This is a genomic window from Aster yellows witches'-broom phytoplasma AYWB, assembly GCF_000012225.1.
Lineage (GTDB): Bacteria > Bacillota_I > Bacilli_A > Acholeplasmatales > Acholeplasmataceae > Phytoplasma.
The window spans coordinates 57,672-288,357 of record NC_007716.1; the positions used below are offsets into that span (position 1 = coordinate 57,672).

The following is a 230,686-nucleotide window of genomic DNA, read 5'->3' on the forward strand; positions in this document are numbered from 1 at the left end:
AAAACGACTATTCCAGCAATAATTGCAACAACAACTAATAAAAATACCCAAACTTTATTACTTTTTAGGGGCATTGATAATTTATATTATTTGTCTCCTTTGGGTTTAATAGGAAATAAAAAATTTTCTCTTACTTTCGTTTTACTTTTTTTGAGTAAAAAACGTTAAAAATAATTTAATTATTTATTTTTTTTAATTTATTAAAGCTTTAAAATGATTAAATATTTAAATAAATATTAAAAAAGTAAAAAAAATATTAATTATTTTATTAAATAAGGTATAAAATATAGACGGATGATTATGTTTTGTCATAATTTCAAGATCAAATCAACCTTCAAAAATATATAAAATACATAAAGAAATATAAAAGGAGATTTTCAGTTAAATGAACATCAAAGAAAAAGCATTAGAAATGCATGAAAAAAATAAAGGTAAAGTAGGTGTCGTAAGTAAAGTAAAAGTACAAAACTTAGATGATTTATCATTAGTTTATACTCCAGGAGTAGCAGAGCCTTGTTTAAAAATTAAGGAAAATCCTAGTGATGTTTATCGTTATACTATGAAAGGTAATATGGTAGGTGTTATTACAAATGGGACTGCAGTTTTAGGATTGGGTAATATTGGTCCGAAAGCTTCTTTGCCAGTGATGGAAGGAAAAGCTATTTTGTTTAAGGAATTAGCAGGGATTGATTCTTTTCCTATTTGTATTGATTCTACTGATTCTCAAGAAATAGTAAATATTGTTTCTAAAATTTCCACTGTTTTTGGAGCAATTAATTTAGAAGATATTAAGTCTCCCCAATGTATTGAAATTGAAGATGCACTTAAAGCTAAACTTGATATTCCTGTTTTTCATGATGATCAACATGGCACTGCTATTGTAGTTGCTGCAGGAATTCTAAATGCTTTAAAAGTAGTTAAAAAATCTATTGAAGATGTTCAAGTAGTCATTAATGGAGCAGGTTCTGCAGGGATGGCAATTGCTAAAATGTTGTTGTTATTAAAAGTTAACAATGTTGTTTTAGTCGATAAAACAGGAACTTTATATAAAGGAGTAGCTAATCTTAATGAGCCTCAAAAAAAATTAGTTGAAGTAACTAATAAATATCAAGAAAAAGGAACTTTGAAAGAAGTACTTAAAGGGAAAGATATTTTTATTGGTGTATCTGCTCCTGGTATTGTTACAGCTGAAATGGTAGCTACTATGGCAAAAGATGCAATTGTTTTTGCTCTAGCTAATCCAGTACCAGAAATTATGCCAGATGAAGCTAAAAAAGGTGGGGCTAGAATTGTTGCTACTGGTAGATCTGATTTTCCTAATCAAGTAAATAATTGTCTTGCTTTTCCAGGTGTTTTCCGCGGGACTTTAGATGCTAAAGCAACTCAAATTACCGAAGAGATGAAAAAAGCTGCTACATATGCTCTAAAAAATATCATTAAAGAACAAGATTTAAATGAAAATAATATTTTACCAACTTCCTTTAATAAAGAAGTAGTTAAACAAATTGCTTTGGCAGTTTGTAAAGTAGCTAAAGAAACTGGAGTAGTAAGAAAATGAGCATAGAAAATGAACAAAGTTCCCCAGATAATAAAGAAAATAATAACAATAATAAAGATTCTAAAAATGTTAATAGTGTGTTTGTTCCTAAAAAAACTATTTTAGGATTTAGTGTGCCTCTTTTTTTTTTGATGATTTTAGTAGTTTTTGTGCAAGTTTTTGTTTTGGGATTTGTGAGTTTTAAAACTACTAACAAATTTGAACCTGTATTTCATCCATTAATTACCCCTTTATTAATAGCTATGCTTTTGGCTGCTGTTTTACAAAAAATAGGTGCTAAAACACCCCTCTTAAAAGATATTGGAGGGGGTTCTATTTTATGTATTTTAGTGCCTTCTATTTTGTTTACTTATCCTTTTTTTAAAGATGGTTCTATTTTTTTGCAAATGCAAAATTTTATGAGAATTATTATGAAACATTTAAATGCCGAATCTATAACAGTAAAAATTCAAGAAACTAAATATACTTATAAAGCAGTAGGTTTTTCTAATTTTTTTGTTTCTGCTTTAATTATTGGTAGTTTTTTAAGTATGGATAAAAAGTTATTAAAAAGTTCTTTTAAAAAATTTATTCCTTTAATATTAGTATCTTTAATTACTGGTGCTTTATTTGTGGGAACTTTAGGAGCTTTATTACATCCTATTGGAGGGTTAGAAAATGCTTCTCAAACTTCTAAAGGGGCCTTTTTAGATGCTGTCTTTTATATTTTTGCTCCTTTAGCAAGTGGTGGTATGTCATCTGGAGTTACTCCTTTAAAAAATGCTTATGCTGGGCAGAATTTAGATTTGCAAGAACCTTTTATGTCTCATATGACTCCTGCTTTATTAGTAGGAGGAATCTTTAGTATTTTTGCTTCTGGGCTTATTAAGAAATTTGTGAAAACTACTAAATATAGTGGTTATGGTAAACTTGAAGTTAAAGACGTTCCAAAAAATCCAAATAAAAACACTTATAAACTAGTTCCTGAAAAATTAAGTTATCATCAAATAACTACAGGTTTAATTGCTATTTTTACCTTATATTTATTTAGTGTTTTAATAAAAGAATCCTTAATTTTATTATTACCAAACATTAAAAAATACCTACCAGAATATATTGTCTTTTTAGTTTTTGTAGTTGTTTTAATGAAATTATTTAATGTAGTATCTGATTATTATAATAGTTGTATTAATCAGGCTTCTAAATTTGTTACTACTAATTTTACATCTGCTTTTTTAGTAATTCTAGGTTCTAGCATTCCAATGGAAGCGATGTTAAAACAATTAAATTTTAAATTTGTCTTCACATGTATAATGTGTGTTTTATTAGTTGCTTTAGTAGCAGGATATTTAGGTAAAAAGTTAGGTTATTATCCAGTAGAATCATCAATTACTGCAGGGCTTTGTACTAATAGTATTGGTGGAGCTGGTAATGTTGCTATTTTATCAGCTTCTGATTTAATGGGGTTAATGCCTTTTGCTCAAATAGCTACTCGTATTGGTGGAGCTTTAGTAGTGGTAGTTGCTAGTATCTCTTATCCTTTGTTATATTAACTATATTTTATATACATAAATATGAAAAATATTTATCATAAGTATTTATGATTATTTAAAAATATTATTTTAGTATTTTATTATTAGGTGATTTGATTGAAATTATTTTTACCAACGTAAAAATAACTAACATATTTATATCAAAATTCTAAAACGTTTTTAACTATTACGGTTCCCTTCGATTTGTTTATGATAATATTGGGGGGTGCCGTGATATTTTTAAAGCAAAACAAACTATAAAATATATCTTTGTTAATTTATTCGTATTATAAACATTTAAAAATTAAGTTAAATATGTCTTCTTTATACAAACCATTTATTTATAAATTTAGAGTTTTTATAATGTATATTTTAATTGTAATAATTACTCAAAATAATAACAATTATATTATGTATATAAAAACACTTACTAAAAACATTTATCAATAATGTTATAATAAAAGTATATAAGAGCGTTTTTTGAAAATCTTATTTTTTCCTTAACCATTTATTTTTTCATTTTTTTTTTTTTTGATATTCAAAGAAATGATTTGCCTTTTTTCAACCATATTTAATCAAACAAAAATATGATTTTTTTACAAAATTACTACAGGAGTAACTTATGTTTCCTTTGTTGGCTAATTTAATTACTGTTTTTAGGATTGTTTTAGTATTTGTGCTTTTGCCTTTGATGTGTGTAAGTGAGCCTGAATTTGCTAATGTTTTGGCTTTTCAAATTATTTTTATAGTGGCTGCTATTACTGATTATTTGGATGGTTATATAGCTAAAAAATATCAACAACAAACTGTTTTTGGTAAGTTTTTTGATCCTATTGCTGATAAATTATTAGTTATTATAACACTTTTTTATATTTGTCAATGTCGTTTATCTGCTACGCAAGGAACCTTTTTATTTTCAGATACTCAAATGCCTAAAAATTTTTTTACTGCTGTTATTATGATTATAGTGATTAGAGAATTTTTAGTAACAGGAATAAGATTGGTAGCTTCCAATAAAGAAGGAGTTGTTATTAGTGCATCTTTTTGGGGTAAAGCCAAAACTGTTTTTACTTTTGTTGCCATAATTTGCCTTTTTTTTGGGTTATATACTTCTTCTACTTTTGCTTGTGATGCAGAAAAATTGTTTGAATATCTAAGTAATATAGGTGATATTTGCTTGCTTGTTTCAGTTGTTTTAACTATTGTTTCTGGATTTGATTATTTTTTTAAAAATTATAAAATTATTCGTAAAAACTTCGCTCCTGAGTAATTAATTTTGTTATCTTTTTTTGTTACTTCTGTTTTTATTATTTTTTTAAATTTTTTCTTTTAATTTTTCTTTTTTTGTTTTCTCTCTCTCAATATTAAAAAAATTGTAATAATTATTTTATCTTACTTTTTTATCTTTATTATTTTGTTTACAATATTTAAAAAAACATATTTCATCAAAACTAAAATACAAAATCAAAGGAAAATTATTTATGCAAAATACACAAAACCAAAAAGATTTATAAGACACTATTAAGGATATTGAAAAAAGTTTGGTAAAGGTAGCATTATGGAATTCACTCCCAAACTGATCTGTTACATTTTTTATAAAATTTTAATTTTTAAAATTGTTCTTTAAGACTAAAAAAAATAAGTTGATAATTTTCTATCTTTTCAAACTAAAGAAATATTTTTTTTGAATTAAAAAGTGTCTAAATTTTTTTTGATAATTCTTTAGTTTCAAAAGATATTTTTTATATTTTTTTCTCTTTGCGCTATCTAGTTAGGTAAAAAAACTGGAATCACCCCATATAAGATTAAATTATAATTATTTTTTTACATAATTATGTTATTTTGGTCAAAAAAGCATACAAAAAGATAACCTTTTTTCAAGACTAAACATTAAAATTAAATTAAAAAAATAATTTATATAAAACTTTGGAAATATTGATTTGGCGATGAATAATTTAATTTAGCTAAAATCCATTGATTGTTACAAAATTTAAGGGAAAAATTGGTAAAGGAACAAGAAATTATTAAAAAATATTTAACTAATAATCTTAAAATCTATAATCATTTAGTTCCTTAAATTAAAAAAAGATATAATATAAGAAATAAGCTAGCTTAAATAAGCTAGCTTATTTTATATTATTAAGTTGTTATTTTTTTAATCTTTTTTGTTAAGAATTAAATTTTTGTTTTGGAAACGAATATTAGATTTGCTTTTCATTTGATTCCAAAAACGACTTTCTACTTCAAAAATAGTTTCGTGAGTTAAGTGTTTTATATTGCCAATATTTTTGCCATAAATTTTGAAATGATCTTTTAATAATTTTAATAATACTGGAGGATTGATATTGTCTTTTTTACCTAAATTAATAACAACTTCTATAAAGTTACTATTTTTTCTTTTGTAAGAGTCGTTAGAACCATAAGAACCAAATCTAGATTCAAAACCAAAACGTGATCTGGTAAAAGAATTGTTAGTATTAATTCTTGGAGGAATGATTTCGGTATAATTTCTTTCTTTTGGTAAAAAGTTTTTCAATAATCCTTGGATAATTTGTTCAGAAGAAAAATTTTCTAATAACTTTTGTGCTAATGGATTTGGAGTAGTTTCTTCCTTGTTTTTTTCAATAATATTTAATATTTTTTTTTCTAAATCCTTGGCATTTTGTAATTTGATGCTTTGAACAGAAGGAATATCTAGTAAAGTGATTTTTTCTTTTAAGTAGTATTCCAATTTTTTAAGTTGGCTTACTTTTCTGGGACTAATTAAACTGTAAGCTAAACCTTTTTTACCAGCTCTTCCAGTTCTTCCTATGCGGTGAACATAAACTTCGTCTTCATGTGGTAAGTCATAGTTAATTACCATTTTGATGTCAGAAATGTCAAGACCTCTTGCAGCTACATCAGTTGCAATTAAGATTTTGATTTTGCCTTTACGAAAATTATTCATTACATATTGCCTTTGGTTTTGTTTTAAATCTCCGTGAACTGCATCAGCTAAAAAGCCTTTGTCTTGAAGGTAGGCTGTAATTTCGTCAACATCTTTTTTAGTGTTTGCAAATAAGATAGTTGAATAATCCTTTTTTAAGTCTAACAAACGTACTAATAATTTAGCTTTGTCAACTTCTTTTACTAAAAAGTAATTTTGTTCGATTGCATTAACTGCAATGTTTTTAACGGGAACTTGTAGGATTTTAGTGTCTTTTTGGTATTTGCTTGCTATTTTTTTAATAAATGGAGGTAGAGTTGCTGAGAATAAGACAGTTTGTCTTTCTTCTGGAATCTTTTTTAAGATTGTTTCTAAGGCTTCTTGAAATCCCATTTTTAACATTTCGTCTGCTTCGTCAAGAGTTAGAATTTTTAATGCTGAGAGATCGATTTTGCCTCTTTCTAGATGGTCAATTGCACGTCCAGGAGTAGCAATAATTAAATGAGGTTTAGCTTCTAAAGATCTAAATTGTTTGGTGTAAGATTCACCACCATAAACAACAGCGATTCTTATTTCTTGATAAAATCTTAGTAATTTTTTTAATTCTTCATATACTTGAAGAGTTAATTCTCTAGTAGGGCATAAAATTAAACTTTGGGTTTTTTGGATTTTTGGGTTAATTTTTTCAATAATGGGAATACCAAAAGCAAAAGTTTTTCCTGTTCCTGTTTGAGCTTGTCCAATTACGTCATGTCCTTTTATAATTTCTGGAATTACTAATGCCTGAATTGGAGTAGTATCGATAAAATTGAGTTCTTTTAAAGCTTTTTTAGTTTGCTCTAAAATAGGTAATTGTTCGAATAAAGTATTCATAAATTCCTCATCTTTCTTTTTTAATTTAAAATTAAATTATACAGATATAAATATAAAATGTTTACTAATTGAATTAAAACATTAAACCCTTTATTGTTTGAAGTTATTATTTGTAGTTGTTGAATAATCAATAATCTTGAAAAAAGGAATCATTTCAAAAACTATCAACTGTGTATTTGATGTCATTTTTACTTTAAGTAAAAAAGTTGTAAGACTTAATATTTTTAGTTAAGACCCTAATAAAAAGTATTTTGGTATTTTGCTTTTATAACAATTATGGTTTTAATAATAATTTTGTATTTTGTGAAATAAAGTTAAATAATCGTTAAAAAGTAAAAAGTTACACTAATTTATAATAGTTTTTTGATTTATAACATTTAATAATTTTTTACTGCATCTTTAATATTATACTTTATTATGGTTGTAAATTAATAAAAAAAACAACTATTTTTGAATTAAAAGTGTCTTTTATTGCTTTTATTATGTGTTTGTTTAAATATGAGAGGTAATTAAATAATATAAAAAAAAGACTCTCATTGGATGAGAGCCTTTATAGATTTGGATTAATTTTTAATATCGTATATTTCTTTTAAAGCATTTTCGTAAGGTTTTATGTCTATTTGACTAAATTTATTTTGAGTTTGTAAATTTTTAAATAAATCGATGTGTTGTTTAATTGCTAAAGTTTGATCAGCTTCTAATTGTTCTTTTTGTTCACTTAATTGTTTTGTTTTTTCATAAATCAGATTTGTTTCATCTCTTATTTTTATTTTTTCTTGTTCATTTGCTTCTTCGTATTTTTCTTCTAAAGTTTTTATATCTTTATTTATGTTTTTATTGTTAAATGATATATCATCCAATTGGCTATTTATTTTTAAAATATTTTTGTATGATTCTTTTTCGTTTTTAGACATGAAAGACATTTGTTGTTGTTGGTATTGTTTGCGTAGTTCTTTTTCCTTTCTTTTTATACGAAAAGTTATTTGCGGTTCTTCGAGTTCATTATGGATAATATATTTTAGTCTTTTGTTAAAATTTTCTTGTGAGATTTCTATTTTATTATTTATTTCAGCTTTATTGTCATTTTGTGTTGAGTTTTGTAATAAAATCTCATCAGAAAAGAAATGAAAAATTGTAATTCCAATTAAAATTAAAAAGATAGTTGTAATAAGGATATATTTTTTGTTGCGGGTCATTTAGTTTGCTTTCTATTGTAAAAAGTTATTGTGTTTATCTTTTGTCCTTAATTTTATTTTATCATTTTTTTATCATTTTAATAATTTATTTTTTTTAAAAGTGACTTTGTTTTATGGTTTATTTAAAAAAGTTTGTATTTGGAACAATAAAAAAGCGTATATTATAAAGTTTTTTGGGATGTAAAAAGATGAGTTAAAATATGAGATTGTCAATAATGAAATAAATGTTTGATAGTTGTTAATTGAGTTCTTTGTTGTATATTTATAACATTTTTTCTTTAAATTGTTGATTATAATGGATTTTGTCTATTATGTGTTTTTGGTTTTTTTGGATATTTAAATAACTATTATAAATAAAACTCAACCCTTTTTGTTAAAAAAGCGAAATTGTAGTAAGATTACTATATTTGCTTTTGCAATCTTTTCAAGTTTTGGTCAATAAATCATTGAGTATTTCATTAGAATGGGTAAAATAATTAAAGAAATTATAAATTATTAATTATCCATAAAGCGAACTAGGCGGCCAGCCGAAGTATACTAAGATTAACCTATTGCCCCCCCAAAAAAATTCCCCTCTGAGGATTTAGGGTTCTTTTAAAAATAATATATATTATACAAAACGCCTTTGCTGTGAACTATCGTCAAAGTAGTAGTTTTGTGTTTAGGGAGAACAAACAATGCTAAATTTAAATGATTTAAATATGAATAAAGAATATATTAGTTTATCCTTTCATGTTCTTATAAAACATTTAATTCAATTAAAAGGGGCACTTTTAATAAAGAATAAATTAAAGAATTTGAGAATAATTTATTTTTTTGTTAAGACTACTGATTTCGGGCAAGGTTGTTTTTCTAAGTTTTTTTTTACACTTATATCGTCTTATAAATTCTATTCAAAAATCTCGTTTAAAAAAAAATTATCAATTAAAAAACAGCTTTTATTCAACAATAATTACAAGATTTAAATGAATCTAATAATTGGAATTATTTTTTTGATAATAAATATATTTTAAATAATTTTGATTATTTCTATGAATTAGCTAATATTAGTTATGAAGAAAAAAACCAAGAAAAAATAGAATTTATTAAATTACATATGAGACCTATTCCTTATAAATATTATTTATTTTTAAGAAATAATCTAAGGAAATTTATAAACTTATAAATTTATTTTTTAATGATTGCTGAAAATAAAGCTAAATATAATTCTAATAATGGTTGGTTTAAAAAAGAAAGTAAAAAAAATATCCCCAATGTTTTTAAATTATGGTCTGATATTTTACGTGATAATTTACCTAATTTAAAACTATTAAATTCTCGTTCTCAAAATTTACAGATATTTTGTTAAAGGTAAATTAGATAATACTAAAAAAATTTAAATTAAGGAATGTAAACAATTAGCAACTATTATTAATAAAAATGTTGCTGAAATTATTTCTGAATATGTTATTAAATATGATGCTGGTTTAAATGAATGTAAAATTATAAAAAAACCATTGCATTAAAAAAAATTATTTAATTGGAAAAAATGTTTCAATTTTCTTATAGTTATCAAAAATTACCTATTACTAAAAAATATCAAATATCTTCCATTTGGCCTTCATTATGGTGATTATAAAATGACTGGGTTTTATTTATCAAATATTTTAAAATTTGGTAAAAAGCATATTTTGTATGTTTTATTAAGAAATAACATTTTAAGAACACTTAATAAAAAAGCAGTAAAAGTTCCAGGCAAAGATTTTCCTGAGGATAAAAATATCACTCCTTAACCATTATATTTTGATAAAAACCAAAATAAATATATGTTTGAATATATTGTAAATAAAGGTAAATTATCATGTTTTTTTTGTTGTACTTTTTTTATGCAAAAAATTTATTAAAAATTTTTAACTAGCAATACATATACTAATTTATGGAATAAATTAAATAATTTTTTTTAATTTATCTAAATTATCAGTTTTAAAACCTTTAAATAATTATTTAGAAAAGCAAAAAACTTAATCAATATATTAATCCTTATTCAGCTTATTCTTAACAATAAAATATAACATTTTTTCTACTTAATCCAATTTATTTTATTAAAAAATGAAAGATAAAGGTATATTTTAATTTTAATTGTGTTTCGGAAATTCAAAAAAAACTCATTTAAATTTTATTTTTCAATTAAATCTTTTTTTAACTTTTACCCTTTTTTGATAAGGATTTTTCTTGTAGATTTTTATTTTTTTATGTTGTATTAAACTGAAAAAATGTTATAATATTAAAATAAATAATAAAAATTAGATATCTCTAAGAAAAAATTACTATTAAATTAAAATAATTTTTTAATCCTTTATTTTATTGGTTATTATCAGAAGTTATCACTCATTCCCCTTTTGACTTGGCTCAATTCCTTTTCTCTTTTACATTTTATTTTTGAGATATAAAGGTGCATTTGCCATACATTTTTCTAATCTACTTGGTTTTTTTACATTTTCAAAATCTTTGTTTAAATTATACATTGATTGTAATATATTAGCCATTTGATTTATAAAATTATCTTCAAAGGAATAAGACAAAGCTTTTTCCACAGCAATTTTTTTCATTTTTTTTTATATTATTATTAATTATTTAAAATCACATTAAAATCAATATAAAATAAATAAAAAATAAATAAAAATATAAAAAAATGAAAATATAAGGTTGACATTCAACAAAAAAAGTAATACAATATTATTGGCAATCGTTAATGTGAGTGCCAAGAGGTGATGAATATGCTTTCAGATAGAAAAAAATTAATCCTAAAGGCTGTAGTTGAAAACTATTCACAAAAAAGACAACCAGTAGGTTCTAAAATGCTTACCTATTTACCTTATCTTAAATTTGCAAGTGCTACTATTCGTTATGATATGGTGCAATTAGAAAAAGAGGGGTTTTTACAAAAAAATCATACTTCTAGTGGTAGAGTTCCTTCTTTTAAGGGTTATGTTTACTATCTAAACCATTTATTAACGCGTGATCATGATGTTGCTTGTATGTTTGAAAGCATTGACAAAGTGATTCAAAAAAAGCGTTTTTGTAAAGGGCAAGTAATTAAAGAAGCTCTTAATTTGTTAAATAATTTAACTAATTATACTACTATGGCAATTGGTTCTGATATTTTTAATAATAGTAAAATTACTAAAATTGATTTTATTCCTTTAAATAGTGCTCAAGCTGTTATTTTGATTATTACTGATAAAGGAAATGTACAACATCAAAATATTTCTTTGGAACAAACAAAAGAAATTAGCATTTATGACCTTAAAGATGTAGTGCAAGTAGTAAATGATTTGTTGAAAGATAAGTTTTTATCAGAAGCAGCCCATATTATTCAAAGTGATTTTTTTAAAAAAACTATTGCTAAATATATTTGTTTTCAAGAACAATTAATTGCTTTGTTTATGGAAGCTTTTAGTAGTTTTGCCTCAGAGAATCTTTATTTTTCGGGGGTTTCTAAAATGCTTGAAAAACCTGAATTAAACAATCCTGAAATTATTAAAAAATTTATGGGTCTTTTAGAGCGTAAAGAATTATTAAAAATTATGTTAAATCAAGATAGTTTGTCTTTTAAATTTTCTGATGGCTTGCAACTTACTCCTTTAAAAGATTGTATGATTCTTTCTATTCCTTTCGATGTAAATCCTAATGAGAAAGGAAGAATTGCAGTTGTAGGACCTTCGTGGATGAAATATCCTAAAGTTATTCCTATTTTGGAATATTTGGCAGTTCATTTATCTAAATTAAACGATCAAGAATAACAAATAAAAGAATAAATAATTGTAAAATAAATAATTATAACAAATAATAAATAATAAGTAAATAATTTATAATTTAATTAAATAAATAAAATAACCAAACAGTCTGCCAAAATAATTGTAATCAACAAAATAAAAACATAATTATATGAAGAAAGAAAAGAGGTTTTAAGATGTTTTTAGAAAAAGAACAAGATAACTTAGATAATTTAAAAACACAAACAAAAGAATTACATAAAGATTATACAGAATGTCAAAATTGCCAAAAAGAAGAAACCCAAACAACAAATAAAGACAACCAAAAGGAAGATGAAACTTTTAAAAATCAACCAAACAAAACCAAACAAACAAATACTAAACAACAAAAACATCTATCAAAAGAAAGCAGTCATCAACAAATTACCAAATTACAAACTCAAATTAAAGAATTACAACAAAAACTTTCCCAACAAAAAAAAACCTTTGATGAAGGGTTGTTAAAAAATCAAGCAGAATTCATTAACTTTAAGAAAAGAGCTCAAACTCAAAAAGAAAATGAATTAAAATATGCATCAAGTAATTTTATTAATAATTTATTAATGCCATTGGAGCAATTAGAAAAAGTAATTGATATGCCTACACAAAATGAATTGTTGCAAAAATATTTATTAGGTTTTAAGTTGTTACAAAAACAAATAAAAAAAGTGTTGCAAGATGAAGGAGTAGAAGAAATTGAGGCTCTTAATAAACCTTTTGATCCTACTTTTCACCACGCTTTAGAAACAGTGTGTGACTTTGAAAAGCCTGATAAAACCAATTTAGCAGTTTTACAAAAAGGTTATTTATATAAAAAAAGAATTTTAAGACCAACATTGGTTAAAGTAAATGAATGGAGTGATAAAAATGAAAAAAACGAATAAAATTATAGGTATTGATTTAGGAACAACTAACTCTTGTGTTGCTGTAATGGAAGGCGGCGAGGCAAAAGTTATTCCTAATGCTGAAGGTGGAAGAACAACTCCGTCTGTAGTTTCTTTTAAAGGTGATGAAATTATGTTAGGAGAAATTGCCAAACGCCAAGCAATTACCAATCCTAATACTATTAGTTCTATCAAAAGACACATGGGAGAAGCTAATTATACTGTTAATGTGAGTGGTAAAAAATACACTCCACAAGAAATTAGTGCAATGATTTTGGCAAATTTAAAAAAAACTGCTGAAGATTATTTAGGAGCTCAAGTAAGTGAGGCAGTAATTACTGTTCCTGCTTATTTTAATGATGCTCAAAGACAAGCTACCAAAGATGCAGGTAAAATTGCAGGCTTAAATGTTAAACGCATTATTAACGAACCAACTGCAGCTGCTCTTTCTTATGGCGTTGACAAAGGTGACAAAGAACAGACCATTTTAGTGTTTGACTTAGGAGGAGGAACTTTTGATGTTTCTATTCTAACTTTGATGGACGGTACTTTTGAAGTGCTTTCTACTTCTGGAGACAATGCTTTGGGAGGTGATGATTTTGACTTGCGTATAGTAGATTTCTTAGTGCAAGAATTCAAAAAAGAAAATAGTGTTGATCTTTCCAAAGATAAAATGGCAATGCAAAGATTAAAAGATGCTGCTGAAAAAGCTAAAAAAGAATTAAGTGGTGTTGCTTCTTCACAAATTTCTTTGCCTTTCTTAACAATGAGCGAAGCAGGTCCCCTTCATTTAGAATACAATATGACTCGTGCTAAATTCAATGAACTTACTAAAGATTTAATTGATCGTTGTTTGGCTCCTGTAAAACGTGCTTTAAGTGATGCCAAATTAGATATTAAAAAAATCGATCAAGTGCTTTTAGTGGGTGGTTCTACTCGTATTCCTGCAGTTCAGGATTTAGTTAAAAATGAATTGAATAAAACTCCTAATAAGAGCATTAATCCTGATGAAGTAGTTGCTATTGGAGCTGCTATTCAAGGAGGAATTCTATCAGGAGAAGTTAAAGATATTTTATTGTTAGACGTAACTCCACTTTCCTTAGGAATTGAAACTTTGGGCAATGTCTTTACTAAATTAATTGAAAGAAATACTACTATTCCAACATCTAAAAAACAAGTCTTTTCAACTGCCGCAGATAATCAACCAGCAGTAGATATTCATGTTTTACAAGGAGAACGCCCTTTAGCAGCTGATAATAAAACTTTGGGAAGATTCCAATTAACAGATATTCCACCAGCACCTCGTGGAATTCCTCAAATTGAAGTTACTTTTGACCTGGATGCAAATGGAATTGTATCAGTTAAAGCCAAGGACTTAGGAACTAACAAAGAACAAAAAATTACTATTTCAGGAAGTGGTGCCCTTAAAGAAGAAGAAATTCAAAGAATGATTAGAGAAGCTGAAGAAAATGCTGAGGCAGATCGTTTGAAAAAAGAAAGTATTGATGCGCGTAATGAAGCAGAAAATATGATTTTCCACACTAAAAAATCTTTAGAAGATTTAAAAGCAGACGTTACACCAGAAGAAAAAGACAAAGTGGAGAATCAAATTAAAGAATTAGAAGAAGCTCTAAAAGGAGATGACACTGCTTTAATTAAAGAAAAAACTGGAAGTCTTACTAAAGAATCTCAAGGAATCGCAATGAAAGCTTATCAAAAAGCTCAAGAAAAAGGTGCGCAAGAAAACACCACTGCTAAAAATGAAAAACCTCAAGACGAAGTAGTAGACGCTGATTTTGAAGAACAAAAATAATCAATAATAAAAATAATAACAACAAAATACTAAAAATATAACTAAACAAAAACAACCATAAAAAACAAACTATAAAGAATAATGAAATCAAAGGGGCAAAACCCCTTAGTTTTATTATTAGGAGAAGTTAGCTACAATGACAAAAAAAGATTATTATCATATTTTGGGTCTAGATAAAGACGCAAGTCCTGAGGACATCAAAAAAGCTTATCGTATTCTTGCTAAAAAATATCATCCTGATATTTCCAAAGAAGCTAACGCCGAGAGCAAATTTAAAGAAGTTCAAGAAGCTTATAGTGTTTTAGGAGATGCTTCTAAAAAAAGTAATTATGATCGTTTTGGTGATTCTTCAGATAACGGTTTTTCTGACTTCGGTAGTGGTGGTTTTGATGGCTTTGATTCTTTTGGGGATTCTTTTTTCAGTTCTTTTGGAGATATTTTTGGTAATCAACAAACTAAAAAACCTTCTTATGATAAAAAAGTAGAGATGACTATTGGTTTTATTGATTCTGTTTTAGGGGCTAACAAAACTATTGAAATTACTGTAGAAGCTGATTGTAGAGTTTGTCATGGTAAAGGAGCAGTTTCCCATCAAGATGTTATTGCTTGTAGACGTTGTGGTGGAACTGGACAAATTATTACTGAGCAAAGAACTTTTTTAGGTAATATTCGTTCTCGTCAAGTTTGTCCTAATTGTAGTGGTAAAGGACAAGAAATTAAAAATAAATGTTATGCTTGTCACGGACAAAAACGTCAAAAAGTTAAGCAATCAGCTACCTTTAATATTCCTGCAGGGATTCAAGAAGGAATGTCTTTGCAAGTTCCTGGAAAAGGAAATTTTGTTCCTTTAAGTAATAATCAAAAAGCAGGAGATTTATATATTACTTTTAAAGTGCGCCCTCATGAATCTTTTGTGAGACGTGAATATGATATTATTTTAGAAATCTTTATTACTTTGCCAGAAGCTGTTTTAGGAACTAATATTTTGATTCCTACTATTTATGGTGAAGTAGCTTTAAAAATCCCTTCAGGGATTCAATCAGGAAATAAATTAAGAATGAAAAATAAAGGAGTTGCACATCTTAATTCTTCTTATCGTAAAGGTGATCAGTATGTTGTTGTTCATCTCAAAACTCCTAACCCATTAAGCTTAGAAGAAAAAAGATTATATCAAAAATTATTAGATTTGCAACATCGTAGTTAATATAATTAATGATATAAATAATAAAATAATAAGGAGACCAACTTAAAAGTTGGTTTTTTTATTAAGTGGTAATATTAATGTTTAAATTTTTAGAGTTTTACATAGTTAATTTTAATTGTATTATGATTAACAATAAATTAATATTTTTTAATATAAATGTTGAATGGGAATATAGTTTTTATATTATGTTATAATTAATAGTAGATAAATAGTTTTACTATTTTCTATTTTATTAATATTTACAATATTAAATTAACTACTAATTAAATATTTTGAGTTATAACAAAGGCATAAATTCTTTTATTATATTCAAGTTAGAGACTTTAAAACTTTAACAAATCTAATTTGATAATTTAATTTAATAAAGAGTTGAAATAACATGTTTTTATTAGATAATTTTAAAGAAAAAATTCAAGATAATAAAAAATTAAGTTCGGTTACAGTTTATTGTAGAGCAACTTATAAAAGAGTTATTCAAAAAACTTTATTATTTATTTGTCACTTTCTTTTGTGTTTGTATGGCATGAATTAGGTTTTTGCCAAAGTTTAGGTGAAATAAAGAAACAATTATTTTTTAAATATTTGTATATGCCTACGTATTTTTTGTTCTTCTAGTGTATCACGAATAACAGCTCCTATTTGCCTTATTTTACTTTGGGGGCATTTTTAGGAATGCTTATGAGTTATTTAGATGTTCGTTTAAAATATATCACATACATCCGATTTGACTTGTAAATTAATAATATATAAACATTTATGATTAACTATTTTGTTTTCGTTTTTTTTTTTTTTGATGGGTAATTTTACAATTACTATTTTACTTTATTATAAATTTTTTAAAAAAACAATCAACAATTAATTAATAAATTTGTTTTTTTGTATCTTTTAATTTTTTTGTTATTATTATTTTTTTATGTTGTTTTTGTTCTTTGAATATATTATTGAAAAGCAAGTAGATAAAAAATATCAAAATCTAAGCCTTTTGCTTTATATTTGTTAGTTTTTATCCTCTTATTAAAACTTTATAGAACTTTTTAAAAAGGATTAATAATTAATATTATTTATAAATTTGAAACAGAAATTAATTTTTAATTTCTGTTTTTTTTTTTTTTGAAAAAATTATTATTTATAATATTGTAATTAGTTAATTTTAAATAAATTTCGCTAATTTGAGTTATAATAATTTTTTTTTATTATTTGCTTTTGTTTTTTTAATTTATCCTTAAATATTTTATGATAATAAAAATCCAAAAAACTAAAAAAACTCATTTTAGATTGGTTAGCGAAGTTTTGCCAGTCAAAAAGAAAGTATTTTAGTTATAATAATTGGGTATAAGTTTTTTATTTTGATACCTCAATTACTTTCAAAAAGGAGAGTTTATAAATGTTTAAATGGTTGAAAAGTAAATTTTTTAAAAGTAAAAATAATGATAAATATCAACTAGGTCTTAAAAAAACCAAAGCTAGTTTTCTAGATTTTCAAACTCTTTTGAAACAATCTAACAATATTGAACAATCGCTATTACAAGCATTAGAAAGTTTGTTAATTCAAGCTGATTTTGGCACTAAAACCATTTTTTTTTTGATGCAAGCTATCAAAGATGAAATTAATCAATTTCAAATTAAAAATCCTCAAAAGCTTCCTTCCGTTGTTTTTTCTAAAATGTTTGATTTGTATCAAAATATGAAAGATATGAAAAATATAAAAGACACATTAGAAAGTTCGCAAGAACAAGAACAAGAAAAAAAACAAGCAAAACAAAACCAAGGCCCCAACCCAACAAATCCCAAAGATACTTTTACATCTCAAAATAACTTTCCTCAAATGTATTTGTTTACGGGAGTTAATGGAGTAGGAAAAACAACTACTATTGGAAAAATGGCCGAAGCATTGAAACAAGAAGGCAAAAAAGTACTTTTAATTGCTGCTGATACTTTTCGTGCAGGTGCAGTAGCACAACTCCAAATTTGGGCAAAAAGAGTAGGTGTTGAAGTTTTTTGCAAGCCCTTACCAGCTCATCCTGCAAGCGTTATTTTTGAAGGAATCGAACTTGCTAAAAGTCAAAATTATGATATTATTTTGTGTGATACTGCTGGAAGATTACAAAACAAAACTAATTTAATGCAAGAATTAGCTAAAATCAATCGTGTTATTTACAAACATTTGCCCGCCTCAAATTTACAAACTTTTTTAGTTTTGGATGCTACCACAGGACAAAATGCTCTTAATCAAGTTGATTTGTTCAATCAAGCAACCCCACTTTCAGGAGCCATTTTAACAAAACTTGATGGCACTTCCAAAGGAGGGATTGTTTTTGCAATTAAGTATTTATACAATTTGCCCACTAAATATATTGGTGTAGGCGAAAAAGCCCAAGATTTAATTACTTTTGATGTTAAAAAATATCTTTTTAATTTATTTGAAGGTTTTTTTACTTCTGAAGATATTTTATAATTGATAATTATAAAGAAAAAACAAAAAAATTTTATTATAAAAAAAAATAAACCCCACAAAAACAAATTTCACAACATCACAAAGGAGATAAAAATATGAGTATATTAGGCGAAGGCTTACAAAAAGTTATTAATAAAATTAGAGGAAAAAAAATCCTAGAACAACAAGACATTCAAAATATTATGCAAGATATTAAAGTTTCTTTGGTAGAATCTGATGTTCATTTACAAGTTATTGATAAGTTTAATGAAATTATTGAAAAAAAGACTTTGAAACAAGAAGTTTTAAAAGGTTTAAATAATAAAGAACATATTATTAAAATTGTAAACAAAACCTTAATTCAAATTTTGGGTTCTACTCGTGTTGATCTTACTTTTAAGCCTAATTGCAATTTGAATACTTTAATGTTAATTGGGTTGCAAGGAAGTGGGAAAACGACTACTGCAGGAAAATTAGCTCTTTGGTTGCGCAAAAAAAATAGTAAAAAAGTTTTGCTTGTAGCTTGTGATATTTATCGTCCAGGAGCAATAGAACAATTAAAAGTTATTGGTAAACAAATTAATATTGATGTTTTTTCTAAACTTGATGCTGATGTTTTAGATATTGTAGATGCAGGATTAAAACATGCTTCGCAAGAAGGATATGATGCAGTAATTATTGATACTGCGGGGCGCCTTGATACTGATGAGACAATGATGCAAGAATTGCAACAAATTAAAGCCAAAGCTGATCCTTCAGAAATTTTGTTAGTTGTTGATTGTCTTTCAGGACAACAATCTGCTAATACTGCTCAGTCGTTTCACAATCAATTAGGAGCAACTGGAGTTATTTTGACCAAAATGGATGCAGATACTAAAGGAGGAGCTGCTTTATCAGTAAGAGCAATGACAGATCTGCCTTTAAAATTTGTTTCTTCTTCAGAGAAAATTGATAGTTTAGAGCCATTTAATCCTGATAGAATGGCATCTCGTCTTTTAGGAATGGGAGATATTTTAACTTTAATTGAAACATTTACTGATAAAATTGATCCTCATCAAAGTAAACAAATGATGGAAAAATTATTTGATGATAGTTATAATTATTATGATTTTCAAAAGCAATTAAAAACCTTAAAAAAAATGGGTTCTTTCAGTAAATTGTTAAGTTTTATTCCTGGATTAGGTTGCAAGATAAAACAACTTTCTGCTAATTTAGGTGATGATGGATTTAATAAATTTGAAGTTTTAATTCAAAGTATGACTAAACAAGAAAAGAAAAATCCTCAATTAATTGTTTTGAGCAGTAGACGTAGACAAAGAATTGCTAAAGGTTCTGGTAATCAATTAAGTGATGTCAATAAGCTAATTACCCTTTTAGAACAACAAAAAAAATTAGCTAAGCAAATGCAACATTTTGATGATCAAGATCTTGATAAATTACAAAATGATCCGATGTCTTTTTTTCATGATATGAATAATAATAAATAATTAAAATTATAAAATCTTTTTATAAACACAATAAAATAAAAAACCAAACAAAATCTTGTATTCTAAGAAAGTTTTTCCAAACTTTCTTTTTTTAATATTACATTAATTATTTTCTTTTTTTACCTTAAAAATAGCAAAATCATTATTAACTTATAATCAAATTTCGGCTATTAGCTAAACGATAAAATAAATAGGAGAAAAAATGAAACATTTAGTTTTAGTTGATGGCAATTCGCTTTTATTTCGAGCATATCACGCAACCGCAAGCAAATATAAGCCCCTTTTGCAAAATAAAAAAGGGATCTATACTAATGCTCTTTTGTCTTTTATTAGAATGTTTGAAAAAATTTTAGAAGAAACTAAAGGCTATATTTTAGTAGCTTTTGATACTCCTAAAACTACCAAAAGACACCAATTATACGATGCTTACAAACAAGGAAGACCAGAAACACCTTCTGCATTGATTAGTCAAATTCCTTTGATTAAACAATATTTAGAACTAATTGGTGTTAAATATCATGCCCAAGATGAATACGAAGCCGATGATATTATAGGCACCTTAGCCAAAGAAGCAAGTAATCAAAACAATACAGTATCTATTTATTCCAGTGATTGTGATTTGTTGCAATTAGTAGATAAAAAAATTACTGTTTGTTTGCTTAAAAAAGGATTGCGTGAAATTAAATACTACACACCTACCACTTTGCTTGAAGAATACGGTCTTAAAGAATATCAAATGATTGATTATAAAAGTTTAATTGGCGATCCTTCTGATAACATTAAAGGAGTGTTGGGAATAGGACCCAAAACTGCTCAAAAGTTATTACAAGAATATGATACCCTAGATAATTTGATGCAAAATTTAGACAACATTAAACCTATTTTAAAAACCAAAATCCAAAATTCTCAAACTGATTTAGAACTTAGCAAAATACTTACCGCAATTAACCTTAAAGTGCCTTTGCCCTTTGATTGTATGCAAACAGAAATTCAAATACGTTTAGAACAAAACCTTAAAAATTTTTATGAAGAAATGGATTTTAGACGCTTAGCTATTACCAAATATGCAAGAATTGAAAAAGAAATAAATACCACAAATAAATACAATAAGGAAGCATCACTTAAAGCCAAAGAAGTGCAAGAAGCAGTCAAAGATAGCAATTTAGAAAACGATAATAATTTAAACCAAACAAATCAAATCAGACCTATCGCCACCACTAACAACAATGATAATAACACTCCAAAAGTTCAAGAACAAGGCGCCAAAACACCCCAAATCAACTTTCATTATCAAATTATCAAAGACCAAAACGCTCTAAATACTTTTTTGGATCAAATCCAACCACACGAAATTTGGGCTTGTTTTTTTGAGTTGGAAAAAGAAAATGACTCAAATACTTTTTTGCAAGGAATTGGTTTTTCCAATGGCAATGCACATTTTTTTATAGATGCCAATTTGGCTTTTGCCAATAATAACTTTTGCAATTATCTAAAAGATGCTAATTTTTATAAAATTGTTTTTCACAATCAAGCAATACAATTTTTTTTAAAAACACAACACCAACAATTAAACGGAGTTATTTTTGATTTAATTTGTGCTTCTTATCTTTTATTTCCTTTGAAAAATCTTGAATTTAGTCATATTATATCAAAAATAGATATTTTAAATAACACAAATTATGTAAGCCAATTATCTCAAAAAATTTTAATTTTAGAGCAAAAAGTAGCTTTTAAATCTTTTTTATTGCACGCCATTAAAAATAGTATTTTTCATTATTTAAAAGCCCAAAACCAATTATTTTTGTTTCAAGAAATAGAGCTTCCTTTATCGAATGTTTTAGCTCAATTAGAATATGAAACCAATTTATTACAGCAAAAACAAATAATAGAAGCAAATCCAATAGAAAAAAATATATATGAAAAAATAGAAATGCAACAAGAAAAAATACCAAAAACAAATCAAATGCAAGAACAAGCTCAAGAAAAAGATTCAGATCAAAATCAATACACAAATCTCAAAAATAATCAAGAACAAGAAAACCAAATCAATCAATTAAAATCATTAAAAGATGTTTTTGGGTATCAAAACAGTTTTTTTTTAAATATGACAAAAAATAAAAAAACTTATAATTATTTAATTAATGATAATTTTTTTTGCTTTTCGTTAAAAATTTTAGCTACTTTAGGAAATATTCAAAAAATTAAAAATTATTTCAAAATAAAAAAAAATCATCTTTTAAATGATGAACAAACATTACATTTTTTTGTAAATGAACCCACATCAGAAATCAAAAAGGACTCTCAAAATCTTTCTGAAACAACGAATTTTTGTTTGGATTCGTGGATAAAAGAAATACTTCTCGAACTAAATATTTCTTCGAATTGTGCCCAAGATTTTATAAATCAATATTTAAGTTTGGATGATGAAATTATAAATTATTATCAAAATTTATTACAACAAATTAAAGAAAAAAAATATGCATTAACCTTATTGAAAAGAAAAGTTTTTTTTGGGAATCAAAAATTAACTCCGAATTTGGACTTAGAAACATTATATGTTTTTTTACAAGAAAATATTTTAGACATGAAAAAAATTGCCATATTGCAATTATTGCGCCATTTAGAACGACACAATGAAAATGCCAAAATTACTTATTTTGCCTTAAATAATTATTTGCAACAACACATAGATTTAATTTCTAAACATTTGAATTATTTTTTTATTTTAGATAATGGTAATATTTAATTAGGTAAAACTTATTATTTATAAATTTATTTATAAAATAGAAATGTCAAACATCCAAAAACAAATCAACCAAAAAAAGATAAAAAAAGGATTATAAAACATGCCAGAATTACCTGAAGTCCAAATTATTGTAGATTTTTTAAAAACACAACTAATAGGGAAAAAAATTGTTGCAACTAAGGTATTTTATGAGCCTACTGTTAAAAATACCAAAGAATTTCAAAAAATTGAACAAACTACCATTTTGGATATTCAAAGAAAAGGTAAATTTTTATTATTTTTTTTAACTCAAGAATTAGTTTTGATAGGACATTTGAGAATGGAAGGAAAATTATTTATCAAACCTTGCGATGAGCCTAAACATAAGTACGAACATTTTTCAATTATTTTAGGAGATAAAAGTTCTTTAAGATATTATGATTTTAGGAAATTTGGTAGATTTGAAGTCAAGAATCAGAACATTTTTTTAACCCAAACTACCTTGCATCAACTAGCCTTAGATCCTTTTGAAATCAATCCAGTTTTTTTGTATCAAAAAATATTAAAGACCAAAAGTGCTTTGAAAAAAGTTTTATTAAATCAAAAAATAATTTCTGGATTGGGTAATATTTATGTTAATGAAGTTTTGTTTTTAGTAAAATTGCACCCCGAGACTAAAGCTTGCGAACTGTCTTTGAAACAAGTGCAAGAAATTGTTACAATTTCCCAAAAAGTGCTTGCCAAAGCCATTAAACTGGGTGGAACTACTGTAAGTACTTTTGAATCTCAACCAGGAATTATAGGCTATTTTCAAAATAAATTGCAAGTACATGGAAAAGTTAACAAACCTTGCATAAACTGTCAAACTAAAATTATTAAAATTAAAGTTGGTGGTAGAGGCACTTATCTTTGTCCTATTTGTCAAAATCATAATTCCAATAAAGAATTATGATTGATTTATTTTCAACTATAAAATACATCAATATTTTTTAAAAAAGAGGTTTTTTATGTTTAGTCATCTAAATTTATTTCAAATCAAAAATTCAGTTTTTTTGTCGTTTGAAGACCATCAAAGCCTAAGTTTGCTTTATCAACCACTAATAGGAACTCATGCGCTTGGCATTTATCATATTTTAGCAACTCTAAAACCTAATATTTTTTACCAACATCAATTTTTATTTGATTTGAGTGCGGTTGCAAAAAATGATTTTTTAGAAGCACAAGAAAAATTAGAAGCTCTTAATTTACTCCAAACTTTTCGCAATCCCAAAACTCAAGAAAGAATTTATTGGATTAATTTGCCATATAGATCTCAAGATTTTTTTAAAGATCCTCTTTTTAGTAATTTTTTATTAAGCGAAGTGGGTGAAGTTACTTTTTTGAGTTTGCATAATCATTTTAGTAAAGAAATCCCCACTCAAAAAAATAATTGGGATGCTTTTCAAGATATTAGTAAAAAATTTGATGATTTATTTCAAGTTCAAAAAATGGATTTACCAATTTCTTTTACTTGTCCCAACAACCAAACAAATCATTCTCCAAGACAGTTTTTAAATAAAGCTTTTGATTATGAATTATTTTTGCAAAAACTGCCTCAACGTTTCAAAAAACCATCTTTAATTTGCAATCAAACAAGTGATTTTATTCAAAAATTAAGTCTAGTTTATAATTTGGATGAAGCTACACTTTCGGAAATATATCAAAAAACTTTTTCTAATCCTAGTGAAATCGAATTATCTAAATTAAGCCTAGGTGTTAAAAGATATTATCAGATGCATACCCAAACTCAAAATTTGGTTTTTTCGAAAAGAACACAAGATAATGAACAAGACATGATTACTTTGCTCAAACGTAAGGATTCTACTCAAAGAATTATTATAAATCATTGTCCTAAAAATATGCAAGCTACTGCGGCTGATACCGTTTTTAATTTTATGGAAAGAAATAATTTAGAACTTGGATTAGTCAATGTGCTTTTAACTTATATTTTGGAACGAAAAGGCTTTGTGCCCTCAGTGGTTTATTTGGAAAAAATCTTAAAATCTTGGAAGCAAAAAGGGATTTTTGATACTGAAACAGCATATGATTTTTATATGGAACAAGAAAAAAAACCGCCCCAAACTAAGTTTAGGTCTAATTTTAAAAAACCACAAATTTCTCCTAAATGGTTAGAAGATTTTAAAAAGAAACAACAGTCATAATTTTTTTTGTTTTATTTATTATTACAAGGAATAAATCCAATTTGATAACATTTTACAAAAGCAAAAGAGGTGAAAAATTAATTTATGGAATTTTCAGATATCAAAATAAAAATCAGTAAAATGATTTCACAGTGCGAAGAAACCAAAAATTTAGATATTTCTGATGATGATCTGCCAGTTATTTATAATTATTTGCTAACCAAAGATCAAGAAGATGAATATGGGAATCGTCAAGAAATCAAAACCAATCCTTTAAGAGTTGTTTGGGTCCCTACTGTTAAATCTCAAGCTCTTTATTTTAAGGAATATTGGCAATCAAAAAATGAATTGTTTGATAGTAGCATTAATTTTGATGCTCATTTAGTGAAACAATTTGTAGTGGATAATGATTCTAAGCAACAAGCCTTAAAAGAGATGAAACAAATTATTAAACATTTTGAAAAATCTACAAAAGGTTTTTATTTGTCAGGTTCTTTTAATGCTGGAAAAACTATTTTTTTGAAAAAATTAGCTTATGAATTAATTCAAAAACAAATCTCTGTTATTTTTCTTTTTATGCCTGATATAATTAGAAAATTTAGAAATTTTTTGTATAATAACACTTTAGAAACAAGGTTGCAACAATTAAAAAATGTTAAGTGTTTGATTTTGGATGATCTAGGTTCAGAAAATATGACACCTTGGTTTCGTGATGAAATTTTGCTTCCTTTGTTGTATGATAGAGCTGAAAAAAAGTTGCCCCTTTTTATTAGTAGTAATTTGCCCCCCAATGAATTGCAAAATTATTTATTTCATTTGCATGGAGCTGAAAATGCTAATAGTGAAATTAAGGTATACAAAATTATTGAAAAAATTCGTACCCTTACCCGTTTTTATGATTTTTCCGAAAAACAAGATTCCTAATAAGACAGCTTTAACTTGGTCAAGGATTAAAAATGTTCTTTTTGAGAAAAACGTAATAACACAAGTAAATAATTTATTTTGGTGGAGATGATGGGAGTCGAACCCATGTGCAAAATCACTTTAATTTATATATTCTACATATTTAGTTTATTTTGTGGTTTTGCAATTTATGAAAAAACAAACAAAATCCATAAATTACTAGTCTTTTTGATATTTGCTTAAAAGAGCAAAGACAAACTCAAATAGCAAAACTTACCTTATTTCCTTCCTTAAATCGTAAGTTAATTTAAGTGCGGGTTCTGCTTATTTATTTAAGCAAAAGCTAATTGTGAAGAAAAACTGTTTACAAAATTCATTTGATAAACTGGAGTTTGTCCAGTAAAATCTTTTGTATTTGTTGCAGTTTGTTTTTTATTTCCGGTTATTATAACCTCGATGTTTTTACTTGCATAACCAAGATATGCTATATAAATTTCGTTGACCTTGGCAAATCCAAAACATCCCCATATTTTTATTTTAGTTTAAAAAACTTTTTAATTAAAAAGTTTTTTTAGATTTGTTATTTATGTTTTTTTTTGAAGTGGATAATATTTTTAATTAATTTATTTCTTATACCCACTCAAAAATTATAACCAATTAAAATTTAAAATTTTGTAAAATTGCCAAAGATAAAATGATATAAAACTAAACTCAAATCAAAATTACAAAAACAAACAAAATCGTCCATATATAACAAAAAAAGGGATTTGCATCTCTTCCTTTGTTCGATTATTAATGAAATTATTCGTTAACTACAACAACATCTACAGCTTGAGCTCCGCGGTCGCCTTCTTTAACGGTGAATTCCACCTTGTCGTTTTCATTAAGTGTTTTTCTTCCAAAGACTTCAGTTTGAATAGAACTGTAATGTACGAAAATATCTTTCCCATCAGCTGAAATGATAAATCCGTAGCCTTTGTCTTTAGAAAACCATCTGCATGTTCCCTGTTCTTTTTTGTCTTGCATTATTAATAATACTCCTTCTTTTAAATTATTTCGGTTTCATAACCTATTATTTATTATAACTCATTTATTTTTTAGAGTCAAACATTTTTTCACACTTTTTTTATTTTTTCTACTTTTTTGACGTTTTTTGATAAAATTTTCATTTTTTTCGTCAAAAATTTGTATTTTTATATTTTTTTTGATATAATAAAATATGTTAAGCCCTTATAGTTTAACGGCAGAACGTAGCAATGGTAATGCTGAAATACAAGTTCAATTCTTGTTAAGGGCACCAAAAACAAATTTGAGATTATGTGGGTGTCGTATAGTGGTTATTATACGTGCTTGCCAAGCATGAGACGGGGGTTCGATTCCCCTCACCCGCTCCATACATTATATAATTTAGATGTATTATATTGGTTTATTAAAAAACTTTTCAATTTCGTTTTTTGCCCAATAACACAGTTTGATTGTTAAATTAATATAATCTATTATAGATATTATAAAAGCAAACTTTAATTAAAGTTTGCTTTTATTTATTTTAAGTATAAAAAAAATAATTAAAAAAACAATATACAAAGATATTTTATTATATTTATGTATATATAGGTAAGTTATGTAATTTTAAATAACAGTAATAAAATGATATGAAATATTTATAACCATACTATTTTAAATGGTTTTAATGTTGCTCAGTTTGACATGAAAGACGGTAGTTATTTATGGAATAATATTATGTGTTTGAAAAACAACAACACAAAAGCCAAGGTGATAACAAATTAATACTTAAATACAAAGGTCCTAAACATTTCTTACAAGAAGACAAAGACTACTACCTTGGACGTGCTCGTTTGGTTAATACAGACTTTAAAGATTCAACTAACTTCCACCTCCACTTCAACCCTGTCCGCAAAACTTTATCTCTTTACCAAGAAAAACACAATAACGATAAAACCAAAGAAGCTGAAATGAAAAGAACAATCCTAGTTGGGAATAAAAAAAGGAGTTTTAATGAATAATGTTAAAATTAAAAAAACAATTTAACATAATTTTTCTTTGTTTAATAATTTTTTATAGTATTATTATTTATTTTTAATAATAATATAATTATGGCGATGGGAAATAAAAATAGTAATAATAATGAAGTTTCCAATGATGAAGAATATGCCTTATATGTACAAGCAGAATTTGCAATACAAAACGAATTAACAAACTTCAAATTCAATAATGAAAAAAAATCAGAACTTTTGTATAAACAAAATTGTATTACAAAAGCAATTAAAAAATATAATGAAAGAAAAAATAATCATCAATTATCAATACCTCATGATAATCAATCAGAAATTTCTCAAAATAATTTGCATTCTTTAACAGAAAATGATGATAATTTATCTGGCGTTCTTCAATATATTGATTTAAAAAAAACAATTCTAATATATATTCGATTGATAAACCAGAAAGTTCTAAAAAGAACGATTTTAAAAATAAAGGAGTGGTAATTAATGATTAAATTAAAAAATCAATTTCAAATAATAAGTATTTTTTTATTTACTTTTATAGGATTATTATTTATTATTAATAATAATAGAGTTATGGCGATGAATAATAATTCATCATCGAATATAAACAATGAAATCATCAATAATATAGAAGAATTTCAAAACTTAATGTTATTACAAAGAAATTCAGCACAACAAATTATTAATGCTCTTTCTAATCGTGTTTCAGAACCAGAAATATTAAATCTTTTAAATAGACATAATCAAATACATCAACAAATAGTAAATTATCAACACAGATTGTTAAATATTCAACAACAAATGATAAGCAATTTAGATTTAAATGTGTCCAGAATTCAACTCGAAAGAGAAGGTTTATCATTAGAAAATTCAATGATGATAGCTATTAACAACACTCCGTTGTATGCTTCTGAATCACAAATAAATGTATTAAGAAACATTCAAATAAATATTGATCGAAAAAAAGCGCAAATTCAAAACATAATTCAACAAATAATACAACAGCAAAGAAATAATAATCCGAACAATAGAAGAAGACGTTAAATAATCAAACATAAATTATTAAAATTTCAAACCCCCTCCCCCAGGGTCTTTTTCTTTTACCCAACAGAAATAGGTAGTATCACTGGAAATGATAAATTCAGAAATTTAGAACAATTAGTTCATGATAAAATATTCGGCACAACTTTCACAAGCAATAAATACACTGAACATGGCAATAAAACTGAACCACTAGCACGCAGTTTCTTTGAAAAAACAACTAAATTAAACTTCCCTGATACAATCTTTACGGATGATGAAGTCCAAATGTTTTCTGCATCACTTGATGGATATAATTCTAAAACCAACACCCTATTTGGAATGGTTTCTTTTCCCATCAAGAAGTTCCTATTAACTATTGGGCCCAAGTCCAATGCAACTCTATTGTAGTTAAGCTAATTTTGCTTACTTTTTAGTTTATTTCAATAACACAAATTATCATGTAGTTCGCATTTACCAATACAATAGTTTCATTAATAAAATGATTGCGGATTGTAAAAAATATTTATAATTGCTACACAAAGCAAAACAAGAATTATCACAAACAACTTATTTAAAAAAATTAAGCAAATTAAAATACAACTAAGACCTTTAAATTTGAGGTCTTTTTTTATATCCAATTTTCTCGAAAGGAAAAAAATATGAAATTATTAATAAAAATATTATCTTGGTTTTTTAAATCTTTGTCATTTTGTATTCTTTTTTGTATTTTGTCATCGCATATTTCTTCTTTATTTTTACACTTATTTTGTACATTTTATTTTTCTCATTATATATATAAAATAATTTATTTATTTTTTACAGTTGTTTGATTAATGTTGATTTTTAGTATATTAACAATTTAAAAAAATTAAAAAAAATAAATCTTAATTAAGGCTCTCATCACGAGAGTCTTTTTTTATACCCAAATTTTTAAAAAGGAGCATAAAATGAAATTAATTATCTTCGAAGGACTTGACGGTAGCGGAAAAACAAGTCTAATAAAAAGCGTTCAACAAGAATTACAAAAACAAGGTAATGAAGTGGTGGCTATTCGCGGATTAGGAAGTTCTACAATCGGAAATTCTATACGTGAAACGTTTTTAACCCACAATACTTTACATAATTTAACTAGATATTTTTTAAGTTTTGCCAACATGATTCAAAACCAAGAAGAAAGTATCAAACCCCACTTACAAACTAATAAAATAATTTTAGTTAAACGTTGGTTAGGTTCTAATTTTGCCTATCGTGTATATCCTTCAAAAATTGACAAAAATTATCACATTTTTAACAATTTGAGTAAAAAATTCATCAAACCTAATATCACTATTTATCTAAAAATTCATCCTCAATTAGGTTTGGAACGCAAAATAAATCAAAAGAATCATCAATTAGATGTGATTGAAACTAGTTCCTTAACTTATTTTCAACAAGTAGAAAAGGGATATTTTGAATTTTTGAAAAACCAAAACTTAGGAACTAAAATTATCTTAAACAATATGAATGATAAAGATGCTAAATTTAATCAACAATACATTATCAAAAAAATAGGAGAAATAAAGAGTGGCAATAATAATTAAGAAAAAATGTCAAAACGGCAATTTATATATCCATTATAACAACGGAAAAATCCAAACTATTAAAAAAGATGGAACTATTCAACGGCGTACCAAAAAAATTAAATTTAAAACCCTAAAAAGACTCTAATTAAGAGTCTTTTTTTTATTTAGAAAGGATTTTGCTTACATGAACCAATTAACTAATTTACATTTTAAAAATATCAATATTTTGAATCAACAATCTTTGTGTGTTGACATCACGAAACAAATAATCCAACCATCTTTATTCAACAAACCATTTAACGAATATATGATAAAAACCCACAAACTCCTAAACGAATATCTTAATAATAAACAACATAACTCTCAAAGCCAAAAAGTAATCCGTGGTAAAATCAATGAATACCTCATTTTATTATATTTTCAAAACAAAGGAATCATCAATTTATACCCACAGGCTTATTTATTCTTCATCCCAGACATTAAATTTGATTTAGTTTTATTCACAGAAACTAAAGGAATAATGGCGTTTAATTTCAAAACCTTTCTCCGAGACCGCTATAAACAAGCCATGGTAGAAGGATAACAATTAAAAAAATTAACCACACGTTTTTAGTTTTATTTATTAACTAATAACGAAACAGAAACTCAAAGACTAAACAATAAAATCAATCAAGGAAAAGTACAAGGCATTAAACAAGTAATTAACTTATTTTCCAATTCAGCCAATAATTTCTTACAAAACTTAATTACCGCCAAATTCATCCCTTTTTCTAATATCAATATAATTAAAAAATAAAAAAAGGAGTTAATATTAAAATGTTAACCAACGAACAAAAAGCGTTAAAACAATTAATAAATTATATCGAACAAGGCCAATGGGAAAAGTTAAACCTTTACTGCCAAATAATCAACCCCAAAAATCTACTTAACCCCAAAAATACAAAAATATTTACAGCTTTAAAATATTTATTTTTAGAAAAACAAACATCTCATCCATAGGGCAAACTCACTACAAAACCCATCATTATCAAAGAGTTATTAACATATTTACAAACTCATTTCCCTCAAGATAACTTTACTTTAGATTCTTTAAATTATTTAAATGATGATTTTAATAACCAAAATAACACTCATTTTTTTAGACAATCTAAAACATACCTATACCCAAGAAAAACTATTTCAATAATTAATAAAAATCATTAGTCCCGCATACGAAAACCAAGACCCTTACCACAAAAATTTATATTACCAAGAAATATTTGATAAATTAAGAAATTTTATCTCTTCAATTCCTCACAAAAATGATAAAATACACTTTACTTTAAACCAAATGGCCTCTTTACAACCTGAATTTTTTGATACCAATCAACAATCAAAACAAAAAATCCAAGACGAATATTATCGCTTATCAGAAACTTTTAAAGTACTCAACCAATCCACAAAAGGATTTAAAAAAGGCCAAATCATCACTATTGAGGGGTATACTGGATTAGGTAAAACAACTTTTGTCTACAATTTTCTTTTAGATATAGCAAAAACCAAACACAAAGAAATATCTTATTATCCTCATATTTTAGTATTTTCTTATTAAATGACCTTAGAAGAAAATTTAAATCGTTTATTAGCCCCACCAAACTCAAATTCCTCTAGATGTTATTTTAGATAAAAATTTGGAAGACTTAAGCATCACACCTCTCAAATACACAGAAAGGATGAAAATAGCAAAACAATTTTTTGCCAACATAAATTTATCATTTAGTTATGATAAAAGCAAAAATATTGATTATGTAATTGATTTAGTTTATTGTTTTTATTAATTGACCATCTTCAAATAACCAAAACCACAAACCACTTAGAAAATGACCGTCTAGCAATTGACGAAATCATGACTAAATTAAAAAAATTAGCCATTGAATTAAACATTGTTATTATCATTTTATATCAATTTTCAAAAGATACATACAGCAATTATCAAGGTAAATCACCAGAAATAACAGCTTTAAAAGGAAGTGGCGTAATTGAAACTAACTCAGATATCGTCTTAATGATGTCTGAATTCAAACCCAAACTATCCAAAGACAAAGAAAAACCCATAAATATATAATTCAACTTTAGAAGAACTATATTCATACTATAATGACAATGAAAATCAAAAAATAATCCGAAGTATGTATCAAAAAAAATAGAAGTGGTAACAAAAAAACTTTAATTTATCACTTTGAAATGACCACTCAAACCTTCCAAGAAATCGGTTATGTTTTATCTTATAAAATAGAAACTTATTATTAATCAAAAAAACTAGGAGTTAAAATAAATGAATTTTCAAGAAAAAATAAAAAATATTCAAATCAACTTCCCTATGTCAGTTTTATTAAAAAAATTAAATATAATACCACCAAAATTCAATCCCAAATATCGTTTTCCTTGGTCCCATTCATGGACAAAACCCAAACTTGTTGTCATTTAAATTCAGATAATAAAATTCATTGTTGGAAATGTTGTAAAGATTACGATATTATTTTATGTTTATATAGAAATAAGAAGAATTAAAACCTTCAATAACGCTCTTGAATATTGTAGGCGATTAAAGAACCATTAAAAAAAAATACCAACTTTTAAGTTGGTTTCCTTATTGTTTCTAAATACTAAAAAATATTTTTCTTATTAAATAATAAAAAAAGGAGAATTAAAATGGCGAGAAATTACAGGCGTTCTTATTTCAGTAAAAAATCTTTTAGAAGAAATAAATTAACTTTAGGCAGTTTTTTTACATATTGGATTTTACCTACATTAGGCATTGTTATTCCTTTGATTGTTTATTTTGCTTCAAAAGGTTATTTATCAATAGCTAAATAATAAAAAGGAGGATAAAAAAATGACTTTAAGACAAATATTAATTTTAATTGCTCTTGGTTGTATTTTTATATTTGCAGCTTATAAACTTGGTTTTATTGTTCCTGATGCAACTAAAATTACATGGATTAAATAATGAGTGTTTTTTTAAAAAACACTCATTAAGGGATAATATATTAATAAATTAAGTTAAAATTAAGGATTTTTTTAAAATGGATAAACAACAAAAAAAAGAATTTTACGAACATTGTCAATGTTGCGGAAGTGATTTGGGAATGAATATAAATGATATTGATTTGAATTTATTTGGTGTAATAATGGCTTTAATGATTTTAATTAGTTTTGGATTTTTTTTATTATTTGGTTTTTTTAGTTTATTTTCTTTTTTTCAAATTAATCATGAAATTTTTACAACTCTCATTTATATTTTTGTTATTGGTATTCTTTCATTTTGTTTAATAGCTCATTTTATGCCTAAATTGCTTTTTGAAAAATTAGATTATGAAAAGTTTGAAAAAGAATAAAGGAAAATTAGATGAAAAAATATAATCTATTTGATAATTTTATTTGTTTATTGATTGGTTCAATTATGGGTATATTTTTATATATTAATTTTTTTACCAAAAAATAATAAAGAATTAGAAACAATTCAAAAAGATAATAAAATAGTTGAAATAATAAAGAAATTAAAAAAGTAATAATTTTATAGAAAGGAATAATTGATGGATATACAACAAACAATTATTAATATTGTTGAATCTAAAGTATTTATTTCTTTTACTTCTTTTATTTTTGGTATTTTTATTTATTGGTTTTATTTATATATCAAAGAATTAAAAAGTAAATATGATTTTAGTGATGAATTACGAGATATAGTAAACCATTATCTTAAAAAAGGTAAAATTAGTATTAGTGAATATGGCGCCTTAATTAGATTAATGGCACATATGGGGAATTACTTAGGTATATATAGAAAACATGTTGAAACAATGATTAAAGAATTTGGAGAACATGGAGGCCTTAATTTTTCTGAGGGTATTTTTGATGAAAAAGATAATAATCAAGAAAATAAAGAAAATAATAATATAGATGAAATTTTAAAAGAGAATTTAAAATTAAAAAAACAATTAAATAATATAAAAAATCCTTTAATTGCGGAATCTATTGATGATACTGGAAATGATTTTTAGTTTTAATTTTTTAAAATATTTAATTTCTTTTGATTTTAAAGATTTTTTTTATTTATTATATTTTTTATTTTATAATATTTTCCTTACTAAATCATCTTTTTTATTTGGTTTTAATGTTGGTTGGAATATTAATTTTATTAATATTTATAATATTATAAAAACTATATTTATTTTTATATGGGAACATTTAACAACTTTAATTTATCCTTTAAAATTATTTAGTTCATTGTTTGATTTTTTAATGAAAATATTAAAAATTTTTATTGATGTTTTTGGTAGTATTATAGGTTATATTAAAAGTTCTATAACAAGTCTTACCGGTCAAAAATTAATGGACCCCAGTGAAAGTACGTGGGAAAAATTAAAAGAAATAGCAAAGATGATTTTTACCGTTACTGTTGGTGGCTCTGTTATTTATTTTTTTAAAGAAGTTAATAGTTTTCTTTTAAACTCTTTCATTAAAATAGGTGATTTGTTGTTTAAAATTGTTTTAAGAATATTAGACATTATTTCAATTGTTTTAAAATTCTTTTTATTTTTGTTTAAAAAGGTTATAATAATATTGAGTTTCGTTTTATCATTTTTTATTAATTTCCTATATTTATGGGTATTTGAAAATGCTAAAAAAATGCTTTAATTATTTTTTGATAATAGAAAAGAGGTTTAAAAATGTCAATTTTTAGAATAGGTAATAAACATTATAAAATAATTCCTTTTTTAATTACTACTGGAACATTAATTTTTTTTGTGTTTTGGATAGGTGGGATTTCTTATAAATATCATTTAGAAACCGAAGAAAGACGTAAATTACAAGAAGTAGATATTAAAGCAAAAGCAAGAGAGTTAAATAACGATATATATAATGAAAATAAAAAACTTAAAAAAGAAAACGAATATATGAAAGATACTCCTTATGAGTTTGTAAGAGATAACGGAGAAAAAGAATATTATAATTTATTTACTAATAAATTAGTTAAAAAAATTGATAAAGATGATACAATTTGGGAATATGATAAAAATAATGGTCTTTTGTTGAAAAAAACTGATAAATATAACAATATTGAAGAGTATGGTTCACATGGTAAATTAATCAAAAAAACTTTATCAGATGGCGTTTGGATGGAATATAATCCAATTAATTCAAAATTAATGAAACGTAAAAATATTGATGGTTCTATTGAAGAATTTGATCATAATTCAGAAAGATTTAAAGAAATAGATAAAAATGGTAAAGTTAAATATTTCAAAACTAAAATTTATCAAACAGTTTTAGATTTTAAAAAATTAAATTCTAATGCCAGACAATTAAAAGATATAGGATTTACTCTTCAACAATTAAAAGATGCAGGATATACTGCGAAAGAATTAACAGATGCTGGATTTAGTTTGCAAGAATTAAAAGCTACAGGATTTAGTTTGCAAGAATTAAAATCTTTTGATATTTTTGATTTAAAAGATACAGGATATACTGCGAAAGAATTAAAAGCTACAGGATTTAGTTTGCAAGAATTAAAAGTTGTTGGATATACAATAGAAGAATTAAAAAATGCAGGATTTTTTTCAAAAATTTATTACAAATCTGATGGTAAAACAATTAATTTTATTATTGAAAACGACCCTCAAACAGGTAATAAAATTAAACAAATTTATTACAACTTTGATGGTAAAAAAATTAATTTTATTAAAGAATACGATCCAACAGGTAAATTAATTAAAGAAATTTTTTATAGTAGACCTGATTTCAAAACAATTAAATTTATTGATGATTACGACCCCCACACAGGTATAAAAATTAAACAAACTGAATACAATTCTGATGGAACCGTTAAAGAAACAAAAACTTATTAATGATGAATAAAAAAAGAAATTAAGTAAAAGCCCCCGCATTTAAAGACGAGCAGAGCGAACTAGGCGTCCAGCCGAAGTATACTTAGATTAACTATTACCCCCCTCCTATAAAGTCCCCTCTGGGGATTTAGGGGTTTTTATATTATAAAGGAGAACAAGATGTTATTGAATTTATCAAAAGAACAAAAAGATATTATTAATTCAGATGCTTCTTGCATGTATATACATGGTGGAGCTGGTTCTGGCAAAACTACCATTTTAATTGAAAAATTAAGACAAAAAGAAAAAGAAAAACCTTTAATTTTGGTAGCTACTAATGCTACTAAAAATATTATTTATGATAAATTATTTTCATCATTAAAAGAAGATTATCCTTCTTATAATGATGATGAATTAGAAAAATATTTAAAAGATAATTATGAAATTAGAACATTTCATAGTTTTGCTTATTCTTGTTATTTAAAATATAATATTTTTAATGAAACAGCAAAACAACGAAAATTTATTGATGATGAAACTAAATTAAATATTTTAAAACTGATTTTAAAAGAAAATCAAGATTTAAAATTGTATTTTAAAGAACAAAGAAAATATTCATTTAGAAAGCTTTTACAGGAATTAAATAATTTAATACGTTTAACTTTTCAAAAAGAAAACTGTTATTCATCTATTAAAATTGATGATAAAGTTTTAAAAAAATCTTTTGAATTGTTGTTAAATTTGTATTATGAAAAATTAAATTATTATAATTTAATAACTTTTGATGGTTTATTAATTGAAACTAGTGATTTTATTGAATTTGTTGAAAGAAATAATGGTTTAATTTATAATCGTCCTGTTTTTATTGATGAATTTCAAGATTTAAATTATTTTTATTATTTTATTATAAAAGAACTTTTATTTAATAAACCAAATTCTTTATATTGTTTTGGTGATTATACTCAAAATATTTATAGTTCTTTTGGTTCTAGTGAACGTATTTTGGAACTTTTTGTAAAAGATTTTATGCCTCAAAAACATTTTTTAAATGTTAATTATCGTTCTAAAGGCATTAATATTGTTAAAGCAGCTAATGAATTAATTGATAATAAGGAATATTTACAATTATCTTTTAGTGAAAAAAAATATAGAGATTTTATAAATTTTTCTTTTTTTGATAATTTTTATCAACAAGTTAATTATTTGTGCGAAAAAATTAAAAATTCTTTAATTTATTCTATAACTGTTCTTTGTCGTAGTAATGGTGAATTACAAAAACTTAAAGATGAGTTTGAAAAAAACCAAATTCCTTTTACTATATCTGATAATAATAGTAAAGAAAATGAAATTGTTTTGTCAACGATACATGGATATAAAGGATATGAAAATGAATGTGTTTATTTAATTGGTTGGCAAAATCGAAATGAATCACAAGATAAAGTTTTAGAAAAAAAATTAATTTATACTGCAATAACTCGCGCTAAACATGATATTGAAATTTTAACTTTAAATGATTCTTCTATTTTTATAGATTATTTTTATTCTTTAATAAAAAAAGAATTAATTTCTGATAATTTTACAAAAGGATTAAATGATAAAATTTTTGATTTAGATTATTTAAAAATTTGTTTACCTAATTCAAAAGATATAGAAATTTATGATGAATTATCTACTACTATTAAAATTTATAATGAAAAAGTTAACCAATTAGAAAAACAACATAAATTTAATCAAATTACTGAATCTTATTATAAGAAATGTTATTTAAAATTATGTGTTTTATTTAAGGAAATTTCTAAAAATATTTATAAAGTACAAAAAAAAGATAATGGCTATGAGACTCGTTTAAAAGGGTTTAATTATTCTATGTTTGAACCTTTGGAACGAATTAAATGTTATAAAAAACATTTAAAAGAAAAAAAAGAAGAAAGGTATTTGTCATTAAGTGATGATGATTTGAAATTGGATTATTCTTTAAAAAAACAATTAAAAGAAATTAAATTGCAAGAAATTAAACCAAAATCAAAAATTTTAAGGCATTATCGAGATTCTTCACAAAATGCTAAGGATAAACTTTTATATAATTTTAAAGATTCTAAAAAAATATCTTTTATTACTTTGACAGCTCCTTATGATGATTTACAAGGCAAAAATATAAAATATACTCATGAACCTGATATTATGGGTCAGGTAAGGAAACGTTTTATTCGTTTAGTGAGAAAAAAATATTTATCAAATTTATTTCAACAATGCTCTCAAAAAGATTTGGTTTATTCCAAAATGCAAGATTTTCGTTATTTTTGGTCTTTGGAAACTACTAAATTAGGAGTTATTCATTATCATATTATTTTTAATATTGATGTTTTAAATTCTTTTGGTGTATATTCTCGTTATTTGTGTACTGATAAAGATTATGCTTTGGGTTTGAAACCCCGACCTATTAAAGGAAATAAGAGTATTTTTTATGATGATTATTTAATGCATAAAATAGATGAAAAAGGTAATATTAAAATACCTCAAAATTATTATGAGAAAAAGAATGTTAAAGTGTCAAAAATTACTTTGCTTTGGGCTAATGCTTATGCATCTGTTATGAATAAAAATAATATAAAACATTATAAACATTTAAATCCAATTAGTCAAAACGTTCAAATTTTTAGACCATCAAAAACAAATCTTTTATTTGAAAAAATTGAAATTAGTAAATGTAAAGTTTTTTATAAAGGCACTTTTGATAAAAAAGATTATGTTAATAAAGTTGTTTCATATGTTAGTAAATATGTCTCTAAAAATGATAAACAAATTGAATCAAATTCTAATAAAGGAATTGATTTTTATAGTCGTCATTTGTTTGGATTTTCTCGTACATGTTTTTCTTGTCCTCAAGAATCTTTTTTAGCATTATTCCCTTATGATATAATTAAAGAAATAGAATTAAGTTCATTTCCAATTGTTAATTTTAATTTTTCTAATATATTTGAATGGAATATTAAAAAAATAATTAATGGAAGAAATATTAAAATTCCACATAATTTAACTTTATTGTTTAAATCTTATATGACTCCAAACCAAGTTCAAAATTCTAATTATTTTAGTTTAAATTTATCTAGTATTCAACCAAAAAATTATTTTCTTAATAAGAATTTTAAAAAATATTTTAAATTACAAAAACTTAAATTAAAACTTAAAAAAGATTATGAAAAAAAAGATATTAAAATATTAAATAAAGTTGAATGTCAATATTGGTATAGATATCTTGAAAATAATTATATTCAAAGTTTTCAACTTTCTCCTTAATTTAATTTAATTAGTTTAAATTAAATTTTTTTAATTAATTTTGCTGTCTAATTATTGGACGGCTTTTGTTGTTGGAAAAAAATAAATAAAATTATTTATAAATTACAAAAACTTAAAAAAACTTTAAATTATTGAAATTATTAATGCTATAATGTAAGTAATAAGAAAAAGATTTTTTTTAAAAGAAACAATATTTTGAAAAAACTCAGTAATCGCCTACAAAAATCCCTTGAAAAAATCAATAACTTTATGAAAACTCAAGAATTTAAAAACTTAATCCAACAACAAACTTCAACCCCTAATATTTTTTGCGAACCTTTTAAATATCAATTCCACCACAATAAAATCAACAACCCAATTGATGAAAAAGAAATTAACGCTACAAAAACACAATTATTTAAAGAAATATCGCCTTTATTCAACCAAATTAGAGATTATTATCATTATTTATTAACCACTAACCGAAATAATGAATCTCACCTAGGATTAGAATATTTAACCCAAAAAAGAAAATTAACTATAGAAACTATTAAAGAATTTAAACTAGGTTATGCCCCATTATCTGATAAATCTTTATCCTTTCGTCTATTAAATTATTGTAAAAAGAAAAATATCGATACAACAAAATTAATTGAATATGGTTTTATTAAAGATAAAACCAATCAACAAAATAAAAAATATTATCACGATACTTTTCATGGTTCCATCATTATCCCCCATTGAAAATGGATATAATAAAACATTTCATTTTTATCAAAATAACTTTCGCGAAGTTTCTTATTTCCAACCTAAATATAAATCCCTCAATAATTTTATTCAAACACCTACTTTTCATTTCAGTTATCGTTTTTTTGAAGCGTTACCTTATATTAAACAAATGAAAACCATTATTATTCATGAAGGTTTTTTCGATGTCATTAGTTGTTGGCAAAACAATATTAAAAACGTTGTCGGTCTCATTTGTGTCACTCAACTACTTTCTAAATCACAAATAGAAATTCTAAAAAAAGAAAATATCAAAGTAATTATTGCCTTAGATAATGATGAAACAGGTTAAAAACGAAGTGAAGCCTTAGGAGAACAACTTAAAGAAGCAAATATTATTTACGAAATTAGACGCATTTTACCACCTTATGATAAAACTTGTAAAGATGTTGATGATTTGCGCCAATTCGGAAAAGAATCATATCAAAAATGTTTTTTAGACCCATATATTACTTATGAAGAGACCAAAAATAAAATCATAGTCGATTTTGCCATTTATTTTTTTGGAAAAGATAAAGTTGAAGTAATTAAATAAATATTTATTATAAAATATCAATTAAAAACTATAAACTCAAAATTTTGCCCCTACAAAACCTTTAAAAACAAAATTAGTAATATGAATCACGAACATTTAATTACTAAGCAAAAAATTTTTAAATATTTTAAATTAATTTAATAAAAGTTTTAAACAATAAAACAAAAAAAATAATAAATAAGACTCTCGTAATGAGAGTCTTTTTTTTATTATTCAAAATGAAAATAAAAGGAGAAAAATATGAAAAAAGAAACAAATCAAGGAATCATTAAGGGTGGTTGGGAAACAAAATCAACCCCTAATGATTTAGAACAAATCAAAAATTTTTTACAAACATCAAAAGTAAGAATTATTAAATATTACAATTGTTTCTCATTCTAAAAAGAAAAATTACTACCAACAAGTAAACTGCCGCCCAAAAAAACCAAACTCTATTTGTAGACCCTCAAATCTTAGATGAAATAAAAAAAATATAGAATAGAAATAATCAAAAATCATCATTCCGAAGAGAAACATAATAATATAACTCTAAACAACCACATAAAACCCAAAATAATACCCTTAAAACACATTTCCCTATCTTCCAAATTAATTTATCTTAACGAACAAAAACACTACATTAAAGAATTAATAAGTAAGATAATCATAGACAAACTAGACACTTTAAAATTATATAAATTAGATGCTAAAAAAGTAGATAAATATAACAATCCTATCAAAACAAACTATAAAAAAGGTTTAAATGTTATTTATTATCAATTGGAAGATTTAAAACACATCAAATTATTTTTAACCAAAAATAAACAAGGCTATCGGGTTAAAAAAATGCGTCCTGATTATAAAAGATATTTAACAAAAGAAAAATCATAAAACAAATAAATTATTTAAATCATCATTTTATCATCATACACTCATCATTTTATCATCATTTGACCCCTTTAATTTCTTTGACAAAACCAAACATTTTTAAGGAGTGATATTTTATATATTATATCGATAATGATAATGATACTCGATATTTGATATTATCGTTGTATCTTTTATCTATCATTATTATTTTTTTGATATATAAATAACTCCCTAATTTTCCTTTCCATTATTAAAAAAGAATTGTTTAAAATTATCCAAACACAATCCCTAACGCGTTGAAGCGCTAATAACAATCATAAGTACACATAAATAAAAAGAAGAAGAAAACTAAAAATCCCCCAGTTGAGCTCGACCCCCTTTTTTAAATAAATATAATCATTCAGAGTTATACATGGTTATGTATGTGATATAAAAAAAAAGGAAACAATATTTAAATTATGAAAAAATAGCTAAAATAATAGAAAAAGAGAAACAAAAAAATAAATTATTACAAACTCTAATGAAAAAAACCAAAAAACTGATAAAAAAACTGTTTTTGAATTAGTTAAACAATTTAATCAAAAACTAAATTTAACAACCATTTTAAAAACTATCAAAACCAAAAGAAGCACTTATTATTGGTTGAAAGTCGAAAATAAAATAAAAGCCAAAAAAGAAAAATACTTATTACAACAAAATCGCATTAAAGCTTTATGTTTACAAGAAAAATATTTTTGCGGTCATCGTAAAATCACTGATTTATACCAAAAAACTTTTAACGAAAACATTACCAAGAAAAAAGTTTATACTATTATGAAAGAAAACGGTATTTTTTGTCGTTTAAGAATTAAAAAAATAAATATTATTATAAAAATAATTTAAAAACTAAATTAAAAGTAGTAGATAATTTAATTAATCAAGATTTTATATTAACTAAACCCATGAAAAAACTATTTACCGACATCACTTATTTTAAACCCCCCAAGGATTTTTATATTTTTCTTGTATTATTGATTCTTTCAATAACCAAATTATCGCTTCCCACACTTCCAAACATCAAAATAAAGAATTAGTTTTAAACACCATCCAAAAATTATCTCTATTAAAAGAACCTTGTATCATTCATTCCGACCAAGGAACAGTTTATCAACCACAAAAAGTCCAACAAACACTAACTAAAAAAGTTTTTTTAATTAGCATGTCGAGAAAAGCTAATTCACGTGATAACGACGTAATTGAAAAATTTTTAGGCAAAATAAAAAATATCTTACAACATCAACATCATTTTTTATTTCAAAAATCTCCTGACAAAATAAAAAAATTAATCAATTATTTCCCCAAAGAAAAAAAGGTTCTCTTTTTGCACATTTTTTGACCAAAATAACATAATTACGTAAAAAAATAATTATGTTTTCATTTTCTTAACGGAATTTTAACTTTTTTTACCTAACTATATAGTGTAAAGGTCAAAATATTTAAAAAAAATATCTTTTCAAACTAATGAATTATTAAAAGGTTTAGAAACTTTTTGAAATTTTAAAAAAATATTTCCTTAGTTTGAAAAGATATTAAATTATCTACTTAATTTTTAGTTTTAAAGAACAATTTTAAAGACAAAAATTGTCTAAAAAACGAAACAGCGCACTCTAATATTGGTGAATTTAAAAAATTATTGTTTCCCCTAGCATAAACGATACACAAAAATATATTCATGAATATCCTTAAGGCAACAAAAAACATGAAATGTTTATCTCCAAACAAAACAAACCCCCCCTTTTTATAAAAGGGGGTTTTTAATATAATATTATAATATAATAATTTTAATTAAAATAAAAAAATTAATGGTGCGGATAGTGAGATTTGAACTCACACAAGATATCTCTTACATGCCCCTCAAGCATGCACGTCTACCATTCCGTCATATCCGCTTAAAAACGATCTAAAAGATCATTTTTGTTATTCTAATGAAACAATGTAAGGAATGTTGTTATTTTGGCTTTCTAAGGTTTCTAATTCAATGTGATCGTAATTATTTTCTAAGAAATTTTCTAGCTTTTCTAATTCTTTTTCATCAGTGCATGAAGGATTATAAAAAACAGTTAAAAAGGTTTGATGAGGTTTAATCATTTTTTGGAGTAATGTTTTTAATGCTTGATATTTATCTTTATTAATAGCTATTATTTTTTCTTCCCAAACGGATAAATATTCTTTTTCTAAAAGAGTTTGATTGCATACATTTTTGGTATCTTTTTTATCAGCATAGATAATTTTGCCTGTTTGGATGTTTTTGATAGTTTCTTCCATGATAGTTTTGTTTTGTACTAAATCCAACGATTTATCAAAAGCTAAAAGAGCACTGTATCCTTGAGCGATGTTTTTAGTTTGTAAAATGACAATTTCTTGATTGTTTTTTTTAAATTGCTTTAGCTGAGTTGTAAGTTTTTCTAAAAGAGATGTGTCATTAGGTAGAATAATAATGTTTTGGGCAGTGTTTTTTTGGAGAAGTTTTGCAAAATTGGTAGGTTTAAAAGTTGATTGTTTTATAATGTGATTCACTTTAAGGTCAGCAAAGACTTTTTGGCTTTTGGTATCATTTACAAATGCAATAAAAAAATATTTTTGATCTTTATTTGTTTTAGGTAAGTTTGAAGGTTGTTTATGGTCTGGGTTAGGTTCTTTTTCTGGAGTAAATTTGTCGTGTTTTTTATCTAAAATTGATTGGCATTGTTCTTTCATGTTTTCAATTTTTCTTACCTTTAATGTGCCGTAAGTTAAGAGTTTTTCTAAAACTTTTTCTGGTTTGTTTGTATGGATATGTATTTTTAGAATTTCTTGATCTTTAACCAAAACCAAAGAATCTCCTATTTGCAATAAAACTTTTTTAATTTGTTTCATATCAAGGTTTTTTTCTTGGGATTCTTTGATTTGAAAAATATATTCAGTGCAATAAGTATATTTGATATTAACTTGTCCCAATGTTTGTATTTTATCAGGTGCGGTATGTGTTTGTTTATTTTGGTTTACTTGAAGTAGTTTTTTTTCTCGTAAAAATAATAACATTCCTTTAAGAATTTCAACAAAGCCAGCTCCTCCACTATCAACTACTCCTGCTTGTTTTAAGACTTCTAATAATTCAGTTGTTTGTGAAAGTGCTTTTTGGGCGTTTTGTAAGAAATTAGATAAAACATCTTCAATAGTGTTAAATTGGGATTTAGCTTTGAGAGTTTGTTTAACGGCTTCACGAAAAACAGTTAAAATAGTGCCTTCTTGAGGTTCTATAATGGCTTGGTAAGCTTTTTTGTAACCTCCTTCAAGTGAATGGATAAAATCATTAATATTGATAGTTTCTTTATTAATTGTTTGGTAAGTTTGTGCCATCCCTGCAAAAAATTGGGATAAAATAACTCCTGAATTGCCTTTGGCACCCATTAATAATGCTTTTGATAAAATTTGGGAAACTTCTACTATGGAACGAACTTCTAAATTGCTAATTTCTTTAACGCCTGACATCATAGTAATTTTCATATTAGTTCCTGTATCTCTATCTGGTACGGGAAAAACATTTAAATTATCAATGGTTTGGTAGTTATTTTGTAAATTGATAGCTCCATTAGTAATCATGTTTTTAAATAATTGTCCGTCAATAAATTTAATAACTTGATCTTTGTTCATCTTGGTTGCCTTTCTTCGATTTTTTTTAATATAATCAGATAATAAGAAATAGAATATTTTTTTCGTAATTTGGTATGATTAGGAAAGATTTTTTATTTAAGGTAAAAAAAAACCTATTCTAATTATAACATATTTTAATTTTACTCTTATAAAACAAAGAAGTTAAGGGAGCAATAAAAGAGCTTTTTTTATGGATCATAAGTAAAATTATGAGATTATTGGATAGCAATAATTTATTTTATTGTTGTTATTCATTATCATATTATTTTTAATATTGCGCTGTTCCGTTTTTTTTAGACAAATTTTAAGTCTTAAAGAACAATTTTAAAGACAAAATTTGTCTAAAAAAACGGAACATCGCACTAATTATTGGACGGCTTTTGTTGTTGGAAAAAAATAAATAAAATTATTTATAAATTACAAAAACTTAAAAAACTTTAAATTATTGAAATTATTAATGCTATAATATAAGTAATAAGAAAAAGATTTTTTTAAAAAAAACAATATTTTGAAAAAACTCAGTAATCGCCTACAAAAATCCTTTGACACCACGCAAGAATGAGGTGGATCCATCATTTTCATCGATGAATGTGAAGAAATCTTTTGTGATTTAACAGGATTATCATAAGATGATAAAGGCAAAAGAGAGAAGTTATGACGACTTTTAAAAAAGAATTAACAAGCGAAAAAATGACCTAATTAAACCTATTTTCATCATTGTTACAACATCTAAACTATATAGACCTTATTGACCCTGCTATTTTATCTTGTTTCGCTTTCAAAATTGAAGTTTAAGAATTAAAAGAAGATTGTTTATTAGTTTTAGGTTTTATGCTACAATACAATAAAATAATAAATATATATAATTTATTATAACAAAAGAAATATTAATAAAAATTAATTATATTTTGACTTATTTTGCGGTATAATGATTTTACATAGTGTTTATACTATTACAATTATAAAAAAAAATAAGAGATAATTGTATAATTAAAATTAAATAATAGCATTTTTTTAAAGTTGGAATCATTTAAGAATCTCCATATTAGAAAAGAGTTTTTTTGCAAAGTGAATAATTTAAAACAATCCAAACATTTTTTATTGGCTAAGGTGTGCTTGTGGTTATTTTCATTATTGATTTTTATTGCATTATTAGAAAATATAATCCCAGTTTGGGCAAATAATCCATTAAAAGAAATTTTAGTTACTAAAAAAGTTATAGAAAAAAGAAAATATTTAGAAGAAAGTAACCCAGATAATAAATTAGTTGATTGTCAAAATGCTGACATTTATGATTCAATTTATGATGCCAACAATCTCAATATCACAAAGACATTATAAATTAGAAAGCACAGAAAATAATAAATTAGTTGATTGGCAACAACGTTATACTTGGGTTAAAAGTAGCAATTATAGAACCAATATTGCCTCTTACAAATGTTTTAGCGGATAAAAATTACTCCGAAAATTAAAGTTTATTTGCCTCAAACAAACAATAAAGTAGCTGATTTGAATGATTTAAAATCTCAAACTCATATAAAAACATTTACCTATATATTATTTATTTTATTGCTTGCTATTTTTATTATTACAATTTATTTTTATATAACAAAAATAATTAATTGAAATACTAAATTAGTTCTTAATTGTTTCATATATAAAGAAAAACCAATTTAAAAGTTGGTTTTTTTAATATTAATTGTGATTAATATTTGGTTTTAGAACAAATCATATTAAAGTTTTTATTTTTTTGGTAGTTGTTCTAATCGTAATTTATTTTTCAATTTGTGATGTAAATATATGATAAAAATAGCTAAAAAAATTAAAAAACTTAAGATAAATAGCCAATAATCTTTTTGACTGGGAAAAGCAATAATGTCATTCCAATAAGCATTGATGGTTTTTTGGGTGGTTTGGTCGTATTTATAAACTTCATCGTTATTTTGGATTTGTATTTTGGGACTTCCCTGAAAATTTTCTAATTCTTCATAAGGAGAATTATATTTAGTAAAAGCTAAATTGTTTTTGTAATTTTCTTTTTGTCTTAAAAAATTGATGAACTTATAAGCTAGTTCTTTTTTACTTACTTTAGGCATTACCAAAGCATCAACCCAAACATTTGTTCCTTCTGTAGTAGAAAAATAATCCAGATTATTATTTTGTTCTTTTAAAAAATTAGCATCCCCTGAATAAGCAATAACTATATCATAATATTCGTTATTTTTATTTTTCATGCGGTCCATTAATTGATCGTTGATAAAAGCTAAGTTAGGTTTTTGTTCTTTGAGTTCCAAGAGCCATTTTTTGGCTTTATCTAATTCATTTTTGGAAGGGTTTGCAATTTTTCCTTCAGTAGCTTTTAGACCTACCATTAAACCGTCGCGAGCGTTATTGCATAAAGCTACTTTTAAATTGGTTTCTTTTAAATATTTAAACCCTTTATCTTTGAGTTCATTAATTTCTGATTCATTCATTTTGTTTTTATTATAAAGAATAACCACTTTACCCCAAAAATAAGGAACGGCATAATCCTTAAAATTAAATTCAGAAGGGAGTTTTTTTGCAAGCTTTTCGTTTAATTTATAATAATGTTTGTTATCTTTCATTAATTTGTCATTCTCTATTGTTTCTAACATTTCACTTTGTTTTAATTGATCAATTGCATATTCACTTAAAATAGCTAGATCATATTGATTTTTACTTTTAATTTTGGTAACTGCAAGTTCGTTAGAAGAAAAAAGAACTTGTTTAACTTTGATGTGAGTTTCTTTTTCAAACTTTTCAATAATGCTAGGTTCTAAGTATTCTCCCCAATTAAATAATGTTAATGTTTGTTCTTCTTGGTGTTGGGGAAGTAATTTATTTTTGGTTCTAAGATTAAGAATAATAAGAATAACAAAAGTTGTTGTGAAAATTAAAAGTAATATTTTTGCTACAGTTTTAATTGTCTTTTTCATTTTGTATCAAATTCGTTTTCATTGTTGTTTGCCTCTACTTCTATTTTTGGGTTTTTCCTTTGGTTTTTTTTGGTTGTTGTATTTAATGGAATTCAGGATAATTTTAGAACTAGCAATAATAATTAAAATAGTAGATAAAGCATTTACAGTTGGGTTAATAGTTCCTTTGAGGCTGTAGATATAAGCAGAAATATTTTGACATTCAGAACCACCTACAAAATAAGAAATCATAAAGTCATCAAAAGAAAGGCTAAAGGAAAGCATAGCTCCTAAAAGCATAGCTCCTTTAAGTTGTGGCAGTATTACTTTGGTTAAAGCTTTGAGTGGGGTTGCTCCTAAATCATAGGCTGCTTCTAAAGAATGAGGGTCAAGATTTATTACTTTAGGATATACAGTAATAACTACAAAAGGAGTGCAAAAAGATATGTGAGCTAAAAGCATTTTCCAAAAACCAGATTCCAAACCCATAAAACCAAAGATAACAAATAATGCTAAAGCAGTAATAATTTCAGGAATAACAATAGAAAAATTACTTACATCAAGAACGATGTTGCGCCATTTTTTGTTAAGATTTTGAGCAAGGCTAATAGCCGAAAAAGTACCTAAAAAAGTAGAAATTAAAGTGGTTAGGCAAGCAATGTATAAAGTTATTTTGATAGCAGTTTTAACTGTTTGGTCAGTCCACAGTTTAGAATACCATTTAAAGCTAAAACCTTGCCAATTAACTAAAGATGCAATTCTGCCTTCGCTTTTGTTAAAAGAAAAAATAATTAAAGATAAAATAGGAATATAAATAAAGCTTAAAACTAAAATGATATATAAAATGTTAGTAATGTTTTTTTTGGGATTTGTTTGGATTTTGGTAGAATCAGTTTTTGGGGATTTAGTCCCGGATAATTTAATTGACATCTTTTCTTTCTCTTAAACTTAATTTTTTAAAAATTTGAAAAATCAAAAACATTGTTAAAGAAAGATGAATAGCGATTGCACAAGCCTGTTTTATTTCACCACTTAATAAAGCTTTGTTTTCGATTAATTCAGCAATAGTAATTTGGGTAGTTGCTCCTAGATAACGTGGAGCTACAATATTAGTTGCTGTTTGTAAAAAGACAAGACAAATGCCTGCAAGCACTCCTGAAAGTGATAAGGGCCAAATAATTTTTTGCAATACTTGCCATTCATTTGCTCCTAGATCTTTGGAGGCTTGAATAAGTTGGGGATTTATTTTGATAATTGCAGTGTAGATGGGTAAAAACATGAACGGTAAAAATAAATAAATAAGTCCTACAATCATAGCAAAATCAGTTTCTAAAAGGTTCATATTAAAAGTTTTTTGTAATAAGTTAAATATTTGGACTAATGCTTGGGTTTTTATAATCATATTAATCCACATAGTGCCATTGATGAGAACTACAAGAAAGCTTTGCCATTTCATTTTGAGGCGAGAAATCATATAGGCTAGAGGATAGACAATGATAAAGACACAAAAAGTAACAATAATAGAAATTGCAATTGATCTAGCAAGGACGTATAAAAATGATTGATTGAATAAAAAATCTTGATGGTGTTGCAAAGTAAAACGGGTTGCAAAAAATGCTGTTTGTTGGTTAGTATCCTGAAAAGAATCAAATAAAATAAAGCCCATAGGTAAAATAATTAATACCAACAAAATAATATAATAAGGTGAAATTAATAGTTTGTATAGCTTTTGATTGTCCTTGCAAGTATAGGTTTTTTTCATTACCAAATCTCCATTACATGAATGTCTTCAGGATTAAAAGTGATATCTATTTTTTTGTTTAATTCAACATGGTCAGTAGTATGAATAATGTAGGTTCTTTGAGCGGTTTTAACATCAATTTCCCAATGAACTCCTTTAAAAATAATAGATTGCACTATACCTGTAATTAAGCCTTTTCCTTGGTAAACAATATCGATGTCTTCGGGACGAATAACGATATCTACATTTTCTTCTTTTCGAAAACCCTTATCTACACAATTAAAAGTTTGATTGTCAAAATGAACTAAAAAATCATCTTTCATCACTCCTTTAATTAAGTTTGATTCTCCCACAAATTGAGCTACAAAACGGTTAGCAGGCTCGTTGTAAATATCTTCAGGACTTCCTATTTGTTGAATTTCGCCGTTATTCATGACAACTACTTTATCACTCATAGTAAATGCTTCTTCTTGGTCGTGAGTGACAAATAAAAAAGTAATTCCTGAGTTTTTTTGTATTTCTTTAAGTTCGTATTGCATTTCTTGTTTTAATTTTAAATCTAAATTAGATAAAGGCTCATCAAGTAATAAAACTTGAGGTTTGTTAATTAAAGCTCTTGCAATTGCAACTCGTTGTTGTTGTCCACCTGATAATTGTTCAATAGTTCTTTTTTCAAGTCCTTGTAAACCCATAATTTTAATGTATTTTAATACTTCTTTTTGGATTTGTTCTTCTTGTTCTTTCTTGTTTATTTTTTTGCATTTAAGAGCAGTTTGTTTTGCTTCAAAATCTTTGGTTAGAGCTTCAATTTGATTGTTAAAGTTATTTGTAATTTGGGTAGTTTTTTCTTGAGCCAAATCTTTAGTTAATTCTTGGTGAAAAGTTTTTGATAAATTGGCTTTGCTAGTTTTATAATGAGTTTCATTAATATCTAAATTATCTTTAATCTTGGAGTTAAAATCTTTTAAACGTAAGCCAAAAGCTACATTTTCAAAGACATTTAAATGAGGAAATAAAGCGTATTTTTGAAAAACAGTATTAATTGGTCTTTTGTGAGCAGCTACATTTAAAATGCTTTTTCCTTGAAATAAAACCTCTCCGCTACTAGGGTTTTCAAAACCGCCTAAAATACGTAAAATAGTAGTTTTTCCACAACCTGAAGGACCTAATAAAGTGACAAATTCATTTTGTTTAATTTCTAAATTGATGCCTCTTAAAATTAATTGATTGTCAAATACTTTGGTTAAATCTTTTAAAATAATTAATGTTTTCATGGTTTGATGCCTATCTTTTTGGAAAAATAAAGTTTTAAACTTTATAAGTTTAAGTTGTAAATTGTTGTTTAATTATCAAATATAAAAAAATATTAATTAAACAAAAATATAATAAATTAGTCAATAAAATAATTATAAAGCAAAATAATCATTTTATAACAAAATAAAAAAGTAGTAATTAAAATTGCAACAATAAACAATCAAAAAGAACCAAAATCTCTTAATATTTTAAATTTATTTATTGCTAATTTTAGCTTATCATAAAATTAATAAATTGCAATCATAAAAAGTTCTTTTTTTCTGATATTGTTATAATATCTCTAAATTTTGTTAAAATAAATGTGTTAAGAAAATTATAGTAAAATGATTTTTTGCAAATATTAATTAAAATAATTAAAAATTGTTCGATAAATGATTATAAATATGCTTATTTTTTTTGGTATTTGCCAATTTGTTTATTTTCATTAAAAATTTTATAGTTGGAAAATATTTTTTTATCATTTCAAATTAATTTAATAAAAAAATGAATCCAACCAAACTAACTAATTAATATATAAAAAATATAAAGGAAGGTATATTATGAAATGGGAACCGCAAAGATTTGAATATCCTGAACCAGATAATCAACCGAAAAATCCGCCAAATTATCCAACCCCACCTAAAAAACCTAAAAATTATTTGACAATTGCTACTAATATAAGCACTATTATTTTAAATATTATTGTGATTTTCTTTCTGCTTGCTTTAATTAAGGGAGCTGAAAATTTTGCTAATTCTATGGGAAAATACAACAAAGAAGATATTATATGGGCACGAGAAAAAGAATACATAACCAAAGGCAATTTTGATATTGATAGCTTTTCTGGATATGATGAAGTCAAAGACGAGTTAAAAGAATATATTAAAGCAGTAAATGATGATGCAAATGAAATGAACCTTTTGCCTCGTAAAGATTTACCAAGAGGAGTTTTATTGTACGGCTCTCCAGGAACAGGAAAAACTTATTTAGCTAAATGTTTAGCAGGTTCTGTTAAAGGCAAAGCTCCTTTTTTTGTTACTACTGGTTCTGATTTTGTCGAAAAATATGTAGGAGTCGGAGCAGCTCGTGTAAGAGGTTTATTTAAAGTAGCTCAAGAAACCGCCAAACAACGTGGACAGAGTTATTATTTTATCTTTATTGATGAAATTGATGCTATTGGAGCTGAAAGAAGCAAAGAAAAAAGCGCTCAAGAACATTCAGGCACTCTTAATGCTTTATTAACTCAACTTGATGGAGTAGATTCAGATGAAAAAGCTCCACAAGCTATTGTTATTGGAGCAACTAATCGTAAAGATTTTTTAGATGATGCCTTAATTAGAGAAGGTCGTTTAGGGAAGCACATTTATTTAGGCACTCCGGATTTAAAAACAACCCAAGCCTTACTTACAGCTTTTATGAAACGCGAAAACATTCAAGAAAAAAATTATCCTTCAAAAGATGAATTAAAACAAGTGGCAAAAATTCTGCACGGATCTCATTTTACTCCTTCAGATATTAATTCTTTAGTGAAAGAATCTAAAAAGATAGCCTTCAAAGATACTAATTCCCTAAACAAAAAAATTACGCCTTCACATATTTATGATGCTATGGATTTAATTTTAATGGGTCCTGAATTAAAACAAAGTACCTCTCAAGCAGATAAAAAAAGAGTTATTAATCATGAATTAGGACATGCCATAGTAGCTCATGCTCTAGGGTTTGATGTGCATCGCGTAACTGCCAAACCAAGAGGACAAGCAGGGGGATATACTATCTTTTTGTCTGCTAGTAATGAAGACGAACAAGCCAATCAATTATTAACTAAACAAGATTTATTAAAACAAATGATTACTGCTTTGGCAGGGATTTCAGCTGAAGAAGTGTTTGAAACTAGTGTTAGTGTTGGTTGTTGTGATGATTTGAAAAAGGTGCGTTCTATTGCCACTAAAATGGTAAAAGATTTTGGAATGTCATTAGGTTCGGAAAGTATGGATTTTAGTTTGGATGATAATGCTCAAACTAAAGAAATTAATGCAATTATTCAAGCTAGTTATAATGCAGCTAAAGAAATTATTGAAAAATATAAAGCCAATCCAAATGATAAAGATAACAAAACTCCTAATAAACAATGGGAATATTTAAGTGAAAAACTTGATACACAAAATTTAGGAAAAGATGATTTTTTGTCTGTAGAAGGTCAATATTTTTATACAACAACAATTTCAACTGTTGAAGTTCAAAAAGAAACAACATCAACTAATAAAAAAGAATACAAAATAAAATTAGAAGATAATGAATTTAGACAAAGACCTTAATAAACCCTTCTTAATTGATGGGTTTTTTATTTTATTTACTTTAATTTTATTTTTTTAATATCCCTTAAAGCTTCAAAATTAATTAATATTATTTGCAAAAAAAATTATTGTATAATATATATTAATAAATACTAATAATTTGATGATTTGTAGAAAAAGCAATAATCATTTATTTTAAAAACAATTTAAAAAATATTTATCTTTTTTTGATACATTTATCATAATTATGACAACAAAACCCAACAATCGCTTTGTGATATTAAAAATCTTTAGAAAGCAATAAATTGTTTAAAAACATTAAATTCAAAATCTTTTTATCAATGATTAATTATCAATTATACAGTCTTATAAATTAATTATTAGATAATTATATAAATTAATTTGTTTAGTAAGTAATCATTTATAATTATTGATACTCTATTTTAACAAAACTAAAAAGCCATTTATTAATTGGCTATTTTTATAACATTGATTTATAATATCAATTTATTTTATTTACATTTTTGTATTTTGGGAAAGTTAAATATTTATTCATTTAAAATTATTGCATTTAACAATCTTTTTTTATATTTTACCCTAACTTACTTTTTCATTTATTTGTCCAATTTTTCACTTTACTTATTTTAGTTTTATTTTAAAAACCATTTATTTTTTTTTTGTTGTTGTTGTTTTGATATTTTTTATCTATAAAGAAATACCAACCAAGAAACACAAAAAACAAAGAAAACTAATATAGCAAAAATAAAATTATTAAAATATAAAAAAACATATATTCAAACAGTATAAAAGGAAATAATTAACTCGGCTTATGATTATCGATATTAGTGGTATTTGTATTAATTTTTTTAATAAGGTAAAATCTTTTTTTCGAAATTAATTCAATATTTAATTAAAAATAAGGTATTTCGGTATTTTAATTATTATTTTTGGTAACCTTTTGTATTTTTTTTATTTTGGTTTCATATTAAAGTTTTTGCTAAGAAAAATTTCAATCCTAATGCTCTTAAAGGAGGTATTTTCTTAGGGGTGGGTCTGCGCTGTTACGTTTTTTAGACAATTTTTCTCTAAAATTTTTCTAAAAACGTAACAGCGCAATGATTTAATATCAAGTTACAATACTGAAGGAGACAAAGATTTAAAGTATTTTATTATTGAATTGAGTCAATTGATCCTCAATTGAAATCAGGTCCTAATGGTTTAGGAAATTTTGTTTAAAAAGGAGATACCAAAAGACAAAAAGAAATTAATTATTCTTTGATGAAGATATTTATTTATAATATATGAAAGACAAAGATGGAAAAGATATGGATGTTATTTATGATTTTAAATATGTTTTTACAAGATTACATGAATTAAATAAAAAGAAAAGAAGCCCAGAATAAGAAAAAGAATTTAGTACTTTATTTAATTTTTTTTATAAATTTATTCTTGGCAATCTAAAAAAATTGATGAATTCCAACAAAGATTTGATTCATTAAAAGATATTAAAAGATATTAAATTAGAATCTAAGATTTTTTAAAAATGTTTAGATGATTCAGGAAGATAAGAAATAAAATAAGAAGAACAAAAATTTAGAGTTTTAAATAAATGTGCCTTTGCTTTTGAAAATGATAAAAAACAAACAAAAACTAAATCAACAAACGATTCATTAAAAAATCAATTTTGAAGAAATAAAATTAGAATTTAAGAATTTGAAAAAATGTTTATACAAAGAAAAAACTAAATGAGAAAAAGTTAAAAAAAGATACAAGAAACCAAGAAGAAGAAAAAGAATTTAATGATTTAGAAAAAATAACAAGAAGCAGCAAAGAACAAGGCAATACAAAAGAAACAAACGAAATAATTTGTTTAGAAAATAAACTTAATAGCATTAGAAACAAATTAAAAGAATTTAAAGATAGAGTTTACAAAAATACTTATTAAAAAAAGGTTATATAATACCTTATTAATTAGTATTGATGGATTATTAATAGGCTTTTTATTAGCTTTATTTTTATTAGGTAAAAAGACTAAAGTAACAAAAAAACAAGAACTAATAACACTTTTGTAAAAGCATGTTATAAAATGATTTCTAAATTTGTTGATAAAGGACAAATTGAGTCTGCTTTTTCTTTAGGAATGAACCAAAAACAAACTTTTTACAATATTATTTTCTCACAAGCATTAAAAAAATCAGTTCCTTTTGTAATAACTAAATTTATTATCAATATTAAAGATTTTACCTCTTTTTGATTTTATGGTCTGGATTGCTAACTGAAATATGGGAATTGCTGCTTATATTTCATAACTCCTTTTGTCGTTCTTTCCATAATTTATTGGGTTTTAATTCAGTGTAATAAAACTTTGGTTAAATATTTATAAAAAAATTAAACCCTTATTTTAGCAAAAAAATGTAACAAATAATAAAATAGTGATTACGCACTTTATTGAGTATTTTACTACATAAATAATTTCTTTTGTCAACTTTGAGGCAAAAATGCGTTTTTAAAAATTATTTTTTTAGTATAATATAAGTATATTAGATAATATTTAGTATTTTGTTTAATTACTTAAATTTTTAAATCAAAAGCAATAATTCAGCTTATTTTAAAAAATCAAAATTAATACTAAAAATAATATTAAAATTAACTTGTAAAAAAGTTATAATCTAGATTTAAAACCAAATATTTACAAGAAATTTGTTTTTTAAAATAAGCTGAATTATTGCTTTTGTAAAAAAATTATAAGCCAATTTTAAAAATTATAAATAATTCAAAAAAACTTTTTTACCCCCAAACCCAATTTTTTTCAATTATTTATGATTTTGAAAATTATTAAAAATATTTATCAATAAAAAATGCAATATTTGACAAAACCAAAGAAAACTGAAAAAATATTTTTTTTAAATGATTTAAAATTATTATCAAATTGACCCAAACCATTAATAATCCACCTATTTTTTTCTTTTTTCCTTCTGGCTAATATTTTTTAATATTCAAAATTTGATTTTGACTCTTATAAAATATTTTTTAACCTAATAAATAACATTTTTGCTACAATAAAATACGAACAAGTTTTCAAAAAAATTTTTCGCGCATTTGTTTCAAGTTTTTTATTGAATTTAATTGCAATGCAATTGCTATTTTATTTTTATTTTGGGCATTTTGCAAATTTATTTATTGATAAATTAAATAAATGCGAAATTATCGCATCCAAATTTGGCTTTTTAAAAAAAATCTAAATTGACCAAACGAAAAAATATTTACTAAATAATTCAACAATTCCAATAATTACCAAACCTCAAACCTGAATATATTTTTCAATGCTCGATTCTGGATTTGCGATCCCAATTCAATCCCAATTTTTATTTTTTTAATTTTCAAAACATTTCAAGAAATTATTTTCATCTTTAATTATGAATAATTTTCAAATTACAAACTGGAGGTTCCAAGTGAATGACATTAAATTTTTTGCTTTAGGAGGGCTGGGCGAAAGTGGAAAAAATTTTTACGTATTGCAAATTAACGACTCTTATTTTTTACTTGATGCTGGACTAAAATATCCTAATACTAATCTTTATGGAATCGATTCTATGATTGCTGATTATTACAAATTACAGGATATCAAAGATAAGATTAAAGGTGTTTTTTTATCATCGGCTTTTGAAACCAATTTGGGTGCCTTACCTTATTTGATGAAAGATTTTGATATCCCTGTTTATGCTTCTTATTTTACGATGCAAGTCCTAAAAGCGCATTTTCAAAGTCATAAAATTAATTATCGCAATTTCAATCTACAAATCGTGAAAAGTGACGAAAGACTTATTTTTGATGATGTGGCAGTGGCCTTTTTTGCTACATCGCAGTTGATTCCTGAAACATTGGGGATGGTTTTTCAAACTAAAAGAGGTAGCATCATTTATTCTGGCGACCTGAAATTATTGCATTCTAAAAATAAATTTTTTCAAACTAATTTTACAAGATTAGCTCAATTAGCACAACCCAAAGTGCTTACCTTTTTGCCTTCTTGTCGTGGGGCTTTTATCACATCTTCTCATAATAACGATGCATCGAGTTTTGAGCACAAATTGAATAACTATTTTAGCAATCACTTGCTGAAATCTGAAGGCATTATTGTTATTCCTTCTTTGATGCCTGATTTGTTAAAAATTCAATCTGTAGTGAATTTGGCATGTAGACTTAATTTTAAAATAACTTTTTTAGGTAGAAAAAGTGAAAAAATTATTGATGTTGCTTTGAAAAAAGGTTTTTTAAAAGTGCCTTCTTTCAATTTAGTGGAATTAAAAACACTAGAAGACTCCAAAAAACATCCAAAATTAGTTGTCTTTGTGCTAGGTAAGCATTTTGAGCCTTTGTTTCATTTGCAAAAAATGTGTCAAAAAACAGATAATTTAATTCATTTAACGACCCAAGATTTAGTGTTGTTGATGTCCAAAGAAATGTCAGGAATTGCCAAAATGCAATCTCAAACCCTAGATCTTTTGTCGCGTCACAACATTCCAGCCCGTGTTTTGGTCAAAGATTTAGACGCTTGTTCCGATGATTATGAAAAAACCCTTAAATTGATGCTTAATTTTTTAAAACCTCAATACATTATTCCTGTTATGGGTGAATATCGTCATCAATATCAAGTGCAAAAAATTGCTCAAAGTTTAGGATTCAAACTCAACCAAATTTTCTTGTTAGAAAATGGCAGCATTTGGCATTGCGACTCACAAAAAGATGCCTTTGCTGAATCTAATACTGGAGTTCTTACAGAAATTTTAATTGATGGCACTCCCGTTATTGATGGGCAAGATTTTATTATGAAAGACCGTGAACTTTTAGCAGCGGATGGAGTTGTAATTGTTGTTGCCAATGTTAATGCTAAACACAAAAAAATAGTAGGAGCACCACAATTAGTAAGTAAAGGTTTTTTGGCAGATTCTGAAACTAGTCATATTTTTCCTAAGTTAAAAGCTATTTTTGATGAAAAAAGTGAAATTTTTTTGAAAAAAAAGTATCTTAAATGGAATGATTTCAAAAAAAATATTAGAGAATCATTAGTTAAATTTTTATTCAAAGAAACTAAAAAAAGACCTATTGTTATTCCTATTTTTATCAGTGTTAAAAGTGAATAAAAAGAATAATAAATAAAAATAAATACGATAAGAAATAATAAGAAATTTGTCAAAAATAAAATAATAATTCAATATAAAAAAAGTTAATTTTATTTTTGTTCCGTTTTCCTTTAACCCCAATTCAACCCTAATTACAAACAACTAACACCTACTTTTAATTCTAATTTATTTTGATATTTTAATTATATTTTTCCCCCCCAAACACTTTTCATTACCAAAAACCTTTATATGGCAAATAATTGGCATCCCTAAAGCAAATTAAAGGAGAATGATGTGAAAATAAAAGTTGCAACCACTTCTACTAGCTGTCTTGATTATTGCTCGCATTCTTGTGATATTGATATTCTTAGAATCAAAATTTTGATCGATTATCAAGAATATATTGATGGTAAAACCATGAAATACGATCAATTTTATCAAATGTTTAAAAAAACCCCTGATTTTATGCCTAAAACTTCACAAGTATCAGTGGGTGAAATGGTAGTTTATTTTGAAAAATTATCTTTACAAGGTTATCAAAAAGTTTTTGTAACTACGCTGTCTTCTGCTTTAAGTGGCACTTATAATGCTATTATTCAAGCAGGGAAAATGGTATCAGATAAAATTGATGTACACTGTTATGATACTAAAACTGTCTGTTTTTGTGAAGGTTTTTTTGCCCTAGAAGCTTATCGTTTATTTGCAGAAGGCAAATCCATAGAACAAGTTGTCAAGCATTTAGATTTTATTAAAGAAAATAATACCATTTTTTTTATGACCAAAAAACTCACACAATTAATCAAAAATGGACGTTTAGTAGGAGTAAAAAGTTTTTTTGGTCGTCTTTTGAGAATAAATCCCATTTTACAAGTTCAAAAAGATGGTAAAATTGCTTTAATTAAAAAGACTTTAAGTTCCCATAAAGCAATTTTAGCCATAATTTCTAAAATCAAAGAATACACCCAAAATCATGATTACCAAATCCATTTAATTTTTACAGGGAACCCTGAATTAAAAAATGAGTTTCAACAAGTTTTAGAAACCCAATTAGGCTTAAAAAATTTATTACAAATCCCTTTAACTCCTGTTATTGGATGTCATGTAGGAGATAGCGCTATTGGAGTAGGAATTATTAGAAAACCTAAATTTCAAAAATAATACGCTTGCCATTATTATAGTTTTTACAAAATTAAAAAATAGTATAAATATTAATTCTTGCTCCTTAATTCTTGCAAAATTTATTTTTTGAGTTCCTGCGCGACTGCATTTCCAAACCAAAATATCGTAATAATACATATTTTCCAAATATTTTTCATAAAAAATTTTATTATTTGACTTTTTGGCTAAATGTTGGTATAATAATTATTGGTTAAAATTAAAAAAACTTTTGAATAACTTATTTTATTTTGATGCACTTTAAGAGATTATTTTTATTTATACTTTATGATTTATTCCAAGGTATAAATAAAAAATATTAGGCCCGTTGGAGAAACGGTTAACTCACATGCCTTTCACGCATGCATTCACGGGTTCAAATCCCGTACGGGTCACCAATTTGATAAAAAAGCACCCATAGCTCAATTGGATAGAGCATCTGACTACGGATCAGAAGGCTAGGGGTTCAAATCCTCTTGGGTGTGCCAATAAAAAATCATAAATTTCAATTAACGGGAAGTGGCTTAGCTTGGTATAGCGCCTGGTTTGGGACCAGGAGGTCGCGGGTTCAAATCCTGCCTTCCCGACCATTCCTTAATTAACTATTTAAATATCTAGGCGGGCGTCGTATAATGGCCATTACCTTAGCCTTCCAAGCTAAAGACGTGGGTTCGATTCCCATCGCCCGCTCCATTTATTATTCCCCATAATAATAAATATAAAACAAAACTATAAACTAAAAAGTTAAACCGCTTATCTCATCAATAAACGGTTTAACTTTTATTATATATTAACACAACAAAAAAACTGCAACAATTTATTGCAGATTTTTTAAACTATTAAATTATTTTTTTAGTTTTAAAAAAATCATACATGCGGTCTTCATCTATATGAGGGCTTACAAAATTAGCAATTTTTTTTAAATCTTTTATTTTGGTATTTCCCATAGTGATTGCCACATCAGCTAATTTAAGCATTTCAAAGTCATTGGGACCGTCTCCCATACAAATCAATTGATGATTAGGATAAAGAGCCTTAATTTGTTTAATGCCGTATGATTTGTCTATTTTTTGGTACATTATATCAACAAAGCCACTGTCCCAAAAGTAAGCTTTTAATTGGGGCATATCTTTTAAAAAATGTTTTATCTTTTCTTTATCATTTTCTTTATCGTTTTCTTTATAATTTAATAATACCATTTGATAAACTTTTTGTTGCTTAAAAAAAGCATCATTTAGAACTAGTTTTTGTTCCCCTTTAAAATTGCTAATATTTTTGAGTTTTTGGTCTTTTTGTAAATCTATGGCAAAAATTTCGTCTAAGGTAAAAAGAGTTAAAGCGACTCCATTTGTAGCGGCTGCTTTTTCTACTTGCATAATATCTTTTTGGTCAAAGTAAACCCCATTAAGTACTTTTTCTTCTTGTTTTTTTTGTGCTTGCATTGTAAGAGCGCCGTTACACAAAACTAAATATTTAAATAAAGGTCTTAATTCTTTTAAAACTCCTAATCTAGCATAACTTCTGCCTGTAGCGATTCCTAAAACTACATTAGGATCTTTCGAAAGTTCTTTGATTAACGCTTTTGTCTGAGGCAAAATAGCTTTATTTTTATTACTTCTTAAAGTGCCGTCAATATCAAAAAAAATTAGTTTTTTCATAAACTTTATTACCTATTTTCTTTATGAATATAATTTATAATGTCTTTTTTGCTAAAAATATCAATTTTATGCAATAATTAATTACAATTATTGCTTATATTATACTATAATATAGGTAGTAATAATCGTTAAAATAGGAAACCTTAGCAGTTTTTTTATTGATTTTAATAAGATTTAAAGGAGAATAATTTTTATGAATAATTTAGACCCAAAGATTAATAGCTATAATTCCGATGTTTCTTTCTTTGCTTTGGGAGGGCTTGGCGAAGTTGGCAAAAACATGTATGTTTTTGAAATTCACAAGCAAATTTTTATTGTAGATTCAGGGATTTTGTTTTCAGATGATTTTTTGTTAGGAGTCAATTACGTCATTCCTGATTATGATTATTTATTGAAAAACGAATCTCGCATTGTAGGGCTTTTTGTTACTCACGGACATGAAGATCATATTGGAGGCATTCCTTATTTGCTTAAAAAAGTGCGTATTCCTAAAATTTTTGTCTCAGGGATTGCATATTATTTGTTGGAACACAAATTAGCAGAGCATAAAGAAATTGGTACCCTACCCAAAATAGAAAAATACAGCCATGATACCAAATACGAATTTAGACATCAAGTAAACGTTTCTTTCATCAGGCTTAACCACTCTATTCCTGACACTTTTGGTATCGTTTTTAACACCAAATACGGTAATATTTTTTATACTGGGGATTTTAAAATTGATTATACTCCTGTAGGTCCAGAAGCGGAATACGACAAATTAATCAAGATTAAACAAGAAGGTGTTTTATGCCTCCTTTCTGATTCTACTAATGCCGAGCAATCTGGGTTGGTCCAATCTGAAAGTACTATTGGGGATTCCATTAATGAACTCTTTGTAAATATTGCAGACCGCATCATTATTGTTACTTTTGCATCTAATTTTTACCGCATAAAACAAATTGTAGAAGCTGCTATTCAGACTAAAAGAAAAGTTGCAGTGTTTGGTCGCAGTATGGAAAAAGCTTTGGAAATTGGTAAAAAACATGGCTATCTTAACATTCCTGAAGGCGCCCTTGTCACAAACAATAACATTCACAAATATCGTGATATTATCTTACTTTGCACCGGGTCACAAGGAGAGCCCTTAGCAGCTTTAAGCAGAATGGCCAATAACACTCACAGACAAATTAAGTTAAGCCCCAAAGATACTATCATTTTTTCTTCTTCTCCCATTCCTGGAAACCAAGAAAACATTAATAAAATTTTTGATTTGCTTTTCAAAAAAAATGTCAACATCATAACTCACGGACCTTTAATTAAAACTCACGTATCAGGACACGGCAACCAAAATGACCTGAAATTAATGCTTTCGCTTACCAAACCTAAATATTTTATTCCAGTTCACGGCGAACATCGCATGCTAATTGCACACAAAAATTTAGCCCTAGAATGTGGCATTCCAGAAAGTAATATTTTCATCTTAGAAAATGGACAAATGGTAAACTTAGCTCCCGAAAAAGCCGCCATTACCCAAAAAATGAACGTGGGTAACATCTTTATCGATGCTTCTGGGATAGACGATGTGGGCAATTCTATCCTAAAAGAACGCCGTAGTCTGAGTGAAAAAGGCTTATTTTCTGTTGTTATGAGCATTGATTTAAAAAGAAAAAAAGTCCTTAATTTACCAACAATTGTTTCTCGTGGCTTTATTTATATGAAAGATAATCAAGAAATGATTAAACAAATTTCTTATGATATTAAAAATAGCATTGAAACAGCTATTAAACAAGATGAAGTGCAAAAAGAGACTTTAAACAAAATTATCGTTGATTATCTTGCCTCTAAAATATACGGAATTACTTTGAGGAATCCAATTATTATTCCTATTATTTTAACAGTTTAAGTAGTTTTAGCAAATTTTGAATTATTTAGCTTATTTCCATTATTTTAAAAACTATTTGAGATTTTTTACAATGATATCTTTCTTTTTGATATTAAAATTTTTTATTGAATCACAATAAATAACTTTTTACCCTTTTTCCTTTTCTCTTCTTTTTCTTGCCTTGATTTGTCTTAGGATTATAAATATTCTTTAAAATTAAATCATTTTTTAACTAAAAATATAATATTTTAATATATTAATATCTCATTTTTGCATACCAAAATTCTGTGCTATTCCCTTTTTTAGATAAATTTTGTCTCTAAAATTTTTATTTAAGGATAAAAAATTAAGTAGATAATTTCATATCTTTTCAAACTACAAAAATAATTATAATTTCATTTTCTTAACGTAATTTTAACTTTTTTGTTTGATTTTTGAAATAAAAAAGGATGTTGACTTTGTAAGATGGTTTTCGTTTGGCCGAATAAACTGTTCCTTGATTGGAATGAATGATACAAGGTTCTTTTTAATAGAGGTAATTTTTGGATGGTGTTTAAAACTAATTCTTTTTTTTTTTTTTTGATGTTTGGAAGTGTGGAAAGCGATAATTTGGTTGTTGAAAGAATCAATGATGCAAAAAAAATATAAAAATACTTGGGGATTTTTGAAATAAGTGATGTCGGTAAATATTTTTTGGAGGGGTTTATTTGATTAATCCTGAAATCCCTTCTTGATACAAAACCTCTTTAGTTAAAAAATTTAGGGCAATATTTAAATTGATAAACTATTTTTTTACTAAAGATAAATGAAGTTCGATTAATTTATTACGAATTTCTAAATTCTTTTTATTTTTTTAAAAAATCTTTAAATAATTTTTTATCTTAACATTTAATTCCTCTCTAAAAACATTTTTAGAAAAGATATGAAATTTTTTTTTAATCTTTGAAACAAAAAAAGACTCACACTTTTGGAACACCTCAAATTCTCTTATCATTTGCAAATTTTTTTTATTTATAAACTCAAGTTTCAAAACAATTTTTGCTCCTTTTAATTTATAAATTTTCTATTTATAAAAAATTTAATTAAAAAAATAAACCAAGAATAATTTTCAATTAAAAATTAGAATGTTTTTCAAATATTCTAATTTTTTTTATATAAATTGCAATTATTAGCTTGTTATTTTATTTTTTTTAGTTTATTGTGATATATAATAAAAGAAGTGATTATAAATTTTGTCTTTTTTGGAAAACCTAAGACAACAAAAAATGCCCAAATGCAAGAAATATTAAGGATGTGTTGAGTGATGTCAAATTATAGTTTAAAATTGAACAACAATCAATTATTAACAATTAAAAAATTCTACCGCAAACAATTAAAATTATCAGCTAATAAAACGGTTGCTTTTGTTGTAGACAAATCTTTCGCTAAAATAACAGTTTATAATAATGGAACTTTGTTGGTGCAAGGGAAAAATGCCCTTTTTATGGTTTCTTTTATTAAAAAAATGTTGAAAATGAAAACAGTGAGCGATAATAGCGAAATAAAAGAAGTTAGTTATTCGTTAGTCAAAAAAGCCCCAACGTTAAAAACTAAAAGCAATTTGGGGACAAATTTATTTTTGCAACTTAACAATAAAAAAACTTATTATCTGCCATCCATCGGTTCTGATGAAGTAGGTACAGGAGACGTTTTTGGTCCTGTTGTTGTTTGTTGTGTTTATTTGACTGCTAAAAATATTGCTTTTTTACAAAACCTAGGAATTATTGCCGAATCCAAAAAAATCTCAGATGAAAAAATAATAAATATAGCTCCTTTAATTATGAAAGAAGTTATTTATTCTTCTAAAATAATGATGCCTTTGGAATACAATCAAATAATCAAACAATGTAATCTGAATAAAATCAAGGCTTTAATGCATAACGAAGCAATTAAGCAAACTGTTTTTAAAGCCCCTCCAAATGTTCCTGTTATTTTAGATCAATTTTGTTTTCCTAAAAATTATTTTAATTATTTGCAAGACCAAAAAGACCAAAATGAGGTTTATACAAACATTATTTTTGAAACCAAGGCTGATAGTTCTTATTTTAGTGTTGCTGTGGCTTCTGTTATTGCTAGATATCTTTTTTTAACGCAAATAGCAAAACTTTCTAAGCAAATTAATTTTAAATTGCAATTAGGAGCAGGCAAATTGTTAGATTTGCAAATTGATTTGATAGTAAAACAACACGGATTAGAGATTTTGCCTCAAATTGCTAAGTGTAATTTTAAAAATATTTTACGCAAAATGGAATAAATTTATAATATTGGCGCTTGCTTCCAATTTTATTTATCAAAAAAAACAAATTTAAAGGAGTTTTTATGTCAACTATTTTTACTAAAATTATCAAAAAACAAATACCTGGTTATCTACTTTATGAAGATAATTTAGTGGTTGCTTTTTTAGATATTACCCAAGCGACCAAAGGACACACTTTGGTGGTGCCTAAACAAGAATATCGCGATATTTTAATGGTGCCTGAAGTTGTTTTTGCCCATTTGTTTAAAGTAGTACATCAAATAAGCAAAGTATTAATTGATGTTTTTCAAGCTCAGGGAATCAATTTATTAAATAATAACGGCAAAGTAGCAGGTCAAACTGTTTTTCATTATCACGTGCATTTAATTCCTCGTTTTGATGAAAAAGAAATTAATGTAGTTTTTAAAAATAATGCTTCTTTGATGCTTCCTCAAGATTATGAAAAAGTTCAAAAAGCTATTTTAGTGCATTTGAATAAATAAAAAAATATATTGTTAAGGAAGCATAAAATAAATATATTACTGTCTTTCTTTTTTTAATAATAAAACCTTTACAAAATATTTTTTATAGAACTTTTTTAATTTATATCAAAAATGAAAAAAAACTTAAAAGAGGTGTTTTATGCAAATAAAACAATCAGAAAAAATATTTATATGGGTTTTTATGGGTCTTTTTACTTTGGCTTTATTTTTAGTTTATTTCATTAATGCAAACAAATATAAGAATAGAAAAAAATATTTTTATACTTCGGATGGTTTTTTTGTTAATGGTATAAAAAGGCTTTTGGAAAGTTGAAAAATATGGGCATTTTGGGTTTAAAGTGATATTTTATGATGGTACTTATGAAGATTTAATTTCAAACAACAAAGAAATTATTTATATTTCAGATAATAAAAATTCTCTTTATACTGGTGGGCTTTATTTGCAATTTGAAAAAGATTTTAATTACCCTCATTTTTATATTTTATAATTGGAAAAAAATAATTTTATGATAAAAAAATATAGATTAAAATTGCGGTTTGTACATATTTTTTTTCATTTTGCTAATAATTGTTTTTTTGGAATATTCAAAAAATCATTTTTCAAGATAAAAAAATTATTAATTTGTTATTATTTTTTACTAAACAAAGCAATATTTTAATCCTTTTTGTTTTAACATTTTATTTTTTTAAGCCTTTGTGAAATCAAAAATGGTTTTGTAATTCAGCCTTTATAGTGGTTATAGATATTTTGTTGACCGCTTTAATACATATTATATAATGATAGAAAAATTTCAAGCTTTTCAAAATCATCCTTTTTTATTTTTAAATCAATTTTAAAATACCTATATTACTATTTTATATTTTTTCTTTTTTTGTATAACTCCTTTTGGGTTGAAAAATAATAAATTTATATAGCCTACATTCATCCATTAATTTATGTTATTTTTTTATATATTGTTGTATTTTTATTTAAAATAGATTATATTTATGTTATTTTAAATCTAACAGCAACAAATAATAAGTCTTTTAAAGTTTATTAGTCATTTATTTTTTCTTTTTTTTGTATTTGTATCCTTTTTATCTAGAGTTATTCTGTAATTTTAAAATATATTATTTTTAAAGCTCAAAACAAGCCAATTTCTAATTAAAAACTTTTTGTAAAATATTAGCAAATCAAAATATTTTAATATAGCATTAAAACCAATTTAATTATTGGTCTTTTTTTTTATAAAATTGCACAATTATTAATTTATAATAAAAAAACCAAACTATTTTAATAGCTTGGTTTAATCATAGATGTGGAATTGGAAGCAAAAATTAGCTTTTGCGAGTTACTTTTAAAAAATGATAGAAAAATTTGTCAAATAAATGATATTCTTCTAAAATTTGAAAATCGTTTTTCCATAGCCATCCTTGAAGATAATCTTGATTACTTTGTGATCCTAATATAAAATGTTTACTTTTATCAGGAGTTTTTTCAAGTATTTTAGTGATAGCATAAGTTCCCATACCACAAATTAGGGCAAGATCAAAATCTTGGCAAATGTTTTGGAATCCGTCACTTAAACAAAAAGTAACTGGATAGCAAGTAAGGTTTTTTTGGGCTTGAAATAAAGGTTTTAATCTTATATCTGCTGCAATTGCTTGTTTTATATAGCCTTGTTGAAAAGCTTTTTTGAGGACTAAACCATGATCTGTGCCGATGTCTACAACAGTGTCATAATTTTTAGTAAGAGACGCAATAAAAGAGATTCGTTTCATTTTATTTGTGGTTGTGGTACAAACTTTTTAATTTGCTTTGTTTAGCTGGAGTTCTGAGTCGTCTTAGAGCTTTTGATTCAATTTGGCGGATTCTTTCTCTAGTAACTCCAAATAAAGTACCTACTTCTTCTAAAGTGTGGGTTTTTCCATCTAAAAGACCATAGCGCATTTTTAATACTTTTTCCTCGCGTTCAGTTAAGGTGTTTTCTAGGACTTCATCTAAAAGTTTTTGAGTTACCTCTTTCATCATGTATTCGTGGGGAGATAAAATATTGGGATCTGAGATAAAATCGCCCAAAGAAGTTTCGTCTTCTTCGTTTTCTCGTGCAGGGGCTTCCAAAGAGATGGGTTTTTTTTCGATATATTGGATGCTGCGAATTTTTTCAGCAGAAATATTCATTTTGTCGGCTAACTCTTCGACTGTAGGTTTTTTCTTAAGTTTTTGAGTTAATTTTCGAGTACAAAGTGCCATTTTATTAATAGTTTCTACGATGTGTACAGGAATTCGGATAGTTCTTGCTTGATCGGCAATCGCTCTTGTTATAGCTTGTCTGATCCACCAAGTGGCATAAGTAGAAAATTTAAATCCTTTTTGATAATCGAATTTATCTACTGCACGCATTAAGCCCATATTACCTTCTTGAATTAAATCAAGAAACAAAATTCCTCTTCCAATATAACGTTTGGCAATTGAAACTACTAATCTATAATTGGATTCTACCAAAATATCTTTTGCGCGTCTTGCTTGTTTGATTTGGTCATGTGCTTCTTGGAGTTGATCTTCGGATAATTCAATTTCTTTGGTTTTATGTTTGGCTAGCTTTTGTTTGGCTTGTTTTCCTAAAAAAACTAAAATGGATTTTTTTTGTTCTTCTGCCAGTGAAAGCAAAGGAATTTGACCAATTTCTTTTAAATACATGCGAACTGAGTCATCCATTTTAATATCAGAATGGATTTTAGAAATTTCTTCTTTAGAAATTTTTTCATCTTCATCTTCTTCTAATTCTGTGATTTTTTCATCTGATATTAAGTCTTCTTCAGAAATGTCAAAATCCTGGATGTCTTCTTCTGAGTCTTGCGTGTTATCTTCATCTTTGTTTTCATCTGTTTTTTCTAAATTTGCATTTGTTGATCCGGAATCAAAGTCAGTAAAAACATCATTGGGGGTATTTGTTTGGTTGTTTGTATCATTTTTATTGTGGTTTTTATTTAGAGATGTAGCTGCTTGTGTTTCGCAAGAAATAATTTGAATCCCTTGTTCGTTTAAGTTTTGTGCTATTTGTTGATATGGTATTTTTATGTTTTGATTTTGCAAAAAAGAAATAATTAATTGAGATGTTAGTTTTTTTTTTCTTCCAGCTTGCTCATTTAAAGTTTTGATTATGTTATCTAATTCCATTTATTAACTCCATTTTTTTTAATTAAAATTTGTCTATGAACTTGTTTTGATTTTGGCTTTTTGGATGATTTTTTGTTTTTTTAACAAAATATATCATTTACTAATTCGCTTAATTGTTGTTGTAATTGTTGTTTTTCTTTTTTGAGTTTGTCTTTGTTTTTTTGTAATTTGTTTTTTTCGGTATTATCTATTTGAAGTAATTTATCATTTAACTCATTTATTTTTTGTTGTTTTTGTTCTATTTTGTCTCTGATTTCTAATTCTTTTATATAATTGCTAAATATTTTGCCTTCTTTATCTTTTAAAAGAGGACGCTTTTGCATTTGGAAAAAATGATGTTTTTCTATAGATGTCAATAAATCATCAATATTTTCTTTAAATGTGGTGTTTTTTATTTCTTCCCAAGGAATATAGTTTTGTTGAGGATTTTTTTTGTAATAATTTTTAATATAGTTTAGTAGACAATTACATTGCAAGTCGTTAAAACCGGGGGTTTTTTTGATGATGGCAAATGTTTTGGGGTTTTGGGTTTTGAAAAAAGCAGCATTTAAAAGTAATTCTATGATTATTTCTATTTTAATGTCAAATTTGATTGCATTTAATTGTTGTTTGGTTTGAGCAATGTAAAGAGGTTTTGGGGTTTTGTCAATGGAGACTTGAGAATTAAGATTAACTGTTAGTTGATATTTTTTTTGTAAGTATTCTTGATAAATTATTTTGATTTCAAAGCTTGATGATTTGAACAGTTTTTGTAATTCTTTTTTGGTTTGAGTTTGGTTGTAATAATCCATTTTTTGACAAATCAAATCTACTTTTAAAGCTAAAAAATCTTTTAAATCATCGGTTAGGAGGCGTTGGTATTTTTCGGGCCCTTCAGTTTTGATGTATTCATCGGGGTCTAGATTATTGGGAAAAACCAATATTTGAACTTGGAAGTTGTTTTTTTGTAGAAAGGTTCCAATTTCTAAAGTAGCTGTTTTTCCTGCTTTGTCGCCGTCATAGGCAATAATTATTTTGTCGGTGAGTTTTTTTAATAGTCTAGTATGAACCGAAGTAAGATTGGTTCCCATGGTAGCAACTACGTTTTTGACTTGGGCTTTGAAAGATGCCATAACATCAAAAAAACCTTCATGCAAAATGACTGTTTGTTTTTTTCTGATTTCAGCTTGGTTTTCGTAGTATTGATATAAATTCTCGCCTTTTTTGAAAATTACTGTTTCGGGGCTGTTGAGATATTTAGGTATTTTATTATCTAAACTACGGCTGGAAAAAGCAACAATTTGGCCTGATTTGTTAGTGATGGGAAAAATGATGCGGTTTTTGAAAAAATCATAAAATTTTCCGGTTTTGTCGTTTTGATTGATGAGGTTTAATTTTTTGAGGTCATCAGGATCAAATTTAGCAAATTCAATTAAATAGCGTGATAAATGGGACGCTTTGGGAGCATAACCTAATTTAAATTTTTTTATGATTTCATTGCCAAAGCCTCTTTGTTCTAAATAATTGAGGACTTGTTTGTTATTTTTTAATTGATGGGCATAAAAATCTGTTGCTTCTTGCATGATGTTGTAGAATTTTTGGTATTGACTGGTGTTTTTTTGGCGCAGGGAAGTATTGATTCCTAATCGGGTTGCCAGTTCAAAAATGGCTTGATTTAAATGGATGTTTTTGATGCTTTTGTAAAAAAAAACAGGATTGCCGCCTTTTTTACAAGACATGCAAACTCCTATATTTCTTTCAGGAGAAACAGAAAAAGAGGGCGTTTTTTCATCGTGAAAAGGGCATAATCCCATGTAATTTTTACCTGATTTTTTTAATTGTACAAATTCTTGAACTAAATCAAGGATAGTCATTTTTTCGTTGATTTGATTAATTAATTGTTTGTTATCTTTCATTTTTATCCGTTATTTTAAAATGATTTTTTCTTGGATGTATTGTTTGACTTCTGTTAGCAAAAAGGTTTGTTGTTGGGCAGTGTCGCGATTTCTTAAAGTAATTATGTTGTGGGTAAGGGTTTGATCGTCTACAGTGATACAAAAAGGAGTGCCGATCATATCTTGTCTGCGGTATCTTTTGCCAATACTTTTGGTCTCATCGTAACAAACATCAAAATATTTGGCTAAATATTGATTGATTTCTTGGGCTTTGGCGCTGTGTTTTTTTTTGATTAATGGCAAAACAGCTACTTTGTAAGGCGCTAAAAAAGGGTGAAAAGAAAGGATTTGCCTTGTTTCGTTGGAAGTGCTGTTTTCGTGGTAATTGTTAATTAGAAAAGCAAAAAATAGTCTTTCTATTCCTAAAGAAGGTTCGATAACATAGGGTAAAATTTTTTGTTTGGTAGTTTCGTCAAAATAAGTAAGATCTTTTTTGGAGTTTTTTTGGTGGGTTTTCAGGTCGAAATTTGTTCTTGAGGCGATCCCCCAAAGTTCGTCAAAACCCCAAGGAAATTTGAATAAAATATCGCAGGTTTGTTTTGAATAATGGCTGAGGTCTTCTTTTTTGTGATCTTTAAATTTTAAATTTTGTGGGTTCATACCTAAAATAATTAAAAAATCATACATTAGTTTTTTCCAATGGTTAAACCAATGGGTTTCGGTACCGGGTTGGCAAAAAAATTCTAGTTCCATTTGTTCAAATTCACAAGTACGGAAAATAAAATTGCCTGGTGTTACTTCGTTGCGGAATACTTTTCCAATTTGGCAGACTCCAAAGGGAAGTTTTTTTCTGGTGGTTTTTAAAATATTTTTAAATTGGATAAAAATTCCTTGTGCTGTTTCAGGTCTTAAATATAGAGGTTTTGAGTTTTTCAAAATGACCCCTTGACGGGTTTGAAAAAGCATGTTAAAAGGTCTGATTGGTGTCCAGTTGGAAGTTCCTAAGACTTGGTTTTTGACTAAATAGTCATGCATTTGTTCGTAGGACCAACCGCTAATATCTAACTGCGGATCGTGTGTTTCGATGAGTTTATCGGCGCGAAATCTCTTGTTGTTATCTTGATTTTCAGTAAGGGGATCCGAAAAAGAATCCAGATGACCTGAGGCTTTCCATACGGCAGAATTAAGCAAAATGGAGCCGTCCAACAAAACATTATTGGGTTGTTCTTGGACAAATTTTTGCAACCAAGCTTTTTTAATGTTGTTTTTTAATAAACTACCTAAAGGTCCATAATCCCAACTATTGGCAAGTCCTCCATAAATTTCGCTGCCTGCAAACACAAATCCTGTTTGTTTGGCTAATGAAATAACTTTCTCTAAATTTTGCATCCCAAAGCTCCTTTTTGTTGTTGGTGTTAAAGTTTTGATCTTTGCGTTTTCGATTTTTACGTTTTTTTATGATTTTGTTTTTTGAGTTTTTTTTGTTAATTATAATTATTTAATATCCAAAGCGACTTAATAAATCTTTTTGATTACGCCAATTAGGATACACTTTTACCCATAAATTAATGTGAGTTTTGATTTGCAAATGGCAATTGAGGTCTTGGCGGACATGCGTTCCTATTTGTTTGAGCTTGGAGCCTGCCTTACCAATTAAGATTTGTTTTTGGGAGCTTCTTTCTACCAAAATCAAGCCCCAAATTTCTAATAAATGTTCTTTTTGTTCCATTTTTTCAATTATTACAGCTGAGGCGTGAGGAATTTCTTCGTGGACATAATAAAGGACCTTTTCGCGGATCATTTCTGCTATCCAAATTTCTTTTTTTTGATCAGTAATCATGTCTTTCGGATAGTAAGCGACTCCTGGTTTGATATTTTGATAGATATTTTCTTTTAAAAAAGTGGTGTTTTTGGCTTTGATAGCGGAAAGTGGGATTACTGTTTGAAAAGAAAAATGATTTAAATAGCTCAAAATAATAGCATCAATTTGGCTTTTGCTTTTTAAACTGTCAATTTTGTTGATGACTAAAAAAACTGTTTTTTTGGTTTGAAAAATTATCTTTAATAAATCTTCTTCTTTGGGATGATAAAAGGAATCTGTTAAAAAGAGAATTAAATCAACGTCTTTGATGCTTTGAAAAACGATGTTGTTCATTTTTTGGTTCAATAAATGTTTGTATTGGTTAATTCCTGGGGTGTCTACAAAAATATATTGGGCGTTAGAATCGTGGCAAATGCCAATAATTTTGTTTCGTGTTGTTTGGGGTTTGGCGCTTGTTATGGCCACTTTTTGCTGGGTTAATGCGTTTAGAAGAGTGGATTTGCCGACGTTTGGTCGTCCCAAAATAGCAATAAAACCAGATTTAAAATCCATGTAAGTCCTCAATTTCTTGGTTATTTTTTTGTTTTTTATTTTTACTTGTTGTTGTTTTTGTGTGTGTTTTATTATTTGTTTTTTCTTGGATTTGGGGGTTTTGCTGTTTTATTTGGTTTTGTCTAAATTGAGACCTACTTTTTGTAAAATTTTTTCTTGTAAAGCAAGCATTATTTGAAACTCTTCTTCGGTTCGATGTTGATAACCTTTAAGATGCAAAAAACCATGCACTGCTAAAAAAGCAATTTCGCGTTCTAAACTGTGCTTGAATGTTTTTGCTTGTTCTTGGGCTTTGGGAAAAGAAATAAAAACATCTCCTAAAGAATTGTCTTCTAAACCTGCAAAAAAAGTTAAATCATTATGAAAAGACAAAACGTCTGTTGGATAATTTTTTTGGCGATAAAAGGAATTAAGTTCTTGAATTTTTTCGTTGGTAACAAAAATGAGATGCATTATTTTTTTTTCTTTGATGGGCAAAAACATTTTAATTAATAAAGATTTAAAAGGTTTGATGCAAAAAGAAGTTTGATTATGTATTTTAATGATCATTTAGTATTTCCTATTTGTGGTTGTGGTTGCAGTTGTTTTTTCGTAATTTTTCAAAATGAGATTATTTTTTTGATGATTTTAACTAACGTTTGAATGAATAAAATAAAAAGACATTTTCAAAAAAACTTAATAAAATATAATAAAACATAAAATAAAAAAAAGCAACTTGTTTCAAGTAGCTTTTAATTGATTAAAACATTAACGCTTTTTACTACGCATATTTTTTTGGCGATTTTTCTTTTGTACACTTGGTTTAATATAATGTTCTTTGCGACGCGCTTCTGCTAGGACACCAGATTTAGAAACTTCTCTTTTAAAGCGACGTAGCGTTTCTTCGATAGTTTCTCCTTTACGAAAAACAGTTTTTGGCATTAATATCTCCTTTCCACAATCTCAAAATTAAAAATTACCAATACTAATTATATTGTATCTCTTTTTTTGTTTTTTGTCAATAATAAAAAGAGATACAATATAATTAAATATTTACTTAAGTGGTTTTTTCTTTTTTTAGGGTCGTTTTCTTATGGTAAAATTTGTCATTAAATGTGGTTAAATTAAATGAAATATTTAATATGTTATTTTTATTATAAATGAGTAAATTTTATAGTTTTTTTTATGGTTGTTTTTGTAATTGTTTAGTTTTTAAGTATAATTGAAAAAAACGATTGCACTGTTCCAACATGTTTGTGATAAAATTCTGGTCTCCCTTGACTTCGATAGTTTTGTTGGTTTGGTCGTTTTGATAGACTAAAAAGTAAGCTTTAATTGGTTGGGAACAATAAATTTGGGCTTGGAGTTGGGCATAATAGATATTAGGGATTTTGTCTTCATTCAAAAAGTTTTGCCAAGTATAAGAGGCAAAAGAAATAGGGCATTTGATTTCTAAGAGGCTTTGAGATTGGACGTCCCATCCATCCAAAGAAGCAGACATGAAATCTTTGACAAAGACTTTTGGTTCGAATTGCATTTTTTGTGTTTGGTTGAAAAAATTTCTTGCTTTGGGTTCTAAAGTTCGTCCGCGTTTCATTGCTTCGTTGTCTTCGATTGAAGTTCCAAAAACTTTTCTTTTTAATAATTGTTCTTTGGTTTCAAATGGATTTAAGCCCATGATAGCTGCTACTTCGGAAGCATTAATGTATTTTTTGCGATGATTGTGCCAAGCTAAGGTATTTTGTTCTAATTGCATATGGCATCAACTATTGTTGGCACCAAAGGGAAAGTCCAAAAAAAGCCATGGTTAAAACAGTAAGAAAGCAGTTTAAGAAGAATTGTTCGCCTTTAACTTTGCGTCTTTGTTTTTGTTCGGAAAAAGAATTTCCCAAAGAAAAGCTGTCGTTGCTATCTGCTAAAAATAAAGTACTTAAAACGATAAAAGTACAAATAGTTACAAAAAAAACTGTATAATTCATAAAAAATCTCCTTTGAATTTTAATTTTGATTTGTTGTTTTTTTAATTTTTTGGTTTAATAAAATAATGATGGGATGATTCGTTTTTTTCATCAATGTTTAAAAATTTACTTACTCTTTTATTTTAGCAAGAAAATCATTTGTATTTTCAAATATTTTTACATTTTGGTAATTTATAAAACGCACTTGGATTAAATCTTGCATGATAGCTTCAACTACACCTAAGCCGAGAGTTTTGTGTTTGACTTTGTCTCCTTTTTGAAAAAAGCCATTTCCATTAGTGAAAGATGCTTGGTTTGATTGGTTAGGTTGAAATAAATGTGGGGAAAAATAATTTGATCTTGGCGTTTCTTTTTGAAAAATTCCCATTTCTTGTAAAAAGCGCGAAGGTTGGCTGTCTATTTGTTTGCCGTATGAAAATCTTTGATAAGCCCCAGTTAAAAATAACTTTTCTTCAGCTCTTGTAACTGCTACATAAGCTAGACGTCTTGATTCTTCTAAATCGCTTTTTTCTTTTTGGTTACAATCAAAAAAAATATCTTCAAAAGCAGTTATAAAAACCACTCTAAATTCTAAACCTTTGACTTTGTGAATAGTAGAAAGTTTAACGCGATCGTTTTTGCTTGGGTTTTTGGAGTCTTGTTCGGTTTGTTCGTTAGTTTCATTATACAAAGATATTTGATCTAAAAGTTGGGTTAATTTTTCAAAAATGCTTCCTTCCAAATTTTTTTCTGCTTGCATAAAAACTGATTTTAATTCTTCTATGTAATATAAATCAGAATCAGAATCTTTTATTGATTGCATTTTGCAAGTTTCATCGTTTTTACGACAATACTCAATTTTTTCATCAATATAAGTAATTATATCACTAAGACAGTCAAAAGAATCATTAATTAGTTTTTGGCGCAAATTTGTAATTAATTTTTTTAATTCGTTTAGTTTAGTTTTTGCATTTGGTTGAATTGGAGTTTGGTCTAGGTATTTAAGGGTGTCAAAAAGAGTTATTTTTTTTTCTTGAGCAAGTTTTTCTAGATGTAAAAGAGAAGTTGTTCCAATGCCTCTTTTAGGGGTGTTAATGATACGTTTAAAATTAAAATCTTGTGAGGGATTTGCAATAAAATTGAGATAAGCTAAAAAATCTTTGACTAATTTGCTTTGGTAAAAGGAAGCACCTCCAAAAACTTGATAAGGAATGTTGTTTGCTAAGAATTTTTCTTCCAAAGGGCGTCCCAAAATATTAGTGCGATATAAAATAGTAAAATCTTGATAGCTATAAACACCTTGTAAAACGAGGTTTTGTATCGTTTTTGCGATGTATCTTGTCTCTTCTTTGTAATCTGCAAAAAACTTGCAAATAACAGGCTCTCCTCCGCTTTTAGTGCTTTTGAGATTTTTTTTAAAAAGGTGGGCTTTGTTGTATTTGATTAAAAGATTGGCTTTGTCTAGAATATTTTTAGAAGAACGGTAATTTTCTTCCAAAAAGGCTATTTTAGGTTTAAATTTGTTTAAGAATAATTGGCTGTTTTCAAATCTGGCTCCTCGAAAAGAATAAATGTTTTGGTCAGGATCCCCTACTACAAAAATATTTTGGTGCTCTTTGGCTAAAAGAGTTAAAATTTGGTATTGAAAAAAATCAGTATCTTGGAATTCATCAACTAATAAATATTGGAATTTTTGTTGATAAAAAACCCTTACATTGGCATTTTCTTGGAGCAGTTGGTGCGTGTATAAAATTAGGTCATCAAAATCAACTAAATTGTTGTTTTGCAAAAAAATTTGATATTTGACTTTTATTGGCATTTCGAATTCGTATTTTTTTTCACGTTGATAATTCTTTTCTTTTTGGGTTGAGTGTTGCAAAGTATCTTCATTTTGTGGTTCGTGTTTTCTTTTAATATCAGAAATGCTTTTTTTTAATTCACTAATTTTTACTCTTTTTGGATCTATGTTCATTTCTTTTAAAATGTCTTTGAGGATTTTTTTGCAATCATTGTCATCTAAAATTTTGAAATTGTTGCGATATGAAAATGGCAAAAAGGGAATAAATTTTCTCAAAATTTGGGTTCCTAAAGAGTGAAAAGTGCAAATAGTAATGCCTTTGGTTTTTTCTTTACCAATCATTTGGTCAAGTTTTTCTTTCATTTGTTTAACAGCTTTGTTGGTAAAAGTAAGGGCTAAAATTTGGTTGCTTGGCAATTTTTTTTGTTCGATTAAATAAGCAATTTTAGCAGTTAAAGTGGTGGTTTTACCAGTTCCTGCGCCTGCTGCTAGATAAAAAGATTTAGCATTGCTTGTGACTGCTGCAAGTTGGGTTTGATTCAAGGGTTTATTTAATTTTTCTAAAAAATTGTTTTTATTGGAAAACATTTTTATACCTTTTATTTCGTTGTTTATCATTTTTGTTTTGTTTGGTTTTGTAGTGTTTTTTTTGTTGGTGTGATTTGGTGGTATTTATTTTTTTGGGAGAACAAATTTATTTTTGAGGATTTGATTTTAAGCTTACTACTTCATTGAAATTAAGTTCTTGCGTTTGATCATTTGTGTCTTTGATGATTTTGTCTGCTGCAAAATAACCTTGTCTGAGAAATTGAAAATGATTTTGAAAACAACAGCATTTTTTTAAACTTGATTCTACAAAACCTTTTTTGATATGCCAGGATTTTTCATTGAAATTGCCATTTTTGCAAAGTAGTGGAGTAAAAAAATTAAAAGTGGCTTTGCAAGCAGTCTTTACTTCTGTAAAATGAATAGTTCCGTTTGGTTTTCTGTCTTTAAAACCGCTGCCGCTTTTGGTTTGGGGGTCATATGTGGCAAGAATTTCTGTTATTTCTCCTTTTTTGTTTTTGACAACGTCATAAGCTTTAACAAAATAAGCATGAAATAATCTCACTTCTTCGCCCAAAGTCAATCTTTTATAATTTTTATCTAGTTTTTGGAGTGCAAAATCGTCTTTTTCAATGTAGAGATGACGGGAAAAATAAATTTCTCTTTCTTGTTTTTTTCCTTGGGTTTGTGTTGCATTTCCACAATTACAAGTATTAAAATTATTAGTCCAAGGAGCTTTGAGAGTTTCTATTTGGTTTTCAGGAAAGTTAGTAATAGTAAGTTTGAGAGGGTTTATGACTGCCATTCGAGGCAATGATTTTCCTTTGAGGTCATCTCTTACAAAAGATTCTAACATTTCTTGTTTAACTTGCGAATTTACTTTGGATAAGCCTGTTTCAAGGATAAAATTTTTGATAGCTTCAGGAGTATAACCTTTTTTTCGGATGCCTGATAAAGTTGGCATTCTAGGGTCATCCCAACCTTTTACTAATTTTTTTTCTACTAAATTATTAAGGTGCCTTTTACTCATCAAAGTTTGTGTGAGATTAAGTCTTCCAAATTCAATTTGTCGTGGAGTGTGTTTGGCTTGGGTTTCTTTGATTATCCAATCATATAAAGGTCTGTGGTCTTCAAATTCCAAAGAACACAAAGAATGTGTGATGTTTTCAAAGGAATCTTCCAATGGATGAGCGTAATCATAGGTAGGGAAAATATGCCAATGTTTTTGTTTCAAAGTAAAAGCAGAAAGAATACGGTACAAAATGGGGTCTCTTAAATTAAGGTTAGGACTTTGCATATCAATTTTGGCGCGCAAAACTTTGCTGCCTTCTGCAAATTCGCCTTTTTTCATTTTTTCAAATAGCAAGATATTTTCTTCAATACTGCGATTGCGATAAGGAGAATTGGTGCCTTTTTGGTTTAAATTACCACGACTTTGGGCAATTTGTTCAGCGGTTTGGTCATCAACATACGCTTTTCCTTGTTTGATTAAAAAAAGTGCCATTTGATACATTTTAGGGAAATAATCTGAGGCAAAAGTGATTTTGTAAGGAGTGTAGCCCAGCCATTTGATGTCGTTGAGGATGGCATTAACATAAATTTGTTTTTCTTTGGAAGGGTTTGTGTCATCATATCGTAAAAGGGTTTTTCCTTGAAAAAAATATGCCAATTCAAAATTAATAATGATAGCTCTGGCGTGCCCTAAATGTAAAAAACCATTGGGTTCAGGCGGGAAGCGTGTAATTATTTGGCTGCATTTCTTGTTTTGGAGGTCTTTTTGAATGATTGTTTTGATGAAATTTGATTTTTTTTGCATTTTATAAGTCCTTTTTCTTTTTTATTTGTGTTCTTGTGTGATGTTGGGTTAATTTTTGCATATCTTTTGGTTAATTTTTAATAATATTTTTTAGTTAAAGATTTTGTATTTTGAAAGTTTTTATTTGGGAATTATTTCGTTTCGGTAATTTTAGTTTTTGTCTCCAATTTTTTATTAGGTAATTTAGTTATTTTATTCATGGTTAGAAATATAATTAAGGATTTTAAAATAGACTTCCAAATATCGTTGTTAATGTCATATTCTTTATATATTTTAATCAAAACACTCTATTATATTATACTAGTATTTTAAAAATATTTTTCATTTATAAACTAACTGTTTCGTTTATTTAGATAAATAAATAATCTTTTAAAATAGCAAAGAAAAAATAGATTTTATACAATTTCAAGATCACATTATTAAACCTTTAGATAACAAATAAGATAATAAAATCGATATTATAGTTTATCAATATAAAAAAATATAAATTAATTTAATCTCATTGTTCCCTAAAAACTAGACAATTAAATATTTTGAAATAATATAAAGACCAATTTTTAATTTGTTTTTTTTGTTATATATGATAAAATCTAATTTTGTACTTTTTTTCTTATGATATGTTATAATAAAATTATAAATACTAATTTTGTTAATTTGTTAAATTATCTTAATTAGTAATAATTTTTTAAAGTATAAATTAAACTTTAAAAAAGAGTTAAAAAATATTCAAAAAAAATTGGAGTAAAGCTATGATTAATTAAATAAACACATAAAATTTAGTACGCGATATATTATAATAAAAAGGATATCGAAATAACAAGATATTATGGCAGAAGAACAAAAATCTAATAATTCCAAAATTAATAATTTACTTAAAAATGCTTCAAAAAGCGGCAATCGTGAAGGGTAACCAGATTTTATTATAAGTTTTTTAAATAAACTCGACACTTTAATTTGGATAAATGTTAGAATGGAAAAAAGTAAAATTAAATTACCCAATATATATTAATCAAAATCCAGACTGGAAATTCATGGAAGATTATATTAAAATTTTGAATTATAGTTTTAATTTGAAATCAATAAATCACTAAAAAGATAATAGTTAATTTTTGTTGTATTTTCCAAGAACCATTTTTTAACACTCATAAATATATCCCAAATATTAGTTAATTAAAAAAATAATGAAAATAATTAACAAGATCAACTTATAAAGTTGATCTTGTTTTGTTTTTTTAAAAAAATATAAAAAAACTTATTTATAAATGCTTAAAAATTAGTTTTTAAATTACCTATTTTTTTAAAAAAATTCCACCATTAAGATAAAAAAATCAAAAAATTTTAGTAAAATAATAATTAATAATCGAATTTATTTGTTTTTTCATTTTCTAATATCTCTTAATAATAAATATTTTTTCTAAAAAGTTAAACATTGTATTTATATATTTAAATAATTAAACTAAATTAAACCTTTATTTTCATCTAATAATGTGTTATAATATTTAGGAGTTTTTTATATAAAATTTTTTTTATGTTCTAATTTATCTTTATTTATTGTTGTGGTTTGGGCATAGTTTAATCAAAGGAGTTTTTTTTAGTGTCTTATTTAGTTTTATACAGAAAATACAGACCACAAACTTTTGCAGATGTTGTTGGTCAAGAAATTATTATCCAAACTTTAAAAAATGCCATCAGATACCAAAAAATCAATCATTGTTATCTTTTTAGTGGCAATAAAGGCACTGGAAAAACTACTTTAGCCAAAATTTTTGCCAAAGCCATTAATTGTTTGTCGCCCATTCAAGGAGAAGCGTTTTGTTCTTGTCATTTTTGCCAAAACTTCGCCAAAGCAAACACAGATATCACAGAAATTGATGGAGCTTCTTATAATGGGGTTGACGAAATCAGAGAATTACAGGACAAAGCCCAATACAAAGCTCACGCAGGCAAATACAAAGTCTACATTATTGACGAAGTTCACGTACTTACGCCCAACGCTTTTAATGCTTTGTTAAAAATTTTAGAAGAACCGCCTGAACATGTAGTTTTCATCTTGATTACTACCGAAATTTATAAAATTCCTGACACGATTTTTTCGCGTTCCCAAAGTTTTGCCTTTGAGAATTTGAATCTCAAAAACATCACTGCACAATTAACCAAAATTGCTGCTTTGGAAAATATGTTTATCACTGAAGACGCCATCAAAAGCATTGCTTATCATTCGGAAGGCGGAATGAGAAATGCCCTTAGTTTGTTAGATCAGGTAAGTGCTTATCAAAACAATTTGATCACTTCAGAAGATGTTGCAAATATCAAAGGTACAGTATCTGCTAGCGTTATCAAAAAATTGTTTCAAAATCTACTAAAAAAAGAAGCGACCAAAACATTGCAGCTCCTTCATAAATCAATTGATTCAGGCAAAAATATTGATATTTTAATTTTAGATTTAATTGATGCTATCAAAGATTATTTAATTTGCAATGCCAAAAATAAAAAATATTCCAAAACTTCGCAACTTTCCCAAGCTCAAAAAATATTATTGTTAGAAGAAACAAACCACATTGATCATTTTTTAAGAACCTTAATTAAATTACAACAAGACCTCAAAAAAAGCGATCAAAAAAAATCTTTGGTAGAAATTGCCTTTTTGCAAATATGCTCTTTACATTCTTTTCAATTTCAAGCTGATTTACAAGAATTCCAACAATTTGTAACAAATAAAACAAAAATTTCCAATAATAATCAAGCATTGCTTGAATTAGATGAAACAAATGCCGAAGAGCATTATGAACCAACAAAACCCATCCAAAAAAAACTAGAAAACCCCCCTTTTTACAAAACAGAAGAAATTAAATCAATTCAATTTACTCCAATAGCAAACAAAAAAACACCAAAAATAGAAAAAATAGAATATCTTCATTCAACCCTAAAAGATTTACAACCTCAAAATAATTCTACTATCTCTGAATTGACTCAACAAAATAACTTGCCTTCCCAAAACTCATTAGGAACCAAATCACCAACAAAAACACACCCTTATTTTTGCAATTCATCTCTTTTTGATTTAATATCATTTGCAATTAATATTTTATCTAATCAAGACAAACCAACCAAAAACACAATAACAAATTTTTGGAAAAATTTAAAAAATCATTATTCTGCTCACAGTTATTATAAAAGTGTAGCCGAAATTTTGGATAGAGGAACAATAGTTGCTTTGAGCCAAACCCAACAAATTATTTTAGTTTTCGAAGATGAAGATGTCTTTGAACTTGTTTTACAAAAAAACATCAAACAAAAAGCTTTAGAAATTTTGAATAATGAAACTTTTGCAATTACAGAATACATTGCTTTTTTAAAACAAGATTGGCAAGCCTTAGAAATTTTTTACAACAAAAACTATCCTCATACAAACCCATCATTAATTGCACAATTCACAGCTACTTGCAATTTTGATCTTGACTTGTATCGAATCAAAACGACTAAATCAAGCAAACCTGCTATTATTCAACTAGCTTATGATTTTTTTGGCAAAGATATAGTAGAAATAATTAACTAGGAGCAAAAAATTATGAAAAGACAATCTAATATGTTTGAAAAATTAAAAAAAATGCAAGAAGCAATTGAAAACGCTCAACAACAATTGGAATTACAAGAATTTATTGGCAAAGCAGGGGATGTAGAAATTGTTTTACAAGGCACCAAACAAGTCGTAGATGTTATTATTTCTCAAATTCACAATAAGGCAATTCTCCAAGAAAGCGTTTTGTTAGCTTTTAATGCTGCTTTGAAAAAATTAGAAAGAAAATCTAAAGAACTCATGCAAAAAGCATCTGGAGATTTGATAGAATTCTAAGTTTTTTTTTGTCCCCTATATTTTTCTTTTTTATTTTATCGCTTATCATATTATTACATTAAAAGGAGGCATTTTATGAAAAAAACCAAAACTCCAAAATCACTTTTGGAAACGGCTTATGACATTATGAAAAAACATCAAAATCCTGTTTCGGTCTATGATTTATTAAAACAAACATTGCAAAAACATCAAATCTCAAACAACAATCCCAATTTAGCTAATCAACTTTATTTAGACATCACTTTGAGTGGGAAATTTGTTTTTTGCGAAAACAATCAATTAATTATTAAAGAAAATAATAATTTTTTTTGGGATAAAGATTTTTTTGAAAAAACTAAAACTTCAAACGACGAGCCTCTAGACGAAGATACCAATTTACAAGAATTAGATTTTGAGGATTTCCTTTCTGACAAAGACACTAACCAAACTGACCCTCTAAAAGATGTTTTGCTTGATTTAGAAGGCGAACCTTCAGAAGAACAAAACAAAGATGATGACAAAATTGAAGATGATATTATTTTAGAAGATAAAGATGATTACGAAGATCCATTAGAAGAAGAATACGAACATCTTTATGAAAAATAATTATTACTTTATAATTCGCATTTACAAACAACCAATCAATAATTATCAAGTTTTTTCTTTTCAATGATATCCTTTATTCTTGATGGATAAGGGATTCTTACTTTTTTATTCACCCAAACTCTAAATAACTAAAAATGGTTTAATAAAAAACATTAGTAAAACGAGGTTAAATAATATGTTTTTAGGTTTTTACAATTATACAACTTATTTAACTCATCTAAATTTAATGAGTGGTTTTTTTGGCATTGGCTTTGGTGCTTGCGGTAAATACACCTCTGCTTTAATTTGCCTATTAATATCAGGCGTTTGTGATATGTTCGATGGTGTTGTAAGTCGAACCAAAAAAAATCGCAGTCTCACAGAAAAAAGCTATGGCATTCAAATTGACTCTTTAGCTGATATAATAAGCTTTGGTGTCCTTCCTATTTTTATTAACTATTCTTTGAGTTTCAAAGATAAAACTTCAACATTAAATAAAGAAGGTTGGTTATTTGCGCTTGTTTGGATAGTTTGGGGTTTTTATCTTTTGGCAGCCTTAATTAGACTTGCTTATTATAACGTTTTAGCTGAAATCCAAAAATACAACTCCCAAAGCCCTTCTTATTTTACAGGTTTGCCTGTAACTGCAGCTGCTATTTTATTTCCTTTTTTATTTTTAGCTAAGTTTATTTGCAAAACTTGGTATTTCAAAAGTTTAGGTTTTATCGAACAAAGACTTACTTTTTTTTGGATTCATTTTGCCTGCATGTTGCTTTTAACTTTTTTATTTCTTTGTAAAAAAATCCATTTCCCCAAGCCAAAAGCCAAAACTACAATAACAATTATTTTATTATTAGCGCTAAATTTTATCCTATTTATGTTGTTTAAAATCTTATTAAAATATTTGTTGCCAATATCAACCACAAAGTGAGTAATTTAAAATATGAAAATAGTTAATTTAGAAGGCAAAATTATTTGTCAAGACCCAGCAAGTCGCCTACAAAAAACTTTATATACAAACTTAGAAAAAAACTTTTGGAAAAGACTCCTTCTCAAAATTTTGATCACTAAACCTATTTCTTGGTTAGTTAATTTGTATTTTTATTCTCCTTGGTCACGCCAATATGCTTTGAAAATCATTGAAAAACACCAAATTGATTTAAACTTATTTGAAAAACAAAAAATTAGTTCTTATAATGATTTTTTTACAAGAAAATACAAAGAACTTGCCATTCCTCAAGACAACTTTGCTTTTATCAGTCCTTGTGAATCCAAATTAAGCATTTATCCTATCGCCAAAAAAGCACTCTACTGCATTAAAGAAACCAATTACAGCTTAGTTGATTTATTGCAAAACCCCACATTAGCTCAAGAATACGAAGAAGGTTATTTGCTTATTTTCCGCCTAGAACCTCATGATTATCACCGTTATCTTTTTGTAGATGAAGGTTTTTTTCAAATGCCTCCTTGTAAAATCAAAGGAAAATTACATACAGTAAACCCAATTGCCTTTGAAAGTTTTGATGTATTTAAAACCAACACCCGCGAATATAGCATTTTACAAACTAAAAATTTTGGTAAAATAGTTCAAATAGAAGTAGGAGCCACATTGGTAGGAAAAATCGAAAATTATCCTTTGCAAACGTTTTCAAAAGGTCAAGAAAAAGGCTATTTTGATACAGGCGGATCTACCATTATTATCTTAGTTAAAAAAAATATAGTTGCATTTGATCATCGCATTTTAGAACACACTCAAAAAAGATGCGAAACTCAAATCCCTATTTTAACTGTTATTGGTAAAAAAATAACTCCTACAAAAACCCATCAAATAACTTATAAATCTTCCGCCTCTGAAAATATTGCTACCCAACCAAAATCATATCAAAATTCCAATTGTACCACACAAGCCAATCATAAAGAAAGCGAAGTACAAACACTTGAATAATAAAGATTTAAAAACTAAATTTATTTTTATTACTGGAGGAGTTGTTTCAAGCCTAGGAAAAGGCATAACTGCTGCTTCTATTGGTCAAATTTTAAAAAATAGAGGTCTTAAAGTAAGTATTCAAAAACTAGATCCTTATATTAATGTTGATCCTGGAACAATGAGCCCTTATCAACACGGTGAGGTCTTTGTCACTGATGATGGTGCTGAAACTGATCTTGATTTGGGTCATTACGAAAGATTTTTAGATGAAAACATGAGCAAAAAGTCAAACGTCACTGCAGGGCAAATTTATCAAAGCGTCATCAATAAAGAACGTGAAGGCAAATACTTAGGTAAAACAGTTCAAGTAATTCCACATATCACTGAAGAAATCAAACAAAAACTAACTGATGCTGCTCTTTTTCACAAATCTGATGTTGTTATTGTAGAAATTGGAGGCACTGTAGGAGACATTGAATCATCGCCTTTTTTAGAAGCTATCAGACAAGTGCGCTTTGATTTTGGTTATCGCAATGTTTTATACCTTCACACCACTTTAGTTCCTTATTTAAAAAAAACCAAAGAAATTAAAACTAAACCTACTCAACACAGTTTTAAAGAATTGCGCGCTTTAGGAATACAACCCCAAATTTTGGTCTTACGTAGCGAAGTTCCTATCAACCAAGAAACCAAAAATAAAATTTCTGCTTTATGCGACATCAATTCACAAGCTATTTTTGAAGCCTTAGATGTTGATATTTTATATCAAATGATTCTGAACTTGAACCATCAAGGAATAGATGATTTTATTTTACAACATTTTAAACTTACTAATTTTCCAACCGCCGATTTGCAAGCCTGGCAACAACTAATTACACGCATCCAAAATTTAGAAAAAAAAGTAGTCATCGCTCTAGTAGGTAAATACATTGTTTTGCATGATGCTTATTTATCAATTGTAGAAGCTCTTAAACATGCTTCTTATCAATATAATTGTAAACTTGAAATTAAATGGATAGATGCTGAAAAAGTAACGTCAGATAATATTTCTTCCTTTTTTGAAGATTGTGATGGTATCTTAGTTCCTTATGGTTTTGGGAACCGCGCTATTGAAGGCAAAATTTTAGCCATTAATTATGCAAGAACTAACAATATTCCTTTCTTTGGAATTTGTCTAGGTATGCAGTTAGCAGTTATTGAATATGCCCGTAATGTTTTGCATTTACAAGATGCCAATTCTTTGGAAGTTGATGAAAAGACACCTCATCCTGTAATTACTAAAAAAATAGTTGATATCAATTTAGGAGGCACCTTACGATTAGGTTCTTATTCGTGCCATCTTAAAGCCAATACCAAAAGTAAAGCTATTTATAATCAAGAAATAATTTATGAAAGACATCGTCATCGTTTTGAGATGAATCCTCATTATGTTTCTTTATTTGAAAAAAATAATGATTTTGTTGTTTCTGGAATAAATCCAGAACAAAATCTTTGTGAAATTGTTGAGTTAAAAAGCCATCCTTGGTTTATTGCAGTACAATTTCATCCTGAGTTTTTGTCGAGACCATTAAAACCACATCCTTTATTTAAAGGTTTTGTTGAAGCGTCTTTATTAAATTAAAAGAAATAAATAATTTATAAATGAAAAAACTACCTTTTTAAGGTAGTTTTTTTGTTATATTGAGGTGTTCCAAAAGTTTAGATAATTTTTGTTTTTTAAAAGAAATAAAAAAGATCAACTTAAAAATTTGATCTTAATTGTTATTTTTTTATTTAAATAATAAATTAGTTTTTGTTTTTTTTACAAACACCCAAAATGATTTTAATTATTTTGATAGAATTATTAAATTGGATAATAATCATATTATAGAAGATATTTCTAATAAAAAAACTTTTCGAAATCCCCATTTTATTTGCCAACTTTTTACACACATCTACCAATAATTATAAAAATTTATAATAAATCAATAAATAATTTATCTTGGGAAATATTAATTTTTATGATGAACCTTTATTAGAAGGCACGATATATAATTATTATAAGAGGATATGGAATGCATTTTATTTCTGTATTTTTTTTATTAAATTGTTTTTATTTGGATTACTTATGTTAAGAGAAGAATTACTTTTTAAATGTTTGTTTGTAATTGTCTATTTAGTAATAGGTTTATTGGTTTTTAGGATATATGTAGCTGTAGAAATGTTTTAACATAAACGTTATTATCCTTTAAAAAAGAAGAAATACAAAAATTAAAAATAATAATTTTTTTACCAAAAGATATTAATCAAATTTTAAAAAAACTTTATTATTCAATTTTGATAAATTGGAAATAATTGGAGAGTCTATAATTAATTCTATATTTTTTATCATTTTGCTTTGGCTTTTTGTATTTATACCTCAAAATATAAAACGATTTCCAAGCATATCTGATTTTTTTTTGCTATTTATCTTTAATAATAATATCTTGTTGTTTGGGCTGTTATAATTAGATATTTATTTTAATATCTTATATTATATAATTTAAACTTGTCTTATTTTTTCCATTTTTTTCAAAAAGAAAACAACAGTTCCTACAATAATAAAATAAATAATAGAAGAAATATAATAAGGTTTAGGGCTTGCAACACTACTATACAAAGCATTAGAAGCACAAGCAATATCAATAATTCCACCTAACATACTAAAAACAACACAATCTTTTAAATTAATAATAAACTCATTTAAAATAGGAGTTTGTGATCTTTTAATAGCTTGGGGTAAAACAATATAACGCATTGTTTGAGTATGTGTCATTCCTAAAGACAAGGAAGCCTCAATTTGCCCTTTATCCAAAAAGTAAATATTTTTAGTAATAATTTCTGAAATATAGCCCATAGTATTTAAAATAATTACCATATAAGCAGCAAACATTGGAGTATACCAAGTAGCATTTTTGAAAAAAATAAACTCTTTTAAGAAAAAATAACTCACAAAAGCTTGCACTAACATAGGAGTGCTTTTAATAATCCATATATAAAAATTAATAATTATACATCCTATTTGATGCAAATAATAAATTAAAAAATGACTTTTCTTTTTGGTAATATCTAACACTTGGAAAAGAACTAACAATAAAGATAAGACAAAACCTCCAAAAGTTCCATAAAACCCAAATTTAAGAGTTGTTAAAATGCCTCTTTTATAAAGAGAAAAATTATTTTTAAAAATAGACCATATATTTAATGTATCTTTTTCTGAGTTTTGTTTATCCATGAATTCTTTTCTTTTTTTGATGGTAAGTGTGTATTTATTTTCTGTGGTAGGTTCTTTTGTTAAAAAATCATCAATGTCTTTTTTGGTAATGCCTTTTTTTTTAATAATTTCTTCTTGTTTTTTAAATCCAATAGCAAGTCCTCCAGCGGCTTGTTTTATTTCGTTATCTAAAATTGTTTTTTTTTGGATTTCTATTCGCTCTAAATTATTATGATTTTGTAAATGTTTTTGGGCAACATTTGCATCAGCTAAATAAAAATAATTGGAGTCTGTTTGAACTTTTTGAGCTTGGAAATCAAAATTATCAATTCCTTCTGCTTCATTTCCTTTTAATGTTTTGGCTATTTGTTCGTAAAAAGTTCCTCGTTGATATAAAATTTTTCCAGGTAATTGAATTTGGTCGATATTTTGATTATTAATTTGTTTTTTAAAATAATCCTTATCAAAATAAGGATTATTTTTATTTATAATAATAAAATAAGATTGATCTTCATCATAATAAGAATGGTCAGTAAAATCAATTTGGGCTTGTCTTTCTTCTGTTTTGCTCATCCCTGCAATAATTAAATCAATATCTCCTTTTTGACAAGCAGGAATTAAACTATTAAAATCTATTTTTTTAATTAATAATTTAATATTTTTATCATACTTTTCATTTAAATAATTAACTAATTCTTTAGCTACTAAAACATCATATCCAACAACACCAATATCACTTTCTTTACCATTTATTGTTAAAGGATGTGGTTCTTTATCTTTATTATTAGAAAGATAATTATAAGGTTTGTAATTGCATTCCATTCCTACAACTAAAACATTTTCATCTTTATTTTTAGTATTTTGAGGATAGAAATCATCATATAACAAAAAAGATACAATAATAATTAAAATTGTTAAAAAAAGATATTTAGCTTTAAAATAATTCTTAATTCTTGAAAAATATAACGTTAGCAAATGACTTTCCTTCCTATAAAACAAAAAACCTTCTTAAAAGAAGGTTTGAGAGAAACTTGATTAAAGCGCCTTTGCTGTTAAAACAGCAAGAATATTATAGATATTTTCTATAATCTCATAATAAATTATTGCCATAATTATTATTCGGCGATGGTTACCTTTCTTATGCTTCATAGAATGCCTTCTTCACATAATACTCTTTTACACCGCTACCTCTTTTGATTTTATATAAAAATTTATTTAAATAATTAAATTATATAATAAAAATTTATTATATAGTAAATTATAACATAATTTTTTTAAATGGTAATTGTTTTTATCAAAAATATAAAGAAATTATTTTCTTTCATAATGAAATAAACTTTTTTCTTAGTGATGGTTTCATTAAAGATTTTTTTGGTATAAATTAGTAATTTTACGATGACCATAAAAATATTCATGAATTTGACATAAAACTTTAATAGGGTTTTATTGTAATAAGTATTTTTCTTCTTTGGTTTTGATTTTATTTTCGACTTTCAACCAACAATAAGTGTTTCTTTTGATTTTGATATTTTTTAAAATAGTTGTTAAATTTAGTTTTTTTAAATCGTTAAAACAATTAAAAAACTGTTTTTTTATCAATTTTATAATTTTTTTCATTAGAGTTTGTAATAATTTATTTTTTTGTTTAATATTTCTCTTAATTTTTTATTTTTCATAATTGAAATATTTTTTCTTTTTTTATATCATATACATAATCATTATAACTATGAATGATTATTATTTATTTAAAAAAAGGTGTTGCTCGCAACTGGGAGATTTTTATTTTTCTTCTTTTATTTGTGTGTACTTATAATTTTTGTTAGCGCTTCAGCGCGTTAGGGGATTTTGTTTGGTTTGAATTCAAAACACCTCTTTTTTAATAATGAAAAAAGAAAATAGGGAGTTATATATTATATCACTCCTTAAATAAGTTAATCTTTATATATTTTAAAAAACGTTAGTTAAAGTGTTATAAAACTATTAATTATCTTCTTTTAGTGAATATTTATACATAGGATATAACTTTTTCAACCTATAACCTTGTTTGGTTTTAATTAAGAAAGATTTAATATATTTTAAATCTTCTTTTCAGTAATAAATAATGTTTAATCCTTTCTTATAATTAGTTTTAATGGGTTTATTGTATTTTTCTCGTTTTTTAGGATCTAATTGTTGTAATTGTAAAGTTTCTAATTTATGGAAATATTTTTTTTCCAATTAATTCTTTGATATGATTTTTAGTTTAATTTTGATAATTGATTTGAAAAAGATGATATAGATGTTTAAATGTATTATTTCAACTTTTAAAAAAGGGTTAAATCTGAAAGTAATAGTTTAAAAACCATTTACTAGAATATTGTAGGTGATTAAAGAACCATTAAAAAAAATACCAACTTTTAAGTTGGTTTCCTTATTGTTTCTAAATACTAAAAAATATTTTTCTTATTATTAAATCAATAATTAAAATAAATTATAAAAATTTAATCAGATAGAATATATTTTATCAACATATCTGATAACATACCTGTTATTTGAGAAGACATAAAAATTAAAATAGACTCGGATTCATCATCTGAATATGTTTCGCTACATTCGATGAGAGATGATAATAATATAACACAACAATTTTCAAAATACTGATTCCAATTTGTAAAAGTATCATTGATTTCTATACTATTGCGAATTGAATTATTCACAATAACTTTTTTCAAATTATTCACAATTTTTACTAAATTTGTATTCGAAGATTCTTGAATAGATTTTTGACTTTTAAACTTATTTGAAGATTCGCTATTGATTATATCACAACATTTTTGAGTAATATCATTTAATTTTTCAACATTATTAGGATTTATTGTTATCCCTAAATTAAATAAATTAATTCTGTTTAAAGCCAAGAGAGAAAATTTTTTACAATCTATATCAATAAAATTAAATTTCTTATTTTTGACTTCTAAAATTTCACTAGATGTTTTTTTTTGTATATTTGTTGCATTGTGCGCAAAAATTTTTTTACTAAATATTGATGAGGAAAAAATCATAATTAATGTTATTAACATCAAAAAAACTAAATAATTATTTTTAACTAATTTTTTTAACAATTATAGATCTCCTTTTTTTATTTAATTTTTATCAACACTTGAATTAAAATATCTTCAAATTAAAATATCTTCAAATTAAAATATCCTCATGTAATTATATTTTAACATATATAATAATATTGCAAATTAAAATATTTTTAAAAACTAGAAAAGCGTAAGTTGTCAAAGAGTTTAAGGTTGATAAAAATAATAAACTTTTAGATAAACATACCAATAAACAAGTTTTGGAATCACTTAGATATAAATTTAAGCTTTTCAACCTTTTATATAAAAAAGTAACTCAAAGCTTAAATTTATATCTGTTGGTTTTATCAGCTGATAAAAAAACTAGTTATTTTTCATTTTTTGGATTATTAAAATTATAATATTTTTCTTTAAAAAATAAAAAGAATTTAGGGATTCGTAATCAATTAATCGAACTTCATTTACCTCTTTGGTAAAAAAACTAGTTTATCAATTTAAACATTACCTTAAATCTTTAACTAAATAGGAATTATATCAAGAAGGGATTTTAGGATTAATAAAAGCTCTAAATAATTACCAAGATTTAGCTAATACTTTTGCTTGTAATGTTTATAATATTGATACAGAACAAAAACAAGAAATATCAGTAAAAGAAGAATACAGAAAAGAAGATTTTGATATTTTTAAAGTAAAAGTATTAAATCCTGCCGATAAAATAAGAAATGATTTTCTTCAAATAGCTATTATTAATTGGATTTTAGACGATTCAACTACTTTAGAAGAAATAAAAAAAGATATATTTAATCGTTTAATAGGGGAAGAAAGTATTTTTTTACCTCTTGATATGTACAGAAACTCTTTAGCCCAAAATTTCTTTACTTATCCCACCAAACACTAAATTAAATAAATAAAAATAACTTTTTGAACTATTACTTTAGTAGCAGTTTTATTTTCACCTTCGTTATGGGTATATTTTTCAATTGACAACGTTCCTTCTAAATATACTTTTGAACCTTTATGTAAATACATACTCATGTTTTCGGCTTGGTTTCTAAAAACAACACATGGAATGAATTGAGTTTTATCTTTGGTATTAATAGCTTTAGGCGTTCTAAAAGTATCTAAAAAACTGAACAGCCCAGAATATTAGAACACAGTCCTAAATCTACTTCTTTAATTTCAGTTTTTAAATTGGAAGTTTCATCACCTAAAATAGTTTCCCAAAAAAATATTTTAACTTTGAGAATCATTTTTTTACTCTTCTGTTAGAAACTTAACCCTCCTATAATAAAAAAAACAACAAAAATAAATGCAATTTTACTCCTTTATATTTTTTTGATTTTTTAAAAAATTATTAATTCTTATTTGTAATTAGAAAATCCAAAATTAGAAAATTTATTATTTTATTTATTATTTGCAATAAAAAAGCACTTATTTAAAAATGATAGTTATTTAAAATAGCAATTATGAATAAAATAAGTTTTTTATTTAAAAATGAAGTAATTATTTATTTGTGTGACTTGTTAATTTATGTTTTATTATTTATATGTTTTTGTTTTTATTTTGCATTCCATTGAGGTGTTCCAAAAGTTTAGACACTTTTTACTTTTTAAAAACATCCTTTTAAAAATTATCTTTTTTTGCAAATCATTTCTTTTAAAAATATTTTGATTTCACATTTTAATTCATCAACTAAAAACAAACAATTTTAATTTTGTAAAATTCAATTACCAATCTCAAAAGCATTATTTATGATTGTCTTTTTTGATTTTATTCAAATTAACTTTTTTTGCTTTTTCCAATCACCAAATAAAATTTTTTCATTTCACCACAAAAAACCCCCCTACTACTCCAAAAACATCATCAAAAACCAAGTTTTTTTGGTATAATAAAGATTAAATGTTTAAAAAAATTATGCAAGGAACATATAAATGAAAAAAAAAATAAGCGAACAAGAAATTATTAGACATCAAAAAATGAATGAATTAAAAAAAATAAATATCGATCCTTTTGGAAAAAAAATTGTCCCTTCTCATTCCATCAAACAAATTATTTTGCAATACCAAAAAGAAGATAGTTTAGCCTTCGAACAATCACAAATCAATGTTTGTGTAGCTGGTAGAATTGTTTTAAAAAGAGGACAAGGCAAAGCGGGTTTTTTGCATTTACAAGATTTTGATTTTCGAATACAAGCATATGTAAAGTTGGATTTGGTGGGAAAAGATGCTTTTCAAATTTATCAAAATTGTGATTTAGGAGACATCATAGGCATCAAAGGGTTTTTATTCAAAACCAAAACGCAAGAATTAACCATTAAAGCCTTGGAATTTATTCACCTTACCAAAGCTCTAAAACCTTTACCTGACAAATTTCATGGCTTGCAAAATCGCGAAGATATGAGAAAAAAACGCTATGTTGATCTAATCGTAAACGAAAAAACAAGACAAGTATTTTTAACTCGCAGTTTGATTATGAAATACATTAGAAATTTTTTTGATAATCAAGGCTTTTTAGAAGTAGAAACCCCCATTTTACAACCAACTTTGGGAGGCGCTTCTGCCAAACCTTTTATCACTCATCACAACGCTCTTAATTGTGATTTTTACTTGAGAATTGCCACCGAATTGCCCCTTAAAAAATTAATTGTTGGTGGGATGAATAAAGTCTATGAAATTGGACGTCTTTTCAGAAATGAAGGAATTGACGCCACACATAATCCCGAATTTAGCACTATTGAGGCTTACTTGGCTTATGCTGATATGCAAGATATTATGGACTTAACAAAACAATGCTTACAAGAATTAGTCCAAAAAATTTTTGGCAAGTTGCAATTTACTTACCAAAACCAAGAAATTGATTTTTCCCATTTTGCAAAAGTAAGTATGGTTGCATCAATCAAGGAAAAGACAGGAATTGATTTTACAGACCATTTTACCTTGGAACAATGCCTTTCTTTGGCAAAAAAACACAAAATTGAAGTTATGCCCCACTTTAGTCAAGGACATATCATTGAGGCTTTTTTTGGAAAATACGTAGAAAATGCCCTCATTCAGCCTACTTTTGTCTACGGACATCCACTGGAAATAAGCCCTTTGGCAAAACAAAATGAATTTGATCCTCGTTTTACTGACCGTTTTGAACTTTTTATCGTAGGTAAGGAATTTGCTAATGCTTTTAGAGAACTTAACGACCCTATCGAACAAGAAAAACGCTTTTTAAACCAATTAAAACAAAAACAATTAGGCAACGAAGAAGCCAATGACATGGACTATGATTTCTTAAACGCCCTTAATTATGGCATGCCTCCAACTGGTGGTCTTGGAATGGGAATTGATCGTTTGGTTATGCTTTTAACCGATACTGCAAATATTCGTGATGTTATTTTATTTCCGCATTGTAAAAATCAAAATAAATTCATATAATACATAACCATTAAAATAATCATTTTTTTGATGTGTTAATTTATCATCAGAATTAAAATAAATCAACCAAAACAAGAATATTTTTATTTTTCAGCCAGCAAGGAAGTGTAATTATGAGAGGCGTTTTTTATTTGCAAAGTTTTTATAGCTTATTGCAAAGTCTTAATTCTTTAGAAACTTTGGTGCAAAAAGCCAAAGAAAATAATTATGATTTTGTTGCTTTGAGTGATGATAATTTATATGGCATGCCAACTTTTTTAAAATTATGTCATAAATACCAAATCAAGCCTATTTTAGGACTTAAAATAAATTTTTTTCACAACAATCAACTAGCAACACTTTTAATTTATGCTAAAAACGACCAAGGAATCAAAAATTTAATTCAAATTTCAACTATTATTAAAAATAAAGAAACACCCCAAATTAACTTAAATAAAATTGCTAATTTAGGAAAAGGTTTGTTTACTTTGATTCCTGGAGAAAATCCTTTTTTTGATGAAATCTTTTTCCGCGACCAAAAAGATAAATTTTTTCAAATATCTACTCAATTATTAAAAATATTTGACGAACTTGTATTGGGTATTTCTTATCAAAATTCCTTTTTGGAATTACTTTCTGAAAACATCATTGATTTTGCAAACCACTTCCAAATTCCTTATGTACCAGTTAATAAAACTTGCTATGATACTTTTCAAGCCCAACCAACCTATCAAATACTTACACAAATGGAAAATAAAAAAAACGACAACCAAACTGATTTATCTTTTTTAACCAAAGATAATTTTGATAGCACATACAACGCCCAAACACACAAAAAAATGTTTATTTATTTAAAAAAATTAATCTTTTCTATTAAATATCAAAATTATTTACCACAAAAATTTTTTTTGCCTTCCTTTGTTGATTTTTTACAACCCCAAAAAATAACTGCCAAAGATTACTTAAAACAAATATCTTATGAAGGTTTACGCCAATATATTAATTTTAAAAGCCCTAAATATACGAAATACCAACAAAGACTAGATCAAGAATTAAAAATTATAGCTGATATGGAATATGATAATTATTTTTTAATTGTAGGTGATGTTGTAAGATACGCCAAAAAACAAGGTATTTTAGTAGGCCCTGGTAGAGGCTCTTCTTCGGGTTCTTTGGTGTGTTTTTGTTTACAAATTACAGAAATTGATCCTTTACAATATGAACTTATTTTTGAGCGTTTTTTAAATCCTCAAAGAAAAAATATGCCAGATATTGACCTTGATTTTCCAGACAATACAAGGGATTTAATTATTCAATATGTTTGTCAAAAGTACGGCACCAAACACGTAGCAAGTATTATTACTTTTGGTAGATTTGTAAGTCAAAAAGCCATCATTAATGAATTAGTGAAATTTATGCCCACAGTAAAGGAATTCCAAACCAAACGTGTTTTGGCATATTTGGATAAAAAAAGCACTTATCAAAAAGAAACTTTGGATTTGCAAATGAAAAACTTACTTACAATGGCATCTTATATCGAAGGAATGCCACGCTTTACAGGGACCCATCCAGCAGGAATTATTTTAAGCCAAATCCCTCTTTATCAAATTATTCCTTTACAAAAAGGCACTCACAATAACTTACAACAAACCCAATGGGAAGCCTCTGACCTTGAATCAATCGGACTTCTCAAAATAGATTTTTTGGGATTAAGAAGTCTTACTTTGATAAATCAAATGGTTTTAGCCATTCAAAAAAATAACTTCAAATTTAGTCTTTTTAAAATACCTTTAAACGACAAAAAAACTTTTGAGTTGTTGCAACAAGGAAAAACAATAGGTATTTTTCAATTAGAATCTTACAACGCCAAAATCTTTTTACAAAAAATGATGCCCCAAAAGTTCGAAGACCTAATTGCCTTACTTGCCTTAAACAGACCAGGACCCATCGATTCTTTTAATATGTTTTTAAAAAACCGCCATCAAAAAACTACCACTTTTTTTAGTCCTTTGATTGATTTTATCCTCCAACCCACTTATGGCATTATTCTTTATCAAGAACAAATTATGCAAATTTTAGCTGTCTTTGCCAAATACAGTCTTGCCCAAGCAGACCTTTTTAGAAGAGCTATTAGCAAAAAAGAAAAAGATTTATTATTGCAAGAAAAAAACAACTTTATTGCCCAAAGCAAAGAACAAGGACGTGACCTTACAATAGCCTATAAAATTTATGATTATATTTTAAAATTTGCCAATTACGGTTTTAACAAAAGTCACAGCGTCGCTTATTCTTTAATTAGTTATCGTATGGCTTATTTAAAAGCCAATCATTTTATTGCTTTTGTAATTACTTTATTAAATGATGCTATTGGGGATACATCCCAAACAGAAATTTTGCTAAAAGAAGTTATCCAAAAAGGAATCATTATAGAACCACCCCATATATTTAGTAGCCAAGATAAATATTATTTTCAGGACAATAAATTATTTTTGCCTCTTACCATTATTAAAGGAATAAATGTTTCTTTTTGCCAAGAATTAATGAAAAAACAAAAAAATTTAATTAAAGAGTACCAAAAATTAACAAAAACTTCACAATCTCCACTTTATTATTCTTTTAAAACGTTTAAACAACAATTATTTCCTTTCCTCACTGAACCTTTATTAACTAATTTAATTTTTGCAGGTGCCTTTGATAAAATGGGATTAAACCGCAATACTTTGGAACAAAACAAAGATTTAAAAGAAGTTAAATATTATCCATATTCAGACTACGAACCTGAAATACACCCAGAATTGCCTTTACAAGAACTCGTCATTAAACAAAAAAAAGCATTAGGGTTTGGACTTCATAATTTATTAATCAATCAAAAAAATAAATCTTAAATATTATTTTATTATAAATACAAACACATTATTAAATTAATTTTACTATTCAAGAAAAGGCATGGATGTTTTAAAAGATGTTATTTATCACATTGAAACGCATTATATTATAACTATTCGCGCATCAATTCCTTTATATGCATTTAATGGCGCTCGCAAAATTAAAGCTATGGGTGTTAAAATGGTTCTTTCTGGCGAAGGTGCTGATGAAATTTTTGGAGGTTTTCTATATTTCCATAAAGCTCCTAATACTCCATAATTATACAAAGAAACAGTCCGCAAATTAGCTTAATTACATTTATATGATTGTGCATGATCCAACAACAAAACAATGAGTGTTTGGGGAGCAGAGGTGTGAGCATCTTTTTTAAACAAAAACTTTTTAGATGTTGCCATGAGACTCAATCCCAAAGATAAAATGTGCTGCATAAATAGCAAAGGCGTCAAAAAGAATAATTTTCTGATGGAGTAGACTACAGTTGGATTGATGCTTTAAAACAACTTGCCCAAACCAAAATCACAGATATGTAATTAAAAAAAATACTTATGTTCCTTTTCTTTATAATACTCCTACAAATAAAGAAGGCTATATTTATCGCGAAATTTTTGAAACCTTATTTCCTTTGTGAAAAAAAAGCTTTTTAAAAAATAAAAGATCCTTCAGGACGCGTTGCATTAGGAGCTCATAATAAAGCTTATAAGGACAAATAAATTTTATTAAAAAAATCGCCAACTTAACTTTATTTTTCTCTTTTAATTGTTTTGTGCGAACCAAATATAAAATAAAAAAATAATCCAAAATCAAAAATCACAAATTATATATTTTGAAAACATTTCTAACATACATTTTTACAACTTTCATCCCAGAAAGGATATTTATATGAACCAAAAAACAAGAAAAGCCTTAATTAAAAAAAACAATTTTCCCCAAACTAACCCACCCAAAAAAACTTTTTTAAGTAGCAAACTGTTAAGCAATTGCATTATTTTTAACTCTATTGTCATTGTTGTATTGGCAATTTATTTAAGCAAACCTACTCAAACAGATATTTACCAAAAAACCACCCAATTACATTTAACAGCAATGGTAGCAGGAATGTTTTTGGGAGGCACTATTTTAGGATTAAAAAAAGGATCTTTTGGTGTTTCTTTAGGAGTTTTATTAGGATCTACCTTAGGAATGTGGCTATCGTTACTTACTAAAGGACAAATTATTTCGATAATTCAAATGTAGTTTTTTTAATTTTAATCCTGAACCCTAATATTTTTAATTTCCAAAATAAAGAAAGTGTAATCATTTTTATGCAAACCAAAATCAAAAAATTAATCGCACAATTCCACACCAGTTTACAAAAAAACAAATATGATTTAGACAAATTAATGATCTTAGACAAAGAATTTTTAGGCAAAAAAGGTATCTTGTTTGAACTTACCCAAGAACTAAAAAACCTCCCTCATGCCCAAAAATCAGTTGCAGGCAAGTTAATTAACTTTTTAAAACAAGAAATTATTTTCACTTTACAAAAAGAAAAAGAAACTTTAAAAAGAAACCAACTAAACGCCAAAATACTCCAAGAAGAAATTGATCCTACTTTACCAGCATTTAATTTTTGCCAAGGAAGCACTCACCCCCTTAATCAAATCATTGAAAAAATTGAAGATTTGTTTTTATCTTTGGGCTATGAAATTAAAGAAGGCAACGAAATCGAAACCCTTTTTTATAATTTTGAAATGCTCAACATGGGCAAAGGCCATCCCGCAAGAGAAATGCAAGACTCTTTTTATATTGATTCTCAAAAACTTTTGCGAACACATACTTCCAACATCCAAGTTAAAGAAATGAAAGCTCGCCAGGGAAAACCCCTCAAAATTATTTCTTCTGGAAAAGTTTACCGCAAAGACGATGATGATGCTACCCATAGCCATCAATTTATGCAACTCGAAGGGCTTGTAATTGATAAAAACATTAATTTTTCCGTTCTCAAAGAAACTCTTTTACTCATTACCAAAGAATTATTTGGAAATTCTCAAGAAATTCACTTAAGACCGTCTTATTTTCCCTTTACCGAACCAAGTATTGAAGTTGATTTAGTAATTACCAAAAAAGATGGAACCAAAGAATATTTAGAAATTTTAGGAGCTGGTTTAGTTCATCCCCAAGTTCTTAAAAACGCCAATTATGACCCTGAAAAATATCAAGGTTTTGCCTTTGGAATAGGTATTGAAAGAATTGCTATGATTAAATATCAAATTGAAAATATTAGATATTTTTATGCCAATGATATTCGCTTTTTAAAACAATTTGCAAGGAACGCCGACAATGAAAATTATTGAAAATATTTTAAAAAACCATCTTTTGCAACCCCTTTCGCAAAATATTTTTGTATTAACTAACAATTATATTACCGAAGTACAAAAGTTCTCCCCCCTATCCAAAAACACTAATTTAGTGGTGGGACAAATTCTTAACTTTCAAAAAATTCAAGACTCCCAAAAATTAAATTTAGTAGAAGTTAACATCGGAATAAAAGTGGTCAAAATTGTTTGTGGAGCTTCTAACTTACAAAATGGCAAAAAGGTTATTGTAGCTTCAGAAGGTTCTTTTTTGGAAGGTATAAACTCCACCCTTAAAAACAAAAAAATTTATGGAGTTTTTTCGGAAGGGATGCTTTGTGCTTTGGAAGAATTGGGCATTAGTAACAAATTTTTAACTCCCCAAGAACAAGAAGGAATTTATCTTTTTGATGACCCCAACGACCAAATTGCTTTGGGAAGTAATGCTTTAATTCCTTTAGGAATGGATGGTTTTATCTTAGAATTAGGAATTACTCCCAATCGTGGTGATCTTTTATCTCACATAGGTTTTGCCAAAGATCTTCAAGCAGTTTTGGCTTCTCAAAACTCCAATAAAAAAAAAGAAAAAAAAACAATCAACTACAAAACAAAAAACAGTAAAGACCAAACAAACCGAAAAACAACTCCCAAATTAAACCCCGATTTTTTTGCAAAATTACCTCAATCTCCTTTAAAAGTCCAAATTGAAAGCGATAGTTGTTATGAATATAACGTTTGCATTCTTGAAAACATCACCATCAAACCTTCTCCTTTATGGTTGCGCAACACCCTCCTACAATCAGGCATCAACCCCATCAACAATGTTGTTGACATCACTAATTTAATTTTAATCGAATACGGCATTCCCCTACACGCTTTTGATTCTGGCACTATACAAAAAATCAAAGTTAGAAAAGCCTTTCCACAAGAAACTATTACAACTCTTAACCAAAATGATTTTGTTTTAGATGAAAATGATTTAGTTATTACAGATGGCAAAAAAGCCATTGCTCTAGCTGGTATTGTAGGACTTTTAGAAAGCAGCATTAAACCTACAACTACCAAAATTATTCTTGAAGCTGCTTATTTTTCGCCCCAAACTATTGCCCAAACTTGTCAAAAACTCAAAAACAAAACCGAAAGTTCCCTACGTTTTGAAAGAGGCATTGACCAAAATCTTATTCCTTTAGCTTTTCAAAAAGCATGCCAACTTTTAGTCACTTTAGCAAATGCCAAAATTACTTACCAGCCCACAATTACAAAACAAAAAATCCGCACTAATCCCACTATTTCTTTAGATCTTGATTTTATTACAAGAAAAATTGGCTTTTCTTTGTGCCCTACTCAAATCAAAAATTGGTTATTAAACCTCGATTACCAAATACATACACCAAAAAATTTAACCCTACAGAACAAAAATGAACAATTAAACCTCCAAGCGCCTTTACGTCGTTATGATGTCAAAATCAAAGAAGATGTCATTTCTGATTTGACTAGATTTTATGGTTGTCATAAATTACCTCCCCAAACAATTCAAATTCCCACTCAAGGAAAATTAACCTTGAAACAAAAAAATATTAGAGAATTGCGCAAACTCTTAGTTAATTTAGGATTTTATGAAACTATTACTTACAGTTTAATTAGCTCCGAAATGTTTGAAGCTTTTGCTCCTCAAAAACCCTTTATCAAAATAATGAATCCTTTATCACAAGACAAAATGATTTTAAGACAAAGTTTGTTAAGTAGTTTAGTAGAAATTTTAAGCTATCAGCACAAACGACAAACCTTTGATACTGCTTTTTTTGAAATTGGAAAAGCTTATTTTCCCAACCAAGAAAAATTAAGTCTTGCTTTTGTTTTGAGTGGCAATTTCTTAAATACTTTGTGGCACAAACAAGATGTTTCAAGTTCTTTTTTTGTTACCAAAGGCATCCTTGAAAAAATTAGTTCTTTTCTAGGTATTACCCTTACTTATCAAAAAACACAAAAACATAGCAATTTTCATCCAGGAATGCAAGCCAATTTATTATTTAACAACCAAATAATAGGAGTCATCGGAAAAACTCATCCCCAACTTAATGCCAAACACCACTTAAAAGAAAGTTTTCTTTGTGAACTATTTTTATCGGATGAAATTCTTAACACTACAAAAACACTTACATTCCGACCAATCCCTAAATTTCCTACTGTTATTCGTGATTTATCCTTTTTAGTAGATACCAAATATTCCTTTTATCAAATCGAACAAATCATTAAACAAACCACTCCTTTTGATTTAATTAAATGTGAATTATTTGATGTTTATCAAACGCCTACAACCAAAGAAAAACAATCCTTTGCCCTTAGATTTTTTTTCAATAACTTAGATAAAAACTTAGAAAAACAAGACGTAGAACATTGCATGAAAAAAATTACTTATAATTTGATTAAACACTTTCGCATTGAAATTAGATAAAATGGAATTATATTGTTTTTTTAAGTATATATGCATATAACAATTTTGATAAAATAATTGTGTTATTAAATTAGTTTTTACCCCTTTTTAAATTTTTTACACTTGCATAATTATAAATTTTTTTTTAAATCAACAAAGTAAATAAAAGGAGACTTTAAAAATCTTTAATGTCAAAAATTTAAGTAAAATTTACGTTACTAAACGCGGTAACATGACGATGGCTTTGAAAGAAGTTTCTTTAAAATTACCTGATAAAGGTATGGTTTTTATCTTAGGTAAATCAGGTTCTGGTAAATCTACTTTATTAAATGTTTTAACAGGAATTGATGTTGCAAACAGCGGTGTAGTTGAAGTATGCAAAGTTCCTATTACAACTTTTAATCAAAGAAATTTAGATAATTATCGTAATGGAATGATTGGTTTTATTTTCCAAGAATTCAACTTAATAGAAGATATGAATGTATTTGAAAATATCGTCTTAGCATTACAATTACAAAATAAAAAACCAGATTTTACCTTAATTAATGATTTAATGAAACAAGTAGGGTTGGATGTTTCATTTCTAAATAGAATAGTTAATGAACTTTCAGGAGGCCAAAAACAACGTGTTGCTATTGTTCGTGCTTTGGTGAAAAATCCTAAAATGGTCTTTGCTGATGAACCTACAGGAAATCTAGATTCAGAAACAGGAACCCAAGTTTTTGATTTGCTTCAAAATTTAAGTAAAGAAAAATTAGTAGTTATTGTATCTCACGATATTGAAAATGCTTATAAATATGCTGATCGTATTTTAGAATGTAAAGATGGTAAAGTCTTATCAGATATGACCAGAAAGAAAGACACTACTAAAAAAATCAAAGACAAAATGCTAGTATTTAAAGAAGGCCAAGTTCTTACATCTGAAATAATTGCAAACTTAACTGGGAATCCCGCTTTAGAAAATTTTGATAAAACTGATGAGACTAAAGTATTACAACAAGATACTGATTTTGTATCTTTTCCTAGTCGTTTGCCTTTTTCGTTTTTTGCTAAGTCTGCTTTAAAGAGTTTTAAAAATAAAAAGCTTTTCTTAATATTATCAGTTTTAATTACTACTATTGCAGCTAGTTTTTTTGGTTTGACTACTTTTCCTACATTAAGTGGTAAAATTGTAGGAGCCGAAAAAAAACTTTTTCATATGAAAAAATTACTAGATGAAAAAATAGAAAAAGATTTAAAAAAACAAAGCAAAAATCAAAATTATTATAATCATCAATATATGATGAAAGAAGAATTAGAAGAAATAAAAATATTTTATGATGTTTTAGGCGAAGTAAATGTATATTTTCGTATTCGCGATGTAATAAATAATAAATGGACTATATTGTTTATTTTATTCGTTCCTGGTGCTATGGTTATGCTTTATTTTTCTATGAGTGCAAAAATTCAAAATAAAAAAATGGGTATTCTAAGAGTTTTGGGTTCTAATGGTGTTAATGTTGGTAAAATTTTTGTAGTAGAAGCATTCTTTTTTGCTTTTTTCCAAATGGTTTTAATTTTTGTATTTTTCTTATTATTTTTAATGAAGTTCAGTTCATTATCATACTTTTTTTCATCTTTTGAAATGGAACCATTAAAAGATTTTGAAAATGTAGAAGAAATTTTAACATATTATAAAGAGGCAAAAAAAGAAAAAACAGCAGAACTTTTAAAAGCATATGGCGAAAAATATGAAAATAAAAAATTGGAAAATTGGAAACAACCCATAATAGATAAATATTTCAACTCTGTTTTTAAAAACAAATATTATGTTTTAGCTAGATGGGGAAATATGTCATTTTATGCCTTTAATCCTTTTGTAAGAGTCTTTTTATTCAATTTATTAACATTCAGTTATATTTTTTTTGTAACTCTACTATTTATATCTTTAATTATTTATAAATTGTCTAACAAAAAACCAGTTGACATCATCAACAATAAATAAATATTAATTGAAATACCATATATTAAAATATATGGTATTTTTTTTATCTTAAACTTACAATTTTCATTATTTTGTTTTATCATTTATCTTAATTTCAAGTACAATTTAAGTGTAGATGTATATTATCAAATAACACTAAATTAATTATATTTAGTAACACAATGAAGATATATATATACATTTAATCAAAAACCAAACCAATATAAATAAAATAAGGAGTATTACAATGTTAACGAATGTGTACGACCCCCTAAAAGGTAAACAATTCCAAATACTTGACGAAAATGGCAACATTGTTCAACCTGAATTAGAACCAAAAATATCTAAAGATGTTTTATTAAAAATGTATAAAACAATGGTTTTAGGTAGACAAGCTGATTTAGCAGCCTTAAAATATCAACGCCAAGGACGTATGGGTAACTATTTACTTAACTCAGGGCAAGAAGCATCTCAAGTAGGTGTCGCTGCTGCCTTAGAACCCCAAGATTGGGTATCGCCTTATTATCGTGATGCAGGAATTTTTCTTTACCGTGGAGTTTCTTTAGAAAAATTTTATCTTTACTGGTATGGCAACGAAAAAGGTTCCCAATTAGACCCTAAGTTGCGTATTTTACCAACTAACATTATTATTGGATCTAGTGTTAATTTAGGAGCAGGACTTGCCTTAGCAAGTAAAATGCAAAATAAAAAAGAAGTAACTATTGCAACTATTGGAGACGGAGGAACTGCACACGAAGAGTTTAATGCAGGTCTTAACTATGCTGCTGTTTTTGGAGTACCATTAGTAGTATTTATTCAAAATAACCATTATTCCATTTCTAATCCTCGTAACAAAGTATCGAAAGCTAAAACTTTAGCTCAAAAATGTTATGCTTGTGGAATTCCTGGTATTCAAGTAGACGGCAACGACATTTTAGCTGTTTATGTAGCAGCCCAAGAAGCTTTTAATGAAGCACGCAAAGGAAACGGTCCTACTTTAATTGAAAATGTTTCTTATCGCTTAGAAGCACACTCTACTAACGACAATGCTTCTGTTTACCGTAGCAAAGAAGAAGAATTAGAGTGGCGCAAAAAAGACCCAATTGTGCGTTTTCAAAAATACTTGATGAATAAAGGTTATCTAACTCAAAAACAAGTAGAACAGTTTGAAAAAGAAGCCCAAGAAGAAGTTATTTTAGCACACCAAAAAGTAGAACAAACAGGCAACAACATCAATATTAAAGATATTTTTGCATACACTTATGAAAAAATGACTCCTCAATTAGAAGAACAATACGAAGAATGCAAAGCTTTTTTCAACACAAAGGAAGGTAAATAATAATGGCTTCAATGACATTACTAGATGCAATTAATCAAACTTTAGATAGTAAGTTAGCAAAAGATCCTAGAGTAGTTATTTTTGGACAAGATGTAGGAAAATTAGGTGGTGTTTTCCGTGTAACTAAAGGTTTACAAGATAAACACGGAGAAACTCGCGTTTTTAATTCTCCTATTGCTGAATCTTCTATTATCGGAAGTGCTATCGGACTTGCCATTAACGGCATGCGACCAGTTGCAGAAATCCAATTTGATGGTTTTATTTTTGTAGGACTAGAAGACCTATTTGCCCATGCAGCCCGTTTTCGTAACCGTAGTCGTGGTAATTACACAGTACCTATGGTAGTAAGAGTTCCAGTTGGTGGAGGTGTAAAATCCTTAGAACATCATTCCGAATCATTAGAAGTAATTTTAGGCTCTGTTCCTGGTCTTAAAGTAGTTATTCCATCTAACCCTTACGACGCTAAAGGCTTATTAATGGCTGCTATTAACGACCCTGATCCAGTAGTCTACATGGAACCTAAAAGAATTTATCGTGGGTTCCGTCAAGAAGTTCCCGAAACAGACTATGAAGTCGAAATTGGTAAAGCCAAAGTCGTTCAAGAAGGAACAGACATTACAGTTGTAGCTTGGGGAGCGATGGTACCAGAAACACTATTAGCCCTTAAACAACTTGATCCTAATGTTTCCGTAGAACTAATTGATTTAAGAACTATTAATCCTATTGATAGAGAGACTGTAATTACATCTGTGAAAAAAACTGGACGCTTTTTAGTAGTTCATGAAGCATGTAAAACTTACGGACCTGCAGGAGAATTGATCGCTTTAGTTAACGAACAAGCTTTCTTATACCTAGATGCAGCTCCTTCCAGAGTTACTGGAAACGACATCACGATGCCTTTAGCAAAAGCAGAACATTATCAGTTTTTAAGCCCTGAAAAAATAGCTGATGCTATTAAAAAAGTGGTTTGCGAATAAGATAGCAAAAAAGATATTAAAGACAAACTAACCCCTTTTGTCTCAAAAAACAACACATTAAAACTTCCTCCAAATTAAAAAATATAATATATCTAAATCAAAAACTAAAAACCACAATCACAAACCAAAATAAAAATTAAAAAACAAATAAACCCCTAAACAAACTGCATTATAATCAAGGAGATAAAAATATGTTTGAATTTAAATTTGCTGATGTCGGCGAAGGCATTCATGAAGGCACAATTACAAGATGGTTTTTTAAAGTGGGCGACCAAGTAAAAGAAGGTGATGTTTTAGTTAAAGTTGAAACTGACAAATTAGACGTAGAACTAACTTCTCCTGTAGCAGGAAAAATTTTAAAAAGAGACCTTAAAGAAGGCGAAGTTATTTGTGTAGGAGACACTATCGTTTTAATCCAAGAGCCAGGCGACACTGATACAGACGTTAAAAATTTTTCTTCTCAAAATCTTAATGAAACCACAACAGAAGAAAAAAACGACAACCAACAAACACAAACATCCTTACAAGCTTATTTACCGCCTCAAAAAGTACTTGCTACTCCATTAGTAAAAAGTCTAGCTAAAGAACTAGGACTTGACCTTACAACAATTAAAGGAACAGGCGAAAACGGAAAAATCTTAAAAGTAGATTTACAGAACACAACTAACCCTTTGCAACCACAACCAATCCAACCAGCAAACTCTTTTGTCAAAGAACAACCAACTCCAACTTTTGCCGCATCTAGCCAAGAAACAGAAGTAGTCAAAATTTCTCGCCTCAGAAAAGCCATCGCACAAAAAATGGTTCTTTCCAAAGGCAAAATCCCAGAAACTACTATAATGGACGAAGTAAACATTACTGCTTTAGTAACACTACGCAAACAAGCCAAAGATCAAGCACAATCCCAAGGAATCAAATTAACTTTTATGGCTTTCATCATGAAAGCAGTAGCGATTGCCTTACAAGAATTCCCAGTATTTAACGCTAGTTATGATGACGTTAAAGAAGAAGTTACTTACAAAAAATTCATTAATTTAGGAGTAGCAGTTGATACCAAAGACGGTCTAATCGTCCCTAACATCAAAGATGCTAATAAATTAACTCTTTTAGAAATGGCACAACAATTACAACAAGTAGCCAAATCCACTACCGAAAGAAAAGTGGAATTAAATCAACTGCAAAACGGTACTTTTACTATCACTAATTTTGGTTCTATCGATATTACTTACGGCACTCCAGTTATCAATTACCCTGAATTAGCTATTTTAGGAGTAGGAAAAATTACCAAAAAACCTATAGTTGAAAACAATCAAATTGTAATTGCAGACATGCTTCCTCTTTCCTTAGCAATTGACCACCGTATTATTGATGGCGCTGATGGCGGTAGATTTTTAAAACGCGTTAAAGAATTACTAAATACTCCCACTTTACTGCTTTTATCCTAATAGAAAGACCAAAGGCAAATTATGAAAAATTATGATGTTTTAGTGATTGGTGGAGGTCCTGGTGGATACGTTGCTGCCATTAAAGCTGCTCAAATTGGTGCTAAAGTTGCTTTAGTAGAAAAACATAAATTAGGTGGTATTTGTCTTAATTACGGCTGTATTCCTACCAAAGCTTATTTAAAAAGTGCTAAAATTTATAAAGATATAAAACGTTGTTCTGATTTTGGAATTAAAGTACAAAACGGCATTTCTTTTGATTGGTCCTCCATTTTATCACGCAAAAATAAAATTGTTGCTCAACTTACTACAGGCATATCTTTCCTCCTTAAAAAAAATAAAATTGATTTTTATCATGGGTTTGCAAGTGTTCTTTCTCCTTGTGAGGTCCAAGTAGAAACTAACTTATTATACACCAAAAAATTAATTATTGCAACAGGCAGTACCGCTTTTGTTCCCCCTATTCCAGGCGCCCAAGAAGCTTATCAAAAAGGAATTCTTAAAACTAGTAAAGAGTTACTAAAACTCGAAAGCTATCCTTCCAAAGTTACTATTGTAGGAGGCGGTGTTATTGGAGTAGAATTTGCAACTATTTTTAATTCTTTTGGTAGCGAAGTGACTATTTTAGAAAGGAAAGATACTATTCTAAATGGTATGGATCAAGACGTTGTTGTTGCATACACTAAAAAACTTCAAGCAGATGGCATCCAAATTATGACTCAAGTAGAAGTAAATAAAATTAATGAAAATCGAACTACCTACACTCAAAAAGGAACTGATAAAACAATTACTTCGGATGTTATTTTAATGGCTGTAGGTACTAAAGCCAATCTTGCGGGTTTAGAAAAATTAAATTTAGTACTTAACCGCAATAGCGTCCAAACTGATAATTTTTGTCAAACTTCAATTCCTGGAGTATATGCTATTGGCGACGTAAACGGCAAATACATGTTAGCTCACGTGGCAAGTCATGAAGGCATTGTAGCTGCAACACACGCTTTAGAACAAAAAGTAAATCCCATTAACTATGACCGTGTTCCTGCTTGTATTTATGGTTTTCCTGAAATTGCTTCTATTGGTATGACCGAACAACAAGCCAAAGACAAACAAATTGATTATAAAGTTTCTAAAATATCTCTCGGAGCTGTTGGCAAATCTTTAGCTGAAGGTGAAAAAGAAGGCTTTGCTAAATTAATTGTTTGCAAAAAACATTTAGAAATTTTAGGAATGCATATTTATGCTTACAATGCTACTGAATTAATTAGTGAAATGGCTGTAGGAATGGAACTCGAAGGAACTGCTTATGAACTGTCTCAAGCAATCCATCCTCATCCTACCTTATCAGAACTTACTTTTGAAGCTCTTTTAGGAGCCGTTGATAAGCCAATTCATTCATAATTATATTTTGATCTTTGAACAAAAAAAGAACCTTTAATAGGTTCTTTTTCCTTAAATGGGTGATGATTCAATTATGAAAATAAAAATAAGAATAAGGAAATGAATCGAAATAAAACGACGAAACTAAAATAAAGGTGAATCGAAATATAAATATTAAATCCTCAAATATTTTCGAATAAAAGGAGATGATAAATAATGATCACTAAATATAACATTAGAAAAGTTTTATTTTTTATCTTATTATTTGCAGATTTTGCCATAGCTTTTCTCGAAAAAAGCCAAAATATTTATAATCCCAGATAAATATTGGGCATTAAGTTTGCCTTTTATTTATTTTTTACCATTTTTTAAAACTTATAAATAACAACAAAAATAACAACAAAAATAACAATCTCCCAACCCCTTAAAATCAAAAAAAAGGAATACATAAAAAATGTTAATAGACACTCACACTCATCTCAATCTTAAAACATATAAAAATAAATTAGATGATGTTTTTCAAAAAGCTTGGAATAATGACGTCAAAAAAATGATTGTTATAGGCATGGATGAAAAAACTAACCAAAAAGCCTATGAAATTGCTAATAAATATAAAGAAGCGATGGTAGCTTTTGGGATTCATCCTTGTTCTGATTTTTCCCAAGAAACTCCCGAAAGCATCATCAAATACCTCAATCATCCGCAAACAGTTGCTATAGGAGAAATTGGTCTTGATCTTCATCACAGACAAGATAATTTAGCTATCCAAAAAAAGTTTTTTCAAGCACAAGTTAAAATTGCTATCCAATATAAATTACCTATCATTATTCATGCACGTAAATCTTTTGAAGAAATTTATCAAATTTTACTACCTTATCGCAATCAAGTTAGAGGAGTTTTTCATTGTTTAGTTTTTAGTTTAGAAGAAGCCCAAAAAGCTTTGGAACTAGGTTTTTACATTGGAATTGGAGGAGTTGTTACTTATCCTCATGCCAAAGCTGCCCATGAAATTGCAAAAACTATTCCTCTAGATAAAATTTTATTAGAAACTGATTGTCCTTATTTAACTCCTTATCCATTTAAAAATGAAACCAATGAGCCTTCTCATATCAAATTAATTGCCCAAAAAATTGCTCAATTAAGAAATATTTCTTTGCAATATGTTGCTACTCAAACAAGTAATAATGTAGCTAAGTTGTTTTTTAATAAAAATTTTTTTTAATATTTTTGGTATATCCAAAAATATTTGAAATATAAAATAATTCAAAATCACACTCAAAAAAATCCCTTATATAATAAAAAAATCAACTCCGCTTATACGAAGTTGATTTTACTTTTTTCTTCTTCATCAGTTTGGCGAAAACTATCTACATCTAACCAAACTTCAGGAACAGTACCACATTTACTTTGTTTAACTTTTCCTTTTAACACTTTAATAACTTGTCCTGGTTGCAAGAAAAACTCAGGATTATCAGCATCAATATGAGTAAAATTGATAAGAACTTCATCATATTTTTGTTTACAATTAACAGTTCCTACACAAACATTAGTAGCAAACCATTGTCTTTTTGAACTACCATTTTTTTTTAAATATCTAACTTTTACTTCTAAATAAAAATTTTTAACTTCGGTTGCTTGTTGCATGCATTCCATTTTCTAACACTTCCTTTTACAATTTTTTGTTGATAAAATCGTTAATTTTCAAGTTTAATCCCTTACTTAAAAACTTAAAATAATGAAATTATCTCCTAATATGATAAAATAATATTGAACTGTTTAATGTAGTTTTTTTATTTAACATTTCATTTATTATTATAGCAAATTATTATAAATTTTATTTTGATAAAAAAATTATTTTCAATAAATTTATCATTAATTTGTTCTAAATTATCTTTTTATTTCTATAATTATTTGTAAACCAAACTTTGATGGCATTATTTACTTCTTTATTTTTGCTACATTTTTGCCAAGACTTGCTAATTGCAACTTTAAAATTATTTTGATAATACTTTTTCTGAAATTTTAACTCAAAAAGGCTAGAAGATAATTATTATCAAAGTAATTTATTATAATTAATTATAATTTTTCAACACTTCATAAAATAAACAACCAAATTATTGGTTATTTCCATTTTTATTTTTTGCCTCTTTATATTTTGATTTGGCAAAAATAAAATATTTTTTTAAAAACCAAACTTAAAAAACTCAAAAGTTTCATTTACCAACAAAACAATTTAATCTACAAAAACAAAATCAAATTTTAAAAAACAATACACAAAAGAAAGGAGTTTTTATGATTAAAATAGCAATAGATGCCATGGGAGGCGATTTTGCCCCATTAGAAATTGTCAAAGGAACCCTGCTTGCCTTAAATAAAAATACAGAACTTCAAGTTTTTTTATATGGCAATCAAAAATTAATAACTCCACTTATTGAAAAAACTCCTTTTTTTGGAAACAAACAAATTATCATCAAACACACGCCTTATTTTTTAGGATCAGCCGACAAAAATATAAGAGACCAATTGAAAACCACTCCTAATACTTCTTTATTTTTAGCTCTTGAAGCAGCCAAACAAGACGAGGTTCAAGGAGTAGTTTCAGCGGGCGCTACCCAAACTTTGATCTTAGCAAGTCATCTTATTCTTAAAAAAATGCCTTTAATGAAAAGAATTGCCATTGCCCCTATGTTTAATTCATTTGATAATCGAACAAGAATTTTGCTAGATGCAGGAGCTAACACCGAACTAAAACCCCAGCATTTGCACACTTTTGCAAATTATGCCACCATTATAGCCAAAGAAATTTTAGCAATTCCAAATCCTCAAATAAAACTACTTAACATCGGAACAGAGCCCACCAAAGGAAGAGCTTTGGAACTTGAAACTTACCAACTTTTATCGCAAGATTCTAATCTTAATTTTGGCGGCAATGAAGAACCTCAAAACCTTCTTACAACTTCAGCAGATATTTTGTTAAGTGACGGATTTACTGCCAACATTGCCTTAAAAACTTATGAAGGAACAATGCTTAATTTCATGAACCACTTAAAAAATATCCTTACTAAAAATTTTATCAAAAAAATTGCCACTAAAACTTTGTTTCAAAAACCTCTACAACAATTAAAAAACCAAATAGACCCACGCCAAATTGGAGGAGCTATGCTTTTAGGACTTAACAAAATTGTTATTAAAGCTCACGGTTCTTCCCAATCTTACGCTTTTTGCCAAGCTATTTTACAAACTCAAAAACTAATTAAAGCCCAAGTAAATCAAAAAATTGCTAATGCCTTAGAAATTGCCAAAAACAAAGAAAACCAAACTAAAAAAATATCAACATCAACTATAAATCCCAAAACCTCCGAAACCACAAAAGAAAGCTAATACTTATGAAAAACATCCAAATTCTTTTTCAAACCCTCAATATTTTTCCCAAAAACCTTGTCCTTTACAAACAGGCTCTTACACATAGCTCTTATTCTAACGAACAAACCCCACCTCAAGAAGACAACGAAAGACTTGAATTTTTAGGAGATGCCATCGTAGGCTTACTTATGGCTGACTATCTTTATTCCCAATCCAAAGAAGACGAAGGCATTATGACTAAAAAAAGAGCTCAGGCTGTGTGCGAAAAGTCGCTTACCATCTACGCTCAAAAAATTGAATTGCAAAATTATCTTCTTTTAGGTAAAGGTGAAAAAAACAAAGATTTTAATGCTAAAGGCATTATGGCAGACACTTTTGAAGCCTTATTTGGTGCTATTTATCTTGATTTAGGATATTTAACAGCCAAAAAAGTTTTTCATAATATTGTCTTACCTCACTTAGCCAAAACTATTTATATTATTGATTTTAAAACTCAATTACAAGAAATAGTTCAGTCAGAAAAAAAAACTATCCAATATAAAATAGTCCAAGAACAAGGACCTGCTCATTCTAAAAATTTTGTAGCAGAAGTCTATTTAGAAAAAAATCTTTTAGGAACAGGTGAAGGTAGCACTAAAAAATCCGCTGAGCAAAAAGCAGCCCAACAAGCATTGTCCAAAGTTGCCAAAACCAAAGACCTAATCAAAAACAAAGGCGTCAAAGAAAAGGAGCTTTAATAATAATAATAATATGGTTATTTTTCAAAAACTTTACGAAGATGGTTTTTTACAAGTAGAAAAAATGTTAATCCAAGAGTATCAAAAATTAGGGTTAACTTACCCTGAACTAACTATTTTGCTATTCTTGCTAGATTTTTCCAAAAAACGTGTCTTTTCTTCCAACGCCTTAGCCAAAAAAGCAGGGATCACTAAAAAAGAAGTAGAACATATTTTGGAACAATTGATGTCAAAGGATTTTTTTGACCTTTCGCAAGAAACCAAAAACCATAAAATTATTGAAGTTTTTTCACTGCACCCCACTTTTGCCAAGCTAGAAAAAATCTATCAAGACCAAATTCGCGAATCCAAACACCAAAACCAACTTACCTTAATCCAAAAAACTATTGAATGTTTAGAGCAAAACAAAGGACAAACTCTTACATCTAATGAATTAGAATTAGTTAGAAATTGGTATCAAGACCAAGAATTTAGTCATGAAGAAATTAAAAACACAATTGAAGAAGCCCTTTGTGTTAAAAAAACTTCTGTTTTTTACATCAATACTTTGCTTGGAAAAAAGAAATTTTTGACAGTTGTACCTGATGAAAAAGCAGACAAAGCTTTAGCAAAACTTTTTAAAAAAATAAAATAACACTTAATTTTAACAAACAAAAAGTCAATCTTACTCTTTTTATGTGTTATAATTACTTATGTAATTATTTTTTTAGTATTTCAATTATTTTATTTATGAAAAAATAACTATCAAAGGAATTAAAAAGATGAAATTTTTAGAAAATAAACGAGGAAAAATCATTACTGGCGCTATTTTTATTACTGTTACTCTTTATGTAGGTTTAGGATTTTATATTTCTTTTAATCCTGTTAACTGGCTTTCTCCTAAAAAAGTTTGGGCAAAACAAGCAGCTCATAATTTGTATAATTCAGTTGAAAAGTTAAAAAAAGAAGAAAATAAAGGCAATGTTAATTCTAAACTTGCGAGCATTAAAACTAATTTAGAAGCAGTAAATAAACACATAATTGAATATTATAAAGAATCAACCAGCGATGAATACCCAGCAGTAAAAGACCTATACGACAAAATTGTTCAAGCAAAAGACAATGCTTATAAAAAAATAGAACCGGATGATAAAGCAACTGATGATACCTTTAAAGAAATTAAAAAATTATTTCAAAACGATAACACCAAAAACCTCCAAGAAAAAGTTAATAATTTAACTAAATAAAAATACCCTTTTTAAGGGTATTTTTATTATCCATATACGCTGTTCCAAAAGTTTAGATACTTTTTTTTGTTGCTTTTTAAAAATTCTTTAAGACTAAAAAATTAAATTAGATAATTTAATATCTTTTCAAACTAAGTAAATATTTTTTAAAATATTTTGTCCTTACGTTATACATTTAGGTAAAAAAAGTGAAAACTCCCATATAAAATGAAAATATAATTTATATAAGATTTTGGGAATATTGAGAAGGAGATAAATAATTTAATTTAGCTAAAATTGATTAATTGTTCCAAAATTTAGAGAAATAATTGATTATTTTTTTAACTTTTTCGTTGGTTTTTTGAAATAAAAAAGGATGTTTATGTTTTAAGATAGTTTTCATTTAGCCGAAAAAGTTTTCAATTACGGCGTTATCACGTGTAGTAGCTTTTCTTGACATGCTGATTGAAAACTTTTTTTTAAAAGTTGTTGGGATTTTAAATATTGATAAAATGTTCTTTGATTGGAATGAATTATACAAGGTTCTTTTAATAGAGGTAATTTTTTTGATGGGGTTTAAAATTAATTCTTTATTTTGATTTTTTGAAGTGTAGGAAACGGTTATTTGGTTGTTAAAAGAGTTTATGATGAAAGAAAAATATAAAAAACCTTGGTGAGTTTTGAAATAATTGATGTCGGTAAATGGTTTTGGAGGGTTTTATTTCTTTAATTAATCAATATGTATCTTCGTCTTTATATTCATTAATTTCTTTAATACTTCGATCAGGGTTGTAATAAGTTTCTTTAATTAATAAGTCTTTATTTTTATTATGTTCTGTTATTAATTTAATTGTTTTGCCATCATCATAAAAATGATTTTTTTTAATAAATAACATTGTATCTTGGTCACGTTCGGCAATATATTTTATTGCTTTTCCATCGGGTTGATAATGAATCACTTTATTATATTTACCTGTATCTTGATTAATTTCATTAATATGATGAATTGTTGTGCCAGCACGGTTGTAGTATATTTTAGGTGGATATTTAATTTTTGGTGGTTGTTTTTCTGATATAGTTGGTTCTTGTTGTTGTGTTAATTTATCAACTTCTTTATCAATTTTATTAAGGATTATATTATAGTTTTCTTGTTCTTGTGGGATATCAGTTTTTGAGTTTAAATTATGTTGATTTTGATCATAAGTTTTAGGTTGAATTTTGTTATTAACTAATAATAAAATTATTAAAATAAAAATAATAGAGACTGAAATAAATAACATACAAATTATAAAGATTTGATTTTTTGGTTTTTTTTGATTATTGGTTTTCATAATTTAACCTCTTTTTTTATAATTATTTTCAACTGGGTTAATAAATTGCTAAAACTACAATCTTTAATAGCAATTATATTGTTGAAAGTGGTTTTAATGAATGATATAATAATATTAGCATAGTTATTTTATTTTGACAATAAATTGATCTATGCTAAAATTGAATATTTGCATGTTTATACAGCCTTTCATTGATAGTTATATAAATCTTTGTCTTTGTGAGAACTAGGGATTTACATAACTATTTTTTTATATATTTTAATATGAGATTAATATAACAAAATATATAAAAAAAATAACTCCCTAAAATAATAAGGGAGTTATATAATAGTTAAAATATAAAAAAAATAAATTTAATTATTCCCAATCAAAAAAAGTTTCACTTAATTTATCAATTATTTCTTCATTATGATTTACACATTCATCAACAAGTTGGTTTAATGCATATTTTATCTCATCTTCAGTAATATCTGGTGACAAAATAAAATCTATTATTTTTTCTTTAAATATTTCATATTGTTTTGGGTCAAATTTATCTAATACTTCTTTTTTAAAAAATTTATAATTTGATTCATCTTTGAAATTATTCTGTGTTGTAGTAAAGCTTTCAAAGAATTTTTCAGATAAATCATTAAGTTGTTTAATATTTTCTCCCAAATCATATTTAATCAAATTTTCAGCGCAATGTTGAAAAAACTTTACGCCCATTAATTGTAGATAATAAGCTAAATCTTCTTTTAAAGTTTTATTATTTTTTTCTTTTGCAGGATTCAATACTTCTTTTTTATATATTTATATTAAAAAAAATAGCTATATAAATCCTTATTCTCATCCAAGAAAATATTTTATATAACTATCAATGAAAGGCTGTATAAACATGCAAATATTCAATTTTAGCATAGATCAATTTATTGTCAAAATAAAATAACTATGCTAATATTAGCATATCATTCATTAAAACCACTTTCAACAATATAATTGCTATTAAAGATGTTGATTTTCATTTCGGCAATTTATTAAATAGTACAGGTATAATTATTAGTTTTATTTTAGCGTTATTTTATATTTTAATATTTATAACCTTTTTAGTTTTTATTGGTTCTATTTTTGATATTATCAAAAAAATTATTAAGGTTATTTTATTTCCTAAATCATCCATTAAACAACCTACTACAACTGATAAAGATCTAAATGAATTACAAAAAAAATATAACTGATTTAGAATATAAAAATAATTTAATGATAAAATAAATTAAAAAAACAACATTTAAAGGAAAAAAATGGAAAACAATAATCAAAAAAAATCAAAAAATATGATCTTTATCATTTGGAGTTTATTTATATCATTAGTAGTTATATTTCTTTTAATTATTCTTTTATTAGCTATTAATAAACAAAAAGTTAATGTTAAATCAAAACAACAAGAACAATTTCAATCTCAAGCTAATATTCCATCCCAACAAGAACAAGAAAAAACTTATAATGACATTTTAAAAAAAATTGAAAAAGAAGTTGATGCATTAACTACAACTAAAAACGTTATTTTTTTGCCGAATACTAAAATAATAAAACAAATTAAATTTTATAATTCTCAAACTAATAAATTAATTGAATTACAAGCATTTTATGAAGATGGAAAAACATTAAAATATAAAAAAAAATATAATCCTCAAACAGGTTTTTCATTAAAAGATGAAATATATTCTTATGATGGTAAAATAATAAAACAAATTAAGGAATATAATGAAAATGGTAAATTAATTAAACTAACTAATTTTCATGACGATGGTAAAAAAATAGATATGATGCAAGAATACGATCCTCAAACAGGTTTTTTAAAATCATCAACTTATTATCAAATTGACGGAAAAAAAATAAGTAATATTGGTGAATACGATCCTCAAACAGGTTATAAAACAAAAACAACTTGGTATAACAAAGACGGAACTGTTAAAAAGATTACAGATTATTAATCATGAATAGAATAAAAAAAGAAAAATTATATTAAAGATTTGGATTACATTTATATCAATTATTATTTTAATAATGTTATTCTTTTTATGTTTAAAATTACCTAAATTACTTAAATCAAAACAACAACAAAAACAAACTGAATATCAATATCAAACTGAATTTGATGATGAAAATAAATTAGTTAAAGATATAGCAGTTGTAACTCTCACAACTGGCGCAGTTGTAATTGGTTGTCTAGTTTTAGCTCCTATTTTTGCATCTGTAGTTCCAATTGCAGCTCCTGTTGCTTTATTACTTTAATATTAAGAAAGTAGAAATAAAATTATGTTAAACAAAGTACAACTAATCGGTAATATAACTCATGACCTAGAACAACAATATATTAATACTAATGAGGGTCAAATACCTAAAATAGATTTCAGTATAGCTATTAATACCAAAGATAAAACTCAATTCATTCCATGTGTTGTTTTTAGAAACCAAGCCGAAAACATGAATAAATATCTACATAAAGGTTCAAAAGTATATGTAGAGGGAACGTTATCAATTGAAAAATATACCAATAACGAAGGTGAAAACAAAACCGCTACTAAAGTAATAGTTCAAAAAGTTATTTTTTTAGATAGTAAAGATAAATAAAATAAAGGCCCCTATTAAATTAGGGGCTTATACAAGAAAGAGTTTATAAATGAAAAAAATAAATTTAAATTAAACGCAAAAGATATCTTTTTAACTTACTCAAAATGTCCTTTAGGTAAAGATAAAATTCATAATTATATAAAAGAAATAATGATATCTAAAAAACAAGAAATTTCATATATCATTTCTAATACTGAAAACCATCAAGACCATAAAGAAATACATACTCATGTTCTTTTTCAATTAACAAAAACTATTGAAATTAAAAGTCAAAGATATTTTAATATAGATGGTTTTCATCCTAGAATTGAAACTGCTCTTAATATAGAAAAATCAATTTCTTATATAAAAAAAGATGGCGACTTCATTGAAGAAGGCACCCCTAGACATAAAAAATATGTTCGTCAAAATCAAAAAGAAGAACGTAAACAATTAATCTATGATGAAATAGACAGATTAATAGGAAAATATTATCATGATGATAAATTAACTTTAAATCAAGTTAAAAAATCTCTTAATGATTTTATTAAAATTCTAGACCGTGATTTTTATTACGAAAAAATAGATTTTGTAGAACAAGTTTTAAATAAAAAATTCACTAAAAAAAAGAAGAGTTAGAAGATGAAGAAGAATTTTTCAAACCTGATTATTCTTTCGATTCATTCAAATCTAACTCTAAAACTAATGAGATAATTGATGCCATTAACCAACAATTATCAGAGTGCAATCATTAGGCAAACAACGTCCTAAATCCATTGTGATTGAAGAGTTTTAGTAAACTCGGTAAAACCGAGTTTATATTAAGCTACTTAACTCACAAAAACCTTCACTATAATTATACCAGAGGAGACTTTGATTTTAGTAAATAAAGTCATAAAAACGCTTATAAAATCAATATTTTTGATGATATAAGTATTCCTCAAATTAGAAAAAGAAGGTTTATTTAAACAGATTATAGGATGTAAAAAAGGATTTAAATATAACGTCAAATATGATACTAAAAGAACTATAGCTGGTAAGAAGTTAAGTATCTTTTTAGTTAACCCTGATATTTGATTTGAAAATTATTGTGAATGGTCTCGTGATAACGGTCATAAGTTTCATCAATATCTAGAAGATAATTGACGTTCCTGAAAAATTATATTAAAATAAATTAATGATTAAAAATAAATAAAATAGTAAGGAGAAAAAATGATTGGTTTGGAAATAGTTTTGGGTTTTTTGACAATTGCATGTTTATATATTTTAATAATGCATAAATAATTTTAATTTTGAAATTAGAGAAAAAAGGTATTTTGAATATGTATTTAATTTTAAAAAAAATAAAATTTAGTTCTAAATTATATTTAATTATATTTATTTTTATTTATTTATTATTAAATTTTCATCAAAAAAATTTAGTTTTTGCTCAAGAAAAAATAGATTTAATTGAAAAAAAATTAATAATTCTGAAATGATTGATATTAAAATTTTAGACAAATATTCAGAAACAGAAAATGAAATGAAAGAAATAATAATAATCATTTAAAAAAGTTAAACACAGAATAAGAAGAATACAATAAATAACACAACAAAATATAAAAAAACTAATATATATTAAATAAAATGAAAAAAATTATTAATATTTTAGAAAACAATAATAAAAATTTAGAAGCTGAAAATAAAAAATTAAGAGAAGAAATTTACTTATTCAATAATTTAAAATAAAGTAAAAATAAAGTCCCCTAATTTAATAGGGTCTTTAAAAATATAAAAATCTTATTTCACGGAATGTTAATTTTAATCAATCTATTATTTTTTTAATCCCCATTAAATGCATTATTTTATACTATATGATATTTCAAATTAGATATTAATTATAATTAATCACATGAACGAGCAGAGCGAACTAGGCGGTCAGCCGAAGACCATTACAATTAATCTATTACACCCCTCCTATAAAGTCCCCTCTGGGGATTTAGGGGTTTTTTTATATAAAAAAAAAGAAAAGGATTTATAAATATGATTAAAATTAATTCAAAAATTATTAAAACTATTTTTTTGTTTATTTTAATAATTAATTATTATTTATTTTCTATAGATTTATTCGCTACGAAACACAATAATAATAAAAAAAGAAAAGAAATAATGTATGAAAATATAGAAGATAAAAAAATGTTACCTTACAAACTTCATCAACAAATAGAAGAAGAATTAGAAATGAAACTTCAAGAAAAATTAAAAGAATCAAAAAAAAATGAAGATGAAAATAAATCTAATTCTAAAATTCAACAAAAAAATAATAAAAAAATCAAAAATATTTGATTTTTTAAAAGGAACAAAAGATATTAAATGTCATCCGAAACACCACATGGAGTTAAAATCGAACTGCCTAAAAAATTAGTTAAAACTTTTAAGTATAACGATTATATAAAGGATTAATATAATCATCAAAATGTAAAAATCTCATACGCTTATCTAAATTATTAAAATATAAAACATTTATTTAACAATAAACATGTCTTATTATAAGATTTACTATTAAAATGATTTTTAAACAATTTTTTTGAATAAAAAAATAGTTATATAAATAAAAGATAATTTACCTTTATTTTTGATATATTTTAATAAATATTTTTTCTTTTTTTGAAAAACAATTGATTCTTTGCTAACCTCTCCAAAACAAGTTTTAAAAAAAGTTTTTTTATTATTTTCCTTTAAAATATCATTTTTTAATAATTCAAATAATGTATTTGTATTTGAAAAATCTAAAATATTTTTTAAATAAATAGAAGTTAAATGATATTTTGGTTTAGGAGTTTGTGTGTTTTTATCATGTATTCGTTAAATGGTTTGTTCAAAAATATGGTTGGATTATTTTTTTAGTGATGGCAACACATAAAGATTGTTGAAATGAAAATTAGTTAATTGATTCATTTAAAGAGCCTTTTTCGGGTTTTAAATTTAATTTTTTTGGTACGCCATTTAATGGTTTCGTCTTTTTTAATAAGTTTTGATTTTACCATTTCTATAATGGATATATCAATTGCCATTTTGCCATTTTTTATTTCTCTATTTTTTTGATAATGTATTGTTGATTAAATTTAGTATCTTTATCATTCATATTGTTTAATATAATTTTAGTTCCTAAGTTTTGGTTTTTCAAAAATTCATAATATCCCTTTTCTACTTGTTGAAATTAAAGATGATTTTTTGCAATACAACACTAAATTAGAGATTTTAAGTGAACAAGAAGTTCAATCCCATCTAATTGATGATTCTTTTGGTTTTTATTTTGCGTTCCAAACCCAATTGCGGATTAATTTTTAGATAAATAGTTATATCAGGTTTTGATGTTTTTTTACTTAATTTTTTAAAAAATTGGTATTTTTTTGTCAATTTTTGAAGGATATACGAGATATGCGAAATTAGAGCCTAACCACATCTATCTACAAAAATGATTTTGTTTGTTTTTTAAGTGGGGTTTGATGAGTTCTTCTTGTTTTTGAATCATGTTGGCAAAACTTAAAAAATATCTAATTACATTATGTAAAGTATTGTGGGTTAAAAACGTTTCACGTATAGAATTTCCGTTTGTAGAACTTCCTAATCCGCGAATAACCATATCACTTCATTACCTTGTTTTTATAATTCTTTTTGAACGTTTTTTTTATTAGACTTGTTTTTTCCACTATCTCCGAGTTCTTCGAAGATAATTAATTTCATATTTTTTTCCTTTCGAGAAAATTGGATATAAAAAAGACCTCAAATTTGAAGGTCTTAGTTGTATTTTAATTTGCTTAATTTTTTTAAATAAGTTGTTTGTGATAATTCTTGTTTTGCTTTGTGTATCAATTCTAAATATTTTTTACCATCTGCAATCATTTTATTAACGAAGTTATTTCTATTTCTTTAAATTTTTCTTCATTATCATCAAATTCTTCAATAGAATTATCAATATTTTTACGTTTCATTAATTTTGAATTAATGGGATTATATTCCATCAAAACGCCATCTGATAAAGTTTTTTTAATCATTTTCCCATGTGAACCATACTCTTCAATATTGTTATATTTATCAGTTTTTTTCAGTAACATACCATTATTTTTATCATATTCAAAAATATTATTATCATTATCAATTTTTTTAACTAATTTATTAGTAAATAAATTATAATATTCTTTTTCTCCATTTTCTCTTATAAACTCATAAGGAACACTTTTTAAATATTCGTTTTCTTTTTTAAGTTTTTTATTTTCATTATATAAAACATTGTTTAACTCTCTTGCTTTTGCTTTAATATCTACTTCTTGTAATTTACGCCTTTCTTCGGTTTCTAAATGATATTTATAAACAAGCCTACCACCTATCCCAAACACAAAAAAAATTAATGTTCCAGTAGTAATTAAAAAAGGAATTATTTTATAATGTTTATTGCCTATTCTAAAACTTGACATTTTTAAACCTCTTTTCTATTAATAAAAATAATTAAATCATTTTTTTAGCATTTTCAAATACCCATAAATATAGGAAATTAATAAAAAATGATAAAATGAAACTCAATATTATTATAACCTTTTTAAACAAAAATAAAAAGAATTTTAAAACAATTAAAAATATTATCTAATATTCTTAAAACAATTTTAAACAACAAATCGCTTATTTTAACGAAAGTGAGGTGTTCCAAAAGTGTCTAAACTTTTGGAACACCTCATTCCGACCAAGGAACAGTTTATCAATCACTAAAAATTCAACAAACTTTAACGAAAAAAGTTTTTTTTAATCAGTATATCAAGAAAAGCTAATCCAAGCAATAACGACGTAATTGAGAATTTTTTTGGCCAAATTAAAACTATCTTACAACATCAACATCATTTTTTATTTCCAAAATCTCCTAACAAAAATGAAAAAATCAATCAATTATTTCCTTAAATTTTGTAACAATCAATGGATTTTAGCTAAATTAAATTATTCATCACCTTCTCAATATTGTCAAAATTTTAGATAATATTTTTTTTATTTCAAATTTTCAACCTTGAATATTGTAGGCGATTAAAGAACCATTAAAAAAAAAATACCAACTTTTAAGTTGGTTTCCTTATTGTTTCTAAATACTAAAAAATATTTTTCTTATTAAATAATAAAAAAGGAGATTAAAATGGCGAGAAATTACAGACGTTCTTATTTCAGTAAAAAATCTTTTAGAAGAAATAAATTAACTTTAGGCAGTTTTTTTACATATTGGATTTTACCTACATTAGGCATTGTTATTCCTTTGATTGTTTATTTTGCTTCAAAAGGTTATTTATCAATAGCTAAATAATAAAAAGGAGGATAAAAAATGACTTTAAGACAAATATTAATTTTAATTGCTCTTGGTTGTATTTTTATATTTGCAGCTTATAAACTTGGTTTTATTGTTCCTGATGCAACTAAAATTACATGGATTAAATAATGAGTGTTTTTTTAAAAAAACACTCATTAAGGGATAATATATGAATAAATTAAGTTAAAATTAAGGATTTTTTTAAAATGGATAAGCAACAAAAAATAAAAAAAGAATTTTACGAACATTGTCAATGTTGCGGAAGTGATTTGGGAATGAATATAAATGATATTGATTTGAATTTATTTGGTGTAATAATGACTTTAATGATTTTAATTAGTTTTGGAATTTTTGTATTATTTGGGTTTTTTGAGTTTATTTTCTTTTTTTCAAATTAATCATGAAATTTTTACAACTCTCATTTATATTTTTGTTATTGGTATTCTTTCATTTTGTTTAATAGCTCATTTTATGCCTAAATTGCTTTTTGAAAAATTAGATTATGAAAAGGTTGAAAAAGAATAAAGGAAAATTAGATGAAAAAATATAATCTATTTGATAATTTTATTTGTTTATTGATTGGTTCAATTATTGGTATATTTTTATATATTAATTTTTTTACCAAAAATAATAAAGAATTAGAAACAATTCAAAAAGATAATAAAATGGTTGAAATAATAAAGAAATTAAAAAAGTAATAATTTTATAGAAAGGAATAATTGATGGATATACAACAAACAATTATTAATATTGTTGAATCTAAAGTATTTATTTCTTTTACTTCTTTTATTTTTGGTATTTTTATTTATTGGTTTTATTTATATATCAAAGAATTAAAAAGTAAATATGATTTTAGTGATGAATTACGAGATATAGTAAACCATTATCTTAAAAAAGGTAAAATTAGTATTAGTGAATATGGCGCCTTAATTAGATTAATGGCACATATGGGGAATTATTTAGGTATATATAGAAAACATGTTGAAACAATGATTAAAGAATTTGGAGAACATGGAGGTCTTAATTTTTCTGAGGGTATTTTTGATGAAAAAGATAATAATCAAGAAAATAAAGAAAATAATAATAATTTAGATGAAATTTTAAAAGAGAATTTAAAATTAAAAAATCAATTAAATAATATAAAAAATCCTTTAATTGCGGAATCTATTGATGATACTGGAAATGATTTTTAGTTTTAATTTTTTAAAATATTTAATTTCTTTTGATTTTAAAGATTTTTTTTATTTATTATATGATTTATTTTATAATATTTTTCTTACTAAATCATCTTTTTTATTTGGTTTTAATGTTGGTTGGAATATTAATTTTATTAATATTTATAATATTATAAAAACTATATTTATTTTTATATGGGAACAATTAACAACTTTAATTTATCCTTTAAAATTATTTAGTTCATTGTTTGATTTTTTAATGCAAATATTAAAAATTTTTATTGATGTTTTTGGTAGTATTATAGGTTATATTAAAAGTTCTATAACAAGTCTTACCGGTCAAAAATTAATGGACCCCAGTGAAAGTACGTGGGAAAAATTAAAAGAAATAGCAAAGATGATTTTTACCGTTACTGTTGGTGGCTCTGTTATTTATTTTTTTAAAGAAGTTAATAGTTTTCTTTTAAACTCTTTCATTAAAATAGGTGATTTGTTGTTTAAAATTATTTTAAGAATATTAGACATTATTTCAATTGTTTTAAAATTCTTTTTATTTTTGTTTAAAAAGGTTATAATAATATTGAGTTTCATTTTATCATTTTTTATTAATTTCCTATATTTATGGGTATTTGAAAATGCTAAAAAAACGCTTTAATTATTTTTGATAATAGAAAAGAGGTTTAAAAATGTCAAGTTTTAGAATAGGCAATAAACATTATAAAATAATTCCTTTTTTAATTACTACTGGAACATTATTTTTTTTTTGTTTGGGATAGGTGGGAGGCTTGTTTATAAATATCATTTAGAAACCGAAGAAAGGCGTAAATTACAAGAAGTAGATATTAAAGCAAAAGCAAGAGAGTTAAACAATGTTTTATATAATGAAAATAAAAAACTAAAAAAGGAAAACGAATATTTAAAAAGTGTTCCTTATGAGTTTATAAGAGAAAATGGAGAAAAAGAATATTATAATTTATTTACTAATAAATTAGTTAAAAAAATTGATAATGATAATAATATTTTTGAATATGATAAAAATAATGGTATGTTACTGAAAAAAACTGATAAATATAACAATATTGAAGAGTATGGTTCACATGGGAAAATGATTAAAAAAACTTTATCAGATGGCGTTTTGATGGAATATAATCCCATTAATTCAAAATTAATGAAACGTAAAAATATTGATAATTCTATTGAAGAATTTGATGATAATGAAGAAAAATTTAAAGAAATAGATAAAAATGGTAAAGTTAAATATTACAAAACTAAAATTTATCAAACAGTTTTAGATTTTAAAAAATTATTTATTAATGATAAAGATTTAGAAAAAACTTTCTTAAAATCCGGTATTTTTAATTTAGAAGATTTAAAAACTGCTGGATATACTTTAGAAGATTTAATATTTTTTGGATATAGCTTTCAAGATTTAAAATATCCTCCAAAACTACAAATTTTATCCGACGGAACTATGTTAAGAATTTCAGAATTTAATCAATACACAAGAAAACCAATAAAAGAAACAATTTACAACAACCCAGACAGAACTATTTATCAAATTACAGAATATAATCAAGACACAGGTGAAAGGCATAAAGCCACTGAATACTATAAAAATGGAGAAAAATCAACTGTTTTTGATTACCACAAAGACACAGGAAAATTAACCAAAGAAACAATTTACAACCCAGACAGAACTATTAAAGAAACTAAAAATTATAATTATTAACCATAAATAAGCAAAGAAAATAAATATAAAAGTATTCAAAGACGAGCATAGCGAACTAGGCGGCCAGCCGAAGTATACTAAGATTAATCTATTGCCCCCCCATCTTATAAAGCCCCCTTTGGGGTGTTGGGGGTCTTTTGAATATAATGAATTATTTTCAAAAACTCCTTTGCCGTGAACTATCAGTAAAGGAGTAGTTTTGTTTTTAAGGAGAACAAACAATTCTACATTTAAATGATTTAACTATGAATAAAGAAGGTATTAGTTTATCCTTTCATCACGCTCTTAAAACATTTAATGCAATTAAAAGAGGCACTTTGAATAAAAAACAAATTAAAATTTTTGAGAATAATTTATTTTTTGTTAAGATTAATGATTTCGGGCAAGGTTGTTTTTTTAGAAACTTTAAAAACTTATCAATTTATTTGTTTAATGATTACCGAAGATAAATTTTAATTATCATCAATTGATATTGAAAGCAAAGTTAAAGATATTATAAGAAATATTCGTCAAAGCAAAAATAATGCTCGTTATAAAGCCATTTATAATTTTGCTTTCTGAAAAAAGAAATTAGTTGGTTAAAACTTACTTTGGCTCATAATAATAATAATGGGCACTATTTCTAATGATGTTAAAGATTTAAATAAATCTAAACAGTTGATTATTAAATTTATGTCAAAATTACGTTATGAATATAAAAAATGTTTAAATAAACAAAAATTAAAGAAACATATTGTTAATAAATATTTAACTAAATTTAAATATTTTATCGCTTCTTGATTACAATTTAAAGGTGTTTGGTATTTTCATATTATGTTTAATATTGATTTATTAAGTGTATTTTTGGACACGCTAATAAAATGATGTGTCAACGAAAAGTAATAATCAATAATTCAGAATTTTTAGAATAATCAGAATATTATGCTAAAAATAAAGCTAAATATAATTCTAGTAATGGTTGGTTTAAAAAAGAAAATAAAAATTTAATTATACCTAATTTTTTAAAATTATGGTCTGATATTGTACTTGATAATTTACCTAATTTAAAATTATTAAATCCTCATTCTCAAAATTTACAGATATTTTATAAAGGTAAATTAGATAATATTAAAAAAATGAAATTAAGGAATGTAAACAATTAGCAACTATTATTAATAAAAATGTTGCTGAAATTATTTCCGAATATGTTAGTAAATATGATGCTGGTTTAAATGAGTTTGAAATTAAAAAACTATTGCATTAAAAAAAATTATTTAACTGAAAAAAATTGGTTTAATTTTCTTAAAGTTGTCAAAAATTACCTATTACTAAAAATATCAAATATTTTCCATTTGATCTTCATTATAATGATTATAAAATAACTGGGTTTTATTTATCAAATATTTTAAAATTTGGTAAAAAGCATATTTTGTATGATTTATTAAGAAATAACATTTTAAGAACAATTAATAAAAAAAGCAGTAAAAGTTCAAGGGATTTTTATAGGCGATTACTGAGTTTTTTCAAAATATTGTTTCTTTTAAAAAAAATCTTTAACCTTTTTAAACAAAAATAAAAAGAACTTTTTAAAAAAATTGAAATAATATCTAATATTCTTAAAACAATTTTAAACAACAAATCACCTATTTTAATGAAAGAGTTTAAAAGAAAATTATTAATTTCTTTCAAAAAATAAATAACAGAGCCACCAACAGCAACATTAAAAATCATCTTTGCTATTTCTTTTATTTTTCCCCACATACTTTGACTAGGATCCATTAATTTTTGACCAGTAAGACTTGTTATAGAACTTTTAATATAATCCTATAATAGGATAAAAAACATCAATAAAAATTTTTAATATTTGCATTAAAAAATTAAACAATGAAATAAATAATTTTAAAGGATAAATTAAAGTTGTTAATTGTTCCCATATAAAAATAAATATAGTTTTTATAATAAATAAAAAAAATCTTTAAAATCAAAAGAAATTAAATATTTTAAAAAATTAAAACTAAAAATCATTTTCAGTATCATCAATAGATTCCACAATTAAAGGATTTTTTATATTATTTAATTGATTTTTTAATTTTAAATTCTTCTTTTAAAATTTCATCTAAATTATTATTATTTTCTTTATTTTCTTTAATCACCTATAATATTCCAGGTAAAGATTTTCCTGATGATAAAAATATAACTCCTGAAGCATTAGGTTTTGATAAAAATCAAAATAAATATATGCTTGAATATAATATAAATAAAGGTAAATTATCAGTTTTAAAACCTTTAAATAATTTTATTTAGAAAAGCAAAAAACTTTTATTTGTTTTAACCAATATATTAATCCTTATTTATTTTATTTTTAAATTAAATCTTTTTTAACTTTTACCCTTTTTTTATAAGGTTTTTTGTAGATTTTTTTTTTATGTTTTATAAATTTAAAAATATGTTATAATAAAAAATATATATTTATAAGAAAAAAAGCACTATTAAATTAAAATAACTTTTAAAATAGGAATTTCTTCTTTTGGCAATTTAATGATTCCTGTTTCAGTTAAAACGATCTAACTGATAATAAAAAAAGAAGCATCCCTAAAATAATAAAAAACTATTTGCGGAACCAAGTTCTTACAGATTTAACTGCGCTTTTACCTTTTTGGAGACACTTTTTATTTTTAAAAAAGAACAAAATAACAATAAAGACCAACTTTTAAGTTGGTCTTTATTGTTATCATAAATATTTAGTTTTTGTAAATTTCGTTTTTATTTTAGTAAAAATAATAATTCTAATTTTAAAAAAGCTAGTTGTTATTTTGTGTTTGCAAAATTTTGAAAAATAAAATACAATATCAAAAGAACAAACAATAAAATAAATATTACAAAGAAAAAAAATAAAAAACTATTGGTTTCGTTAGAATTATTATTTTGAGAACTATCCGAAGGATTTTGAGCATTTTGATCTTTTAAATAAGCAAATTTAGCTATTATTTCATCCATATTATTTTGTCTTTCTTTTAATTTTATACCTCCTCCAAATTTATCCAACCCTAATTGTAATTTTGCTTCTAAAAGAGGTAGTTCTTTTAGAATTTTTATATTCTGGTTATAAGTTAATATTTTATTAAAAGGGCCAAAAAATTGTTTTTTGTATGTTTCAAAATTATTAAATTTGTCTACAATATTATTATATTCTAACATCGTTTGACTAAATTTTAATGTTTCGTTTTTTAATATTTCTAAAGCTGCTAAAATACTAATTATATCTTTATTTACTTTTGATATTAGTTCATATATTTGATTTAAATAATCAATTACTTCTTTTGATTCTGTTGCTAGATCTTCATTAATTGTTTCTAAAATAGTTGTAAAAATGGGATCTTTTAAACATTTTTCAATTTCTGTTTGATTATTAACTGCTAATTGTTTAATTTCAATTTTAATTTCTTTAATTATCGCGATAGAAACAAAACGCCTTAATTATTAACTAATAATTAGGTTTTTTTGAGCCTCGCACAACACCGCACAAGCAAGTTTCCAAGCATACAGCGTTTATATATTAAAATATATTTCCTCTTTCGCCTTGTATTTGGTTTTCCCAAATTCCTTGGTAAGTCAGTTCACTTTTACATTCCAGCTAAGCTTTGAATTTCTTACGACTACTACGATTCTGCTTTTTCCTTGAGCCTAAACACCAAAGTTTATTTTAGATGCTTTTATACTTTTAGCAAATGACTTTTAGGAAGATAGAAGTTACTCTAATTTCTTACCTTAATAGTTTTAGGTGAGATAACCACAATTAATATGCAAAAATAATTTATGTTGTAGGTGGTAGGTTTTAGGTTTAGCGATTTTGCTTGCCACTTAAAATAATAAGTGTTAGTAAATTTTATATACGCAAAAAATATATAAACTGCCCTAAAATATAAGGAATTAACTGTTTTACCTTATAGCTACTGCCCGTTTTTTTCTCTTAGGCTTATTGCAAAGCTTTTCCATGACTATTTTCAACTTGCAAATCAAAACAATAAACAGTTTCTCGTTTTTTTGCTTTTATTTTCTGCTATAATCTATCTTGCTTTCACAAGATAAACCAAAAATATGTTGTACTGCATTACTAATTGCATTTGTAATTGGTTAATTTACTAAGAAATTAGGCATCTTTCTCGCCCTTTTGCAATAAATCTTGACATTGCATTTTTATTTCTTCTGTTTGATTCTCTTTGGTTTCTGTTAGAGTTATCACGTTTTCAATATCATCATCTTGGTCAGCAAAAATTAAATAATTGTGATTTAAAAATAGTAAAATGGCCCAAAAGCCAGCAAATATTAATAATTTTACTTTATCTTTTTGGAGTTTTACCATAATTTATATATAACCTGCTTTCTTTATATGATTTTATTTACAACTTAAAATTGAAATAAAATTTAAAAAATTAAAAAGGCAAATACAAAAATAGAAAATAAAAAATTTTTTTAAAATCATCTTTGTATAAACATCAAAAAATTTATTTATTTTCATTATAATTATAACATAAATTAAAGTTAAAAGTGTAGTATTATAATAAAATCACTGCATTTTATTCAATTTTAACAAACTAAATCCGATTAAAAATTACTTAAATTTTTAAAAATAATTAATGCAGGTTCTTTTAATTTTTTTTTTTTTTAGGTAAAAAAAATTAAATTATGATATAATAAAATTACAGGATGATAGTTATTTGAAGTTTATATATTTTAATTAGGGGGTTTTATAATTGTTAAAAAAATCAATTAAAAACAATTATTTAATTTTCTTGATAGTAATTACATTTGTGTTTGTTTCGTGTTTCTTATCAGCATTTATTCCAAGTTCTTTTGCAGATGAAAAAAAATGTCCAAAAGAAAAAACTGCTACTTTATCTGAATCATCAAAACTACAAGAAAAGAAATTAAGTGATGTATCAGATCCTTTAAAAGTTTTAGAAAATATAACAAGTTCTTTAACAACTAAAACTAATTTAGCTACTTCTAAAATTGTTTATGATATGAGAGCACATTTAAAAACTAAATATAAAGAAAGTAGCAAATATATTAATTTATTTGTGGACACACTTCGCGATTATATTTTAGTTGTTGAAGATTGGGAAGATGTACAAGTTACTAATTTCAAAAAAGAAACATTTGATATCGATAGTTTTAAAGATATTGTAAAAACTCAATTGAAATTTATTTTTGAACAAAGTCATACATCAATACAAGACAGTTTAGATTCAAGTTGCTCTTTTTTATGGGATGAAATGGAAGTTTTTTCTCAAAATGCAATAATAAGTACAGTTAATGCACTTTGGCCATAAATAACATAAAAATATTAAAATTATAAATTAAATCATTTGAAAACAACCATCTACGGAATTTCCGTAAATGGTTGTTATTTTATCCCATTTAATTTCAAAAAATTATCAAAAAACAAATAATTATTTAAAAAACATCATTACCAAACAAAAAATATGTTTTAAATAAACTTCAATTTCAGAATATTTTAAATTGCCGATATAGATTTCTTTACTAAAACAACTGTGTAAAACGGAATCAATTTTATGAAAGTTATTAGTAGCCCCCATTAAGATAATCTTTTTATTGCTACTATTAAAACCATCTAATTTATCTAATAAAGTATTAATCACATTGACTCCTCCTAAAGAAATACCAATGTCAACTCTATTGTAGTCAAGCTCAATTCGCTTATTTCTTAGTTTATTTCTATGATACTAATTATCATGTGTTTCGTATTTATCAAGACAATAACTTCATTAATCAAATTATTACAGATAGTAAAAAATATTTAGAATTGCTACATAATGCCAAACAAGAATTATTTTAAACAACTTATTTAAAAAAATTAAGCAAAAAAAATACAACTAAGATATTCAAATCGAAGGTCTTTTTTTTATGGAAAAATTGAGAATAAAAAGATCATAAAATGAAATTATTTATCTTCGAAGAACTCGACGGCAGTCGAAAAACAAGTCTAATAAAAAACATTCAACAAGAATTGAAAAACAAGGTAATGAAGTGATGGTTATTCGCGGATTAGTTAGTTCTATAATTGGGAATTCTATAAGCGAAACATTTTTAAACCACAATAATTTGCATAATTTAATTAGATATTTTTTTAAGTTTTGCCAACATTATACAAACCCAAGAAGAATGTTCTACAGATATAGGCTTTTCTTGGGTTTAATTTAAATTTAACAATTTTATGGAATCAAACTACTTTTTCATTAGTAGTGATTGCTTCGATTAAAGTCTTTTCGAATATGTGATAAAATTCTTCTGTTTTATTTGCGAAAGTTTTTTTAACTAAAGCGTTTTTTTAATTAATTCTTTTTTTGTCATAATAATTTAACTCCTTTGTTTATTTGTTTTTTGAAAAAAAGTTTCATATACATTTTAATGATGCGAAACGATGGTTAAAATTTTAATCCTAATTATTGATTTTTGTTGGTGAGATGATGGTTGGTTTTTTGTTTTTATTTTCATATGATATTACATTAAACATGTTTTTTTGGGGAGTGATGTTGGATGTTGATTAATTCGTTTAAATTAATGATTTGAGTTTTTTGTGTGAGGTGTTCCAAAAGTGTTTAAACTTTTGGAACACCTCAATTCTTGCTGTCGGATTAAATAATTTTTTTCAAAATTCGGAAGAATTTAAATAAATATATATATATATATATATATATATTCACTGAACTTCTGATGAACGAAGGATATGCAGATATTTGTATGCCCATTCATCATAAAAAAAGTCTTTATATTGAATGCAAGATATGGACAAACGCTTCAATAATTATTGAAGCGTTTTATCAACTTATCACTTATACTTCTCATCGGACAAGTGATGATGAGCTTGCAATAATTATTTTTCGTAACAAATATCTCATAAAACAATTAAATAAAAAAACCGAAAAAGAGTATAAGGAAGCACTTGTTGAAGCAAGAAATGATAATGTTTTAAGAATTCGCGATAATATAAATGAATGGTTTTCACAACAAAAAAGTTCTAAAGTTATTTTAATGAAAAAAATAATTATGAATGGGAATTTGAAATTATTAATAAAAAAATAGAAAAACAAGTTAAAGCAACTTTATTTATGTGTCATTGTCCTGTTCAAAATTATTTTCAATGTAAAGATTGCAAACAAATGTTTGAATTAAAAAAACCAAAAAGAGAAGTTTGTTTAATTCGTCATGATAAAAAAAATAAAATAATTAAATAAAAAAACAATTAAGACCTTCAAAACGAAGATCTTTTTTTATTACCAATTGTAAGCCACTTCCTAGAGTGGCTATTTTAGTTTATAAAAAACAATAATACAATAAATTAAGGAGTTCATCAAAGAATTTTCAAGAAAAAATAAAAAATATTCAAATCAACTTCCCTATGTCAGTTTTATTAAAAAAATTAAATATAATAACACCAAAATTCAATCCCAAATATCGTTTTCCTTGTCCCATTCATCAAGGACAAAACTCAACTTGTTGCCATTTAACTTCAGATAATAAAATTCATTGTTGAAAATGTTGTAAAGATTACGATATTATTGATGTTTATATGGAAATAAGAGGAATTAAAACCTTCAATAACGCTCTTTAAAAAATCAATAACTTTATGAAAACTCAAGAATTTAAAAACTTAATCCAACAACAAACTTCAACCCCTAATATTTCTTACGAACCTTTTAAATATCAATTCCACCACAATAAAATCAACAACCCAATTGATGAAAAAGAAATTAACACTACAAAAACACAATTATTTAAAGAAATATCGCCTTTATTCAACCAAATTAGAGATTATTATCATTATTTTATTAACCACTAACCGAAATAATGAATCTCACCTAGGATTAGAATATTTAACCCAAAAAAAGAAAATTAACTATAGAAACTATTAAAGAATTTAAACTAGGTTATGCCCCATTATCTGATAAACCTTTATCCTTTCGTCTATTAAATTATTGTAAAAAGCAAAATATCGATACAATAAAATTAATTGAATATGGTTTTATTAAAGATAAAACCAATCAACAAAATAAAACATATTATCACGATACTTTTCATGGTTCCATCATTATCCCCATTGAAAATGGATATAATAAAACATTTCATTTTTATCAAAATAACTTTCGCGAAGTTTCTTATTTCCAACCTAAATATAAATCCCTCAATAATTTTAGTCAAACACCTACTTTTCATTTCAGTTATAGTTTTTTTGAAGCGTTACCTTATATTAAACAAATGAAAACCATTATTATTCATGAAGGTTTTTTCGATGTCATTAGTTGTTGGTAAAACAATATTAAAAACGTTGTCGGTCTCATTTGTGTCACTCAACTACTTTCTAAATCACAAATAGAAATTCTAAAAAAAGAAAATATCAAAGTAATTATTGTCTTAGATAATGATGAAACAGGTCAAAAACGAAGTGAAGCCTTAGGAGAACAACTTAAAGAAGAAAATATTATTTACGAAATTAGACGTATTTTACCACCTTATGATAAAACTTATAAAGATGTTGATGATTTATTGCGACAATTCGGAAAAGAAGCATATCAAAAATGTTTTTTAGACCCATACATTACTTATGAAGAGACCAAAAATAAAATCATAGTCGATTTAGCCATTTATTTTTTCGGAAAAGACAAATTAGAAATAATTGATTAAAATTATTGCTTTTTTAACCAATATATTAAACCTTTACATGTATAATAACATTAACATACCCCCCCAACACGCGCATATACCCCTAAATTTTGCGATTTTATTTTTCGCAAATTCGGGGATTTTTATTTTTATAACAAAAAACCAAATAAAAGGAGAAGAAATGAAAAACGAAACAAGTCAAGGAATCATTAGGGGCGGTTGGGAAACAAAATCAACCCCTAACGACTTAGTTCAAATCAAAAACTTTTTACAAACATTAAAAGGAGAATTATTAAATATTACAATTGTTTCTCATTCTAAAAAGAAAAATTCCTACCAACAAGCCAATTATCGCCCTAAAAACCAAACTCTATTTGTAGACCCTCAAATCTTAGATGAAATGAAAAGTATAGAATAGAAATAATCAAAAATCACTCTTCCGAAAATGATAATAATAATCAAACCCTAACCAGCCCCATATCACCCCCAAAACACCAAAATAATATCCTTAAAACACATTTCCCTATCTTCCAAATTAATTATCTTAACGAACAAAAAGATTATATTAAAGAATTAATAAGTAAGATAACCATAGACAAACTAGAAACTTTAAAATTATATAAATTAGATGCTAAAAAAGTAGATAAATATAACAATCCTATAAAAACAAATTATAAAAAAAGGATTAAATGTTATTTATTATCAATCGGAAGATTTAAAACACATCAAATTATTTTTAACCAAAAATAAACAGGGCTATCGGGTTAAAAAAATACATCCTATGTATAAATATATATCCAAAATCAAATAAAAACACTTCACTAACAGTTTTATAACGCTTTCAATATTTAAAATTCTTTGACAAAACAAAACATTTTTAAGGAGTGATATTTTATATATTATATCGATAATGATAATGATAATGATATTCGATATTTGATATTATCGTTGTATCTTTTATCTATCATTATTATTTTTCGATATATAAATAACTCCCTATTTTTTCTTTCCATTATTAAAAAGAGTTGTTTAAAATTATCCAAACATAATCCCCTAACTCGTTGAAGCGCTAATGACAATTATAAGTACACATAAATAAAAAAAGAAGAAAACTAAAAATCCCCCAGTTGCGCGCGACCCCCTTTTTTAAATAAATATAATCATTCAGAGTTATAATGGTTATTTATATGATATAAAAAAAGAAACAATATTTAAATCATGAAAAAAATAGCTAAAATAATAGAAAAAGAGAAACAAAAAAATAAATTATTACAAACTCTAATGAAAAAAACCAAAAAACTAATAAAAAAACTGTTTTTTTTTTTTTTTGAATTAGTTAAACAATTTAATCAAAAACTAAATTTAAAAATCATTTTAAAAATTATCAAAACCAAAAGAAGCACTTATTATTATTGGTTGAAAGTCGAAAATAAAATAAAAGCCAAAAAAGAAAAATACTTATTACAACAAAATCGCATTAAAGCTTTATGTTTACAAGAAAAATATTTTTGCGGTCATCGTAAAATCACTGATTTATACCAAAAAACTTTTAACGAAAACATTACCAAGAAAAAAATTTATACTATTATGAAAGAAAACGGTATTTTTTGTCTTTTAAGAATTAAAAAAAATAAATATTATTATAAAAATAATTTTAAAACTAAATATTTCAAAACTCCCCAAGGATTTTTATATTTTTCTTGTATTATTGATTCTTTCAACAACCAAATTATCGCTTCCCACACTTCCAAACATCAAAATAAAGAATTAGTTTTAAACACCATCCAAAAATTACCTCTATTAAAAGAACCTTGTATTATTCACTCAGATCAAGGAACAGTTTACCAATCACAAAAAGTCCAACAAAATTTAACGAAAAAAGGTTTTTTTAATCATCATGCCGAGAAAAGCCACCCCTAGTGATAACGCTGTGCGCTGTTCCGTTTTTTTAGACAACTTTTGTCTTTAAAATTGTTCTTTAAGACTTAAAATTAAGTAGATAATTTCATATCTTTTCAAACTAAAGAAATATTTTTTTAAATTTCAAAAAGTTTCTAAAACTTTTAATAATTCTTTAGTTTCAAAAGATATTTTTTTGTCATATTTTACCCTTACACTATATATTTAAGTAAAAAAAGTTAAAAAAGTGGTAAGAAAATGAAATTATAATTATTTTTTTACGTAATTATGTTATTTTGATTAAAAAAATGCGCAAAAAGTAACCTTTTTCAAGGTTGAAAATTTGAAATAAAAAATTATTATCTAAAATTTTGACAATATTGAGAAGGTGATGAATAATTTAATTTAGCTAAAATCCATTGATTGTTCCAAAATTTAGGGAAATAATTGATTATTTTTTTAACTTTTTCAGGTGATTTTTGAAATAAAAAAGGATGTTGATGTTGTAAGATAGTTTTCATTTGGCCGAAAAAGTTTTCAATTACAGCGTTATCACGTGGAGTAGCTTTTCTCGACATGCTGATTAAAAAACCTTTTTTAATTAGTGTTTGTTGGACTTTTTGTGATTGATAAACTGTGCCTTGGTCGGAATGAATGATACAAGGTTCTTTTAATAGAGGTAATTTTTGGATGGTGTTTAAAACTAATTCTTTATTTTGATGTTTGGAAGTGTGGGAAGCGATAATTTGGTTGTTGAAAGAATCAATAATACAAGAAAAATATAAAAATCCTTGGGGAGTTTTGAAATAAGTTATGTCGGTAAATAGTTTTTTCATGGGTTTAGTTGATATAAAGTCTTGATTAATTAAATTGTCTACCACTTTTAATTTAGCTTTTAAATTATTTTTATAATAATATTTATTTTTTTTAATTCTTAAACGACAAAAAATACCGTTTTCTTTCATAATAGTATAAATTTTTTTCTTGGTAATGTTTTCGTTAAAAGTTTTTTGGTATAAATCAGTGATTTTACGATGACCGCAAAAATATTTTTCTTGTAAACATAAAGCTTTGATGCGATTTTGTTGTAATAAGTATTTTTCTTTTTTGGCTTTTATTTTATTTTCGACTTTCAACCAATAATAATAAGTGCTTCTTTTGGTTTTGATAGTTTTTAAAATGGTTGTTAAATTTAGTTTTTGATTAAATTGTTTAACTAATTCAAAAACAGTTTTTTTATCAGTTTTTTGGTTTTTTTTCATTAGAGTTTGTAATAATTTATTTTTTTGTTTCTCTTTTTCTATTATTTTAGCTATTTTTTTCATGATTTAAATATTGTTTCCTTTTTTTATATCATATACATAACCATTATAACTCTGAATGATTATATTTATTTAAAAAAGGGGGTAGCGCGCAACTGGGGGATTTTTATTTTTCTTCTTCTTTTATTTATGTGTACTTATGATTGTTATTAGCGCTTCAGCGCGTTAGGGTATTGTGTTTGGATAATTTTTAACAACTCTTTTTAATAATGTAAAGGAAAAATAGGGAGTTATTTATATATCGAAAAATAATAATGATAGATAAAAGATACAACGATAATATCAAATATCGAGTATCATTATCATTATCGATATAATATATAAAATATCACTCCTTAAAAATGTTTGGTTTTGTCAAAGAATTTTAAATATTGAAAGTGTTATAAAACTGTTAGTGAAGTGTTATAAAACTGTTAGTGAAGTGTTATAAAACTGTTAGTGAAGTGTTATAAAACTGTTAGTTAAGTGTTTATTTGATTTTAGATATATATTTATACATGGGATGTATTTTTTTAACCCGATAGCCCTGTTTATTTTTGGTTAAAAATAATTTGATGTGTTTTAAATCTTCCGATTGATAATAAATAACATTTAATCCTTTTTTATAATTTGTTTTTATAGGATTGTTATATTTATCTACTTTTTTAGCATCTAATTTATATAATTTTAAAGTTTCTAGTTTGTCTATGGTTATCTTACTTATTAATTCTTTAATATAATCTTTTTGTTCGTTAAGATAATTAATTTGGAAGATAGGGAAATGTGTTTTAAGGGTATTATTTTGGTGTTTTGGGGGTGTTATTGGGTTGGTAAGGGTTAGATTATTATCGTTTTCGGAAGAGTGATTTTTGATTATTTCTATTCTATACTTTTTCATTTCATCTAAGATTTGAGGGTCTACAAATAGAGTTTGGTTTTTAGGGCGGTAGTTTGTTTGTTGATAGGAATTTTTCTTTTTAGAATGAGAAACAATTGTAATATTTAATAATTCTCCTTTTAATGTTTGTAAAAAGTTTTTGATTTGAACTAAGTCGTTGGGGGTTGATTTTGTTTCCCAACCGCCCTTAATGATTCCTTGATTTGTTTCTTTTTTCATATTTTTCTCCTTTTAGTTAGTTTTTTAGTTTTTTGTTATTTTTGATATAAAAAAAAGACCTTCAATTGAAGGTCAAGTTTGAATATTGAAATATTTTTTAGGTATATGTTGGATGGCATTTATTAATATTATGGATTCTTAGTCCCATAATTGGTTAGTTTAGTTACTTTACTCTTTTTATTTGTATTCCTCGATAAAATTAATTGTACCGTTGAAATTGTATAGGGTTTTTTTTACTATTTTCCCATTTTTATCGTATTCGTTAATCCAGTCAATTGTTTTTCCATCGTAGAAATAGTATGTTTCTTTATTTATGATGTTGTTTTTATATTCAGCAATATGACTAATTCCTTTGCCTCCTATGATTGGGTAATAGGTTGCTTTGACTCTTTGTCCTTGTTTATCGAATTCAATAATAGCAGAAATTGTTTTTCCATCAGGGATGAGGTAGGTTGATTTTGTTTTTTTACCATTTGAGTCATATTCACAGATAAATTTAATTTTTTTCCCATCTTTTTGATAATGAGTTGATTTGATTCTAATACTATTTAATGAGAATTCGGTGATGGAATTAATTGTACCGTTGAAATTGTATAGGGTTTTTTTTACTATTTTCCCGTTTTTATCGTATTCGTCAATCCAATCAATTGTTTTGCCATCTTTTAAATATGTTATTTTGGTTAAATTAATTTTCATTTTTTCAAATCTCCTTTTATTGATATAATTACATCTATTTGATAAGGATGGGATTTTGCAAGTATTAAAAGTTTTATTTTTAACTTCGATTGTTTTAATGTTGCCTAAAACATATCCTGATTCATCTTTGAAAATATTATTGTTTCTTTGAATTTCTAATCTTTTTGGAAATAATTCATTTATAGCTAAATATTGAAAAACAGTTTGATTAAAACCATAGAAAACAATTACAACTGATGAAAAAAAGAATGGTTTTAAATGGAGATAGTGGTTTATTTGTAAATTTATTTTTTTTATATTTTCATTAACTTTTATTTTTATAAATCTATTATAACACAAATCAACTTTGGTAATCAGTTTTTTTAATTAGTTTTTCAATTCTTGTATATTTTGTCTCCTTTCGATTTTATTTTGTAATTTTGTTAAATTATTTATTAATTTTGGACCTTAGTAATTGAATGTGCGTGATTCATATTACTAATTTTAATTTTAAAGGTTTTATAGGGGGAAAATTTTGAGTTTTGGCTTTAAGTTGTTATTTTATAATAAATAATTATGTAATTATTTCTACTTTGTCTTTTCCAAAAAAATAAATAGCTAAATCGACTATGATTTTATTTTTGGCCTCTTCATAAGTAATGTATGGGTCTAAAAAACATTTTTGATATGCTTCTTTTCCGAATTGTCGCAATAAATCATCAACATCTTTACAAGTTTTATCATAAGGTGGTAAAATGCGTCTAATTTCGTAAATAATATTTTCTTCTTTAAGTTGTTCTCCTAAGGCTTCACTTCGTTTTTGACCTGTTTCATCATTATCTAAGGCAATAATTACTTTGATATTTTCTTTTTTTAGAATTTCTATTTGTGATTTAGAAAGTAGTTGAGTGACACAAATGAGACCGACAACGTTTTTAATATTGTTTTGCCAACAACTAATGACATCGAAAAAACCTTCATGAATAATAATGGTTTTCATTTGTTTAATATAAGGTAACGCTTCAAAAAAACGATAACTGAAATGAAAAGTAGGTGTTTGACTAAAATTATTGAGGGATTTATATTTAGGTTGGAAATAAGAAACTTCGCGAAAGTTATTTTGATAAAAATGAAATGTTTTATTGTATCCATTTTCAATGGGGATAATGATGGAACCATGAAAAGTATCGTGATAATATGTTTTATTTTGTTGATTGGTTTTATCTTTAATAAAACCATATTCAATTAATTTTATTGTATCGATATTTTGCTTTTTACAATAATTTAATAGACGAAAGGATAAAGGCTTATCAGATAATGGGGCATAACCTAGTTTAAATTCTTTAATAGTTTCTATAGTTAATTTTCTTTTTTGGGTTAAATATTCTAATCCTAGGTGAGATTCATTATTTCGGTTAGTGGTTAATAAATAATGATAATAATCTCTAATTTGGTTGAATAAAGGTGATATTTCTTTAAATAATTGTGTTTTTGTAGCGTTAATTTCTTTTTCATCAATTGGGTTGTTGATTTTATTGTGGTGGTATTGATATTTAAAAGGTTCGTAAGAAATATTAGGCGTTGAAGTTTGTTGTTGGATTAAGTTTTTAAATTCTTGAGTTTTCATAAAGTTATTGATTTTTTCAAGAGCGTTATTGAAGGTTTTAATTCCTCTTATTTCCATATAAACATCAATAATATCGTAATCTTTACAACATTTCCAACAATGAATTTTATTATCTGAAGTTAAATGGCAACAAGTTGGGTTTTGTCCTTGATGAATGGGACAAGGAAAACGATATTTGGGATTGAATTTTGGTGGTATTATATTTAATTTTTTTAATAAAACTGACATAGGGAAGTTGATTTGAATATTTTTTATTTTTTCTTGAAAATTCATTTATTTTAACTCCTAGTTTTTTTGATTAATAATAAGTTTCTATTTTATAAGGTAAAACATAACCGATTTCTTGGAAGGTTTGAGTGGTCATTTCAAAGTGATAAATTAAGGTTTTTTTGGTACCACTTCTATTTTTTTTGATACATACTTCGATTATTTTTTGATTTTCATTGTCATTATAGTCTGAATATAGTTCTTCTAAGGTTGAATTATATATATTTATGGGCTTTTCTTTGTCTTTGGATAGTTTGGGTTTGAATTCAGACATCATTAAGACGATATCTGAGTTAGTTTCAATTCCGCCACTTCCTTTTAAAGCTGTTATTTCTGGTGATTTACCTTGATAATTGCTGTATGTATCTCTTGAAAATTGAGATAAAATGATAATAACAATGTTTAATTCAATGGCTAATTTTTTTAATTTAGTCATGATTTCATCAATTGCTAGACGGTCATTTTCTAAGTGGTTTGTGGTTTTGGTTATTTGAAGGTGGTCAATTACGATAATTTCTGCTTGTTTTTCTAAATAAAAACGATAAACTAAATCAATTACATAATCAATATTTTTGCTTTTATCATAACTAAATGATAAATTTATGTTTGCAAAAAATTGTTTTGCTATTTTCATCCTTTCCGTGTATTTGAGAGGTGTGATATTGGCATCTTCAAAATTTTTATCTAAAATAACATCTAGAGGAATTTGAGTTTGGTGGGCTAATAAACGATTTAAATTTTCTTCTAAGGTCATTTCATAAGAAAATACCAAAATATGAGGATAATGAGATATTTCTTTGTGTTTGGTTTTGGCTATATCTAAAAGAAGATTGTAGACAAAAGTTGTTTTACCTAATCCAGTATACCCCCCAATAGTGATTATTTGGCCTTTTTTGAATCCTTTTGTGGATTGGTTGAGTCCTTTAAAAGTTTCGGATAAACGGTAATATTCTTCTTGTATTTTTTGTTTTGATTGATTATCTGTGTCAAAAAATTCAGGATGCAAAGAGGCCATTTGGTTTAAAGTAAAGTGTGTTTTATCGTTTTTATGGGGGATTGAAGAGATAAAATTTCTTAATTTATCAAATATTTCTTGGTAATATAAATTTTTGTGGTAGGGGTCTTGGTTTTCATATGTGGGGCTAATGATTTTTATTAATTGTTGAAATAGTTTTTCTTGGGTATAGGTATGTTTTAGATTATCTAAAACATGATTATTATTTTGGTTATTAAAATCATCATTTAAATAATTTAAAGAATCTAAAGTAAAGTTATCTTGAGGGAAATGAGTTTGTAAATATGTTAATAACTCTTTGATAATAATGGGTTTTGTAGTGAGTTTGTCCCATGGATGAGATGTTTGTTTTTCTAAAAATAAATATTTTAAAGCTGTAAATATTTTTGTATTTTTGGGGTTAAGTAGATTTTTGGGGTTGATTATTTGGCAGTAAAGGTTTAACTTTTCCCATTGGCCTTGTTCGATATAATTTATTAATTGTTTTAACGCTTTTTGTTCGTTGGTTAACATTTTAATATTAACTCCTTTTTTTATTTTTTAATTATATTGATATTAGAAAAAGGGATGAATTTGGCGGTAATTAAGTTTTGTAAGAAATTATTGGCTGAATTGGAAAATAAGTTAATTACTTGATTAATGCCTTGTACTTTTCCTTGATTAATTTTATTGTTTAGTCTTTGAGTTTCTGTTTCATTGTTAGTTAATAAATAAAACTCAAAACGTGTGTCTAATTTTTTTAATTGTTGTCCTTCTACCATGGCTTGTTTATAGCGGTCTCGGAGACAGGTTTTGAAATTAAACGCCATTATTCGTTTAGTTTCTGTGAATAAAACTAAATCAAATTTAATGTCTGGGATGAAGAATAAATAAGCCTGTGGGTATAAATTGATGATTCCTTTGTTTTGAAAATATAATAAAATGAGGTATTCATTGATTTTACCACGGATTACTTTTTGGCTTTGAGAGTTATGTTGTTTATTATTAAGATATTCGTTTAGGAGTTTGTGGGTTTTTATCATATATTCGTTAAATGGTTTGTTGAATAAAGATGTTTGGATTATTTGTTTCGTGATGTTAACACACAAAGATTGTTGATTCAAAATATTGATATTTTTAAAATGTAAATTAGTTAATTGGTTCATGTAAGCAAATTCCTTTCTAAATAAAAAAAAGACTCTTAATTAGAGTCTTTTTAGGGTTTTAAATTTAATTTTTTTGGTACGCCATTGAATAGTTCCATCTTTTTTAATAGTTTTGATTTTGCCGTTGCTATAATGGATATATAAATTGCCGTTTTGACATTTTTTCTTAATTATTATTGCCATTCTTTATTTCTCCTATTTTTTTGATAATGTATTGTTGATTAAATTTAGCATCTTTATCATTCATATTGTTTAAAATAATTTTAGTTCCTATGTTTTGTTTTTTCAAAAATTCAAAATATCCCTTTTCTACTTGTTGAAAATAAGTTAAGGAACTAGTTTCAATCACATCTAATTGATGATTCTTTTGATTTATTTTGCGTTCCAAACCTAATTGAGGATGAATTTTTAGATAAATAGTGATATCAGGTTTGATGAATTTTTTACTCAAATTGTTAAAAATGTGATAATTTTTGTCAATTTTTGAAGGATATACACGATAGGCAAAATTAGAACCTAACCAACGGTCAACTAAAATGATTTTGTTTGTTTTTAATTGGTGTTTGATACATTCTTCTTGGGTTTGAATCATGTTGGCAAAACTTAAAAAATATCTAGTTAAATTATGTAAATTATTGTGGGTTAAAAACGTTTCACGTATAGAATTCCCGATTGTAGAACTTCCTAATCCGCGAATCACCACCACTTCATTACCTTGTTTTTGTAATTCTTGTTGAACGCTTTTTATTAGACTTGTTTTTCCGCTACCGTCAAGTCCTTCGAAGATAATTAATTTCATTTTATGCTCCTTTTTAAAAATTTGGGTATAAAAAATAGACTCTCGTGATGAGAGTCTTAATTAAAATTTATTTTTTTTAATTTTTTTAAATAAGTTGTTTGTGATAATTCTTGTTTTGCTTTGTGTAGCAATTCTAAATATTTTTTACCATCTGCAATCATTTTATTAATGAAGTTATTGTCTTGGTAAATGCGAACTACATGATAATTTGTGTTATTGAAATAAACTAAAAAGTAAGCAAAATTAGCTTGACTACAATAGAGTTGGCATTGGACTTGGGCCCAATAGTTTAAAGGGACTTTTTGGTAGGAAAAGAAACCATTCCAAGTGGGGGAGATGTTGTTGTTTTCATCAACATAAGGGCATTTGATTTCTAACAAAGTGTTGGTTTTAGAATTATATCCATCAAGTGATGCAGAAAACATTTTGACTTCATCATCCGTAAAGATTGTATCAGGGAAGTTTAATTTAGTTGTTTTTTCAAAGAAACTGCGTGCTAGTGGTTCAGTTTTATTGCCGTGTTCAGTGTATTTATTGCTTGTGAAAGTTGTGCCGAATATTTTATCATGAACTAATTGTTCTAAGGTTCTGAATTTATCATTTCCAGTGATGCTACCTATTTCTGATGCATTAATGTATTTTTGTCGATGTTGGTACCATTGTGATGTTCTTTGGTTTAGATTAGTTATTTGCATTTTGATGCTCCTTTTTAAAATTGGGTATAAAAAAAGACTCTCATGATGAGAGTCTTAATTAAGATTTATTTTGCTTAATTTTTTAAATCAAAATATTGGCCTTTAAAACGTTTTAAAAATATAGTTTGATATAATATTCAAATAATTATTTTAAACGTCATTAAGGGGCAAAATAATGCGTTTAAAGGGTATTAGGATTTTTATTAATTGTGTTTTTAAATACTTCTTGATCTTGATTTAGGGTTTTGTTCTGGTGGTTTAATGTTAAATTTCTTAGTATAAAGGGTGAGGTATTTTTTTACTGGGTTGAAGTGAAGATAGCAAACATTTAAGATTGTATGTCCATCTTGGTCTTCTTTGTTTGTGGGATATCGAACTTCATCCATGAAAAAGTCTTTATCTTCTTCTAGCAGGTATTTGGGGCCTTCGTAGTTGATGTAAATATAGTGATTTGATGAGTCTTTAATAGGACTATGAGGGTAAAATTGTGAGTCTTTGTATTTGTTGTTTGTGTGGAAAAAACCGAAATCAGAGCGATGGTGGTCGAAAAGGGGTTTCTTCCATTTGTCGAAAGGATAAAGGTCTTTGATGTAAAAAGGTAGGTCAGTTGGTTCGTATTCTTGGTGGTGTCCGCGTCCTAAGCCAGCGATACCATAGAAGGTGTATTTTCTTTTAATCATCGGTGTTCCTTGGATTTTAACCTTGGAACCATCTTCTTTAACTTCTTCAAGTATTATTTCACTTGCTTTCATAGTTTTTAGTTTTTCTTTATTTTCTTCACTATAATCAATTCTGTATGAGGGTATATATTTATACTCTCCCTTTTCATCTCTACCACTTTTACTTTCTGTTTCAAACCATTCATCGTAAGTTTCTGTTTGGGAGGTTTTAATTGTATGTGAATCACTTTGATTGTTTGTTTTGACTTTCATATACCAAATGAAAGAAATTATTCCGATTACCAACGCACCCAAAAATAATTTAATATAATAAAAAAATATTGTTGATTTTAAATTGATTTTTGTAATTCTTTTTTTATTTTGTTGAGTTTGATAAAAATACATACACAAGGGGATTGTAACAACAAAAAGAAAGAGCAAAAATCCTATAATGATTAATTTATGAAATAATTCCATATTAAAAATACTTCCTTTTTTTATTAACTTAGCTTGACTTATAATTATTTTAACATAAACAAAAAACAATAATGCAAAGAAAATTGCATTATTGTTACCACCAACGTTTTAGAGCTTTCCATGCGTCTATTACTTCATTTACAACCACACCAGTAGCAGCACCTACAACCATGCCTACGGGTCCACCTAAGGCGCCTATCGTAGTTGTTGTTTGGGTGATGTCGGATTTAGCTTGCCAATCTTTATTTTGTAATTCTAGTTTTTCTTTGTCGGTGGTTAAGTCTTGGTTTTTGTTGTTTAATTCAACAATCTCTTTATCTAATTTTTCTTTCATTGTTTTGTGGGATTTTTTTGCTAATTCTAATTCATTTTTTAATTTATCAATTTCATGTTGTAATTCTTTGTTGGTTTCACCTAATCCACTATTGGCTGATTCTAACCCTTTAATTGTTCCTTCTAATTGTAAAATCTTTTTACCTTGTTCAGCGAAAAGATTAATTTGTTGTTCTAATTGAATTGTTAATCTTTTGATTTCTTGTGATTGTTGTTGAATATTTTGTTGTAGTTGAGTTATTTCTTCGTCTTTTTGTTTGATGATTGTTTGTAATTGAGTTTCATTGGTTTCTAAGGTTTTAATTTTACCTTTTAACTCTTTTATTTGTGATTGTTTTGTGTTTAATTGTTTAACCAAAACTTCATCAGCATTATTGTTTTTAACTAATTCATCTTGTATTTCTTTCATTTCTTTTTCAAGTTTTTCGTTTTCGATTTTAGATGTGTTTAGTTCTTGTTTGATTTTGTTTAAATTGTTAGTATACTTTTCTTTGAGGTTTTTGTTTTCTAATTTCAAAGTATCAATTTCACTTCTAAAACCTTTTTCTTTTGTTTCTAGTTGTTGCATTTCATTTTTTAATGTTTTGATGTAGGTTTCTTTATTGTTTAGTTCTTGTTTTAGAGTGTCATCAGGTTTTTGGTTGGTAATTAAATCAGTGCATTCTTGTTGATATTTATTTAATTCTTGTTGTTTTTTGGTTAATTGTTGTTTAATTTCAGATAAATCATTAGTTTTTTGTTCTAATATGGATTTATAATTATTGATTTTTGTTGGTGGTGGAGTTTCGCTTACATTATGACTAAATTGAAACATCCAATCTGTTGGACTTTGTGTAGTATTGTATATTCGGTGTATTACATTTAGGTCTTTGTCTTTTATGTAGAAAAAATTAGAGTGAAAATCAAATTGAATATAGTAATACTTGACGTTGTTAATTTTTATTTCTAAGCTATTTATTGTTTGTTTATTTTCTTTTTTTTGGGGTTGGTTAGGATTGAATGGTTTTAATTCAACTGTAAAAGGCTCGGTAGAATAATATATTGTTTGGTCAATAACTCTTTTGACATTTTTTAAATCTAGGTTTGATGCTATTTCATTAGCTTTAATTTCACAGTTATTTTCCCATTCATCAAAAAGTTGTGTTAAATTATTTAATTCTTGTTGTAAAGAAATTTGTTGATTTGAAAGACTAACTAATTCTTGGTTAATTTTATTGATTTGTGTTTGTTTAGTTAATAATTTTTCTTGTAATTGTTTAGTATTTTCATTGTTTTTTGCAATTTGTTCTTTTAGTTTTTGGGTTTCTTGTTCAAGTTCAGAAACCATGTTTTTGTAATTTGCAATTTGTTTTTGGATTTCTTCCAAAGTTTTTAAATGTTGTTCTCTTAAGTTTGTGGTTTCTTCTTGTTTTTGGGTTAATTGTTGTTTTAGTTTATCTTCATTTTGTTTTAATTGTTTGATTTCTTCTTCTTTAAGTAATAATTGAGCTTGATAATTGATTTGACTTTGTTCAATGTTGCTTCTTAAATTATTAATTTCAACATTTAATTGTTTGATTTCGTTTGTTGATAAGTTTTTCTGGTCTATTAATTTTTGTTCTTTGTTTTCTAATTCTATTTGTTTTTGTTCAATTTCAATTTTTAATTGATTTACATCTTTAATATTTGAAGCTAATTGTTTTTCTAAAGTTGTTATTTTTTCTTTTGATAAAATCAACTCGTTGTCTTTTTTTACTATTAATTCATTCTGGTTTGTAATATTATTTTTTATTACTTCGATTTCTGATTGTAATTTATTTTTTTCTTCATCGGATAAATCTTTAGTTTGTTGGAGTGTTGTTTCTTTAGTTTTAAGTTGAGATTGTAATTCAATTATTTTTCCTTCAAGGGATAATTTTTCTAGTTGTTGAGCTTGAAGGTTAATGTTTAAATATCCCTTTTCGGTTTCTAAAATCTTTTGTTTTTCTCTTTCTTGTTGAATTATTTTTTCTATTTGTTGTTGAAGTTCAGGATTCAATAAACTTTTTGTATTTTTTTCTTTTTGTTTTTGGATTGGTTGTTGAGGGGTTTGTTTAGAATCCCTTAATTCAGTTGTTTTTTTTTTAATTCTTTGGTTTTTTCTATTCTTTCATTAATTTTTTGTTCAATTTCTTTTGGGGTTTTTCCTTCTTGAGAAAGTTTTGTTGCATATTCTGTTAAATCTTTTTTTAGTTTTGTTTCTTCTGCTGCTTTGATAGCATCTAAATCATAAACTTCTACTAAATTTGGGGGTGGAGTTTTGGCTTTGGGGGTTGGTTCGTTAAAATACCAAATTATTCCTGTATAAATAGCTGTTGCAATTAATATTGTTACACCTAAAAAAGGTCCTATAACAGGAATTCCAAGACAAAATAACCCCAAAATGAGGCCAAATGCAATAATAATACTATTAAATATGTAAGTAATTAGTTTCAAAGGAAATCCTAACCATTCTAAAAAATTCTTACCGCGTTCATTTATATAATGAGCCAAATCTTTGGTTTTTTCCCAAGCAGCTTTAGCCATTGGTCCAATTTTAGCTGCTGATTCAGGGAAGAATTTAGAAATTATTAACCATATTGCCCCTCCAATTAGTGTGATTAGTAATAAAGTAAGGATTGGTTTTGTGATTTTTTTGATTATTTTTACAAACCAATTATCTTGCTTTTGTTGGGTTTCAACAATTATTTTTGGGGGTTTTGGATTGTTTTTGGTAATTTGTTTTGGAGGTTTTTTGATTATAGGTGATTTTGTAATTGTTTTTATTTGAGGTTGAATTATTTTTGATTTTTTTATAGGTATTTTGGTTAGTTTTTTTGATGGTGGTTGTTTAATAAGGGATTTTGTTTTGGGTTTTTTTACATTGGGTTTATTTGGTGGTTTTGGTTGGGATTTTTTTGTGATAATTATTTTTTTAGCCATATGATTTTACTCGCTTTCTTTGTTGATTTCATTTAATTTATTCATTATTTCTTTATTTTCATTATTTATTTTATTAATTAATTCGGTTTGAGTTTGGTTTAAATTTTTATTTATATCTTTAAAATCTTGTTTCGTTTCTTTTTGGAAATCAGTTAAAAAAGCATCGACTTTATTGATATTAGAATTAATGTTATAATAACAAATACCTAATATTATAATGATAGAAAATAACATCAGAATAAATGGAAAAATTGCTTTTTGTTTGGCTTGTTGTTTCATTTTTCAAGTTCTCCTTATTTTATTTATTTATATTTTCTTTAGTGTTAAATTTCTTAGTATAAAGGGTGAGGTATTGTTTGGCTGGGTTGAAGTGAAGATAGCAAACATTTAAGATTGTATGTCCATCTTGGTCTTCTTTGTTTGTGGGATATCGAACTTCATCCATGAAAAAGTCTTTATCTTCTTCTAGCAGGTATTTGGGGCCTTCGTAGTTGATGTAAATATAGTGATTTGATGAGTCTTTAATAGGACTATGAGGGTAAAATTGTGAGTCTTTGTATTTGTTGTTTGTGTGGAAAAAACCGAAATCAGAGCGATGGTGGTCGAAAAGGGGTTTCTTCCATTTGTCGAAAGGATAAAGGTCTTTGATGTAAAAAGGTAGGTCAGTTGGTTCGTATTCTGTGTGTTTCCCTTTGCCTAGTCCGTTTAACCCGTAGAAGGTGTATTTTCTGTTTACTTGAGTATTATCTTTAGAGGGAGTTAAGTATTTTAATAATCCTTGCTTCCATTCTACATATTGGTCTTCGCATTCTTTTCTTCTAGCTTTTTTTTCAGTGTCAGAAATTTTAACGTTTTGGAAAGTGTTAATAGCTTCATCTAGGTCTGAAGGCAACATGACTTCGTGGTTGGGGTTTTTACGTTTGTGTTTTTTGGCTTTAATATAAGCGCTATCAATTATTTTTTCTTTTAAATTTCTAGTAGAATAATTTTTGCCTTTACATTTGTTAGCGATTTCTTTTAAATAAAGATAAGTGTGATAACTAATTTGATAATCACCTACCAAAAATTTTAAAAATCCTTCAATTTCATCATCTTTTAATAAATCAATTTTAATTTCTTTGCTAAATCTACTTCTTAAAGCACTATCAATTTTATCTAAATGATTGGTAGCTCCCATTAAGACAATTTTTTTATCACTTCTTTTGAATCCATCTAATTTAGTTAATAAATTATTAACAATGTTGATGCTTGTTTTGTTAGATTGATTATCTTCGCGATTAGCTAGTCCACTAATTTCATCAATAAAGATAATGGTTTTTTCGTGTGATTCCGCTTCTTGCCATATTTTCTCTAATTCTTCATTACCTTCACCAACGTAAGTCTTATCAAATCTTGATGGCTCTAATTCAATATAGTGTATACCTAATTCATTACATAAAGCTTTAATTAAAAAACTTTTTCCTGTTCCTGGGGGTCCATATAGTAAATATCCTCTAGGGATTAATTTATCAAAATTAACCATATCGGAACCATTATCTTGAAAATATTCAATTAAATCTTCTAATTCTTCTTTTTCTTGTTTCATGCCGTATATATCAGAAAACATAATTTTTTGGTTTTTGGGTTGATAAGAATTATTGTTTTGTAAAGATTTGATTTCTTCTTGCAATTGTTTAATTTGTTTATCAAAATGTATTAATTGACCATCTAAGAACAAATCATAACTTTTTAATTTTTGGAATTCTTCAGTATTGTCTTTGTTTTGAATCATTAAGTCTTTAATGATATTCTTATTAGCGTAATTCAAAGACATCACTTCTTGTAAAGTTTGAAGTTTTTTGGTAATAAATAAATTATTGCTAGTTTTGATAATTTGAGAAGTGGTTGTTTTAATTTGTTCTTGAGATTTTGATTTTGTAGTTAATAATTGTTTTTTTTGTTCTATTAATTCCAAAGTTTGTTTATGAATTGGTTCTTTTTTGTCGTTAATTTCTTGTATTTTTTCGTTTAAAGTTACTAATTCTTGTTGTAATTGGGGTTTTTCTTCTTCTTTTAAGTCTTTATTTTGGAGGTTGTTTTCTTTATCTTCTTTGGTGGTTGTTAATTTTTTAAGTTCAATATTGAAATCACTTATTAACTCTAAATTTAATTTAATTTGTTGAGTTAATTGTTCTATTTGTTGATTTCTTTGGTTATTTTCGTTAATTTGAGCTTCGTTAGTTTTTTTTAACTCTTCGAGATATTTTGATATTTCTTCAAAAGATTTGTTTTGTTCGGTTGAAGGATGATTATTTTGAAATAAATTATTATTGTTATATTTTTTTAGATAAAATCCATAAATCCATAAACCTAAAATGGCAAAACCACATACAACTAACAAATTTAAATAAATTTGTTTTAATTTCATATTAGTTCCTTTCTTTTATTTTTTTTATTCAACATCATAATATAAAGTACGATTTTGTCCAGAACGTTTTTCATATAAATCAATTTTTTTTAAAGATTTAATATGACTATTCGACCACACATTCCTTCTTGAATATAATTATAAAAAGGCAATTTTAAGACAAAATCATAATTATGAATGTAAAAAGGTTCTTCAATTTTTTGATTAATTGGGTAAACAGCTACAATTTTATCTTTTTGAATATCTTTAATAATGATTTTATCTATTGCTAAATAACTAGGACCACCATAATTAGTTCCTTTATCATATATTATTTCTAAATGATAATTTTCGGGAGTAAAAGAAGTTGATTCTGGTATATAAGGTCTGTTATTACTCCAAAAAAAATACAAATCAGAAGCGCCGTTACCCATTTGAGTTAAAGTATCTAAATTATAAAGATTATTTTTTCCATCTCTGGTTCCTCCATCAAAATAAGCTAATAAAAAATCTTTAGGAGGAGGTTCTTTAATGCGGTATTGAAAATCAATTTCATTATTTAAAGAATTATTATTGTAAAGAGCATAACTAAAATTACTTTTAAAATTTTTATTAGGAAAATGATAATGAAGCCATCCTAAGGCGTCTTTGATATTGCTGTTTTCGCCTAAATGAACATTATAACATTTCATATTATCTATTTCTTTTTCTTTTATGGGGATGATTTTATCATAAAAATAATTATCTATTTCTTTAGATGAGAGTTTAAAAGCAGAATTAATTTTTTTTAATTCCGTATTTTTATTTGATGATTGTTCAACAGACAAAAAAACATTGTTTTTGTCTGTTGAATTGACAGGTTGGATAAAGTCATATTTTGGAGGTTGATAAATAATATTTGCAAATCCAAATCCGATTAAAACACAAAGAAAACAAATAAAGATTTTTTCAATAAGTGTTAATGTAATCATTTGTTTTATTGGGTTTCTAAATTAGTTATTTGTTTTTCGGTATTTTCTTTATATTTAATTAAATATTGTTTTAATTCAGAAGAAATTTGAGGGTCTTGTAATTCTTGTTCAATGACATTCTTTTTTGTTTTTAAATTAATGAGATTCACTTTTTTAGTTATTTGTTCATTAATGTTTTTTATGTTGTTTTGATTTTGTGTTTTTTGGTTTTCTAAAGCAGTTTTAGTTGCACTATTTAAATCAGATTGCACTAATTTTTGGTCTAATTGTGTAATATTAACAATATTTAATTCTTTATCTTTTAATAATTTTTGATATTTAATAATTTCTTTTTCTTTAAGTAATTTTGTTTCTGTAAGCGAATGTTTTTCTTCTAATTGATTTGTTGTTTTGATTTTATTATCAATTTCTAAAATTTCTTCTTCAGATTTTTTTAAGAATTTTTTTAAGAATAAATCAATTTGTAATTCTTTTTTTTGTTGGGTTTTTAATTTGACGATTTGTTCTATTACTTGTTTTTCTTGAGGAGATAAACTAGGCTCTTTTAATTCTTCATTTTTAATAGTTATTTCTTCATTTAATTGTTTAATTTTGTCATTATAATCATCAAAACAATCATTATTATTGGTTTGAAATATAGTGTTTTTGTTGACAATAATTTCATAAACAGGTTTTTTTAGATTTTTAAAAAAATAATAACCAATTCCTCCTGTAGTTGCAATTATCATTGTTAAAAGTAAAAAGAGATTGAAAAAATATCTTTTATTAATAATATTTTTTGGGTTTTTTTTAATTTTCATTTGAATTAATTTTCCTTTCTTTTTTAATTATTTTCTTGATTTATTAAGGTTTCTAATGGGGTATTTTCCTTATATTCTTGTTGGTTTGAAAATTTTTCATCGATATCCTTTTTTAAATCTTTTATATTTTTTTGATTGTTTGAATTTGGGGTTTCATTTTCTTTTGTTTTTCTTTTAATTGGGTAAGTATCGTTGGGATTGAAAAGTTGAAGAAAACTGAAAAAGAGATATTTAAATACAAAACATAAACCAGTAACAAATAATGCCCCCGATACAAAACCAATAGTAAAATTTGAATCAGTCATTTTGATTTTCCTTTCCGATTGGTGTGTGGTTTTTTTGAGATTTTAACAATCTTTTTCTTTCTTTTTTAAATTGCCAAATGGCTACTTTATGTTTTTGTTGTTCTATTTGAGATAATATTTCTTCTTGCGAAGTCTTTATTTGTTCTAGTTTTTGGAGTAATAATTGTTCTTGATGTTCTTGTTTGGATGATTTATTTTCTAAATTTCTTAGTTTTCTTTTGGGGGAAAAGAGACCAAGGAACTTATTTTTGATAAAAACAATTGGTTTTTTAATTAATTTAAAAATAGGTTTAAAACCAGTAACTATTAATATTGTAAATAGAGTTGTTTGGATTCCATCCAATCTTCTTTCCATGATTTCAGCAGTGTTAAATCCTTTAGTGTAATTTAATAAAAAATTGCTAATTATTACAAATATTGAAAAAATCCACATTATTTCCTACTTTCTTAATAATTTTTTATAAATTTTATTCATTTGTTTTTAGATAATTTCTTTTTATTTTTAAAGGTTTTATGTAAATGATGTAAATTTATCCATTTACCTTTGGGAGTTTTGGCAGTTGAACGGTCTTTAAAGTAAGTTCCTCGGTATGCTTCAGTCATTGCGTCGCTCATGTTATTTCTCCTTTTATTTTAATTGAAGTTTTTTGACTTCGTCTTTGATTGGTTTTGACATTTTAAAACTAACAACCGTTTTTGCAGGTATTTTTAAATTTTTACCAGTTCTTTTGACTGTTTTTTTTCCTGTTTGTTTATTGATGATGAATTTAGTTTCGGGTGTTATGTGGGCTTTTCTAGTTTTTAAGATGAATTTGCCAATTTTAGAGGATAAAACTACTTCTTCATTTGATGTAATTGCTTTAATTAGAGCATTCTCAAATGAATTGTAAAACTCTTCGGTTTGGGTTATTGAGGTTTTATTTACCTCAGCTATTGATTTAATTAATTCTTTTTTATTCATATTTTTTTCTCCTTTTGGTTTATAAAAAAAGTCCCTTTTGGGGACTTAATTGTATTAATATTATTTGGATTTGTTGTCTAAAAAGATGACGTTTTGGATAATTACTTTGGTGGTGGTTCGTGTTTTACCTTCGTTGGTGGTATATTTTTGGATTAATAATGCGCCTTCTGCATATATTTTTGAACCTTTTTTTAAATATGTACTCATGTTTTCAGCTTGATTACGAAACACTACACAAGGGATGTATTGCACTTTATCCTTGTTGTTAATTGCTAAATTGAAATCTATTTTTGGGATTTGTTCGTTGTTGCTATTGATATATTGTTTTTCTAGGTTATGGGAGATATTACCGATTAATTGGACTTTATTTAACATTTTATTTCTCCTTATTTTTATAATTTGGGTTTAGTTTTTTGATGGCGTCTTTTTTTAAGTTTTCTATTTGTTTTAAAGTTAAATTTAGTTTTTGGGCGATTGCATGATTGGATAGGGGTTGTTGATTAGGTTTGTTGTTGTTTTCTAATGAGATACCAAAATTTAAACAAATAACATTGAATTCATTTTTACTTAGTTTAGTTTTTAGTTTTTTTATTAATAATTCATGTTTTACTTGTTTTAGCCATAATTGATGCGGATTAAGGATTTTATCCCAATTAGGTTGTTTGTATTGTTCTTCTTTAAAACTGATATTGTTTGGTTTGGTTGTTTTTTGGGGAATTGAAGGTGAATGGCTTTTTCTTATTAGTTCATTGATTGCAAATTTTATTTTTGGAGTTGCATAAGTAACAAAGTCATAACCTAAATCTTGGTAATTATTTAGAGCTTTGATTAATCCTAAAATCCCTTCTTGATATAAATCCTCCTTAGTTAAAACTTTAGGGTAATATTTAAAATGATAAGCTAGTTTTTTTACTAAAGGCAAATGAAGTTCGATTAATTGATTACGAATTTCTAAATTCTTTTTATTTTTTAAAAAATCTTTAAATAATTTTTGTCTTAACATTCAATTCCTCTCTAAAAACATTTTTTTAGAAAAGATATGAAATTATTTTTCAGTCTTGAAACAAAAAAAGACTAACTTAATAGTTAGCCTTAAAGAATTTTTAAAAAGTAAAAAGTGTCTAAACTTTTGGAACACCTCACTGTAATTGAAAACTTTTTCGGCCAAATGAAAACTATCTTACAACATCAACATCCTTTTTTATTTCAAAAATCACCTGAAAAAGTTAAAAAAATAATCAATTATTTCGCCAAATTTTGGAACAATCAATGGATTTTAGCTAAATTAAATTATTCATCACCTTCTCAATATTGTCAAAATTTTAGATAATAATTTTTTATTTCAAATTTTCAACCTTGAAAAAGGTTACTTTTTGCGTATTTTTTAATCAAAATAACATAATTACGTAAAAAAATAATTATAATTTCATTTTCTTACCACTTTTTTAACTTTTTTTACCTAACTATATAGTGTAAATATAAAATATGACAAAAAAATATCTTTTCAAACTAATGAATTATTAAAAGTTTTAGAAACTTTTTGAAATTTTAAAAAAATAATTCCTTAGTTTGAAAAGATATGAAATTATCTACTTAATTTTAAGTCTTAAAGAACAATTTTAAAGACAAAATTTGTCTAAAAAAACGTAACAGTGCAGGCTTAATAAATTGTTTATTAAGTAAATTAAAGAACTGATAATTTTTATCAATATTGTGGGGATAAGTTTGATAAGCAAAATTATAACCTAACCAACGATCGATTAAAATAATCTTGTTAGTGTTTAAATATATTTTAATTATTTCTTCTTGAATTTGAACCAAATTGGCGAAACTAAGAATATATCTAGTTAATGGTTTTAATTGGGAATTAGTTAAAAAGATATCACGAAGAGGTTGGTCGATGGAGGAACTACCTAAACCTTGTAGAGTAATTAACTCGTGGCCTTTTTTTCTAACTTTTTGAATTAAAGTCGTTTTGCCGCTGCCATCTAGACCTTCAAAGATAATTAATTACATTTTTTTCTTTGAATTGAAACTTGGGCATAAAAAAAGACCTTCAATTTTGAAGGCCTTAGGGTTTTAATTATTATTTAAATTTACTTAATCGTTTTAAATAAGTTGTTTAAAATAATTTTTGTTTGGCATTATGTAGCAATTCTAAATATTTTTTACTATCTGTAATCATTTGATTAATGAAGTTATTGTCTTGATAAATACGAACCAAATGATAATTAGTATCGCGGAAATAAACTAAGAAATAAGCGAATTGAGCTTGACTACAATAGAGTTGACATTGGACTTGGGCCCCATAGTTTAAAGGGACTTCTTGGTGGGAAAAGAAGCCATTCCAAGTGGAGGAGATGTTATTGTTTTCATCCACATAAGGACATTTAATTTCTAAGAGAGTGTTGGTTTTTTCATTATAACCATCTAAGGAAGCGGAAAACATTTTTTATTTGTCATCTGTAAAGATGGTATCAGGATAAATTAATTGGGTGGTTTTTTCAAAGAAAGTTCTAGCCAAAGGTTCGGTTTTGTTTCTGTGTTCGGTTATTTTTTGCTTGTGAAAGTAGTAACAAAGATTTTGTCATAGACTAGTTGATTTAAGATTCTAAATTTATCATTACCTGTGATACTACCGATTTCGGAAGTGTTAATATATTTTTTTCGATGTTGGTACCATTCTTTGGTACGTTGGGATAATGTAATTTGCATGGTTATTTTTCTTTCTTAAATAATGAGATGATATATTGGCCTAAATAATAAATAAATTTAATTAATATAATGTAAAAATTTAAAAAGAAAATCAATTAAACATAAGAGATGAGGTAGGAATAATAAATAATGGTTAATAAAGCTAAATTAAGCCATTGGTTTTGATTATTAAAAAATAATTACTTATAGCAGCAAACCAATTATTTAATTTTGTTAACCAAGTATTAATTAGGTTCCACATGATTATTAGTTTTAATAGTGGTTAGATATTGATAAAATCTAACTACGATACCTTTCCTTTAACCTTTGGATGCTTAATTGATAAGTAAAAAGATAGAATTTGATTAAATAATTAATAAAAATTAAAGGGATTAAAAAAATAAAGATAATTATGTTGATGGATAAAGATGATAAGATATTTTTAATAAACATATTTTAATATTTCCTTTCTTTTTTAAGTATTGGGTAATAAAAAAGACCCTTGTGAAGGGTCTTTGGATGATATTTTAATTAAGAATCGAGGATATCTGGTTTTTTAGGTGGTCGGGTTGTTTCTAAAAATTGATAATAAGTTCTTGTTTGCCAACGATCACCACCAGAACAACAATCTTTGCCATCGATATACCAATTATCAGAAAACAAACCTTCTTCATATTTATAATAATGTGTATTACCGTTTTCATCATAAAGTGTTTTAGATGAACAACTTAATTTGTTTCTAATTGTTTCTCCTTGGTAGGTACATCCATATTTGATATAACATTGGTTTAACCATGCAATATAATCTTTTTGATATTCCATTAAAATATCTCTTTTTGGTTTTGTATCTTGACAAGTAATCCGATATATTTTATCTTCATTTTCAAAAGTATTTTCTAATAAATTAATAGCATATGAAATATTAATTTCTTTATAAGTGGGTTCGATAATAGTTATAGGATTATTGCCACTTTTAGATTCTCTGTTATATTCTCCTTCATAAGCATATAAATTGTTGGCTCTTTTCCAATCTCGGATGTCTTTGTAGGGGTTAAGAGAGTCTGGGAGATTAATGTGGATTACTTGTCAAGATACAAAAACAAAAAGATAGATTTTTTTAGCGCCATTGGAAAGTTTTAAGAGGTCTTCGATATTTTCTTGTTGAGGTTTAATGATACGAATCCCATCATCAAAATAAATGGCGTCAATATCAATTTCATGGAAAGTTCTTGATGGTAAAGGTGCCACTAAACCAGTATTAGGTGTGATGTTGCAACATCCTAATTTGATGAGTTTGGGTTTTTTGATAATGTTGTTGTTGATTAATTATTTCTTCTTTATTTTGACCGACGAAGATATTGATACTATTAATTTTTATATTAGGTTTATCTTTGTTAGGTTTTTGTTTGGCATCCCAAAAGATAAAAGCTTCTTCACAATGGCGATTTTGTATTTTATGAGATCTTCTAAGGTGTAATTATAATCACCATAAGGATATTCTATTTTAAAAGGGTTCGTACGTGGCTTAAAATAAATTCCTAAAAGGTCTTTTGATGGATTTTTGAGGTACCAATGTATCTTTGGGTCGTTATACAAATTATATGAAGGTGGTATATAGTTATAAACGGATGCTGAAATATCGTAATATTTTAAGATATTAGGGATATCTTCTTTATCAAGAACGTTGATGTCGTATCTTTTCATTTTTGGTTCGACGTTTAACCATTCTTGTTGAAGGGTTTGGTAGTCAGCGAGTTTGATTTTAGATTTTGTTTGTTTGTGAAAATAGTTATGGGCGAAAATAGGATTAATGAATAAAATAGTGATTAATAAAGAAAGGGTTATAAAAACTTTTTTAAGGATTTGATTTTAATCATGATTTGTTTGCCTCCTTTTGGGGTTTAGTTTAATGGCTTATCCGTGTTATTTTTGTTGTTTGGGTAAAAGAAAAAGACCCCGAAAGGGTCTTTGATTTGTTATTAAAAAATTTAATTTTTTAATCATTTAAAGATTTTAAAAGTGTTTTATATGTTTTCAGTTGTTCTTTTTGATTATTTATTATAAATAAAAATCCTACAAAGATTATTAAACAAAGATAAATTATTCTAAATTGGTTTTTTAATTTAATCATTAATTAAATCTCCTTTAAATTATTATTTAATGTTTTATTATAATTATTCGATTGGCCTTGGAATGTTTTGGGTTTCTTGTGTTTGGGGGTTTATTGTATGATGTCTCGCATTTGAATCTGTTGCATTATCATATATATTTCCATATTTATCTTAACTATTTCCGTTCTAACATGACATAATCTTTCAATATTTACATTATTTCTTGGTTCTTGAGATAGTACTATTTCTTGTGACTTTAATTCATTTTTTCTTTCTTCTAATCGGATCTTTTGTGTTTCTAAAGTTATTCCAGGTAAAGCATACAAATATTTAATATTAATAATAAATAATAAACTTATAAATAAAAATAAATAAATACTAATTATTTTAAATTGGTTTTTTGATTTAAACATTAATTATTAAATCTCCTTTTATTTTTTTATCACTCTTCTGAGGTTATTTCGTAGAGGAAGGATTGTTGTTTTGCGCTAAAATATATTCAATTTTTTTATTAATTAATTTTATATTATATTTATTTTTTTTGAATTTATTTTATAAAATATTACAATTACAACCAGATGTTTTGACATTATATTGTGATTCATCAAATTCATCAATTGTTTCATTTTGTATTGTTGTTTGAGAAATTCTTTCTTTATTGATTAATTTATTTAGTGTTTTTATAAATTCTTTTTTTGTCATTATTTTTTTTTCTAATAATTCATCAGCTAATGGTGATAAAAATCTTTCATATTTGTCAATAATTTGTTCAGTTTTTTCTTGAGCAAAGTTTCGAATATTTTGTTTTGTTTCTTCAATATTATTTGTTTTGGAATAATATTCTGAAAACCAATCTCTTTGTATAATATACTCAATTATATCTTGAATATCTTTTTCGTCATCATGACCTTTATATTTCAATTCTTCTATAGGCATTTTAATTCTTTTTTCTGCTTCAGGACCTCCTAAAGACACATTTAGTGAAAATAAATAACCAAATTGTGATCTATCAAAAGAAAAGTCTACGCCACCTTCTATCAATTCTTTCAAGATTACACCATCTTTTTGAATTTCTTTATTATTTACTTTTAATTCTATTGTTTTAAGATTTATAAGATCGTTGCCAGAATCTATTTGACTTAAATCATAAGCTACTAACGCATGTCCCATTTCGTGTAAGCTGCAAAATTTTTGAATACTTATAATATCTTCTTCATTTTCTTGAATTATTTCATTTTCTTCAGTTATTTCATTAACTAAATCATCCATCGCCATTACTTTATTATTAAAAATAAATAATAAACTTATAAAAGTTATTGAAAAAAGATAAATTATTTTAAATTGGTTTTTTAATTTGAACATAAATTAAATCTAAACTCCTTTTTTATTTATTCCTCATCCGAGGTGATTCCGTAGAGAGAGTTGAGGTCGGATAGGACGAATTGTTTGTCTTGTGTAAACAATCTATTTAATCCTTCAATTAAATCTTTTTTTAATCTTTCAGTACCTTGTAGTTGCTCGGTTAAAGATTTGATTTTTATTTTATCAAATTCATTTTGGGGGTTAAGTTTGCTTATTTTTGTATTATAATCATCGCATTCTTTTTGATATTTGTCTATTTGAGACTTTAAGCCATTTTCGCTATCTTTCATATTATTAATTAAATCTTGTTTTATTTTTTCAATTTCAGTTTTTTCTTGTTCAGAAAGAGTTAATATTAAAAATACATCTTTGTTTTCAGAGAAAACATAAGTTTTTATTTTTTCAAAATCTTTTTTAGTTATTTGTTTTTTGTTTAGGAGTATCTATTTTGCGTTTGGTTCTTGGTGGATGATTTGGTTTTTGCTCGTTATTTAATTCTTCATGATAATTTGATATTTGTTTTTTTCTTGTTTGGTTTTGTAAAGACCTTCAAAAAATCCAATAATAAAAAGAAATAATTAAAACGGTAATAATTAAAATAAGTGATCCAATATTTTTTAAAAAAGTTCATTATTTCATAGCCTTTCCGATAATAGTGATAATTGATATTATCTTTTAAAGAAATTAATTAATAATATTATACAACTTTATTTGATTAATATTAAAGAAAAAGTTGTTTTTTATGCTGGGATAGGTATTTTTTCTGGGATTTTGTTTTTATTTGTCTGTTTGATTTTTTTTTTTGGGCTCTTGTATAGTTAGGATTTATTTGTTTTAGTTCTTCTTTGATTGTTTTTATTTCTTCGTCAATATCGGTTCTAGTTTTATTTCTAGTTGTTCTTGTTGTAATATTTTTTGGTTGTTCATTTTTGATTTCGTCGGTTATTTGTTGTCTTTTGAGTTCTAATTCTTCGGTGATTTTAGTGTATTCGTCAATAACAGTTTGTATTTCTTGTTTCATAGATTGTTCTTCTATTTCTATATTTTTAGATTATCTTTTCAATTCTTGTGTTATATTTTCTTTATTATTACGTGTATTGTATTCTTCTAATTTCTTTTTTTAGTCTTTTTGATCGGCATCGATTTTGGCTAGTTCGCGGTCGATGTGAACTGTTCCAAAACTTTAGACACTTTTTGCTTTTTTAAAAATTCTTTAAGGCTAACTATTAAGTTAGTCTTTTTTTCTTTTTAAAGACTAAAAAATAATTTCCTATCTTTTCTAAGAATATTTTTAGAAAGGAATCAAATGTTAAGAGAAAAATTATTTAAAGATTTTTTAAAAAGTAAAAAGAATTTAGAAATGCGTAATCAATTAATCGATTTACATTTGCCCTTAGTAAAAAAACTAGTTTCTAAATTTAAATATTATCCATGCGTACTTCAAAAACAAGATTTATACCAAGAAGGGTTTTTAGGATTAATCAAAGCTCTCAATAATTACCAAGATTTAGGTTATGACTTTATCGCTTATGCGGAACCAACTATAAAATCAGAAATCAGAGAATTAATAAGAAAAAGTCATTCACCTTCCGTTCCTCAAAAAACTCATAAAACCAATAACCCTTCTTTTCAAGAAGAAAACACACACATGGCATTATCAAATCCTTAACCCTCATCAATTATGGTTAAAACAAGTAAATCATGAACTATTTTTAAAAAAACTAAAAACTAAACTAAATAAAAAGGAGTTTAACGTCATTAGATTAAATTTTGGAGTTCCTTTAGAAAATATTAATGAAACTTATCAACCGAGTTATTCCAATCAAGAAATCACCCAAATACTAAATTTAACCTTAAGACAAGTAGAAAATATTAAAAACATCGCCATCAATAAATTAAAAAAATAAAAAGACCCGAATAAGGTCTTTTTTTTATTAAGAAAGGAAATATAAATGAAGTTGAATCCTAAAATTATTTTAACTATCTTAACTTTAACCTATATTGGTTTTATTATCACTAATATTATGACTTTATCTTTTAATTTTCAATTAGGCGTTAAAGCTAATACATTTATTAGTCTTATTTCGGATATCGTTTTTTTATTTTATTTATGTATTAAAGAGAACAAAAATGCACAAATTCATTAATTGGGTTGGTTGTAAAAAGAAATTATTACCACATCTTTTACTTTTAATTCCTAAAAAATTTAAAAATTATTACGAACCCTTTTTAGGAACTGGCGCCTTATATTTATCCTTAATGCCTAAAAAAGCCGTTTTAAACGATAATGACACACAACTAATCACAATATGGAAAAGCGTTTTATACAATCTCCCAGATTTTTATAATAAAACATTAGCTTTTGAAAACTTTATTTATCAATATCCCAAATCGCAACAAAAACAACAAAAAACAGCTTTTAAAAACTTATTAAAACAATATAATTTGTTATTAACAAAAAAAGAAAAAAAGATTAACCAAAGCATCACTTTTCTTTATTTTAAGTAAATATTGTTTTCGTGGCATTTTAAGATACAAAGATAATACATCCTTATATACAACTTTTGGTTATAAGTCTAAATATAAAACTAGCCTATTAAATTTAAATAATTTATTCTCCTTACAAAAATATTTTCACAAAAATAAACATGTCTTGTTATGTACTGATTATCAAAAAATAATTGCCAACGCCAAGAAAGATGATTTTGTATTTATCGATCCACCTTATTACAACGGTAAAAACATCACTATATCATTTTTTTACAAAGGAGTTTTTGGTTTTACTGAACAAGTGAAATTATTCAACTGTCTCGAAAAAGCTGATAAAAGAGGAGTTAAATGGTTATACACCAATTATGATACTCCCGAAATTAGAGCATTATTTAAAAATTATTACTTCCAAAGTATCAAATCTAGTACTAGCCATAATTTGACAAACAAAAACAATAATCATGAAATCATTATTACCAATTATTAAAAAAATAAAAAATAAGAAAAGAGTAATAAAATTATGTTAAACAACGTTCAATTAATCGGTCGAATTACACATGACTTCGAAAAACAATACATTAACAGCAATAACGAACAAATTCCAAAAATAGATTTTCAATTAGCTGTTAACCAAACCAAAGACAAAGTTCAATATATTCCATGTGTAGTTTTTTAGAACCCAAGCTGAAAATTTTCATAAATACTTACATAAAGGATCGAAAATTTATCTCGAAGGAACATTATCCATCCAAAAATATACCAACAACGAAGGTCAAAAGAAAACAAATACAAAAGTGATCGCACATAAAGTCATCTTTTTAGATAATAAATCTCAAACTGATAATTTACCATTTTAAAATAAAAGAACATTGATATTAAACATCTTAACTTTTCAAAAGAAAACCAGAAAGGAGAATAAAAAATAATATGAGTGACGCCATGACTGAAATCGCTCGCGGTACTTACTTCAAAGACCGCAGCAAATTAAAACCTAAAACTAAAAAAAATAATAAACCAAACAAAAAGAAGAAACTTAAAAATGACTAAAAAAGAATTAATTAAAAAAATAGCTGAGGTAAATAAAACCTCAATTTCAAAAACAGAAGAATTTTACCATTCATTCGAACATACCCTAATAGAATCCATTACTTCCAACGAAGAAGTAATTTTATCCTCTAAAATAGGTAAATTCATCTTAAAAACTCGTAAAGCCTACACTGGTAGAAATCCCCAAACAGGCAAAAAACTCAAAATCCCTGCGAAAACCGTTGTCTCTTTCAAATTATCTAAAACCATTAAAGATAAAGTAAAAGATTTAACATTAGAATAAACCAATATCAACCAACAAAGGAGAAATTAAATATGAATAAAATCATTAAGAAAAAAACAAAACCCCAATACTCACGAAACAAACCAAAACCAAGAAATAAAAACAATGACTAACCCCAAACAAGAAAATATAACTATTATCCCAATAAAAAAACGCAATTTATTAAAAAAAATAGCTTACATAACGATCATTTTACATTTTATTTTACAAGTCATTATTATTTACTATGATAATAAAATTCACTGTTTAACAACAGGAATTAATAATTCTCTTGAATTGATTAAATTTCTCATCCCAGGAGGAACTAAATAATATGAATAAAAACATAAAAAACAAAAATAAAATATTAACTATTATCACAATTATTATCGCTATCTTTTTCACTACCGCATCCATTTTCGCTTTAACTAATTACTTTTCTAAACAAAGAAAAGAAAAAATTCAATTAATGAACAATCTTCCTTTTTTCACTATTGAACGAACAGGCGGCAATAATGAAGATAAAACCCTTTTACCAATTCCCATTCCAAACTTAAACGAACAAAAATATAATCACTTAATTACGATCGAACACGAAGCGACACTAAACTCCAACGGAATGGATATTAATGTTCCTTTATATTTGAAAATATCAACTAAATATGATACACTTCAAACTTTTACCAATCCTGAAAAATATTTAAATATTGGTTTAAAAGTGGATAATAATGATTACGATGATACTAAACGCCCACAAATAATCTTAGACTCAAACAGCTTAGGAAAACTTAACATCCAAATTAGCATTGAACAAAAAGAAATCATTACTAATAAAAATCCTCAATTAGAATTAATTGTAGATTATGAATTAGTCGATTTCCAAGGAAAAGCTTATGGCAGCGGCAGTCAAACAATCGAAAATAAAATCTCTAATTTAGCATAATAAAACATCAAAAGACCAATTAATTATTGGTCTTTTTTTATTGAGAAAGGAACTAAGATGACTATCAAAAACAAATCAAATAAAAATTCAACTAATTTAATCATAATCATCATAACATCTATGGTCTTATTTTTTAAGTACTTATGTTTGGATTCATCATCAAACTTTAACAGAAACCGAAAGAAACCTCGAAACCCAACAACATAAATTAGAAATCCAAAATAAAAATCTCCAAGAAATGAAAGACAAACTACAACAAAACAAAGATATAATCCAAAACCAAATTACCAATACAAATAAAGAATCACAAGAAGAAACAAACACTAATTTACAACAATTAAATAATCAAGAAGAATCATTATTTACTCCTTCTAACAACCAAAAATTCCCTTCTTTCAACCAATTAATCGGTTTCAAAGAAGAAAAACAAGCCGTAGAAGGTTTTATTGATTACCTCAACAATAAAGAAAACTACACCAATATTGGTGAGGTTGATTCGCCCTTAGGCATTTTAATGTATGGAATTCCAGGAACTGGGAAAACAACCTTAGCCAGAACCTTAGCCAAAGAAACTAATCTCCCTTTCTTTGAAGTAAGTAGTTCTATCTTTTCTCAAAAATATAAAGGAATTGCACCTCAACTAGTAAAAGATTTATTTATGACAGTTCGTGAAGAAGCTCAAAAAGGAAAAGGAGCTATTATTTTCTTAGATGAATGTGAAACCGTCTTTACTGATTTAAGTGGGTTAGAAGCTGGTTCAGAAATCGCCAATGTGGTAAACCAATTCAAAACCGAAATGACATCATTTGAAAATGACCCTGAACATCCTATCTTTATCATTGGCGCTACAAACCATATCGCCCAAATCGATGAAGCTATCAAATCAAGATTCACTTATAACATCGAAGTTAAACCAGGCAATAAAGAAGAAAGAAAAGCCTTTTTAGAATTCTTAATCAACAAACGTAAAAACCCTTACAGTGAAGAAGCGAAAAAATATTTATACAATATTATCAATGAATCCTTAGAAAGGTTACCAGTTAACCACCAATTTAAAAAAGCCAATCGTACTCTAGAAAACCTCTTAAAAACAACAGTAGCAACCTTCGCTAAAAACCGAGGACAAGGCGAAACACGAAGAAACGAAATCAATCAAGAAGACTTAAAACAGGCTTACAAAATGATAATCTCACAAGATGACACCATTTTAAACACTATCGAACAAGAAATTAAAGTGAAAGGAGGTAAATAATTATGAAAACACCTTTAGACTTAATTAACACTTATCTAACCTTTAAATCTTATTTCACTTGGTTTTTTAATGGCTTCCACCATCTTTGGTATCGTCCTTTTCTTTAAAAGAAAACTTTCCACCAACCAAACAACATACAAAAACCATACATGGAAAGGCTATTTAACTTATTTTTTAATTATTATTGGTATTTTAAGTTTCATTTACTTATGTTTCTTTCATAAACCAAAAGAACCATCTAGTAAATACGCAGGCCAATTAGTCCAAGAAATTGATAAAGCCATTGATAAGTACGATGAATTCATCAACAATTACCAAGGACTAAAAGATAATTGGGAACAAGAATTAACCAAAGTAGAGGTCGAATTAAAAACACTCTATGAAGAACAAAAAATAACCCAAGAACAAAAAGAAAAAATCAAAGAATTAATAAACCAAACAGAAACAAAGATTAACGAAATCAAAACTCAAAAACAAGAAACTGAAAATAACATTAATGCCTTAAAAGAACAATTAAAACAAAAAGAAGAAGCATTAGCCAACAAAGAAAAAGAAATAAAACTAACAGAAAAACAAATCGCGGAATCCAATGATTTAACTGAAAAACAAAAATTACGCACTAAATTAGATATCCTTTATGATGAAAAGATAGCATTAGTTAAACAAATCACTGAAATAAAAAGTCAAATAGGATTATTAGAAATTAAAATAAAACATCTAAACGAAATACTCCAGCGCGCCGAAAAAGAAAAAAATAGATTACAAAAAAATTATGATACGTTTAATGATAATGAAAAATATTTATTCAACCAAATAAAATCCGTCGAACAACGCCGTGATGAAATCCGAAACAACATCGAACAAGTGCGCTGTTTCTTTTTTTTAGACAATGTTTGTATCTAAAATTATTCTTTAAAACTTAAAATTAAGTGATAATTTCCTATCTTTTCAAACTAACAAAGTATTTTCATTAGACGAAAAAAATGTCTAATATTTTTTTTATAATTTGCTAGTTTCAAAAGATATTTTTGCTAATATTTTATCTCTTCACTATATATTTAGGTAAAAAAAGTTAAAAACTCATATACAAAATAAAAAGAAAATACATTTTCTTATTAATAATATCATTTGATTGAAAAAAAGGCGCAATAAAGATACCTTTTTTAAAAGGTTTAATTAAAAAGATATTTGTAAATAATTTATATTAAGTTTTGAGAATATTGAGAAGGAGATGAATAGTTTAATTTAGCTAAAAGCCATTTTTTATTCCAAAAATAAGGAAATTGGTTAATGATAGTTTTTATTTTTGTCATTGGTTTTTGGAATAAAAAAGGATGACGATTTTCTAGAATACTTTTCATTTGGCCGAAAAGATTCTCAATAACCGCGTTATCAAGTGGAGTTGCTTTACGAGACATGCTGATTAAAAATCCTTTTTTGTTTAAAGTTTGTTGGACTTTTTGTGATTGATAAACTGTACCTTGGTCAGAGTGGATAATACAAGGATTTTTTAGTTTAGGAATTTTTTTGATAGTGTTTAAAATTAAATCCTTATTTTGTTGCTTAGAAACATGAGAAGCGACTATTTTATTATTAAAAGAGTCGATAATACAAGAAAAATATAAAAATCCTTGGGGAGTTTTAAAATAAGTGATGTCGGTAAAAAGTTTTTGCATTGGCGCAGCGCTTTTAAAATCTTGATTAATTAAATTAGGGACTATGTTTAAATTATCCTTTAAAGAACGATAATGATATTTATTTTTTTGGATTCTAAGACGACAACAAATGTCGTTTGCTTTCATAATGAGATAAACTTTTTTCTTAGTGATGAATTCATTAAATATGTTTTGATATAAATGAGTAATTTTACGATGGCCAAAGAAATATTCATATGTTTGACACAAAGCTTGGATGCGTTTTTGTTGTAAAAGATATTTTGCCTTTTTTTCTTGGTGTTTTGTTTTAACTTTTAACCAATAATAATAGGTACTTCGTTTAATCTTAATTGTTTGTAAAATGGTGGTTAAATTTAAATCTTTTTGAAATTTGGCCACCAAATTAAAGATAATTCGTTTATCTAGCTTTTCTATTTTGTGAATCATTTGTTGTAATAAGTTGATTTTTTGTTTTAATTTTTTCATTTTAACACCAATTTATCTTATATTTTTTTTATATCAACCATTATAACTCTTTAAAGGTTTTTTTTAATGCTATTAAATAATTATTAATATTGTTTTTAACTAATATATTATTTATTTAAACACACAACACATACCTATAACTGGTAAGGCAGTTATTTTAAAAATTAAAGTTTATTTAATTATTAAAATAAATTAAAAAATAAAATTAATTAAAAGAAAGATTTTTTTATATCGATAAATAATAATGATAAACATGATACAACGATAATATCAAATATCGAGTATCATTATCATTATCGATATAAAATATAAAATATCACTGGTTCGATGTGTTTGTTTTTATCTAGGATGTTTGAAAAGCAATATGGTAATAAAGTGGTAATAAAAAGGTAACTTAATGGTAATAAAATGGTAATTATAAATTATTTATTTATTTTTAATTCTTTTTTATTTAAATTTGATAAATAACCAGAACGTATTTTTTTGCCCGATAACCTTGTTTGGTTTTAGTTAAGAAGAATTGAATATATTTTAAATCTTCTTGTCGATAATAGATGATATTTAAACCTTTCTTATAGTTTGTTTTAATCGGTTTATTGTATTTATCTAGTTTATTGGGGTCTAATTGGTATAATTGTAAGTTTTCTAGTTTATAAAGATTGATTTTGCCAATTAATTCTTTGATGATATTTTTAGATTCATTTTTATAATTGATTTGAAAGATATCATGATAGGTTTTAAGGGGGTTATTTTGGTTTAAGGGGGGGTAAATCTGAAAGTAATAGTTTACTATTACTAGAAGAGAAATTATCATTAATTAAGGTTATTTTTGTTTGTTTAATTTCATCCAAGATTTGAGGATCGATGAAGAGAGTTTGGTTTTTAGGGCGATAATTGGCTTCTTGATAAGTATTTTTCTTTTTAGAGTGGGTTATAATGGTCAGGTTGATTAAATCTTGTTTTAAGGTTTGTAAAAAGAGTTTAATTTGGTCTAAATCAGTGGGGTTGTTTTTGGCATTCCATCCACCGATTCTAATTCCTTGATCGAAGTTATTGTTCATATTTTTCTCCTTTTTAGTTAGTTTTTTAGTTTTTTGTTATTTTTGATATAAAAAAAGACCTTCAATTGAAGGTCAAGTTTGAATATTGAAATATTTTTTAGGTATATGTTGGATGGCATTTATTAATATTATGGATTCTTAGTCCCATAATTGGTTAGTTTAGTTACTTTACTCTTTTTATTTGTATTCCTCGATATAATTAATTGTACCGTTGAAATTGTATAGGGGTTTTTTTACTATTTTCCCGTTTTTATCGTATTCGTCAATCCAATCAATTGTTTTGCCATCTTTTAAATATGTTATTTTGGTTAAATTAATTTTCATTTTTTCAAATCTCCTTTTATTGATATAATTACATCTATTTGATAAGGATGGGATTTTGCAAGTATTAAAAGTTTTATTTTTAACTTCGATTGTTTTAATGTTGCCTAAAACATATCCTGATTCATCTTTGAAAATATTATTGTTTCTTTGAATTTCTAATCTTTTTGGAAATAATTCATTTATTAGCTAAATATTGAAAAACAGTTTGATTAAAACCATAGCAAACAATTACAACTGATGAAAAAAAGAATGGTGTTAAATGGAGATAGTGGTTTATTTGTAAATTTATTTTTTTCATATTTTCATTAACTTTTATTTTTATAAATCTATTATAACACAAATCAACTTCGGTAATCAGTTTTTTAATTAGTTTTTCAATTCTTGCATATTTTGTCTCCTTTCGATTTTATTTTGTAATTTTGTTAAATTATTTATTAATTTTGGACCTTAGTAATTGAATGTGCGTGATTCATATTACTAATTTGAATTTAAAAGGTTTTATAGGGACAAAATTTTGAGTTTGGGTTTAAATTGTTATTTTATAATAAATAATTATGTAATTATTTCAACTTTATCTTCTCCAAAAAAATAAATAGCTAAATCTACTATTTGTTTCTTTTCAGCTTCTTCATATGAGATGTATGGATCTAAAAAACATTTTTGATAAACTTCTTTCCCATATTGTCGTAATAAATCATCAACATCTTTACAAGTTTTGTCATAAGGCGGCAAAATACGTCTAATTTCATAAGGGATTTGTTGTTCTTTAAGTTGTTCACCTAAGGCTTCGTTGCGTTTTCTTCCAGTTTCATCGTTATCTAAGGCAATAATGACTTTAATTGCTTCTTTTTTTAAAATATCCATTTGAGTTTGGGAAAGTAATTGGGCAACACAAATTAACCCCACGACATTTTTGATACCGTGTTGCCAACAACTAATGACATCAAAAAAACCTTCATGAATGATGATTGTTTTAGTTTTTTTTATATACGGTAAAGCTTCAAAAAAACGATAACTGAAATGAAAAGTAGGAATTTGGCTGAAATTGTTAATAGATTGATATTTAGATTGGAAATAAGACACTTCACGAAAGTTATTTTGATAAAAATGAAATGTTTTATTATATCCATTTTCAATGGGAATAATAATAGAACCGTGAAAAGTATCGTGATAATATTTAGTTCCTTTTTGATTGGTTTTTTCTTTGATAAAACCATATTCAACTAACTTTGTGGTATCAATATTTTTCTTTTTTAAGAAATTGCTTAATCTAAAAGAAAGTGGTTTATTTAATAATGGAGCATAACCTAGTTTAAATTCTTTAATAGTTTCTAGGGTTAATTTTCTTTTTTGGGTTAAATATTCAAGACCCATTGATGATTCGTTGTTGTGGTTAGTTATTAATAAATAATGATAATAATCACGGATTTGATTGAATAATGGTGATGTTTCTTTCAAGAGTTGGTTTTTGATGAGTTGAATTTGGTGTTCGTCGATAGGATTTTGGGATTGTTTAGTTTGATATTGGTGTTGAAAGGGATTAGAAGATGTTGTAGTTATTTCTTTTTCTTGTTGAATGAGGTTGTTAAATTCTTGATTTTTCATAAAGTGACCTATTCTTTGAATGGCTTCGCTAAAGGATTTAATTTGTCTTATTTCTCTATATACATCAATAATATCGTAATCACGACCACATTTCCAACAATGAATCTGGTTATGATCATTGATATGACAACAAGTAGGATTTTGGCCTTGATGGATGGGACAAGGAAAACGATATTTGATATTGAAATTAGTTGGTAAAATTTTTAATTTTTTTAATAAAACAATCATGGGAAAATTAGTTTTAATGTGTTTAATTTTGTTTTGATGATTCATTTATTTTAACTCCTATTTTTTTGATTAATAATAAGTTTCTATTTTATAAGGTAAAACATAACCGATTTCTTGGAAAGTTTGAGTACTCATTTCAAAGTGATAAATTAAGGTTTTTTTGTTACCACTTCTATTTTTTTTGATACATACTTCAATTATTTTTTGATTTTCATTGTCATCAGATTCTAAATAGAGTTGATTTAAGGTTGAATTATAAATATTTAAAGGTTTTTCTTGGTCTTTGGCTAGTTTTGGTCTAAATTCAGACATCATTAAGACGATATCAGAATTGGTTTCAATTCCACCACTTCCTTTTAAAGCGGTTATTTCAGGGGATTTTCCTTGGTAATTGCTGTATGTATCTCTTGAAAATTGAGAGAGAATGATAATAATGATGTTTAATTCCATGGCTAATTGTTTGAGTTTAGTCATAATTTCGTCAATGGCTAGACGGTCATTTTCTAAATGATTACTAGCTTTAGTAATTTGGAGATGGTCGATAACGATGATTTCTACTTGTTTTTCTAAATAGAGTCGATAAACTAAATCAATGATATAATCAATATTTTTGCTTTTATCATAACTAAATGATAAATTGATATTAACAAAAAATTGTTTGGCTTGTTTCATCCTTTCCGTGTATTGTTGAGGTGTGATGTTTGAGTCTTCCAAATTTTTATCTAAAATAACATCTAAAGGAATTTGAGTTTGGTGAGCTAATAAACGACTTAAATTTTCCTCCATTGTCATTTCATAAGAAAATACCAAAATATGAGGATAACAAGAACTTTCTTGATGTTTTGTTTTGGCGATATCTAAAAGAAGGTTGTAGACAAAAGTTGTTTTACCTAATCCAGTATAGCCTCCAATAGTTATGATTTGGCTTTTTTTGAATCCTTTAGTGGATTGGTTGAGTCCTTTAAAAATTTCTGATAATCGGTAATATTCTTCTTGGATTTTTTGTTTTGCTTGGTTGTCGGTGGCAAAAAACTCAGTATGTAAAGAGGCCATTTGGTTTAAAGTAAAGTGTGTTTTATCATTTTTGTGGGGAATTGAAGAGATAAAATTTCTTAATTTATCAAAGATTTCTTGGTAATATAAGTTTTTAGTGTAAGGATCTTGGGTTTCAAAAGAAGGACTAATAATTTTTAAGAGTTGTTGGAACAGCTTTTCTTGGGTATAGGTGTGTTTTAAGTTATCTAAGAAATCAAGGTTATTTTCCTTACTAAAATCATTATTTAAAAAAGATAATGATTCTTTGGTAAAGTTATCTTGTTGGAAATTAGTTTGTAAATATGTTAATAACTCTTTGATTATATCAGTTTGAGATTTTATTTTATCCCAAGGATGAGTTGTTTGTTTTTCTAAAAATAAATATTTTAAAGTTGTAAATATTTTTTTATTTTGGGGATCGAGTAAAGTTTTAGGGTTTATTATTTGGCAGTAAAGGTTTAACTTTTCCCATTGGCCTTGTTCGATATAATTTATTAGTTGTTTTAACGCTTTTTGTTCGTTGGTTAACATTTTTATATTAACTCCTTTTTTTATTTTTTAATTATATTGATATTAGAAAAAGGGATAAATTTGTTGGTAATTAAGTTTTGTAAGAAATTGTTAGCTGAATTGGAAAATAAGTTAATTACTTGATTAATTCCTTGCACTTTTCCTTGATTGATTTTATTGTTTAGTCTTTGGGTTTCGGTTTCGTTATTGGTTAATAAATAGAACTCAAAACGGGTGTCTAATTTTTTTAATTGTTGTCCTTCTACCATGGCTTGTTTATAGCGGTCTCGGAGACAGGTTTTAAAATTAAACGCCATTATTCGTTTGGTTTCTGTGAATAAAACTAAATCAAAGCGAATATCGGGGATGAAAAATAAATAAGCCTGGGGATATAAATTGATGATGCCTTTGTTTTGAAAATATAATAAAATGAGATATTCATTGATTTTACCGCGGATGACTTTTTGACTTTGAGAATTGGTGTTATTTTGGTTAAAATAATGGTTTAATTGTTGGTCATTGGTTTGCATATATTTGTTAATAGAAAGATTAAAAGTGTCTTTGTTAAAAAAATATTTTAAAATTTCCACAGTTTGGATATTAGTATTAAATTGTTGAATATTAAAAAAATCTTGGTTATTTAACATTTGATATTCCTTTCTTTAAATAAAAAAAGACCTTTAAATTAAGGTCTTTTGTTGGTTTTTTGAGTTTTTTTAAAGATTTTTTTAGTTTTCCATTTAACAAGACCGTCCTTGGTGACGGTTTTGATTTTGCCGTTGGTATAGTAGTAATAAGTGTTTCTGTTTTTACAGGTTTTTTTTAGTAATTATTGCCATTTTGTATTTCTCCTATTTGTTTGATTATTTGTTTTTGGTTAGTTAATGTTGTTTTGCTATTCATCTCTTTTAAGATGAATTTGTGGCCGAGGTTTTTTCTTTCTAAGAATAATTCATATCCTTGGCTTACTTGGTGAAAGTATGATAAAGGATGAGTTTCTATGACGTCTAATTTATGATCTTTTTGGTTCTGTTTGCGTTCTAAACCTAATTGTGGTTTGATTTTGAGATAAACAGTCATATTTGGTTTAATAAATTGTTTATTAAGTAAATTAAAAAGCTGATAGTTTTTATCAATGTTGTGAGGATAAGCTTGATAGGCCAAGTTAGAACCTAACCATCTATCTATTAAAATGATTTTATTAGTTGCTAAATGTGGTTTTATTTCCTCTTCTTGGATTTGTTGCATATTAGCAAAACTCAATAAATATCTAGTTAATGGTTTTAATTGGGAATTAGTTAAAAAGATATCACGAAGAGGTTGGCCGATGGAGGAACTTCCTAAACCTTGTAGATTAATTACTTCGTGACCTTGTTTTTCTAATTGTTTTCTAATTTTTTGAATTAAAGTTGTTTTACCACTGCCATCTAGTCCTTCAAATACGATTATTTTCATTTTAATTCTCCTTTGAATTTATATTTTGGGTATAAAAAAAGACCTTCGATTTGAAGGTCTAAAATAATTAATTATTTGATTTTACTTAATTGTTTTAAATAAGTTGTTTGTGATAATTCTTGTTTGGCTTTTGATAAAAGTTCTAAATATTGTTTGCTATCTTGAATCATTTTAGTAATAAAATTATTATCTAAGTAAATTCTGACTACATGATAATCATTATCATTAAAATAAACTAAGAAATAAGCGAATTGAGCTTGGGAACAATAAAGTTGACATTGAACTTGTGCCCAGTAGTTTTTAGGGACTTCTTTGTTTGTTAAAAAGCCATTCCAAGATTGAGATATGTTGTTGTTTTCGTCACGATAAGGACATTTGATTTCTAAGAGAGTTTTGGTTTTAGTATTATAACCATCTAAAGAAGCGGAAAACATTTTTTCTTTGTCATCTGTAAAGATGGTGTCAGGATAATCAAGTTTCGTGGTTTTTTCGAAAAAAGTTCTCGCTAAAGGTTCCATTTTATTACCATGTTCAGTGTATTTGTTGCTTGTGAAAGTAGTGCCAAAGATTTTGTCATGAACCAATTGTTCTAAAGAACGAAATTTGTCATTGCCTGTGATACTACCTATTTCTGATGCGTTTATGTATTGTTTTCGGTGTTGATACCATTCTTTGGTACGTTGTGATAAGGTGATTTGCATTGTTATTCCCCTTTCTTAAAAATTTTCTTTAATAATGAAAAAAGATATTTTCCTAAATAATAAGATAAATTTAATATATGATAAAGACATTTAAAGATGAAATCAATTAAACATAAGAGATGAGGTAAAAATAATAATATAATGATTAATAAAGCTAAATTAAGCCACTTATTTTGATGATTAAAGAAATGATTACTTATAGTAGCAAACCAATTATTTAATTTTGTTAACCAAGTATTAATTAGGTTCCACATGATTATTAGTTTTCGTAGTAGTTAGATATTGATAAAATTGAACTACTATTCCTTGTTTTAGTCTTTTGATGCTTAATTGATAGGTAAAAAGATAGAATTTGATTAAATAATTAATAAAAATTAAAGGTATTAATAAAATAGAGATAATAATAAAAAAGATGATGTTACTCGGTAAAGATGGTAATATTTTTTTAATGGACATATTTTTAATAGTTCCTTTCTTTTTTAAGTATTGGGTAATAAAAAAAGACCCTGAGGAGGGTCTTTATAAAAAGTTAAATATTTTTATTTCTTATTAAATACAAATTAATTATTTTCATCATTTAAAGTTTTTAAAAGTATTTGATAAGTTTTTAATTGTTCTTTTTGATTATTAATTAAATTTTCTAAATTTTTTTTTAAGGTTAAAAGAGTATTTTTTCTAGGTTCATTATTTGATAATTGTTGTATTTCGTTTTCTATATTTATTTTTTTAACTGCATTTTCTCGAATTTTATATTTTAAATTAATTATATTTTCTTCAATAGAGTAATTAGTTATGTTTGGGTTATTATTACTAGTGCTAGCAATATCTTTATCCATCCCCATTACTTGTTGATTATTATTAATTAAAAATAATCCTAAAAAAGCGAATACAAATACATTTAATAACAATAATAAATTATTTTTGATTTTAAACATTATATGAAATCTCCTTTTATTTTTTATTACCAGACATCAGTCTGTCTTCTTTTCATTTCTGCTTCTTCAACTTTATCATTGTTATGTTTATCTTTGAAGATTGATAAAGTTTTACGGATAGGGTTGAAGTGGAGGTGAAAATCGGTTAATTTGAAGTTTTCATTGTGAACGAAAGCATCACCAAGGTAATAGTCTTTGTCTTCTTGTAAGAAATGTTTAGGGCCTTTGTATTTTAGGATTAAGTAGTTACCACCTGGGCCTTTGTGTTTTTTTTTTCGAAGTTAATGTAAGAATATAATTGGCTGTCGGCTTTTGCGTCAAAAGATGCACTGTCGAAACCGTCTAAAGTAGTATGATTATAAGTATCGCCATCTTTATTCCATCGGTCGAAAGGATGGCGGTTTTTGATGAAGATAGCTAGGTTGGAAGGTTCGGGTTGGGATTCGAGGCGTTCTAATATTAAGCGTTGATTTATTTTAATTAGTTCATCTTGATTTTTCATGATTTTTTTTGATAAATTATCTAATTCAGGATTATTAGGTGAACGATTCATATCTATAGCTTTATCATTTAAATAAATTTGTAGGTTTTTTTCTTTAGCTTCTGTTTCTAATAATTCTCGTTCACGAAATAATTGTTCTGCTTTTAGTTTTTGTTGTTGATAATAACCAACACCATTTAACCCATCAAAGGTGTATTTAGCTTTAATCATTGTACATTTTTGATTATCGTCGTACCATTCTTCAATGTTTTCAAATTTAGTTTCTTGAAAGGTAGGAATTGGGTCTTTAGGGAGTTTGATGACTCCTGTTTCAGTTAAGATGATAAACCCAATAAAAGCTGCCACGATTAAAATAATTATTAATAAAAACCATTTGCTTATTTTTTTAATTTTGAACATGTTTATTAATTCCTTTGGAAGAATTTTCAATATATAGGTATTTTAACATATTTAACTTTTTAATTAACCTTAAAACCATTTACGAAACCAAGAAGTTACTTTATCGATTTTTTTGTTTACGTCGTCTTTAATTTTTGTAGTAAAAGGTTGGATTGAACCTTTCCAGGTTTTTTGTTTGTCTATGATTTCTTTGGTTTGGTTGTATTCTGCTGTTTTGTCGGTTAATTTATTCATATTATCTTTCAAAGTTTTTTTAGTTGCTTCGTGTCGGGTTTTTTCGGTTTTTAATTTTTCTTTGAGAGTTTCGATTTCGTGACGGAGTTCAGCGTTTTCTTCGATATATTTACCTGAAGCGTTTTCTAAAGCTTTGATTGTTCCTTCAAGGGCTTGAATATGTAGGCCTTGTTGTACCCATTTATCGATTTGTTGTTCTAATTCGTCGCTTAAACGGTTTATTTCTTCAGCTTGTTGGTTAATGATTTGGTTTAGTTCGGTTATTTCTTGATCTTTTTGGGCGATGATAGTTTGATATTCCTTTTCTTTTTGTTGAAAATTAGTAGTTAATTGATTGATTTCCTTTTGGAGAGTTTGCTTTTCTTGTTCGGATAAGGCTTGATTGGTTAATAATTCTTGATTTTTAGCTTCTAGTAAGGTTTTTTGTTCTTGGAGTTGATTTTGGAGGTTTTCCATATTTTGATGTTGTTCGTTAATTTGCTCGATTAATTTATTAATTTGTTTTTCTTTTTCCGTGTTGAGAGTTTTTTCTTGGTGGAGATCGGTTTCTAGTTGATTATTTTTTTTGATCTTGGGTAAAGATTTCGTTTTCTTTAGAACGGATTTTGTCAGTTTGTTGATTGATTTCTTTTTGAAGTTCTTGTTTTTCTTGTTCAGATAGTTTTTGATTATTTTCTAATTCTTCTTGTTTTTGAATTAAATCATGTTCTAAATTGGCTTTTTGGGTTTCTAAATTAAGACTATTTATTTTTTCTTGTTGGAGTTTAATTTCTAATAACTTTTTAGCTTTGAGTAATTCTTCAGGAGTTTGTTGGTGAGTTTCAGTTACTTTACTAGTTTCTTTTAATTCCTCGCCAAGGTGTTGTGTGTGGTGACGTTGTTCTTCATAGATTTGTTCTGGTTCAGTTGTTGTTTTATCAACTGAACCTTGATCAGGGATTGAGATTATGGTTTTCACTTTCGTTGGCATTTGTATCTTCAGTATTGTTAGTTTCTTCTTGAGTTGTTTCTGTTATTTTATTTTCATTATTATTAGTTAAAGTTGATTCTTCATTTTCAATAATGGTTGGGCTTGGCGTTTGTTGAATAGATGGCGCTTGTAAGATTGGCGCTTGGGGATTTTCTATTTTGTTGGTTAATGGTTGGGGCGGATGAGGATTTTTAGTTTCGCTTTGATAAAATTGGTAAAGTTCATAAGCGGTTGAAGCTAAAGAAACAAAGAAAATGGCCTTGCTGCCAAATCTTAACAGTTTGCCACCGAAATTAGCTACTTTAGAAGTAGCTTTCTTTTGAACGATAGTTTTAGTACCTTTTTTTATTGTTTTTGTCTTGCCACTTTTAAACCAATTACCGATTTTACCTAATCCTAAACAAATACCGATCACACTTAAAGTAGTTGCTAAATAATATCCTAATTTCGTTTGTGGCGAAGGAATGTGATTAGGATCTTTATCATTGCCTGTTAATTTACGATAGATATATTCAATAAAATTACGAATTGGTTGAGTAGTTTTATCGTATAACGATTTAATTTTAGTCGCGGCGTTATTTGTAAAATCGTTGATTTGGTTTAAAACTTCAGGAAAAAATTTAAAAAGTGTCCAATAAATTGCCCCACCAATTAGGATAAATGGTAATAAAATAAGGATGATATTGAAAATTGATTTTAAGATTTTTAGGAACCAATTTTCTTTTTTAGTTTGTGTTTCAATAACTATTTTAGGATGTTCGGTTGTTGGTTTTCTTTTGGTAATGATTATTTTTCCAGTTGATTTTTTTGTATTTTTTTTGTTATTTTTTTTATTCATAGTTCTTCTCTCTTTCTTTAATTTGATATAAAAAAAGACTCTAAATAGAGTCTTTTAATGTTGGTGAAATTATTTTTAATTATTATTTTGAGGTTTTACATGATGTTTATCTTTGAAGATTGATAAAGTTTTACGGATAGGGTTGAAGTGGAGGTGAAAATCGGTTAATTTGAAGTTTTCATTGTGAACGAAAGCATCACCAAGGTAATAGTCTTTGTCTTCTTGTAAGAAATGTTTAGGGCCTTTGTATTTTAGGATTAAGTAGTTACCACCTGGGCCTTTGTGTTGTTTTTTTTCGAAGTTAATGTAAGAATATAATTGGCTGTCGGCTTTTGCGTCAAAAGATGCACTGTCGAAACCGTCTAAAGTAGTATGATTATAAGTATCGCCATCTTTATTCCATCGGTCGAAAGGATGGCGGTTTTTGATGAAGATAGCTAGGTTGGAAGGTTCGGGTTGGGTATTTAGACGATTTTCGACCAGTTTTAATTCTTTTCTTAGTTTTTCTTCTCTAGTTTTTAATCTTTGCAGTTTATTTTTAATATTAATGATTTCTTGGGTTTTGTCTTTGATTGTTTGTTCGTATTTTTCAGGAGTTTGGTTTAAGGTAGTTAATTCCTTTTCTAATTGAGGGATTTTGTTGGCTTGGTGGATTTGGGTTAATTTTTTTGTTGTATTTTCTAAATCAGTTTTAGTTTGAGAATGTTGTTGACGGTAATAATTAATTCCGTTTAAGCCATCAAAAGTGTAACGACATTCTATTTTAATGGTGTCTTTAGGTTTAGCTAAATATTGATTGAACCCTTGACGCCATTGATAATATTGATTTTCACAAGCTTCGCGGCGTTGTTTGGTTTGTTGATAATCAGGGTTAATTTTTAATTTTAGTTTTAAGGCTTCTTCTAAATCGGAAGGTAACATAACGGCGTGAGTTTCTGGGTTTTTTGTTTGCCATTTGGCGGTTTTTTTGTAGGCTTCTTCGATGATGGTGGTTAAATCACGGTTAGAGAGGTTTTTGCCTTGACATAGTTGGGCGATATCTTTTAAAGCTAAAAAAGTATGATAACTAATTTGATAAGGGATAATGTTATGTTTTAAATAACCTTCAATTTCGCTATCTTTTAAATTACCCACATAGATTTCTTTACTAAAACGACTTCTTAAAGCACTATCAATTTTATCAAGGTTGTTAGCGGCGCCCATTAAGACAATCTTTTTATCAGAACGTTGAAATCCATCAAGTTTATCTAATAAAGTGTTTACAATATTGGCGCTGACTGAGGAAGTATTTTTATCACTACGGTTAGGTAAACCATCGATTTCGTCAATAAAGATAATTGTTTTATCATTTTCTTCGGCTTCTTGCCAGATTTTTTCTAAGGTAGCTTTGCCTTCACCAATGTATTTTTGGTCTAATTTTGCAGGAATTAAGTTAATAAAGTGAACATTAGCCTCGCCACATAAAGCTTTGATTAAAAAAGTTTTACCTGTTCCTGGTGGTCCATATAAAAGGTAGCCTTTCGGACGCACTTTATCAAAGTTAATCAAAGATTGATTAGTTTGAAAATAAGTTAATAAATCTTCTAATTCTTCTTTTTCATTTTCCATTCCACAGACCTCTTTAAAAGTAACTTTATGCTTAATATTTGCTAAAGGTTTATTAGCTTTTAAGAGATTTAATTGAGTGGTTAAATTATTTTTTTGTTTGGTAAAATAAAGTTTTTGACCTGTTAAGAAAAGATTGAAAGAATTTAAATTTTTTAATTCAGTTTGATTTGTACGATATTCTTTTTGAGTTTTTAATTCTTCGATTTTTTTTTGATTAGCTTCCACATAACACAAGGCTTGGTTTAATTGGGTGATTTGTTGTTGAAGATTTTCTTGAGTTTGTAATTGAGCTTTTTCTTGAGCTAATTTTGCTAATTCTTCTTGTTTTTCTTTTTCATTTTGGTTTAAAGCTTTTCTTTGTTCGATTAAATTATTGACTAAGGTTTGTTGAGTTTGTTGTTGATTTTTCAGTTCCGTTAATTGTTGTTGTTTTTGGGCTTTTATTGTCGGATTTAATTGAGGATTATTAGTTAATTCAGTTTGAAGAGTTTTAATTTTGGTAATAATGTCATTTAAAGTTTTGACGTTTTCATCAATTTGAGTTTTTAATTGGTGATCTTGTTGTTGGAGTTTTTGTAATTTGGCTTGTTGGTTAATGATTTTTTGTTCGAGCGCTTTTTGTTTAGTTGAATCCAGTTGGGGATGATTAGTTACTTTTCCAGTTTTGTTGGGTGTTTGATTAGTTTGAAAAAGTCCCATAATTAATAAAATAATTAACCCCAACAGAAGAAATCCTAAAAAACTGAGATAAATTTTGGTTTTTAATTTCATCATTTAACCTCCTTTCTCTAATGTTTTTTTATTAATGGTTATTTCAAGATTAAATCTTTCACTTTATCTTTAATGGTTTTAGATAATTTAAAAGTTACTATGGTTTTTGCAGGAATTTTTAGTTTTTTTCCTGTTTGGGGGTTTCTACCAGTATAAGCTTTTCTTGTTTTTAAGATGAATTTACCTATTTTAGAGGATAAAATTACTTCTTCGTTGGAAGTAATGGATTCTATTAGGGTATGTTCGAATGAATGGTAAAATTCTTCTGTTTTTGAAATTGAGGTTTTATTGGCCTCGGCTATATTTTTAATTAATTCTTTTTTAGTCATATTTTTTTCTCCTTTTGGTTTGGTTTATTATTTTTTTTAGTTTTAGATTTTAATTTGCTGCGGTCTTTGAAGTAAGTACTGCGGGCGATTTCAGTCATGGCGTCACTCATATTATTTTTTTTCTCCTTTATTTTGGTTTTCTTTTTAAAAGTTAAGATGTTTAATATCAATGTTCTTTTATTTTAAAATGGTAAATTATCAGTTTGAGGTTTATTATCTAAAAAGATGACATTATTAACGATTACTTTATTATTTGTTTTCTTTTGACCTTCGTTGTTGGTGTATTTTTGGATAGATAATGTCCCTTCTAGATAAATTTTAGACCCTTTATGTAAGTATTTATGAAAATTTTCCGCTTGGGTTCTAAAAACTACACAAGGAATATATTGAACTTTGTCTTTGGTTTGGTTAACCGCTAATTGAAAATCTATTTTAGGAATTTGTTCGTTGTTAACCTTAAGATATTGTTTGTCAAGATCATGAGTGATACGACCGATTAATTGAACGTTGTTTAACATTTTTTTATTCTCCTTATTTTGATTATTTTTAATGTTGATGATGTTGTGTTTATTTGGGAAAGTTGTTTTTTGTATTGAGTTTAAATTTTACATTAAGTAATAGTCTCAACCAAAGATAATAGAAACAAACAATGCAAGCAAAATATTAAAAGATAGAAAATATTTTCTAGTTTCATATCATTTATTTTTTCAATTTATTGATTGCTATATTTTTAAGAGTTTCTACTTGCCTTAAAGTTAAATTAAGTTTTTGGGCTATTTCTTGATTGGAATAACTCGGTTGATAATCTTCGTTGATATTTCCTAAGGGAATGCCAAAACTTAATCTAATGATATTAAATTCCTTTTTGCTTAATTTAGTTTTTAGTTTCTTTAATAAGAGTTCATGATTTACTTGTTTTAACCATATTTGATGAGTGTTAGGATTTCTATTTCCTTTCTCCAATGAATGTTTTTCTTCTTGAAAAGAAGTGCTATTAGTTTTATGAGTTTTTTGAGGAATGGAAGGCGAATGACTTTTTCTTATTAATTCTCTGATTTCTGATTTGATAGTTGGTGTCGCATAAGCGATAAAGTCATAACCTAAATCTACATAATTATTTAAAGCTTTGATCAATCCTAAAACTCCTTCTTGGTATAAATCTTGTTTTTGAAGGACACGTGGATAATATTTAAATTTAGAAACTAGTTTTTTTACTAATGGTTCATGTAAATTTATTAGTTGATTACGTATTTCTAAATTCTTTTTACTTTTTAAAAAATCTTTAAATAATTTTTCTCTTAACATTTTATTCCTTTCTAAAAATATTCTTAGAAAAGATAGGAAATTATTTTTTTAGTCTAGATAAAGAAAAAAAAGACTAACTTAATAGTTAGCATTAAAAAACTTTTAAAAATTAAAAAGTGTCTAAAGTTTTGGAACAGTTCAAAGTCAACAAAAAAATCGAAAAAATAGAGGCCGAACGAGAATTATATCAATCTTTAAAAGAAAAATATAAAGCCATGCATGTTCGTATGGAAACCTACGAAAAAGAAAACTCCTTTTCCTTTGGTAATGCATGTAAAATGGGGTTCAAAGCCTTCGATAAAGTAACTGATTTAATCCCTGCCAAATACGGTATTAAAATCATAGGCAAATCACTTACTTTCACACGTAAATTCTCACAAGGTATGACTAAAACTACTTTAGTTCTTCACGAAGGACACCGTTTATGGCATATGTACAACGAAGTATCGAACGAAAACAAAGAATCACTCCCAATGATTACCAAAGAAGCCTTAGAAATGTATACCAAAGACATCGATCGCGACCTAGCCAAACTCGACGCTGACTACAAAGACCAAGAAAAGAAATTAGAAGAATATAACGCTCGTAATAGTGAAGATAATTTAACACAAGAACATAGAAAATCAGAAAACATTATTGAAAATATTAATAAAGATAGAAATTCTGTCATCAACGAATACGAAAAAATAACCGAAGAATTAGAACTCAAAAGACAACAAATAACTGACGAAATCAAAAACGAACAACCAAAAATAATACAACAAGAACAACTAGAAATAAAATTAGAACCCATAAACGAAGAAATAAATACCATCAAAGAAGAACTAAAACTTCAAAACCCTAACTACGCAAAAGTCCAAAAAAGAATCAAACAAACTAATCAAAACAAAATCCCAGAATTAATTTCTATCCCAGTATAAAAAAAACTTTTTCTTTAATATTAATCAAATAAAGTTGTATAATAGTAGTAATTAATTATTTTCAAAGATAATATCAATTACTACTATTATCGGAAAGGCTATGAAATAATGAATTTTTTTAAAAAACATTGGATCGTTATTTTAATTATAACCGTTTTAGTTATTTCTTTTATTATTGGAATTTTTGAAGGTCTTTACAAAACCAAACAAGAAAAAACAAATATCAAATTATCATGAAGAATTAGATAACAATCCAAAAATAAATAATCCACCAAGAACCAAACGCGAAATAGAAACACCAAAATCTAAAATTAAAATAACTAAAGAAAAATTTGATATAATAAAAAATTATATTTTATCAGAAAATGAAAACGAAGTTTTAACAATAAATGATCTTTCTAAATGATCTTTCTCAAGAAGAAAAAAACGAAATTGACAAAATAAAAAATAGTTGGAAATTATGTTTATAATTACAAAAAGATAGACAAAAAATAATATTAGAATATCAAAAAGAATGCGACGGTTATAATAAACAAATAAGTGAACTTAATCCCCAAGATGGATTTGATAAAATAAAATCATTAACTGAACAACTCCAACGCGCCGAAAAAGAAAAAAACAGATTACAAAAGAATTATGATAAAATGTTGTTTGAATATAAAAACGAATTTTCTATTAAACTTAACTCCCTCTACGAAATCAACCCAAATGAGGGGTAAAAAAAAGGAGATTTAATTAATGTTAAAACTAAAAAATCAATTTAAAATAATTAGTATTTATTTATTTGTATTTATAGGTTTATTATTTATTAATATGAATCAAGTTATTGCGATGAATAATAATAACGTTGGAACAAGCGAGCATGTTTATAATTCTTTAGAAGAATATAGAAATTATCAAAATTTATTAGTTTCTCAACAAACAAAAGCACAAGAAGTTATTAATGCTTTGGAACATCAAGTATCAGAAACAGAAAAAAAACTTTTATTTGATCAACTAGAATTAATACATCAACAAATTATTATAACTCAACAAAGACACTTAGATATTCAACAACAAATAACTATAAATTTAATTTTAAATAATGAAATAACAGAATTAGAAAATCTACATTCCTCATTAATGCAAGAAATGACAACAATTATCAATAACATGCCTCTTTATGTTTCAGAAGAACAAATTAATCTTTTAAGAAATACACAAATTAGAATAAATCAAAATCAAAACAATATAAATACAATATTAGAACAAATAAGAAATCAATCACCTATGCCTCGAATTAATTTATCTCGTAATCGTTCTTCTCAAAGACGTTAAAATAATTAATTTTTTAAATTACAAATTCAACACAAAGATTACTGCCTTGGTCGTACAAGAGCGGATGACTCCAACTTTTAACTAACCGAATTCAACCTTCACTTTAATCCTGTTATCTGTAGTTTATCCATTTTTAAAGATAAACGCAATAACGATAAATTAAAAGAAGCCAAATATATTAAAAGAGCCAATTCTAAATGGTGATAAAATTTAACAATTTCCAATATGTTAAAATTTAAGGAATAAAACAATTAAAGGAGATTTAATTAATGTTAAAATTAAAAAACCAATTGAACCTAATTTATCTTTATTTAATAACTTTTATAGGATTATCATTTATTTTGAACAATAATCAAGTAATGGCAATGGAAAACAATAATTTATTAGATTCAAGAGCATCAGAGGAACATTTATGTCTAATAAACAATAAGATTTGGAGTTTGTCCGTAAAAAAACAAGAATTATTTATGTTATCTGCATCTAACGGAGATCAAAAAACTAAATCTATATTAAATAAAAGATATTTTCGTTATATAAATATGATTAAAAATCTAGAACAACAAAGAAATACAATTATCAATAGAGGTTATTATAATAACCCAATTTTATACCATTTAATAAACGATTTTAATCAACAATTAACAAAATTAAATATAAATTATTAAAATAATAAATAATACATACAAAAATTAAATAAATTCCCAAAAGACCCTCCCTAGGGTCTTTTTCTTTTATCCAAACAACAAAATACATCCATCGTTAAGGCCATAAACTAAAAACCAAAGGAGGCAAACAAATCATGATTAAAACCAAACCTTTAAAAAAGTTTTTATAACCCTTTCTTTATTAATCACTATTTTATTCATTAAACCTATTTTCGCCCATAATTATTTTCGCAAACAAACAAAATCTAAAATCAAACTCGCCGACTACCAAACCCTTCAACAAGAATGGTTAAAAACCCAACCAAAAATGAAAAGATATGACATCAATGTTCTAGATAGAGGATATATCCCTAACATCTTAAACTATTTTAATCTTCAATGCAATGGTTTTATAAATCCGAATATACCTAGTTATAACAGTTATCAAGGAATTAAACTCTATTGGTACCTAAAAAACCCTCCTTCAGGCCTTTTAGGAGTCTATTTTAAACATCGTCCTAATCCTTTTAATATCCAATATCCTGCTTATGAAGATTACAAATACACCTTAGAAGATCTCCTCAAAAACGAAATCGCCATCGAAGAAGCCTTTATCTTCTGGGATGCCAAACAAAAACCTAACAAAGATAAACCTAATATAAAAATTAATAGTATCAATATCTTCGTCGGTCAAAATAAAGAAGAAATAATTAATCAACAACAACATTATCAAAAAACCCAAACTCATCAAATTAGGATGTTGCAACATCACACCTAATACTTGTTTAGTGGCACCTTTAACATCAAAAACTTTCCATGAAATTGATATTGACGCTATTTATTTTGATGATGGGATTCGCATCGTGAAACCTCAACAAAGAAACATCGAAGATCTCTTAAAACTTTCCAATGGCGCTAAAAACATCTATCTTTTCGCCTTCAACATTGAAAAAAGAGTAATCCACATTAACCTTCCAGACTCTCTTAATCCCTACCAAGCTATCCGAGATTGGAAAAGAGCCAACAAATTATACGCTTATGAAGGAAAATATAACAGAAGATCTGCAAGCGGCAATGAAACATTCATTTCATTTACTATTAATTTAGTAGAAAATATTTTTGAAACTGAAGATAAAATATATCGGATTACTTGTAGTGATACACAACCAAAAAAAGATATTTTAATGGACTATCAACCAGATTTTATTAAATGGCTAAAACAATGTTATATCAAATATGGCTGTACCTACCAAGGAGAAGCAATTAGAAACAAATTAGGTCGTTCATCTAGAACCCTTTATGATGAAAATGGTAATACCCATTATTATAAATATGAAGAAGGTTGGAGATATGATGATTGGTATATCGACGGAAACGATTGTTGTTCTGGTGGTGATCGTTGGCAAACAAGAACTTATTATCAATTCTTAGACACAACCCGACCGCCTAAAAAACCAGATATCCTCGAATATTGTAGGCGATTAAAGAACCATTAAAAAAAATACCAACTTTTAAGTTGGTTTCCTTATTGTTTCTAAATACTAAAAAATATTTTTCTTATTAAATAATAAAAAAGGAGATTAAAATGGCGAGAAATTACAGACGTTCTTATTTCAGTAAAAAAACTTTTAGAAGAAATTGGATTTTACCTACATTAGGCATTGTTATTCCTTTAGTTAGTCTTAAAGAATTTTTAAAAAAGTGTCTAAAGCTTTGGAACAGTTCAAAAATCGCTTTTTGAGGTTTTAAATAAAAATAGAGAACACCACTTCCTAAAAAAGGTTTATAGTAGGTGTTAAATTTTTTAGTTAAATAACAAACTTTTACCCTTTTCCAAAGCGAATTAATAAATAATTAATTACCTACAATAATTTGCCCCCCCAGTAAAATGAATATTTTAGCCCAAACTGTAAAAAAAGTTTGGTTTTTTTGTTGAAATTTCATAACAAAAAACAAAATATAAAAAAATAATTCATTAACTATAAAATAATAAAACATCATTTATAATTCCCCACCTCAAACTATTTACTTAGTTTGGGTTTTTTATATCCAAATAACTAAACATAAACAAAAAACATTCCCTAAACTAACTAAAATTAAAAGAAAATCACTAAAACACTTGACTATTTCATCTTTTTTTTATAAAATATTATTGATGGTAAAACAGATGTAGCTAAAATAATTAAACCAATCCCTTGCCTTTTAGAGGCTTTTCCAAGTAATTCTTTGCTGTTTAAGAAAGAAAAGAAAGCAGTTGATTATTAATTATTTTAGTTACACAAACTTACCTTAAAAAAGGAGAGTTTACAAATGTCACGTTATACAGGTTCGCTTTGGAAAGTTTCAAGACGCCTTAATTATTCGGTTTCAGAAACTGGAAAAGAATTGCACAAAAGAGCTTATGGTCCAGGACAACACGGTCAAAAAAAAGTTAAATTAAGTGATTATGGTTTTCAATTGCAAGAAAAACAAAAATTACGTTTCACTTACGGCGTATCAGAAAAGCAATTTCGCAAAACTTTTGATAATGCAAGTAAACTAAAAGGGATTCATGGTGAAATGTTTTTAGTACTATTAGAATCTCGTCTTGATAACGTAGTTTATCGTTTAGGATTTGCCAAAACAAGAGCTCAAGCAAGACAATTAGTTAATCACGGCCATATTTTAGTAGATGGAAAAAAAGTAGATATTGCTTCTTATCGTTTAAAACCAGGGCAAACAGTTACTTTAAGAGAAAAATCTAAAAATCTAAATATTGTACAAGAAGCTTTAAATAGTAAGTTTGTTCGCGCAGATTATGTTTCTTTAGATAAAGAATTAGTGGGTAAATATGTAAGATACCCTCAAAGAAACGAATTTTTACCAGATATTAACGAACAGTTAATAGTTGAATATTATAATAGATAACTTAAACGCCCTTTAATTAGGGTGTTTTTTTGTGTATTTGGAATATATAAAATAGTAGTTAATTAGTTGTCATTATATAATGAAAGGCAACCAAAACTAATTTATTATTAATAAATCGATAATTAAGATAACTCATTACATAAAATAATAATTATAAAACAAAATATAATAGCATAAGATAAACTAACAAAAAACCAACCATCATAAAATTATTGTCTATAATGAACATAGCTTTTTATAATATAATATTTTTGTAAACTAATATCATTTATTTAACATTTTGCCCTAATTATCAATTATTAAAGTTTCAGTTTTAATTGCTTTTGATCAACTTTAACTTTTAAAAATCTCAAAAAAAGGAATTGTTTAATATGAAAAAAGTAAATTTGAAACGCCAAGAAACAATTGATTTTTTAAAAACTATGAGTCAAAAATCCCAAGAAAAAACTTTACAAACCCTTAATTCTTCTTTGAAAGGATTAGATCAAAAACAAGTAATGTTGCATCAAAGTTTGTATGGTAAAAATATTTTATCCCAAGAAACTAAAACCAGTTTTACTAAACAATTGCTCCAAATTGCAATTACTCCTTTTAATATTGTTTTATTAATTTTAACTCTTATTTCTTTGTTTAATGATGTTCTTACTCCCAGTCAAGAAAATAGAAGTTATTCTACCGTTATAACAACTATTTTAATGTTTTTGGGTTCTGTAATTGTCCAATTTAGTCAAGAAAGCAAACATTTAAAAATTACTTCTCAATTAAAAACTTTGGTACAAAACACAACTGCAGTCAAACGCAATAATTTTAAAATGGAAATTGCTTTAGAAGAAGTAGTAAGAGGAGATATTGTTATTCTTTCGGCAGGAGATGTTATTCCAGCTGATATTAAATTATTAGAAACCAAAGATTTTTTTGTAAAAACAACAACTTTTACTGGTGAATCAGAACCGGTAGAAAAAATGGCATGTTCTTTTTTACAAAGTGAAACAATTTTAGATGATCCTAAATTAGTTTTGGCAGGTTCAACTGTTATTTCTGGTTATGCTACAGGTATTGTTTTAGTCACCGGCAAAGACACTTATTTAGGCAATATCAGCCAGGAAATTACTAAAAAAAAATCCCTTTCACACTTAGATCAAAGCATTAATACCATTGCTAAATTGCTTATGATATGTATTTGTTTAATGGCACCTTTAGTATTTTTATTCAATTTTTACAAACCTCAAAATACTTTTTTACAATCATTCCTTTTTGCTCTTACCATTGCTTTTGGACTTACTCCCAAAATGCTTCCCTTAATTGTTGCTACTTCTTTTTCTAAAGGAATTGTTGCTTTATCTAAGCGCAAAGTAATTGTTAAAAACCTAAATGCTATTTCTAGTTTTGGAGCAATGAATATTTTATTTACTGACAAAACAGGAACCCTTACTGAAGACCAAATCTTTTTGGAAAATTTCTTAGACCTTAACGGCAACGAAGATATACGCGTTTTGCGTCATGCCTATCTGAATAGTTTTTTTCAAACAGGGCTTAAAAGTTTAATTGATAAAGCCATCATTACCAAAACAAATAATGCCAAAACTCTACATCCTTCTTTACAAGGAATTACTGCACAATTTACCAAAATTGATGAAATTCCTTTTGATTTTAAAAGAAGAAAAATGAGTGTAGTAATACAAGATGCCTCACAAAAACAACAAATGATTACTAAAGGAGCAATTGAAGAAATACTTTCTATTTGTGATCATGTAGAACTTGAAGGCAAAGTTGTTCCTTTGAGTGACCAAAGCAAACAAATAGTCCTTCAACAAACCATAACTTACAATCAAAAAGGTTATCGCGTAGTTGGAGTAGCCCAAAAACTTATCTCAAATCCCAAGCAACAACCTTGTTTTACTCCTGGACAAATTGAAGAAAAATCAATGGTTCTAATCGGATTGCTTACTTTTTTAGATCCCATTAAAGAAAGTTCAACCCAAACAATTTCTTCTTTGCAACAAAAAGGTATTATCGTTAAAATCCTTACAGGAGACAACGATATTCTTACTAAAGCTATTGCCCAAAAATTAAATATTCAAACAACTTATTGTCTTCAAGGGAGTGTTGTTGATAATTTAAGCGATGATGCTCTTTACGAAGCTTCTCAAAAAACCAATCTCTTTACTAAATTATCCCCCGAACAAAAAGCAAGAATTGTATCTGTTTTCAAACAAAAAGGCAATATCGTTGCTTTTATGGGAGACGGCATTAATGATGCTTCTGCCATGAAGCAAGCTAATTTAGGTATTTGTGTCGATAGTGGTGCTGAAATTACTAAAGAAATTGCAGATATTATTTTATTAGAAAAACAACTTACCGTTTTAGAACAAGGAGTTTTAGAAGGAAGAAAAACCTATACTAACGCCCTTAAATACATTAAATTTACTCTATCGTCTAATTTTGCCAATTCTCTCAGTATTTTACTTGCTAGTTTATGCCTTAATTTTCAACCTATGATAGTTTTACAAGTTTTATTTTTAGACCTTATATATGATTTGATTTGTTTTGCTATTCCTTTTGATAATGTTGATGATTTTTATTTACAAAAACCATGTAAATGGGATTTTGCAAGCATTAAAAGTTTTATGTTATGGTTTGGTTTTTGTTCTTTCTTGTTGGATTTTGCTTTTTTAATTGGAATGAAATTTCTTTTAAAAAACTTATCCCAAAACGATCGATTATTCCAAACTAGTTGGTTTATTTTTTCAATGTGGTCACAAACATTAACCATTTTCTTACTGAGAACTGACAAAATTATTGCTAAAAACAATCAAAAAAACCTTCCCTCTTTCCTTATTATGGTATGTTGTTGTCTAGGTTTGATAATTACTACTTTCCTTCCTTTAATACCTATTGTAAGTCAAGCGCTTCATTTAGATCAATCAATTTTTGAAAAAACTACAATTTTCCCCTTTTTGTTATTTTTAGTAGTTATTTATTCATTAGTTATGATATGGGCTAAAAAAATATTTATTCAAAAACACAAACAATTATTATAAGTTGTATTGATTAATTTTGTTATTTTTTACCTTTGTATTATTTTATTATTTCAAAATAAAAATGGTTTGCTTTGGTTTTTTGTTTGTCAAAAATTAATTATAAATTGATTGTTTTGCTTTCTAACATCCCCCCCCTTTATCGCCTTCCAATTTTTTTCAATTTATCGATAATCATTTTTGAAAGGAATTTCTATGTTTGGTACTTCCCCTTTATGGACAGTTTTTTTGTTTTTGTGCATCTTTATTTTTTTTCATTTTTTCTTACGCAAATATCAAGTTTTAAATATTGTATTTTTATTTTTGCTGTTATTTTCCTTTGTTTATGGTTTGAAAAGCTACCACGATACTTTTGTTGAACCTATTTTTAAAAGATATCTTAGTTTAGACATTTCTAAAAACATTTATGATTGTTTATTAAATTTTATTCTAACTAGTATTATCATCATCAAAGCTCCTTATTTAAGAGTTGTTTTTAATAATTGGTCTAAACATTGGAATATCAAACGAAAAAACTTTTTTATGGGTGGAGATAATACTCAAAAAGAAATTATTAAAGCTACTTTAGAACTTGCTTCGCGCAAAATAGGAGCCTTAATTACGATTGAAAAAAATAATACTTTGGAACAATACGCTCAAAAAGCTATCTTAATTGATGGCAATGTTTCTAAAGAATTGTTGTTAAACATCTTTGCTCCCAACACCCCTTTACATGATGGAGCAGTTATTATTAGAGGAGACAAAATTTTGTGTGCTAGTGCCTATTTTACCTTGTCTTCATCAGCTGATTACTTAGATAAAAAAACTGGTTCGCGCCACCGTGCAGCTTTGGGAATTAGCGAAACTACGGATAGCATGACAATTGTTGTCTCCGAGGAAACAGGAAATATTTCTATTGCTTTAGAAGGGATGATGTTTCAAACTAACGAACAAGAAAAACTTCAAGAATATTTGGCTATTTTTATGAATTAATTAAAATAAAAATTAAAAATAAATAAAATATAACCCAATTTTATAAAATAAAATAATCCCTACTAACCTCAAACCCCAAATAAACCGAAAAGGAAACAAATAAATGAATAAACGAAAATTAGGCATCGTAGTTGATTCTACTTGCGGAAATACTTATGGAAAAAACTTTTTTGAAGATATTTCAGTAGTGCCTTTAACATTAATTGTTGGAGAAACTAGCTATATGGATGGTACTATTGACAACACTACTTTACTAAATTTTATTGAAAACAAACAAAAAGTAACTACCAGCCAACCCAATCCAGAGCTTTTTATTAAAGCTTTTCAGGAACAATTCGACTTAGGATATAAACACGTTATTTGTTTAACTTTATCCAGTAAACTAAGTGGCACTCATAATAGTGCTCTTTTAGCTAAAAAAATGCTTAAAAATCCCAATATTACTGTTATTGATACTCAAAATATTGGCCCTGGAGTTTATTTTTTCTTACAAAGAATTAATGATTGGCTTACTCAAAAACCTGATGTTTGCCCCCAAACAATCACTGATAAAATTAATGAAGAAAAGCTAAAAGGTTTTTTGTTATGTACTATTAATAATTTAAAAATATTGGCTTATAATGGGCGTATCTCTAAATTTAGATTTTTAATTGGTAACCTTTTGAAAATACACCCCATTTTAAAATTTCAACAAGGAGTTTTATCAATCGAAAAAAAAGTAAGAAACTTAAAAAACTGTTTTAACTATTGTCTTAAAAAAATATTAGAACACAAAACCACAAATAATAAACTTGATATTCAAGTTATTTATGTAGATGATGACAAAGATGCCAAAAAACTTTTAGCACAAATCACAAACTTAGCAAATCCTCAAATTAAAGTTACTCTTTATGGTGCTATTTCTCCTGTAGTGGCGGCTCATATTGGCTATAAAGGATTTGGATTTTATCTTAACGAAATTACAGATTAACTTATAATTGCATATTTTTTTAATCCCGGTTTTTGTTAAAACAATCTTTTTATCCCAAAAATTTTCAAAATTTGCCTTATAAAAAACACTTAAATAATCTTTTTGATTATCTTTTTAGCTATTTTAAGATACAATATAATGTAACTATATATTTAGTTACATTATATTTTTATATCCTTGATGTTAGAAAGAACCAAAAAAAGTGCCTACATTTTACCAAAGAAAAAAAATTTTTTTCAAAATACTTTTGGTTTTAGTATTATTTTTTTTTATTACAACCATAGCTTATGCTATAGAAGATTGGCATAAATTAAAAAGTGATAGTAATTTTGGATTAAAAATTGCTGCTCCTGCAGAATTGTTAGTTTCCAACCCCGCAGATCTTCACGACACCAATAAAAAATTTTTAGTTCCTAAAGAGCATAGTTTTTTAATGACAACAGAACAAACAGATAGAGTTATTTTTGAACAAGAAGCCACTCTAAAAACTCAAAATGACAAATTAACTTTTATAAAAGGAAAAAATATTAAACTAGATATTAATTATTTTTTTGAAAACCTTGATTTAAACGAACAATTAAAAAAAATTTTTAATGTTCAGATTTTTTGGAAATACAAAGAACAACCCCAACAAAGTTTTGTTCCTTATGACAATAAAAACAAACCAGTTATTATTGATACAAACGGTAATTTAAAAAAAATTATTTTTCAATTTACCATTTATGCTTCTGAAGTTTTTCCTTCTGAATACGTAACTAAAGAAAAAAAATTGCATATAAAATATAGAATAGAAAAAACATAATGTTGTTTTGATATTTTTATTATTTGTTATTTGCAAGTAATAACTATTTTTAATTTTAAGCTCCTTTAAAATTTTAAATTATATAAATTGCTTATTTATTTCAATACTTAATTTTTCAAATAAGCGAAGACCGTATCAGCACGGTCTTTTCTTTTTTCTTGATATTTATTTTAGAAAAAGATTAATTTATTACAAAAAAATTTATATTAATAAAATAAAATCCTAAAATTATTATTTTTTTTATAAAATGAATTGATGAAAAAACATTTTTTTGTGTCTTTTGGTAACGTTCTTTAATGATAAAAATTTCTTTTAGTAAAATAATTTCTATTTCAAACATCCTAAAAATATGGAAACTGTCTCACAAACGCCAAATTGAAATCTTTCATAAAGCCTTAATTATGGCAATTATTAATGTTACTTCTGATTCTTTTTCATATGGCAACCAACATTTTGCCACTCAAAAAGCAGTTAAACATGCTCTTTGTTGTCTCAAAGAAGGTGCTGATATCCTTGATATTGGATGCGAATTTACTCGCCCAGGAGCAACTCTAATTACTCCTTTAGAAGAACAAAAACCCATTTTGCATGTTATTAAAGAATTATCGCACCACCCCAAAGCCATTATCTCTGTTTATACTTATCATTTTCAAATTGCTAAATTAGCCATTAAATCAGGAGCTCATATTATCAATGATGTTTAGTGGATTTCAACAAAATCATCAAATGGCAAAAACAATTGCTGCATTAAATGAAGGCGTTTGCATTATTCATACAGGCAGAACTCACAAAAACCTTTCTAATAAATTGCAAGACCAATTTTATTTTTAAATCATTCCTTACAAATTGCCAAACAAGCTCAAATTGCAACAGAGGAAATAGTGATGAATCCTTGATTTATTTTTTTAAAAAATATTGATGAAAACTTTGATATTATAAAAGATTTTGAATAATTAACTAAAATGGGAATGACCTATATTGGTAGGTCTTTCTCGCAAAAGATTTTTCCAAGCTATAATTAAAACTGAAGGCATTTTGTAAGTATAATCTTTAGAAGCCATTACTGATGCTGCTCTAATTTTTTGTTAAGAACTAAAGGGGCTTCGATTTTTTGAGTGCATAATGTCAAAATTAATCAAAATAGTTTGCTTTTGAGATATACTTTAATGAAAAAATATAAATATTATTATAAATATATTTTAAAAATTATCACTTTTAAAAGAATGAAAAAAATTAATTTTTTCAACATAAAAAACGTAAACAAAACACATTCTTAAAAAAGGAATTTATTACTTGTCAAACTTATTAAATATTTTTCAAAAACAAATATTTTGCCAATTTTGTTTACAATTATACACAAGTAAAGAACCCACAAAACAAATGATTAATTCGCATCCTAAATGCGAAGTTTTGAAAGTTTTTACTTTGTATGAAACTTTTCCTTGTAAAAAAAACATACTAACCTTTATTTTTAAAAGCTGCTTTTCTAATCAAAACTACCTTATCCCTTTTACTTTTTTAGTTTTTTATTATCTGTAAAAATGAAGCTCAAAATAAAACACATGGAATTATTGGTTCCACTTACTATTGATTTAGATATTTTGTTTTTTGGTAATCACACTTGTAAAAATCCTAAATTAACTATTCCTCATCCATATATGTTAGAAAGAATTTTTGTCCTTACTTTTTTAGCAGATATTTTGCCTAACCAAATAACACAAACCAAAACTATTTTAGAATGGAAAAACCAATTAGATCAAAATGCAGTTAAAATAATTGAAAATAATCAATGGTATTAACCTTTTTTAAAAAATTTCTAACTGTTTCATTTTTAGACAACTTAATTATTTAAAAATATCATTTATTAATGTAAAAATAAAATTATAAAAAGGAAATTATATGAACATTTTATCAATCGAAACTAGTTGTGATGAAACGAGTTGTGCAGTTACTCAAAATGGTAAAAAAGTACTTTCTAATGTAGTTTTTTCGCAAATTAAAGATCATCAAATTTTTGGTGGAGTAGTCCCTGAAATAGCTTCTAGAAACATATTCAATTTATGACCTTGGCATTACAACAAACCCTTAAAGAAGCACATCTCACACCCCAAGAAATTGATTTAGTAGCAGTTACTCAAGGACCTGGTTTAGTGGGTTCGTTGTTAGTGGGCATTAACGCCGCTAATGTTTTCGCCTACACTTATAAAAAGCCTCTTTTGGGAGTAAATCATTTATTAGGGCATATCTATTCTGCTCAAATTGAACATGAAATTAAATTTCCTGCCTTAGTACTTTTAGTTTCTGGAGGCCACACCGATCTTTTTTATCTTACGGATCATCTCCAAATCAAACCTTTGGGTACTACTATTGATGATGCAGTAGGAGAAGTTTATGATAAAATTGCTAAAAACCTTAATTTGCCTTATCCTGGAGGACCTTTGATTGATCAATTAGCCCAACAAGGAAAAGACACTTATCATCTGGTACGTCCTTATTTAAAAAATGACAATCTTAATTTTAGTTTTTCAGGATTAAAAAGTACTTTGGTAAATTTAGTGATGAAGCAAAACCTAAAAGATATCAATATTCCTGATTTATGCGCTTCTTTTCAAACCAGCGTTATTAATGTTTTGTGTGAAAAAACCAAAAGAGCTTTAACCAAATATCATGTTAAACAATTAATTGTTGTTGGTGGAGTTGCTTCTAATTCTGGTTTAAGACAAAAGTTTATGACATCTTTTTCTAACTTGGAAGTTATTTTTCCTAGTTTACAATATTGTACTGATCAAGCTGCTATGATAGGAATTGCGGCTTATTATCAGAATCAAATTACCAAAGCTTCTAAAAAATATGATCTTACGGCAAAACCTAACTTGTTTTTTTGATTTTTGATAACTCTCCTTTGAATATAATGAAAAAAAGATTCCTAAAAGGGAATCTTTTATTTTTTTTACCTTTTGTTTGGTTGTTGGTGGTATTTGCTTTTTCTTTATTGTTTATTTCAAAATTGTTCTTTTTCTTCTTCTTTCAAAGCATAAACTTCACTTTGATTAAGGGTGTCTTTTTTTTCTAATAAAGCCTGATTTATTTTTCCACTAATGCTTTATTTTTTCTAAAATATTTTTAACTTCTTGATAACATACATCAACTATTTTTTTAAATATTTTACCTTTATACTATATAGTTAGGTAAAAAAAGTTAAAATTCCGTTAAGAAAATGCAATTATATTTTTTTACATAACTGTGTTATTTTGGTTAAAAAAATGTGCAAAAATAACTTTTTTTCAAGGCTAAAAATTAAAAAAATAATTTATATAAGACTTTAGTAATATTGATAAGGGATGAATAATTTAATTTAACTAAAATCCATTGATTGTTCCAAAATTTAGGGAAATAATTGATTATTTTTTTAATTTTTCGTGTGATTTTTGAAATAAAAAATATGTTGATGTTGTAAGATAGTTTTCATTTGATCGAAAAGGATTTCAATTACGTCTTTATTACATTGATTAGCTTTTCTCGACATGCTGATTAAAAAACCTTTTTTATTTAGTGCCTACCTAATTAACTTTTTTGTTTTTTCTGATTGAGTATTTCATCATTATCTTTATAGCATCTTTTGGAGTTTTTTCTTTTTGTTATAAGTTGCATCCCAAGACTTGCCTGATTGAGGAGGTCAATTTATTAATTTATTTTCTTCTGTGCTGTTTGCTCATTAATCTGTATATCATGATTGTTTTCCTTGCAATTTTTTATATAAAAAAAGAGACTTAAAAAGTCTCTTTTGGGATTATTTCATTATTTAAAAAAACATTTTTACTTTTTTTCAATCAATTTTTTCTAAATTGCGTTCTGCCTGGGTTTTAGTTAAGTAGTTAGGAATTAATAAATGGGGATTGGAAACAATTTTTGCAAATTCCTTGATGGTGCGCAAATCTATTTTGATAGCAGTTGGCTCAATTAATAAATGATTAGGAAAAGATTTCAAGAAATTACTCTCAAATCTACCTTCGGTTAAGCAAATGTGGTTGTCTTTGAGGCTTAAAGCAAAAAAAGCATTACTTCTAGCATCAATTAAGGGAGTAAGCGAAGCATAAGAATAACCACTAGATAAAAGCAATAGACTGCTTATTTGGTATAAAGGTATTTTCAAGTTGAAGGCTAACATTTTGGCTGTAAGAACTGCTACACGAGTGCCAGTATAAGAACCAGGGCCCACACCAACTATTAAAGCATCTAAGTTGTTTATACCTAAATTATTTTCTTGTAAGACGCTTTCAATTGAAGGAATCATGTAAGGAACATAATCGTTTTTGCCAAGGCGGGATTTGAAAGTAGTAATTTTTCCTTGGATGACTAAAATAACTATTTGGCTTTTGGTTGCATTATCTAGAATTAAAATGTTTTTGTGATTCATTGTTTTATCGCTTTCAAAAGTTTGTTTGGAAAATTATAAAAAAAATTAAAGGTTGATTTTTGGTATAAGTATTTTTCATATCATTTTTTAATTATTTATTTTTATTATCGAGGTTGTCATTTTGATATATAGTAATTTTTCTTTTAGTTTCATTTAAAAATGTCATTTCTACTAAAAAAGCAAAATCAGGAAAAAGGTAACTGCAATTTTGAAAATATTCTACTATAACAAAATCTTGATAAGTAAGGTCTTCTAATAGTTCTTCTAAAAATTCAGGTTCAAGGTTTGTGCGATATAAATCAAGATGACAAATAGTGTGTAATTTGTTCTTGTAGGTTTTAGAAATGACATAAGTAGGACTACAAATGTTTTGAAGGATAGCGAAACTTTTAATAAAGCCCTTAGTAAAGATAGTTTTTCCACAACCCAAAGATCCTTGCAATAAAATGATTGTTTTGCTTTGTTTTTCTTTTGGAGTGTTTCTTTTTTGATTGACGATTTTTTTTCCTAAATTGTAGCCTAATATTTGGCTTTCTTTTGGGGTGTTAGTAATTGCTTCTAAATATATTTTGGTTTTCATGTACGTTTTAGACCTTTAATTATGATATTAAAATAATAATGATAAGTCATTTGTTCTTTTGTTTTTTTTTTTTTTAATGTTGGTTTAAAATTAATTTTCTACGACATCTATATCAAGTACTTCTTTTTTGACAACTGCTACTGAAACTGCTTTATGACCTGTTTTTAATTTGATGATGCGTGTTCCTTGTGTAGCTTTGTTTTTGGTTTTGGTGATTTGGTCAATTGCAACTCTTACTACTTGTCCTTTGTCAGAAGAAACAATAAGATCATCTGAAGGTAGGACTACTTGTAGTGTTATAAGTCTTCCTTTTTGATCGTTTACTTTGATAGTTTTAGAGCCTTTGCCACTACGCGCTTGAATGCGGTATTGGTTGACATTGGTGATTTTTCCAAAGCCGTTTTCAGTCATTACTAAAATGTTTTGTTCTTTGGAATCAACATCAAATAAAGCAGCTCCTACTAAGAATTCATCACTTCCAAGACGCATCCCAATTACACCCATACTGTTGCGACTAATGCTTTTAATTTTGGTTTCGCAAAAACAAATAGCATTGCCATTGTTAGATGCTAGAATGATGTTTTTAATGCCTGTGGTTTTTTTTACTGTAAGGACTTCATCGTTTTCTTTTAGTCTAATTGCGATAAGTCCTCTTTTGGAAATGTGACTGTATTCTTTGAGAGGTGTTTTTTTTACTATACCTTTTTTGGTAGCAAAGAATAAGTAATCTTGGGATTGATCAAAGTTTTTAATACTGGTAAAAGAAGTTAAAAATTCGTCTTTTTCGAATGGTAAGAAATTAACAAGGTGGCTTCCTTTGGATTGTCTTTGACCTAAAGGAATTTCGTAGCCTTTGAGTTGATAGACTTTGCCTTTGTTAGTAAAAAATAAGTGATAATCGTGAGTAGAAGTAATTGCTAGATGTTCAATGAAGTCTTCTTCGTAGATTTTCATACCAGAAACGCCTTGTCCGCCTCTTTTTTGTTGTTTGTAAGTATCAATATCCATGCTTTTTATATAGCCTTTGTTAGTAATTGTAATAATGATAGGCTTTTTTTCGATTAGGTCTTCGTCTTCAAAGTTTAGGGGAGCATCAAAATTGAGGGTAGTTTTTCTGTCATCTTGGTATTTTTTTTTCATTTCTAGAAGTTCTTTTTCTAAAATGCGTTCTTTTTTCTTTTGGGAATCAATGATACTTTTACATTCTAAAATTTCTTGAGTGAGGTTTTTTTCTTCGGTGATAAGTTTTTGAGTTTCTTGGTTAGAAAGTCTTTGAAGGCTCATTTCTAAAATGGCTTTGCTTTGTATTTCGTCAAAATTGTATTTTTGCATTAATTTTCTTTGGGCTTCTTTGACATCTGTAGAAGTTTTGATGAGTTTAATAGCAATTTCGATGTCTTCTAAAATAGTGATAAGGGCCGTTACTAAATGTTTTCTTGCGCTTGCTTTTTTGAGTTCAAAGCTTTTTTGTCGGTTAATAACTTCGATGCGGAAATTGAAAAAAGCTTCTAAGATTTGTTTTAAAGAAACTAATTGGGGAGTTTTCCCAACTAAGGCAACCATATTGATTCCAAAAGAAATTCTTAATTGGGAATGTTTGTAGAGTTTGTTAAGAATAATTTTGGCGTTAGCGTCTCTTTTAAGTTCAATTACGATTTTCATTCCTTTTCGACTGGATTCGTCTCTAAGGTCTGTGATTCCTTCTACTATTTTGTTCTTAACTAGAAAAGCAATTTTTTCAATTAGATCAGTTTTTTTTACTTGATAAGGAATTTCTGTAACAATAATTGAAGTTTTTCCTCTTTCTTCTAAAACGTGACTTTTAGCCTTTAAGATAACAGCTCCTTGTCCTGTATGATAAGCACTTTTTAAACTTTGTAAGCCTAAAAGTTCACCACCAGTAGGAAAATCAGGTCCTTTAATATGTTGCATTAACTCATCAATAGAAATGTCTTTATTATTAATGTAGTTAATTAAACCATCAATGACTTCGCCTAAATTGTGAGTAGGGATTTTGGTGGCCATTCCTACTGCAATTCCTGTAGCTCCATTAATTAATAAGTTGGGAAGAGCTGTTGGAAGTACTAATGGTTCTTTTTCAGTTCCATCGTAATTATCAACAAAATCAATTGTTTCTTTGTCAATGTTTTTGATTAGTTCCATCGCCATTTTTGCCATTTTAACTTCAGTATAACGCATAGCTGCTGCTTTGTCGCCATCAATTGAACCAAAGTTTCCGTGACCGTCTACTAAAGGATAACGGTAACTAAAATCTTGAGCCATTCTTACCATCGCCTCATAAATGCTTGAATCGCCATGAGGATGATATTTACCCATAACATCCCCAACTACACGAGCTGCTTTTTTGTAGCTTGCGTGACTGTAGACGCCTAATTCTTTCATACTATATAAAATACGTCTTTGGACTGGTTTTAAGCCATCTTTAATGTCTGGTAAAGCTCTTGATACAATTACGCTCATTGCATAACTTAAGAAGGATTTTTTCATCTCTTCACTTAAGTTTACTTCTTGAATTTTGCCATGATCGTGGGGTTTGTGGATGTTGGCTTCATTGTTTTGAGTTTTATGGTCGCTCATTTTTAACCTCTTTTTTAAATATATATATATATATATATATAAGTTGTTATTTAATGTTATAGTTTGTTAGTTTTAGTTTTATTAAAATATTTTTTTAATTAAACGTCTAAATCAGCTTCTAAGGCTTTTTCTAAGATGAAGTTTTTTCTCGGTAAGACTTTTTCTCCCATTAACATGTTAAAAGTTTGGTCTGTTTCCATTAAAGCTTCTTCATCACTTAAAGCATTAAGGGCATCTTTGAGACTTGCTTTGAGAAGAGTACGATTTTCTGGGTCCATAGTTGTTTCCCAAAGTTGATTAGGATTCATTTCTCCAAGTCCTTTGTATCTTTGGAACCCATCTTTTAAGCTGTTTTTATTTGCAAAAGTTTGTTTGGTTTTTTCATCGTAAAAATATTTTGGAGTTCCTTTTCCTTTTTGGTATTTGTATAAAGGAGGGCGAGCAAAATAGATATATCCTTTTTCAATTAATTCGCGAAAATGTCTGAAAAAGAAAGTTAATAGTAAAGTTCTTATGTGGGCTCCATCAACATCGGCATCTGTCATAATTATAATTTTGTGATAACGGATTTTATCTACATTAAAGTCTTTGCCTTTACCGATGTTAATTCCTGCACCAATTGCTTGTATTAAGGATTTAATTTCTTTATTGGTAAGAATTTTGGCATCTAGACTTTTTTCCACATTAAGGACTTTACCACGCAAAGGAAGGATGGCTTGAAAACGCGAGTCTCTTCCTTGTTTAGCAGAACCACCCGCTGAATCTCCTTCGACAATGTATAGTTCAGAAATATGAGGGTCTTTGCTTCTACAATCAGCTAATTTGGAGGCAAAACCTAAAGAATCAAGGGGCTTATTTCTTACTACTTCACGAGCACGTTTAGCAGCTAGACGGGCATTTGCAGAAAGAAGACATTTATCAATTATTTTCCTTGAATCTTGGGGATGTTCTAATAAATATTTTTCTAAAAATTCGCCAAACAATTGGGATGTAATTTGTCTTACTTCAGTATTTGCTAGTTTAGCTTTAGTTTGTCCTTCAAATTGAGGGTCTTGATGTTTTAAAGAAATAATAGCAGTAATTCCTTCTAAGATGTCTTCACTTAATAAATGTTCATCTTTTTTTAAAAGATTGAATTCCTTAGCATATTTAGAAATAACACGGGTTAGGGCTAATTTAAAACCTTCTTCGTGAGTTCCTCCTTCATGAGTAGGAATATTGTTAACAAAAGAAAAGATTTTTTGGCTTTGAGTGTATCTAGGAATAGTGTCTTTGTCTTCTTTTTCTTCTATTTCGTTTCCTTGTTCGTCTTTTTTGGTAGGACGGAGTTGGGTAGTGTATTCAAAGACAATTTCAAAAGCTAGTTTTTGAGCTTCTTTTTCCAGATAAAAAATTTCGTGAAAAGGAATTTGTTTGTGGCTAGTGTTAATAAAATCTATGTAGTCTTGTAATCCTTTTTCATGGCAAAAGTTAAAAACAGTTTCTTTTTCGTATCTTTTGTCAGCAATTTTTAATTTAAGACCTTTGTTTAAAAAAGACAATTGTTGCATTCTTTCTTTGAGAGTATCAAAGTTATAAATGGTAGTTTCTTGGAAAATTTCGGGGTCTGATAAAAATTGGATAGTAGTTCCTCTTTTGTTAGTTCCCCCAATTACTTCCAAAGGTGAAACTGCAATTCCTTTTTCGTATTTTTGAAAATAGATTTGTTTGTTAAGGCGAATTTCTACAGTAAACCAATTAGAAAGAGCATTTACCACAGAGGCTCCTACACCATGAAGCCCTCCTGAAACCTTGTAAGAAGAACTGTCAAATTTTCCTCCAGCATGAAGAGTAGTTAAGATTGTTTCTACTGCTGGTTTTCCTGTTTTGGGGTGAATATCAACTGGGATTCCTCTACCATTGTCAGAAACACTAATAATTTCTCCAGGTAGGATTTCTAAAGTAATGTTGTTAGCGTGTCCTGCTAAAGCTTCGTCAATGGAATTGTCAACAATTTCCCAGACTAAATGATGAAGTCCTTTTTGAGCAGTCGAACCAATATACATTCCTGGTCTTTTGCGAACTGCTTCCAAACCTTCTAAAATTTGAATACTATCAGCATTGTAATTTTTCAAAAGAATAGCTCCTTTTTTGTAAATTTATAAAATATTAAAAATAGATTAAAGATTAAAGAATAAAATTTTTAAAATATGCAAAACATGCAAAAAAAGATAAATAAAAAACTTTTCAATAGCAAAATATTAATTAATGAAAAATATTTATCAATTATTTTTTTAATTCATTATTTTTTGGTAAAATATTTATTATTGTTTTTGATAATTTGGATAAAAAGATGATATTTTATACAACTTAATCACAACATATTATAACATAAAAACTAGTTATTTTGTGTTTTTTACAATTAGTGAGTAAAAAATACTCTAAATTGACTTTTTGAGTTATAATAGAAGTAATAGCAATTTCGTTTTGCTATATTAATATTGTAAAAGGAAGGACAAACATAAATGCAAATAGTAAGCTTAGGCAAGAAATTTTTTTTATTTTTTAGTTTATTTTTAAGTGTACTTTTTATTTCTTTATTTGATATTTATCAAATAGTTGGAGCAGTAACACAAGTAGACAAAACAACTTTAACTACTGAAGATAGTGAAGGAAAAGTTCCTAAAGAAGTTGTAAAAGAAACCAATAATGGTGCTAAAACTGAAACATCTCCTGAAGGAAACAAAGTAACAGCACAAACTTTAGGAGAAAATAATGCAGTTACTAAAACTGAATTAAATACTGAAGGAATTAAAACCACAGTTAAAACTTTTGGAGAAGGTGACGCAGTTGTCCCAACAGTTGAAAAACTACAAGAACAAGAAAAAAAAGAAAAAGATAAAACCAAAGATAAAGAACAATCTAAATTCTTACTTTGTTTTTTAGCGGTATTAGTAGTATTATCAGTTTCTGCAGGATTTCTTTATTCTAATAAACAAAAACAAGCTAATAAATAAAAACTTTAAACAATTATATAATTTATAAATTAAACTGCCTTAATTGGTAATTTTTTTAAGAAGTTTATATTCAAGATAAAAGAAGATAAAATATTTTTAGTAAATTTTTGAATCTCATTATCATTAATTATAAATGATGAAAAAAATTATAATTTTTATTTCTTTTTTTACGTTATAATATAGTTAATAGTAAGTCATTAATCTCTTAATATTTGCTATTTTTATTAAAAATAAAAAAGAAGAAAAGGTGTGGCACACTACAAATACAAAAAATAATTTAAGTAAGAAGAGTAGAACTCTTTTAGTTTTTAGTTTTTTTATTTTTAGTTGGTTTATTTTTATTTTTAATATGAGTAATATTAATATTAGGGCATATTGAGACAAAGATACAGAAGCTAATCGAGTTGTACAAGAATTATTAGACCTAGATATTAATGTTGAATTGGCTAAATGAGTCCAATAATCAGATAAAGAAGTCGTTAAAGATAAAATTAACAAAGATTAATTAATTACAACTGCAAAATGTTTACAACAAGTTAAAGATAAAGTTGCAGGTTTTGCATAATAAGTTAAAAAAATCTTTTGTTACAAAAGAATTAACTTAAGTATTCAAAAATACAGAAGTTCAAACAGCAGTTAATGCAAAATTAGCTCAAGCTATTAAAGCTGCTGTTAAAAATTATTTGATGAAAGGTAATTGCTTTAGTTAATAAGGTGTTCCAAAAGTTTAGACACTTTTTTGTTTTTTAAAAAACAAAAAGAATTTAGAAATACTAGATCAATTAATTAAATTTCATTCACAATTAGTGACATTAGTCAAAAAATTAGTTAAGCAATTTAAATATTATCATCTAATTTTAATTAAAGAAGAAAAATAGATACAACCCCAATTGGGATAAAATATTTAATACTCATCAATTATGGTTAAAAAAGTTAATCATATTTTTTTAAATCAACTAACAAAAAAATTAAGTCCAAAAGGTATTTCAGATTATCCACTTAAATTTTTGTATTCCTTTAGTAAATATTAACTAAGATGATACAAAGTTTTATACCAACTCCAAAATCACTGAACAACTTCATTTAAAAATAACACAAATCAAAAACATTAAAAACGTCACTATTAAAAAAATATATAGAAGAGAAATAAAATTATGTCAAGCTATGTCAAGCAAAGTCTAATTAATTGGTCATCTAAACCAAGATTTAGAAAAACAATACATTAACAGCAATAATGAACAAATACCCAAAATTGATTTACAATTAGCTGTTAATATCAAAGATATAACCCAATTTATCCCATGCGTAGTTTTTAGAAACCAAACTGAAAACATGGATAAATATTTACATAAAGGTTCTAAAATTTGCCCTAAAGGAACAATTTCTATCCAAAAAAATACTAAAGTGATTATTAATAATATAATCTTTTTAGACAATAAATCTAAAGAAATTTTATCTTTTAACTGGAAAAATAAATATTAAAAAACCGAAAAAATGACATATAAGATTAAATTATAATTATTTTTTTACGTAAATTATGCTTTTTTATAAAAAAATATAGAAAAATATAACCCTTTTCTCTTCATCTCGATATTTAATTAAAAAGTGTCATATTATTATGTAATAATAATAAAAATACTATTATTAAATTATGGATATAATTAACATCTCAGTAAAAAAATTAAAATATTCACCTAATAATTATAACACCCACAGATAATCTTCAAACTGAGATAAAGCCCCAAAATGGCACCTAGAAAAAGAATCAAAAAAAATCTTATCAAAAATTTTACAAAAAACACAATAGAAGTAAAAAAATAAAGGAATTTTTAAATAATGAAGAAATTAAAAAATATAAATATTTTATTATTTATTTGTTTAGGATTGTTATTAATTATTATTAAAAAAAATCATATGCTTTTCCTGGAATTACTTTAGAAGCAAGAAAGTCTCAATTAGAAGAGATTAAAATCGAACTTGAGTCACAAGGAATAGTTTTATTACAAGAATTAAGAAATATTACAAACAATAATGGAATAGAAAATATTCAAGATATTCATATGAGGTTAAATAATAATCAAACACAACTTCTTGCAACAATAATGGAAATAAATAATATAACAGAACAATTGAAAAACACACAAATTAATTAAATTAATCCTAATATCCAATTCTAAAAACAACAAAACACATTTACAATATGACATGAAATATTGCATAATTCCCAATTTGAATGTAAAGTTTTCAACCTCCACTTTAACTGTATCCATAAAAATTTTGTCCATCTTTAAAAAACATAATTATGACAAATCTATATGTTAATAAAAAAATAAAAGGAGAATTTAATAAATGTTTAAATTTCAAAATCAATTTAAAAGAATAACTATTTGTTTATTTATTTTCTTAGGGTTATTTTTAATTAATTGTTATCCAGTTATGGCGATAAATAATTTAAATGATGAAAATTCAATAAATAATGAAATTAATAAACTTTATTTAGAACAAAAAGAATTATCTAAAAAACTTAAAAAAATTCATATTTATCATTTAAGTGGTGATATAAAATTAAAAAAAATTAGATAATTTAGATCAAATAATCAAAAAACTTTATCAAAGACTTTCTGACATAAATCTTTTAAAGTATATAAATGAACAAATTTGGAATTATTCATATGAACGAAATCAAGTAGCGAACAAAATTTTAAGTCATTTTTTTCAAGACCCCACTACAATACAAGAACTTAATTTAAATCATCAAAAATTAATAAAAAAAATTAATAATCTAAGTCAAAAATATATTAATTTACAATATAAATTAAATTGTTGTGAATAAATAAACAATTCTCCTTATCGCCCTTCGACTTCTTTTACGAAATTACCTCAACCGAATGATAAAACAAAAAAGGGGATTTAATTAATGATTAACTTACAAAAACAATTAAAAATAATAATTATTTATTTTAAATATAAAGACTCAAATTATTTTTTTATAAAAAAAATAAAAATTTCAAAATAAAAAAAGTATAAATTTTTTTGTTTTCACTTTTGTACTTATTAAAAAAAGAGGAAAATAAAGTTTTATGAAAATTACAAGTTTAATTAATTTTAATCAATTTAAAAAAAAATCATTTTTACTTTTATTTTTACTTTTATTTGTGCATTTTATTTATAATACAAAAAATTTTGTAAAAGCTATGGAAACAAGACAAAATGAAAATAGCAAAAATATTATTCATTTAAACTTAAATGATGAACTACAAGAATCCGAAATATTTCAATTTAATAATGCTTTTAATGATATTGATGGTTTAAATAAAACATTAAAAAAATTTAAAATAAAATTAAATAATGAATTAAATATAAATTCTTTAAGTGAAATAAAAGAAAAATTTAATGGTTTTCGAATGAACTTTTTCATTAAATTAAATTTTTTATGGTATATATATTCCAAACACGAAAATCATGCTCATATATTGTATACTAATTATGCTTCGGATGTTGATAATATGGGTAATTTGTTTCTTGTGCCTTCTTTTCAACGTAATCATTACATAAGTTTGGGTGATAAAATAAAATTAATAGACGATACATTCATGATGCAAAATAACGATAGAATAGAAATTTATCGTAATAGTTTTGATGCTAAAAATCAAAGAGAAAACACTTTAGAATGTTTTAATTCCATTTATTCAGACAATTTATTTCAAATTTTTTTGGATTTTGATATAAAGGAAGAACATGATGGTTTGTATATGTATTTCAATTTATATAAACATGGATTTACAGAATTAAATAATTATTGTTTTAAAATAGATTTTTCTTTAGATCGAAAAATTGATTTTATTAAAAATATAATTTAATATTGAAATTTTTATAATAAAAAAAGATTCAATAATTTGTTTACTTTTTAAAAATTCTTTAAGGCTAACTTCATAGTTATTTTTTTGTTTCAAACCCTAAAAAAATAAAAAAATTAGAAATGTGATATTAATTAAAATCAATTTAACTTTAGTAAAAAAATAAGTTCAAAATTTAAATATTAATTTATATTAAGAACTTATTTGTATATTTTTAAAATATAAAAATAACAACGAAAATCCTTTTTAAAGAAAAGGTATATTAAAATATTTTTTCTTTTCAATATATAGTTCAGTAAAAAAATTTAAAAAGTCGTGTAAAAAACGAAATTATAATTATTTTTTACTCAAATGTGTTTTTTGGTCAAAAAATGTGCAAAAAGAGAACCTTTTTCAAGGTTGAATATTTGAAATAAAAATGGATGTTGATTTTGATGTTAGTGGTTTTTCTTCACATACTTATTAAAAAACTTTTTTTTAAAATCTGTTTAACTTTTTTTTGATTGATAAACTTTTCATTAATCTAAGTTAATTATAAAAAAATATTTTTCTGTGTTTAAAATTTTCTAATTGATAATAAATAAAATTCAGCCCCTTTTTATAGGTTTGCTATATTTTATCTACTTTTTAGCATCTAATTTATGTAACTTTAAATTATCTATTTTTTATATTTTTGTTTTGCTTATCAATTCTTTTATTGGCGTTGATATAAATTTAATTAGAAAGATTTTTAAATTCTTTTTAAAGGCATTATTATCCCTTTTAATCTTAGTAATTTAACTAATTATATTAATAAAAAGACTAAAAATTATCATAATCCACCAGTTAAATAAATAAACAAAAAACCACACAAAAAATTAATTTTTACTATTAAGAAAGTATCTAAAAATAAGGAGATATTAAAATTGAGAATTATACCTTATGAACTTTATCCTTATGCCTCTGATCTTACTTTATGTGCTTTAAGAAAAGAGTTTGGTATGTATGATCATTGTTTAAATACTTGCAAAAAAAATAAAGCTATGCAACCGTTTTTAGATATGAAAAGAAATTATTTTTATTTATCATTTGATTTGTGGGTATTAGAGATGCAACAAAGAAAGCATTATATTAATAGTTTTCATTTGTTTTATGCCAACAAACATAAATATTACCTTATTAAAACTGATTTTATCTTGATATTGGAGTGTTGTATTCAATGGGAAATAAAAGGATTTACACCTTACAACACTTCTTTATCTTGGTTTTTGGTGGCATTAAAATGTTTAGAAAAACGACAAGAAGCAAAATACCAAAACAACCCCCACCCCAACTTTTTACCAATTCCATCAACTAATTATTATCTAGATTTTTGCATTTATCAAAATTTATTATTTTGGTACAAACAAACTTTTATGCAAGCCAACGAAAAAGGAAACCTAAAACCCAAACAACTCAATATGGAAGAAGTGAAAAACTATTTCCAAACACAACTAAAATACATATAGGCTTTCAAATTAGTAACAATCCATCAATGTATTGTTTTTTTTAAGATTATTTATAAATGATGTTTGCCCCTTTTTGTCTAAAAAATGCAAAAGTAAGAAAAAACAACAAAATGAACTGAACACTTTTTATTAAAAATTATAACACCTTCTTTTTTTGATCTTTTTAAATAACAATTTTTTTTCATCGATATCGCAAAACATTTACAAAAAATATAATTTTGCAAAAAATTTAACAAAAGTTTTTTTTACTTGCCAAATCCTAAAATGTTTGTTATAATATTATAGTAATTATGTTATATATTTTTTGAAGCACAATTTCGACAGATCAAATTTGCCTGAATAAATTTTATAATCACCCCAACTTTTACCATTTATTTTAGCAATTATTTTGCCGCATTTCAATTTTTTTTAATTTTTAAAAAAAGCAACAAAACATTTGCTATTTGTTTTTTTATATGATATAATAAAAAAGGTATTGCAATTTTATTTGCTTTGAAAACATTTTTTGAAAGCAAAAACAACAATTTTCAATTATTTTTTGAATTATTTGTAACTTGCTAAATTGCATATTTTAATTATTTATTCTTAATTTATTTTTTCACAAATTTTTACTAAAACTACCTTAATCTTTGAAAACTGAAGATGATAATTAACGAATATTTTCAATTATTTTTTTAACACCTTAAAATTGACACCAAAAAGCAATTTTTGATGCATCAATTTTGTAACATACGAAGAGTTTGATCCTGGCTCAGGATTAACGCTGGCGGCGTGCCTAATACATGCAAGTCGAACGGAAGTTTAAGCAATTAAACTTTAGTGGCGAACGGGTGAGTAACGCGTAAGCAATCTGCCCCTAAGACGAGGATAACAGTTGGAAACGACTGCTAAGACTGGATAGTAGACAAGAAGGCATCTTCTTGTTTTTAAAAGACCTATTAATAGGTATGCTTAGGGAGGAGCTTGCGTCACATTAGTTAGTTGGTGGGGTAAAGGCCTACCAAGACTATGATGTGTAGCCGGGCTGAGAGGTTGAACGGCCACATTGGGACTGAGACACGGCCCAAACTCCTACGGGAGGCAGCAGTAGGGAATTTTCGGCAATGGAGGAAACTCTGACCGAGCAACGCCGCGTGAACGATGAAGTATTTCGGTACGTAAAGTTCTTTTATTAGGGAAGAATAAATGATGGAAAAATCATTCTGACGGTACCTAATGAATAAGCCCCGGCTAACTATGTGCCAGCAGCCGCGGTAATACATAGGGGGCAAGCGTTATCCGGAATTATTGGGCGTAAAGGGTGCGTAGGCTGTTAAATAAGTTTATGGTCTAAGTGCAATGCTCAACATTGTGATGCTATAAAAACTGTTTAGCTAGAGTAAGATAGAGGCAAGTGGAATTCCATGTGTAGTGGTAAAATGCGTAAATATATGGAGGAACACCAGTAGCGAAGGCGGCTTGCTGGGTCTTTACTGACGCTGAGGCACGAAAGCGTGGGGAGCAAACAGGATTAGATACCCTGGTAGTCCACGCCGTAAACGATGAGTACTAAACGTTGGGTAAAACCAGTGTTGAAGTTAACACATTAAGTACTCCGCCTGAGTAGTACGTACGCAAGTATGAAACTTAAAGGAATTGACGGGACTCCGCACAAGCGGTGGATCATGTTGTTTAATTCGAAGGTACCCGAAAAACCTCACCAGGTCTTGACATGCTTCTGCAAAGCTGTAGAAACACAGTGGAGGTTATCAGTTGCACAGGTGGTGCATGGTTGTCGTCAGCTCGTGTCGTGAGATGTTGGGTTAAGTCCCGCAACGAGCGCAACCCTTATTGTTAGTTGCCAGCACGTAATGGTGGGGACTTTAGCAAGACTGCCAGTGATAAATTGGAGGAAGGTGGGGACGACGTCAAATCATCATGCCCCTTATGACCTGGGCTACAAACGTGATACAATGGCTGTTACAAAGGGTAGCTGAAACGCAAGTTTTTGGCGAATCTCAAAAAAACAGTCTCAGTTCGGATTGAAGTCTGCAACTCGACTTCATGAAGTTGGAATCGCTAGTAATCGCGAATCAGCATGTCGCGGTGAATACGTTCTCGGGGTTTGTACACACCGCCCGTCAAACCACGAAAGTTGGCAATACCCAAAACCGGTGGCCTAACTTCGCAAGAAGAGGGAACCGTCTAAGGTAGGGTCGATGATTGGGGTTAAGTCGTAACAAGGTATCCCTACCGGAAGGTGGGGATGGATCACCTCCTTTCTAAGGAAACAATTATCATCTTCAGTTTTGAGAGACTTAAGAAAGTTTTTCATTTTAAATTGTTTGCAAATTGTATTTGCAACATTTAAATCTTTTTAAGATTAAGGGCCTATAGCTCAGTTGGTTAGAGCACACGCCTGATAAGCGTGAGGTCGGTGGTTCAAGTCCATTTAGGCCCACCATAACCAAAAATAGGCAAAATCTTAAAAAAGCTCTTTGAAAAGTAGATAAATGAAGGTTAAAAAATCAAAGGAACTAAGGGCGCACAGTGGATGCCTTGGCACTAAGAGCCGATGAAGGACGCAATTAACGGCGAAACGCCACGGGAAGCTGTAAATAAGTGAAGATCCGTGGGTCTCCGAATGGGAAAACCCATTACATTGAAGATGTAATATTCTTCTAATACGATTTATCTTATTAGAAGAAAGGAAACGCGGCGAACTGAAATATCTAAGTAACCGCAGGAAAAGAAAGTAATAACGATTCTGGTAGTAGTGACGAGCGAACCCGGAACAGCCTGATATCATTTGTAGTTATAAAATTTTAACGAAGTAGAAGCTTTTGGAAAGAAGCACCAAAGAAGGTGACAGTCCCGTAAACGTAAGTTAAAATCTAGGGTATCAATAAGTACGGCGAGACACGAGAAATCTTGTCGGAAGATGGGAGGACCATCTCCTAAGGCTAAATACTTCTTAGTGACCGATAGTGAACTAGTACCGTGAGGGAAAGGTGAAAAGAACCCCGAAAGGGGAGTGAAATAGATCCTGAAACTGTGTGCCTACAATTAGTCAAAGCACGTTAATGTGTGATGGCTTGCCTTTTGCAGAATGAACCGGCGAGTTATGATATGGAGCAAGGTTAAGTTTTAAGGAACGGAGCCGTAGCGAAAGCGAGTCTTAATAGGGCGTTTAGTTGCATGTCATAGACCCGAAACTGAAGTGAGCTAGCCATGAGCAGGTTGAAGTTTAGGTAAAACTAAATGGAGGACCGAACCAGGACACGTTGAAAAGTGTTTGGATGACTTGTGGCTAGGGGTGAAATTCCAATCGAACTCAGAGATAGCTGGTTCTCCCCGAAATAGCTTTAGGGCTAGCGTTGATTTAGTAATTTGGTGAAGGTAGAGCACTGAATGAGTAAGGGCTCCACCTCGGGGTACCGAACTCAATCAAACTCCGAATGTTACCAAATAAAATCAGCAGTCAGACTGTGGGTGATAAGGTCCATGGTCAAAAGGGAAAGAGCCCAGACCGTCAGCTAAGGTCCCAAAATTGATGTTAAGTGGCAAAGGAAGTGAAGACGTTTAAACAACTAGGAGGTTGGCTTAGAAGCAGCCATCCTTTAAAGAGTGCGTAATAGCTCACTAGTCGAATGACTCTGCGCCGAAAATGTACCGGGGCTAAAACATCATACCGAAGCTACGGATTCAAATGACTTCTTAGTTATTTGAATGGTAGGGGAAGCGTTCTGACATCAGTGAAGCCATAGCGGAAGCAGTGGTGGAGAGGTCAGAAGTGAGAATGCCGGTGTAAGTAACGAAAAGATAGGTGAGAATCCTATCCGTCAAAAACCCAAGGTTTCCAGGGCCAGGTTCGTCCTCCCTGGGTTAGTCGGGTCCTAAGGTGAGGGAGAAATCCGTAATCGATGGCAAGCAGGCTGAGATTCCTGCACTAGTTAATCAACTGATGGAGGGACAAAGCAGGCTAAACACCCCCCTTATTGGATTGGGGCAGAAAAACTAAGTCTGAGAAGACAGGCAAATCCGTTTTCTCATTTAAAAGATAAGGTTTGAAAGTAAAGTGATTGATGTCATACTTTCAAGAAAAACTTCTAGGGCTAATTGATTAACTACCCGTACCGCAAACCGACACAGGTGGGTAGGTAGAGTATACTAAGACGCGCGAGCAAACTCTTGTTAAGGAACTCGGCAAAATTACTCCGTAACTTAGGGATAAGGAGAGCTTTTATTAAAACTAAAAGCCGCAGAGAATAGGCCCAAGCGACTGTTTATCAAAAACATAGGTCTCTGCTAAACCGTAAGGTGATGTATAGGGGCTGATGCCTGCCCGGTGCTGGAAGATTAAAAGGAGATGTCAGGCAACAAAGCATTGAATTGAAGTCCCAGTAAACGGCGGCCGTAACTATAACGGTCCTAAGGTAGCGAAATTCCTTGTCGGGTAAGTTCCGACCCGCACGAAAGGCATAACGATTTGGGCGCTGTCTCAACAAGAGCCTCGGTGAAATCAAATTACCGGTGAAAATGCCGGTTACCCGCGACAGGACGAAAAGACCCCATGGAGCTTTACTGCAACTTAATATTGAAATTGGAAATAAGATGTACAGGATAGGTGGGAAACTGTGAGAGAAAAACGCTAGTTTTTCTGGAGTTGTCCTTGGGATACCACCCTTGTTATTTTTAGTTTCTAACCTGCACATGTGTAATGTGAGGGACAGTGTTTGGTGGGCAGTTTGACTGGGGCGGTCGCCTCCTAAAGAGTAACGGAGGCGTTCGAAGGTTCCCTCAAAATGGTTGGAAATCATTTGTAGAGCATAAAGGCATAAGGGAGCTTGACTGCAAGACTTACAAGTCGAGCAGGGACGAAAGTCGGACTTAGTGATCTTACGGTACCGAATGGAAGGGCCGTGACTCAACGGATAAAAGCTACCCTGGGGATAACAGGCTTATCGCTTCCAAGCGTTCACAGCGACGAAGCGGTTTGGCACCTCGATGTCGGCTCATCGCATCCTGGAGCTGGAGAAGGTTCCAAGGGTTGGGCTGTTCGCCCATTAAAGCGGAACGCGAGCTGGGTTCAGAACGTCGTGAGACAGTTCGGTCTCTATCCGTCGTGGGCGTTGGAAATTTGAAAGGAACTGTCCCTAGTATGAGAAGACCGGGATGGATATACCGCTGGTGTTTCAGTTGGTTCGCCAGAGCCACAGCTGAGTAGCTATGTATAGAAGGGATAAACACTGAAAGCATCTAAGTGTGAAGCCCCCCTTAAGATGAGATTTCCCTATGAGGTCCCTGAAAGACTATCAGGTTGATAGGCTAGAGGTGTAAGAAGAGTGATCTTTTCAGCTGACTAGTACTAATAGACCCATTGACTTTGATTTTTTAAATACCAACGTTTATCTAGTTTTGAAAGATCCTTGGTGCATAAAACTAAGGGGCAACACCTGTTCCCATCCCGAACACAGCAGTTAAGTCCTTAGTACTGACAATAGTTCTTTATTGAGCGAAGATAGGGAGTGCCAAGGTTTGCTTTATAAAAAAGAATAAAAAAGAGGATTAGCTCAGTTGGGAGAGCGTCTGCCTTACAAGCAGAATGTCGGGGGTTCAAGTCCCTCATCCTCTACCAAACAATTACTATCTTTTTTATTCTTTTTTTTATAGAAAAACAATAATTTTATTGCCAAAATAGCTCAATAGGTAGAGCAACTGATTTGTAATCAGTAGGTTACGGGTTCGATTCCTGTTTTTGGCACCACTTTATTGTCCCGTTAGCTCAGCTGGTAGAGCACTTGACTTTTAATCAAGGTGTCGAAGGTTCGACTCCTTCACGGGATACCACTTTTTATTAACCTTTACTTTTCTTTTTTTATTTTTATACAAAAAAATGTTTATATATATTGCCTGGATGGTGGAATCGGTAGACACGTGGGACTTAAAATCCCATAGTTTATAGCTGTGTCGGTTCAAGTCCGACTCCAGGTACCATTTTGTTTGGGGCTTTAGCTCAGCTGGAAGAGCATCTGTCTTGCACACAGAAGGTCAGCGGTTCGATCCCGCTAAGCTCCACCATAAAAACATTAACATTAATATATTAATCTTAAAATGATGGCGGTGTAGCTCAGCTGGCTAGAGTGTACGGTTCATACCCGTGAGGTCGAGGGTTCGAATCCCTCTGCCGCTACCATGGACCTGTAGCTCAGCTGGTCAGAGCTACCGGCTCATAACCGGTTGGTCGTAGGTTCGAATCCTACCGGGTCCACCATTTTTTGGAGGAATACCCAAGTCCGGTTGAAGGGGTCAGTCTTGAAAACTGAGAGGTCCGAAAGGACGCGGGGGTTCGAATCCCTCTTCCTCCGCCATCAATTAAATATTATACCGCGGGGTAGAGCAGTTTGGTAGCTCGTCGGGCTCATAATCCGAAGGTCGTAGGTTCGAATCCTATCCCCGCAACCAAAATTGGTCCGGTGGTGTAGTGGTTAACATGCTTGCCTGTCACGCAGGAGATCGCGGGTTCAAGTCCCGTCCGGACCGCCATAGGCTCTGTAGCTCAGTCGGTAGAGCAGTGGCCTGAAGAGCCTCGTGTCGACAGTTCGATTCTGTCCGGAGCCACCATATTATTTTCTGATTTTATTTTTTTAACTATATCTTTCTTAAGCCAAATAAACAAATGAGTAGCCCCAAAAAGGCTACTTTTATCTTTTTATATCGACTTTTATTAAATTATTTATAACTATTAGAATATAAAAAAACCACCTTTTTGGGTGGTTTTTTTATTGATATAAATTTTAATTACATTATTAAATTTATATTTCGTCTACTGTAAATTGTTCCAAATTCCCCAAAAGTTCATTTTAGGTTCTTTTTTCAAGATTTCTATAGAAGAAGGAAAGTCTTTTAGATAATAAAGTAAATCATTATTATTTTCTTTAAATAATTTTATTTTCTATCAATTATTTTTTCTATTTTTTTTAATAATAAAGAAACTAATAACACCAAAACTAAATAAGCAAAGACAGGAATTAACAAAGCAATTATTCCTCCTGTTATACTATTGCTTCTTTTGTGTACTGTTTGTGCCACTTCAAAAAGTTCGTTCATCCCAATAACTCCAAAAACACAACTATCTTTGATATTAACGATAAATTCATTAGAAATTCTTAATAAAGATTTACGGACAACTTGGGGACACACAACTTTTTTAAAGGTTTGTGTTTGTGTCATTCCCAAAGCTAATGCTGCCTCAATTTGTCCATAATCAAAAAACTCCATATTTTTAATCATAATTTCGGCAAGATAAGCGGCTGAGTTGAAAGTAATCACAAATAAACCAGACTGAAGTGGAGTTAACCATCCAAAATAACCAGTTCCTTTGAGTCCGAAATGAAATAAAACTGCTTGTAGCATCATAGGAACACTTTTAATTATAAAAATATAGCCATTGATGATGTAATCAAACATTTTGATATAATATCTTTTAGCAATATTTGTCCTTACCCGCTTATTATTTTGAATAATTTCTTTAAGATGCAACAAACATAAAGACACCATAAAAGCTCCTATAGTGCCAAAAAAAGCAATCTTCATGGTGTTTTTAAAACCTTCAAAATACAATGTATGCCAATCTTTTAATATTTGGCATAATAAACTTAACCAAGAGTTGTTATTAGACATTATCAGTTTTGATTTATTGCAACTTCAATAGCTTTTTGCTTTAATTCTTGGGTTGTGTTGTTATCTGTTGTAAATTGTAATTGTTCTAATGCTTCGTCCACTTTATTTTTAAGTTTGTCATTTCCTTTTTTAATTCCTATACGTGATTGAAAGCTTTCTTGAGTTTGATCTCTTAAATCTGTATTGATTTTTTCCATTAATTCCTTGTTAATTGTTTTTTTTTCCATTGCTAAAGTTGGATTTTTTTCTAAAAAAATATCTGCGATATCTGATTCTACAATAAATCCGTCAATTTCATTAGCTTGTAATGCCAACTTTATTGTTCCTAAATCTGAATATTCTTGAGTTTGAGTTGTTATTCCTTCTGCTATTTTTTGATATGTAGAACCACTTTGGTAACCGATTTTTTCACTTTGTAAGCTTGAAAGATTATCAACTTTTGAACCTTGTTTTAAAACAATTTTAACTGTTCCAAAAACATAAGGTTTTGAAAAATCAATTTCTTTATCTCTGTCAGGATTTTTGTTTAAGCCTGCAACAACTAAATCTATGTCATTGGAATTTAAAGCAGAAATCAAACTATTAAAATTTATTTTTTTGATTACTAGTTTTTTACCTAACTTTTCTGCTAATTTTTTAGCGATAAAAACATTATAACCACAAGCATATCCACTTTGTCCATAAATGGGATGATTTTGGTCTTTGTTTTTTTCATTTTTTGTTGGAATAACATATTCTAAAGGCGAGTATTCAAGTTCCATGCCTATTACTAAAACATTATTTTTAGTATTTTTCGGCCATAAAATTCCTCCTATTATCCCTAAAATTAAAAAAACACCAACAACTAAACTAATAATTATTTTTTTATTTAGTTTCATTTATTGCCTCTTTTTTTAGATTATATTATTAAAATTATTTATTAAAAAGTTTCTCAAATTTTTAATTTAATGGTAATTATTTTTTTACCAGCTGAAATTACCCCCTTTATTTCATTATTTTTTTTGTTTTCGGTTGTTTTTTTTGTAATTATGATAAACAGATATTATAATTTATTATATCTTGGTCTCATTTATATTTATTAAAAGAAGCATCTTTGAGGAATTTTTTTAATTTATCGCTTTGAGGGTTGTTAAGGATTTGTTGTGGGTTTCCTGCTTCCAAAATTATACCATCTGTCATAAAAACAATTCTATCAGAAATTTTTTGAGCAAATGCAATTTCATGAGTTACTAAAATAATAGTTATTTTTTCGTGAGTTAAGTTAGTCATAATATCAAGGACTTCTTTAGTTAATTGTGGGTCCAAAGAAGCGGTAGGTTCATCAAATAAAATTATTTCTGGATTCATACATAAGGCTCTTGCAATTGCAACTCTTTGTTTTTGCCCCCCTGAAAGTGTTTGAATGCTTTGAGATGCTACATCTAAAAGTCCTACTTTTTGTAGTTTTTCGCGTGCTATTGTTTGTGCTTCTTCTTTGCTTTTTTTAAATACTTCTGTGAGTGCCAAAGTACAATTATTCAAGACATTTTTGTGGGCAAATAAATTGAAATTTTGGAAAACCATGCCAATTTTTTTTCTTAAATTATGCACATTATATTTTGGATTTAAAATATTTGTTCCTTCAAATAAAATATTGCCAAAATCAGGTTCTTCCAATAAATTAAGGCATCTTAAAAGAGTAGATTTACCAGCTCCTGAAGGCCCTATTAAAGTAATAATTTCGTTTTGTTTTATTTTTAAATTAACTTCTTTTAAAACAGTTTTAGTGCCATATTGTTTTTGGAGATTTGTAATTTCGATGATATTATGCATTTTTATTACCTAATTTGGTTTCTAGTTTTTTTAAAAGATAATAAGAGATGAAAATTAAAATTATATATATTAAAGATGCGTTGATATAAGGAGTTACATAGTCATAACTTTTTTTGGCTAATTTTTGACTCAAAGTAAAAATATCTACAACTGTAATTACATAAAAAACACAAATATCTTTTATATTTAGAATAAATTCATTGATAATACGTAGTAAAGATTGATTAACTAATTGAGGACATATAACGCATTTAAAAGTTTGTTTACGATTCATTCCCAAAGCTAGGGATGCCTCAATTTGACCAGGGTCAAAAAAGGACATATTTTTAATCATAAATTCTGCTAACATAGCACAAGAATTAAAAATAAGGATAAATAGTGCGGCTTGAAAAGGAGTTAACCAAGAACAAAACCCTGCTATTTTTGTTCCCCAATACAAAAGCATTGCTTGTAACATCATAGGGACACTTTTAACAAAAAATATATAAAAATATAATAAAATATCTATCGTTTTGTAAAGATATCTCTCATAAAAACTTATCCGTTCCTTTTTTCTTATTCCTTTGAGATAAAGTAGCCATAAAGATAACAAAAAAGCCCCTAATGTTCCTAAAAAAGCAAGGCTTATAGTAGTGACAAATGCATTCCAATATGAGGGTATATTATTTATAAATAAAGTATAGCATTTTTTCATAGGATCGTTCCACAGTTTCTTCCTTTTTCGTATATTTAATTGTATTTTTTTGATATAGTTTTATACAATTTTACTTAAATTATTTGTTATTTTCTTTGGTTTTGATTTAAGATAATAAATTTCATAATAATTTTTAAAATTCACTTTATGAAATCGTTAATTTAATAGTTATTTAAAAATTTATTAATGTTTTTAAAAAGAAAAAATTATTTCATTTAAGTAATGCCTTTATTATAACACATTATTTGTTTGATAATGGTGTTTTTTTATATAATTATTTTTTTCAATAATTTTTTTGAAGTGAAATTTATAAAATAACAACCATTAAGGGGATGCCGTAAATGGTTTTTTTCAATAATTTAATTTATAATTTTAATATTTTTATTTTGCTGGGTATCAAAGTTCCTTAACTGTTTGGATCTATATTTTCGGATAATGATGAATAAGTTTTTTCAAAAAACAAAGTTTAATTGAACTTTTAAAGCATCTTTAAAACTATCAATATCAAATGTTTCTCTTGTGAAAATAGTAACTTGTACGCGTCTTCCCAAACATCAACATTTAAAATATCATTAAAAAGGCAGTCCATAAATGAATTGATATATTTGCTACTGTCTCAAAAAGAATAGGCGATAACTCCGCAAAAAATATGTTATTATTAATAAAATAAAAAGGAGAATAATTAATATGGCAAAAAAATAATCGTTCTTATTTTAGAAGTTTTAGAAACAGAAAAAATGACTTTGGCGGATATTTAATGTCGGGTTTCACCTAAATTAGGTCTTTTTATTCTGCTGCTGTTTTATTTTGCTTCAAAAGGTTATTTATCAATAGCTAAATAATAAAAAGGAGTATAAAAAATGACTTTAAGTTTGGAACGAATTAAATGTTATAAAAAACATTTAAAAGAAAAAAAAGAAGAAAGGTATTTGTCATTAAGTGATGATGATTTGAAATTGGATTATTCTTTAAAAAACAATTAAAATAAATTAAATTGCAAGAAATTAAACCAAAATCAAAAATTTTAAGGCATTATCGAGATTCTTCACAAAATGCTAAGGATAAACTTTTATATAATTTCAAAGATTCTAAAAAAATATCTTTTATTACTTTGACAGCTCCTTATGATGATTTACAAGGTAAAACTATAAAATATACTCATGAACCTGATATTATGGGACAGGTAAGGAAACGTTTTATTCGTTTAGTGAGAAAAAATTATTTATCAAATTTATTTCAACAATGCTCTCAAAAAGATTTGGTTTATTCCAAAATGCAAGATTTTCGTTATTTTTGGTCTTTGGAAACTACTAAATTAGGAGTTATTCATTATCATATTATTTTTAATATTGATGTTTTAAATTCTTTTGGTGTATATTCTCGTTATTTGTGTACTGATAAAGATTATGCTTTGGGTTTGAAAAACCGACCTATTAAAGGAAATAAGAGTATTTTTTATGATGATTATTTAATGCATAAAATAGATGAAAAAGGTAATATTAAAATACCTCAAAATTATTATGAGAAAAAGAATGTTAAAGTGTCAAAAATTACTTTGCTTTGGGCTAATGCTTATGCATCTGTTATGAATAAAAATAATATAAAACATTATAAACATTTAAATCCAATTAGTCAAAACGTTCAAATTTTTAGACCATCAAAAACAAATCTTTTATTTGAAAAAATTGAAATTAGTAAATGTAAAGTTTTTTATAAGGGCACTTTTGATAAAAAAAATTATGTTAATAAAGTTGTTTCATATGTTAGTAAATATGTTTCTAAAAATGATAAACAAATTGAATCAAATTCTAATAAAGGAATTGATTTTTATAGTCGTCATTTGTTTGGATTTTCTGGTACATGTTTTTCTTGTCCTCAAGAATCTTTTTTAGCATTATTCCCTTATGATATAATTAAAGAAATAGAATTAAGTTCATTTCCAATGGTTAATTTTAATTTTTCTAATATATTTGAATGGAATATTAAAAAAATAATTAATGGAAAAAATATTAAAATTCCACATAATTTAACTTTATTGTTTAAATCTTATATGACTCCAAACCAAGTTCAAAATTCTAATTATTTTAGTTTAAATTTATCTAGTATTCAACCAAAAAATTATTTTCTTAATAAGAATTTTAAAAAATATTTTAAATTACAAAAACTTAAATTAAAACTTAAAAAAGATTATGAAAAAAAAGATATTAAAATATTAAATAAAGTTGAATGTCAATATTGGTATAGATATCTTGAAAATAATTATATTCAAAGTTTTCAACTTTCTCCTTAATTTGATTAAATTAGTTTAAATTAAATATTTTTAATTAATTTTGCTGTCTAATTATTGGACGGCTTTTGTTGTTGGAAAAAAATAAATAAAATTATTTATAAATTACAAAAACCTAAAAAAACTTAAAATTATTGAAATTATTAATGCTATAATATAAGTAATAAGAAAAAGATTTTTTTAAAAGAAACAATATTTTGAAAAAACTCAGCAATCGCCTACAAAAATCCCTTGAAAAAAGAAATACAAGATGAATTAGTTAAAAACAATAATGCTAATGAAGTTTTGGTTAAACAATTAAACACAAAACAATCACAAATAAAAGAGTTAAAAGGTAAGATTAAAATCTTAGAAACCAATGAAACTCAATTACAAAAAACCACCAAACATAAAGATGAAGAAATAACTTAATTACAACAAACTATCCAACAACAATCGCGAGAAATCCAAAGATTAACAATTCAATTAGAACAACAAATAAATCTTTTTTGCTGAACAAGGTAAAAAGATTTTACAACTAGAAGGAACCATTAAAGGTTTAGAAGCAGCCAATAGTGGATTAGGAGAAACCAACAAAGAATTACAACATGAAATTGATAAATTAAAAAATTAATTATAATTAGCAAAAAAGCCCACACAACAATGAAAGAAAAGCTGCTTAAATCAGATATCCTCAAAGGAGGCGTCACAATAGGCTCCTTAGGTGGATCCGCAGCTTAATTGTAGGTGGTGTGCTGCTACTGGTGTGGTTGTAAATGAAGTAATAGACGCATGGAAAGCTCTAAAACAAGGGTTTTATACAAGAAAGAGAATATAAATGAAAAAAATAAATTTAGATTATATACAAAAGATATTTTTTTAACTTATTCAAAATGTCCTTTGGGTAAAGAAAAGATTCATAATCATATTAAAGAATTAATGGCTTCAAAAAAACAAGAAATATCATATATCATTTCTAACACCGAAAACCATCAAGACCACAAAAAGATTCACATCCATGTTCTTTTTCAATTAACTAAACGTTTTAATATTCAAAGTGATAGATTCTTTGACATTGAAGGGTTCCATCCTAGAATTAAAACTGCTCGTAATATAGAAAAATCAATTTCTTATATAAAAAAAGATGGCGACTTCATTGAAGAAGTCACCCTAGACATAAAAATATACGTTCGTCAAAATCAGAAAGAAGAATGTAAACAATTAATCTATGATAAAATAGGTATATTAAAAGACCAATATTATTATAATGATAATTTAACTTTAAGTCAAGTTAAAAAATATCTTGATTATTTTATTAAAAATCTAGACCTTGATTTTTATTACGAACAAATAGATTTAATTGAAAAAATTCTAAAAAAAAGTTTATCAAACAATATGAGGAGTTTTTGGAAGAACAAGAAATCGAAACCAAATCAATTTTTAGTTTCGATTCTTTTAAGAATAATGATAGTACGCAAGAAATTATAATGGCTATAAAGGAAGAGATGAATGTAACGCATCGTCCTAAATCCATTGTGATTGAGGTCCCTAGTAAACTAGTTAAAACCGATTTTATTATAAGCTATTTGAATCACCAACAAATACAATTCAATTATATCAGGGGTTCATTAGAATTTAACAAAAATATCTATAATGATAAGTTTAAAATAGATGTTTATGATGATATAAGCATAAGAGATATTAAACAAGCAGGTTTGTTAAAAAAATATTATAGGTGGTCAAAGAGGATTTATAGTAGATATTAAATATTATCCTAAAAGAAGATTATCTGTTAATAAATCATCAACCTTTTTATGTAATGAAGATATTAGTTTTTCAAAATAGTGTAAACTAGAAGAATCTTGTGGTGACAACGAACATAAATATATCAATAAAAATTGTATCTTTATAAATGTAGAAGATAAATTATATAAAAATTTTAAAAAACAAAATATTTAAAAAAAAATAAAATGTTGTTAAACCAGCAATAAACAACAATGATAAAAAAAGTAGGTAAACAAAATTGAAAAAAAACAATCAAAAACAATCAAATAAAATTTATATCTTTTGGGGATCGATTGTTTCATTAGCTTTTGTGTTTGTATTAGTTATTTTATTAATAGCTATTAATAAACCTCAAGCTAAAACGGACACCCAAAAAGAACAAGAAAAATATAATATTCAACCCCAAAAAGAACAAGAAAAATATAATATTCAACCCCAAAAAGAACAAGAAAAATATAATATTCAACCCCAAAAAGAACAAGAAAAATATAATATTCAACCCCAAAAAGAACAAGAAAAACAACATAATACAATTATTTCTAAATCGGACAAAGAAGTTGATTCTTTAACGAATTCAAAAAAACAAATTAGATATAGACTTGATGGCAAAACAATAGAACAAATTGATGAATACAACAAAAATAATAAACTAATTAAAAAAACTGATTTTAATTTAGACGGAAAATCAATTAATTTTATTAAAGAATACGACCCCCAAACAGGTTACATGATTAAACTAACTAATTATAACTTAAAAGAAAAAACAATTAATTTTATTAGAGAATACGACCCCCAAACAGGTAATGAAATTAAATCAACCATTTTTAATTTAGACGGAAAAACAATTACTTTTATTAGAGAATATGACATTCAAAAAAAGAATAAAATCTTAAAAGAAACTTATTACAACCAAGATGGAACTATTAAAGAAACCAAAACATTTTAATCATGAATAAAAAAAGAAAAATTTTATTAATAATTTGGGCTATATTTATCTCAATTATTATTTTAATCCTTTTTTCCTTTAATATAAAACATAAGCCCCTAATTTAATTAGGGGCTTATACAAGAAAGAGTTTATAAATGAAAAAAACTAAGTTTCAAAAAAATGCAAAAGACATCTTTTTAACTTATTCAAAATGTCCTTTAGGTAAAGATAAAATTCATAATTATATAAAAGAAATAATGATATCTAAAAAACAAGAAATTTCATATATCATTTCTAACACCGAAAATAATTAAAGAAAGAACAAAGCCCCCCCTTTTTTGAGAGCCCCCTACAAAAATAAAGGGCGAACTGAGATGTTCCAAAAGTTTAGAGACTTTTTACTTTTTTAAAAACTCTTTAAGACTATAAAAAATAATTTCCTATCCTTTCTAAAAACGTTTTTAGAAAGGATTAAAATGTTAAGACAAGAATTAATTAAAGAATTTTTAAAAAATAACAAGAATTTAAACATTCGTAATCAATCAATTAATTAATTTACATTTACCTTTAGTAAATAAAATAGTAAACAGATTGAAATATTATCCGCTTTTATTAGAAAGAAAGGATTTATACCAAGAAGGAATTTTTAGGATCAATTAAAGCTCTCAATAATTACAAAGATTTAGGTTATGATGAGGTGTTCCAAAAGTTTAGACACTTTTTTGTTTTTTAAAAATTCTTTAAGACTAACTATTAAGTTAGTCTTTTTTTGTTTCAAAGACTAAAAAAATAATTTCATATCTTTTCTAAAAAATGTTTTTAGAGAGGAATTGAATGTTAAGACAAAAATTATTTAAAGATTTTTTAAAAAATAAAAAGAATTTGGAAATTCGTAATCAATTAATCGAACTTCATTTACCTTTAGTAAAAAAACTAGCTTATCAATTTAAATATTATCCGTGAGTTTTAACTAAAGAGGATTTATATCAAGAAGGGATTTTAGGATTAATCAAAGCCCTTAATAATTACCAAGATTTAGGCTATGACTTTATCGCCTATGCAACACCAACAATAAAATCAGCAATCAGCGAACTAATAAGAAAAAGCCATTCACCTTCAATCCCCCAAAAAACAACCAAATCAAACAATATCAGTTTTAAAGAAGAACAATACAAACAACCTAATTGGAATAAAATCCTTAATCCACATCAATTATGGTTAAAACAAGTAAAACATGAATTATTAATAAAAAAACTAAAAACTAAACTAAGTAAAAATGAATTCAATGTTATTTGTTTAAGTTTTGGTATCTCACTAGAAAACAACAACGAACCTAATCAACAACCCCTAACCAATCATGCCATCGCCCAAAAACTAAATTTAACTTTAAAACAAATAGAAAACTTAAAAAAAGACGCCATCAAAAAACTAAACCCAAATTATAAAAATAAGGAGAAATAAAATGTTAAATAAAGTCCAATTAATCGGTAATATCGCTCATAACCTAGAAAAACAATATATCAATAGCAACAACGAACAAATCCCTAAAATAGATTTCAATTTAGCAATTAACAATAAAGATAAAGTGCAATACATCCCTTGTGTCGTTTTTAGAAATCAAGCTGAAAACATGAGTACATATTTAAATAAAGGTTCAAAAATATATGCAGAAGGCGCATTATCCATCCAAAAATATACCACAAACGAAGGTAAAACGCGAACCACCACCAAAGTAATTATCCAAAACGTCATCTTTTTAGACAACAAAACTAAATAATATTTAAAAAATTAAGTCCCCAAAATGGACTTTTTTTATAAACCAAAAGGAGAAAAAAATATGAATAAAAAAGAATTAATTAAATCAATAGCTGAGGTAAATAAAACCTCAATAACCCAAACCGAAGAGTTTTACAATTCATTTGAGAATGCTCTAATTAAAGCAATTACATCAAATGAAGAAGTAGTTTTATCCTCTAAAATTGGCAAATTCATCTTAAAAACTAGAAAAGCCCACATAACACCCGAAACTAAATTCATCATCAATAAACAAACAGGAAAAAAAACAGTCAAAAGAACTGGTAAAAATTTAAAAATACCTGCAAAAACGGTTGTTAGTTTTAAAATGTCAAAACCAATCAAAGACGAAGTCAAAAAACTTCAATTAAAATAAAAGGAGAAATAACATGAGCGACGCAATGACCGAAAC

General features: G+C 26.6%; 191 protein-coding genes, 19 tRNA genes, 3 rRNA genes, 1 other RNA gene, 29 pseudogenes and 1 riboswitch (1 of these 244 running past the window's edge). Of the genes and pseudogenes, 141 read left to right on the forward strand and 102 right to left on the reverse strand.

What is annotated here, in order from left to right; translation table 11 throughout:
- Positions 1 to 385 precede the first annotated feature (385 nt).
- The 3 genes from AYWB_RS00220 (at position 386) to pgsA (ending at position 4,339) form a co-directional block, all read left to right on the forward strand.
- Positions 386 to 1,558 (forward strand): NAD(P)-dependent malic enzyme, encoded by a 1,173-nt coding sequence (locus tag AYWB_RS00220; RefSeq protein WP_011412335.1) that lies wholly within the window; start codon positions 386 to 388, stop codon positions 1,556 to 1,558.
- Complete coding sequence (locus AYWB_RS00225; RefSeq protein WP_011412336.1) at positions 1,555 to 3,090, forward strand: 2-hydroxycarboxylate transporter family protein; 1,536 nt, start codon at positions 1,555 to 1,557, stop codon at positions 3,088 to 3,090. Before AYWB_RS00220 ends, AYWB_RS00225 begins: the two co-directional genes overlap by 4 nt.
- A 601-nt stretch (positions 3,091 to 3,691) precedes the next feature.
- Entirely contained in the window at positions 3,692 to 4,339 is a 648-nt protein-coding gene (gene pgsA / locus AYWB_RS00230) for a CDP-diacylglycerol--glycerol-3-phosphate 3-phosphatidyltransferase (RefSeq protein WP_011412337.1), read from the forward strand.
- Positions 4,340 to 5,224: 885 nt separating this feature from the next.
- Here pgsA and AYWB_RS00235 read toward each other — a convergent pair.
- Together AYWB_RS00235 and AYWB_RS00240 are read right to left on the reverse strand one after the other, a co-directional pair.
- Positions 5,225 to 6,868 carry a DEAD/DEAH box helicase gene (locus AYWB_RS00235; protein ID WP_011412338.1) on the reverse strand — a complete coding sequence of 548 codons (1,644 nt, stop codon included), beginning with the start codon at positions 6,866 to 6,868 and terminating at the stop codon, positions 5,225 to 5,227.
- Positions 6,869 to 7,431: 563 nt separating this feature from the next.
- Positions 7,432 to 8,064, reverse strand: a complete 633-nt coding sequence (locus AYWB_RS00240) for a hypothetical protein (RefSeq protein ID WP_011412339.1) — start codon at positions 8,062 to 8,064, stop codon at positions 7,432 to 7,434.
- 1,619 nt (positions 8,065 to 9,683) lie between these two features.
- Between AYWB_RS00240 and AYWB_RS03830 the strand changes: the two genes are divergently transcribed.
- Complete coding sequence (locus tag AYWB_RS03830) at positions 9,684 to 9,836, forward strand: hypothetical protein (protein ID WP_011412341.1); 153 nt, start codon at positions 9,684 to 9,686, stop codon at positions 9,834 to 9,836.
- A gap of 633 nt (positions 9,837 to 10,469) precedes the next feature.
- On the opposite strand, the gene AYWB_RS00250 is transcribed toward AYWB_RS03830, so the two are convergent.
- Positions 10,470 to 10,652 carry a hypothetical protein gene (locus AYWB_RS00250; protein WP_011412342.1) on the reverse strand — a complete coding sequence of 61 codons (183 nt, stop codon included), beginning with the start codon at positions 10,650 to 10,652 and terminating at the stop codon, positions 10,470 to 10,472.
- 159 nt (positions 10,653 to 10,811) lie between these two features.
- Between AYWB_RS00250 and hrcA the strand changes: the two genes are divergently transcribed.
- The 11 genes from hrcA (at position 10,812) to AYWB_RS00300 (ending at position 25,509) form a co-directional block, all read left to right on the forward strand.
- The gene (gene hrcA / locus AYWB_RS00255; protein ID WP_011412343.1) at positions 10,812 to 11,846 is read left to right on the forward strand and encodes a heat-inducible transcriptional repressor HrcA; all 1,035 of its coding nucleotides are present in this window, start codon (positions 10,812 to 10,814) and stop codon (positions 11,844 to 11,846) included.
- A 170-nt stretch (positions 11,847 to 12,016) separates the two neighbouring features.
- A complete protein-coding gene (grpE, locus tag AYWB_RS00260) occupies positions 12,017 to 12,742 on the forward strand; it encodes a nucleotide exchange factor GrpE (RefSeq protein WP_011412344.1) in 726 nt (241 codons plus the stop codon).
- On the forward strand, positions 12,726 to 14,555 hold the full coding sequence (gene dnaK, locus AYWB_RS00265; RefSeq protein WP_041639781.1) for a molecular chaperone DnaK: 1,830 nt from the start codon (positions 12,726 to 12,728) through the stop codon (positions 14,553 to 14,555). The genes grpE and dnaK overlap by 17 nt, the downstream gene beginning before the upstream one ends.
- A 136-nt stretch (positions 14,556 to 14,691) precedes the next feature.
- Positions 14,692 to 15,759: a molecular chaperone DnaJ gene (dnaJ, locus tag AYWB_RS00270; protein ID WP_011412346.1), complete on the forward strand. Its 1,068-nt coding sequence runs from the start codon at positions 14,692 to 14,694 to the stop codon at positions 15,757 to 15,759.
- Positions 15,760 to 16,138: 379 nt separating this feature from the next.
- On the forward strand, positions 16,139 to 16,291 hold the full coding sequence (locus tag AYWB_RS03835) for a hypothetical protein (protein WP_011412347.1): 153 nt from the start codon (positions 16,139 to 16,141) through the stop codon (positions 16,289 to 16,291).
- An 852-nt stretch (positions 16,292 to 17,143) separates the two neighbouring features.
- A complete protein-coding gene (gene ftsY, locus AYWB_RS00275; RefSeq protein ID WP_011412348.1) occupies positions 17,144 to 18,214 on the forward strand; it encodes a signal recognition particle-docking protein FtsY in 1,071 nt (356 codons plus the stop codon).
- Positions 18,215 to 18,309: 95 nt separating this feature from the next.
- Entirely contained in the window at positions 18,310 to 19,680 is a 1,371-nt protein-coding gene (gene ffh, locus AYWB_RS00280) for a signal recognition particle protein (RefSeq protein ID WP_011412349.1), read from the forward strand.
- 202 nt (positions 19,681 to 19,882) lie between these two features.
- Complete coding sequence (locus tag AYWB_RS04145; protein WP_011412350.1) at positions 19,883 to 22,426, forward strand: 5'-3' exonuclease H3TH domain-containing protein; 2,544 nt, start codon at positions 19,883 to 19,885, stop codon at positions 22,424 to 22,426.
- A 100-nt stretch (positions 22,427 to 22,526) separates the two neighbouring features.
- Entirely contained in the window at positions 22,527 to 23,357 is an 831-nt protein-coding gene (gene mutM, locus AYWB_RS00290; protein ID WP_011412351.1) for a DNA-formamidopyrimidine glycosylase, read from the forward strand.
- 55 nt (positions 23,358 to 23,412) lie between these two features.
- The gene (locus tag AYWB_RS00295) at positions 23,413 to 24,606 is read left to right on the forward strand and encodes a DnaD domain protein (RefSeq protein ID WP_011412352.1); all 1,194 of its coding nucleotides are present in this window, start codon (positions 23,413 to 23,415) and stop codon (positions 24,604 to 24,606) included.
- 84 nt (positions 24,607 to 24,690) lie between these two features.
- Positions 24,691 to 25,509 carry an ATP-binding protein gene (locus tag AYWB_RS00300; RefSeq protein ID WP_011412353.1) on the forward strand — a complete coding sequence of 273 codons (819 nt, stop codon included), beginning with the start codon at positions 24,691 to 24,693 and terminating at the stop codon, positions 25,507 to 25,509.
- Between the two features lie 79 nt (positions 25,510 to 25,588).
- Here AYWB_RS00300 and ssrA read toward each other — a convergent pair.
- Together ssrA and AYWB_RS00305 are read right to left on the reverse strand one after the other, a co-directional pair.
- Positions 25,589 to 26,014: a transfer-messenger RNA gene (gene ssrA / locus AYWB_RS03535) on the reverse strand.
- Between the two features lie 275 nt (positions 26,015 to 26,289).
- Entirely contained in the window at positions 26,290 to 26,514 is a 225-nt protein-coding gene (locus AYWB_RS00305) for a cold-shock protein (protein WP_011412354.1), read from the reverse strand.
- 200 nt (positions 26,515 to 26,714) lie between these two features.
- Here AYWB_RS00305 and AYWB_RS00310 point away from each other — a divergent pair.
- The 20 genes and pseudogenes from AYWB_RS00310 to AYWB_RS03545 all read left to right on the forward strand — a co-directional run bounded on the left by AYWB_RS00310 (position 26,715) and on the right by AYWB_RS03545 (position 42,788).
- Positions 26,715 to 26,788: transfer RNA gene (locus AYWB_RS00310), tRNA-Thr, on the forward strand.
- A gap of 19 nt (positions 26,789 to 26,807) precedes the next feature.
- Positions 26,808 to 26,882: transfer RNA gene (locus AYWB_RS00315), tRNA-Gly, on the forward strand.
- A 348-nt stretch (positions 26,883 to 27,230) separates the two neighbouring features.
- Entirely contained in the window at positions 27,231 to 27,512 is a 282-nt protein-coding gene (locus AYWB_RS00320) for a hypothetical protein (protein ID WP_011412355.1), read from the forward strand.
- Positions 27,513 to 27,602: 90 nt separating this feature from the next.
- A complete protein-coding gene (locus AYWB_RS00325; protein WP_011412356.1) occupies positions 27,603 to 27,992 on the forward strand; it encodes a hypothetical protein in 390 nt (129 codons plus the stop codon).
- Between the two features lie 3 nt (positions 27,993 to 27,995).
- The gene (locus AYWB_RS00330; RefSeq protein WP_011412357.1) at positions 27,996 to 28,556 is read left to right on the forward strand and encodes an SVM family protein; all 561 of its coding nucleotides are present in this window, start codon (positions 27,996 to 27,998) and stop codon (positions 28,554 to 28,556) included.
- Positions 28,557 to 28,619: 63 nt separating this feature from the next.
- Positions 28,620 to 29,139: pseudogene (locus tag AYWB_RS03540) on the forward strand (YqaJ viral recombinase family protein); the annotation flags it as partial.
- 343 nt (positions 29,140 to 29,482) lie between these two features.
- Positions 29,483 to 30,115 (forward strand): dTMP kinase, encoded by a 633-nt coding sequence (gene tmk, locus AYWB_RS00340; RefSeq protein WP_011412358.1) that lies wholly within the window; start codon positions 29,483 to 29,485, stop codon positions 30,113 to 30,115.
- Positions 30,099 to 30,242, forward strand: coding sequence for a hypothetical protein (locus AYWB_RS03995; RefSeq protein WP_187321647.1), 144 nt, complete (start codon positions 30,099 to 30,101; stop codon positions 30,240 to 30,242). The genes tmk (AYWB_RS00340) and AYWB_RS03995 overlap by 17 nt, the downstream gene beginning before the upstream one ends.
- A 39-nt stretch (positions 30,243 to 30,281) precedes the next feature.
- Positions 30,282 to 30,893: pseudogene (locus tag AYWB_RS00345) on the forward strand (hypothetical protein).
- Between the two features lie 20 nt (positions 30,894 to 30,913).
- A pseudogene (locus AYWB_RS00350) lies at positions 30,914 to 32,386 on the forward strand (replicative DNA helicase).
- A 25-nt stretch (positions 32,387 to 32,411) separates the two neighbouring features.
- Positions 32,412 to 32,669, forward strand: a pseudogene (locus tag AYWB_RS04485) (hypothetical protein); the annotation flags it as partial.
- A gap of 119 nt (positions 32,670 to 32,788) precedes the next feature.
- Positions 32,789 to 32,953: a hypothetical protein gene (locus AYWB_RS04000; protein ID WP_011412364.1), complete on the forward strand. Its 165-nt coding sequence runs from the start codon at positions 32,789 to 32,791 to the stop codon at positions 32,951 to 32,953.
- Between the two features lie 209 nt (positions 32,954 to 33,162).
- Complete coding sequence (locus tag AYWB_RS00360) at positions 33,163 to 33,474, forward strand: hypothetical protein (RefSeq protein ID WP_011412365.1); 312 nt, start codon at positions 33,163 to 33,165, stop codon at positions 33,472 to 33,474.
- 198 nt (positions 33,475 to 33,672) lie between these two features.
- Positions 33,673 to 34,140, forward strand: a complete 468-nt coding sequence (locus tag AYWB_RS00365; RefSeq protein WP_238374410.1) for a hypothetical protein — start codon at positions 33,673 to 33,675, stop codon at positions 34,138 to 34,140.
- Positions 34,118 to 34,777 (forward strand): hypothetical protein, encoded by a 660-nt coding sequence (locus AYWB_RS00370; protein ID WP_238374411.1) that lies wholly within the window; start codon positions 34,118 to 34,120, stop codon positions 34,775 to 34,777. The genes AYWB_RS00365 and AYWB_RS00370 overlap by 23 nt, the downstream gene beginning before the upstream one ends.
- Positions 34,778 to 34,809: 32 nt before the next feature.
- Positions 34,810 to 35,988: a DUF2963 domain-containing protein gene (locus tag AYWB_RS00375; protein WP_011412368.1), complete on the forward strand. Its 1,179-nt coding sequence runs from the start codon at positions 34,810 to 34,812 to the stop codon at positions 35,986 to 35,988.
- A 159-nt stretch (positions 35,989 to 36,147) separates the two neighbouring features.
- Complete coding sequence (locus tag AYWB_RS00380; RefSeq protein WP_011412369.1) at positions 36,148 to 39,264, forward strand: UvrD-helicase domain-containing protein; 3,117 nt, start codon at positions 36,148 to 36,150, stop codon at positions 39,262 to 39,264.
- Positions 39,265 to 39,513: 249 nt separating this feature from the next.
- A pseudogene (locus AYWB_RS00390) lies at positions 39,514 to 40,564 on the forward strand (toprim domain-containing protein).
- A gap of 240 nt (positions 40,565 to 40,804) precedes the next feature.
- Positions 40,805 to 40,945 (forward strand): hypothetical protein, encoded by a 141-nt coding sequence (locus AYWB_RS04155; RefSeq protein ID WP_238374412.1) that lies wholly within the window; start codon positions 40,805 to 40,807, stop codon positions 40,943 to 40,945.
- A 988-nt stretch (positions 40,946 to 41,933) separates the two neighbouring features.
- Positions 41,934 to 42,788 (forward strand): annotated as a pseudogene (locus tag AYWB_RS03545) (IS3 family transposase).
- A gap of 467 nt (positions 42,789 to 43,255) precedes the next feature.
- Here AYWB_RS03545 and AYWB_RS00410 read toward each other — a convergent pair.
- Together AYWB_RS00410 and AYWB_RS00415 are read right to left on the reverse strand one after the other, a co-directional pair.
- Positions 43,256 to 43,341: transfer RNA gene (locus AYWB_RS00410), tRNA-Leu, on the reverse strand.
- A gap of 28 nt (positions 43,342 to 43,369) precedes the next feature.
- A complete protein-coding gene (locus tag AYWB_RS00415) occupies positions 43,370 to 45,085 on the reverse strand; it encodes a DAK2 domain-containing protein (RefSeq protein WP_011412374.1) in 1,716 nt (571 codons plus the stop codon).
- 1,068 nt (positions 45,086 to 46,153) lie between these two features.
- Between AYWB_RS00415 and AYWB_RS00420 the strand changes: the two genes are divergently transcribed.
- Positions 46,154 to 46,426 carry a hypothetical protein gene (locus tag AYWB_RS00420; protein ID WP_041639786.1) on the forward strand — a complete coding sequence of 91 codons (273 nt, stop codon included), beginning with the start codon at positions 46,154 to 46,156 and terminating at the stop codon, positions 46,424 to 46,426.
- Between the two features lie 401 nt (positions 46,427 to 46,827).
- Here AYWB_RS00420 and AYWB_RS00425 read toward each other — a convergent pair whose 3' ends face one another.
- From AYWB_RS00425 to AYWB_RS00440, 4 genes are read right to left on the reverse strand one after another with little or no spacing between them, the layout of a single operon-like run.
- The gene (locus tag AYWB_RS00425) at positions 46,828 to 48,042 is read right to left on the reverse strand and encodes an ABC transporter substrate-binding protein (protein ID WP_011412376.1); all 1,215 of its coding nucleotides are present in this window, start codon (positions 48,040 to 48,042) and stop codon (positions 46,828 to 46,830) included.
- Between the two features lie 18 nt (positions 48,043 to 48,060).
- Positions 48,061 to 48,951: an ABC transporter permease gene (locus tag AYWB_RS00430; RefSeq protein WP_011412377.1), complete on the reverse strand. Its 891-nt coding sequence runs from the start codon at positions 48,949 to 48,951 to the stop codon at positions 48,061 to 48,063.
- On the reverse strand, positions 48,941 to 49,789 hold the full coding sequence (locus AYWB_RS00435) for an ABC transporter permease (RefSeq protein WP_011412378.1): 849 nt from the start codon (positions 49,787 to 49,789) through the stop codon (positions 48,941 to 48,943). Before AYWB_RS00435 ends, AYWB_RS00430 begins: the two co-directional genes overlap by 11 nt.
- Positions 49,783 to 51,036, reverse strand: coding sequence for an ABC transporter ATP-binding protein (locus AYWB_RS00440; RefSeq protein WP_011412379.1), 1,254 nt, complete (start codon positions 51,034 to 51,036; stop codon positions 49,783 to 49,785). The genes AYWB_RS00435 and AYWB_RS00440 overlap by 7 nt, the downstream gene beginning before the upstream one ends.
- 579 nt (positions 51,037 to 51,615) lie before the next feature.
- Between AYWB_RS00440 and AYWB_RS00445 the strand changes: the two genes are divergently transcribed.
- The 8 genes from AYWB_RS00445 (at position 51,616) to AYWB_RS00475 (ending at position 60,317) form a co-directional block, all read left to right on the forward strand.
- Positions 51,616 to 53,370, forward strand: coding sequence for an AAA family ATPase (locus tag AYWB_RS00445; RefSeq protein WP_011412380.1), 1,755 nt, complete (start codon positions 51,616 to 51,618; stop codon positions 53,368 to 53,370).
- A 2,065-nt stretch (positions 53,371 to 55,435) separates the two neighbouring features.
- The gene (locus AYWB_RS03840; protein ID WP_011412381.1) at positions 55,436 to 55,603 is read left to right on the forward strand and encodes a hypothetical protein; all 168 of its coding nucleotides are present in this window, start codon (positions 55,436 to 55,438) and stop codon (positions 55,601 to 55,603) included.
- Between the two features lie 1,198 nt (positions 55,604 to 56,801).
- Positions 56,802 to 58,490: a ribonuclease J gene (locus AYWB_RS00450; RefSeq protein WP_238374413.1), complete on the forward strand. Its 1,689-nt coding sequence runs from the start codon at positions 56,802 to 56,804 to the stop codon at positions 58,488 to 58,490.
- 273 nt (positions 58,491 to 58,763) lie between these two features.
- Positions 58,764 to 59,627, forward strand: coding sequence for a DegV family protein (locus AYWB_RS00455; RefSeq protein WP_011412383.1), 864 nt, complete (start codon positions 58,764 to 58,766; stop codon positions 59,625 to 59,627).
- A 319-nt stretch (positions 59,628 to 59,946) separates the two neighbouring features.
- Positions 59,947 to 60,022, forward strand: a tRNA-Glu gene (locus AYWB_RS00460).
- A 13-nt stretch (positions 60,023 to 60,035) separates the two neighbouring features.
- Positions 60,036 to 60,112, forward strand: a tRNA-Arg gene (locus AYWB_RS00465).
- A 25-nt stretch (positions 60,113 to 60,137) separates the two neighbouring features.
- Positions 60,138 to 60,214: transfer RNA gene (locus AYWB_RS00470), tRNA-Pro, on the forward strand.
- 28 nt (positions 60,215 to 60,242) lie between these two features.
- Positions 60,243 to 60,317, forward strand: a tRNA-Gly gene (locus AYWB_RS00475).
- A gap of 146 nt (positions 60,318 to 60,463) precedes the next feature.
- Here AYWB_RS00475 and AYWB_RS00480 read toward each other — a convergent pair.
- Complete coding sequence (locus tag AYWB_RS00480) at positions 60,464 to 61,282, reverse strand: HAD-IIB family hydrolase (RefSeq protein WP_011412384.1); 819 nt, start codon at positions 61,280 to 61,282, stop codon at positions 60,464 to 60,466.
- A 193-nt stretch (positions 61,283 to 61,475) separates the two neighbouring features.
- Between AYWB_RS00480 and AYWB_RS00485 the strand changes: the two genes are divergently transcribed.
- Positions 61,476 to 63,167 (forward strand): ribonuclease J, encoded by a 1,692-nt coding sequence (locus tag AYWB_RS00485; RefSeq protein WP_011412385.1) that lies wholly within the window; start codon positions 61,476 to 61,478, stop codon positions 63,165 to 63,167.
- A gap of 374 nt (positions 63,168 to 63,541) precedes the next feature.
- Here AYWB_RS00485 and AYWB_RS03550 read toward each other — a convergent pair whose 3' ends face one another.
- Together AYWB_RS03550 and AYWB_RS04490 are read right to left on the reverse strand one after the other, a co-directional pair.
- A complete protein-coding gene (locus AYWB_RS03550) occupies positions 63,542 to 63,775 on the reverse strand; it encodes a hypothetical protein (RefSeq protein ID WP_011412386.1) in 234 nt (77 codons plus the stop codon).
- Between the two features lie 77 nt (positions 63,776 to 63,852).
- Positions 63,853 to 64,024 (reverse strand): annotated as a pseudogene (locus tag AYWB_RS04490) (sigma-70 family RNA polymerase sigma factor); the annotation flags it as partial.
- Positions 64,025 to 64,449: 425 nt separating this feature from the next.
- Between AYWB_RS04490 and rnhC the strand changes: the two are divergent.
- The 3 genes from rnhC (at position 64,450) to AYWB_RS03845 (ending at position 66,412) form a co-directional block, all read left to right on the forward strand.
- Entirely contained in the window at positions 64,450 to 65,439 is a 990-nt protein-coding gene (gene rnhC, locus AYWB_RS00490) for a ribonuclease HIII (protein WP_238374414.1), read from the forward strand.
- A gap of 65 nt (positions 65,440 to 65,504) precedes the next feature.
- Complete coding sequence (locus tag AYWB_RS00495) at positions 65,505 to 65,924, forward strand: HIT family protein (protein ID WP_041639793.1); 420 nt, start codon at positions 65,505 to 65,507, stop codon at positions 65,922 to 65,924.
- Positions 65,925 to 66,262: 338 nt separating this feature from the next.
- Positions 66,263 to 66,412 (forward strand): hypothetical protein, encoded by a 150-nt coding sequence (locus AYWB_RS03845; RefSeq protein WP_160122690.1) that lies wholly within the window; start codon positions 66,263 to 66,265, stop codon positions 66,410 to 66,412.
- Between the two features lie 829 nt (positions 66,413 to 67,241).
- Here the strand turns inward: AYWB_RS03845 and AYWB_RS00500 are convergent.
- From AYWB_RS00500 to glnS, 11 genes are all read right to left on the reverse strand, one after another.
- Positions 67,242 to 67,685, reverse strand: a complete 444-nt coding sequence (locus AYWB_RS00500) for a class I SAM-dependent methyltransferase (RefSeq protein ID WP_011412390.1) — start codon at positions 67,683 to 67,685, stop codon at positions 67,242 to 67,244.
- 1 nt (position 67,686) lies between these two features.
- Entirely contained in the window at positions 67,687 to 69,084 is a 1,398-nt protein-coding gene (rpoD, locus tag AYWB_RS00505; RefSeq protein ID WP_011412391.1) for an RNA polymerase sigma factor RpoD, read from the reverse strand.
- 80 nt (positions 69,085 to 69,164) lie between these two features.
- Positions 69,165 to 70,979, reverse strand: a complete 1,815-nt coding sequence (gene dnaG / locus AYWB_RS00510; protein ID WP_011412392.1) for a DNA primase — start codon at positions 70,977 to 70,979, stop codon at positions 69,165 to 69,167.
- Between the two features lie 9 nt (positions 70,980 to 70,988).
- Positions 70,989 to 72,347 carry a glycine--tRNA ligase gene (locus AYWB_RS00515; RefSeq protein WP_011412393.1) on the reverse strand — a complete coding sequence of 453 codons (1,359 nt, stop codon included), beginning with the start codon at positions 72,345 to 72,347 and terminating at the stop codon, positions 70,989 to 70,991.
- Between the two features lie 109 nt (positions 72,348 to 72,456).
- Positions 72,457 to 73,332, reverse strand: coding sequence for a GTPase Era (gene era / locus AYWB_RS00520; RefSeq protein ID WP_238374415.1), 876 nt, complete (start codon positions 73,330 to 73,332; stop codon positions 72,457 to 72,459).
- 108 nt (positions 73,333 to 73,440) lie between these two features.
- Positions 73,441 to 73,881, reverse strand: coding sequence for an rRNA maturation RNase YbeY (gene ybeY, locus AYWB_RS00525; protein ID WP_011412395.1), 441 nt, complete (start codon positions 73,879 to 73,881; stop codon positions 73,441 to 73,443).
- 198 nt (positions 73,882 to 74,079) lie between these two features.
- Positions 74,080 to 74,253, reverse strand: a complete 174-nt coding sequence (gene rpsU / locus AYWB_RS00530; RefSeq protein ID WP_011160972.1) for a 30S ribosomal protein S21 — start codon at positions 74,251 to 74,253, stop codon at positions 74,080 to 74,082.
- 241 nt (positions 74,254 to 74,494) lie between these two features.
- Complete coding sequence (locus tag AYWB_RS00535; protein ID WP_011412396.1) at positions 74,495 to 75,067, reverse strand: YqaJ viral recombinase family protein; 573 nt, start codon at positions 75,065 to 75,067, stop codon at positions 74,495 to 74,497.
- Positions 75,068 to 75,077: 10 nt separating this feature from the next.
- The gene (locus tag AYWB_RS00540) at positions 75,078 to 75,290 is read right to left on the reverse strand and encodes a hypothetical protein (protein ID WP_011412397.1); all 213 of its coding nucleotides are present in this window, start codon (positions 75,288 to 75,290) and stop codon (positions 75,078 to 75,080) included.
- Between the two features lie 109 nt (positions 75,291 to 75,399).
- Entirely contained in the window at positions 75,400 to 77,655 is a 2,256-nt protein-coding gene (locus AYWB_RS00545) for an ATP-dependent helicase (RefSeq protein ID WP_041639798.1), read from the reverse strand.
- A gap of 106 nt (positions 77,656 to 77,761) precedes the next feature.
- Positions 77,762 to 79,429, reverse strand: a complete 1,668-nt coding sequence (glnS, locus tag AYWB_RS00550) for a glutamine--tRNA ligase (protein ID WP_011412399.1) — start codon at positions 79,427 to 79,429, stop codon at positions 77,762 to 77,764.
- Positions 79,430 to 81,023: 1,594 nt separating this feature from the next.
- Here glnS and dnaX point away from each other — a divergent pair.
- From dnaX to AYWB_RS00580, 6 genes are all read left to right on the forward strand, one after another.
- Complete coding sequence (gene dnaX, locus AYWB_RS00555; RefSeq protein WP_011412400.1) at positions 81,024 to 82,985, forward strand: DNA polymerase III subunit gamma/tau; 1,962 nt, start codon at positions 81,024 to 81,026, stop codon at positions 82,983 to 82,985.
- 12 nt (positions 82,986 to 82,997) lie between these two features.
- Positions 82,998 to 83,282 (forward strand): YbaB/EbfC family nucleoid-associated protein, encoded by a 285-nt coding sequence (locus AYWB_RS00560; RefSeq protein ID WP_011412401.1) that lies wholly within the window; start codon positions 82,998 to 83,000, stop codon positions 83,280 to 83,282.
- A 75-nt stretch (positions 83,283 to 83,357) separates the two neighbouring features.
- A complete protein-coding gene (gene rpoE, locus AYWB_RS00565; RefSeq protein ID WP_011412402.1) occupies positions 83,358 to 83,867 on the forward strand; it encodes a DNA-directed RNA polymerase subunit delta in 510 nt (169 codons plus the stop codon).
- 175 nt (positions 83,868 to 84,042) lie between these two features.
- The gene (locus AYWB_RS00570; RefSeq protein ID WP_011412403.1) at positions 84,043 to 84,777 is read left to right on the forward strand and encodes a CDP-alcohol phosphatidyltransferase family protein; all 735 of its coding nucleotides are present in this window, start codon (positions 84,043 to 84,045) and stop codon (positions 84,775 to 84,777) included.
- 12 nt (positions 84,778 to 84,789) lie between these two features.
- On the forward strand, positions 84,790 to 85,791 hold the full coding sequence (locus AYWB_RS00575) for a phosphatidylserine decarboxylase (RefSeq protein ID WP_011412404.1): 1,002 nt from the start codon (positions 84,790 to 84,792) through the stop codon (positions 85,789 to 85,791).
- Positions 85,784 to 87,394 carry a CTP synthase gene (locus AYWB_RS00580; RefSeq protein ID WP_011412405.1) on the forward strand — a complete coding sequence of 537 codons (1,611 nt, stop codon included), beginning with the start codon at positions 85,784 to 85,786 and terminating at the stop codon, positions 87,392 to 87,394. Before AYWB_RS00575 ends, AYWB_RS00580 begins: the two co-directional genes overlap by 8 nt.
- Before the next feature lie 900 nt (positions 87,395 to 88,294).
- On the opposite strand, the gene AYWB_RS00590 is transcribed toward AYWB_RS00580, so the two are convergent.
- From AYWB_RS00590 to AYWB_RS00605, 4 genes and pseudogenes are all read right to left on the reverse strand, one after another.
- Positions 88,295 to 89,980: an ABC transporter permease subunit gene (locus AYWB_RS00590; RefSeq protein ID WP_238374416.1), complete on the reverse strand. Its 1,686-nt coding sequence runs from the start codon at positions 89,978 to 89,980 to the stop codon at positions 88,295 to 88,297.
- A 55-nt stretch (positions 89,981 to 90,035) separates the two neighbouring features.
- A riboswitch (Lysine riboswitch) is annotated at positions 90,036 to 90,206 on the reverse strand.
- A 242-nt stretch (positions 90,207 to 90,448) separates the two neighbouring features.
- Entirely contained in the window at positions 90,449 to 90,604 is a 156-nt protein-coding gene (locus AYWB_RS04495; RefSeq protein WP_425303922.1) for a hypothetical protein, read from the reverse strand.
- 381 nt (positions 90,605 to 90,985) lie between these two features.
- Positions 90,986 to 91,301 (reverse strand): annotated as a pseudogene (locus AYWB_RS00600) (phase variable surface lipoprotein); the annotation flags it as partial.
- 184 nt (positions 91,302 to 91,485) lie between these two features.
- On the reverse strand, positions 91,486 to 92,106 hold the full coding sequence (locus AYWB_RS00605) for a hypothetical protein (RefSeq protein ID WP_011412410.1): 621 nt from the start codon (positions 92,104 to 92,106) through the stop codon (positions 91,486 to 91,488).
- 398 nt (positions 92,107 to 92,504) lie between these two features.
- On the opposite strand from AYWB_RS00605, the pseudogene AYWB_RS04365 reads away from it, so the two are divergent.
- A pseudogene (locus tag AYWB_RS04365) lies at positions 92,505 to 92,668 on the forward strand (sigma factor); the annotation flags it as partial.
- A gap of 296 nt (positions 92,669 to 92,964) precedes the next feature.
- Here the strand turns inward: AYWB_RS04365 and AYWB_RS00610 are convergent.
- Positions 92,965 to 93,171, reverse strand: a pseudogene (locus tag AYWB_RS00610) (single-stranded DNA-binding protein); the annotation flags it as partial.
- A gap of 20 nt (positions 93,172 to 93,191) precedes the next feature.
- Positions 93,192 to 93,320: a hypothetical protein gene (locus tag AYWB_RS04370; protein ID WP_274376783.1), complete on the reverse strand. Its 129-nt coding sequence runs from the start codon at positions 93,318 to 93,320 to the stop codon at positions 93,192 to 93,194.
- A gap of 681 nt (positions 93,321 to 94,001) precedes the next feature.
- On the opposite strand from AYWB_RS04370, the gene lysS reads away from it, so the two are divergent.
- From lysS to AYWB_RS00670, 12 genes and pseudogenes are all read left to right on the forward strand, one after another.
- Positions 94,002 to 95,492 (forward strand): lysine--tRNA ligase, encoded by a 1,491-nt coding sequence (gene lysS / locus AYWB_RS00615; protein WP_011412411.1) that lies wholly within the window; start codon positions 94,002 to 94,004, stop codon positions 95,490 to 95,492.
- Between the two features lie 131 nt (positions 95,493 to 95,623).
- Entirely contained in the window at positions 95,624 to 98,356 is a 2,733-nt protein-coding gene (gene dnaE / locus AYWB_RS00620; protein WP_238374417.1) for a DNA polymerase III subunit alpha, read from the forward strand.
- Between the two features lie 43 nt (positions 98,357 to 98,399).
- A pseudogene (locus AYWB_RS04500) lies at positions 98,400 to 98,982 on the forward strand (asparagine synthase-related protein); the annotation flags it as partial.
- Between the two features lie 254 nt (positions 98,983 to 99,236).
- Positions 99,237 to 99,590, forward strand: coding sequence for a hypothetical protein (locus tag AYWB_RS00630; protein ID WP_011412415.1), 354 nt, complete (start codon positions 99,237 to 99,239; stop codon positions 99,588 to 99,590).
- A 68-nt stretch (positions 99,591 to 99,658) separates the two neighbouring features.
- Positions 99,659 to 100,690, forward strand: a complete 1,032-nt coding sequence (pheS, locus tag AYWB_RS00635) for a phenylalanine--tRNA ligase subunit alpha (protein ID WP_011412416.1) — start codon at positions 99,659 to 99,661, stop codon at positions 100,688 to 100,690.
- Positions 100,677 to 103,145, forward strand: a complete 2,469-nt coding sequence (gene pheT / locus AYWB_RS00640; RefSeq protein ID WP_041639801.1) for a phenylalanine--tRNA ligase subunit beta — start codon at positions 100,677 to 100,679, stop codon at positions 103,143 to 103,145. The genes pheS and pheT overlap by 14 nt, the downstream gene beginning before the upstream one ends.
- A gap of 211 nt (positions 103,146 to 103,356) precedes the next feature.
- The gene (locus AYWB_RS03420) at positions 103,357 to 105,108 is read left to right on the forward strand and encodes an ABC transporter ATP-binding protein (RefSeq protein WP_011412418.1); all 1,752 of its coding nucleotides are present in this window, start codon (positions 103,357 to 103,359) and stop codon (positions 105,106 to 105,108) included.
- A 226-nt stretch (positions 105,109 to 105,334) separates the two neighbouring features.
- A complete protein-coding gene (gene pdhA, locus AYWB_RS00650) occupies positions 105,335 to 106,426 on the forward strand; it encodes a pyruvate dehydrogenase (acetyl-transferring) E1 component subunit alpha (protein WP_011412419.1) in 1,092 nt (363 codons plus the stop codon).
- Positions 106,427 to 106,428: 2 nt separating this feature from the next.
- Positions 106,429 to 107,403: an alpha-ketoacid dehydrogenase subunit beta gene (locus AYWB_RS00655; protein WP_011412420.1), complete on the forward strand. Its 975-nt coding sequence runs from the start codon at positions 106,429 to 106,431 to the stop codon at positions 107,401 to 107,403.
- Positions 107,404 to 107,594: 191 nt separating this feature from the next.
- Positions 107,595 to 108,848 carry a dihydrolipoamide acetyltransferase family protein gene (locus AYWB_RS00660; protein ID WP_011412421.1) on the forward strand — a complete coding sequence of 418 codons (1,254 nt, stop codon included), beginning with the start codon at positions 107,595 to 107,597 and terminating at the stop codon, positions 108,846 to 108,848.
- A gap of 21 nt (positions 108,849 to 108,869) precedes the next feature.
- On the forward strand, positions 108,870 to 110,243 hold the full coding sequence (lpdA, locus tag AYWB_RS00665; RefSeq protein ID WP_011412422.1) for a dihydrolipoyl dehydrogenase: 1,374 nt from the start codon (positions 108,870 to 108,872) through the stop codon (positions 110,241 to 110,243).
- 433 nt (positions 110,244 to 110,676) lie between these two features.
- Positions 110,677 to 111,444, forward strand: a complete 768-nt coding sequence (locus AYWB_RS00670) for a TatD family hydrolase (RefSeq protein WP_011412423.1) — start codon at positions 110,677 to 110,679, stop codon at positions 111,442 to 111,444.
- Positions 111,445 to 111,536: 92 nt separating this feature from the next.
- On the opposite strand, the gene AYWB_RS00675 is transcribed toward AYWB_RS00670, so the two are convergent.
- Entirely contained in the window at positions 111,537 to 111,866 is a 330-nt protein-coding gene (locus AYWB_RS00675) for a hypothetical protein (protein WP_041639979.1), read from the reverse strand.
- 648 nt (positions 111,867 to 112,514) lie between these two features.
- Here AYWB_RS00675 and plsX point away from each other — a divergent pair.
- The 4 genes from plsX (at position 112,515) to AYWB_RS00695 (ending at position 115,548) form a co-directional block, all read left to right on the forward strand.
- Positions 112,515 to 113,603 carry a phosphate acyltransferase PlsX gene (plsX, locus tag AYWB_RS00680; RefSeq protein WP_011412425.1) on the forward strand — a complete coding sequence of 363 codons (1,089 nt, stop codon included), beginning with the start codon at positions 112,515 to 112,517 and terminating at the stop codon, positions 113,601 to 113,603.
- 5 nt (positions 113,604 to 113,608) lie between these two features.
- Positions 113,609 to 114,322 (forward strand): ribonuclease III, encoded by a 714-nt coding sequence (gene rnc / locus AYWB_RS00685; RefSeq protein WP_011412426.1) that lies wholly within the window; start codon positions 113,609 to 113,611, stop codon positions 114,320 to 114,322.
- Between the two features lie 13 nt (positions 114,323 to 114,335).
- Positions 114,336 to 114,956 (forward strand): DnaD domain-containing protein, encoded by a 621-nt coding sequence (locus tag AYWB_RS00690; protein WP_011412427.1) that lies wholly within the window; start codon positions 114,336 to 114,338, stop codon positions 114,954 to 114,956.
- Between the two features lie 127 nt (positions 114,957 to 115,083).
- Complete coding sequence (locus AYWB_RS00695) at positions 115,084 to 115,548, forward strand: hypothetical protein (protein WP_011412428.1); 465 nt, start codon at positions 115,084 to 115,086, stop codon at positions 115,546 to 115,548.
- A gap of 280 nt (positions 115,549 to 115,828) precedes the next feature.
- On the opposite strand, the pseudogene AYWB_RS04160 reads toward AYWB_RS00695, so the two are convergent.
- From AYWB_RS04160 to AYWB_RS00705, 3 genes and pseudogenes are all read right to left on the reverse strand, one after another.
- Positions 115,829 to 116,236 (reverse strand): annotated as a pseudogene (locus tag AYWB_RS04160) (IS3 family transposase); the annotation flags it as partial.
- A 25-nt stretch (positions 116,237 to 116,261) separates the two neighbouring features.
- A complete protein-coding gene (locus tag AYWB_RS03565; RefSeq protein ID WP_011412429.1) occupies positions 116,262 to 116,858 on the reverse strand; it encodes a DUF2963 domain-containing protein in 597 nt (198 codons plus the stop codon).
- Positions 116,859 to 117,215: 357 nt separating this feature from the next.
- Complete coding sequence (locus AYWB_RS00705; RefSeq protein WP_011412430.1) at positions 117,216 to 117,632, reverse strand: hypothetical protein; 417 nt, start codon at positions 117,630 to 117,632, stop codon at positions 117,216 to 117,218.
- A gap of 506 nt (positions 117,633 to 118,138) precedes the next feature.
- Between AYWB_RS00705 and AYWB_RS03425 the strand changes: the two genes are divergently transcribed.
- The 5 genes from AYWB_RS03425 (at position 118,139) to AYWB_RS00730 (ending at position 121,775) form a co-directional block, all read left to right on the forward strand.
- Positions 118,139 to 118,831 (forward strand): DUF2963 domain-containing protein, encoded by a 693-nt coding sequence (locus AYWB_RS03425; protein WP_011412431.1) that lies wholly within the window; start codon positions 118,139 to 118,141, stop codon positions 118,829 to 118,831.
- 73 nt (positions 118,832 to 118,904) lie between these two features.
- Positions 118,905 to 119,132, forward strand: a complete 228-nt coding sequence (locus AYWB_RS00715) for a hypothetical protein (protein ID WP_011412432.1) — start codon at positions 118,905 to 118,907, stop codon at positions 119,130 to 119,132.
- A 24-nt stretch (positions 119,133 to 119,156) separates the two neighbouring features.
- The gene (locus tag AYWB_RS00720; RefSeq protein ID WP_011412433.1) at positions 119,157 to 119,471 is read left to right on the forward strand and encodes a single-stranded DNA-binding protein; all 315 of its coding nucleotides are present in this window, start codon (positions 119,157 to 119,159) and stop codon (positions 119,469 to 119,471) included.
- Positions 119,472 to 119,621: 150 nt separating this feature from the next.
- Complete coding sequence (locus AYWB_RS04165; protein ID WP_011412434.1) at positions 119,622 to 120,089, forward strand: hypothetical protein; 468 nt, start codon at positions 119,622 to 119,624, stop codon at positions 120,087 to 120,089.
- Positions 120,090 to 121,472: 1,383 nt separating this feature from the next.
- Positions 121,473 to 121,775 carry a hypothetical protein gene (locus tag AYWB_RS00730; RefSeq protein WP_011412436.1) on the forward strand — a complete coding sequence of 101 codons (303 nt, stop codon included), beginning with the start codon at positions 121,473 to 121,475 and terminating at the stop codon, positions 121,773 to 121,775.
- A 1,120-nt stretch (positions 121,776 to 122,895) separates the two neighbouring features.
- Here AYWB_RS00730 and AYWB_RS04175 read toward each other — a convergent pair.
- From AYWB_RS04175 to AYWB_RS04415, 3 genes and pseudogenes are all read right to left on the reverse strand, one after another.
- The gene (locus AYWB_RS04175) at positions 122,896 to 123,075 is read right to left on the reverse strand and encodes a hypothetical protein (protein ID WP_011412437.1); all 180 of its coding nucleotides are present in this window, start codon (positions 123,073 to 123,075) and stop codon (positions 122,896 to 122,898) included.
- Between the two features lie 155 nt (positions 123,076 to 123,230).
- Positions 123,231 to 123,353 (reverse strand): annotated as a pseudogene (locus AYWB_RS04180) (endonuclease); the annotation flags it as partial.
- Positions 123,335 to 123,907: pseudogene (locus AYWB_RS04415) on the reverse strand (DUF2963 domain-containing protein); the annotation flags it as partial. The pseudogenes AYWB_RS04180 and AYWB_RS04415, both read right to left, overlap by 19 nt.
- Before the next feature lie 255 nt (positions 123,908 to 124,162).
- Here AYWB_RS04415 and AYWB_RS04190 point away from each other — a divergent pair.
- From AYWB_RS04190 to AYWB_RS00765, 5 genes and pseudogenes are all read left to right on the forward strand, one after another.
- Positions 124,163 to 124,458: pseudogene (locus AYWB_RS04190) on the forward strand (IS3 family transposase); the annotation flags it as partial.
- Positions 124,459 to 124,608: 150 nt separating this feature from the next.
- Entirely contained in the window at positions 124,609 to 124,773 is a 165-nt protein-coding gene (locus tag AYWB_RS04005) for a hypothetical protein (RefSeq protein WP_011412364.1), read from the forward strand.
- Between the two features lie 725 nt (positions 124,774 to 125,498).
- Positions 125,499 to 125,969 (forward strand): hypothetical protein, encoded by a 471-nt coding sequence (locus AYWB_RS00755; RefSeq protein ID WP_238374419.1) that lies wholly within the window; start codon positions 125,499 to 125,501, stop codon positions 125,967 to 125,969.
- Positions 125,947 to 126,606: a hypothetical protein gene (locus AYWB_RS00760; protein WP_238374420.1), complete on the forward strand. Its 660-nt coding sequence runs from the start codon at positions 125,947 to 125,949 to the stop codon at positions 126,604 to 126,606. The genes AYWB_RS00755 and AYWB_RS00760 overlap by 23 nt, the downstream gene beginning before the upstream one ends.
- A 108-nt stretch (positions 126,607 to 126,714) precedes the next feature.
- Positions 126,715 to 127,680, forward strand: coding sequence for a DUF2963 domain-containing protein (locus AYWB_RS00765; RefSeq protein ID WP_011412445.1), 966 nt, complete (start codon positions 126,715 to 126,717; stop codon positions 127,678 to 127,680).
- Between the two features lie 2,787 nt (positions 127,681 to 130,467).
- On the opposite strand, the gene AYWB_RS00780 is transcribed toward AYWB_RS00765, so the two are convergent.
- Both AYWB_RS00780 and AYWB_RS00785 read right to left on the reverse strand, forming a co-directional pair.
- Positions 130,468 to 130,857, reverse strand: a complete 390-nt coding sequence (locus AYWB_RS00780; protein ID WP_011412449.1) for a hypothetical protein — start codon at positions 130,855 to 130,857, stop codon at positions 130,468 to 130,470.
- A gap of 952 nt (positions 130,858 to 131,809) precedes the next feature.
- Entirely contained in the window at positions 131,810 to 132,022 is a 213-nt protein-coding gene (locus AYWB_RS00785; protein ID WP_011412450.1) for a hypothetical protein, read from the reverse strand.
- Between the two features lie 391 nt (positions 132,023 to 132,413).
- Here AYWB_RS00785 and AYWB_RS00790 point away from each other — a divergent pair, with 391 nt between their 5' ends.
- A complete protein-coding gene (locus AYWB_RS00790) occupies positions 132,414 to 132,992 on the forward strand; it encodes a hypothetical protein (RefSeq protein WP_011412451.1) in 579 nt (192 codons plus the stop codon).
- A gap of 150 nt (positions 132,993 to 133,142) precedes the next feature.
- Here the strand turns inward: AYWB_RS00790 and AYWB_RS00795 are convergent.
- Both AYWB_RS00795 and AYWB_RS04420 read right to left on the reverse strand, forming a co-directional pair.
- Positions 133,143 to 133,361 (reverse strand): annotated as a pseudogene (locus AYWB_RS00795) (AAA family ATPase); the annotation flags it as partial.
- 545 nt (positions 133,362 to 133,906) lie between these two features.
- A pseudogene (locus AYWB_RS04420) lies at positions 133,907 to 134,034 on the reverse strand (HU family DNA-binding protein); the annotation flags it as partial.
- 363 nt (positions 134,035 to 134,397) lie between these two features.
- Here AYWB_RS04420 and AYWB_RS00800 point away from each other — a divergent pair.
- The 4 genes and pseudogenes from AYWB_RS00800 to AYWB_RS00815 all read left to right on the forward strand — a co-directional run.
- Positions 134,398 to 134,766: a hypothetical protein gene (locus AYWB_RS00800; protein ID WP_011412453.1), complete on the forward strand. Its 369-nt coding sequence runs from the start codon at positions 134,398 to 134,400 to the stop codon at positions 134,764 to 134,766.
- Positions 134,767 to 135,082: 316 nt separating this feature from the next.
- Positions 135,083 to 136,365: pseudogene (locus AYWB_RS00805) on the forward strand (toprim domain-containing protein).
- 160 nt (positions 136,366 to 136,525) lie between these two features.
- Positions 136,526 to 137,155, forward strand: a pseudogene (locus AYWB_RS04505) (hypothetical protein).
- Between the two features lie 407 nt (positions 137,156 to 137,562).
- Positions 137,563 to 138,277, forward strand: a pseudogene (locus AYWB_RS00815) (transposase); the annotation flags it as partial.
- Between the two features lie 325 nt (positions 138,278 to 138,602).
- On the opposite strand, the gene AYWB_RS00820 reads toward AYWB_RS00815, so the two are convergent.
- The 22 genes from AYWB_RS00820 to AYWB_RS00915 all read right to left on the reverse strand — a co-directional run bounded on the left by AYWB_RS00820 (position 138,603) and on the right by AYWB_RS00915 (position 157,719).
- A complete protein-coding gene (locus AYWB_RS00820) occupies positions 138,603 to 139,568 on the reverse strand; it encodes an IS3 family transposase (RefSeq protein ID WP_011412457.1) in 966 nt (321 codons plus the stop codon).
- 466 nt (positions 139,569 to 140,034) lie between these two features.
- Entirely contained in the window at positions 140,035 to 140,661 is a 627-nt protein-coding gene (locus AYWB_RS00825) for a hypothetical protein (RefSeq protein WP_011412458.1), read from the reverse strand.
- Positions 140,662 to 140,838: 177 nt separating this feature from the next.
- Positions 140,839 to 141,696, reverse strand: coding sequence for a DUF2963 domain-containing protein (locus tag AYWB_RS03430; RefSeq protein ID WP_011412459.1), 858 nt, complete (start codon positions 141,694 to 141,696; stop codon positions 140,839 to 140,841).
- A gap of 214 nt (positions 141,697 to 141,910) precedes the next feature.
- Complete coding sequence (locus AYWB_RS00835) at positions 141,911 to 143,236, reverse strand: toprim domain-containing protein (protein WP_011412460.1); 1,326 nt, start codon at positions 143,234 to 143,236, stop codon at positions 141,911 to 141,913.
- A 25-nt stretch (positions 143,237 to 143,261) separates the two neighbouring features.
- Positions 143,262 to 144,758: a replicative DNA helicase gene (locus AYWB_RS00840; protein WP_011412461.1), complete on the reverse strand. Its 1,497-nt coding sequence runs from the start codon at positions 144,756 to 144,758 to the stop codon at positions 143,262 to 143,264.
- Positions 144,759 to 144,778: 20 nt separating this feature from the next.
- A complete protein-coding gene (locus AYWB_RS00845) occupies positions 144,779 to 145,390 on the reverse strand; it encodes a hypothetical protein (protein WP_011412462.1) in 612 nt (203 codons plus the stop codon).
- Between the two features lie 39 nt (positions 145,391 to 145,429).
- Positions 145,430 to 145,573 (reverse strand): hypothetical protein, encoded by a 144-nt coding sequence (locus tag AYWB_RS04010; protein WP_187321648.1) that lies wholly within the window; start codon positions 145,571 to 145,573, stop codon positions 145,430 to 145,432.
- Entirely contained in the window at positions 145,557 to 146,189 is a 633-nt protein-coding gene (gene tmk, locus AYWB_RS00850) for a dTMP kinase (protein ID WP_011412463.1), read from the reverse strand. Before tmk (AYWB_RS00850) ends, AYWB_RS04010 begins: the two co-directional genes overlap by 17 nt.
- A 56-nt stretch (positions 146,190 to 146,245) precedes the next feature.
- On the reverse strand, positions 146,246 to 146,884 hold the full coding sequence (locus AYWB_RS00855; protein WP_011412464.1) for a YqaJ viral recombinase family protein: 639 nt from the start codon (positions 146,882 to 146,884) through the stop codon (positions 146,246 to 146,248).
- A gap of 215 nt (positions 146,885 to 147,099) precedes the next feature.
- Complete coding sequence (locus tag AYWB_RS04015) at positions 147,100 to 148,020, reverse strand: hypothetical protein (protein ID WP_041639806.1); 921 nt, start codon at positions 148,018 to 148,020, stop codon at positions 147,100 to 147,102.
- 94 nt (positions 148,021 to 148,114) lie between these two features.
- On the reverse strand, positions 148,115 to 150,370 hold the full coding sequence (locus AYWB_RS00865) for a hypothetical protein (protein ID WP_011412466.1): 2,256 nt from the start codon (positions 150,368 to 150,370) through the stop codon (positions 148,115 to 148,117).
- 65 nt (positions 150,371 to 150,435) lie between these two features.
- Positions 150,436 to 151,293 (reverse strand): hypothetical protein, encoded by an 858-nt coding sequence (locus AYWB_RS00870; RefSeq protein WP_011412467.1) that lies wholly within the window; start codon positions 151,291 to 151,293, stop codon positions 150,436 to 150,438.
- Positions 151,294 to 151,299: 6 nt separating this feature from the next.
- Positions 151,300 to 151,572: a hypothetical protein gene (locus AYWB_RS00875; RefSeq protein ID WP_011412468.1), complete on the reverse strand. Its 273-nt coding sequence runs from the start codon at positions 151,570 to 151,572 to the stop codon at positions 151,300 to 151,302.
- A 19-nt stretch (positions 151,573 to 151,591) separates the two neighbouring features.
- On the reverse strand, positions 151,592 to 153,700 hold the full coding sequence (locus AYWB_RS00880) for an AAA family ATPase (protein WP_011412469.1): 2,109 nt from the start codon (positions 153,698 to 153,700) through the stop codon (positions 151,592 to 151,594).
- A gap of 89 nt (positions 153,701 to 153,789) precedes the next feature.
- Positions 153,790 to 154,650 carry a hypothetical protein gene (locus tag AYWB_RS00885; RefSeq protein ID WP_011412470.1) on the reverse strand — a complete coding sequence of 287 codons (861 nt, stop codon included), beginning with the start codon at positions 154,648 to 154,650 and terminating at the stop codon, positions 153,790 to 153,792.
- A 5-nt stretch (positions 154,651 to 154,655) separates the two neighbouring features.
- Complete coding sequence (locus AYWB_RS00890; protein ID WP_011412471.1) at positions 154,656 to 155,450, reverse strand: hypothetical protein; 795 nt, start codon at positions 155,448 to 155,450, stop codon at positions 154,656 to 154,658.
- 23 nt (positions 155,451 to 155,473) lie between these two features.
- Positions 155,474 to 155,755, reverse strand: coding sequence for a hypothetical protein (locus tag AYWB_RS00895; RefSeq protein ID WP_011412472.1), 282 nt, complete (start codon positions 155,753 to 155,755; stop codon positions 155,474 to 155,476).
- Entirely contained in the window at positions 155,748 to 156,188 is a 441-nt protein-coding gene (locus tag AYWB_RS00900) for a hypothetical protein (RefSeq protein WP_011412473.1), read from the reverse strand. The genes AYWB_RS00895 and AYWB_RS00900 overlap by 8 nt, the downstream gene beginning before the upstream one ends.
- Positions 156,189 to 156,226: 38 nt before the next feature.
- The gene (locus AYWB_RS04020) at positions 156,227 to 156,370 is read right to left on the reverse strand and encodes a hypothetical protein (protein WP_187321645.1); all 144 of its coding nucleotides are present in this window, start codon (positions 156,368 to 156,370) and stop codon (positions 156,227 to 156,229) included.
- A 13-nt stretch (positions 156,371 to 156,383) separates the two neighbouring features.
- A complete protein-coding gene (locus AYWB_RS00905; RefSeq protein WP_011412474.1) occupies positions 156,384 to 156,716 on the reverse strand; it encodes an HU family DNA-binding protein in 333 nt (110 codons plus the stop codon).
- A gap of 60 nt (positions 156,717 to 156,776) precedes the next feature.
- Complete coding sequence (locus AYWB_RS00910; RefSeq protein ID WP_011412475.1) at positions 156,777 to 157,091, reverse strand: single-stranded DNA-binding protein; 315 nt, start codon at positions 157,089 to 157,091, stop codon at positions 156,777 to 156,779.
- Between the two features lies 1 nt (position 157,092).
- Entirely contained in the window at positions 157,093 to 157,719 is a 627-nt protein-coding gene (locus tag AYWB_RS00915) for a sigma-70 family RNA polymerase sigma factor (RefSeq protein WP_011412476.1), read from the reverse strand.
- A 141-nt stretch (positions 157,720 to 157,860) separates the two neighbouring features.
- On the opposite strand from AYWB_RS00915, the pseudogene AYWB_RS00920 reads away from it, so the two are divergent.
- Positions 157,861 to 158,046, forward strand: a pseudogene (locus AYWB_RS00920) (IS3 family transposase); the annotation flags it as partial.
- Between the two features lie 269 nt (positions 158,047 to 158,315).
- On the opposite strand, the gene AYWB_RS03585 reads toward AYWB_RS00920, so the two are convergent.
- From AYWB_RS03585 to AYWB_RS00955, 10 genes and pseudogenes are all read right to left on the reverse strand, one after another.
- Entirely contained in the window at positions 158,316 to 158,723 is a 408-nt protein-coding gene (locus AYWB_RS03585; protein ID WP_308495558.1) for a dTMP kinase, read from the reverse strand.
- Between the two features lie 115 nt (positions 158,724 to 158,838).
- Positions 158,839 to 159,431, reverse strand: a pseudogene (locus AYWB_RS03870) (lambda-exonuclease family protein).
- A 510-nt stretch (positions 159,432 to 159,941) separates the two neighbouring features.
- Positions 159,942 to 160,232: a hypothetical protein gene (locus tag AYWB_RS04425; RefSeq protein WP_011412481.1), complete on the reverse strand. Its 291-nt coding sequence runs from the start codon at positions 160,230 to 160,232 to the stop codon at positions 159,942 to 159,944.
- A 264-nt stretch (positions 160,233 to 160,496) separates the two neighbouring features.
- Positions 160,497 to 160,658: a hypothetical protein gene (locus AYWB_RS04430; protein WP_011412482.1), complete on the reverse strand. Its 162-nt coding sequence runs from the start codon at positions 160,656 to 160,658 to the stop codon at positions 160,497 to 160,499.
- A gap of 126 nt (positions 160,659 to 160,784) precedes the next feature.
- Complete coding sequence (locus tag AYWB_RS04435) at positions 160,785 to 161,114, reverse strand: hypothetical protein (RefSeq protein WP_011412483.1); 330 nt, start codon at positions 161,112 to 161,114, stop codon at positions 160,785 to 160,787.
- Between the two features lie 292 nt (positions 161,115 to 161,406).
- On the reverse strand, positions 161,407 to 161,541 hold the full coding sequence (locus tag AYWB_RS03600) for an SVM family protein (protein WP_083755007.1): 135 nt from the start codon (positions 161,539 to 161,541) through the stop codon (positions 161,407 to 161,409).
- Between the two features lie 90 nt (positions 161,542 to 161,631).
- Positions 161,632 to 161,934: an SVM family protein gene (locus AYWB_RS00940; RefSeq protein ID WP_011412484.1), complete on the reverse strand. Its 303-nt coding sequence runs from the start codon at positions 161,932 to 161,934 to the stop codon at positions 161,632 to 161,634.
- 139 nt (positions 161,935 to 162,073) lie between these two features.
- Positions 162,074 to 162,883, reverse strand: coding sequence for an SVM family protein (locus tag AYWB_RS00945; protein ID WP_011412485.1), 810 nt, complete (start codon positions 162,881 to 162,883; stop codon positions 162,074 to 162,076).
- Positions 162,884 to 162,909: 26 nt separating this feature from the next.
- The gene (locus AYWB_RS04205) at positions 162,910 to 163,173 is read right to left on the reverse strand and encodes a hypothetical protein (RefSeq protein ID WP_011412486.1); all 264 of its coding nucleotides are present in this window, start codon (positions 163,171 to 163,173) and stop codon (positions 162,910 to 162,912) included.
- 431 nt (positions 163,174 to 163,604) lie between these two features.
- Positions 163,605 to 163,904 (reverse strand): hypothetical protein, encoded by a 300-nt coding sequence (locus tag AYWB_RS00955; protein ID WP_011412487.1) that lies wholly within the window; start codon positions 163,902 to 163,904, stop codon positions 163,605 to 163,607.
- A 285-nt stretch (positions 163,905 to 164,189) separates the two neighbouring features.
- Here AYWB_RS00955 and AYWB_RS03875 point away from each other — a divergent pair.
- The 7 genes and pseudogenes from AYWB_RS03875 to AYWB_RS01005 all read left to right on the forward strand — a co-directional run bounded on the left by AYWB_RS03875 (position 164,190) and on the right by AYWB_RS01005 (position 169,780).
- A pseudogene (locus AYWB_RS03875) lies at positions 164,190 to 164,790 on the forward strand (sigma-70 family RNA polymerase sigma factor).
- 223 nt (positions 164,791 to 165,013) lie between these two features.
- A pseudogene (locus AYWB_RS04025) lies at positions 165,014 to 165,860 on the forward strand (DNA adenine methylase).
- Between the two features lie 33 nt (positions 165,861 to 165,893).
- Positions 165,894 to 166,230: pseudogene (locus tag AYWB_RS00980) on the forward strand (single-stranded DNA-binding protein).
- 182 nt (positions 166,231 to 166,412) lie between these two features.
- A complete protein-coding gene (locus AYWB_RS00985; protein ID WP_011412492.1) occupies positions 166,413 to 166,703 on the forward strand; it encodes an HU family DNA-binding protein in 291 nt (96 codons plus the stop codon).
- Between the two features lie 313 nt (positions 166,704 to 167,016).
- Positions 167,017 to 167,625 carry a hypothetical protein gene (locus tag AYWB_RS00995; protein ID WP_011412494.1) on the forward strand — a complete coding sequence of 203 codons (609 nt, stop codon included), beginning with the start codon at positions 167,017 to 167,019 and terminating at the stop codon, positions 167,623 to 167,625.
- 238 nt (positions 167,626 to 167,863) lie between these two features.
- On the forward strand, positions 167,864 to 168,877 hold the full coding sequence (locus tag AYWB_RS03880) for an AAA family ATPase (RefSeq protein ID WP_011412495.1): 1,014 nt from the start codon (positions 167,864 to 167,866) through the stop codon (positions 168,875 to 168,877).
- Positions 168,878 to 168,946: 69 nt separating this feature from the next.
- Positions 168,947 to 169,780: a hypothetical protein gene (locus AYWB_RS01005; RefSeq protein ID WP_011412496.1), complete on the forward strand. Its 834-nt coding sequence runs from the start codon at positions 168,947 to 168,949 to the stop codon at positions 169,778 to 169,780.
- 296 nt (positions 169,781 to 170,076) lie between these two features.
- On the opposite strand, the gene AYWB_RS01010 is transcribed toward AYWB_RS01005, so the two are convergent.
- From AYWB_RS01010 to AYWB_RS01095, 19 genes are all read right to left on the reverse strand, one after another.
- Positions 170,077 to 171,018, reverse strand: coding sequence for an IS3 family transposase (locus AYWB_RS01010; protein WP_011412497.1), 942 nt, complete (start codon positions 171,016 to 171,018; stop codon positions 170,077 to 170,079).
- Positions 171,019 to 171,764: 746 nt separating this feature from the next.
- A complete protein-coding gene (locus AYWB_RS04210; protein ID WP_011412499.1) occupies positions 171,765 to 172,079 on the reverse strand; it encodes a hypothetical protein in 315 nt (104 codons plus the stop codon).
- 177 nt (positions 172,080 to 172,256) lie between these two features.
- Positions 172,257 to 172,403, reverse strand: coding sequence for a DUF2963 domain-containing protein (locus AYWB_RS04215; RefSeq protein WP_238374422.1), 147 nt, complete (start codon positions 172,401 to 172,403; stop codon positions 172,257 to 172,259).
- 175 nt (positions 172,404 to 172,578) lie between these two features.
- Positions 172,579 to 172,701 (reverse strand): hypothetical protein, encoded by a 123-nt coding sequence (locus tag AYWB_RS04380; RefSeq protein ID WP_274376784.1) that lies wholly within the window; start codon positions 172,699 to 172,701, stop codon positions 172,579 to 172,581.
- A gap of 254 nt (positions 172,702 to 172,955) precedes the next feature.
- Positions 172,956 to 174,281 (reverse strand): toprim domain-containing protein, encoded by a 1,326-nt coding sequence (locus AYWB_RS01025; RefSeq protein ID WP_011412501.1) that lies wholly within the window; start codon positions 174,279 to 174,281, stop codon positions 172,956 to 172,958.
- A gap of 24 nt (positions 174,282 to 174,305) precedes the next feature.
- A complete protein-coding gene (locus tag AYWB_RS01030; RefSeq protein ID WP_011412502.1) occupies positions 174,306 to 175,802 on the reverse strand; it encodes a replicative DNA helicase in 1,497 nt (498 codons plus the stop codon).
- 20 nt (positions 175,803 to 175,822) lie between these two features.
- Positions 175,823 to 176,428, reverse strand: a complete 606-nt coding sequence (locus tag AYWB_RS01035; RefSeq protein ID WP_011412503.1) for a hypothetical protein — start codon at positions 176,426 to 176,428, stop codon at positions 175,823 to 175,825.
- 175 nt (positions 176,429 to 176,603) lie between these two features.
- On the reverse strand, positions 176,604 to 177,236 hold the full coding sequence (tmk, locus tag AYWB_RS01040; RefSeq protein ID WP_011412504.1) for a dTMP kinase: 633 nt from the start codon (positions 177,234 to 177,236) through the stop codon (positions 176,604 to 176,606).
- A gap of 71 nt (positions 177,237 to 177,307) precedes the next feature.
- A complete protein-coding gene (locus tag AYWB_RS01045) occupies positions 177,308 to 177,937 on the reverse strand; it encodes a YqaJ viral recombinase family protein (RefSeq protein WP_011412505.1) in 630 nt (209 codons plus the stop codon).
- Between the two features lie 237 nt (positions 177,938 to 178,174).
- Positions 178,175 to 178,393 carry a hypothetical protein gene (locus tag AYWB_RS01050; RefSeq protein WP_041639812.1) on the reverse strand — a complete coding sequence of 73 codons (219 nt, stop codon included), beginning with the start codon at positions 178,391 to 178,393 and terminating at the stop codon, positions 178,175 to 178,177.
- 104 nt (positions 178,394 to 178,497) lie between these two features.
- Positions 178,498 to 178,872 (reverse strand): SVM family protein, encoded by a 375-nt coding sequence (locus AYWB_RS01055; RefSeq protein ID WP_011412506.1) that lies wholly within the window; start codon positions 178,870 to 178,872, stop codon positions 178,498 to 178,500.
- Positions 178,873 to 179,110: 238 nt separating this feature from the next.
- Entirely contained in the window at positions 179,111 to 179,773 is a 663-nt protein-coding gene (locus tag AYWB_RS04220) for a hypothetical protein (RefSeq protein WP_425303925.1), read from the reverse strand.
- A 69-nt stretch (positions 179,774 to 179,842) separates the two neighbouring features.
- Positions 179,843 to 180,463, reverse strand: coding sequence for an ATPase (locus AYWB_RS04030; RefSeq protein ID WP_011412508.1), 621 nt, complete (start codon positions 180,461 to 180,463; stop codon positions 179,843 to 179,845).
- 100 nt (positions 180,464 to 180,563) lie between these two features.
- Entirely contained in the window at positions 180,564 to 180,965 is a 402-nt protein-coding gene (locus AYWB_RS04035) for a hypothetical protein (RefSeq protein WP_187321649.1), read from the reverse strand.
- On the reverse strand, positions 180,940 to 181,815 hold the full coding sequence (locus AYWB_RS01075) for a hypothetical protein (protein WP_011412510.1): 876 nt from the start codon (positions 181,813 to 181,815) through the stop codon (positions 180,940 to 180,942). The genes AYWB_RS04035 and AYWB_RS01075 overlap by 26 nt, the downstream gene beginning before the upstream one ends.
- A 75-nt stretch (positions 181,816 to 181,890) precedes the next feature.
- Positions 181,891 to 184,194 carry an ATP-binding protein gene (locus AYWB_RS01080; protein ID WP_041639815.1) on the reverse strand — a complete coding sequence of 768 codons (2,304 nt, stop codon included), beginning with the start codon at positions 184,192 to 184,194 and terminating at the stop codon, positions 181,891 to 181,893.
- A 38-nt stretch (positions 184,195 to 184,232) separates the two neighbouring features.
- A complete protein-coding gene (locus AYWB_RS01085; RefSeq protein ID WP_011412512.1) occupies positions 184,233 to 184,523 on the reverse strand; it encodes an HU family DNA-binding protein in 291 nt (96 codons plus the stop codon).
- Between the two features lie 182 nt (positions 184,524 to 184,705).
- Positions 184,706 to 185,041 (reverse strand): single-stranded DNA-binding protein, encoded by a 336-nt coding sequence (locus tag AYWB_RS01090; RefSeq protein WP_011412514.1) that lies wholly within the window; start codon positions 185,039 to 185,041, stop codon positions 184,706 to 184,708.
- A gap of 181 nt (positions 185,042 to 185,222) precedes the next feature.
- A complete protein-coding gene (locus AYWB_RS01095; RefSeq protein ID WP_011412515.1) occupies positions 185,223 to 185,828 on the reverse strand; it encodes a sigma-70 family RNA polymerase sigma factor in 606 nt (201 codons plus the stop codon).
- A gap of 116 nt (positions 185,829 to 185,944) precedes the next feature.
- Between AYWB_RS01095 and AYWB_RS01100 the strand changes: the two genes are divergently transcribed.
- The 16 genes and pseudogenes from AYWB_RS01100 (at position 185,945) to tsaD (ending at position 200,283) form a co-directional block, all read left to right on the forward strand.
- Positions 185,945 to 186,748 (forward strand): hypothetical protein, encoded by an 804-nt coding sequence (locus AYWB_RS01100; RefSeq protein ID WP_011412516.1) that lies wholly within the window; start codon positions 185,945 to 185,947, stop codon positions 186,746 to 186,748.
- Between the two features lie 108 nt (positions 186,749 to 186,856).
- On the forward strand, positions 186,857 to 186,985 hold the full coding sequence (locus AYWB_RS04385; RefSeq protein WP_274376785.1) for a hypothetical protein: 129 nt from the start codon (positions 186,857 to 186,859) through the stop codon (positions 186,983 to 186,985).
- A gap of 501 nt (positions 186,986 to 187,486) precedes the next feature.
- Positions 187,487 to 188,065: an SVM family protein gene (locus AYWB_RS01105; protein ID WP_011412518.1), complete on the forward strand. Its 579-nt coding sequence runs from the start codon at positions 187,487 to 187,489 to the stop codon at positions 188,063 to 188,065.
- A gap of 269 nt (positions 188,066 to 188,334) precedes the next feature.
- Complete coding sequence (locus tag AYWB_RS01110) at positions 188,335 to 188,730, forward strand: SVM family protein (RefSeq protein ID WP_011412519.1); 396 nt, start codon at positions 188,335 to 188,337, stop codon at positions 188,728 to 188,730.
- Between the two features lie 307 nt (positions 188,731 to 189,037).
- Complete coding sequence (locus AYWB_RS04440) at positions 189,038 to 189,487, forward strand: hypothetical protein (RefSeq protein WP_011412520.1); 450 nt, start codon at positions 189,038 to 189,040, stop codon at positions 189,485 to 189,487.
- Positions 189,488 to 189,497: 10 nt separating this feature from the next.
- Entirely contained in the window at positions 189,498 to 190,205 is a 708-nt protein-coding gene (locus AYWB_RS04445; RefSeq protein WP_011412521.1) for a hypothetical protein, read from the forward strand.
- 89 nt (positions 190,206 to 190,294) lie between these two features.
- Positions 190,295 to 190,450, forward strand: coding sequence for a hypothetical protein (locus AYWB_RS03895; RefSeq protein WP_011412522.1), 156 nt, complete (start codon positions 190,295 to 190,297; stop codon positions 190,448 to 190,450).
- Between the two features lie 569 nt (positions 190,451 to 191,019).
- A complete protein-coding gene (rpsD, locus tag AYWB_RS01120; RefSeq protein ID WP_011412523.1) occupies positions 191,020 to 191,616 on the forward strand; it encodes a 30S ribosomal protein S4 in 597 nt (198 codons plus the stop codon).
- Between the two features lie 371 nt (positions 191,617 to 191,987).
- On the forward strand, positions 191,988 to 194,657 hold the full coding sequence (gene mgtA / locus AYWB_RS01125) for a magnesium-translocating P-type ATPase (RefSeq protein WP_041639818.1): 2,670 nt from the start codon (positions 191,988 to 191,990) through the stop codon (positions 194,655 to 194,657).
- Positions 194,658 to 194,849: 192 nt separating this feature from the next.
- Positions 194,850 to 195,626 (forward strand): diadenylate cyclase, encoded by a 777-nt coding sequence (locus tag AYWB_RS01130; RefSeq protein ID WP_238374423.1) that lies wholly within the window; start codon positions 194,850 to 194,852, stop codon positions 195,624 to 195,626.
- Positions 195,627 to 195,729: 103 nt separating this feature from the next.
- Positions 195,730 to 196,596 carry a DegV family protein gene (locus AYWB_RS01135; protein WP_011412526.1) on the forward strand — a complete coding sequence of 289 codons (867 nt, stop codon included), beginning with the start codon at positions 195,730 to 195,732 and terminating at the stop codon, positions 196,594 to 196,596.
- Positions 196,597 to 196,798: 202 nt separating this feature from the next.
- Positions 196,799 to 197,398 carry a hypothetical protein gene (locus AYWB_RS01140; RefSeq protein ID WP_011412527.1) on the forward strand — a complete coding sequence of 200 codons (600 nt, stop codon included), beginning with the start codon at positions 196,799 to 196,801 and terminating at the stop codon, positions 197,396 to 197,398.
- A 296-nt stretch (positions 197,399 to 197,694) separates the two neighbouring features.
- Complete coding sequence (locus AYWB_RS04085; RefSeq protein ID WP_011412528.1) at positions 197,695 to 198,102, forward strand: dihydropteroate synthase; 408 nt, start codon at positions 197,695 to 197,697, stop codon at positions 198,100 to 198,102.
- A complete protein-coding gene (locus tag AYWB_RS04090) occupies positions 198,092 to 198,229 on the forward strand; it encodes a hypothetical protein (protein ID WP_202943279.1) in 138 nt (45 codons plus the stop codon). The genes AYWB_RS04085 and AYWB_RS04090 overlap by 11 nt, the downstream gene beginning before the upstream one ends.
- Positions 198,230 to 198,960: 731 nt before the next feature.
- On the forward strand, positions 198,961 to 199,197 hold the full coding sequence (locus AYWB_RS01155; protein WP_160122692.1) for a 2-amino-4-hydroxy-6-hydroxymethyldihydropteridine diphosphokinase: 237 nt from the start codon (positions 198,961 to 198,963) through the stop codon (positions 199,195 to 199,197).
- 100 nt (positions 199,198 to 199,297) lie between these two features.
- Positions 199,298 to 200,283 (forward strand): annotated as a pseudogene (gene tsaD / locus AYWB_RS01160) (tRNA (adenosine(37)-N6)-threonylcarbamoyltransferase complex transferase subunit TsaD).
- 412 nt (positions 200,284 to 200,695) lie between these two features.
- Here tsaD and AYWB_RS04510 read toward each other — a convergent pair.
- From AYWB_RS04510 to AYWB_RS01180, 5 genes and pseudogenes are all read right to left on the reverse strand, one after another.
- Positions 200,696 to 200,951: pseudogene (locus AYWB_RS04510) on the reverse strand (IS3 family transposase); the annotation flags it as partial.
- Between the two features lie 273 nt (positions 200,952 to 201,224).
- Positions 201,225 to 201,815, reverse strand: coding sequence for a tRNA (adenosine(37)-N6)-threonylcarbamoyltransferase complex dimerization subunit type 1 TsaB (tsaB, locus tag AYWB_RS01165; RefSeq protein ID WP_011412534.1), 591 nt, complete (start codon positions 201,813 to 201,815; stop codon positions 201,225 to 201,227).
- A gap of 91 nt (positions 201,816 to 201,906) precedes the next feature.
- Positions 201,907 to 202,395 (reverse strand): tRNA (adenosine(37)-N6)-threonylcarbamoyltransferase complex ATPase subunit type 1 TsaE, encoded by a 489-nt coding sequence (gene tsaE, locus AYWB_RS01170; protein ID WP_011412535.1) that lies wholly within the window; start codon positions 202,393 to 202,395, stop codon positions 201,907 to 201,909.
- A 90-nt stretch (positions 202,396 to 202,485) separates the two neighbouring features.
- Complete coding sequence (gene gyrA / locus AYWB_RS01175; RefSeq protein ID WP_011412536.1) at positions 202,486 to 204,993, reverse strand: DNA gyrase subunit A; 2,508 nt, start codon at positions 204,991 to 204,993, stop codon at positions 202,486 to 202,488.
- A 98-nt stretch (positions 204,994 to 205,091) separates the two neighbouring features.
- On the reverse strand, positions 205,092 to 207,107 hold the full coding sequence (locus tag AYWB_RS01180; RefSeq protein WP_011412537.1) for a DNA topoisomerase subunit B: 2,016 nt from the start codon (positions 207,105 to 207,107) through the stop codon (positions 205,092 to 205,094).
- Between the two features lie 390 nt (positions 207,108 to 207,497).
- Between AYWB_RS01180 and AYWB_RS01185 the strand changes: the two genes are divergently transcribed.
- The 20 genes from AYWB_RS01185 to AYWB_RS01280 all read left to right on the forward strand — a co-directional run bounded on the left by AYWB_RS01185 (position 207,498) and on the right by AYWB_RS01280 (position 219,936).
- Entirely contained in the window at positions 207,498 to 207,989 is a 492-nt protein-coding gene (locus AYWB_RS01185) for a hypothetical protein (RefSeq protein ID WP_011412538.1), read from the forward strand.
- Between the two features lie 1,185 nt (positions 207,990 to 209,174).
- On the forward strand, positions 209,175 to 209,471 hold the full coding sequence (locus AYWB_RS01190; protein WP_238374429.1) for a single-stranded DNA-binding protein: 297 nt from the start codon (positions 209,175 to 209,177) through the stop codon (positions 209,469 to 209,471).
- Between the two features lie 867 nt (positions 209,472 to 210,338).
- Complete coding sequence (locus AYWB_RS03645) at positions 210,339 to 210,572, forward strand: SVM family protein (RefSeq protein WP_011412540.1); 234 nt, start codon at positions 210,339 to 210,341, stop codon at positions 210,570 to 210,572.
- Between the two features lie 497 nt (positions 210,573 to 211,069).
- A complete protein-coding gene (locus AYWB_RS01200; RefSeq protein ID WP_011412541.1) occupies positions 211,070 to 211,849 on the forward strand; it encodes a hypothetical protein in 780 nt (259 codons plus the stop codon).
- A 902-nt stretch (positions 211,850 to 212,751) separates the two neighbouring features.
- On the forward strand, positions 212,752 to 213,333 hold the full coding sequence (locus tag AYWB_RS01205) for a hypothetical protein (RefSeq protein ID WP_011412542.1): 582 nt from the start codon (positions 212,752 to 212,754) through the stop codon (positions 213,331 to 213,333).
- Between the two features lie 728 nt (positions 213,334 to 214,061).
- Positions 214,062 to 215,594, forward strand: a 16S ribosomal RNA gene (locus AYWB_RS01210).
- A gap of 105 nt (positions 215,595 to 215,699) precedes the next feature.
- A tRNA-Ile gene (locus tag AYWB_RS01215) sits at positions 215,700 to 215,776 on the forward strand.
- A gap of 63 nt (positions 215,777 to 215,839) precedes the next feature.
- Positions 215,840 to 218,705, forward strand: a 23S ribosomal RNA gene (locus AYWB_RS01220).
- 35 nt (positions 218,706 to 218,740) lie between these two features.
- Positions 218,741 to 218,849: ribosomal RNA gene (rrf, locus tag AYWB_RS01225) — 5S ribosomal RNA — on the forward strand.
- Together the 16S, 23S and 5S rRNA genes with 12 tRNA genes alongside form the textbook arrangement of a ribosomal RNA operon.
- Before the next feature lie 25 nt (positions 218,850 to 218,874).
- Positions 218,875 to 218,950, forward strand: a tRNA-Val gene (locus AYWB_RS01230).
- A gap of 53 nt (positions 218,951 to 219,003) precedes the next feature.
- A tRNA-Thr gene (locus AYWB_RS01235) sits at positions 219,004 to 219,079 on the forward strand.
- A 7-nt stretch (positions 219,080 to 219,086) separates the two neighbouring features.
- Positions 219,087 to 219,162: transfer RNA gene (locus AYWB_RS01240), tRNA-Lys, on the forward strand.
- Between the two features lie 61 nt (positions 219,163 to 219,223).
- Positions 219,224 to 219,309: transfer RNA gene (locus tag AYWB_RS01245), tRNA-Leu, on the forward strand.
- Between the two features lie 8 nt (positions 219,310 to 219,317).
- A tRNA-Ala gene (locus tag AYWB_RS01250) sits at positions 219,318 to 219,393 on the forward strand.
- 38 nt (positions 219,394 to 219,431) lie between these two features.
- Positions 219,432 to 219,508, forward strand: a tRNA-Met gene (locus AYWB_RS01255).
- Position 219,509: 1 nt separating this feature from the next.
- Positions 219,510 to 219,586, forward strand: a tRNA-Ile gene (locus AYWB_RS01260).
- A 6-nt stretch (positions 219,587 to 219,592) separates the two neighbouring features.
- Positions 219,593 to 219,683 (forward strand) — tRNA-Ser (locus tag AYWB_RS01265).
- Positions 219,684 to 219,700: 17 nt separating this feature from the next.
- A tRNA-Met gene (locus tag AYWB_RS01270) sits at positions 219,701 to 219,777 on the forward strand.
- A 5-nt stretch (positions 219,778 to 219,782) separates the two neighbouring features.
- Positions 219,783 to 219,858, forward strand: a tRNA-Asp gene (locus tag AYWB_RS01275).
- 2 nt (positions 219,859 to 219,860) lie between these two features.
- Positions 219,861 to 219,936 (forward strand) — tRNA-Phe (locus AYWB_RS01280).
- 324 nt (positions 219,937 to 220,260) lie between these two features.
- On the opposite strand, the gene AYWB_RS01285 is transcribed toward AYWB_RS01280, so the two are convergent.
- The 4 genes from AYWB_RS01285 to AYWB_RS01300 all read right to left on the reverse strand — a co-directional run bounded on the left by AYWB_RS01285 (position 220,261) and on the right by AYWB_RS01300 (position 223,501).
- Positions 220,261 to 220,995, reverse strand: a complete 735-nt coding sequence (locus AYWB_RS01285) for an ABC transporter permease subunit (RefSeq protein WP_011412544.1) — start codon at positions 220,993 to 220,995, stop codon at positions 220,261 to 220,263.
- A gap of 2 nt (positions 220,996 to 220,997) precedes the next feature.
- Positions 220,998 to 221,873: a transporter substrate-binding domain-containing protein gene (locus tag AYWB_RS01290; protein ID WP_011412545.1), complete on the reverse strand. Its 876-nt coding sequence runs from the start codon at positions 221,871 to 221,873 to the stop codon at positions 220,998 to 221,000.
- A 187-nt stretch (positions 221,874 to 222,060) separates the two neighbouring features.
- Positions 222,061 to 222,807, reverse strand: a complete 747-nt coding sequence (locus AYWB_RS01295) for an amino acid ABC transporter ATP-binding protein (RefSeq protein WP_011412546.1) — start codon at positions 222,805 to 222,807, stop codon at positions 222,061 to 222,063.
- Positions 222,800 to 223,501 (reverse strand): ABC transporter permease subunit, encoded by a 702-nt coding sequence (locus AYWB_RS01300; protein WP_011412547.1) that lies wholly within the window; start codon positions 223,499 to 223,501, stop codon positions 222,800 to 222,802. Before AYWB_RS01300 ends, AYWB_RS01295 begins: the two co-directional genes overlap by 8 nt.
- A gap of 860 nt (positions 223,502 to 224,361) precedes the next feature.
- Between AYWB_RS01300 and AYWB_RS04390 the strand changes: the two genes are divergently transcribed.
- The 11 genes and pseudogenes from AYWB_RS04390 to AYWB_RS04045 all read left to right on the forward strand — a co-directional run.
- Positions 224,362 to 224,484 carry a hypothetical protein gene (locus AYWB_RS04390; RefSeq protein ID WP_274376786.1) on the forward strand — a complete coding sequence of 41 codons (123 nt, stop codon included), beginning with the start codon at positions 224,362 to 224,364 and terminating at the stop codon, positions 224,482 to 224,484.
- An 11-nt stretch (positions 224,485 to 224,495) separates the two neighbouring features.
- Positions 224,496 to 225,791 (forward strand): hypothetical protein, encoded by a 1,296-nt coding sequence (locus tag AYWB_RS04225; RefSeq protein ID WP_011412548.1) that lies wholly within the window; start codon positions 224,496 to 224,498, stop codon positions 225,789 to 225,791.
- A gap of 228 nt (positions 225,792 to 226,019) precedes the next feature.
- Positions 226,020 to 226,199, forward strand: coding sequence for a hypothetical protein (locus tag AYWB_RS04040; RefSeq protein WP_011412549.1), 180 nt, complete (start codon positions 226,020 to 226,022; stop codon positions 226,197 to 226,199).
- A 360-nt stretch (positions 226,200 to 226,559) separates the two neighbouring features.
- Complete coding sequence (locus AYWB_RS04230) at positions 226,560 to 227,255, forward strand: hypothetical protein (protein ID WP_011412550.1); 696 nt, start codon at positions 226,560 to 226,562, stop codon at positions 227,253 to 227,255.
- 535 nt (positions 227,256 to 227,790) lie between these two features.
- A complete protein-coding gene (locus AYWB_RS04235; RefSeq protein WP_011412551.1) occupies positions 227,791 to 228,498 on the forward strand; it encodes a DUF2963 domain-containing protein in 708 nt (235 codons plus the stop codon).
- A 137-nt stretch (positions 228,499 to 228,635) separates the two neighbouring features.
- Positions 228,636 to 228,794, forward strand: coding sequence for a hypothetical protein (locus AYWB_RS03655; protein WP_011412552.1), 159 nt, complete (start codon positions 228,636 to 228,638; stop codon positions 228,792 to 228,794).
- 162 nt (positions 228,795 to 228,956) lie between these two features.
- Positions 228,957 to 229,174, forward strand: a pseudogene (locus AYWB_RS04240) (sigma-70 family RNA polymerase sigma factor); the annotation flags it as partial.
- 140 nt (positions 229,175 to 229,314) lie between these two features.
- Positions 229,315 to 229,941: pseudogene (locus tag AYWB_RS01325) on the forward strand (sigma-70 family RNA polymerase sigma factor).
- A 1-nt stretch (position 229,942) separates the two neighbouring features.
- A complete protein-coding gene (locus AYWB_RS01330; protein ID WP_011160778.1) occupies positions 229,943 to 230,257 on the forward strand; it encodes a single-stranded DNA-binding protein in 315 nt (104 codons plus the stop codon).
- A gap of 60 nt (positions 230,258 to 230,317) precedes the next feature.
- A complete protein-coding gene (locus AYWB_RS01335; RefSeq protein WP_011412474.1) occupies positions 230,318 to 230,650 on the forward strand; it encodes an HU family DNA-binding protein in 333 nt (110 codons plus the stop codon).
- Positions 230,651 to 230,663: 13 nt separating this feature from the next.
- Positions 230,664 to 230,686: the 5' portion of a hypothetical protein gene (locus AYWB_RS04045; RefSeq protein ID WP_187321650.1), read on the forward strand. The gene runs 121 nt beyond the window's last position; 23 of the gene's 144 nt are visible here — the first part of the coding sequence; its start codon is at positions 230,664 to 230,666; its stop codon lies off the right edge, out of view.

What these genes read in the sequence shown, in the direction of transcription:
- AYWB_RS00220 (WP_011412335.1), top strand. Translation starts at nt 386, where the DNA reads ATGAACATCAAAGAAAAAGCATTAGAAATGCATGAAAAAAATAAAGGT.
- AYWB_RS00225 (WP_011412336.1), top strand. Translation starts at nt 1,555, where the DNA reads ATGAGCATAGAAAATGAACAAAGTTCCCCAGATAATAAAGAAAATAAT.
- pgsA (WP_011412337.1), top strand. Translation starts at nt 3,692, where the DNA reads ATGTTTCCTTTGTTGGCTAATTTAATTACTGTTTTTAGGATTGTTTTA.
- AYWB_RS00235 (WP_011412338.1), bottom strand. Translation starts at nt 6,868, where the DNA reads ATGAATACTTTATTCGAACAATTACCTATTTTAGAGCAAACTAAAAAA.
- AYWB_RS00240 (WP_011412339.1), bottom strand. Translation starts at nt 8,064, where the DNA reads ATGACCCGCAACAAAAAATATATCCTTATTACAACTATCTTTTTAATT.
- AYWB_RS03830 (WP_011412341.1), top strand. Translation starts at nt 9,684, where the DNA reads ATGACTGGGTTTTATTTATCAAATATTTTAAAATTTGGTAAAAAGCAT.
- AYWB_RS00250 (WP_011412342.1), bottom strand. Translation starts at nt 10,652, where the DNA reads ATGAAAAAAATTGCTGTGGAAAAAGCTTTGTCTTATTCCTTTGAAGAT.
- grpE (WP_011412344.1), top strand. Translation starts at nt 12,017, where the DNA reads ATGTTTTTAGAAAAAGAACAAGATAACTTAGATAATTTAAAAACACAA.
- dnaK (WP_041639781.1), top strand. Translation starts at nt 12,726, where the DNA reads ATGAAAAAAACGAATAAAATTATAGGTATTGATTTAGGAACAACTAAC.
- dnaJ (WP_011412346.1), top strand. Translation starts at nt 14,692, where the DNA reads ATGACAAAAAAAGATTATTATCATATTTTGGGTCTAGATAAAGACGCA.
- AYWB_RS03835 (WP_011412347.1), top strand. Translation starts at nt 16,139, where the DNA reads ATGTTTTTATTAGATAATTTTAAAGAAAAAATTCAAGATAATAAAAAA.
- ftsY (WP_011412348.1), top strand. Translation starts at nt 17,144, where the DNA reads ATGTTTAAATGGTTGAAAAGTAAATTTTTTAAAAGTAAAAATAATGAT.
- ffh (WP_011412349.1), top strand. Translation starts at nt 18,310, where the DNA reads ATGAGTATATTAGGCGAAGGCTTACAAAAAGTTATTAATAAAATTAGA.
- AYWB_RS04145 (WP_011412350.1), top strand. Translation starts at nt 19,883, where the DNA reads ATGAAACATTTAGTTTTAGTTGATGGCAATTCGCTTTTATTTCGAGCA.
- mutM (WP_011412351.1), top strand. Translation starts at nt 22,527, where the DNA reads ATGCCAGAATTACCTGAAGTCCAAATTATTGTAGATTTTTTAAAAACA.
- AYWB_RS00295 (WP_011412352.1), top strand. Translation starts at nt 23,413, where the DNA reads ATGTTTAGTCATCTAAATTTATTTCAAATCAAAAATTCAGTTTTTTTG.
- AYWB_RS00300 (WP_011412353.1), top strand. Translation starts at nt 24,691, where the DNA reads ATGGAATTTTCAGATATCAAAATAAAAATCAGTAAAATGATTTCACAG.
- AYWB_RS00305 (WP_011412354.1), bottom strand. Translation starts at nt 26,514, where the DNA reads ATGCAAGACAAAAAAGAACAGGGAACATGCAGATGGTTTTCTAAAGAC.
- AYWB_RS00325 (WP_011412356.1), top strand. Translation starts at nt 27,603, where the DNA reads ATGGCGATGGGAAATAAAAATAGTAATAATAATGAAGTTTCCAATGAT.
- AYWB_RS00330 (WP_011412357.1), top strand. Translation starts at nt 27,996, where the DNA reads ATGATTAAATTAAAAAATCAATTTCAAATAATAAGTATTTTTTTATTT.
- tmk (WP_011412358.1), top strand. Translation starts at nt 29,483, where the DNA reads ATGAAATTAATTATCTTCGAAGGACTTGACGGTAGCGGAAAAACAAGT.
- AYWB_RS04000 (WP_011412364.1), top strand. Translation starts at nt 32,789, where the DNA reads ATGGCGAGAAATTACAGGCGTTCTTATTTCAGTAAAAAATCTTTTAGA.
- AYWB_RS00360 (WP_011412365.1), top strand. Translation starts at nt 33,163, where the DNA reads ATGGATAAACAACAAAAAAAAGAATTTTACGAACATTGTCAATGTTGC.
- AYWB_RS00365 (WP_238374410.1), top strand. Translation starts at nt 33,673, where the DNA reads ATGGATATACAACAAACAATTATTAATATTGTTGAATCTAAAGTATTT.
- AYWB_RS00370 (WP_238374411.1), top strand. Translation starts at nt 34,118, where the DNA reads ATGATACTGGAAATGATTTTTAGTTTTAATTTTTTAAAATATTTAATT.
- AYWB_RS00375 (WP_011412368.1), top strand. Translation starts at nt 34,810, where the DNA reads ATGTCAATTTTTAGAATAGGTAATAAACATTATAAAATAATTCCTTTT.
- AYWB_RS00380 (WP_011412369.1), top strand. Translation starts at nt 36,148, where the DNA reads ATGTTATTGAATTTATCAAAAGAACAAAAAGATATTATTAATTCAGAT.
- AYWB_RS04155 (WP_238374412.1), top strand. Translation starts at nt 40,805, where the DNA reads ATGAAAAAAGAAACAAATCAAGGAATCATTAAGGGTGGTTGGGAAACA.
- AYWB_RS00415 (WP_011412374.1), bottom strand. Translation starts at nt 45,085, where the DNA reads ATGAACAAAGATCAAGTTATTAAATTTATTGACGGACAATTATTTAAA.
- AYWB_RS00425 (WP_011412376.1), bottom strand. Translation starts at nt 48,042, where the DNA reads ATGAAAAAGACAATTAAAACTGTAGCAAAAATATTACTTTTAATTTTC.
- AYWB_RS00430 (WP_011412377.1), bottom strand. Translation starts at nt 48,951, where the DNA reads ATGTCAATTAAATTATCCGGGACTAAATCCCCAAAAACTGATTCTACC.
- AYWB_RS00440 (WP_011412379.1), bottom strand. Translation starts at nt 51,036, where the DNA reads ATGAAAACATTAATTATTTTAAAAGATTTAACCAAAGTATTTGACAAT.
- AYWB_RS00445 (WP_011412380.1), top strand. Translation starts at nt 51,616, where the DNA reads ATGAAATGGGAACCGCAAAGATTTGAATATCCTGAACCAGATAATCAA.
- AYWB_RS03840 (WP_011412381.1), top strand. Translation starts at nt 55,436, where the DNA reads ATGATTTCTAAATTTGTTGATAAAGGACAAATTGAGTCTGCTTTTTCT.
- AYWB_RS00480 (WP_011412384.1), bottom strand. Translation starts at nt 61,282, where the DNA reads ATGAAAAAACTAATTTTTTTTGATATTGACGGCACTTTAAGAAGTAAT.
- AYWB_RS00485 (WP_011412385.1), top strand. Translation starts at nt 61,476, where the DNA reads ATGAATAATTTAGACCCAAAGATTAATAGCTATAATTCCGATGTTTCT.
- rnhC (WP_238374414.1), top strand. Translation starts at nt 64,450, where the DNA reads ATGTCAAATTATAGTTTAAAATTGAACAACAATCAATTATTAACAATT.
- AYWB_RS00495 (WP_041639793.1), top strand. Translation starts at nt 65,505, where the DNA reads ATGTCAACTATTTTTACTAAAATTATCAAAAAACAAATACCTGGTTAT.
- AYWB_RS00500 (WP_011412390.1), bottom strand. Translation starts at nt 67,685, where the DNA reads ATGAAACGAATCTCTTTTATTGCGTCTCTTACTAAAAATTATGACACT.
- rpoD (WP_011412391.1), bottom strand. Translation starts at nt 69,084, where the DNA reads ATGGAATTAGATAACATAATCAAAACTTTAAATGAGCAAGCTGGAAGA.
- dnaG (WP_011412392.1), bottom strand. Translation starts at nt 70,979, where the DNA reads ATGAAAGATAACAAACAATTAATTAATCAAATCAACGAAAAAATGACT.
- AYWB_RS00515 (WP_011412393.1), bottom strand. Translation starts at nt 72,347, where the DNA reads ATGCAAAATTTAGAGAAAGTTATTTCATTAGCCAAACAAACAGGATTT.
- era (WP_238374415.1), bottom strand. Translation starts at nt 73,332, where the DNA reads ATGGATTTTAAATCTGGTTTTATTGCTATTTTGGGACGACCAAACGTC.
- ybeY (WP_011412395.1), bottom strand. Translation starts at nt 73,881, where the DNA reads ATGATCATTAAAATACATAATCAAACTTCTTTTTGCATCAAACCTTTT.
- rpsU (WP_011160972.1), bottom strand. Translation starts at nt 74,253, where the DNA reads ATGCCAAAAACTGTTTTTCGTAAAGGAGAAACTATCGAAGAAACGCTA.
- AYWB_RS00535 (WP_011412396.1), bottom strand. Translation starts at nt 75,067, where the DNA reads ATGCAATTAGAACAAAATACCTTAGCTTGGCACAATCATCGCAAAAAA.
- AYWB_RS00540 (WP_011412397.1), bottom strand. Translation starts at nt 75,290, where the DNA reads ATGAATTATACAGTTTTTTTTGTAACTATTTGTACTTTTATCGTTTTA.
- AYWB_RS00545 (WP_041639798.1), bottom strand. Translation starts at nt 77,655, where the DNA reads ATGTTTTCCAATAAAAACAATTTTTTAGAAAAATTAAATAAACCCTTG.
- glnS (WP_011412399.1), bottom strand. Translation starts at nt 79,429, where the DNA reads ATGCAAAAAAAATCAAATTTCATCAAAACAATCATTCAAAAAGACCTC.
- AYWB_RS00560 (WP_011412401.1), top strand. Translation starts at nt 82,998, where the DNA reads ATGAAAAGACAATCTAATATGTTTGAAAAATTAAAAAAAATGCAAGAA.
- rpoE (WP_011412402.1), top strand. Translation starts at nt 83,358, where the DNA reads ATGAAAAAAACCAAAACTCCAAAATCACTTTTGGAAACGGCTTATGAC.
- AYWB_RS00570 (WP_011412403.1), top strand. Translation starts at nt 84,043, where the DNA reads ATGTTTTTAGGTTTTTACAATTATACAACTTATTTAACTCATCTAAAT.
- AYWB_RS00575 (WP_011412404.1), top strand. Translation starts at nt 84,790, where the DNA reads ATGAAAATAGTTAATTTAGAAGGCAAAATTATTTGTCAAGACCCAGCA.
- AYWB_RS04370 (WP_274376783.1), bottom strand. Translation starts at nt 93,320, where the DNA reads ATGATTCTCAAAGTTAAAATATTTTTTTGGGAAACTATTTTAGGTGAT.
- lysS (WP_011412411.1), top strand. Translation starts at nt 94,002, where the DNA reads ATGAAAAAAAAAATAAGCGAACAAGAAATTATTAGACATCAAAAAATG.
- AYWB_RS00630 (WP_011412415.1), top strand. Translation starts at nt 99,237, where the DNA reads ATGAACCAAAAAACAAGAAAAGCCTTAATTAAAAAAAACAATTTTCCC.
- pheS (WP_011412416.1), top strand. Translation starts at nt 99,659, where the DNA reads ATGCAAACCAAAATCAAAAAATTAATCGCACAATTCCACACCAGTTTA.
- pheT (WP_041639801.1), top strand. Translation starts at nt 100,677, where the DNA reads ATGAAAATTATTGAAAATATTTTAAAAAACCATCTTTTGCAACCCCTT.
- AYWB_RS03420 (WP_011412418.1), top strand. Translation starts at nt 103,357, where the DNA reads ATGACGATGGCTTTGAAAGAAGTTTCTTTAAAATTACCTGATAAAGGT.
- pdhA (WP_011412419.1), top strand. Translation starts at nt 105,335, where the DNA reads ATGTTAACGAATGTGTACGACCCCCTAAAAGGTAAACAATTCCAAATA.
- AYWB_RS00655 (WP_011412420.1), top strand. Translation starts at nt 106,429, where the DNA reads ATGGCTTCAATGACATTACTAGATGCAATTAATCAAACTTTAGATAGT.
- AYWB_RS00660 (WP_011412421.1), top strand. Translation starts at nt 107,595, where the DNA reads ATGTTTGAATTTAAATTTGCTGATGTCGGCGAAGGCATTCATGAAGGC.
- lpdA (WP_011412422.1), top strand. Translation starts at nt 108,870, where the DNA reads ATGAAAAATTATGATGTTTTAGTGATTGGTGGAGGTCCTGGTGGATAC.
- AYWB_RS00670 (WP_011412423.1), top strand. Translation starts at nt 110,677, where the DNA reads ATGTTAATAGACACTCACACTCATCTCAATCTTAAAACATATAAAAAT.
- AYWB_RS00675 (WP_041639979.1), bottom strand. Translation starts at nt 111,866, where the DNA reads ATGCAACAAGCAACCGAAGTTAAAAATTTTTATTTAGAAGTAAAAGTT.
- plsX (WP_011412425.1), top strand. Translation starts at nt 112,515, where the DNA reads ATGATTAAAATAGCAATAGATGCCATGGGAGGCGATTTTGCCCCATTA.
- rnc (WP_011412426.1), top strand. Translation starts at nt 113,609, where the DNA reads ATGAAAAACATCCAAATTCTTTTTCAAACCCTCAATATTTTTCCCAAA.
- AYWB_RS00690 (WP_011412427.1), top strand. Translation starts at nt 114,336, where the DNA reads ATGGTTATTTTTCAAAAACTTTACGAAGATGGTTTTTTACAAGTAGAA.
- AYWB_RS00695 (WP_011412428.1), top strand. Translation starts at nt 115,084, where the DNA reads ATGAAATTTTTAGAAAATAAACGAGGAAAAATCATTACTGGCGCTATT.
- AYWB_RS03565 (WP_011412429.1), bottom strand. Translation starts at nt 116,858, where the DNA reads ATGAAAACCAATAATCAAAAAAAACCAAAAAATCAAATCTTTATAATT.
- AYWB_RS03425 (WP_011412431.1), top strand. Translation starts at nt 118,139, where the DNA reads ATGGAAAACAATAATCAAAAAAAATCAAAAAATATGATCTTTATCATT.
- AYWB_RS00715 (WP_011412432.1), top strand. Translation starts at nt 118,905, where the DNA reads ATGTTATTCTTTTTATGTTTAAAATTACCTAAATTACTTAAATCAAAA.
- AYWB_RS00720 (WP_011412433.1), top strand. Translation starts at nt 119,157, where the DNA reads ATGTTAAACAAAGTACAACTAATCGGTAATATAACTCATGACCTAGAA.
- AYWB_RS04165 (WP_011412434.1), top strand. Translation starts at nt 119,622, where the DNA reads ATGATATCTAAAAAACAAGAAATTTCATATATCATTTCTAATACTGAA.
- AYWB_RS00730 (WP_011412436.1), top strand. Translation starts at nt 121,473, where the DNA reads ATGATTAAAATTAATTCAAAAATTATTAAAACTATTTTTTTGTTTATT.
- AYWB_RS04175 (WP_011412437.1), bottom strand. Translation starts at nt 123,075, where the DNA reads ATGGTTATTCGCGGATTAGGAAGTTCTACAAACGGAAATTCTATACGT.
- AYWB_RS04005 (WP_011412364.1), top strand. Translation starts at nt 124,609, where the DNA reads ATGGCGAGAAATTACAGACGTTCTTATTTCAGTAAAAAATCTTTTAGA.
- AYWB_RS00755 (WP_238374419.1), top strand. Translation starts at nt 125,499, where the DNA reads ATGGATATACAACAAACAATTATTAATATTGTTGAATCTAAAGTATTT.
- AYWB_RS00760 (WP_238374420.1), top strand. Translation starts at nt 125,947, where the DNA reads ATGATACTGGAAATGATTTTTAGTTTTAATTTTTTAAAATATTTAATT.
- AYWB_RS00780 (WP_011412449.1), bottom strand. Translation starts at nt 130,857, where the DNA reads ATGTTAGAATATAATAATATTGTAGACAAATTTAATAATTTTGAAACA.
- AYWB_RS00785 (WP_011412450.1), bottom strand. Translation starts at nt 132,022, where the DNA reads ATGGTAAAACTCCAAAAAGATAAAGTAAAATTATTAATATTTGCTGGC.
- AYWB_RS00800 (WP_011412453.1), top strand. Translation starts at nt 134,398, where the DNA reads ATGAACGAAGGATATGCAGATATTTGTATGCCCATTCATCATAAAAAA.
- AYWB_RS00820 (WP_011412457.1), bottom strand. Translation starts at nt 139,568, where the DNA reads ATGAAAAAAATAGCTAAAATAATAGAAAAAGAGAAACAAAAAAATAAA.
- AYWB_RS00825 (WP_011412458.1), bottom strand. Translation starts at nt 140,661, where the DNA reads ATGAAAAAAGAAACAAATCAAGGAATCATTAAGGGCGGTTGGGAAACA.
- AYWB_RS00835 (WP_011412460.1), bottom strand. Translation starts at nt 143,236, where the DNA reads ATGAATTTTCAAGAAAAAATAAAAAATATTCAAATCAACTTCCCTATG.
- AYWB_RS00840 (WP_011412461.1), bottom strand. Translation starts at nt 144,758, where the DNA reads ATGTTAACCAACGAACAAAAAGCGTTAAAACAATTAATAAATTATATC.
- AYWB_RS00845 (WP_011412462.1), bottom strand. Translation starts at nt 145,390, where the DNA reads ATGAACCAATTAACTAATTTACATTTTAAAAATATCAATATTTTGAAT.
- AYWB_RS04010 (WP_187321648.1), bottom strand. Translation starts at nt 145,573, where the DNA reads ATGGCAATAATAATTAAGAAAAAATGTCAAAACGGCAATTTATATATC.
- tmk (WP_011412463.1), bottom strand. Translation starts at nt 146,189, where the DNA reads ATGAAATTAATTATCTTCGAAGGACTTGACGGTAGCGGAAAAACAAGT.
- AYWB_RS00855 (WP_011412464.1), bottom strand. Translation starts at nt 146,884, where the DNA reads ATGCAAATAACTAATCTAAACCAAAGAACATCACAATGGTACCAACAT.
- AYWB_RS04015 (WP_041639806.1), bottom strand. Translation starts at nt 148,020, where the DNA reads ATGGAATTATTTCATAAATTAATCATTATAGGATTTTTGCTCTTTCTT.
- AYWB_RS00870 (WP_011412467.1), bottom strand. Translation starts at nt 151,293, where the DNA reads ATGGCTAAAAAAATAATTATCACAAAAAAATCCCAACCAAAACCACCA.
- AYWB_RS00875 (WP_011412468.1), bottom strand. Translation starts at nt 151,572, where the DNA reads ATGAAACAACAAGCCAAACAAAAAGCAATTTTTCCATTTATTCTGATG.
- AYWB_RS00880 (WP_011412469.1), bottom strand. Translation starts at nt 153,700, where the DNA reads ATGAAATTAAAACAAATTTATTTAAATTTGTTAGTTGTATGTGGTTTT.
- AYWB_RS00885 (WP_011412470.1), bottom strand. Translation starts at nt 154,650, where the DNA reads ATGATTACATTAACACTTATTGAAAAAATCTTTATTTGTTTTCTTTGT.
- AYWB_RS00890 (WP_011412471.1), bottom strand. Translation starts at nt 155,450, where the DNA reads ATGAAAATTAAAAAAAACCCAAAAAATATTATTAATAAAAGATATTTT.
- AYWB_RS00895 (WP_011412472.1), bottom strand. Translation starts at nt 155,755, where the DNA reads ATGACTGATTCAAATTTTACTATTGGTTTTGTATCGGGGGCATTATTT.
- AYWB_RS00900 (WP_011412473.1), bottom strand. Translation starts at nt 156,188, where the DNA reads ATGTGGATTTTTTCAATATTTGTAATAATTAGCAATTTTTTATTAAAT.
- AYWB_RS04020 (WP_187321645.1), bottom strand. Translation starts at nt 156,370, where the DNA reads ATGAGCGACGCAATGACTGAAGCATACCGAGGAACTTACTTTAAAGAC.
- AYWB_RS00905 (WP_011412474.1), bottom strand. Translation starts at nt 156,716, where the DNA reads ATGAATAAAAAAGAATTAATTAAATCAATAGCTGAGGTAAATAAAACC.
- AYWB_RS00910 (WP_011412475.1), bottom strand. Translation starts at nt 157,091, where the DNA reads ATGTTAAATAAAGTCCAATTAATCGGTAATATCTCCCATAACCTAGAA.
- AYWB_RS00915 (WP_011412476.1), bottom strand. Translation starts at nt 157,719, where the DNA reads ATGTTAAGACAAAAATTATTTAAAGATTTTTTAAAAAATAAAAAGAAT.
- AYWB_RS04425 (WP_011412481.1), bottom strand. Translation starts at nt 160,232, where the DNA reads ATGGAATATCAAAAAGATTATATTGCATGGTTAAACCAATGTTATATC.
- AYWB_RS04435 (WP_011412483.1), bottom strand. Translation starts at nt 161,114, where the DNA reads ATGAAAAGATACGACATCAACGTTCTTGATAAAGAAGATATCCCTAAT.
- AYWB_RS03600 (WP_083755007.1), bottom strand. Translation starts at nt 161,541, where the DNA reads ATGATTAAATTAAAAAACCAATTTAGAATAATTTATCTTTGTTTAATA.
- AYWB_RS00940 (WP_011412484.1), bottom strand. Translation starts at nt 161,934, where the DNA reads ATGTTTAAATCAAAAAACCAATTTAAAATAATTAGTATTTATTTATTT.
- AYWB_RS00945 (WP_011412485.1), bottom strand. Translation starts at nt 162,883, where the DNA reads ATGTTCAAATTAAAAAACCAATTTAAAATAATTTATCTTTTTTCAATA.
- AYWB_RS04205 (WP_011412486.1), bottom strand. Translation starts at nt 163,173, where the DNA reads ATGAAAGATAGCGAAAATGGCTTAAAGTCTCAAATAGACAAATATCAA.
- AYWB_RS00955 (WP_011412487.1), bottom strand. Translation starts at nt 163,904, where the DNA reads ATGAAACAAGAAATACAAACTGTTATTGACGAATACACTAAAATCACC.
- AYWB_RS00985 (WP_011412492.1), top strand. Translation starts at nt 166,413, where the DNA reads ATGACTAAAAAAGAATTAATTAAAAAAATAGCTGAGGTAAATAAAACC.
- AYWB_RS00995 (WP_011412494.1), top strand. Translation starts at nt 167,017, where the DNA reads ATGAATAAAAACATAAAAAACAAAAATAAAATATTAACTATTATCACA.
- AYWB_RS03880 (WP_011412495.1), top strand. Translation starts at nt 167,864, where the DNA reads ATGAAAGACAAACTACAACAAAACAAAGATATAATCCAAAACCAAATT.
- AYWB_RS01005 (WP_011412496.1), top strand. Translation starts at nt 168,947, where the DNA reads ATGGCTTCCACCATCTTTGGTATCGTCCTTTTCTTTAAAAGAAAACTT.
- AYWB_RS01010 (WP_011412497.1), bottom strand. Translation starts at nt 171,018, where the DNA reads ATGAAAAAATTAAAACAAAAAATCAACTTATTACAACAAATGATTCAC.
- AYWB_RS04210 (WP_011412499.1), bottom strand. Translation starts at nt 172,079, where the DNA reads ATGAACAATAACTTCGATCAAGGAATTAGAATCGGTGGATGGAATGCC.
- AYWB_RS04215 (WP_238374422.1), bottom strand. Translation starts at nt 172,403, where the DNA reads ATGAAAATTAATTTAACCAAAATAACATATTTAAAAGATGGCAAAACA.
- AYWB_RS04380 (WP_274376784.1), bottom strand. Translation starts at nt 172,701, where the DNA reads ATGAAAAAAATAAATTTACAAATAAACCACTATCTCCATTTAACACCA.
- AYWB_RS01025 (WP_011412501.1), bottom strand. Translation starts at nt 174,281, where the DNA reads ATGAATCATCAAAACAAAATTAAACACATTAAAACTAATTTTCCCATG.
- AYWB_RS01030 (WP_011412502.1), bottom strand. Translation starts at nt 175,802, where the DNA reads ATGTTAACCAACGAACAAAAAGCGTTAAAACAACTAATAAATTATATC.
- AYWB_RS01035 (WP_011412503.1), bottom strand. Translation starts at nt 176,428, where the DNA reads ATGTTAAATAACCAAGATTTTTTTAATATTCAACAATTTAATACTAAT.
- tmk (WP_011412504.1), bottom strand. Translation starts at nt 177,236, where the DNA reads ATGAAAATAATCGTATTTGAAGGACTAGATGGCAGTGGTAAAACAACT.
- AYWB_RS01045 (WP_011412505.1), bottom strand. Translation starts at nt 177,937, where the DNA reads ATGCAAATCACCTTATCACAACGTACCAAAGAATGGTATCAACACCGA.
- AYWB_RS01050 (WP_041639812.1), bottom strand. Translation starts at nt 178,393, where the DNA reads ATGTCCATTAAAAAAATATTACCATCTTTACCGAGTAACATCATCTTT.
- AYWB_RS01055 (WP_011412506.1), bottom strand. Translation starts at nt 178,872, where the DNA reads ATGTTTAAAATCAAAAATAATTTATTATTGTTATTAAATGTATTTGTA.
- AYWB_RS04220 (WP_425303925.1), bottom strand. Translation starts at nt 179,773, where the DNA reads ATGTTCAAAATTAAAAAAATAAGCAAATGGTTTTTATTAATAATTATT.
- AYWB_RS04030 (WP_011412508.1), bottom strand. Translation starts at nt 180,463, where the DNA reads ATGGAAAACCTCCAAAATCAACTCCAAGAACAAAAAACCTTACTAGAA.
- AYWB_RS01075 (WP_011412510.1), bottom strand. Translation starts at nt 181,815, where the DNA reads ATGAATAAAAAAAATAACAAAAAAAATACAAAAAAATCAACTGGAAAA.
- AYWB_RS01080 (WP_041639815.1), bottom strand. Translation starts at nt 184,194, where the DNA reads ATGAAATTAAAAACCAAAATTTATCTCAGTTTTTTAGGATTTCTTCTG.
- AYWB_RS01085 (WP_011412512.1), bottom strand. Translation starts at nt 184,523, where the DNA reads ATGACTAAAAAAGAATTAATTAAAAATATAGCCGAGGCCAATAAAACC.
- AYWB_RS01090 (WP_011412514.1), bottom strand. Translation starts at nt 185,041, where the DNA reads ATGTTAAACAACGTTCAATTAATCGGTCGTATCACTCATGATCTTGAC.
- AYWB_RS01095 (WP_011412515.1), bottom strand. Translation starts at nt 185,828, where the DNA reads ATGTTAAGAGAAAAATTATTTAAAGATTTTTTAAAAAGTAAAAAGAAT.
- AYWB_RS04385 (WP_274376785.1), top strand. Translation starts at nt 186,857, where the DNA reads ATGAATTTTTTTAAAAAACATTGGATCGTTATTTTAATTATAACCGTT.
- AYWB_RS01105 (WP_011412518.1), top strand. Translation starts at nt 187,487, where the DNA reads ATGTTAAAACTAAAAAATCAATTTAAAATAATTAGTATTTATTTATTT.
- AYWB_RS01110 (WP_011412519.1), top strand. Translation starts at nt 188,335, where the DNA reads ATGTTAAAATTAAAAAACCAATTGAACCTAATTTATCTTTATTTAATA.
- AYWB_RS04440 (WP_011412520.1), top strand. Translation starts at nt 189,038, where the DNA reads ATGAAAAGATATGACATCAATGTTCTAGATAGAGGATATATCCCTAAC.
- AYWB_RS03895 (WP_011412522.1), top strand. Translation starts at nt 190,295, where the DNA reads ATGGCGAGAAATTACAGACGTTCTTATTTCAGTAAAAAAACTTTTAGA.
- rpsD (WP_011412523.1), top strand. Translation starts at nt 191,020, where the DNA reads ATGTCACGTTATACAGGTTCGCTTTGGAAAGTTTCAAGACGCCTTAAT.
- mgtA (WP_041639818.1), top strand. Translation starts at nt 191,988, where the DNA reads ATGAAAAAAGTAAATTTGAAACGCCAAGAAACAATTGATTTTTTAAAA.
- AYWB_RS01130 (WP_238374423.1), top strand. Translation starts at nt 194,850, where the DNA reads ATGTTTGGTACTTCCCCTTTATGGACAGTTTTTTTGTTTTTGTGCATC.
- AYWB_RS01135 (WP_011412526.1), top strand. Translation starts at nt 195,730, where the DNA reads ATGAATAAACGAAAATTAGGCATCGTAGTTGATTCTACTTGCGGAAAT.
- AYWB_RS04085 (WP_011412528.1), top strand. Translation starts at nt 197,695, where the DNA reads ATGATAAAAATTTCTTTTAGTAAAATAATTTCTATTTCAAACATCCTA.
- AYWB_RS04090 (WP_202943279.1), top strand. Translation starts at nt 198,092, where the DNA reads ATGATGTTTAGTGGATTTCAACAAAATCATCAAATGGCAAAAACAATT.
- AYWB_RS01155 (WP_160122692.1), top strand. Translation starts at nt 198,961, where the DNA reads ATGGAATTATTGGTTCCACTTACTATTGATTTAGATATTTTGTTTTTT.
- tsaB (WP_011412534.1), bottom strand. Translation starts at nt 201,815, where the DNA reads ATGAATCACAAAAACATTTTAATTCTAGATAATGCAACCAAAAGCCAA.
- tsaE (WP_011412535.1), bottom strand. Translation starts at nt 202,395, where the DNA reads ATGAAAACCAAAATATATTTAGAAGCAATTACTAACACCCCAAAAGAA.
- gyrA (WP_011412536.1), bottom strand. Translation starts at nt 204,993, where the DNA reads ATGAGCGACCATAAAACTCAAAACAATGAAGCCAACATCCACAAACCC.
- AYWB_RS01185 (WP_011412538.1), top strand. Translation starts at nt 207,498, where the DNA reads ATGCAAATAGTAAGCTTAGGCAAGAAATTTTTTTTATTTTTTAGTTTA.
- AYWB_RS03645 (WP_011412540.1), top strand. Translation starts at nt 210,339, where the DNA reads ATGTTTAAATTTCAAAATCAATTTAAAAGAATAACTATTTGTTTATTT.
- AYWB_RS01200 (WP_011412541.1), top strand. Translation starts at nt 211,070, where the DNA reads ATGAAAATTACAAGTTTAATTAATTTTAATCAATTTAAAAAAAAATCA.
- AYWB_RS01285 (WP_011412544.1), bottom strand. Translation starts at nt 220,995, where the DNA reads ATGTCTAATAACAACTCTTGGTTAAGTTTATTATGCCAAATATTAAAA.
- AYWB_RS01290 (WP_011412545.1), bottom strand. Translation starts at nt 221,873, where the DNA reads ATGAAACTAAATAAAAAAATAATTATTAGTTTAGTTGTTGGTGTTTTT.
- AYWB_RS01295 (WP_011412546.1), bottom strand. Translation starts at nt 222,807, where the DNA reads ATGCATAATATCATCGAAATTACAAATCTCCAAAAACAATATGGCACT.
- AYWB_RS01300 (WP_011412547.1), bottom strand. Translation starts at nt 223,501, where the DNA reads ATGAAAAAATGCTATACTTTATTTATAAATAATATACCCTCATATTGG.
- AYWB_RS04390 (WP_274376786.1), top strand. Translation starts at nt 224,362, where the DNA reads ATGACTTTAAGTTTGGAACGAATTAAATGTTATAAAAAACATTTAAAA.
- AYWB_RS04230 (WP_011412550.1), top strand. Translation starts at nt 226,560, where the DNA reads ATGGAAAGCTCTAAAACAAGGGTTTTATACAAGAAAGAGAATATAAAT.
- AYWB_RS03655 (WP_011412552.1), top strand. Translation starts at nt 228,636, where the DNA reads ATGAAAAAAACTAAGTTTCAAAAAAATGCAAAAGACATCTTTTTAACT.
- AYWB_RS01330 (WP_011160778.1), top strand. Translation starts at nt 229,943, where the DNA reads ATGTTAAATAAAGTCCAATTAATCGGTAATATCGCTCATAACCTAGAA.
- AYWB_RS01335 (WP_011412474.1), top strand. Translation starts at nt 230,318, where the DNA reads ATGAATAAAAAAGAATTAATTAAATCAATAGCTGAGGTAAATAAAACC.